Consider the following 230,686-nt stretch of genomic DNA (forward strand, 5'->3'; position numbering starts at 1 on the left):
ATTTGTTCTACTAACAGTGTACAAAAATAAAAATTGTAAAAAGAGAAACAGTGATGATTTTTACATAAATTTTACATATATACACAGTTCTTTACAATTGAAGTAAATCCTCTACAATTGCTCCGTCTGTTTCACCTAAGTGCAAACCGAGTAATCTAGCAATAGTCGGGCCTTCATCAATAAGTCTCATATACGGGACTGTAACACCACTTTGAATGCCTTTCCCAGCAGCCATAAAAATTGTTTCATAGTTAGGTTTTGTTGGGGAATATCCGTGTGTTCCAAATGTATATTTTTTACTAGAAGTAACATCTTTTTTAGTAATTTCTTTTATGAAATCACCTATATGATTCTCAATGAAGTAATATCCTTCCATGGCTTCTAGCATAAATAAGCAATTACCATCAGCACCGCGTTCTTTTGCATCTTCATCGTGCAGAATAAATTCAATTCCATTTTGTTTATTCTGAAGAAGCTCTTCAAGAAGAATTTGAATCTCTTTAATCGTTTCAGTATCATTTTTATCTTTTACATGTACGTAGGCAGATCCATCACAGCTTTGGCAATAAGCTTTCCAATCGTGTATTTTTCCACTTTTATTTACGGATATAAGCCCTTTTTGACAGAATAGGACATTTAGGTGGATGGCTTTGTTTTCACTTAAAGCGCTATGATCGCCAAGTGCAATAATTGTACTCTCTTCGTATATCCCGCTTTCTTTTAATGCATGAATAATTTTTCCAAGGCGTTCGTCGTGTCTATGGATTGCAGCTACTGTTTCCTCGGACTCGAAGCCATGATAATGTCTTTGAGTATCTAAATCAGTAAAATGTACAAACATAACATTAGGCTTTTTCGTCTGAATTGTATGTACGGCAGAAGCAAGGACGAAATCATCAAGCTCGGGCTGTGACAATCCATTTCGTATATGGCCGAAGCGACGATTTAAATCTAATTGATATAGCGGGCTACCGCTAAATAATGAAACTAAAATTTGATTTTGCCACGGTCTATTTGGAAAAATTTCTGGTAAATTGTAATCGATATTTGCTCTTCCAGTAACAGGCCATAGAAGGGCTGCTGTCGTTAAATTTGCTTTGCGTGCTTCATCATATAAAGTTGTTCCTTTAATGGACTTTCGATACCAATGCCAATCTGGTGACTCACGTCCTGGTTGAAGTAATGTATTGCTGACAACGCCATGCTTATTAGGATAATTACCGGTTACGATTGTTGAGTGGCTTGGATATGTTACAGAAGGATAAATTGGCTCCACTTTTTTCGCAATCGCGCCCTTTTTTATTAAATTTTGGAAATTAGGTAGTTTTTGTAATATAGGAAAATCTAAAGCTGATAAGCAGTCGAAAGATAAAATAATGACGTGATTTGTTAATGCTTTATCCATAAAGTTTCCCTCCTGATTATATAAAACCTATTCTTATATATTACTATTAATACCTGGTAATAAGAATATATTTCTGAATAAAATTCTATTGTTTATTTTCAGAAAAATTAAACATATAATAAGTATAAGGGAATGGATGGAAGGAGGGAATACTATGGATTGGTTAGATGGATTTGGTATCTTTTACATCATTGGTGGAGTTACGATTCTCCTTGTATTTTTTATGTCATATTTACTAAAGAAACGTTTTCCAGACAAACAGTTTGATATTATATTTGCACTTAGTTTAGTACTTCTTTGTTTAGCTTTCTTTCCTGTAACAATGATCGCTATTGGTGGATGGGAAGGAATGGGATACGGATTTATTTGTTTCTTCGTTTTAATTGGTACACTAATTGGCATGGTGGCTCATCAACTTGTAAAAATAGTTCGGAAAAGTTATGTATAAAACAGTAATTCTTGAAAAGAATGTATAAAAATAAGAAAATTCACTCTTGTTTTGAAATAAAATTTATATTATGATATTCAACAAATTTATTTCGTTATAACGATGAAAAAGGACTAGTACATGTCTTACCTTTTTGCAGAGAGAGAATCCTTTTGGCTGGAAGATTCTTAAAAGGTGATATGGAACCTACCTTTGAGTTCTGCATATGCAGCGGGAAATTCCCGTTATCAAAAAGAGAGCATACTCAATTTTTTGTGTATGAATCAGGGTGGTAACGCCGACAAAGCTCGGTCCCTATTTGGGGACGCGGGCTTTTTCTATTTTCTAAAGGAGGAAGAATGACTATGGTAAAAGAACAAGTACAAGCCATTACGAAGATGGAAGAAGACTTTGCTCAGTGGTATACCGATATTGTAAAAAAAGCGGAGCTTGTTGATTATTCAAGTGTGAAAGGTTGTATGATTTTACGTCCATACGGTTATGCATTATGGGAAAATATGCAGAAAGTGATGGATGAAAAATTAAAAGAATCTGGTCATGAAAATGTGTACATGCCAATGTTTATTCCAGAGAGTTTATTACAAAAAGAGAAAGATCATGTTGAAGGATTTGCTCCTGAAGTAGCATGGGTTACTCATGGCGGGGATGAGAAATTGGCGGAAAGGCTTTGTGTACGCCCTACATCTGAAACTCTATTTTGTGAGCATTTTTCAAAAATTGTTCAATCATATAATGATTTACCAAAGTTATATAACCAGTGGTGTTCAGTAGTTCGTTGGGAGAAGACAACGAGACCATTTCTTCGTACAACTGAATTTTTATGGCAAGAAGGTCACACGATTCATGAAACGGCAGAAGAATCTCAAATTGAAACATTAAATATTTTAAATTTATATGCTGCCTTTTGTGAAGAGTATTTAGCAATTCCGGTTATTAAAGGGCAAAAAACAGAAAAAGAAAAGTTTGCAGGAGCGAAGGCAACTTATACGATTGAAAGTTTAATGCATGATGGAAAAGCACTTCAAACAGGAACATCTCATAACTTTGGAACGAATTTCTCTGAAGCATTTGATATTAAGTTTTTAGATCGTAACGGTAAGTGGCAATATGTACACCAAACTTCGTGGGGTGTATCAACGAGAATGATAGGTGGACTTATTATGGTCCATAGCGATAATAACGGACTTGTAATGCCGCCAAAAGTCGCTCCAGTACAAGTTGTTATTGTACCTATTGCTCAGCATAAAGAAGGTGTGTTAGAAAAAGCAACAGAGTTACAAGGACGTATTCAGAAGGTTGCGCGTGTAAAAATAGATGCTAGCAATAAAACACCGGGCTGGAAATTTAATGAGTATGAAATGAAGGGAATTCCAATTCGATTAGAAGTTGGTCCAAAGGATATTGAAAAGAATCAAGTTGTACTTGTAAGGCGAGATACGAAAGAAAAAGAATTTATAGCAATGGATCAATTAGAAGAACGTATTCCATCATTACTTGAGGAAATTCATCATTCTTTATTTAATAAAGCAAAAGTATTTCGCGATGAGAATACGTATAGTGTGACGAATTTCGAAGAGATGAAAAAAGCAGCTGATGAAAAGCAAGGGTTTATTAAGGCGATGTGGTGTGGAGAACTAGTTTGTGAAGAGAAACTAAAAGAAGAAGTTGGAGTATCTTCACGCTGTATGCCTTTTGAACAAGAACATTTAGCTGACGAATGTATTTGCTGTAGTAAAGAAGCAAAGCACATGGTCTATTGGGGAAAAGCATATTAATACTCTTTCTGATAGATGCCAAAAGGACTTTGGGTTGCATAATAAACTGCAATCCAAAGTCCTTTTTAGTTTTATATTGGTTTCATGTATTTTTTAGATGGAAGGATGTTGGTCTTTATTTTGCATTTTTACGGCGAATAAACAATAACATACCAATTAGGAATGTTGAAAGTCCCATTAAAATAGATGCAGGATAATGCGCTGCAGTAGTAGGTAACTTATCACCTTGTTTTGTCGCATTATCTTTTACGTTACCACCTTGTGAACTGCTATCACCTTTAACTCGATTGCCCTCTTGAGAGCCTTTGCCATCTTGCGAACTGCTATCGCCCTTAACTCGATTGCCACCAGAACCACTGCCATCAGAACCGTTGCCACCAGAACCGTTGCCACCAGAACCACTGCCATCAGAACCGTTGCCACCAGAACCGTTGCCACCAGAACCACTGCCATCAGAACCGTTGCCACCAGAACCGTTGCCACCAGAACCACTGCCATCAGAACCGTTACCACCGGAACCGTTGCCACCAGAACCGTTACCACCGGAACCGTTACCACCGGAACCGTTGCCACCAGAACCGCTACCACCAGAACCACTGCCATCAGAACCGTTGCCACCAGAACCGCTACCGCCAGAGCCGCTACCACCAGAACCGTTGCCACCAGAACCACTGCCATCAGAACCGTTGCCACCAGAACCGTTGCCACCAGAACCACTGCCATCAGAACCGTTGCCACCAGAACCGTTGCCACCAGAACCGTTGCCACCAGAACCGTTGCCACCAGAACCACTGCCATCAGAGCCGCTACCACCAGAACCGTTGCCACCAGAACCGTTGCCACCAGAACCGTTGCCACCAGAACCACTGCCATCAGAGCCGCTACCACCAGAACCGTTGCCACCAGAACCGTTGCCACCAGAACCACTGCCATCAGAGCCGCTACCGCCAGAACCGTTGCCACTAGAACCGTTGCCACCAGAGCCGTTGCCACCAGAGCCATTGCCGCCAGAACCGTTGCCACCAGAGCCGTTGCCACCAGAACCGTTGCCACCAGAACCACTGCCATCAGAGCCGCTACCGCCAGAACCGTTGCCACCAGAGCCATTGCCGCCAGAACCACTATCGTCCTGAGAACCGTTGCTTCCTGGAGGTTTATTATTATCTTTTGAGTTTCCTTCTGCTAAATGATCACTGTTTTGTACAATAGCGTTTGTTATTGGATTGAAGTTTTCAGTTGCAGCATTACCAATATTTAAGCCGCTAAAAAAGGATAAAGAAAGTGTTGATGCTAAAATGAAGATTTTTGTCATTGTTTTCCTCCTGAAGAAAAAATTATTGTTCCATCTAAAATACACCCCTTCGTAATATTTCATAGGAAAAAGAGTTTTATGCAAAAAAAACTATATATAGAAAAAGGTGGTGTATTTCTAAAGGGAGAAAAGAGTTAATGTAAATTTTTTGCAAATAGTAGAGTGATGGAGAATTTATACTCATAACAGTAGAGGAAGTGGCAACGGATGAAAGAATATATTGCATTTGATATTGGTGGTACGCAAATTAAATATGGAATTGTTTCAGAAATAGGGGTAGTACTAATGCATAAAAAGGTCCCAACAGAAATTCACTTGGGCGGGGAACAAATTGTTCAAAAGCTTATATATTTATCAAAAAAGTTAATGACTGAACATACTATTTCCGGAATTGGTATTAGTACAGCGGGAATTGTTGATATTGATAAAGGAGTGATAACGGGAGGTGTGGATCATATTCCGCGTTATGCTAATATTTCTATTGTTGAGAGATTACAAGAAGCATTAAAAGTTCCTGTATCTATTGAAAATGATGTTAATTGTGCAGCCTTAGGCGAGAAATGGAAAGGTACAGGGAGGGGAGAAAGCGATTTTATTATGCTTACGCTTGGAACGGGCATTGGTGGAGCAATTGTTATAAATGGGGAGTTATACCGTGGACATTCGTTTGGCGCTGGGGAATGGGGGAACATGTTAATAGAAGGGAATACTTTTGAGGAGATTGCCTCAATTTCGGGATTAATTCATCTTGTACGAAGATATAAAGGTGAAAAGGAGTGGGATGGTAAAACAATTTTCGAATTATATGATAAGGGTGATAGCGGTGTTACTCAAGCCGTGAAGATTTTCTTTAAACATTTGGCGATTGGAATTAGTAACCTTGCTTATATTTTTAATCCGAAAATAATTATTATTGGTGGGGGAATTACTGAAAGAGGAGATGATTTCTTAAATGAAGTGAAGAAAGAGATAGGAACATACTTAAATCAAGAGATTTATAGTAATTGTGAGATTAAACTTGCACAAAGCGGCAATTGTGCAGGAATGATTGGTTCTATTTACCACTTATTACATCAGTATAAATAAATATAGTATCTGTTTTCATATAATTGAGAATTTATCCTTTTTCTCATTAGATAAATAATGCTACAATATAAGAGGAGAATACAATGTTTTCCGATTTGGAAAATGCTTTGTAGAAAGGAAGAAACTTCATGCCTATTATTTTAGAAAAAGGACAAAAGATTGATTTAACGAAAGGACAACCGAGAGTAGCGAAACTGCAGGTTGGCTTAGGCTGGGATCCAATTGGGCAATCAGGTGGGTTTCTGTCTTCTTTATTTGGAAGTAAACCAAGTGTAGATTGTGATGCATCTGTTGTTATGTTAGAAGGGGATCGTTTTTTAAACAAAAATGATCTAGTTTACTTCGGCAACAAACTTTCTACTTGTGGTAGTATCATTCATTCAGGAGATAATTTAACAGGTGAAGGCGCTGGTGACGACGAAACAATTTTCGTAGAATTACATAAAGTTCCGAGCCGTATTAATCGTTTAGTATTCGTTGTAAATATTTACGACTGTGTAAATCGTCGTCAAGATTTTGGGATGATTCGCAATGCATATATTCGTATTCAAAACCCACAAACAGGTGAAGAATTAGCACGTTATAACTTGTCAGATAATTACGCTGGCAAAATGACTTTAATTGCAGGGGAAATGTATCGAGACGGAAACGAATGGAAGTTTTCAGCAGTTGGAGAAGGAACACAAGATAAAAACTTAAGTGAGATTGTATCACGTTACCAATAAAATAAACCAAGGAGGAATCGTATATGGCATCAATTTCATTGAAAAAAGGACAAAAGGTAGACTTAACAAAAACAAATCCAGGTCTTTCGAAAGTTCTTGTAGGACTTGGTTGGGATACGAATCGTTATGACGGACAAAACGATTTCGATTTAGATGTTAGTATCTTCTTAGTAGGTGCTAACGGTAAAGTTTCAGGAGCAGAGGATTTCGTCTTCTATAATAATCCAAAAGGTGCGAATGGTGCTGTAGAGCATTTAGGAGATAACCGTACAGGTGAAGGTGAAGGCGACGATGAAACAATTAAAATAGACTTAAAAAATGTTCCTGCACATATCGAACGTATTTGCTTCGCAATCACAATTTATGATGGAGAAGGCCGTAGCCAAAACTTCGGACAAGTTTCTAACTCTTTCGTACGCATTCTGGATGAAGAAAAGAATGCAGAATTAATTCGTTACGATTTAGGAGAAGATTTCTCTATTGAAACAGCTGTAGTAGTAAGCGAATTATACCGTCACGCAGGTGAATGGAAATTCAATGCAATCGGAAGTGGATTCCAAGGTGGATTAGGTTCTCTATGTAATAACTTTGGTTTAGATGTAGAGTAATAGATTTATATATCCATCAGTGAAACGCGTATTTACTGATGGATATATTTTTTGAAATTAAAATATAGAGGTGAATATATATGGTTATTCAATTGCAAAAAGGACAGAAAATTGATTTAGCTAAAACAAGCCCAGGTTTATCAAGAGCAGTAATTGGTCTTGGATGGGATATTAAATCTTATGATGGTGGATCTGATTTCGATTTAGATGCATCTGCCTTTTTATTAGATGCGAACGGGAAATGTACGAAGGAAACTGATTTTATTTTCTATAATAATTTACAGTCTCCTTGTGAATCAGTTTTACATACAGGAGATAACCGTACAGGTGCAGGTGACGGCGATGATGAGCAACTTGTTGTCGATTTGAAAAAGGTTCCAGCAGATGTTCATAAAATTGCTATTACAGTTACAATTTATGATGGTGAAGGCCGTAATCAAAACTTTGGACAGGTTGCAAATGCATTCGTTCGTTTAGCAAATGAAGAAACAAACGAAGAAGTTCTTCGTTTTGATTTAGGGGAAGATTTCTCCATTGAAACAGCAGTTGTCTTTTGTGAATTATATCGTCATAATGGACAGTGGAAGTTTAGTGCAGTAGGAAGCGGATTCCAAGGTGGATTAGGTGCGCTTGTAAAAGCGTATGGCTTGGATGCATAAGAAGGGAAACGGCATTCGTTTCCTTTTTTTGACCTTTCTATAAATCTAGCAAAGAATAGGGGATAAAGGTAAGATGAGTATTTTGCAAGGAATCCTTGATACGTATGCTCAGTTTTTCGACTTGGACATGTGGATTAAAGTGTTACAAGATCCAGTATCTTGGGGGTTAATAGGTACACTTGTTGTACTTGAAGGTTTATTATCTGCTGACAATGCACTTGTGTTAGCGGTAATGGTAAAACATCTTCCAGAAGAAAAACGAAAAAAAGCATTATTCTATGGACTGATTGGAGCTTATGTATTCCGTTTTATTGCAATTGGAATCGGAATGTTCTTAATTAAACTGGCATGGGTAAAAGTGTTAGGTGCGCTTTACTTAGCTTGGCTGTCAATTAAATATTTCATTGATAAAAGAAAAGGCACTTCAGAAGAAGAGGAAGCCCATGGTATGAACCAAAATAGTATTCTCTTCAGAATGTTCGGTGTTTTCTGGGGAACGGTTGCGATGGTTGAATTAATGGATATCGCATTCTCTGTAGATAGTGTACTTGCTGCATTTGGTGTATCGAATGAAGTTTGGATTTTACTATTAGGTGGAATGCTCGGTATTTTAATGATGCGTGGTATCGCTGGCGTATTCTTAAAATTGTTAGAGCGTATTCCAGAACTTGAAACGACAGCATATATTTTAATCTTAATTATTGCGGCAAAAATGCTGTTATCTGTCATTCATATTGAAGTAAGTCATACAGTGTTCTTTATTGTTTTAGTTGTAGCGTTTGGAATAACATTTATAATTCACTACATGAAGAATAGTGGACAAGCACGAGAAGAAGTTGCAGCTACTAAAAATGAACATAAATAATTGAAATGGGTTTGCTCGTTATGCGAGCGCCCATTTTTTATAACTAAAAATAGTTTATAATAGAAGAGAGACTTTAGAAAAACGTAAATGTTTTTGGAGGTGAACTGTTGTGTTTTCACGTTTTACACTTCAACCATGTGCATTAAAAGATGAATCAGATTTAAAGCAATTTGAAGCACTTTTAGAAAAACGCCCACAATATGAACTGACAGAGAATGAGATGAAATTTAGTTACATAGCAAGTCGCATTCTTGGTGTTCCGAATGATGTAGATGAATATTTCAATGGGCTATTTGATTATAGTGAAGCAAAAGGGATCGAGGTTTTGCATGAACAAAATTTAAATAAGGTGATTGATCCCGAAAAACTGCGCCATATTCAAGAAGTTTTTGCATTACATCAAGAAGCACCGAATGGACTTACAGTAAATAGGCTTGTAGCACATTTGTCTGGAAAACAACTATTACCGCAAGTAGACAATCCTGATTTACAGCATTATATACATACGACGTTTATTTCTGTATTGAAATTGTATGAGAAACAACATAATCAATCTTTAAAAACAGAAGGATTCCGGCGTTTCTTAATCGATATGATTAAATTAAGTGAAAATTACGTAGCGAAGTGGTTCTCTACGATTAATTATAAGAAACAAATGCCGCGTATCGTTTGGTACGGTGATGCGACGGAGAGTCGTATATATTTCTTATACTTTCTTATTATGCTCGGCTGCGATGTGCTTTATTATCACCCAGAAGGAAAAGATGGATTTGAGAGTGTAGATGAGGAAGGAAAGACCTTTGTCGTATCTCATTCGGGCCGTATTTCATTGGAACCATTTCCTGATCGGCGTCGTGAACGCGTCGCAACAGTAGCTTATCAAGCTTCAAAAGAAATCGAGCAAGTACTTCACCACGATAATTCATTATTATACAAACCGTGGCAATTCCGTTCTTATACACCTGTAGCCCGTACGCTCAAAACAACGTACGATGAACTCTTTTTAATTACGAAAGAAAAGGCATTTGTACGTCCAACATTCTTTGTTGAAAATAAGCATATTTATATTCCTTCTTTATTTGCAAAAATATCAGGTGTTTCAAAGAATGATAAAGAATATTTTCAACGATTAAAGGCTGTTACATCATTTGATAACAGTTTTTTAATTAATACATTCCCGTTTACGAAAGAACAAAAAGCGAATTTCCAATATCATTATCGTGATGCATTGGACCGCGGGGGGAAGTTACATCCGGATTTAATTATGAACAGCCACTGGTGGCCGCATAAGCGTTTACCAGAAGGATTACAACATGGTATTGCAGAAGCGATTATTCATACGTGTGAAAGTGAAATGTGTAAACCAATTGCGAGAGAGACGAAACAAGATGTAGCACTGTATGTTTTCGCACAACTCTCGCAAATACCACCGAACATTTTAGAGCAGCTTGAGAAATTTGATTATTCGCAAGAAGTACCGAAAATTGTTATATTTAATAATGAGAAGAGCGGAGAATTAAGTCGTTCTGATGCTGTTTTATTACTATTTTTAAATCAAATTGGAGTAGATGTATTCCACTTTAATCCAACGGGGAGAAACGATATTGAACCGTATATTGAATCAGGAGCATTTGATTCACATTGGCTTGAAGAAGTTAATTTCGATCTTGAATTTCATGGTTCATCAGCCTATAAAAATTTATCACAAACAATAAAAGGACTATTTCGTCCATTTTTATAAGGAAAGGGAGAATATCATATGAATAACCCAGTCGTACTAGATTCGAAAACAGAATTGAATGAGCAAACCGCACAAGACGTTCGCTTGCAACTTAGACAAGATGCTGAAGTACAACGTATTTATAATGCAGTAGACATTAAAGACCAACTAGAATTAATCGAGCTTGGAAAAGAGCCTTCTATGGAGATTTCACGTTTCGCTGATCAAATTTTACATACAATGTCTTTATCGAAAATAGAAGACTCTGGTGAATTATTAAAACAGCTTGGTAAAATTATGGACAGATTTGATAGTAAAGACTTTGCGGAAGAGAAAAGTGGTTTCTTCTCACGTATGTTCAAAAAAGCAGATAAAATGATTGAACAAATCTTTAGTAAGTATCAGACGATGGGTCGCGAAATGGATAAAGTATACGTAGAAATTACGAAGTATCAAGATGAAATGAAAAAATCAATTGGTACGTTAGATGGTTTATATGAGCAAAACTTAAAGTATTATTTAGACTTAGAAAAATACGTAGTAGCAGGGGAAATGTTATTAGAGCGTTTAAATACAGAGTTAGTTCCGATGTACGAAGAACGCATACGTAATAATGATCAGTTAGCAGGTATTGAATTAGAATCGCTTAAAAACTCTGTTGAAATTTTAGAACAACGTATTGATGATTTAGAAAAAGCACGTATGGTTGCTCTATTAACAGCGCCACAAATTCGTATGATTCAACGCGGTAACAATAAATTAATCGGTAAAATCAATACAGCATTTATTACAACGATTCCTATTTTTAAAAATGGTATCATTCAAGCGGTAAATGCGAAACGTCAAAAACTTGTTGCGGATTCTATGGCTGAACTTGATCGCCGTACAAATGAATTACTTAAGAAAAATGCACAAAATATCGCAACTCAAAGTGTGGAAGTAGCGAGAATATCAGGTTCTTCTAGTATTAAGATGGAAACACTTGAGGAAACTTGGAACATTATTTCAAGAGGTATGCAAGAAACACAACAAATTGAAGAGCAAAATAAACGTGAGCGTGAAGAAAGTCGTAAGCGTATGGCTACATTAACAGAAAACATTAAAAAAGAATTACAAGGATAAACAAAAAGGCAATGAGGAATATTCCTCATTGCCTTTTATTCGCTATTTGCGTGCTAATAATTAGTGGGGATGAACAAAATCCCCACTGATTAAAGTTGCACTTTATTTTCTCTTAAATAATTTAATGATTTCATTCACAACAAGCGGAATGATACTTAACAAGAGAACAAATCCCCAATCTCGCATTGTTAATGCATGCACACCAAATATATTGGCAAGAGGTGGGATGGAGATGATACACACTTGCATAAGAACACCGATTAGAAGTGAGAAGACTAAATATTTATTTGTAAATATCCCAATTGAAAAAATTGATTTCGTTCTTGAACGTAAGTTAAATGAATGAACGAGTTGAGAAAAACTAAGAACGACAAATGCCATCGTTTGAGCGTGTAATAGAGCGTCTTCATCAATTTGATCTGGGAAGAGAGGAAATAAATTTGTATCTCCTGTATAGAGCTTTGCCCCGACGATAAAGGCTGTTAAAGTAAGAAGTCCAATTACAACCCCATTGAAAATAAGAAAAGGAACGCTGCCGCTAAATAAGCTTTCTTTCGCATGTCGTGGTTTGTCCTTCATCACATCTGGATCTTCAGGATCAACACCGAGTGATAATGCAGGCAGTGTATCTGTAATTAAATTTACCCACAAAATGTGAATAGGTCGTAGTGGTGTTGCCCAGCCGAGTAAAATAGCTAAAAAGAGAGCTATAATTTCGCCGAAGTTACAAGAGAGTAGGAAGAGAATAGACTTTTTAATATTACGATAAATATTTCTTCCTTCTTCAACAGCTTTCACAATAGATGAGAAGTTATCATCTGTTAAAACTACATCTGCTGCGCCTTTTGCGACATCTGTCCCTGTAATTCCCATCGCTACTCCAACATCAGCTTGTTTTAAAGAGGGAGCATCATTTACACCGTCACCAGTCATGGAAACGATATTTCCTTCATCACGTAATGCTTTTACAATCTTCACTTTATGTTCTGGAGAAACCCTAGCAAAGACATTTAAGTGATTAATTTTACTTGCTAGTTCTGTATCTGAAATGTTATCTAATTCAGTTCCAATCATAATTTCAGATTTTTCTTCAGCAATACCAAGTTCTTTGGCAATTGCAAAGGCGGTATCCTTATGATCACCAGTAATCATAACTGTGCGAATACCAGCTTTTTTACATTCTATAATTGAATCTTTTACTTCTGTGCGTGGTGGATCAATCATACCGACAAGACCGATAAAGATGAGATTTTCTTCGAGGTGATTAATATCCACATCGTTTGAATCGTATCGTTTATATGCGAATGAAAGTACTCTTAAGGCTTCTTGCGACATTGACCCGGCAGCTTCTAATATTCGATTTTTATCAGAATCTGTTAGGACCTCCAGTTTATTATTTATAAAAATATGGGTACAGTGAGGTAAAAGTTTATCAATAGCACCTTTCGTCATGCTATAGTAGCCTTCATCGTACGTATGTACAGTTGACATCATTTTACGATCAGAATCGAAAGGCAATTCGTTAACACGTTCATGTTTATTTTCTAAATAATCTTTTTGAATGTTAAAAGAGCTTCCGGCAACAAGAAGGGCAATTTCTGTAGGATCCCCCGTTTGTGAGTCGGCACCGTAAGAAGCATCGTTGCATAAAACCATATTTTCTAATAATAGACGGTGTGCAGCATTATTTACATTCAAATTTTCTAGCTGATCGTATGCACGATCACTATAAAAGTGAGTAACAGTCATTTTATTTTGAGTTAATGTACCTGTTTTATCTGAACAAATAATCGTGACAGAACCGAGAGCTTCAACAGCTGGTAGTTTACGAATGATAACGTTTTGTTTAATCATACGCTGAACACCAATTGCAAGAACGATGGAAACGATAGCTGGTAAGCCTTCTGGAATGGCTGCAACAGCTAAACTAATTGCGGTCATAAACATTTCCAAAGTATCTCTTCCTTGTAAAAAACCGATGAGAAACATAATAACGCAAATAGCTACAGCGACAAAACCTAAATATTTTCCTACTTGTGCTAAGCTTTTTTGAAGCGGTGTCATATCATCTTCAGCTTCATGCAAAAGAGTTGCGATTTTTCCGACTTGTGATTTCATTCCAGTTTCGACAGCAACACCGACGCCACGTCCGTATGTTACTAACGTCGACATAAAGGCCATGTTTTTTTGATCGCCTAATGGTACTTGCTCATCACTTTGCATGGAAGGGTGGTAGACTGCATCTTTATCGACAGGGACAGATTCACCAGTTAGAGCAGATTCTTCAATTTTTAAATTCGCAGTTTCGATAAGTCGTAAATCGCAGGGGATATACCGCCCAGCATCAAGCATAACGATATCACCTGGAACGACGTGCTCAGATGGAATCTCTTTAAGTTCACCATCTCGCTTTACGATAGCTTTAGGTGTTGCCATCTTTTTCAATGCTTCTAAAGCCTGTTCTGCTTTCGATTCTTGGATTACACCGATAACAGCATTTAAAACTACAACGAGCGCGATAATACTTGCATCGGCCCATTCACCTACAAAGGCGGAAATAAGGGCAGCGATAATAAGGACATATACGAGGACGTCATTAATTTGGGCGAAAACGCGCTGCCATAAAGTACGTTTTTGTTTTGAAGTCAATCCGTTTGGACCATACTGTTTTAAACGTTCATTTACGTTTTCATCTGTTAAACCGTGCTGTTCATTTGTTTCTAGGTCGATTAATGTTTGATTTTTCGTCTTACTGTACCAATTGCTCATAAGTAAGCACCCCCAGTAAAAACAGTTAGCAATGGTAGTGTGGCAATTTTTTTAGAGTAGTATGTATGGAGAAAAAATCTAAGGTGAGGTTCTACTTTCATTGTACAGTATTTTAGAATGTGATGAGGAAAAGAGAAGAGTTGTCATGAATTTGTTGAAATTAAAAGAGCCTCGAATACGTGAGGCTCTTTGTTATTTTTTAATTAATGTACCTAATTCCTCAGTAATAGCTTGCATTTCACTAATACTGAATGTTTCACGTTTCATAACATGCTCATAAATGTCACGTAAGTCCTCGTACATTTCTGCGTTAAAACTAGCAGCTCTCATTGCTCCAGCATTAACCATGCGTAATTTTTCTTTAATAGCTTCTACCATATATTCAACGTTTGCTTCTGATTTTACGGATAAATCCACCGAAGTGTCCCCCTTTAAAATAACATAAGGTTATCTTAACATTTTTTTATCATTTTCGTTAATGAAACTTTTCAATCCTATTAAATTAGTAGGGATTTCCTTTATATTTAATAATTGGTTGTTTATACTATATAAGTATATAGTAAGAAATGCACCAAGAAGGGAAGAAACAAAAATATGGTCCGAGTATTGTTTGTTTGTCTTGGGAACATTTGTCGTTCTCCAATGGCAGAAGCAATTTTTCGAGATCTTGTCGTAAAAGAGGGACTCGAAGAGAAAATTGTCATTGATTCTGCAGGAACTGGAGATTGGCATATTGGTCATCCACCACATAAAGGAACACAAAAAATTTTAAAAGAAAATGAAGTCTCTTTTGAAGGAATTAAAGCACGGCAAGTAGAAAAAGAAGACTTAACAAAGTTTGATTATATTATTGCCATGGACAACAAGAATATAGCGGATTTAAAAAGTTTTGATAAAACTGGAGGCTATATTGGTAGACTGTCCGATTTTGTTCCAGACGGTGGCTGGACAGACGTTCCTGACCCTTACTTTACAGGGAACTTCCAAGAAGTGTATGACCTTGTAACAGAAGGGTGTGTAAAGCTATTAGCTTTCATTCGAAATGAACAAGGAATATGAGGAAGCTTAGAAAGTAATACTTTCTAATATAAGAAATGAAAGGGTGAAGGAATATGGCAAAGAAAAATAATATTGCTCGAAACATTGCGATTGGTGTAGCTGCAGGTGTAGCTGTATCTATGTTAAAGAAAGAAAACCGTGAAAAAGTAAAAAACACGGCAGAAAAAGCAAAAACAAAGATGATTGAAATTGGTGAAAATGCGAAGATAAAAGAAAAAGTGCAAACTGTTACAGATAAAGGACGCGAACTTGCTGATTTCAATGTAGTGAAAGCGAAAGTAGCAGAAATTAAAAAATTGACGCCGTCTGTTGTAGAAACGTTAAAAGAAACGAAAGAAATTTTTAGTAAGAAAAAAATTGTGCCAGTAGAAAAGCCGGAAACGATTGAAATTCAAGCTGTATCTCCAAAGGTAGATGAGCTTAAAGCAGAAGAAGAGCTTAAAGCAGAAGAAGAGCCAGTGGTAGCTGCAGATGGTGGTATGAAAGAAGCGCGTGAATTATTTATGAAGGACTCAAATGCAGAGGAAAAAAAAACTGAAGCATACATTGAGCTAAAGCAAAATAAAGAAGAGAAGAAAAGCGTCTAAAAAATATGAGAAAATTTCTAGAAAAAGCAAAAAGAAATCGCACTTTTTCGTTTGGGAAAGATTTATATGACCGGACGATGCGCGATGATGTAGCGGGCTTAGCAGCACAGCTCGCTTATTTCTTCTTGCTTGCGATTTTCCCTGGGCTTGTTTTCTTAATTACGCTTCTTGGCTTTATTGACCTTCAAACAGAAAGTGTGCTCAATTTATTAGAACCGTACGTACCAGAAGATGCGATGAACTTAATTGAAGTAAACGTAGATAAAGTTGTAAACGAACAAAATGGTGGTTTATTATCATTCGGTTTACTATCGATGTTATGGTTTGCTTCTAATGGAGTAAATGCGATTATGAATGCTTTTAACCGTGCTTATGATGTAACAGAAACACGCTCCTTTATTAAAACAAGAGCTTTATCAATTGTGTTTACATTAGCTATTATTTTTATGATTGTGTTTGCGCTAATTGTTCCAGTATTCGGACAAGTAATTGGTGCAGCAGTGTTTAAAGCAATTGGTTTATCGGATAGTTTTGCTTATGTGTGGAGTATTGCACGTTTAGTAGCGAGTTTCTTCGTTTTGGTAGCTTTGTTTAGCTTTTTGTATACGTTTGCGCCTGATCGGAAATTAAAGCGAAGAGAAGTCATATCGGGGGCTTTATTTGCTACTGTAGGGTGGATTGTGGTATCGTACTCATTTGCCTATTATGTAGATAAATTTGCAAATTACGCTAATACATATGGTGGTCTCGGTGGTATCATTATTTTAATGTTATGGTTTTACTTAACTGCGTGGGTAATTTTACTTGGCGGTGAAATTAATGGTTTACTCCATCATTATAGAACGGGTGACAATAATTCCCGTAATGAATAATGAGCTCTTGTTCCATAATAAAAGGGAACAGGGGGGATATTTCATGAGTAATAATAAAAAGAACCACAATAATAAAAGCAACAATAAACAAAAGAGCAGTTCGCATCCAAAGCATAAAACGAGCAGCAGTGCGAACGGTCATAATAGCTACCATTAAAAAAAACGGGTCCTTCATCAGGGACCCGTTATTTATTTCCTTTTAATAATCGTAAACCATTCAAAATGACAAGGATGGTACTTCCTTCATGTCCAATAACACCGAAGGGAAGAGCTAAAAACTGTAAAAAATTTGAACAAATCAGCATTGCAATGACAGCTAAAGAGAAGATAACGTTTTGCTTCACAATACGGTTCATTCGTTTTGATAAACGGATTGCTTGAGAGAGACGAGATAATTCGTTTTTCATAAGAACAACGTCTGCAGTCTCTAATGCTACGTCTGTTCCTTCACCCATTGCAACACCAATACTAGCAGTAGCGAGGGCAGGTGCATCGTTTATACCATCTCCAACCATGGCGACTATGCCATACTTTTCTTTTAACTGCTTTATCGTTTCAACTTTTGTTTCCGGTAAACATGATGCGTAATATTCTTTTATATTACTTTCATTGGCAATTGCTTTTGCTGTTTCTTCATTATCACCAGTAATCATGATTGCTTCGACACCAATGCTTTGCAAATCACGAATAGCCGCTATCGTTTCTTGGCGAAGGGTATCTTTTAAAGCGATCAGTCCAAGAATACCATCCTCATCACTAATATAAACGACAGTTTTCCCCTCTTTTTCAAGTGAAGCAGAAATGCCATTATGGAATGTTTTTATTTCTTCCCCCATAAAATCAGCTTTACCAATTTTATAAGCTTTGTTTTCTAATATTCCTTTTAATCCAAAACCAGTTACATCTTCAACGTTTTCTGGTTTTTTTATCGTAATGTCGTAAGCATGTTTTGCATATTTAACAATCGCTTCTGCTAAAGGATGTGTAGAGTGACTTTCAATCGCTGCTGTAATAGAAAGTACTTCACTTTCTGCTATGCCTTCTCGAACATATACATCTGTTACAGTAGGTTTTCCTTGTGTTAATGTTCCTGTTTTATCAAAGGCAATCGCCTTTACTGAAGCTAGACGTTCTAAATGAATACCACCTTTAAAGAGAATACCGTTTCTCGCTCCGTTTGAAATTGCTGATAAAGTTGCCGGTGTAATGGCTGCAACTAGTGCGCAAGGAGAAGCGACTACAAGTAAGATCATAGCGCGATAAAACGTTTCATTCCAACTCCAATCAAGTAAGAAATGAGGAACGAACATCATCAGCGCAACAACAAGTAGTACACCTTTTACGTATGTTCCTTCAAATTTTTCGATGAATAGTTGTGATGGTGATTTTTCGCTTTGTGCACTTTGAACGAGACGAATAATCTTTTGGAATAATGTTTGATCGCTCGGCTTCGTAATTTTAACTTCAATAGCTCCACGTAAATTTACAGTGCCAGCAAATACTTCATCACCGAATTTTTTCTCATTCGGAATAGGTTCTCCTGTAATAGCAGCTTCATCAATATTTGTTTCACCAGTATGAATTGTGCCATCAGCAGGAACACGCTCACCTGGCTTAATTAAAATAATATCGTTAATTTGTAATTGTCCAACTGGAATACGTTCCTCGGTTCCGTGTGAAATACGTAATGCTTCTTCAGGTTGTAAGTCAAGAAGCGCTGAAATTTCTTTTTGGCTTTTACTTAATGTATAAGATTCCATAGCTCCGCTTAATGCAAAGATGAAGATTAAAATAGCACCTTCTGCCCAGTAACCGATAACTGCGGCGCCGATAGCTGCAAAAATCATGAGCATTTCAACATTTAGCTCTTTCTCTTCAATTGAGTCTGCAATACCTTCTTTCGCTTTTGCAAATCCTCCAATTACATAAGCAAGGATATAGAAAGTAATACCTGCACTTATTGCATCATTTTTTGTGAATAACCAGCCAGCTAAAATAAAAATACCAGATGCGATTGCAAATATAAGTTCATAATGTTTCTTTAATGTATCCCATAAAGAGGGATGAGAAATATCTTTTTGTGCTTGTAATGTTTTTACTTCTGCGTTCATTAATACTCGCTCCTTCCGAATTCTTATTGAGAAAAAGAATCAAAATCGAAACCCCTATAAAACGACGAAAGCTGCCATCCATAATGGATAGCAGCATTTCTGTTGAATCTGATTTTAATAGTTATTATGTTGTAATTATTCTATAGTATAGCATATGTTTTTCTTAGATGATATGTTTTTGTTTTAGTATAAAGTGAAACTTTAATTAGTGGGGGGGGGGTGTTCATCCCCCACTAATTATTAGCCCTCACCAATCGGGCTTTTACGGGCAGCAGGGCTCCCACCTAACTTCTTTGCCCCAGCCGAATTTGGAGGTGGGAGTTTTACTGCCCGGCGAATAGCGGGATAAACTGAAAACTTGTGTTTTCGCATTTCCTTTGGTATATATGAATATTGTTCATAAAAAGGTCGGAAAGGAAGACATCAAGTTGAAGACAGAGAAATTTTTTACCCATCCGATTGGCGTGTTTATTGCTGCAATAGTAGCAACATTTTTATGGGGAAGCGCATTTCCCTTTATTAAATTAAGCTATGTTGAACTTGGAATTCAGCCACAAGAAGTCGGGGAACAAATATTATTTGCTGGCTATCGCTTTTTCTTATCTGGTGTAATGCTCTTATTATTTTTTAAAGCGTTAGGAAAAGATATGAAGTTCAAAAAAGGAACAGGAAAGCAGTTAGTTCAAATTGGCTTGTTTCAAACTTTTCTTCAATATATATGTTTTTATATTGGAATGAGTTACAGCTCAGGAATTGAAGGAGCGATTATTTCAGGAACATCATCATTCTTTCAAATTTTACTCGCACACTTTTTATATAAAGATGATGCTCTAAATAGGAGAAAAGTAATTGGAGTAGCTATCGGTTTTTGCGGTGTGATTTTAGTGAATGTACCGAGTGATGGAAGTTTATCATTCCATTTTGGAATAGGTAGCTTATTACTTCTTGGAGCAGCGATGATGTATTCGTATGGAAACATATTAGCGAAAGAAGGTAGTAAAACGTTAGATATTGGGTATATGACAGCATATCAGATGATTTTCGGATCAATTGGTTTGATATGTATAGGTGCATTTCAAGTTGGAATGATGCCATTCGCATTTAATCTACATGCAATACTTATGCTCATATATTTATCGTTCTTATCAGCAGCGGGATTCTGTATATGGAATACAATTATGAAGTATAACAAAGTAGGGAAAGTCTCGATGTATATGTTCTTTATACCAGTGTTTGGTGTGCTACTATCAAGTCTGATTTTAGGGGAAGCAATTCATTCCTTTGTACTATTTGGTTTAGCATGTGTCGCAGCGGGAATTATTGTAGTAAATCGTAATCCGATTAAAAAGAAAGTTGAGCAAGAAAAACAACTAGCATAGAGAACAGAAAAACGATTAAAATGGAAGAACAGTATTGTTCTTCTTTTTTTACATAGAAAAAGGAGAACGTGCTATATGTAACGAAAAAAAGATAGAAAAAGCATTTATTGAGGAGAACATATTATGAATGTACTTTACATTGTGTTAGTCGGGCAAATTATTCTTTTTTTAATGGGAGCAATTTATGCAATAGGACAGACGAAAAGAACGAGAAATAATATGCCGTTACCTTTAGCGGTTCGTCTTATTCTTAGTTTTTCTTTAACAGGAAGTGCAATTTGGATATGGTTACAAGATCCATCGGTTGAGTACAGTACGTGGGTTGCACTCGGTATGACATTGTCAACTGTAGGGGATTTATTTATGGCAGGATTAATTCCAATTGGTCATCGATTAATTGGAGGAATGGTTACTTTCGCGCTTGCACATTGTTTCTATGTGAAAGCATTTTTACAAACAGGTATTTCATGGAATGGTTTTTGGATCGGTTTACTCGTATACGGACTCTTTCTAATTATAGGATGGTTCTTTTTTATCCGAAATGAAAAACAGGATAAATTGTTTACGATTGGGGCTCTAATTTACGGTTTGTGGGTTGGAGGAATGGCATGTTTTGCATTCGCCTTATATTACGAGAATACAGGAATATGGTGGGTGCCAGCACTTGGTGGCTTATTGTTTGTGATTTCTGATTTTATTATCGGTGTGACAGATATCGGGGGGCGCAAACTGAAGTATGAACCACTTTGGATTTGGTTTACATATGTCGCAGCGCAGATGTGTATCGTATATGTAGGATTATAAAAAGATACTCTCAAAAATAGTTGATAGACTATTTTGAGAGTATCTTTTTTATTGCTATGCTACTATATTTGTTTTTTAATTTATGCAGTATTCTATATTTTTTAAGCATGAATGTCATAGAAAAAGTCCTGTTTAGTAGATGAAAAATATAGTATATAAGGATAGTAAATTTATGGGGGTTATTATTTTTATATTTGTAATATTCTAATGTTATAATTCAGAATTTTATGGAAATTCACCGGTCGGAGTACTTATAATAAAAATAAAAAGATGATGAGATGGTGGAATGATGCAAAAGAAAAAACGTTTGCGTGAATTCTTTGAAATAATTGCGATTGCATGCTTAGTGGTGTTTTTGGCAAAAATCTTTTTGTTTTTTCCTACGACTGTAAAAGGCGCATCGATGAGGCCGACGTTACAAGATGGAGATAAAGTAATTATTAATAAACTTGCAAAGAGATTTGAAAGTTATGAGAGAGAGGATATTATTGTCGTGAAGACAGATAATTTCTACGTGAAGAGAGTTATTGGATTGCCAGGAGATGTAATTGAGATGAAGAATGATCAATTATATGTTAATCATCAAGTGAAAAACGAAGAGTATTTAAAGAATAATAAAAAACAGGCAGAAAAATTACTTATCAATTTAACTGAAGATTTTGGACCGATTACAATTCCTAAAAACAAAATTTTTGTGATGGGAGATAATCGTTTAGTTAGTAGGGATAGTAGGAACGGCTTAGGGCTTATTGATAGAACAGAAGTATTAGGAAAGCTCATGGCGATATATTATCCATTTGAACATGTGAAAATGGATAATTAGAAATAAGAAAAACCAAGCGAATTAGTTGCTTGGTTTTTCTTATTTAAACAGTTGGTGTTTTATTTATTGTTTCTTGTGAAGTAATGATTTCATTGTTTCGGTCGATATTTAACATGAATTTTCGTTGTAACAATTGCAATTTAAAGAGTGTTAAAGGATCATGATAAGTTTCTGGGTTCGTTCTTAGCTTTGTTAATGTTTGCTCATCTTCTTGTATTTCAAGTTGGGCCGCTTCTACGGTTTGTTTCAATATGCTAAGAGGGTCTTTAAAGAACATCATGATATCACGTTCTAGCGCACCTTCAAATACTTCAAATTGAAGGAAAAATTGTTTTGAAATCATCTGAGCAACTTCTGTATAATCTTCTGTTTCAATATATTGTTTATATTTATTTGATAGCATAGATTGATTTTTTTGCATATTACCGAATAATTTCCCTGCACTCTTTAAGAAAAATTGTGTCGGTGTAAAGCGTAATAAAATATTGATGTTAGCTACTGTAATTCTATTCGTCATTCTTGCAACATCTCTATCCCAGTCATCTAGTAATTTGAAATCACAAGGAAGTTTAATACGCTCTTCCTCATAGAGCTTATTAAAGGTATCGCCCATTTCATCTAAATAAGCCTGAGCTTGAATGAATTCATTATGAGCAGTTTCAATCCATTCTTGAATAGATTGAGTAAATTTAGGGAGAAGCACTTGCTGTACATGTTTTTGAATTCTTTCATTCATTGCTACATTTAGTTCTTCATGGACCAATTTGAAATCACTATCTTCTTGAACAAGATCAGAGCAACTCTGCAACAATTCAGGAATTTGAGAATGTATATCCTGCGTAATCTCTTCTTTCGTTAAGAGATAAGATTCTGTAATGGAACGAATTTTATCTTTTTGGATGGCAGTAAGATTATTAATAAAACCATCAAGTTTTACTAAAATATGTTTATTCCAGCGGACGGATTTCACTAACGTATTTTCTAATTCCACACGTTCATTGACAAGGTATGCGATTGTTTTTTGGATAAACCATAATAATTTTTCAATGCGTTCTTTTTCAACGTTACGCTGAGTAAGGTTAGAAAGAATAGAGTCTGTTACGTTACCTAGCTGTTCACTACTCTCTTGTGAAGGAGAGTAAGGGAAAAATTGTGCTTCTGGGAAATGTACGAGTATTTTCTTTTTAATGTTGTTCGTGATGTTTTCACTAGTAGTCGTATCAATTGTTTGTAAGACGAATTGAATTTGTAAATTTGGTACTTGCTCACGAATATATAATAATGTATCGAGCTCTTCATCATGTAATGGTGAAGCTGAATTTAGTACATAGATGAGACTATCTGCTGCCTGTAAGTATTCAAAGTGAGAGCTGTTTTTGTCAAGTTGTCCATGCACAGTAGGTGTGACAAGGAATGAAAACTTATTTTTTCGTAAAAATCTACTTGGTAATTTAACTTCAATACATTTTTTTTCTAGTTCTGACTGAGAAGGTGCCGCTAGTATGTTATGAAGTTCGTCAAAGTTTGGTATATTTCGTATATCTAGCTCTGTAAGCTCAGTTATTTCAGTTTGACTATCATCTTTAAATGTAATTGAAGTTGTTATAGCCCCATTTAATATATTTTCTCCTAGTATAGAGTTAATAAAGGCTGATTTATCATAATCGCTAGCGCCTGCTACTAGAAGTTGTGTAACAGTTAAATCGTATAACTCACGAACAAGTAGTGTGAATTGATGACCTAAATCTACATCATTCTTCTCAGCCCATACAGCAATCGTTTCAAATAATGCTGATCCGTCTGCCATATCAACATTTGCATGAGCTGATGCATTTGAAAGTAAGGCACCTGCGCTTTTTACGAGTAATGATTCTAGAGTTGTCGGTGAAACTTCATTCCATGCTAATACTGCTGCGGAGACAAGTAAAGAATCCTCGGTTTTCGTTAAACTAAACCAATTTGTTAATAAATCTGGTACAAGTCCTTGCAATTCGTGCATGAAATATTGTCCAGTAATCAATTCAAAATACGTCTCTTGATAGCGAGTAGAAATTTCATTCCAATCATCATTAGCGTCTACTTCAATATGTAAGAATAAGTGATTTATTGTTTGAATCCAAGGTAGATGTAATGATTCATTTTGATAACTGTTCCAAAGTGAAATAACAAGCTCTTTAAATTGAACTTGATCAATTGTATATAAGGCTTTTAAAGATTCATAGAAATACTCAGGTTTAATTTTTTTAGTAAAGCCTCTGTTCACATAATTTATTAAAGTATCGAACCAGTGTAATGATTTTGTTCGAATTCCTTCTTGAACAGCGAGTTCAATAGCATTATTCCAATCTTCTTGTTTTTCATAGAACGATCGAGCAATCGCAGTAATATTCGGATAGTCTGGTTGAAATGCAACAGCTTCACTAATCGTCTTAAATGCTAGTCCTAGACGGTCTTGCTCGATATAAAGAGAAAGAAGTTGTAGGGAAACTTCCATCGTAAGAGTTGTATCTTCTGATTGAATAGATTTATAAAGTTCCTCTGCTTTTGGTAAGAAACCTAATTCGAAATAAGCATCTGCAATATTCTTCATGGCCCAGAGAGCAAGTTCATTATTTACTTTCTCCCATTTAAATATTGCTGCTTCAAAGTCGTTATTTTGAAAGTAAACTTCACCTTGTGCGAAGCGAATATTAGATATATTGGAGAATTCATTTTTTGATTCATTTATATATGCTTCACCGAGTACTTCCGTTACCGGAATGGAAGTTTCTTCTGTTAAAAATGTTTTATAGTAAATCTTTTGGATAAATTGTTTTTCAATGGTCATGTTCGTTCCCCCTGTATAATTTAGAAAAATGATGTTGTATGTAAAAGGGTGCATGTTACTCTATTAGGTAGAAGTTGCATTATATAGACCAAACTATGTTTTTGCTAGATATATCATTTTTCTTGAGAGTTAAACCGTTGCAAAAAGTAACTTCCCTTTATTGTAACAAAAAAATAAGCCTATGAATTTTTATTTTTTTATCTCGCTATTTATAGGCAGTAAGACTCCTACTCCAAAATTGAGCGAATGCAAGGAAGTTAAGTGGGAGCCCTGCTGCCCGTAAAATCCCGATTGGTTCAGGTTAATAATCAGTGGGGATGGATAAAAAAACCACTGATTAAATCTCTGTTTAAGGAATGGAATAGAAGTAGAGTTCATTATAAAAACAATGTATAGTGAATATGTATACCATGTTTGTCTTAAAGATAGAATGGGCACAATATGGAATAACGATCGTGTATAGGATGTGTCTTCCGAATGGAACAACATATTGGCGAGTTAATCGCACATTATGGATATTTTGGAATTATTATAGCTTTAGCTGGCGGGATTGTTGGATTACCTATACCGGATGAGTTTTTATTGACTTTTATTGGATATAACATTTCAAAAGGAGTTATGTCAGGAACAGCTGCTTTTTTAAGTGGAATGGCAGGTGCAATGCTTGGCATTACATTAAGTTACATATTAGGTTTAAAACTTGGGCTCCCTGTTTTAAAAAAATATGGTCCGAAAGTTAGAATTAAGGAACATCATATTGAAAAAACACATATTTTATTTGAAAAATACGGTCCATTTCTTTTAATGATTGGATACTTTATACCAGGAGTACGTCATTTAACAGCATATTTTGCTGGAGTTTCAAATTTAACATGGTGGCGTTTTTGTTTGTATGCTTACGGTGGTGCACTAATTTGGATAAGTGTTTTTATTGGCCTAGGTTGGAAACTGGGAGAGAAGTGGCGCTTTGTTGAATATAGTTTACATCATTATGGAATATGGATTTTATTAGTTTCGGCAATTGTAACATTGATTGTGTGGATTTACATAAGGAAAAGACAAAACCGCTAATAATAGCGGTTTTTTAGCTGAAAGCAATAAATAATACACCAGCTGTAATAAAGACTACACCAATACCAGTCATAAAGTTTAACTTTTCACCTAATATAATCATCGCGAGAATAATGGAAAATACTACACTTAATTTATCGATAGGTGCTACTTGTGAAACTTTTCCTGTTTTTAATGCAAGAAAATAAAATAGCCATGACGAAGCACCAGCGATTCCACTTAATGTGATAAATAGCAGGGCTTTTTTATTTAAGAGAACATCACCGATATTTTGAAATTTACCTTGTATAATAATAACTCCTACCATAAATAATGCCATAATAATAGAGCGAACCGTTGTTGCGACGTTGGCATCGATTCCATCTAAGCCAATCTTTCCAAAAATAGATACGAGGGCAGCGGCAACTGCTGATAATAGTGCGAATAATAGCCATGGACTCATAGGGAAATTCCTCCAATCTTACATTATTATACATGAAAATCATTCTCATGTATAAATAACGAAATAAACCCCCGCCCTATATTTTTAATAAGGTGGGGGTTTATTATGCTACTCTGCTATTTCTTCATATAAAAAGTACGTTACATTATAAATATGTTCTACTTCATCATCCGTCATAAATAATAATTCGTCACGTTCAATCCCTTTTTTCTTTTCAATAAACTCAATCATGTTTTTTCGTTCTTCTCTTTTCATCAATTTTTATTTCTCCCCTCAATCTGTTTTAATACAGTTTATTTAAGTTACTGCTATTATATAACAGAATCTTTAGAAAGTTCCACCTATTTTATTATTTTTTTTAGAAGAACCTTTCGACAAAACAAGCCCGCTTAAAGGGCTTGTTTTCATTTTAAAGTCGTAAAAACTCGGGCTCGGTCGTACCAGCACCATCGATGTAATAAATTGTATCGGGATTGATTTTTATTAGTACGTAATTAGGGTCTTCCGCACCGAGTAACCAGCGTTTTAAGCTATTAGTCCAAAATTTGTTTTTTAATGTTTGATCTTCTTCGATGGAAGCTATACCTTCAACTTCAATGTAATCTTCATCTAATTTCTTTCCTTCACGTCCAAGTAGTACATGTACATTGGGATTTTTTTCGATATCTGTTATCTTTTTTGAATTTCGATCTGTTGCAACATATAGTACAAAATCTTCGTGGAAAAACATCATAAAGGCGCTATGTGGCTTATCGTTACGTACAGTAGATAATACACCAGTACGTTGACCTTGAATAATAGTTGCGATTTTTTCTTTTAAGTGCATATTTTTAGCCTCTTTTCATAATTCGTAATTTTTTCTGTCTGAACAAGATAATTTAAATATCTTTCATACTGTTTTCTTCAATCCGATTTTTTAAACGTAATTGTGATGAAATCGGACAAGTTAGGAGATGAATAATAATAATATCGAGGAGAAATACATACGATGGAAGGATGAAAAGCATGTTTAATAAAATATTTCTTACAGTAGCGCTTATAGGTGTACCACTTTCTGTAATCGGAAAAACACTTCATTGGCCACAAACCATTATGTTTGCTGTATACTGCATTACTATTATTGCATTAGCTGGTTTTATGGGGAGGGCGACAGAAAGTTTAGCAATCGTTTCTGGGCCTCGGATAGGTGGTTTATTAAATGCCACTTTCGGTAATGCCGTTGAACTTATCATTTCAATTTTTGCACTTCAGGCAGGATTAACAGAAGTTGTTTTAGCTTCCTTAACTGGTTCTGTACTTGGAAACTTATTACTGGTAGGAGGGCTATCCTTCTTTATAGGTGGCCTTAAGTATAAAAGGCAAAGTTTCAATGTTTATGATGCAAGACATAATTCAGCTTTATTAATATTTGCTGTTGTCGTAGCCTTTGTTATTCCGGAGATTTTTTCAATGAAGATGGATGCTGGAAAGACGTATCAATTAAGTATTGGTGTTTCTATTATCATGATTATTATGTACCTTGCTGCATTGCTATTTAAGTTAGTTACGCACCGTGGTGTATATCAACATAAAAGTGATGAAGTAGCACATGAGGAAGAGCCAGAGTGGTCCAAAGGTAAAGCGCTACTCGTTTTAGCGATAGCAACACTTGCAGTTGCTTATGTGTCAGAGGCACTCGTACATACTTTTGAAACGGTCGCAAAGTCGTTTGGCTGGTCAGAGTTATTTATAGGGGTTATTATCGTTGCAATTGTTGGTAATGCAGCAGAACATGCATCTGCGATTATTATGGCATATAAAAATAAAGTGAATATCGCAGTAGAAATTGCAGTAGGCTCTACATTACAAATCGCCATGTTTGTTGCTCCTGTGTTAGTACTTCTTTCGATGCTTTTTGCACAAAAGATGCCTTTAGTCTTTACAATACCAGAACTTGTTTCTATGATTACAGCTGTTTTCTTAACCATTGCGATTTCAAATGATGGGGATACAAACTGGTTTGAAGGAGGCACTTTATTAGCGGCGTATGTCATTATGGGAATTGGTTTTTATTTATTATGAAAAATAGGGATAACAATGCGTATGAGAGAAAACAATAAAGTGAAACTTTAATTGGTGGGGGATGTTCATCCCCACTAATTATTAGCTGAACCAATCGGGCTTTTACGGGCAGTTGATTTCCAAACTAATTTCTTTGTTTAATTGGAATATTAAGGTGGAAATCTTACTGCCCGTTAATGCGGGATAAATACAGTAAATTATATACCTTTATGTAGGAAGGAGCCAGACAGGTGAAACGAGTATACAGCATATGTCTTTCAACCATGGTCTCGTTTATCTTATTATTTCCTAACAGTAGTTTTGCAAAGACAACGGTAGAAGTAAAAATGCCTTCATCTGTTTTAAATATTTCAAAAGATAATACATTTCCGAATGATGCACAAGATTTACCGCGTTTACAGCCAAGTAAGTTTGCGCAAGAACTATTGAAAACAGCAAATATCAAAATTGAAAATCCAGATTTAATTCGAATGTTTAATGAAACAACAATTTCGAATGCACCGCTTGCGGTAGGATACCGGGCGAAAATTTATTTAGGTCAATGGGCATTAAATTATGAGTCAATAGATACATCGATTAATTGGGAATATAAGCAAGTGAATCGCAATGTGTACGATAATCGCGGAGGTGATCGCTTATACCCACTTCGCTATAAGCAAGAAACCCAAAAGACAATCGAAGGTGATTTAACAGCAGATATGAAAGATGCCACAGATGTGAAAAAAATGATGCTTCTAAAAGCGCTTGAAAAAGTACAATTGCCACTTTCATTTAAAACAACCATTGGTTATGGTACCGGACATGAGCGTGTTTATAATATTAGTCCAAGTCAAATTGGATATTTATATGCGTATACACCAGCAGTAAATGAAAAAGGAAAAGTAACATTTGGAGAAGTCTACCTTGTGTTAAAAGGGAATCAAAAAAGACTTGTCGTGAAAAATATTACATCTCAAGGAATCGGAGCTGCTATTCCAATTCATGATCATTTATTTTTTAAATTTGTTTCTTCATCACATTCACAATGAAATAAAAAACGTCAGCCTATAAGCTGACATTTTTTATTTATCCCGCTATTTGCCGGACAGTAAAACTCCCACCTCAAAATTCGGCTGGAGCAAAGAAGTTAGGTGGGAGCCCTGCTGCCCGTAAACGCCCGAATGGTGAAGGCTAATAATCGGTGGGGGATGAATAAAACCCCCACTGATTAAAGTTTCACTTTATAACATAATGTTTGATGTTTTTGATAAGAAATCTTCTTTTGGATAGTAGCTATTTTTTACAAGAACATTTGGTCCAAGGCATTTCACGGCAGGACAATGGCAACTTAATGATTTTGCTGTTTTTGAGTCACACCATTTGTCGTAAGCTTCTTGTAGTGTATTTGTTTGTACATTACCTAGAAGCGGGACATCACCGAAATCGGTCACGATAATATTTCCATCGAAAATATTTACGTTCAAACGAGAACGACCATCGGGATCATTGCGGACAGTTACATTTTTACTTTCATGTAATCTCTTCAATGTGTATAAATCACGTTCATCATCACTACATGCATAGAAAGGTAATGTTCCAAATAACATCCATACATTTTCATCACGGATCTCTAATAAATGTTCAATTGCATTTCGAATTTCTTCTTTTGTTAAAATTTCAAGTGTGCTAGCGAAGTCACTCGGATACATTGGGTGCACTTCATGACGTTTACAGCCCATTTCTTCAACGATTTGACGGTGAATATGTTCAATATGTGGTAGAGTTCGTTTGTTTAACATAGTTTCGGCTGATACGAGTACACCTGCCTCTGATAGAGCTTTACTATTTGTAATCATTCTTTCAAATAATTTAGCGCGCTGTTCATAAGTAGGTTTACGCTCCATCATTGCAAATCCGCCTTCAACGAAGTCATCGATTGTTCCCCAGTTATGTGAAATGTGCAATACATCTAAGTAGGGAATAATTTGTTCGTAACGTGCTAAATCTATAGTTAAGTTTGAGTTGATTTGAGTGCGAACGCCTCGTTCATGGGCGTATTTTAAGAGTGGTGTTACATAGTTGTCGACGGATTTTTTTGAAAGCATAGGCTCTCCGCCTGTAATACTTAAAGAACGTAGATAAGGAATTTCATCTAATCGTTTTAATAAAAGCTCCATCGGAAGCGGATTTGGATCTTTCGGCTGTAATGTGTAACCAACAGCGCAATGCTCGCAACGCATATTGCATAACGTCGTCGTTGTAAACTCAACGTTTGTTAATAGTAGTTTGCCGTACTCTTCAAGGTCCATATACGCTTCCCATGGATCGTAAGAAGGAGTAATCGGCTTCATTATTTGTGATATCGTCATATGAAATACTCCTTTGACTATTGAAATAACAATTTGTCCATTCTCTATAATAGAAGAATATGTGCTTTTTATAAAGTGAAACTTTTTTGTAAAAAAAGAGAGAGGGCTTACATTATAATGAATTACTGCGACAAATTTGATGAAATTACATGCCCATATCCATCATTTTTGCGGTATAATAAAAGCAACTCGAATTAAAAGGAGAGTGCCTTCATGGGAAAAGCAATTCAAGATAAAGATTCACAACTAGTATATTTGAAAAAACGTTTAAATATGTTCATTGAAGTAATTGATACGATTGAACCAGAAGAGGTAGAATTGGAAGATGTAGATCGTCTTCTTGCAATGTTAGATGAATTAGAACTGAAATGTGAGCAATTTAAAAAAGACGAATAATATATTAAAAAGGCTGCCACTACAAAATTGGCAGCCTTTTTCTGTACGGATAATAGAAGGAATATAGAAAAAAAGGTATAATCAAGTTGTGAAAAATTTCATTTAACCTTTAATGGCGTGAAATAAAGTGAAACTTTACTCAGTGGGGGTCATTCCCCACTGAGTATTAGTTGAACCAATCGGGCGTTTACGGGCAGTTGATCTCCCACCTAACTTCTTTGCTCCACCTGAATTTTGAGGTGGGAGTCTTACTGCCCGCAAATAGCGGGATAAATAAACAGCTGAAGAGTATAACAATGGAATTTTCATTTCATAACGTTTTGGTAGCGTTCACAATTGAGGGGGAAGTAACAATGGAAAAGCTTCAAGAAAGCATGTATCAACTAATTGTTGAAACGTCAACGAACTTACCGAAAGATGTTCGTCGCGCAATTCAACAAGCGAAAGAACGAGAAAATGCAGGAACTCGTTCGGCGATGGCACTTGGCACAATTACGAATAATATTAAAATGGCAGATGATAATATCTCGCCAATTTGCCAAGATACAGGGATGCCAACGTTTAAAATTTATACACCAGTTGGTGTGAATCAATTAAAACTGAAGGAAGCTATCTATAGTGCGCTTGAGCGGGCGACAAAAGATGGTAAACTTCGTCCAAACTCTGTTGATTCTCTTTTTGGAGACAATAGCGGAAATAATTTAGGACCAGGTACACCTGTTATTAAGTTTGAACAATGGGAAAAAGATTACATTGATGCACGTTTAATTTTAAAGGGCGGGGGCTGTGAGAACAAAAATATTCAATATAGCTTGCCTTGTGAAATAGAAGGACTTGGACGAGCTGGGCGTGATTTAGAAGGAATTCGTAAATGCCTTCTTCATGCAGTATATCAAGCGCAAGGGCAAGGGTGTAGCGCTGGGGTAATCGGCGTCGGTATCGGGGGAGACCGCACATCAGGTTACGAATTAGCAAAAAATCAATTATTCCGTACATTAGATGATGTAAATTCAGTTCCAGAATTACAAAAGCTTGAAGAGTACGTATTAGAGAATGCAAATAAGCTTGGCATTGGTACGATGGGATTTGGCGGAGAAACAACTTTATTAGGTTGCAAAGTTGGAGTATATAATCGTTTGCCAGCGAGCTTCTACGTATCTGTTGCATATAATTGCTGGGCATATCGTCGGCTTGGCGTAACAATTCATCCTGAAACAGGTGAAATTATGGATTGGTTGTACCAGGAAGGTGAAGATACACTTCAGCAAGATGCTGCGCAAGAACAAACAGAGCAGCGTGAAATCGTATTACAAGCTCCAATTACAGAAGAGCAAATTCGTGAACTTCGTGTTGGTGATGTTGTTACAATTAACGGCATGATGTATACAGGACGTGATGCGATTCATAAACATTTAATGGATAACGATTGTCCAGTAGATTTAAAGGGACAAATTATTTATCACTGTGGTCCAGTTGTAGTGAAAGATGAGAATGACAATTGGCAAATTAAAGCGGCAGGTCCAACGACAAGCATTCGTGAAGAGCCATATCAAGGCGATATTATGAAAAAGTTCGGTATTCGTGCTGTGATTGGTAAAGGCGGTATGGGTGCTAAAACATTAGCAGCTTTAGAAGAACACGGTGGTGTGTACTTAAATGCAATTGGTGGTGCAGCACAATATTATGCTGAATGTATTAAAGAAGTGAAAGATGTTGATTTCTTACAATTCGGTATCCCAGAGGCAATGTGGCATTTACGTATCTATGGTTTTAAAGCAGTTGTAACGATGGATTCTCATGGTAAAAGTCTACATGCTGATGTTGATAAAACATCACTTGAAAAATTGGCGAGCTTTAAAGAACCTGTATTTAAGTAAAGAGAAATGCATCTCGAATTATTCGAGGTGCATTTTTTGGTATATATAGAAAAACATGTTCAGCATGAAAGAAAGCAGGGAAACAGAAACTACAGGTACGATTATATATGGAAAGGAGACTATTTATGAAATATAAATGGTTATATATAGGTCTCATTTTTTCAATTATGATGGCACTTGTTCCAGTTTCAACATTTGCTTATACGAATACACCACATAACTGGGGAATCCCACGTCCTAAAAATGAAACGGTGCCAGATGCAGGGAAACTATATACAGAATTACTACAAAAAAATGGTGGGTTTTATTTAGGAGATACGAAGAAAAAAGATATTTATTTAACATTTGATAATGGATACGAAAATGGATACACAGGAAAGATTTTAGATGTATTAAAGGAGAAAAAAGTACCAGCAACTTTCTTTGTGACGGGACATTATATAAAAACACAAAAAGATTTATTATTAAGAATGAAAAATGAAGGACATATTATTGGTAATCATTCTTGGAGTCATCCAGATTTTACAACAGTAAATGATGCAAAACTTCGTGAAGAATTAACGAGCGTAACGGAAGAGATTAAAAAAGTAACGGGGCAAAAAGAAGTGAAATATGTACGCCCTCCGCGAGGTGTATTTAGCGAAAGAACGTTAGCTCTTACGAAAGAAATGGGATATCATAACGTGTTTTGGTCGCTTGCATTTCTTGATTGGAAAGTAGATCAGCAAAGAGGATGGCAATACGCTCATAATAATGTAATGACTATGATTCATCCAGGATCTGTTTTGTTACTTCATGCAATATCAAAAGATAATGCAGAAGCACTTGCGAAAATCATTGATGATTTGCGCGAGAAAGGGTATCATTTTAAAAGCCTAGATGATTTAGTAAAAAGCAATCAACCGTAAGCATGTATGCTTGCGGTTTTCTCATGCTATAATGATGTGTAAAAAGGATGGGGAAACGTATGTGGAGCGAACATGTTACGTTAGAATATCCGTACCATTTTGAAGAAGTGCTAAAGCGTTTAGCTTTCGACCCGTTAAACGTCATTCAATTAGACGAGAAAGTAATTTATGTCCCGCTTTTTATAGACGAAGAACAAATTGTTGTTCGTTTGCAAGGGATTGGTACTGTTCAAAATCCACAGTTTTGGATTTCTAGTCAGGCAGGAGATCAAGAGAAAGTAATGAAACGAATGAGGTCCATTTTTCACTGGAATGAACCGTTTCAAAATATACAAGATCATTTTTTAAACACATCATTACGTCCACTGTTTGAAACATATGCTTATACTCCAATTATATTAGAGTTTGATTATTTCGCTTGTCTTCTTCGTTGTATTATTCATCAACAAATAAATTTGAAATTTGCTACGGTGCTAACAGATCAATTTGTAAAACGATATGGGACAGAGAAGAACGGCGTTTTCTTTTTCCCAACACCAGAAAGAGTAGCGAATATTTCAATAGAGGAATTGAGAGAGCAGAAGTTTAGTCAGCGAAAAGCCGAATATATAGTAGGATTAGCAAAACATATTGCAGACGGTAAATTAGATTTAGCAAGGATAGAAAACGAAACAGAAGAAGAAGTATCGGCACAATTGTTACCAATAAGGGGTATTGGAGCATGGACAGTGCAAAACTTTTTAATGTTTGGGCTTGGCCGGAAAAACATGTTTCCAGAAGCAGATATCGGGATTAGGCGTGCACTTCAAGGTGTATTTCAATTAGATAATAAGCCTGATGATGCATTTTTAGAAAAAGTGAAACAAGAGTGTGAACCATATTGCAGTTATGCAGCGTTATATTTATGGAAAAGTATAGAGTAGAGGTGTAATAATGATACAAGAGCAACAAGAGAGTAAGTTGGAAGTTGGTCAAACGTTTCCTGTGACAATTAAACGTCTTGGGATTAACGGAGAAGGCGTTGGTTATTTTAAGAGACAAGTTGTTTTCATTCCAGGGGCATTACCAGGAGAAGAAGTTGTTGCTGAAGCAACGAAAATTCAGCGTGGCTTCGCTGAAGCGAAAGTGAAAAAAGTTCGTAAATCATCACCACATCGTGTGAAAGCACCATGTTCAGTATATGAGGAGTGTGGTGGCTGCCAATTGCAGCACTTAGATTATAAAGAACAATTAAATCAAAAGCGTGATATCGTTGTACAAGCATTCGAGAAGTATATGAATGACAGTCTAGAAGAGAAAATTCGCCCAACGCTTGGTATGGAAAATCCATGGCATTATCGTAATAAAAGTCAATTGCAAGTGGGGCGTAAAGACGAAAAGGTTATTACAGGGTTATATAAGCAAAACTCACATCAGTTAATTGATATTTCTCATTGCATGATTCAGCATAAAGCAACGAATGAAGCGACAAAAGTTGTAAGACGTATATTAGAAAAATTAAATGTTTCTATTTACAATGAGAAAAAACAAAAAGGTTTAGTACGCACAATTGTGACACGTACTGCAGTTCAAACAGGGGAAGTGCAAGTCACACTTATTACAACAAAAGAAGAATTACCAAATAAAGATCAATTTATCGCAGAAGTACAAAAACAAATGCCAAGTGTTAAATCAATTATGCAAAACGTAAACTGGCGTAAAACGTCTGTTATTTTCGGTGATAAAACATTTAAATTAGCTGGAAAAGAAGTAATTCAAGAAACACTAGGTGATTTATCATTTGAATTATCAGCACGCGCATTCTTCCAATTAAATCCAGAACAAACGGTTGTTTTATACGATGAAGCGAAAAAAGCAGCTGCTTTAACAGGAAACGAGAAGATTGTGGATGCGTATTGCGGTGTCGGTACGATTGGACTTTGGCTTGCGAATGATGCAGCGGAAGTACGTGGTATGGATGTAATTCCAGAAGCGATTGAAGATGCAAAGAAAAATGCAAAACGCCACGGATTCACAAATGCAAAGTATGAAGCTGGTAAAGCGGAACAATGGTTACCGAAATGGGTGAAAGAAGGCTGGAGTCCAGATGTCATTGTTGTCGATCCACCGCGTACAGGTTGCGATGATAAATTACTTGAAACGATTTTAAAAGTGAAACCGAAACAAGTTGTTTACGTGTCTTGTAATCCATCTTCATTAGCACGTGATGTACAAACATTAATGAAGAGTTATGAAGTGGAGTATGTGCAACCAGTTGATATGTTCCCGCATACAGCTCATGTAGAAAATGTAGTGAAACTTGTTAGAAAGTAACATTCAATAAGGATATGTCCCTCACAAAGCAGGAGTTATGTGAGGGTATATTTTATTTAGCGAATGGAAGTAAGGAGAATACGATGAACAATTATAAATTGACGATTCAATATGACGGTGCGCGTTATAAAGGGTGGCAACGTCTTGGGAATAATGACAATACGATTCAGGGGAAAATCGAAAGTATAATATCTGAAATGGTCGGAAAAGAAACTGAAATTATCGGCTGTAGTAGAACGGATGCTGGTGTACACGCTTTGAATCAAGTAGCTAACTTTCAAAGTGATGAGAAGTTAGTAGAACATAAAGTGAAAAAGTATTTAAATCAATATTTACCAAATGATATTAGTATTACGAGTGTAGAAGAAGTACCAGATCGTTTCCATGCTCGTTACAATTCTAAAGCAAAAACATATCTGTATAAAATTTGGAATGAAGAGTATACGAACCCATTTATGCGTAAATACAGCATGCACGTGAATAAACAATTAAATGTGAAAAACATGAAAGAAGCTGCGAAACATTTAATTGGTTCACATGACTTCACTGCTTTTTCAAATGCAAAGTCTAAGAAAAAATCTATGGTTCGAGAAGTGTATACACTTGATGTTTTCGAAGAATCAGGATTTGTACAAATTAGAGTAAGTGGTAACGGATTCCTTCATAACATGGTGCGAAAAATTGTTGGAGCATTAATTGAAGTTGGATTAGGACAATTAGAGGCGGACGCAATTCCAAACATTTTAGAGGAAAAACAACGTAATCAAATTAATTGTCTTGCTGAGGCGAGCGGGTTGTACTTGGAGAATGTTAAATTTTAATAATAAGTAAAAAAATCGAGCTGATAAGGCTCGATTTTTTTTGCACTTTGAAATTAAGAAGATTTTTCTTTCTTCATACGTAGCTTCAAATTCCAAAAAGCAGCAAGCATAATAGCTGCAAAGGAGCCACTAATTATGCCTAATAGCTTTGCATGAGGAAAGCTGCTCATATCAATGAATAGCATTATACATAGAATGGTAGGGAAAAGACCTAAATAGTGTAGTAACTTTAATTTTTTATCATTACTCATATATATAGCCCCTTTCTAGCATGTTGCATGTATATTATAACATATTTTCCCAAATAGTTACTTACACTTGGAGAAATATTCATCCCGCTATTTGCGGGCAGTAAGACTCCCACATCAAAATTCGGCGAATGCGAGGGAGTTAGGTGGGAGTCGGGCTGCCCGTAAACGCCCAATTGGTATGGGCTAATAATCAGTGGGGGATGGACAAAACCCCCACTGATCAAAGTTTCACTTTATTTCATATGTGTAAATGCAATTTTTTAATTCGATATTGTAAGTTTTGTCTGCTCAATCCTAAAAACTTTGCGGCCTGTGAGATATTACCTTTATTTTCTTTAAGAATTTGATGGATATATTTCTTTTCCATTTCTTCGATTATACGTTTTAAATTTTGTGGCGTATCAGTATTGTGACTAGTTAGCGGAGTCTGCATATTGAGTTCCTTTTTTGCTAGTTCGCGAAAGTGCGTTGGCATATGGAAAGCTGTAATGATATCTTCATCTTCTATTAAGTTCATGGAGCCTTCAATTATATGTTCTAGTTCTCTCACATTACCAGGCCAATCGTATTTATAGAAAAAGTTATTTACGTTTAAATCTACATCTTTTACGCTAAGATCAAATTGGATATTGTATTTTTCAATAAAGTGTTGAACAAGATATGCAATGTCTTCTTTTCGTTCCCGTAAAGGCGGAAGACATAAAGTAACAACGCTTAATCGGTAATATAAGTCTTGTCTTAATCGATTGTGTGCTATGGCTTCAAGAGGATCTTCATTAATAGTTGCTATAATACGAACATCAATTTCTTTTTCTTGTGTGCCTCCGATTCTTCGTATTGTTTTTTCTTGTATAGCCCGCAGCAATTTAGCTTGAAGTGTTGGACTTAATGAGTTGATCTCATCTAATAACAAAGTCCCGCCGTTTGCTTCTTCAAATAAACCAGGTTTATCTATTGCTCCTGTAAAAGCACCTCGATTTGTACCAAATAGTAGACTTTCCATTAAGGTTTCTGGTATAGCGGCACAGTTTTGCGAAATAAATGGTTTTGTTGAACGCTGGCTTTCATTATGGATGCTCTGCGCAAATAGCTCTTTACCAGTCCCTGTTTCTCCGATGATAAGTATGGAGGAGGATGTACGTATTACTCTCTTTGCTTCTGCAATGACCGATTGAATAGCTCTAGAATCACCAATTATGTGATCAAAGGTAAACTTAGTATTTTGTTTGCGAGAAAGGTTCGTTTTCATTGTTTGCTTTAAATGACTAATCTCTTTTGAAATTTCAATAGCTCCTTTAATTTTTCCATTTTCTATTATAGGAAAAGTATCGTTAATCGTCGTAATCTCTTGTCCTTTATTGTTAAAATACGTTTGTTTTATATTTTTGTTTGTTTTTCCAAGTTTTAATGCTTCTATAAGAGTACTATTTTTATTTTCTTCAAATGCAAATACTTCTAAAGGATTTTTGTCTAGCACATCAGAACGATCCATTGATTCAATGTCCATCATTTTGCGGTTATAGATAATCGTTTTACTTTCCTCATTAATAATATGAATCCCAATATCTAGTTCATTTAGTAAAGTTTCATATAGCATATTCATTTCAATAATCTTTTTAAAATTGATTTCTTCTGTATGCATGTATTATCTTCTCCTCGTTATACCCTATGAAGACTGACTTTTTATAATTTTATTAAAATTCTCATAAAATCGCAAAATTTTTTTGCTATTTTCTCTTAAAACTTTTCAAATGATAGAAAAATTTTGCGGTTATGCAGATTTTTTTCGTAAGAAATCCCAATTTTACATAGGTGTTGAGGTTGGTACGTATTTTGCATGAATAGTAGTTGAGATCTCTAAATTTAAAGAGTAGGGGGATTAGGAATCTTTATAAGTTATGCAACGTTTCAGTGCCAATTAATAAGAGGGAGGAATTTATAAAGTGAAGACGGTTATAGAAGGCGTGTATAGTCCTTGTTACGGGAAAGTAGAGAAATTATTTGTTACTGAAAGTTCTTACGTATATGAGTGGGAGAAATTAGCGTTAATTGAAACAATAGATAAGCAGCAAGTGGAAATTAAAGTGGGAATCAGTGGTTATATCGAATCATTAGAAGTGGTAGAAGGACAAGCTATCGCTGATCAAAAACTATTAATAACAGTGAGAGATGACCTTTTAATAACGGGTAGTGATTAATAGTAGTAATATATATTTTGCTCTTTTAAATAATTATTTTTACTATGAAGGGTTTTAAAAACGCTTACATTAAAAGGGTTTGCTAAGTGAAAAGGGGGGATTTATATGATGGATCAAAACCAGGGATTAAAAAGGGAATTGAAAAGTCGGCACATATTTATGATTGCACTCGGGGGAGTTATTGGTACAGGACTTTTTTTAGGATCGGGTTATACAATTCATGAAGCTGGACCTGGAGGGGCAATTGTAGCGTATCTTGTCGGTGGGTTTGTTATGTATTTAACGATGCTCTGTCTAGGAGAGTTAGCGGTTGCGATGCCTGACGCAGGATCTTATCAAACGTATGCTACAAAGCACATTTCCCCTGCAGCGGGTTATGTAGTGGGATGGATGTCGTGGCTAAACTGGTCTGCTACGATAGGTATTGAATTAATTGCAGTTAGTATTTTGATGAAACGATGGTTTCCTGATGTACCGTCATGGATTTGGTGTGTAGCGTTTGCAGTGTTGCTCTTTGCTATTAATGCATTATCTTCAAGAAGTTTTGCGGAAGTTGAATTTTGGTTTGCAAGTATTAAAGTAATTACAATCATTGCATTTATTATTTTGGGCGGGGCGGCAATGTTTGGTTTTCTAGATATGAAAGGAAATGAACCAGCACCAATGTTTTCTAGCTTTACTGATTATGGTGGATTATTCCCAAATGGATTATCGGCTATTTTAATTACGATGATTGCAGTTAATTTTTCCTTCCAAGGAACAGAACTAGTTGGTATTGCAGCTGGTGAGAGTGAAAATCCAGAGAAAACTATCCCGAAGGCAATTAATAATACAGTTTGGCGCATACTTATTTTCTTTGTACTATCTATTTTTATTCTTGCGGGACTATTTCCTTGGCAGCAAGCAGGCGTGATAGAAAGTCCATTCGTAGTTGTATTTGATAAAATTGGTATTCCTTATGCGGCTGATATTATAAATTTCGTTATTATTACAGCTGTACTATCAGTTGCGAATTCAGGATTATATGCAACTTCCCGTATGCTATGGTCGATGTCGAATCAAGGAATGATTAGCCCGATTTTTGGTAAATTATCTAAAAACGGTGTTCCTATTTATGCATTGATTGTAAGTACGTTTGTAGGGTGTCTCTCATTACTATCAGGTATTTATGCGGAAGATACAGTTTATTTATGGCTTCTTTCAATTGCAGGGTTCGGAGCGATATTAGTTTGGGCATCTATTGCTTTATCTAACCTATTAGCTAGAAGGACATACTTAAAGCAGGGCGGAGATATTAAGGATTTGAAATTTAAAACACCACTGTATCCATTTGTTCCAATTCTTGCGTTAGTATTAAATTTAACTGTAATTGTTGGCATGGCTTTTATTCCGGAACAAAGAATGGCATTGTATTGTGGTATTCCATTTATGATTATTTGCTTACTGTTTTACCGTGCTACAAGAAATAAGGGAAGTAAAGTAGAACATATTGAAAAGACAAATACAACAGAAGTAGAAAGTTTACCCCGCATTAACGGGCAGTAAAACTCTCACCTCAAAATTCGGCTGGAGCAAAGAAGTTAGGTGGGAGATCAACTGCCCGTAAACGCCCGATTGGTGAAGGCTAATAATTAGTGGGGGATGAACACCCCCCACTAATTATAGTTTCACTTTATAATATTGATTAATTTGGAGACTGTAAGATTGTAAACAGTCTCTTTTTTTGTGAAAATAAAGCTGGAAACATACTACGTATGCAAAGGGGAATTAGCAATGAATCAAGAAGTTTCACAGCTATTAAAACAAATTGATTTACGAAAAGACGAGCTACTAGAACTTACAAAAGCTTTAATTCGCTTTGAAACACCAGCACCACCAGCAAGAAATACAAATGAGGCGCAAGAATTTGTGGCAGAGTTTCTAAAAAAACGAAATTTTAGTATTGATAAATGGGATGTATATCCGAATGATCCGAATGTTGTTGGAGTGAAAAAAGGGACAGCAAGTGAGTCACATAAAAGTCTCATTATTAATGGGCATATAGATGTTGCAGAAGTATCAAAGGACGAGCCGTGGGAAACAAATCCGTTTGAGCCGTTTATAACAGATGGTTGGTTAGTTGGGAGAGGCGCGGCAGATATGAAAGGTGGACTAGCTGGAGCCTTATTTGCTATTCGGCTTTTAGAAGAAGCGGGGATTGAATTACCTGGGGATTTAATTTTTCAATCGGTAATTGGCGAAGAAGTAGGAGAAGCGGGGGACACTTCAATGTTGTAAGCGTGGTTATGATGCTGATTTTGCAGTAGTAGTGGATACGAGTGATTTACATATGCAAGGACAGGGCGGCGTAATTACTGGATGGATTACTGTGAAAAGCCCGCAAACGTTTCATGATGCAACACGTAGACAAATGATCCATGCTGGAGGACGTCTATTTGGAGCGAGTGCGATTGAGAAAATGATGAAAATTGTGCAAAGCTTACAAGAATTAGAGCGTCATTGGGCAGTCATGAAAACATATGAAGGCTATCCATCTGGAACAACTACAATTAATCCAGCTGTTATTGAAGGAGGACGTCATGCGGCATTTATTGCGGATGAGTGCCGATTGTGGATAACCGTACATTTTTATCCAAATGAAACGCATGAACAAATAATAGAAGAAATAGAAGAGTATTTAGGAAAAGTGGCAGCAGCAGATCCATGGTTAAGCGAGAACCCACCACAATTTAAGTGGGGCGGAGAATCAATGATTGTGGATCGTGGCGAAATTTTTCCTTCTTTAGAAGTAGATAGCGAACATGTTGCTGTAAAAACTCTAAGTTCAGTACATGAATCTATTTTATCTAAAAATGCAATTTTAGATATGTCAGCAACGGTAACTGATGGCGGTTGGTTTAGTGAGTTCCACATTCCAGCGATTATTTATGGACCAGGCACACTAGAAGAAGCACACTCTGTAAATGAGAAAGTTGAAGTGGAGCAGTTAATTGAATTTACAAAAGTAATTACTGCTTTTATATATGAATGGTGTCATACGAGAAAATAAGAAAATAGTTTGATTTTTGAATCGTGCGAGTGAGTATGCTTGTACGATTTTTTTGTAACTATTTCAGAGGTGGATAAATTCAATATCTGAAATAGCTTGTTATGCTGTTTATGTTCTTCGTTTGACTTCAATTAATTTCTCTTTAGCTAATTCAACGGCAATGGCATCATCTAAATAGCCAATTGGAAAAAGATAATCGGGGATAATGTCTGTTGATAAAATGAAATATAGTAAGGCACCCCCAATAATTGCACGTTCTTCGTTTGAAATGGTTTCTGTACAAAATTGTTGGTACATACTTGTTAATTGTTCAATGAAAGGGCCGGCACTATCAATTTGTTCTAGTTTACTTTTGAAACTCTCGTGAATACGTTTTTCGCCTTCAGTAGTTTGAGCATAGCGCTCGTAATTTTCAAGTTCTTGTTTCACACGAGTTGTTGTGTACTCGAAGTCGAATAGGTTAGAGGATTGTAATGTTTGCTGAATTGTATCGAGAGATGTGTACATATCTGCTTTTTCCTTATTTATGTGTGGAGAGTCAGGATACATTTCATCAAGTAATAATTGCGGTGGAACTTGTAGACATTTTGCGAATTTTTGTAAATGGTTTTGCTTCGGTTGTTGTTTGCCATTAATTATTCTTGAAATTGTTGCAGGATCAATATTTGTCAGTGTTCCTAGTTGGCGCATAGATAGAGCGCGCTCCTTTAACAGTTTCTTTATTAATTTACCGAGCCGCTCATTTGGATTTTCCTTGGGCATAATGTAGGCACTCCTTTTCTAGTGTTTATCGTTGAAAAAATGTTGAGCATTTATTACAAGTATATGAAACAGACAGGCACAGTTGCTCAACATTTTCATAATATGCATTGAAAAGTGAGAAAGGGGTGACTGTACGATGAGTACAGCGGGTTTATTTTCAATTTTTTTAATCGGGATTGCGTCTAATTTAGATAATGCAGGTGTTGGGATTGCATATGGCATTCGTAAAATTCGAATTTCGTGGTTCAATAATTTTATCATCGCATTTTTTGGATTTTCATTTACTTTACTAGCTGGATTTTTTGGGAATTGGATCGCATTATTTATTTCAGAGTTCACAGCAAACCTTATTGGAGCAATTGTTTTAGGAATAATTGGGGTGTGTATTTTATGTCAGCCTTTCTTGAGTCAAAAAGATACCGTAGGATCTAAAGATAGTAGTGTACTTATGGGGGTTTTACGTGATCCAGAAAAAGCAGATTTTGATGGTTCTAAAACAATTAGTTTTTCGGAAGCAATTGTTTTAGGAGTTGCATTATCCATAAATAATATTGCAGGTGGATTTGATGCTGGAGTAACAAATTTAAATCTTTGGCTTACGGCATGTATTTCTGGGATTTTTAGTTTTATTTGTATTAGCGGTTTTACGTATGTGGGTAAAAGATTTTTAGCTGAATACTTAGGGAAATGGGCAACTATAATTGCAGGTGTGTTAGTAATTCTTATTGGAATTGATCAATTGTTGTAAGAAGGATAGAGAAAACAGTATTCGAGTATTTCCTTGGAAATACACTAAGAAATTGCATATATCGACGTGAAATCTTTTCACGGTAATGAAAGGTTGTAAGTATTATACAAATCTTTGTGTGTAAAAAGCTTTAAAAAAGTAAAAGCACCTGTATAGGTGCTTTTTAGCGTATATCTTCAATTAGTTGTTCGCATTCTTCATCATGCATACTGTACTCACTTAAAACTTGAATACAAAGCCATTTCAGTTCTTCAATACTATGCTCAAGTTCTTCGGGAAGTACATGATAAATGTCTTCAAGTCCCATTCCGAAATGAATAAGTTCTAGTACTTGATCATCGATGTTCCGATCCATTAATAGTTCAAGCACTTCTAAATTGAATATGTATCGGTGAGCTTCATCGAGTGAAACAACTTTTAGTTTCAAACTTTCTACAATACTCAATATGAAAAGAAGAATTGTTTTTTCGAGAACAGGTTGTTTCTCCATTTGAAATATGAGTTTCATCTTTTACACCTCCACATACAGCGCTAGGTTGTACTATATTATTCAGGAGGGGGGAGCAAATATGCATAATAAAGAGAACTTTTATTACTGTTTTTTTGAATTGTGTTGATGCCTAGTAGAACGGACTTTTTCGTGAAATAAAAAATCCTGCCAATATAGCAGGATAACTTCTAAATTAAAACATACTCCAACCTTCTTGGGCAGAAAGTAATTCGAGAATTTTAAAACCAGCGATACTATTTCCGTTTGCATCTAAAGCTGGTCCGAAAATACCGATTCCCATTTCGCCTTTTACGCAGCCGAAAATGCCGCCCGCTACACCACTTTTTGCAGGGATTCCAACACGAATTGCAAATTCACCAGATTCATTATACATCCCGCAAGTAACCATAAATGTTTTACAGATTTTCGTAATATGTTTAGGGATGATCTGTTTCTTTTTATATGGATCATATCCATCCATTGCAAAAATTAAGCCAATACGTGCTAAATCGATACAGTTTACTTCAACTGCACATTGACGAGTGTATAAATCCATAAGTTCTTCAATATCACAATCGATAATTCCGTTTTGTTTCATATAGTAACAAAGTGAACGGTTTAAGTAAGCAGTCTCTAATTCTGAATTAGCAACTGTAGAAGAATAATTAATAGTAGGATTATCTGTTATTTCACGTACAAAATGAAGAATATGCTCCATTTTTTCTTCGTTATCTTTTCCTGCTAACATGCTTGTAATAGCTAGTGCTCCTGCATTAATCATTGGATTAAGAGGTTTGGAAGGACTTGTCGTTTCTAACTTAATAATAGAATTGAAAGGGTCACCGGTTGGCTCCATTCCAACTTTAGAAAATACATATTCTTCACCACGATCTAAAAGGGCAAGTGCAAGTGTAATTACTTTGGAAATACTTTGAAGAGTAAATAGTGTTTGTGAGTTGCCAGCATGGACATATTCTTTCTCTTTATGGAAAATGGCAATACCTAAATCATCTGGATTTGCATTGCCTAGTTCGGGGATATAAGTAGCAAGCTTTCCTTTTTTCGTATATGGTGTTACTTGTTCTAACAACTGTTGTAAGTTGTTTGTTTTAATGCACTGCATAGTACCAACGCTCCTATTTCGAATTAACTTAGTTTACTTTTCCCGATATGCTCGGAAATAAATAATAACATGAAAAAGTGGAATGATAAAACGAAAGTTATCTGTGCTATAATTAGTTTTTTTGCCTGTATATTTTGTATTCAATAAGGAGAATTTTCCTTTTATATAACAGTTTGGAAATAGAAAACTTATCCATAAAAAGTTCGGAAATAAAAACTACACATCTATACAACTATATGTTATTATGGTTATGTAATAGAAAGCGTTTTCTAAAGCGTACTTATAATGATAACGATTTCATAAATTTGATAGGGGGAATTAAAATGTTGCAGTTTTTACAACGTATTGGTAAAGCGTTAATGCTTCCAATCGCAGTACTACCAGCAGCAGGATTATTGCTTCGTTTAGGGCAACCAGATGTATTTAATATTCCTGTTATGGCACAGGCCGGCGCAGCGGTTTTTGATAATTTAGCACTTATTTTTGCAATTGGTATTGCAATAGGTCTTTCAGTTGATGGTAGTGGTGCAGCAGGTCTTGCAGGTGCAATTGGTTATCTTGTTATGAAAAACAGTATTGATGCACTTAGTAAGGGATATTCTACTGCAGAATTACAAGATAAATTAGGTAAAGTCCAAGATTTAATAGGCAATAGCGCGAATGTAGATCCATCTAAGCTTGCAGATACAATGACACAAGTATCTAAGGCAGCCGAATTATCGACTAAAGTGGATATGAAAGTTTTAGGTGGTATTATTGTCGGTGTTATAGCAGGGTTCCTTTATAATAAATTCCATAAAATTAAACTTCCAGAATGGTTAGGTTTCTTTGCTGGAAAACGTTTCGTTCCGATTGTTACATCGGTTGTGATGCTAATATTAGGAATTCTATTCGCACAAATTTGGCCGGCAATTCAAAATGGTATTGATGCACTGGCTCATGGAATTGTTAATTTAGGTGCAGTTGGTTCAGGTCTATTTGGTTTATTAAACCGTCTATTAATCCCAATTGGTTTACACCATGTAATGAACACATACTTCTGGTTCGTATTTGGTGACTTTACAAATGCAGCAGGTAATGTTGTAAATGGTGATATCGCTCGCTTCCTTGCAGGGGATAAAACAGCAGGTATGTTTATGACTGGTTTCTTCCCAGTTATGATGTTCGGTTTACCAGCAGCTTGTTTCGCAATGATTGCAGCTGCTAAACCAGAAAAACGTAAAATGGTTACAGGGATGTTAGGTGGTCTAGCATTAACTTCATTCTTAACTGGTATTACAGAACCTATTGAATTCTCATTCATGTTCTTATCACCATTATTATATGGTATTCATGCCGTGTTAACAGGTATTTCTTTATTCGTAACAACATCACTTGGCATTCACGATGGTTTCACATTTAGTGCCGGTGCAATTGATTACTTCTTAAACTTTGGTATTGCAACAAAACCAGTGTTACTAGCTGGAATCGGTTTAATTTACGCAGCAATTTACTTTGTAGTATTCTACTTCTTAATTAAGAAGTTCGACTTAAAAACTCCTGGTCGTGAAGATGATGATGATGAGTTAGTTGAAGATGGAGACGCACCAGTTGCAGGTTCAATTGGTGAAACTTATGTAGCTGCTTTAGGTGGAAAAGACAATTTAACAGTTATTGATAACTGTGCAACGCGTCTACGCTTACAAGTGAAAGATGCAGGTTTAGTAAATGAGCCGGCATTAAAACGCGCAGGTGCAAAAGGTGTTATGAAATTAAGTAATACAAGTGTACAAGTTATCGTAGGCACAAACGTTGAATCTGTTGCCGATGATATGAAAAAACACGTGTAAATAGTTAGATAAGAGGATATCCAAAAAGATTGATAACAACAGTCTTTTACAGGATATCCTCTTTTTTTGTTAATTTTTTAAAGGGAATCTTACTTTTATAAATTTTCTTTTTCTTTTTTGAACATATAGGTTGGTAATATGTTCGGTGCGTGATACAGTAGTGATGACATAAAATGGAGTGTCCATAATCTGCGAAAATGATTTGAAATAAGTCTTGTGTAGATGAATTAAATTATCGGTAAATAAGGGGAAAAAGGTAATCATGGATCAGGAAAAAAATACTGTTAATGAGAAAGCAAATCTGTCGATTGTATACATAAAAAGAACAATCATTCTAGCCCTACTACTGTCACTTGTATATTTCATGTATACAAAAATTGTTGCGCATAATAAAAAAGAGGAAACTTTAAAAGCAGCAGCAGAAATGAAGAAGCAAGAAGAGATAAAAAAGAAAGAAGAAATGAAAAGGCAAGAAGCTGAAAAACAAAGAAAACAAAAAGAACAGGAAGAACAGATAAAACAGGCGCAAGTTATAGAGAAACCTGCTGAAGGACCGCCTCAAGAAATTAATGAAAACGCTCAATTGGATCAATATTTACAAAACGCAGGATTTAGTGGGACAGCTGTTATTGTGAAGAACGGAAAAGTTCTTTTGAATAAAGGATACGGTATGGCGAACAAAGAGAAGCAAGTACCGAATAATTCAGAAACAACCTTTTATATTGGCTCTATTTCAAAGGCATTTGTAGCGACCGCTATTATGCAATTGAAAGATCAGAATAAATTACAAGTAGAAGATACAGTAGCGAAGTATATCCCAGATTTTCCTCAAGGTAATAGCATTCAGCTAAAACATTTATTAACACATACATCAGGAATTCCTGAATATGAGCAGGGAACAGAAGATATCTCTCATGAAGAACTGATAAAGCGGATAGGGAATCAAAAGCGTATTGGCGGTCCAGGAGAGAAATGGAAGTATTCCGATTCGAACTACTCTATACTTGCTTACATTGCTGAGAAGGTAAGTGGACAACCATTAGAAGAATATATTAAACAACATATTTTTGCTACTGCTGGTATGAAGCATTCTGGTTTTGGTAAAGCGTTAGAGCAAACAAGGTTCCCATCAACAGGTTATAAAATAGTGAATAACAACATGACAACACCTAACATTCCGAGCATGTCACAACTATATGGTTGTGGTGATATATATACAAGCGCACATGATTTATATTTATTTAATGAAGCGCTATTCTCAGGAAAATTAATTTCAAAAGAGAGTTATGATCAAATGTTTACAGCCGTGAAAAAGGATTACGGATTTGGCTGGTATGTAGATCCAGGCAGTTATTCAAATCACGGTGTAATGCCAGGTTGGAATTGCTTAAATGGATTTAGTAAAAATGGTAGTGTATATGTTGTGTTATTATCTAACATTCAAAACAACATCAAATCATTTGGTAAAGTGAATAACGACATTTATACAATGTTACGAAATATAGAAGTGTAAAAGACTGTCCTTTTGGATAGTCTTTTTTGCATTGAGGAAATATATGTGCGGTGCGATAATGAAATAAATGGAAAAGGGGGAGGTTTATGAGTATACATAAGCATCATGCACGCAATGCGAAACGAACTTTGTTTATAGCTATCATTGTATGGATTATCGTTGTAATTGGATTAGTTATGGAATATAAAAAAGGAACAATATTCACTTCAGATAAAGAAATCCTGAAATTAATAGGTATTTTGCTACCAGCGTTTGGATTACTAATATATAGTTTTATAGAAAAACGAAGAGCAAAAATGCTTAAACAGGACAATTGTAATATAGGGAGCTCTAGATTATTTGAACAACAAAAGTTCGTTGTTCGTAGAGAGGTAGGGGTATTTCAAGTAATAACGTACTTTGGATTAGATGGCAAGGCAGTAGGGTTTTTAAAAGAAGAGTATAATTCCGTTATTCAAAGTATATGGAAAGGTGCACTTTCTTTTCTTTTTAAGGGACTACATAAGCAACAATTTTATTTATATAATCAATCGGGAGAAAGATTGCTGCGTGTTCAAAAGAAGATGGGCGTGCGTAACTTCTATATATTTTATAGTATAAATGGAAAGAAAATTGGAGAGTTGAAACAAGTACTAAGTTTAACAAAATGGGAATGGATATTTTTAGAGATGAATGGTAAGGAAATTGGTAAAGTGACTGGGGACTTTTCAGCAACAATGCAGAAAATAGACTGGCAAGATGGAACACATATTGATGTGAAAGAAGATGGTATTCCGTTAGAAGCTGCAAAATATTTTTCGGCAAGTGGTGGATCCCTTGTTACAGCTTCTATATCCGAACAAGCAGAATTATCAAGAGCGGTATATTACGGCGTAGCTGCCATTGTGACAATTAAAAATTAAAGATTAGCAAAGAGATAGATGGGAAACCATCTATCTTTTTTTATGCTCTGAAACAATTATTTCTTTTAGAAAATGTATGCCTTACCTATCACAAAAAAAGCCTGCTTTGTATAAATTAAGATGTATGGATGTAAATTTTTATACTTTAAAAATAATAGGAGGAGAAGCATATGTGTCTGTTCAGAAAATATTGGCATAAATTATCCCGACTGTTTAATAGACAATTAGGCTATTTTTTAGATGACAAGTTACTGCCTGCTGTGGAACGACTTTTATTTTCGCAAAACTTCGCGAGATTTATTCAAAGAAATTCTAAGCAAGCTACGGAAGAGTTTATAGAATCAAGTCAATTTCAATCTATTATTTGTAACATTTTAAAAGAATGCAATACATCACCTTTTAAGGAAATTGCAAAGCAATATTTAGGTAAAAACGTAGAAATTACTGTGACAGTTGGACAGTTAACAGGTGTTATTGTAGCAGTTGGTGACGATTTCTTAACGCTGCAAGAAGGAATAGGAACTGAAGTTTTATTACCATTTACAAGTATTATATCAATGAAAGAAGTGTAAGAAAGGAGACTTATATATGTTATTTACTGATGAATTGCGTAACCATGTTGGTGAATTAGTGCAAGTTGTGACAGCTGTTGAAATTGTTGCAGGTATTCTTTTATCTGTGACGGATGGGGCAGTAAGTGTTCGTACATCACCTTCTTATGGACCACCTGAAGATGTACTCGTGCGTATTCCTATTATTGCTTATGTTCGCTTGGAAGGGTAAGAGTGATACAAGTATGAGAATATCAGTTGTTATTCCAGCGCATAATGAAGCAAGTACTTTATCACAAGTTTTAGTAGAAGTGGAGAAGCTGAAGCCGTATGAAATTATTGTAGTAGATAATGGATCGACAGATGGAACGAAGGAAGTCGCATTACAGCATAGTTGCCATGTAATTTATTATAAACATTCTTTTGGCAATGATGTAGGAAGGGCAATTGGAGCTAGAGAAGCAAAAGGTGAAATTGTATTGTTTTTAGATGGTGACATCGTTATTGAGAGTAAAGAGCTACAACGTTTCGTGAAAGGAGTTCAGCAAGGGCATCAAATTGTTGTGAATAATTTAACATGGTCTGTTTATTTAAAGATGAGACCACACTATACGACAGTTGGGAAATTCATGTTGAATCGTTATTTGAATAAAAAAGAGCTTGTTGTTGGTTCTTTAATCGCAATTCCACATGCGATGAATCGGGATGTTATTGAGAATCTTGGGTGGTGGAATTTAGCAGATCCAGCACTATTTCAAGCGATGGCGATGTCTAGAGGAGTAGATATTGCCGATATGGCTTCGGTCGATGTAATTCACACGAATAAGGTTCGTCCTGTGCATACGGGTACATCACCTGGTTCTCCTTATCCGAAAGCGACTAGTCGTATTATGGGTGATCATTTGCGTGCTTTGCAATACGTAATCGAAACATATGGTAAACGCGGCGGTTTTTCGGAGGGAAACAGGGATAGAGAGTTTATAGGGAAGTATAAACCAGTTTTATTACAAAAGGAAAAAGCGAAATACAGTGCGATTATACCAGTATCAGAAGAAAAAATGACTATAAGATCTGTTATACAAGAAGTGAAAAAAGCAGGTATAGATGAAATTATAGTTGTTGCGAATGGAGCGGATGCGGAGACAATTAAACAAGCAAAACTAGAGAATGTTATTGTCCTTGAATTTTCAAAAGCACTTGGGCACAATGTGGCAAGAGCAATAGGAGCCATGCATGCTACGGCTGATATTTATTTATTTTTAGATGGTGATTTTGTGATTGGTGCGAAAGACCTAGTTCCATTTTTACGTGCTGTAGAAGATGGAAATGATGTTGCGTTAAATGACTTGCAATGTTTATTGGATATGTTTCATCCTACAGATCCAATTAGTATGGGGAAATATTTCGTGAATTTGGTAGCAAAACGACCAGACTTATGGAACAACTCATTAACGGCAGTACCACATGCTATGCATAAAAAAGTAATAGAGAAGATTGGATACGAGGCCCTCGTTATTCCACCGTTAGCTCAAATGAAAGCTATTTTAGCTGATTTTTCTATAAGCGCAATAGATTTTGTTGATGTTATAAAACCGAACCGTATACGTCCAGAACAACACGGGTTTGTAAACGGACGAATTCCTGCATTTGATCGTATTTTCGGAGATCAGCTTGAGGCGATTGCTTATTTATTACAGCATACGAATGAGCGCGGGAGTTTTACGGATGGAGAAAGGGATAGAGATATAATACTACAATTGAGAAGGGAAGAAGAGAATATAGATGAATGCTAGTAGTAAAGTAACCATTATTGGATTAGGATATGTTGGCCTTCCTTTAGCGGTCCTTTTTGCAGAAAAAGGACATGCTGTACTTGGATTAGATAAGGATACTAGGAAAATAGAATCAATTATAAAAGGAGAAAGTTATATTCCTGATGTGTCTTCTAAAGTATTACAAGGCTTAATAAACGAAAGAAAATTAATAGTGAATACACCAGATAAAGGTGTTGCAGATTTTAAGCATAGCGATTATGTCATTGTGACCGTGCCAACCCCAATTAATGAGCAGAAAGAACCAGATTTAAGTGCCCTCATTTCAGCCTCTTATTATATACAACAAAACCTTCAAAAAGGACAAACCTTCATTTTTGAAAGCTCCACATATCCAGGTACACTGGAGGAAGTTATCATTCCGATTATTTCTCAAACAGGTAAAAAGGTAGGAGAAGATTATTATATTGGCTATTCACCAGAGCGAATTGACCCAGCAAATAGTCAGTATTCAGTCGAAACAATTCCAAAAGTTATTAGTGGACAAACCGAGCAGTGTAAACAAAAAGTACAGGATTTGTATAGCACTATATTTGATGTAGTTGTTCCCGTTAGCTCCCCGAAAGTAGCAGAGATGTGTAAGCTATTTGAAAATATTCAGCGCTTAGTTAATATTTCATTAGTAAATGAGTTAAATATACTTTGTGAAAGTTTGAATATTAATTTTTATGAGGCACTTGAAGCAGCATCTACAAAACCGTTTGGATTTACTCCGTATTGGCCAGGACCAGGAATAGGGGGACATTGTATTCCGGTAGACCCTTTATATTTCCAATGGAGAATAAAAAAGAGTGGAGCAATTAGTCAATTAATTGAGGCGGCACATGTAATTAATGAAGAAATGCCAGAGAAAATAATTGGGAAAGTAAAAGGTACGGTGCAATCACCCGCAACGGTTTTAATTGTAGGGATTGCGTATAAGAAAGATGTAAATGATTTGAGAGAATCACCAGCGTTGCCAATTGTTCAATTATTAATAAAAGAAGGATACAAGATAGAATATCATGATCCGTATATTTCTACAGCGGAAATTGGAGATACACTATATCAATCTGTTCCATTAGATGAACAAAGAATTAAACAAGCAGATTGCATTTTAATTGTAACGGATCACTCTAGTATCGATTGGAATCTTTTTAAAGGGATTGAGCGATTAATAGATACACGTGGAATCGTAAAGAAGGTGAGTGTATGAGTAAAAAATGTTTAATTACAGGTGGAGCAGGATTTATTGGTTCGCATTTAGCTGAAGAGTTGGTGAAAAGAGGTTATGAAGTTACTATTGTTGATAACTTCTATAAAGGAAAAAATAAATATCATAATGAGTTAATGAAAGAGCTCCGGGTTATTCCAATAAGCGTTTTAGATAAAAATTCAATTTATGAATTAGTAAATCAACATGATGTGGTGTTTCATTTAGCTGCAATTTTGGGAGTCAAAACTACAATGGAAAAAAGTGTAGAGCTTATTGAAACAAATTTCGATGGAACGAGAAATATTTTACAAGCAGCGTTAAAAGGGAAGAAGAAAGTAGTATTTGCATCTACTTCTGAAGTATATGGAAAGGGAGAGCCGCCATTCTCTGAAGAAGGAGATCGTTTATACGGTGCAACTTCCAAAATACGTTGGAGTTATGCAATTTGTAAAACGTTAGAGGAAACATTATGTTTAGGGTACGCATTAGAAGGCTTACCTGTAACGATTGTTCGTTATTTTAATATTTATGGTCCAAGAGCGAAAGATGGTCCATACGCAGGAGTAATTCCACGATTTATTCGTGCGGCTTTGCAAGGTGACGATATTCTCGTATATGGAGATGGGAAGCAGACACGTTGCTTTACGTATGTAAGTGATGCGGTCGAGGCAACAATTCTTGCAATGGATGAGAAGGTAAATGGTGAAATTATTAATATAGGTTCTGAGAATGAAAAAAATATAAGGGAAGTAGCGGAAGATATAAAAAAATTAACGAAGTCTGTTTCCAAAATTGTGCACGTTCCATTTGAGGAAGTATATCCACATGGATTTGAAGAAATTCCAAATCGAAAACCAGATGTAACGAAATTAAGAGAACTTGTTCAGTTTCAAGCGAAAGTAACGTGGGAACAAGGATTGAAAGAAACTATTAAGTGGTTTCGTGAAGAAAACAATGGCTAAGTCGTTATCAGTTATTATTCCCGTATGTAATGAAGTGGATACGATTTCAGACGTGGTTCAATCGGTAAAAGCACTAAACCCAGTAGAGATTATTGTAGTAGCAAATGGGTGTAATGATGGTACAGAAGCGATTGCTGAGAGCTTAGGATGTACAGTAATCCAGCATAAAGAGTCACTTGGTAACGATGTTGGACGCGCAGTTGGTGCAAAACATGCGATAGGTGATGTATTACTGTTTGTAGATGGTGATTTTGCTATTCGAACTTCACAATTGCAATTATTTCTTAATCCAATTTTATATGATCAGGCTGATGTAGTTTTAAATAATTTAGACGCATTATTTTTAAAGAAACAAAAACCACATTCTATTACAGTATGGCGCCAAATATTAAATGCAATGTTAGAGCGTGAAGAATTAAAAATTGATTCTTTACTATCTGTACCTCATGCGCTGACGAAGGAAGTTGTGCAAAATATTGGATACGAATGTTTTGTTAATCCTATTGTGGCTCATCTACGCCTAGCACAAAGTAAATGGAGAATTAGCCGTCATTGTGCGATTGATGTTATTACTCCGAATAAATTTCGCCCACTCGAGCATGCTGCATACGGCACGAATCTTGCTCATTCCGAAAAACGAATGATAGGCGATCATATAGAAGCTGTAGCAGAGAGGATATTAGGCAGTGATACGCGCGGGGGATATTGCGATGGAAATAGGAAAAGAGATAGTGTCTACCATACTCTAAATTTTGAAGACTTTTATCAAGGATGGGGCATTACATCTAATTTGTATAAAGGACAGCAATTATCGGTTATTATTCCTGTGCAAAATGAAGAGATGACGATTGGAAAGATTATAGAAGAGCTTCGCAAAATTGAACCATTGGAAATCATTGTTGTTGTAAATGGTTCGTCCGATAAAACGGCAACAATTGCAAAAGACAAGGGAGCAACAACAATTGTGTATAAAGAAGCACTTGGAAACGATGTGGGGCGTTCACTTGGAACTTATTTTGCAAAAGGAGAAATTGTTTTATTTATAGACGGTGATTTTGTTATCCCAGCTAGTGAGCTATATCCCTTTGCAAAAGCTATTGCAGATGGAACGGATGTCGCATTAAATGATTTAAATCATTATTTAGATTTGAGAGTACCACTTCATCTTGTAACAGCATTTAAATATGCATTAAATTTAGCTTGTGATAGAAAAGATTTAGGAGTAGGCTCTCTTATTGCGGTTCCTAATGCGTTTAGTCGTACTTGTTTGAAGGAAATAGGGTATAAATCATTATTGTCACCTTGTGTAGCACAAGTGAAAGCTGTACTTTCAGGTTTTGAAATCGCTTGTGTAAGTCGTATCGATGTTGATAAGATGAACCGTATTCGTCCCAGTGAACATTTCGCAAAAATAGGTCATCCTCCAGCTGTCCTTCGAATTATTGGTGATCATATAGAAGGATTAGAGCAATTAATTGCATTAACAAACAGTCGTGGTGGATTTTATGATGGAAATAGAAAAAGAGATGTTTTATAGTGGTAACAAAAAAAGTGTACAACGTATGTACACTTTTTTGCTCTGTTATAAAAACTATAACAGATTAGGAGATAAGAGTATTACAGCTCTACAATGGGTATCGTTCTTATATTACAAAATAGGACTCGTATATAAGGGTACCAAAAAAATACAATTAAAGAAAGGTTTAGTTATAAAGACTTTTACATGAAGTTAACACTACGGGTGTAGTAGTTTGCTCAACATTTCACAAACATGTCACAACTATTTCGTCCACCTCCGAAAAAAAGTAGTATTCTAAGTGTGTAAGCTGTTATATAAAAAAACGCAGTCCTGTACTAATCAAAAATGGAGGAGATTAGGATGACTCAAGTATTAGAAAATGTAAAAAACGCGTGGGAAAACTTTAAAGGTGAAAAATGGAAAGCAGAGATTGATGTTCGCGATTTCATTTTAAATAATGTAAACGTTTACGAGGGAGAAGACTCTTTCTTAGCGGAAGCAACTGAAGCAACGAAAAAACTTTGGGATCAAGTAATGGATTTAACAACAAAGGAACGTGAAAACGGTGGCGTTCTTGATATGGATACAAAAATTGTTTCTTCTATTACATCACATGAACCAGGATATTTAAATAAAGATATTGAAAAAGTGGTCGGTTTCCAAACTGATAAACCATTTAAACGTTCTTTACAACCATATGGTGGTATTCGTATGGCGGAACAAGCTTGTGAAGCGTATGGATATGAAATGGATAAAGAACTTAGCAAGATTTTCAGAGACTGGCGTAAAACTCATAATCAAGGTGTATTTGATGCATACACACCAGAAATGAAAGCGGCTCGTAAATCAGGTGTTATTACTGGTCTTCCAGATGCATATGGACGTGGACGTATTATCGGTGACTATCGCCGCGTAGCGCTATATGGTATAGATCATTTAATTGAAGCGAAAAAAGCTGATTATAATTTAACTGGCGGTGTAATGAGCGAAGATACAATGCGTTTACGCGAAGAATTATCTGAGCAAATGCGTGCACTTCAAGAGTTAAAACAGATGGCTGCTTCTCATGGATTCGATATTTCTAAGCCAGCTACAAATGCACAAGAGGCCTTCCAATGGTTATACTTTGCTTATCTTGCAGCAATTAAAGAGCAAAACGGGGCAGCAATGAGCCTTGGACGTACATCTACATTCCTAGATATTTACATTGAAAGAGATTTAGCAAATGGTACTTTAACAGAAGAAAAAGCACAAGAAATTGTTGACCATTTCATTATGAAATTACGTCTTGTGAAATTTGCAAGAACACCTGATTATAATGAACTATTCTCTGGAGATCCAACTTGGGTAACTGAATCTATCGGTGGTATGGCGTTAGACGGTCGTCCGTTAGTAACAAAAAACTCATTCCGTTTCTTGCATACATTAGATAATTTAGGACCAGCACCAGAACCAAACTTAACAGTTCTTTGGTCTAAACAATTACCGAAAAACTTTAAAAACTACTGTGCAAAAATGTCTATTAAAACATCAGCAATTCAATACGAAAATGATGACATTATGCGTCCTGACTACGGTGATGACTACGGTATTGCTTGTTGTGTATCAGCAATGAGAATTGGTAAACAAATGCAGTTCTTCGGAGCACGTGCAAACTTAGCGAAAGCATTACTATATGCGGTTAACGGTGGTAAAGATGAAAAGTCAAAAGCACAAGTTGGTCCTGAATACGCACCAATTACTTCTGAAGTATTAGATTATGAAGAAGTTATGCGTAAATTCGATATGACAATGGAATGGTTAGCTGGTCTATACTTAAATACATTAAATGTAATTCACTATATGCACGATAAATATAGCTATGAACGTATTGAAATGGCACTTCATGATACAAATGTTCTTCGTACAATGGCAACAGGTATCGCTGGATTATCTGTAGTAGCAGACTCTTTAAGTGCAATTAAATACGCAAAAGTAAAACCAATTCGTGATGAAAATGGTATTGCAGTTGATTTCGAAATTGAGGGAGATTTCCCTAAATACGGTAACAATGATGATCGTGTAGATGAAATCGCAGTAAATCTTGTGAAAACATTTATGAACAAGATTCGTAAACATAAAACATACCGTAATTCTGTTCATACAATGTCAATCTTAACAATCACATCTAACGTTGTATACGGTAAGAAAACTGGTAACACTCCAGATGGACGTCGTACTGGAGAACCATTTGCACCGGGCGCAAACCCAATGCATGGCCGTGATACAAAAGGTGCATTAGCGTCATTATTATCTGTAGCTAAATTACCATATGAAGATGCACAAGATGGTATTTCAAATACATTCTCTATTATTCCAAAAGCACTTGGTAAAGAAGATGATGTACAAGTACGCAACTTAGTATCTATGCTTGATGGATATGCAATAAAACAAGGACACCACTTAAATATTAACGTATTTAACCGTGAAACATTAATGGATGCAATGGAGCACCCTGAAAAATATCCACAATTAACAATTCGTGTATCTGGTTACGCTGTTAACTTTATTAAATTAACTCGTGAACAACAAATTGATGTAATTAACCGTACAATGCATGAAAGTATGTAAGTGAAAAAAGTGTTCCTCCGCTTTTAATATATAGCGGAGGGAGGCTGTTTCAATAAAGGAGGAAGTAACATGGTAAAAGGAAGAATACATTCTGTAGAGTCTTGCGGTACTGTTGATGGCCCAGGGATTCGTTATGTCATATTTACACAAGGGTGTTTATTACGTTGTCAATATTGTCATAATGCTGATACGTGGGAAATCGGTAAAGGTAAAGAAATAACAGTTGAAGAAGTGATGCAGGATGTGACATGTTACCTTCCATTTATTGAAGCTTCTGGAGGCGGTATAACAGTTAGCGGTGGAGAGCCACTATTACAGCTAGACTTCTTAATTGAGTTGTTTAAAAAGTGCAAAGAAGCTGGTATCCATACAACAATCGATTCTTCGGGCGGTTGTTATTCTGAAGAACCAGAATTCCAAAATAAGCTAGATATTTTAATGGATTATACAGATTTAGTTTTATTAGATTTGAAGCATATTGATTCAAAGAAACATCGTAAATTAACAGGGAAACCAAATGAACACATTTTACAATTTGCTCGTTATTTATCGGATAGAAAGAAACTAATTTGGGTAAGACATGTATTGGTTCCCGGTGTTACCGATGGTGAAGAGGATCTGCAAAAATTATCAAACTTTATTCAAAGTCTATCTAATGTTAAGAAAGTGGAAGTGTTACCATATCATAAACTCGGTGTTTATAAATGGGAGGCACTTGGACATAAGTATCCACTTGCGGATGTGAATCCACCGACAGAAGAAAATGTTGAGCATGCAAAACATATTTTAAAAGCAGTCTAATCCAAATATTGGATTAGGCTTTTTGTTTCTTTACCCCGCTATTTGTGGGAGCCCTGCTGCCCGTAAACCCCCACTGATTATTAGCCTTCACTTTATAATAAAATCTAGAGTATATATTTAGAAAAGAGTATACTGAAGAGAGAATATCCATATTTTTGTAAAGGATAGGCGGAGAAATTTACATAATTGTAAAGGGAAAACAAAATAGTAAAAAGAATTAAGAAGTAAAAGAGTGAGTATCATGAAATATAGAACATTTGTAAGTTATTGCGAAAGCCCTTATAGGAAAGTATAATATAAAGATATGAGCACAGATAGGATTAAGGGGTCAATCTTATATGCTTTGCATATCCACGACAGGTACATAGCTAACAGGGGAATATTGGAATCCGAGTATGTAATGTTTAAGGAAAATGTTTTTCCTATTGTCGTATATGCAATATGGAGAAACAAAAAGCTAGGAGTGGATTTGTTTGATAAAAAACCCCAAGGTTTTAATATTAACTGCACATTACGGTAACGGTCATGTGCAAGTAGCGAAAACATTAGAACAAACCTTTCGTCAAAAAGGAATCAAAGATGTAATTGTATGCGACTTGTTCGGAGAATCACATCCAGTTATAACCGATATTACAAAATATTTATATTTAAAAAGCTATACGGTAGGAAAAGAATTATATCGTTTGTTTTATTATGGTGTAGAGAAAATTTATGATAAAAAAATAGCATCTTGGTATGCGAATTTTGGAAGAAAGCGTTTGAAGACGCTATTACAGGTGGAGAAACCGGATATTGTTATTAATACCTTTCCAATCATCGCTGTACCAGAATTGAAAAAGCAAATAGGTATTTCTATTCCTGTTTATAACGTATTAACGGATTTTTGTGTGCATAAAATATGGATCCATCGAGAAGTAGATCGTTATTTTGTAGCAACCGATCATGTGAAAAAAGTGATGGTTGATATCGGTGTACCTGCAGAGCAAATTGTTGAAACAGGGATTCCGATTCGCAGCAGTTTTGAGCTAAAGATAAATCCAGCAATTATATATAATAAATATCAGTTATGTAAGGATAAAAAGATGTTACTAATTGTAGCAGGTGCTCATGGTGTGCTAGGGAGTGTAAAAGAGCTATGCCAGTCATTTATGTCAGTACCAAACTTACAAGTAGTTGTCGTTTGTGGGAAAAACGAAGCTTTAAAGCAGGATTTAATGGAACTACAGGAACAAAGTTCTGATGCTTTAAAAGTATTTGGTTATGTTGAAAACATTGATGAGTTGTTCCGTGTTACTTCTTGTATGATTACGAAGCCAGGTGGTATTACATTAAGCGAAGCAGCAGCATTACAAGTACCTGTCATTTTATATAAACCTGTCCCAGGACAAGAGAATGAAAATGCGTTGTATTTTGAAAAAAAAGGGGCTGCAGTTGTCATTCGTGATGATAGTGAAGTTTTTGCAAAAACAGAGGCGTTATTACAAGATGATATGAAGCTTCTTCAAATGAAAGAAGCAATGAAAAGTATTTATCGTCCTGAGCCAGCTGGTCATATTGTGGATACAATTTTGGCAGAAAATCATGCAGAGCCGAATCATATACCTATTAAATCACCAGCTCTTGCCGAATCTTTTACTTAATATGAAACCCCTCTTTTAAGCATTTAAAGAGGGTTTTTTTATTGTTGTAAAAAAAGTAAACGTGAATTATTAACTTATCCACAAGGTATTGCGCTTCTATTAGACAGTAAAGTCGGAATATTAACAACTATATCCACATAGTCCACAATTTTTAGAAAATTATCCACAATTCTCACGTTTAGAATTCATTTAAATAGATGAATTCGTAAAATACTTTTGGAATTTATGCACAATTCTACGATTTTTGTGGATAAAGTTGTCCACAAAAAAGATTCCTTATTTATAAGGAACCTTTTTTGCTAATCTATTGGAAGATCTTATGTAATGAAACTGAATAATTAGGGGGGAAACCTTCTAATTATTCAGTTTCACTTTAAATGCTTTTTGAGCGATAGCCCGCTGCACGATCTGCTTTTCGAAATTCTCGTTGATAGAGAACTTCTTGTGTACTAGATAATGTGTTTTTTGCTTTATCACGTTTCTTTTTATCCATTACAAATCACCTCGTGTCCTAAAGTCACTATCTATCGTTTCCAAAGACATGGGGTGATATACATATATGTCAAATTAGTAATGATTAATTATTATTTCTGAATTTTTAGATTACGCTTCTTTTAATTGGTGTGCTTCTTGGAATGTTGTATCTCGCATTGTTGCAAGTGTATATTGATCTTTTGGAATTTCATATAAATTATATACTTCTTCATGCGCGTTAATTTCATCATAAACAGCTTTTCTTGTTTCGTTTGCTAGATTTACATATTGTAGTTTTTCGGCAGCCTTAATAGACCGGATATTTATTTTACGAATACGCATAAAAATCGTTTCAATATCTAATTCGTAGAAAAGTTCGCTAAAAAATGAATCTTTCGCTAATTTATTATATCCTTTGCCATGATAGGGTTTGCCAAGCCAGGTTCCGAGGAATCCGGCTTTTTCTTGCACATCAAATAAAGTAATTGTACCGATAGGGTTACCCCATTCATCTAAAATTGTGCGTGAGATTAATTCTCCACGCTCTTCGGCTTCAATTGTTTGTTTCGTTAAAAATAAATATTCTTCATAAGAATAAGCCTTTTGACGCACAAAAGGGAAGACAGCTGGATCCACCATTAACTCGTATAGAACGTGGCTGTCGTGTAAGTCGCGTTTTTTCAACACACTAACTCCTCCTCACACGAGGGTAGCATGACGAAAAAACACCCACCCTCGAAATTTTTATATCAATCTTTAAAAAATTTCGGGGTGGGAATCGAACCCACTAGAACCAGTTTATAACGCTGGTGGCGCACCATTTGCCTTCCCCATTCATCAATTTGAAAATGATAATCACGACACAAATTGATTATGGTTTCATTCAGTTTATAATCGTATAATACTTTATCTAGTCAAAAAAATAAACTAGTTTTTTTTATTTTTTTTGTAAATTATTTTTCCGTCAATCATGGTGAGTACAGGCTTGGCTAAATAATGGAAAGGATGGTGAGTCCATAACACGAGATCAGCATCTTTTCCAACTTCAATGCTTCCAATTCTATTCTCTAAACGTAAATTACGAGCTGGAAAAATAGTTATTCCTTCCAAGGCCGTTTTTTCATCTAATCCTTCTCGAACAGCGATAGCGGCACAAACATTTAAATATTGAATGGGTGTATAAGGGTGATCTGTTGTAATAGAAACTTCTATGCCACTTTTAGATAATATATGATAAGTATCCCATGTTTTGTTTTTAAGCTCGATTTTCGAACGTCGTGTAAGGGTCGGACCAACTGAAATCTTTAAATTATGTTTCGAAAGTTCCTCAACAATAAAGTGTCCTTCTGTACAATGTTCAATACGTAAATCAAGATTGAATTCTGTCGCAAAGCGTAAAGCTGAAGTGATATCATCTGCGCGGTGAGCGTGGATACGTACTGGTATTTCTCGGCGGAGTGCTTTTAAAATAGGGAGCATTCGAAAATCAGCTTCATGCCCGTAGTGTTGTGCGTCATAGAATGTTTCACGAAGTAACCCCATAATTCCCATACGTGTTATTGATTCTTTTGTGCCGTTGCTATGGACCTTTTTAGGGTTTTCTCCAAAGGCAATTTTTAAACCAGCGGGTTCCTGAATAATCATATGATCAATACAAGTTCCAGCAGTTTTTATTACACAAGTAGTACCGCCGATAATATTTTGGCTTCCGGGCATAACGTGAACAGTCGTAACCCCATTTTGTACAGCGTCTTGAAATGCAATATCAAAAGGATGGATCCCGTCTAAAGAACGGATATGTGGTGTTGAAACTTCAGATGTTTCATTTGCATCATTACCAGCCCAACCAGTGCCTTCGTCATAGAGACCAAGATGAGTATGCACATCAATAAATCCAGGTAAAAGATGAAGAGCTCGTGCGTCTATAACAGTCATATCTTGAGTAGGCTTAATATAAGGTTTGACCTCGGTGATTCGTTCTCCTGTAACCAGTACATCTCCTTGAAATTTTGGAGAGGTAATAGGATATACGATGGCTTGTTTGAGCAATGTTTTCATAGGTACCTCATTTCTGTTACTTTGTAATATTTAGTGTAAGTTAAGACAAAGTAACTGAAAGGTTGTTCGTGTAGTAATGCTCCGGAGTTTAGAAAGTGAGAAGTTTTGAAGGAGATAAACTACCCGTAAAACTATTTTAGAAGTACTACATTGTATGCAAGAGTATATTTTGTAATGCATGGTTAACTGTAGGAAATGTGTATCGATATCCATGTTCAATCGCTTTATTGGGTAATACATGTTGCCCTTCTAATACAAGTATACTCATCTCACCGAGTAAAGCGCGCAGTACAAATGAAGGAACAGGTAACCAATGAGGTCGCTTAGTTATAGTGGCAATAATTTCACCGAACTCTTTCATCCGTATTGGCGTTGGCGCTGTAATATTAAAAGGTCCGTCAATTTCTTTTTTGTGAATGATGAAATCAATCATGCGAACGACATCGTCTATATGAATCCATGATAACCATTGGTTTCCAGATCCAATTGTCCCCCCAATATATAATTGATAGGGAAGTAGCATTTTTGGAAGAGCTCCTCCGTCTGCACCTAATACGACTCCAAATCTTGAGTAGATTGTTCTTATTCCAAGAGAACGTGCTTTAGATGCTTCTTGCTCCCATAAAAATACTGTTTCTGCTAAAAAATCATTTCCGGGAGTTTCTTGTTGCTCAGTAAAAGACTCTGTTTCAGATGTTCCATAGTATCCAATAGCGCTTGCGTTAATAAATGTGTGTGGTTTTGTTGCGAGTGCTTGTAATTGTTTCATGAGTCCTTTTGTTGTTTGAATCCTACTGTTTAAAATTGTTTCTTTTTGTTTCTTTGTCCATCTACTATTAATAGACTCTCCAGATAGATTAATAACTACATCGATAGAGGAGAGGGGGAAGGTCTGTAAATCCGGTGTCCACTGTACGTATTGAAGGTTAGTATGTGAAGTTTCAGCAGTTTTTTTTCGAGTAAGAATGTAAACAGTATACCCCTTTTGAATAAAAAAATTAGAAAGGTATTTGCCGATAAAGCCAGAGCCACCAGAAATTGCGATTTTCACAATCATTTCCTCCTCATTATATATATTCTTGAAAAGCAAAAACGTTCCTTGACTATGTTAAAATAATAGAGAGGTGAGAGTATGACTGTCATTACAAAAATAGAAGTGCAAAAACGCTCGAAAGAACGATTTAATATTTATATTGATAAAGGTCAAGGTGAAGAGTACGGATTTAGTGTGAATCAATCAATCTTAATGAAACATGGGTTACAAAAAGGCTTAGAAATTGATGAAGTAGCGTTAGGGAATATTTTGTACAATGAAGAGGTACAAAAAGCATATTTACAAGCAATTTCCTATTTATCCTATCAAATGAGAACAAAACAAGAAATAGAAGATTTCTTACGAAAAAAAGAAGTGGGACAGGCCATCATCTCTGAAGTCATTTCGAAATTATTACATGATCGATATATTAATGATAAAGAGTACGCTATTTCATACGTGCGAACGCAAAGTAATGTGAATCAAAAAGGTCCAACTGTTATTAGGAGAGGGCTATTAAGTAAAGGTGTTCAGGATTTAATCATTACACATAGTTTACAAGAGTATCCAAAGGAGAAGCAAATTGAGAATGCTTTGTTTCTTATAGAAAAGAAAAAAAAATCTTATCAAAAGCATTCATTTTTACAAATGAAACAAAAATTAGAAGAAATGCTTGTTCGTAAAGGGTATTCTAGAGAGGTAATTCAAATTTGTCTGGAAGAATTGAAAGACGAAAAAGATGACGAACAGCAACAAGAAGCGTTACACTATCATGGGAATAAATATTATGAGAAATATAAGAAGTATGATGGTTGGACATTCGAAAATAAGGTGAAGCAAGCGTTATATCGAAAAGGATTCTCTATTGATGAGATAGATATATTTTTACAAATGAAACGTGAAGAGGGATGAGGAAATAAGATGGGTATGCCAAAACGCTACAGTGAAATGACACCACATGAGCTAAGGGAAGAAATTGGGGTTTTGAAGGAGCAAGCAGTAAAGGCTGAGCAACTTGGAATTGTAAATGAATTCGATGTATTAATGAGAAAAATGGCTATGGCTCGTGCTTATATGATAGATATAAATAAATTCCATATTGGTGAGACATATGAATTAGTAGAAGAACCTGGTGTGGTATTTAAAATTACGTATTTCAATGGGGTATTTGCTTGGGGATATAAGCAAAATGATAATGAAGAGATTGGAATACCAATTTCCTTGCTACAAGAAAAATAAAAACCAGAGAGCGAATCTCTCTGGTTTTCATCTTTGGTAGGCGTTAAAGGAGATAGGAGATTCTAAAATTGGCGTTTTTTACATTCGTTTGCCAGTATAATGAGAGACTGGGTTTGTTGCGTCTGTCCGTTAACTTGCGCCTTCGCATGTTTTGGACGAGTCCACGTATGGTTAAATAATTCAGAACGACGATCTAAATGGTCACGGTAGCTCATCTTTATCACCTCGTGTAGGAATTTAATTTGGACTACTCTTCCTGCTGATTTGCAGCACGCATACGTTCTTGTGGGTGCGTGTTAATTGTGCCGTTAGGTCGTTTCGAAGCGAAGCGTGATTTCGCTTTCGGTTGACCTTCGATTTTGCTGTTGTTTTTTGACTCAGACCAAAATTCGGCTTGTCTACCCATTAAGAACGCCCCCTCATTATCAGTCGATACCTCTTTAAGAAGTATCACTTATAGAATGTGCAAAATAGAAGAAACTATCCTTTAGAAATGAAGGGAATAAAATGCAACTTTAACCAGTGGTTTTTTTATCCCCCCACTGGTTATTAGCCCGCACCAATCGGGATAGATAAAAGGAGAATAGAACATGAATGATATTTATGAAACATTAACGAAAGAATTATTAGATAAGAATGACAACCTTTCTTACGCACAAGCTCGTGCATGGGTTGAATTACTGTGGGAAGACTTCCGAACAACTTATGCTAAATCAGGTCGTTACCAAGGTGAGGAAATGACTGAACAAGTGGTACGAACATGGGTTAATAATCATGGAGAGCGCCTTCATGAAATGCGTACGAATAATCCGAAGTATAGCCATTTAATCAATCAAGAAGATCATTTGAAACATTAAAAAAAGCGACTTAGGTCGCTTTTTTTAATGTGGAAGCAATTCCAGTTTCTTTCGAAGTTTTTCTTCGCTGAAAATCCATCCTGTATATGAATTAATAATATTTAAATTTTGATCGAGCTGGACGATTGCGACGAATGGATAATAATCTTTACTTCGATACCGCAAATCAATAAATCGAACTTCATAATAGTTATCATAATCGAAAATATCCCAGCGATATACAGGCGAGAAAGATAAGAAAGCAGATATATTTTCATCTCGCACAGCAGCTTGCATAATGGCAGTATTCGGGAACGGTACGCGATTAAATTTATCGTATACAAGGATATTACCGCGGTGCCATCTTGCGACGTAGTAATGTTCAGTTGTAACGACGGCTAAATGATAATGATAAAATTTGTAAGAAGGAGAAATAATCACTTTCTCTACATTTTTGAAACGTTTGTATACTACACTTTTGATATTTCGATGCATCATAATGCGGCCGATGTAGTAAACAAACATTAATATATACGCTGCTAAAGCAGTATAGCCTTTATGTGCTCCGACAAGCATACAGGCGATAGCGAGTATATGGATAAAGAAAATGACCGTATCAAACGTATTAATTATGCCGAGCGCTACCCATTTTTTTGTGAAGGGCCTTAATGCCTGTGTACCATAGGCATTGAAAATATCCACAAAGACATGAAGAAAGACGGCAATAAATGACCAAAGTAGTAGATGCAGATAGGGAGCGTCTGAAAAGAAGGCGAAAGAGATGCCACTTATAAGGAGTGACCAAAGAATCACTGCAGGAATGGAATGAGTAATCCCGCGATGATTTCTTATATATTTAGCGTTATTACGCAATTTTAAAACTGTATCGATGTCAGGAATATTGGAACCGGCAATTGTTGCAAGCATCACTGCTTGTGGCCCGATATCACTTTGTGCTATAGCTGGATCTAATGTTGCCAAACTGCCTAGAGTAACGCCCATAACAAGGTGAGTGGCTGTGTCCATAGAAATCCACCTCCGTTTTTTATTAATGTAACTCTTTTTATTCGATACCTCAAGTCCTTTGCCTTCTATTTCCTATGTCATCTTACTTAAATTTTTTCCTAAAATCTTTATAATAGTACATATATGCAAAAAAATGAGGGGGATCAAGTTTGACACTTGAAATATTAAATGAGTTTAACATAGAACAGTTTCAAAATGATTTAATTGGTTGGTTTGAAAAAGAACAACGTGATTTACCGTGGCGAAAAAATAAAGATCCATACCGTGTTTGGGTTTCGGAAATTATGTTACAGCAAACAAGGGTAGAGGCTGTAAAACCATATTACGCAAATTTTATGGGGAAGTTTCCTACGCTTGAAGCGCTAGCAACTGCCGATGATGAAGAAGTATTAAAAGCATGGGAAGGCTTAGGTTATTATTCTAGAGCACGAAATTTACACGCGGCAGTAAAAGAGGTAAAAGAAGTATATGGCGGGACAGTACCGAGCGATGTAAAGAAAATTGAAAAATTAAAGGGAGTAGGACCATATACAAAAGGTGCCATTTTAAGCATTGCATATGGCATACCAGAGCCAGCGGTTGATGGAAATGTTATGCGCGTATTATCTCGTATTTTATCAGTGTGGGATGATATTGCAAAGCCGAAGACGAGAAAAGTTTTTGAAGAGATTGTGCGTGAAATTATTTCGGTAGAAAATCCATCTTATTTTAACCAAGGTTTGATGGAATTAGGGGCATTAATTTGTATCCCGAAAAATCCATCTTGTTTACTTTGTCCTGTACGTGAACATTGCAGAGGGTATGCTGAAGGTGTTCAAAAAGAACTGCCAGTGAAAAGTAAAGCGAAAGCACCTACAATGGTACCGCTCGTTGCAGGAGTACTTCAAACTGAAGATGGCCGTTACGTAATTAATAAACGCCCAAGTACGGGATTACTGGCTAATATGTGGGAGTTCCCGAATATTGAACTAGGTGAAGGTATTCGTAATCAGAAACAACAGCTTACGGATTATATGAAGGAGAGCTTTGATCTCTCTGTTTCAATTGATGAATACGCGATGAATGTACAACATACTTTTACACATCGTACTTGGGATATATTTATATTTTACGGAAAAGTAACAGGTAATATTGTCGAAACGGATACATTAAAGTTTGTGTCGAAAGAAGCGTTCGAACAGTTACCTTTCTCGAAATCACATCGTACAATTTACGAAAAGTGTGTTGAGAAATTACAATGCAATAAAGTGAAACTTTAATCAGTGGGGGTTTTCTTCATCCCCCACTGATTATTAGCCTTCACCAATCGGGCTTTTACGGGCAGTTGATCCCTACCTAACTTCTTTGCTTTCGCTGCATTTTGAGGTGGGGGTCTTACTGCCCGTTAATGCGGGATAAATAATAAAAACGTGTTCCAGAACTTTGGAACACGTTTTTTATATTGAAAATAAATTTGTATTTTGAGGTTGGAAATCCAAGCGTTTATAATCCGCCCCGTGACTCAATTTCTTTCACAATTTCTTTATAAATCGTTTGTCCCTCTACATTTAGATAAGGCATAATTTGCTGAAATGAATGATGAAAATAAGCTAATTCATCCTCTTTCCATTCATTTTTGGAAATCATAGTTAGCTCAGTCATATCACGTCCAGTATACATATTCCCACCTCCATCATATGTAGTTTGAATGAGTGATAAGAGATATATGCGTGAATTTTTAAAAGAAAATTAAGGATAACTTCTAAGTGAATTGGTTACATTATTGATTGTGGAGGTGAGAAAGATGAGTAAAAAACAACAAGGTTATAATAAGGCAACTTCTGGTGCTAGCATTCAAAGTACAAATGCTAGCTATGGTACAGAGTTTGCAACTGAAACGAATGTACAAGCAGTAAAACAAGCAAACGCACAATCAGAGGCACAGAAAGCACAAGCTTCTGGTGCTCAAAGTGCAAATGCTAGTTATGGTACAGAGTTTGCAACTGAAACAGATGTGCATGCAGTGAAAAAACAAAATGCACAATCAGCTGCAAAACAATCACAATCTTCTAGCTCAAATCAGTAATGAAGGAAAAACACTTCTCCGTTCGAGAGAAGTGTTTTCTTTGTGTGCGTGTCACTGTAATGAAAATAAAGGGAACGACATAACTTCTAATAAGTCAACAAATGTAGTCAAAGGAGAAAGAAGTTCACGATTAGAAATATGTAATAGGAATTATAACTGGCGAATGAATCAAAAAGGGGGTAAGTGATGAACGACTTTGATAAGTTGGTAGGAGAGCAGTTGGAAACGATGGATGAGCTTTTAAAGTTACAATCACATTTAGAGAAGTATCAGCAAATTGAAATGAGTGGAAGGGATACGTGTGATAAAAAAGAATTGCATTTTATCCGTCAAGAAATATACAGAACAGAAATAGCATTAAAACTTTTGCATGAAAAATTTGAACAGCAAACGAATAATGTGATTCAATCTTTTGAAACCGAAAAAATAATTTCAAATTAAGGGTGAGATATGTTGTTGATTTTAGGGGAAAGTCCTTTCTTAAACAGAGATGAGGGGGACTTTTCTTTTTGTTATATCTTCGTTTAATCTTCTAAAATACGTATTGCTAATTCATAGAGGATTTTCCTTTATTAAAAGGGTTGGTGATGTGGTATTCAATAATACAAACTTCATTATATTCCTTATGAAAACAAGTATCCTATCGCTTTAGTTTTAAAATTTTGACAAAAAAGTTATAATAGAAAAAAAGTGAATGCAGTTCAAGGGGTAGTTAAGACAACTTAAGAATGGCATTTGCAGCTGAAAGAAGGGAGCATATATGGGATTTCCCAAAGAAGGAGAAAAGGTACAAATACATAGTTATAAACATAATGGCTCCATTCATAGAATGTGGGAAGAGACAACGATTTTAAAAGGGACGCAGAGTCTTGTGATCGGAGCGAATGATCGTACAGTAGTTACGGAATCAGATGGCCGAACATGGATTACTCGCGAACCTGCGATTTGTTACTTTCATGCCAATTATTGGTTTAATGTGATTGGAATGCTAAGGGAAGAAGGAGTATATTATTATTGTAATTTAAGTTCTCCTTTTGCATATGACTCTGAGGCATTAAAGTATATTGATTACGATTTAGATATTAAAGTGTATCCGGATATGACATATACACTTTTAGATGAAGATGAGTATGAGAAGCATAGCCAAATCATGCAGTATCCACCTGTTATTGATACAATTTTAAAACGAAATGTAGCACATTTAACACAGTGGATTCATCAAAGAAAAGGTCCATTCGCACCGGATTTCGTAGATATGTGGTACGAAAGATATTTAATGTACAGAAATTAAAACAAACCTGCAGGGGATTTCCCGGCAGGTTTGTCCTATTAGAGGGGGGATTATGTGCAAGGTATAAAAAGATATTTACAATTTGTTAAACCATATCGATGGCTTATTGCTATTACAATTATTATTGGTCTTGTGAAGTTTGGTATCCCGCTTATTATGCCATGGTTATTAAAGTATATTATTGATGATGTTATTCAAAGCACGGGATCGCTTCAAGAAAAAACGTCTCAATTAATAACCGCAATTGGGATTGCTTTTTTTATTTTTGCAGTAGTAAGGCCGCCGATAGAATATTATCGTCAATATTTCGCGCAGCGCATTGCCAATACAATACTATACGATTTACGAAAATATATTTTTGGGCACTTGCAAAAATTGAGCTTACGTTATTATTCGAACACAAAAACAGGGGAGCTTATTTCACGTGTAATCCATGATGTAGAACAAACGAAGGACTTTGTAATTACTGGTCTTATGAATGTTTGGTTAGATACTGCAACAATTGTTATTGCCATTATCGTTATGTTTTCTATGAATATAAAATTAACCTTTGTTGCTTTATTAATCTTACCTATTTATGTAGTTGCAGTGAAATATTTTTTCGGGCGCCTTCGAAAATTGACGAAAGAGCGCTCACAAGCGTTAGCAACTATGCAAGGGTATTTACATGAACGTATTCAAGGGATGCAAGTGACACGTAGTTTTGCATTAGAAGAGTATGAAAGAGGACAGTTTGAAAAGAGAAATAATGAATTTTTAACGAAAGCACTAACTCATACGAGTTGGACAGCGAGAACATTTTCGGCAGTGAATACGTTAACGGATTTAGGGCCATTACTTGTTATTGGTTTTGCGGCGTATGAGGTAATTCAAGGATCGTTAACACTGGGTACTATGGTTGCTTTTGTTGGATATATGGATAGTTTATATAGTCCGCTTCGTCGCCTTGTTAATTCATCTACAACATTAACACAGTCTTTCGCCTCGATGGATCGAGTGTTTGAATTGTTGGATGAAAAATACGATATTGTTAATGTGCCAAATGCGGTGCAAACAAAAAAGTTAAATGGTGAAATTGTATTTGATAATGTTTCTTTTCGTTATAATGCGGATGAAAAAGAAATATTGCATAATCTGTCATTAACTATGCGCTCGGGAGAGAAGGTTGCGCTTGTAGGGGCAAGTGGAGGAGGAAAGTCATCTCTTGCTAGTTTAATTCCGCGTTTTTATGATGTTTCTGAAGGTGCAGTTTATATAGACGGGATAGATGTAAGAAAGTATAATATGAGAAATTTACGTAGTCATATTGGAATTGTGCTACAAGATAATTTATTATTTAGCGATACAATCGGGGCTAATATTTTATATGGCAATCCGAAAGCTACAGAGGCGGAAGTGATTTCAGCTGCCAAAGCTGCACAAATTCATAATTTTATTACAGATTTGCCAGACGGCTATGATACTGTCGTTGGGGAACGTGGTGTGAAATTATCTGGTGGACAAAGACAGCGTGTAGCAATCGCGCGGGTTTTTCTAAAGAATCCGTCTTTACTTATATTAGATGAAGCAACGTCCGCTTTAGATTTAGAAAATGAACGGTATATTCAAGAGGCACTGCAAACGTTAGCTGCAGATCGGACAACAATTATCATTGCACACCGATTAGCGACGATCACGCATGTCGATACAATTATTTATGTTGAAGATGGTGAAATAAAAGAAAAGGGTTCTCATGAAGAGTTAATGAAAAAAAGGGGATTTTATTACAATCTATATCGACTTCAGCATATAACAGAAACAGCTCCTTTAGCGTAAAAGGAGCTGTTTTTTATTCGTCTTCTTTTTTATCTTCGATTTGGAGTTCGCTTTCTGGTTTATGGTATGTGTAGAAGCTATCCACAAGTAAATCTAAATGCTCTACTTCCTCACTGTAGTTAATAATTGAAGAAATAAGAGGGAAGAGGTGTAACCATATTTTATATGCTTCCTCATCGTCCTTATTTTGATAATCCATAAAGATATCAATCAATTCTTGTTTACCTGTTTCAACTTCATCAAGCATCTCAACGGATTGTTGTTTCTTTGCTTTACCAATAAATTTTAATAACACTTGTTCGTGATAATGCGTTAATGAATCAAGTTCGTTTTGAATAGATTCCTGAAACTCTTCTGGCATATAGCGCAGTTCATTTTCAGTGCGATGTAATGACTTTAACGTGCTTAAAGCACGGCTTGTTGTCGCTAACATTTGTCTGAATAAAACGAGCTTACGAATTTTCGCGAATTGTATTTTTTTCGTATAGCTTCTTTCTTCTTTATACAGCAAATAGTAATGATTTAGTTTAATCATTTTTTCTTTCATGCGATCAATATCGGTTTTTAGCGTTGTAAAATCAGAAGCTTGCCTACTGTTCATACGAATCCATTTAACAATTTCCTCTGTATTATCAACGATGCGATGGTAAAGTTTTGTTTCATATTTTGGCGGCATAAATACTAAATTTACAAGCGAAGCCGCAATAATTCCAATCATAATCGTCGCGAATCGAAGTAAGGCAAAATTAAAGAAATCTTCGCCTTGATACTCCATAATGGCGATAACTGTTACTAAAGCGAGTGATATTGTTTTTTCTAAGTGTAATTGTAAAGTAAGAGCAATTACTAATATACACGTTAATCCAATAATAAAAGGATTATGTCCAAAAGCAGTAGCAAATACGATAGCGAATACCGCACCAATTACGTTTGCTTGAATTTGCTCAAGAGCTGTTAAATACGAGCGATATACAGACGGTTGAACAGCAAAGATAGCTGAGATTCCCGCAAATACTGGACTCGGTAATTGAAGTAAAATACAAGCAAATAAAGCTAATGTAATGGCAATACCCGTTTTTAAAATGCGAGCACCAAGTTTCATACCCTTATTGATATCCTTTCTCTTGTCATAATGAATGTACAACATGATACTATACATTCATTACAATATGTTAGCAAGTGATATTTTAGTGACGTTAAAAAGTTTAATAAATAAATTACAATCAATTTATAATTTCTCCAAATTCTCTTTAAACATCTATTCTTTAATAAAAAAACCTGCTGAATTTCAGCAGGTTTCAAATTGTTATTCTAGATTACTATGCGATGCTCGCTTCGTCAATTTTTTTATGAAAATAAATATTATACATATCATTCGGTTGAAATAGATGGATCCGCCTGTTCTTTTTTCGGGATAATTTCATAGAAGTGAAGCTGGATATCATCTAATAATGGTGTTAACAAAGCAGCTTCTTCATATTGTTCATGCTCATTTAATACACGAATGTAGTCTAATAATAATTCATTCACATCTTGCAAACCATTTTTACTAATTGGCTGCAATGTTACATTTGCACCTTTAGCAATTCTTCTTTTTAAAGCGTCTTCTGTTAAACCTAAGTTTGGCTCATGACGTAAATAAACAACACCACCAGTCATGCCGGCACAAATCCATGGACCAGGATCTCCTAAAACAAGAGCGCGACCATTTGTCATATATTCAAAAGCAAATCCTTTTATATTAGAATATACTCCGATATTTCCTTGTTCTTTTTCGCGGAGTGGTTTTGTAATTCTGCCTCCAATTATCATATCTGCTCCAGAAAGGCGAATGCCAGCACGAGCATCAGCGTTACCTTGCACGTATAATGCACCTTTTTGAGCGCCGTATCCAAATCCTTTTCCGACAGAACCGTTATAATATGTTCCATCTTTTCCTTTTGCTTTCGTTATATAAATGCCACCGCCAAATGAAGTTTTTCCAATTCCATCTTGCGCGCCACCATTTACGTGTATAAATAAGTTCTCGCTATTGTACGCGCCTAATCCGTTTCCGGGAACAGATCCGTTTGTATACTTTAATGTAAGTGGTTCAAGATGAGTGTTTTCATATAATTTGCTACGAATACGATAACAGGATTCTAGACCGCCCATTACGCGTTGCTCTACGCCGACGCTTACTAATTCTTTTGACTGGAGAGAATTTGTTGTTTCAAATTGTTTTTCTTGTACAGATGCCGTTATTTTCACGGATGAATCTTCTATCGTTTGTATTAAATTACGTAAGTCTAATAAGTCCTTGCCTCGAGTTTGTTCTAATAAATCCGATCGTCCGATAATATCTTGTAAGTTTGTGTAACCGAGCTGCCCTGTTAAACGTTTCAATTCTGTACCGAAAGTAGTGAATAGGCTTAATAGTCCTGTAACTGCGCTTGCTAATTCACGTGGAACGAAACGGCGCAGTCCATGTTCTTTCGCTTGAGCTTCAGATTCAATTTGTGTTGCAATTCCGACGTGGCACGTATCAAGATGACAACCACGGCAAGTTGTACAGCCAATTGCAATCATTGATAATGTGCCAAATCCGATCCGGTTTGCTCCAAGGAGCATGATTTTTAAGGCGTCATTGACACTTCGAATACCGCCGTCTGCCCAAATTTCTACTTTATGTCTCATATTTGCTTCTAGTAACGCATTGTGAGCAGCTTTAACACCGATTTCTACAGGAAGACCTACATGTTGCAATGCGTGAATACGCGCAGCGCCTGTTCCGCCATCAAATCCACTAATGTTAATAAAGTCAGCGCCAGCTTTTGCGATACCGACAGCAATTGTTCCGATGTTAGGAACGACAGGAACTTTTACAGCTACTTTTGCAAGATGATTAGCCGTTTTAATTTCTGTAATCATTTGAGCCAAGTCTTCAATTGAATAAATATCATGGTTGTTAGAAGGTGAAATTAAATCTGAACCGATTGTAGCATTACGCGCTTCCGCAATTTTGGCAGTCACTTTTGAACCAGGCAAATGTCCACCTTCACCAGGCTTTGCTCCTTGACCGATTTTTATTTCAATTAAATTTGATGAATTTAGTAGTTCAGCGTTTACTCCAAATCGGCCAGATGCAACTTGTTGTCCGCGTGTATGTGGGTATTTACCAATCATATCTTTAATTTCGCCGCCTTCACCGTTCAAACTAATCATATTTAACTGATTGGCAGCTTCTGCATATGCGCGAAAGGCAATTTCATTTTGAGAACCGAATGACATAGAACTAATAATAAATGGTAAATCATGATTGTGAATGCCGATGGACACTTCTTCAGTTGGAATTACATGTTTTGTTTGTTTTGTTTGAATAAGGTGCCTGATTGCGATAGGGTTATTTTCTTCCAATTCACTTAACTTGTCGCGGTAATCATCATAAGAGTTTCCTTTTGCAACATCACCAATTGCTTTCCAAATCCGCGGGAATATATGAAATGATTTTCGCATTCTAACTTTTGGATTGTTATAATCATCAGCTCGAATTTTCGCATCTTCAGCAAGTGATTCAAGTGAAAAAGCTAAATCATTTGAACCGAAGAAGTTTGTAATTTGTAATATATTTGCGATTTCCTCATGTAATCCAATAGAGGAGAAGAGGCGACCGTAACCGCGTAATTCATGAATTCCAATCGTCGAAATTACTTTCTCTAGTCCTTTATTAAGTGCGGTATACAAATTAGTAATTGGTGCTTTTGTTCCATCATTTACCGTTGCGAACAATAAATATGGATTAATACCATCTGCCCCTAATCCGTATAGCGTGACGATATCGTGTAAGGAGCGAAGGGCACCAGAGCGTATAACGAGAGAGCATTTCCGGCGTAATTTATTTTCAGTTAATGCTTGATGTACTTTAGCAGTAACTAAATGTGGATCAATCCATAACAGTTCATTTTGATGAGATTTAGCGTCATCTAATACTAGTAGGGAAGCCCCGTCTTTAACGGCTGCTATCGCTTCGGAACCAATTCGGTTTAATGCGCTTTGTAGAGTTTCTGATGGACTAAATGTGACAGGAATTGTAGAGACAGAGCTATGAGTGATGAATAGCTGTATAAGTTGTTCGTACGTAATCGTGTGTAAGTCTGCCGCGATAGATTGAGCTAAACTTCCTTCTAAAATAATGGGTGAAAGCATCTCGATTACAAATGGTTGTTTAGAGTTATCTAATAAACCCGGACGCTCTCCGAGTACAGTACGTGTGGAGAAGTGCTCGACTTCTCGATCACGATCGATTGCTGGATTTGTAACAACGGCTACACTTTCCTTAATGAAATCAGCAATATTTCGTCTATCTGTATCAAGTGCGGCAAGTGGTGAGTCATGCCCAAGTGAACGAATTGGTTCGACGCCTTTTGTCGCCATCTGTTCAAGGAGCTGAATATGTTCTCGATCCCAGCCGAAAGCGACGTATTGTCTCGTTTCAACTTGAACAGAATCACATAATCCCTCAGTTTCTTTCGTTTCAGGGATAGATAAGTTTACATGATAGTTGGTAACATCGATTCGTTTCTTAAAACGGTTGTATACTTCAATTTGATAATTATCGTATTCATAGAGAACAAGCTCATCTTGTTGATTCCATTTTAATCCAACCTTTTCGCCAGGAGCGAGTGGTTTCGGCTCTGCTACATATTCGGCTGGTGATACAACTCCAGGTTCAGAAGAGAAAATATAGGAGCTCTCTGTCTCTACTTTCCAAACTGGGCGTAATCCAAGGGAATCGACACTGAAAACAGCTTCATCTTTATAACGTGAAATGATGCCAGCTGGACCTTGTGCGAAATGCCCCCAAGCCTCACGTATATAAGTGTATAAGTTTTGTAAGTTTGTTTCGTAAAGTTTTATTTCATTAATAATTGGTGGAAATAATATATCCATTGCTTCAAATAAACTGTAGTTATACTGAACGAGAAGGGTTTCTAAGGTGCGGTTTAAATCTTGGGAATCACTGCCCCCGGCAGTAAGTGGTACATTAATCATGTCAGCTTGATCGCGTAATTTTGCAATCGTGTTAATTTCACCATTATGCCCGAGAATACTAAATGGTTGTACACGAAAAAAATTAGATAACGTATTAGTAGAATAGCGATTATGTCCTAGTGTCATAGTTGAAGCGATAAGTGGGTGTTGTAAATCATTGTAATAAGCAACGAGTGTATCCCCAGCGCCCAGAACTTTATATACAACATGTTCATGACTTAATGAGGCAACATGAATTGCTTCATTTTCTTCGATTTTTATTGTTACAGAAAATAATGTTTGTTCAATATTTTTAACTTCACTTTGGGCGATAAGGGCAATTTGCCAAAATAAAGGTTCTTCTTGTTTACCAAGAGGACCGAGTGCATCTGAGTTTATTACATCATCATTTTCGAGAACAATTGTAAAGTTTTCATTGTTTAGTTGCGTACGAATGTAATCTTTTAAATCAGCAATGTTTTCTTGTTTGTTTAGAAAAAAATGTCCAACGATAAAGTGGGGATGATCCACAATCGTTGGATTATATCCGCTACTTTTTAGTTTTTCATTCCAAAGTGCTTTTGGCATGTCGATATGAATTCCGATGCCATCTCCTTCGCCATTAATGAAACCAGCTCTATGATTCATTTTGACTAGTGATTGTATACAAAAATCGATGTTTTCTTTTGTAGGAATTCTTCGTTTTTCCATAACGGAAACGATTCCACACGCATCATGTTCTGCATTTTTATAATTCCGAAATAAAGACGGTGTCCATTTATTTTTTTTATTGAGCATCCGTCAATCCCCCCTCTGGAAAGTGAATTTTGAATAATCTTACTATTTAAGGCGTGAACTGCCTTGTATACAGGGATAGTAAGGATATAAAAGAATATAAAACAGATAATTATGAATAATTATACTATTAATGAGGGATTTATGAAATAGAAAAAAGGAAAAAAGAAAGATGGGCTTTCTTTTTTCCTTTTGAATGAAGAGATTATTTATTGTTCGCTAGGGTAGAAAATGCTCTGCCAACAGCTTCAATTGTATATTCAATATCTTCTTTTGTATGTTCTGTCGTTAAGAACCATGCTTCATATTTAGAAGGTGCTAAATTAATACCTTCTTGAAGCATCAGCTTGAAGAATCTACCGAACATTTCACCATCTGTATTTTTGGCTGCATCGTAATCTTCAATTGTATTTGTCGTGAAGTATACAGTTAATGCACCCTTTAGACGGTTTACTGTAATATCGATGTTATGTTTTGTAGCTTGTTCTAAAATTCCTTTTTCAAGCATTGCGCCAAGTGCATCTAATTTCTCGTATACGCCTTCTTGTTGAAGTACTTCTAGGCAGGCAATACCTGATGCCATAGAAGCAGGGTTCCCGGCCATTGTACCAGCTTGGTATGCAGGGCCGAGCGGTGCAACTTGTTCCATAATTTCTTTCTTACCACCGTAAGCACCAATTGGAAGGCCACCGCCGATAACTTTACCAAGTGCTGTTAGATCTGGGGTTACGCCAAGTAAGTCTTGAGCGCCGCCATACATAAAGCGGAAAGCAGTAATAACTTCATCATAAATTACTAGTGCACCAGCTGCGTGAACAAGTTCATTAACTTTTTCAAGGAAGCCAGGTTTTGGCTCTACAATACCGAAGTTTCCAACGATTGGCTCTACAAGGATAGCTGCTACTTCATGTCCCCATTTATCTAACGCTTCTTTTAAAGTTTCTACATTATTAAATGGAACAGTAATAACTTCTTGGGCGATACTTTGTGGCACGCCAGCTGAATCAGGAATTCCAAGGGTAGAAGGACCAGAGCCAGCTGCTACAAGTACTAAATCGGAATGACCGTGGTAACAACCAGCGAATTTCATAATTTTTGTGCGGCCAGTGTAAGCACGAGCAACACGAATGGTTGTCATAACGGATTCTGTACCAGAGTTTACGAAGCGGACTTTATCTAAAGCGGGCATTGCTTCTTTTAACATTTTTGCGAATTTTACTTCTAATGCTGTTGGAGTACCGTATAGTACGCCATTTTCAGCCGCTGTTTTAATTGCTTCTGTTACGTGTGGGTGAGCATGTCCAGTAATAATTGGGCCATACGCTGCTAAATAGTCGATATATTTATTTCCATCTACATCCCAGAAATAAGCACCTTTCCCGCGTTCCATTGCAATAGGGGAACCGCCTCCAACTGCTTTAAAAGAGCGAGAAGGACTATTAACACCACCAACGATATGTTCTAACGCTTCTTTATGTAATGCTTCTGATTTCGTGAAATTCACTACAATTCATCTCCTTACAAAAATCTATGTATTATTCTAACATGTTTTTCGAAAAGACGTATTGTTTGTGATAGAAGGAGCAGTTGGGTAAACTATTCGTTGTGACATTTAGGAAGGGGGTCCGATTATGAAATCGGTAATTGAGGTACAAGGGTTACGTAAAGAGTTTACAGCTTATTCAAGTCGTCCGGGCTTAAAGGGTGCATTTCGCGATTTATTAAATCGTAATTATAAAATAGTGCCAGCAGTGAATGATGTTTCTTTTACTATAAAGCAAGGTGAAATGGTTGGTTATATTGGTGAGAATGGTGCTGGTAAATCAACGACGATTAAAATGCTTACAGGGATTTTGACTCCGACATCAGGACAAATTACAGTGAACGGAATGAATCCACACAAACAGAGAGAAGAATTTGTAAGAACAATCGGTGTTGTGTTTGGGCAGCGTTCGCAGCTTTGGTGGGATATCGCAGTGCAAGAATCATTTCGTTTATTGAAGAAAGTGTACGGTGTATCAGACGCTCAGTATAAGGAACATATGGAACATGTTATTGAAACGTTAGATATCGGTCCTTTATTAGATAAACCGGTACGGAAATTATCTCTTGGTCAAAGAATGCGTTGTGAATTAGCAGCGGCGTTAATTCATAATCCGCCGTTATTATTTTTAGATGAACCAACAATTGGACTAGATGTTCTTGTGAAATTGAAAATACGAGAATTCTTAAAAGAGATGAATGAACGTTATAAAACAACAATTTTATTAACGACACATGATATTACTGATATTGAAGCTTTATGTGAACGCGTCATCATGCTTGATGAAGGAAATATTATGTATGACGGATCTTTAGATAATCTTCGTACGCAGTGGGGAGTAGAGAAGGAAATACATTTTCAGTTTGTTGCCCCAGTTTCATACCAGGAGTTATCAATGGTTATGCCAGATAGTCATGTTGTTTGGTCAAAAGCGAAAGAAGAAAACGCATGGGTTGCAAAAATACCGAATGAAGAAGTTATCATTTCTATGTTGATTTCTAAAGTAGTACAAGCCTTTCAAATTAAAGATTTGAAAATTAACGAAGTGTCTACAGAGGAAATTATTCGTAACATTTATGAAGAAGGTATTATGCATGGGTAAGTATATTGAAATGATTCGGATTCGTTTTTTAATGATGCTTGCTTATCGTACAAATTATTACAGCGGGATTTTAATTTATACGATTAACATTGGTGCGTATTATTTTTTATGGCAAGCAATTTATAGCGGGAAAGAGAATATTGAAAGTTTATCTATTTCGCAAATGACTACGTATATTGCGATCGCATGGATGGCACGCGCTTTTTATTTCAATAATATAGATAGAGAAATTGCGATGGAAATTCAAGAAGGACGTGTGGCGGTAGAACTAATTCGTCCATATAACTATTTAGGTATGAAAGTTATGCAAGGGCTTGGAGAAGGGATATTCCGTTTTGCTTTCTTTTCAATTCCGGGTATGGTTATTGTTACGTTATTATTTTCATTACAAATTACAACGAATTTTCAAACGTGGTTATATTTCTTCTTATCTTTAATATTTAGTTTTATCATTAATACACAAATAAATTTAATGACAGGAATGCTTACATTCTTCTTATTTAATAATAGTGGAATTATGTATGCGAAACGTGTTGTTATCGATTTATTTTCTGGTTTATTATTACCGATTAGTTTTTATCCGTTATGGGCCCAAAAAGCAATGGTGTTTTTACCGTTTCAAGCAATTAGTTATATTCCGAGTATGATTTTCTCTGAAGGTATACAAGGAAGTAAGTTATATGAAGCTTTATTATTTCAAATGATTTGGGCAATTATACTTATTATTCCAATTGTACTGATGTGGAAAACGGCGAGAAAACGTCTAATCGTACAAGGGGGATGACGAGATGATATATATAAAATTATTTTTGCAATATGCAAGTCAATATATAAAAACAAAATTGGAGTATCGTGGCGATTTTATCGTCGGATTACTTTCAGATTTATCACTACAAGCTGTTAATTTAATCTTCATTCTCGTTGTGTTTGGGCATACTCAAGCACTAAAAGGGTGGAGCCGAGAAGAAGTAATCTTTATCTATGGGTTCTTTTTAGTACCGTTTGCCATTTTTTCAGCTTTCTTTAATATATGGGACTTTAATGATCGTTACATTATTAAAGGAGAAATGGACCGTATATTAACGAGACCGATTCATAGTTTATTTCAAATTATATTAGAAAGAATGGAACTTGAATCTTTAATTGGAGCTATTACGGGGATTATTGTGATGAGTTATGCAGCAATGGAGCTGCAATTATCTTTTTACTGGTATGATTTCTTCTTATTCCTACTTATGGCAGGGGGAGGGGCACTTGTGTACGGTGGGATATTTGTTACGCTTGCAAGTCTTGGCTTTTGGTCGGATGCGAAAAGTTCCATTATGCCGCTTATGTATAACATAGGGAATTATGGACGCTATCCTGTTGATATTTATAACCGTGTTATTCGCTTTGTTTTAACGTTTGTTTTACCGTTTGCATTTGTTGGGGTATATCCAGCAGCATACTTTTTAAGAAAAACAGAGTGGAATAGCTATGCCTTCGCAACGCCAATTGTTGGTGTTATCTGTTTTACTATTGCAATCAACCTCTGGAATCAAGGGGTTAAACGATATCGTGGTGCAGGGAATTAATTATAGAAGCTTGTTCGTTTCTAAGGGATAAATCAGCTATAGTCCTCATACATATAAAATGAGGTGGAGGACATGTTATGGGGATTTATTCTATTAATTGCAGCAATCGCTATTTTGAGAAGTGTCCAATTATTATGGAGTTCATATTCAAATTCCAATCGTTTCTTTTCGCTGTACAATTTAGCTACGTTGTTTTTAATTTATACAACGGTACTGATTGCGTTTGGATTAAGTTATGTTGTGCTAGAGGAAATGGGTTTTGCAGTTTTGAAAGAAGATGGGGATAGGTTAAGTGCTCATTCCTTTCAGCTCGTTGAAATATGTTTATATTTTAGCGCGGTTACTTTATTGTCCGTTGGATATGGTGATATAGCTCCGATTGGAATCGGAAGATGGATTGCAATTGGAGAAGCGCTAATTGGATATACATTACCGTTTGCATTTGTGGTAAGGACTGTAATGGACAATGAAAAATAAGGTAGCATTTGTTATAGTAATAGAAAAGAAAAGGAGTGATAACAATGATCACAGTAGGAGAAATAGCACCGGAATTTACATTAGAGGGAAGTACCGGAGAACAAATTCGCTTAGCTGACTTCCGAGGTAAAAATGTAGTTTTATATTTTTACCCGAAAGATATGACTCCAGGGTGTACAACTGAAGCATGTGATTTTCGTGATGCATATGGATTATTCCAAGAGAAGGACACGGTCATCCTTGGTGTAAGTCCTGATTCGGTGAACAGACATATGAAATTCATAGAGAAGCATGAGCTTCCATTTGTACTTTTAGTAGATGAAGATCATAAAGTAGCAGAATTGTACGATGTTTGGAAGTTGAAAAAGAACTTTGGAAAAGAGTACATGGGAATCGAGCGTTCTACATTCCTTATCAATAAAGATGGTGAACTTGTAAAAGAATGGCGTAAAGTGAAAGTGAAAGGACATATTGAAGACGTTCTTTCTTATATAAAGTGAAACTTTAATCAGTGGGGGGTGTCTATCTACACTGATTATTAGCCCGCACCAATTGGGCTTTTACGGGCAGTTGATCTCCCGCCTAACTCCTTCGCATTTGCGGAATTTTGAAGTGGGAGTCTTACTGCCCGCAAATAGCGGGATAAAATAATCTATATTAATGTGGAGAAAAAATATATATGTAAGGCATGCGTCTATACATATTTTCTTGCGATACATAAAGTGAAAGTGTAGGGCATACCTCCTCAGATGATAGTATTCCAAGTGCGATTATGTCGCACTTTTTTCTATGTAAATGTATAGGAAATGGGGGAAGGTATATAAGAATAAGGATATATACAAAAATAAACCACATACTTATAGTAGAAATATTGACGATTTATAAGAAAAAGAGTACACTCTTTATAAGAATTATAAAATAATAATCCGTATAGAATCGGGGTGCATGACGGTGGTCAAAGAAGAATTAAAAGAAGCGCTAGAAATGCTGAAAAATACGGGTGTACGCATTACTCCACAGCGTCATGCTATTTTAGAGTACCTTGTGGAATCTATGACACACCCAACAGCGGATGACATTTATAAAGCATTAGAAGGTAAGTTTCCAAATATGAGTGTTGCAACTGTCTATAATAACTTACGTGTGTTTAAAGAAGTTGGACTTGTAAAGGAATTAACTTATGGGGATGCTTCAAGTAGATTTGATTATGTTACAAGTCAACATTATCATGTGATTTGCGAAAAATGTGGTAAGATTGTTGATTTTCCTTATGGAGGTTTGGAACAGCTTGAAGAGGAAGCTGCGAAAACGACAGGCTTCGTTATTAATAGTCATCGCTTAGAAATTTATGGCGTTTGTCCAGAGTGTCATAAGGCGTAATATATAATAAAGAAAGAGGGTGACGATTTCGTCACCCTCTTTCTTTATTATATGGGGATGAAAAAATACTAAAGTGAAAGTACGTGTTATCCTTTATAGCTTTTTTTATTGTACTTCTCATTAAATTCTTTTCCTTCTAAACTCGGATCGAGTGTTAAAGGTTGGTTGCAATGCATACATGCGTCGACACGACCGAGCATTTTTGTTGGTTTATCGCAGCTTGGACAAATAATTTGTATCGTCTTTGTAGATAACATACCAATCCAAAAGTAAACAACAGTGCTAGCGATGACAGCTAAAAAACCAAACATCATAAAGGTTGTCATAATAATGATGTTTTCGCGAAAAAAGACACCTAAGTATGCAATGAAGAGGCCGATAAATACTAAACTCAATGCAAAGGTTCGGATTTTATTAATTTTGTTCGAATATTTAATACCCATTCCCACCACACTCCTATAGGAATAATATAACACACAATTTAGAATATTTTATGAAAGTGAAGGCGATGATTAAATTTATCACTTATTAAAGAACAGTAGTGCTTTCTTTTAAGATGCAATACAGAAAGAGATTAGGTGGAAGAAGCATGTCTATAAAAGAGGAGTAGTAATTTTTTCTATAGTTAATTTAGCTTTTTAACGGGATGTGAAATTTTTTTAGAAAAAGTATTGACCCTATATATACTGCATGATATATTAATAAACGTCGCTGATGCGGAAACGCAGAAAACGACAAAAAAGAAATTTAAAAAACTTAGTTGACATCGAAAAACGAAGATGTTAACATAAGGAAGTCGCAATTGAGCGGCGAAGTAGTTCTTTGAAAACTGAACGAAACAAACAACGTGAACGTCAATTTTTATTTTTAGATGCTAGACAAACTAACTTTATTGGAGAGTTTGATCCTGGCTCAGGATGAACGCTGGCGGCGTGCCTAATACATGCAAGTCGAGCGAATGGATTAAGAGCTTGCTCTTATGAAGTTAGCGGCGGACGGGTGAGTAACACGTGGGTAACCTACCCATAAGACTGGGATAACTCCGGGAAACCGGGGCTAATACCGGATAATATTTTGAACTGCATAGTTCGAAATTGAAAGGCGGCTTCGGCTGTCACTTATGGATGGACCCGCGTCGCATTAGCTAGTTGGTGAGGTAACGGCTCACCAAGGCAACGATGCGTAGCCGACCTGAGAGGGTGATCGGCCACACTGGGACTGAGACACGGCCCAGACTCCTACGGGAGGCAGCAGTAGGGAATCTTCCGCAATGGACGAAAGTCTGACGGAGCAACGCCGCGTGAGTGATGAAGGCTTTCGGGTCGTAAAACTCTGTTGTTAGGGAAGAACAAGTGCTAGTTGAATAAGCTGGCACCTTGACGGTACCTAACCAGAAAGCCACGGCTAACTACGTGCCAGCAGCCGCGGTAATACGTAGGTGGCAAGCGTTATCCGGAATTATTGGGCGTAAAGCGCGCGCAGGTGGTTTCTTAAGTCTGATGTGAAAGCCCACGGCTCAACCGTGGAGGGTCATTGGAAACTGGGAGACTTGAGTGCAGAAGAGGAAAGTGGAATTCCATGTGTAGCGGTGAAATGCGTAGAGATATGGAGGAACACCAGTGGCGAAGGCGACTTTCTGGTCTGTAACTGACACTGAGGCGCGAAAGCGTGGGGAGCAAACAGGATTAGATACCCTGGTAGTCCACGCCGTAAACGATGAGTGCTAAGTGTTAGAGGGTTTCCGCCCTTTAGTGCTGAAGTTAACGCATTAAGCACTCCGCCTGGGGAGTACGGCCGCAAGGCTGAAACTCAAAGGAATTGACGGGGGCCCGCACAAGCGGTGGAGCATGTGGTTTAATTCGAAGCAACGCGAAGAACCTTACCAGGTCTTGACATCCTCTGAAAACTCTAGAGATAGAGCTTCTCCTTCGGGAGCAGAGTGACAGGTGGTGCATGGTTGTCGTCAGCTCGTGTCGTGAGATGTTGGGTTAAGTCCCGCAACGAGCGCAACCCTTGATCTTAGTTGCCATCATTAAGTTGGGCACTCTAAGGTGACTGCCGGTGACAAACCGGAGGAAGGTGGGGATGACGTCAAATCATCATGCCCCTTATGACCTGGGCTACACACGTGCTACAATGGACGGTACAAAGAGCTGCAAGACCGCGAGGTGGAGCTAATCTCATAAAACCGTTCTCAGTTCGGATTGTAGGCTGCAACTCGCCTACATGAAGCTGGAATCGCTAGTAATCGCGGATCAGCATGCCGCGGTGAATACGTTCCCGGGCCTTGTACACACCGCCCGTCACACCACGAGAGTTTGTAACACCCGAAGTCGGTGGGGTAACCTTTATGGAGCCAGCCGCCTAAGGTGGGACAGATGATTGGGGTGAAGTCGTAACAAGGTAGCCGTATCGGAAGGTGCGGCTGGATCACCTCCTTTCTATGGAGAATTGATGAACGCAGTTCATCAATAAACGTTGACTTGTTTTGTTTCGTTCAGTTTTGAGAGAACTATCTCTCAAGTTTAAATGTATGTTCTTTGAAAACTAGATAACAGTGTAGCTCATATTTTTTTAATTTTAGTTTGGTTAAGTTAGAAAGGGCGCACGGTGGATGCCTTGACACTAGGAGTCGATGAAGGACGGGACTAACGCCGATATGCTTCGGGGAGCTGTAAGTAAGCTTTGATCCGAAGATTTCCGAATGGGGAAACCCACTATACGTAATGGTATGGTATCCTTACCTGAATACATAGGGTATGGAAGACAGACCCAGGGAACTGAAACATCTAAGTACCTGGAGGAAGAGAAAGCAAATGCGATTTCCTGAGTAGCGGCGAGCGAAACGGAATCTAGCCCAAACCAAGAGGCTTGCCTCTTGGGGTTGTAGGACATTCTATACGGAGTTACAAAGGAACGAGGTAGACGAAGCGACCTGGAAAGGTCCGTCACAGAGGGTAACAACCCCGTAGTCGAAACTTCGTTCTCTCTTGAATGTATCCTGAGTACGGCGGAACACGTGAAATTCCGTCGGAATCTGGGAGGACCATCTCCCAAGGCTAAATACTCCCTAGTGATCGATAGTGAACCAGTACCGTGAGGGAAAGGTGAAAAGCACCCCGGAAGGGGAGTGAAAGAGATCCTGAAACCGTGTGCCTACAAATAGTCAGAGCCCGTTAATGGGTGATGGCGTGCCTTTTGTAGAATGAACCGGCGAGTTACGATCCCGTGCAAGGTTAAGCTGAAGAGGCGGAGCCGCAGCGAAAGCGAGTCTGAATAGGGCGTTTAGTACGTGGTCGTAGACCCGAAACCAGGTGATCTACCCATGTCCAGGGTGAAGTTCAGGTAACACTGAATGGAGGCCCGAACCCACGCACGTTGAAAAGTGCGGGGATGAGGTGTGGGTAGCGGAGAAATTCCAATCGAACCTGGAGATAGCTGGTTCTCCCCGAAATAGCTTTAGGGCTAGCCTTAAGTGTAAGAGTCTTGGAGGTAGAGCACTGATTGAACTAGGGGTCCTCATCGGATTACCGAATTCAGTCAAACTCCGAATGCCAATGACTTATCCTTAGGAGTCAGACTGCGAGTGATAAGATCCGTAGTCAAGAGGGAAACAGCCCAGATCGCCAGCTAAGGTCCCAAAGTGTGTATTAAGTGGAAAAGGATGTGGAGTTGCTTAGACAACTAGGATGTTGGCTCAGAAGCAGCCACCATTTAAAGAGTGCGTAATAGCTCACTAGTCGAGTGACTCTGCGCCGAAAATGTACCGGGGCTAAATACACCACCGAAGCTGCGAATTGATACCAATGGTATCAGTGGTAGGGGAGCGTTCTAAGTGCAGTGAAGTCAGACCGGAAGGACTGGTGGAGCGCTTAGAAGTGAGAATGCCGGTATGAGTAGCGAAAGACGGGTGAGAATCCCGTCCACCGAATGCCTAAGGTTTCCTGAGGAAGGCTCGTCCGCTCAGGGTTAGTCAGGACCTAAGCCGAGGCCGACAGGCGTAGGCGATGGACAACAGGTTGATATTCCTGTACCACCTCTTTATCGTTTGAGCAATGGAGGGACGCAGAAGGATAGAAGAAGCGTGCGATTGGTTGTGCACGTCCAAGCAGTTAGGCTGATAAGTAGGCAAATCCGCTTATCGTGAAGGCTGAGCTGTGATGGGGAAGCTCCTTATGGAGCGAAGTCTTTGATTCCCCGCTGCCAAGAAAAGCTTCTAGCGAGATAAAAGGTGCCTGTACCGCAAACCGACACAGGTAGGCGAGGAGAGAATCCTAAGGTGTGCGAGAGAACTCTGGTTAAGGAACTCGGCAAAATGACCCCGTAACTTCGGGAGAAGGGGTGCTTTCTTAACGGAAAGCCGCAGTGAATAGGCCCAAGCGACTGTTTAGCAAAAACACAGGTCTCTGCGAAGCCGTAAGGCGAAGTATAGGGGCTGACACCTGCCCGGTGCTGGAAGGTTAAGGAGAGGGGTTAGCGTAAGCGAAGCTCTGAACTGAAGCCCCAGTAAACGGCGGCCGTAACTATAACGGTCCTAAGGTAGCGAAATTCCTTGTCGGGTAAGTTCCGACCCGCACGAAAGGTGTAACGATTTGGGCACTGTCTCAACCAGAGACTCGGTGAAATTATAGTACCTGTGAAGATGCAGGTTACCCGCGACAGGACGGAAAGACCCCGTGGAGCTTTACTGTAGCCTGATATTGAATTTTGGTACAGTTTGTACAGGATAGGCGGGAGCCATTGAAACCGGAGCGCTAGCTTCGGTGGAGGCGCTGGTGGGATACCGCCCTGACTGTATTGAAATTCTAACCTACGGGTCTTATCGACCCGGGAGACAGTGTCAGGTGGGCAGTTTGACTGGGGCGGTCGCCTCCTAAAGTGTAACGGAGGCGCCCAAAGGTTCCCTCAGAATGGTTGGAAATCATTCGTAGAGTGCAAAGGCATAAGGGAGCTTGACTGCGAGACCTACAAGTCGAGCAGGGACGAAAGTCGGGCTTAGTGATCCGGTGGTTCCGCATGGAAGGGCCATCGCTCAACGGATAAAAGCTACCCCGGGGATAACAGGCTTATCTCCCCCAAGAGTCCACATCGACGGGGAGGTTTGGCACCTCGATGTCGGCTCATCGCATCCTGGGGCTGTAGTCGGTCCCAAGGGTTGGGCTGTTCGCCCATTAAAGCGGTACGCGAGCTGGGTTCAGAACGTCGTGAGACAGTTCGGTCCCTATCCGTCGTGGGCGCAGGAAATTTGAGAGGAGCTGTCCTTAGTACGAGAGGACCGGGATGGACGCACCGCTGGTGTACCAGTTGTTCTGCCAAGGGCATAGCTGGGTAGCTATGTGCGGAAGGGATAAGTGCTGAAAGCATCTAAGCATGAAGCCCCCCTCAAGATGAGATTTCCCATAGCGTAAGCTAGTAAGATCCCTGAAAGATGATCAGGTTGATAGGTTCGAGGTGGAAGCGTGGTGACATGTGGAGCTGACGAATACTAATAGATCGAGGACTTAACCATATAATATGAAGCAACGTTATCTAGTTTTGAGAGAATATAAAAAACTTATTGACTTTCAGGTTGAATAAGTTATAATAATGATTGTCTCAAAAGAATAATGTCTGGTAATGATGGCAGAGAGGTCACACCCGTTCCCATACCGAACACGGAAGTTAAGCTCTCTAGCGCCGATGGTAGTTGGGACCTTGTCCCTGTGAGAGTAGGACGTTGCCAGGCAATATTATTCCGCAGTAGCTCAGCGGTAGAGCTATCGGCTGTTAACCGATCGGTCGTAGGTTCGATTCCTACCTGCGGAGCCATTGGAGAGCTGTCCGAGTTGGCCGAAGGAGCACGATTGGAAATCGTGTATACGTCACAAGCGTATCAAGGGTTCGAATCCCTTGCTCTCCGCCATAAGGATTTTATAATATTTGGCCCGTTGGTCAAGTGGTTAAGACACCGCCCTTTCACGGCGGTAACACGGGTTCGAATCCCGTACGGGTCACCACTTTTGGAGGATTAGCTCAGCTGGGAGAGCACCTGCCTTACAAGCAGGGGGTCGGCGGTTCGATCCCGTCATCCTCCACCATATAAATTATATGAATAATATTGTCGCGGGGTGGAGCAGTACGGTAGCTCGTCGGGCTCATAACCCGAAGGTCGCAGGTTCAAATCCTGTCCCCGCAACCAAACATTTTCGTAATTTGGTTGCTAACACTTATCATATAATTATATAAATAATATTATCGCGGGGTGGAGCAGTACGGTAGCTCGTCGGGCTCATAACCCGAAGGTCGCAGGTTCAAATCCTGTCCCCGCAACCAAATGGTCCCGTGGTGTAGTGGTTAACATGCCTGCCTGTCACGCAGGAGATCGCCGGTTCGACCCCGGTCGGGACCGCCATTTTAATAAGGCTCGGTAGCTCAGTCGGTAGAGCAGAGGACTGAAAATCCTCGTGTCGGCGGTTCGATTCCGTCCCGAGCCACCATTTTAATAAAATATGCCGGCTTAGCTCAATTGGTAGAGCAACTGACTTGTAATCAGTAGGTTGGGGGTTCAAGTCCTCTAGCCGGCACCATGTAAGTTTCGGAGGGGTAGCGAAGTGGCTAAACGCGGCGGACTGTAAATCCGCTCCTTTGGGTTCGGCAGTTCGAATCTGCCCCCCTCCACCATTTACACAGGGGCATAGTTTAAAGGTAGAACTGAGGTCTCCAAAACCTCCAGTGTGGGTTCAATTCCTACTGCCCCTGCCAAATATATAAACACAACATGGCGGTTGTGGCGAAGTGGTTAACGCACCGGATTGTGGCTCCGGCATTCGTGGGTTCAATTCCCATCAGTCGCCCCATTTTATTTTTTAAAATTACAAATAAATTAATGGATACTTACATATAATTAAGTAAAACTTCGGTGGGCTATAGCCAAGCGGTAAGGCAACGGACTTTGACTCCGTCATGCGCTGGTTCGAATCCAGCTAGCCCAGCCATTTTTGCGGAAGTAGTTCAGTGGTAGAATACAACCTTGCCAAGGTTGGGGTCGCGGGTTCGAATCCCGTCTTCCGCTCCATTTTAACTTCATATGGCGGCATAGCCAAGTGGTAAGGCAGAGGTCTGCAAAACCTTTACCACCGGTTCAAATCCGGTTGCCGCCTTTCTTATTATGCCGATGTGGCGGAATTGGCAGACGCGCACGACTCAAAATCGTGTTCCTTCGGGAGTGTCGGTTCGACCCCGACCATCGGTATCGGTGACTTAAAAAAGACTCTAACAGAAATGTTAGAGTCTTTTTTGTTAAATTATGCTATGTGATTCTAAAATTCGTAATAAACTTAGGAATTCATGTATAATATAACTTGTCGAAAGAACAAAATGATAGTGATTTATATTATGTCTGTAATATGAATCAAAAATGAACTTTTTATATTTCTTTTAAAAATGTGTTGAATACACATTATATTTCATATTAATATTTTTATGTAGATTTAAAATGGGAAAGAGAGTGGAAAGTATGGGTCGTAAATGGAACAATATTAAAGAAAAAAAAGCATCAAAAGATGCAAATACAAGCCGTATATACGCGAAATTTGGACGTGAAATTTATGTGGCAGCAAAACAAGGCGAGCCAGATCCAGAATCAAACCAAACGTTAAGAGTTGTATTAGAACGTGCGAAAACATACAACGTGCCAAGAACAATTATTGACCGTGCGATTGAAAAGGCAAAAGGCGGTTCAGAAGAAAACTATGACGAGCTTCGTTATGAAGGCTTTGGACCAAACGGATCTATGGTAATTGTAGATACACTGACAAATAACGTAAACCGTACTGCAGCAGATGTACGAGCTGCATTTAGCAAAAACAGTGGTAACATGGGTGTAAACGGTTCTGTGGCTTACATGTTTGATGCGACAGCTGTTATCGGTCTTGAAGGTAAAACATCAGATGAAGTTCTTGAAATTTTAATGGAAGCAGATGTAGATGCACGTGACATTCTAGAAGAAGAAGATTCTGTTATCGTTTATGCTGAACCTGATCAGTTCCATTCAGTACAATCTGCACTTAAAGGTGCTGGTGTTGAAGAATTTACAGTTGCAGAATTAACAATGCTTGCACAAAGTGATATAGAACTTCCTGAAGATGCTCAAGTACAATTTGAAAAAATGGTTGATGCATTAGAAGATTTAGAAGATGTACAACAAGTTTACCACAACGTAGACTTAGGAGAATAATAAGACAGGAGACCCTTTCGTTTAGCGAATAGGGTCTCTTTTTTATGGATTTTTTAAAGGTGTTTTTATTGTCGGGAGGGAATATGGTTATATGATATATATGAAATAATCGTATTTCTAGGAGGTATTTCTGTGGAGCATAAAACACCAAAGCATATTGTTGCTGTAGCAGGTTACTTAACAAATGAAAAGAATGAGGTGCTTTTAACGAAAGTGCACTGGCGAGCTGATACGTGGGAAATGCCTGGAGGACAGGTAGAAGAAGGGGAAGCGCTCGATCAAGCTGTTTGCAGAGAAATAATGGAGGAAACAGGATTAACTGTGAAGCCTATCGGAGTTACAGGGATTTATTATAATGCTTCTATGCATATTGTAGCTGTTGTTTTTAAAGTAGCATATGTTAGTGGTGAAATAAAAATTCAACCTGAAGAAATACAAGATGCTAAATTTGTTGTTTTAAACGAAGAGAACATTGATGAGTATATAACGCGTCCTCATATGAAATCAAGGACACTTGATGCGATGAAAGCAATGCATTTCATTCCATACGAAACATGGGAAGTTCAGCCATATAATCTTATAGGAAGATTGTAAAGTTTTGGTTAGTTATTTGAGGACATCTCAAATTGCTAACTTTTTCTTTATGTATACTGTTTCAGAAAAAGGTCACAATAATAAAGTGTAGGCTAATAATTAGTGGAGGAAGCAGGGCTACTACCTAATTTTCTAGCTTTAGCCAAGTTTTGAGGGAGAAGTCTTACTGCCCACAAATAGCGAGATAATCCGAAAGCTACTATTGATTTACGGAACATTTGTTCTGTATAATAGTGATATATCATATATAATTAGATTGCTAGATGTTTAAAAGTATAAATGTATAAACTGATATAATAAAAGAATAAAGTGAAATGAAGGAGAGTCCTACTTCCTATAAATAGTATGATAAATAAATGTATATTCAATATTTCATATGAATAGTAGATAAAAAAGGACTGTGATACAATACATTTTTACACCTTACAATGTTGTAAGGTAGGTGTAAGAGAAATCGATGGGATATTCTTTTACAACAAGGTATTCTTAAATTAAGAGTTATATATGCTGTGTGGAAAAGAGGTGTTCGAGATGAAAGAACGAGTATTATCTAGAGTGAATTATCATCAAAAAGTTGCATTAAATCCATTAACTAAATTTCTTTATAAAGCCATTATATTATTATTATTGTTAAGTTTTGCATTATTATTCGTTGGAAATGTAATGATTGAGCGAAGTGATATTAGTAAATTACATGTACCCGCTAAGTTAGAGGTGCCAGAATCATTAACACACGCATTTATTGCGACGGAAGATAAAAGGTTTTATCATCATAACGGTTTAGACTATATAGCAATTATTCGAGCTTCTATTGAAAATATAAAAGCTGGTGGTGTTGTGCAAGGAGGAAGCACAATTACACAGCAGCTATCTAAAAATGCTTTTTTATCTAATGAACGTACATTTTCTCGTAAGTGGAAAGAAATTTTTTATACGAAAAAAATTGAACGTACATTCACAAAGGATGAGATTTTAAAATTATATGTGAGTAATATTTACTACGGAGAAGGAGCATGGGGAATTGAAAAAGCAGCAAACCTTTACTTCGGTAAAAAGGTGGATCAATTAACATTGGCAGAGAGTGCAATGATGGCTGCTGTAGTAAAAGCACCAGCTTATTACTCACCTGCACAAAATTATGATAAAGCAGTTGAGAGACGGAATGTAGTTTTAAGGCTAATGGAGAAAGAAGGGTATATAAATCATGATGAATATGTGCAAGCAGTTAGTGAGAAATTAGTAATTCGTCATGATATAAAAACAGAGCAATCCATGTTAAAAAATGCCCGTGAAAAAGCAGTAAGTTAAGGGAAGTTCCTATATAGGAACTTCTTTTTTTGAATAAATTGTGACAAATCGTGACACAATATCGTCACAAATGTTGTATTTTTGTAATTTATGTGAGCGTGTTCATTGCGTGACCTATGTAAGTATTGATATTATGTGTATTGTGTACAATGCTGTATACAGAATATGAATTTAAAGAGGAATGTATATGAAATCATCGAACAAACTCATGGTTCTTGGTGTAGTTTTTTCTATCGCAGTATTGATTGTAATCGGGACGATTGTGTATAGCATCATAAATGACAAGAAAGATAAAGGGAATGAGATGTTTGCTTATTCTACGCAACAATCTTTAGGGAAAGATGATGCTCCAGTTAAGGTAGTTGAATTTGGAGACTTTAAATGTCCTGCTTGTCGTACTTGGGATGTAACGGTATTACCACGATTAAAAGAAGAGTATATTGATAAAGGTAAAGTGCAGTTATATTTTATTAACTTCCCGTTTATCGGAAAAGACTCTGATTTAGGTGCAGCTGCCGGTGAAGCAATTTATAAACAAGATCAAGATTCATTCTGGATTTTCTATGATGAGATTTATCAAAATCAAAAGAAAGATACGGAAGAATGGATTACAGAAGAATTACTTCTTAATATTGTGAAAGAAAAGCTTCCGAAAATTAATGTAGAACAGTTTAAAAAAGATTTACACAGTAAAGAAATGAAAGACAAAGTGCGTAAAGATTCAGATCGTGCTCAAAAATTAAAAGTTCAAGGTGCTCCTTCAGTATATATAAATGGGAATCTTGCAAACCCTGATTTCGATAGTATGAAGAAGGCGATTGATAAAGAATTGAAAAAGTGATGAGGTATCTCATCACTTTTTCGACTTTTTTCGATAAATTTCTTGCTTCGATTTTTTTTACATGCTATACTACTTTACATAAGTTATTTCAATATCTTATATTTATTCATATTTGCGGGTGTAGTTTAGTGGTAAAACAAGAGCCTTCCAAGCTCTGGTCGAGAGTTCGATTCTCTTCACCCGCTCCAAATTTTATTTAATGTTTTTTTGATAAATTGTGATCAACGCAGTGTTTCGTTTCTAAGATAAACGAAGCATTGCGTTTTTTTAATGTTTGAAAATCATAATTATATGCGAAAATAGAAGTAAAGAATATTATTCCAAAAGTGAATTGCTAACCAATATAGTCGTTACATAAGGGATGGATTCATCGGAGGAGGCGATAAAGAATGGATTTTGAACAATTAAAGCAAGATGTAATTGCGTATAGTAAAACGATTGGTATAGATAAAATAGGTTTTGCCAGTGCTTCACCATTTGAGGAGTTAAAGCAGCGTCTAATCCAGCAACAACAATTGAATTATCAGTCTGGATTCGAAGAACCTGATATAGAGAAGAGAACGAATCCACAGCTATTGTTACCTGGTGCGAAATCAATTATTGCGATTGCTTTAGCGTACCCTTCAAAATTAAAAAATGCACCATTAAGTAAGCGTGGAGAACGTCGCGGGATTTTTTGTCGTGCTTCTTGGGGCCAAGATTATCACCTTGTTTTACGAGATCGTTTGCAAAAGTTAGAGGCGTATTTAATCGAAAAGCTTCCGGATATAGAAGTGAAGTCAATGGTTGATACAGGGGAGCTAAGTGATCGAGCTGTTTCAGAGCGTGCCGGTATTGGATGGAGTGGTAAGAACTGCGCTATTATTACGCCGGAATTTGGTTCGTATGTATACTTAGGAGAAATGATTACGAATGTTCCATTCCCTCCTGATCGGCCAATAGAAGATCAATGTGGAAGTTGTACGAAATGTATTGATATTTGTCCTACAGGTGCTTTAGTACAAGGCGGCCAGTTGGACTCGAAGAAATGTATTGCATTTTTAACACAGACAAAAGGATTTCTGCCTGAAGAATATCGCGATAAAATAGGAAATCGTATATATGGATGTGATACGTGTCAGACTGTTTGTCCGAAAAATAAAGGAATGGATTTTCATAACCATCCTGAAATGGAGCCTGATCCTGAATTAGTTAAACCATTATTAACACCACTTTTAACAATTAGTAATCGTGATTTCAAGGGAAAATATGGGGTTATGTCTGGTTCATGGAGAGGTAAAAAGCCATTGCAACGAAATGCTATTTTAGCACTTGCACATTTTAAAGAAACAGCAGCAATTCCTGATTTAATCGGTGTTATGAAAGATGATCCAAGACCAGTACTTCGGGGAACAGCAGCATGGGCACTTGGGAAAATTGGTGGAGATGGAGTAGGAGAAGACATTGAGAAAGCGATGGAACGTGAGAAAGATGAAGAGGTTCTTCATGAAATGAATCGTGGACTTGAATTGTTAGCACAGAAAAAAGAGTAGATAATATCTCCCTTTTTCATATTGTAATATGGGAGGGAGACGAAATGGTTGTAAAAGCGAATATTGAAAAGCAAGTGCAACAGTTTTTAGCATATATAACAGAGAAACGAACAGATGTAGATGGTATTGCAATAGATTTGTTACAAATGGTACAGAGAAAGAAACAATTGTTTCAAAAGCGTAGTGCAAATATAGTGAAAGCAACTGCAGATATTTCTTTCATTAGACAATTAAATAGTAATGAGCATCAAGAAATTGATTATCAAATACACTTGAAATATTTAATTAAGCATAAAGAATTATTTTATATCGAAGAGGAACAATTAAAACGACGAGTTTGTTTGAAAAATAGTCGTATAATAGATGATTATGCTCTTGAAGTGTCAGAAGAAATAGAAATAGGTGAAACGTTAGAACGGGAAGTCACGAAAGAAAAATACGGTTCATATCAATATAATCGTTTAGAGGCAGTGAAATATGCAGAGCGTTGGTGGGATGATCGCAATCCTGCATACCGTAATTTTCCTGATAATTGTACAAATTTCATTTCACAATGTCTGCACACTGGAGAAGTGCCAATGAATGGACATCCTAATATTCGTAAAGGGTGGTGGCAAAGGGGAAACCAGTGGAGTTGGAGCTGGGCTGTAGCACACTCTTTTTATTGGTATTTGTCAGGTGCTACAGCTGGTCTTCGAGCAGAAGCAGTAGAAAAGCCAGAAGACCTTATTCTTGGCGATGTAATTGCGTATGATTTTGAGGATGATGGTAGGTGGAATCATACGACAATTGTAGTAGCAAAAGACGCAGATGGTATGCCGCTTGTAAATGCACATTCAGCGAATAGCCGCAGGCGTTATTGGAACTATGAAGACTCTAGTAAATATACACCACAAATGAAATATAAATTCTTTCATATTATTAATGGGTAGAGATTTTTCGTTCAAGTGGTATAATACGTAGTAGACAAAAAATAGAGGTGAATATCGCGTGGGAGTACATGTTGTTTTATATCAACCAGAAATTCCAGCAAATACAGGGAATATTGCACGTACTTGTGCAGCAACTGGAACAGAGTTACATTTGATTAGACCGCTTGGATTTTCAACGGATGACAAAATGTTAAAGCGTGCAGGACTAGATTATTGGCAGCACGTAAAAGTTACGTATTATGATTCAATCGAAGAATTTTATGAGAAAAATAAAGATGGTGAATTCTTCTATTTAACAAAGTATGGCGAGAAAGCTCATACAGCATTTGATTATAGCAAACGTGAGAAGGATTACTATTTCGTATTTGGAAGAGAAACAAATGGATTACCAGCTAATGTAATTGAAGAAAACTTCGATCATTGTTTACGTATTCCAATGACGGATAAAGTACGTTCATTAAATTTATCTAATACAGCAGCAATTTTAATTTATGAAGCGTTCCGTCAACAAAATTATCCAGGATTAGATTTAGAAATCGTTTATTAAAAGTCGCCATTTGGCGACTTTTTTATTTTTTAAAAAAATATGTAATCATACATTTTAAAAAAGGTACATATTCATATAGAATGAGATATATGAATAAAAATAGATAAGACGGGTTGAGATAAATATGAAGGAACAATATAATAATCAAAATACCTTTTTAAGTATGATAGATATGGATTTAGTAAGACAGGGACTGTTACATGCTATTCAAGATTTAGTGTTTATTGTGAAAGTTATTGACGATGAAACTTTTAAATATATTTATGTGAATAAAATAGGAATGGATCACGCCAGGCTAGGGAAAGAATGTTATGGAAAAACTTTTGCAGAAGTATTACCAGAAGATACGGCAAGGTTATTGCAAGGACAATATGAAAAAGTAATGAGAGAAGCGAGAGCAAATACGTTTTGTGATGTAATTAGTTTGCCAACTGGTGATATACATTATGAATCTTCACTTAATCCAGTATGCGATGTAAATGGAACATGTCAGTTTATTATTTGTATTACTAGAGATATTACAGCACAGGTTAAGAAAAAAGCGGAAATAGAAGAAAAACAAATGTTATTTAAGTCATTACTAGAATATAATAATGATTCCATTGTATCTGTAGATTCTATTGGAAGAATTACATATGCAAATCCAGCAACTTATGAAATTTTTGGGTATCGATATGAAGAGTTAAAGGACCAATTTATTTTTCAGTTTATAAATAAAGAATATGAAAAAACTGTTCAAACTATATTTAAGAATGCTTTACAGGGAAAAGCAAAACAAATTGTTGCAAAGAAATATGTTCATAAAGAAGGATATGAACTTTATATTTCTGTGAGGACTATCCCCATTATTGTGAATAGTGAAATCGTCGGGGTGTACATTGTTACGAGGGATGTTACGAGGCAAGTATTAAATGAGATGAAAACAGAGTATTTGGCTTACTTCGATCAGTTAACGGGGTTAATGAATAGAATATCATGTACAAATAAACTAAATGAATTTTTAGATGATAATAAAGAATTTGCATTGGTTTTTATAGATTTGGATGAATTTCACCTTATTAATGATACATTTGGTCATAAAGAAGGGGATCAAGTATTAAAAAAAGTTACTGAATGCCTACGAGAACTAAAAATAGAAGATATGCATTTATTTAGAGAACATGATGATCAATTTGTTATGTTAATAGAAAATATAACGAAAGAATGCGTAGAGGAAGTGGCACAAACAATATTAAAAAGAATTAGTGAGCATTTTGTAATAGAAGAAGAGGATGTTTATTTGAGTGCATCAATTGGGATTGTAATGGCTCCAAAAGATGGAATGGATGAAAAAATGCTTTTCCAAAGAGTCGACACAGCTTTGGAAAAAGCAAAGGAAAAGGGAAAAGGATATTATTATTTTTATTGTAGTGGATTAGATTGTGAACGTGAACAAAGGTTTATAATAGAGAATCAGTTACATCGTGCTATAGAGAAAAATGAATTTTTCCTATATTATCAACCTCAAATTAATATTGAAACGGGAAAGATAGCCAGTATGGAAGCATTAATAAGGTGGGAGAATAAGGAGCTAGGATTTGTCTCGCCAAATCAATTTATCCCACTTGCTGAAAGAACAGGATTTATTATTAAACTTGATGAATGGGTAGTACATCAAGTTTGTGAACAGATACGTGAATGGTTAAATAAAGGGTATGAAGTTGTACCAATTGCAGTTAATATTTCAGCTAGACATTTTCGTTCTATTACACTAATAGAGATGATTACACGTGCTTTAAATAAGTACAACGTCCCCCCTCATTTATTAGCAATAGAAGTTACAGAAGGGGCTCTTATACATAAAGATTTATCGAAAAGAGTGTTAATGCAGTTAAAAGAACAAAATTTAAAGATTCATTTAGATGACTTTGGAACGGGATATTCATCTTTAAGTTATTTAAAAACATATCCGATTGATACGTTAAAAATTGATCGTTCTTTTATGGAAGGTATATATAGAGATGAAAGAGATACGAATATTACAGCTGCAATTATTCATTTAGCACATACTCTAGGGTTAAATGTAATTGCAGAAGGAGTAGAAAAAGCGGAACAAATACAATTTTTAAAGGAAAAGAATGTGAAACTCGTACAAGGTTATTTTTATAATCGTCCTTTATCGATATACGATGTGGAAAATATTTATTTTAAATAGTGTATAAAAAACAAGAAAAAAAGTGATGTGCTTTTCAGCACATCACTTTTTATGTGTACCTGGTTTATCGTTATAACCAGATGTGAAAATAGCTGTAAGAAATGTGAGTGATACACCTAAAATTAATAATAACTTCATCCTAATTTCCTCCTTACTTTTTCGGTTTACGAATCCTATTTGTGAATCGAAATGTATGTAAGGTTCCTAGAAGAAAAGAATTTATTTACAATGAATAGCAGCGTAAAAACTTTAATACCTTTATTATACAGAATTTTCTTTGAATTTTGGAGAGAATTTTATAGCGCTATTATATATTTCGTTTTGATTTAAAGAATGTTTAAGGACATCCTAGCATACCTTTTATAATAATCCGATTGAACAAGGAGATGGGGGAGGAGCTATAATGGATATTCTAAAGAAAATTGAACAATATCGGGAAGCAGAAGAACGTTTACAATGGGAAGGTACGTTTGCGGAGTATTTGGAGCTTGTGAAAGAAAGACCATGGGTGGCTCAAACAGCACACTCTCGCATTTACAATATGATAAAAGATGCTGGAATTGAAGAAGTTGATGGTAGAAGAAAATATAACTTCTTTAGTAATCAGCTATTTGGATTAGAGGATGCTTTAGAACGCCTTGTGGAAGAATATTTTCATCCATCTGCAAAACGATTAGATGTTAGAAAACGTATTTTGTTATTAATGGGGCCTGTTAGTGGGGGGAAATCAACATTAGTTACGATGTTGAAACGAGGATTAGAAACATATTCACGAACAGATCGTGGAGCGATTTTTGCATTAAAAGGCTGCCCAATGCATGAAGATCCACTTCATTTAATTCCGCAGCATTTACGGAATGATTTCTTTGATGAGTATGGAGTAAGAATTGAAGGGAATTTATCACCATTAAATGTTATGCGTCTAGAGCAAGAATACGGGTCAAGAATTGAGGATGTAGTTGTAGAGCGTATTTTCTTCTCTGAAGATCGCCGTACAGGAATTGGTACATTTAGTCCTTCTGATCCAAAATCACAAGATATTGCCGATTTAACAGGTAGTCTAGACTTTTCTACAATTGCAGAATACGGTTCGGAATCAGATCCTCGTGCATATCGATTTGATGGAGAATTAAATAAGGCGAACCGTGGAATGATGGAATTCCAAGAGATGCTAAAATGTGATGAGAAATTTTTATGGCATTTATTATCGCTTACACAAGAAGGGAATTTTAAAGCAGGCAGATTTGCGCTTATTTCAGCAGATGAATTAATTGTAGCGCATACAAATGAAACAGAGTATCGTTCCTTCATAGCGAATAAGAAAAATGAAGCATTGCATTCACGAATTATTGTAATGCCGGTTCCATATAATTTACGGGTTAGTGAAGAAGAACATATTTATGAAAAAATGATTCGTGAAAGTGATGTGTCCAATGTTCATATTGCACCGCATACACTTCGCGTTGCAGCAATGTTCACTATTTTAACTCGTTTAAAAGATCCGAAGCGTCCGGATATTGATTCAATTAAAAAGATGCGTTTATATGATGGAGAAACGGTAGAAGGGTATAATGCGATTGATGTAGAAGAATTGCAACGCGAATATCAAGATGAAGGTATGAAGGGGATTGATCCTCGTTATGTCATTAATCGAATTTCTTCTACAATTATTCGAAAAGAGGTACCATCTATTAATGCACTAGATGTACTGAGATCGTTAAAAGACGGATTGGATCAGCACCCGTCAATTAGTAGTGAAGACCGAGAGCGCTATATGAATTTCATCTCATTAGCGAGAAAAGAATACGATGAAATTGCTAAGAAAGAAGTACAAAAAGCGTTTGTTTATTCATACGAAGAATCAGCTAAGACACTTATGGATAATTACTTAGATAACGTCGAAGCGTACTGCAATAAATCAAAATTACGTGATCCTTTAACAGGTGAAGAAATGAGCCCAGATGAAAAACTTATGCGTTCGATTGAAGAGCAAATTGGAATTTCAGAAAATGCTAAAAAGGCATTCCGTGAAGAAATTTTAATTCGCATTTCTGCTTATGCACGTAAAGGGAAGCGCTTTGATTATAATTCACACGAACGTCTTCGTGAAGCGATTCAGAAAAAACTATTTGCTGATTTAAAAGATATAGTGAAAATTACAACATCAACGAAAACACCAGACGAAAATCAGCTTAAGAAAATCAATGATGTTGTTGCACGCTTAATTGATGAGCATGGCTATAATTCTTCATCCGCGAATGAATTGTTACGATATGTAGGTAGTTTGTTAAATCGATAGTTTGATAACAAAACGCTGTCTCTTATTCTTGGGACGGCGTTTTGTTATCTATTGATATTTGTAAAAAATGTCATAGCTTGTCCGAATATAATAAATTAAGATGCGATTTTATGAATTTATTGTCAATTATTTTTACAATATGCATATGATAGAGTAACCAACCATTCATACAAAAAAGCCAACACAATACAATATGTTGCAAAACGAAAATGTGTGCAACAATGCATTGTGTTTCTTTCTTATCAACGGCTGAATGTTTCTTTCTATTATGTGAGTGGCAAAATTTTGTTTAAGATGCTCGGAGTATTGTATGAAAAACGCTATATATGTTTATGGGATGATTTTCGATGAACAGTTATTTTTCAAATATTATAGTTACGCACACTAGAAAACAAAATTATAGATTGCTGTTCATAAGAGAAAACAAATACAGTAAGGGGGGAAAGGCATGGGCGAAGAAAATCAACCAAACTATACAATTTCACAGGAAAACTGGTCCCTCCATCGCAAAGGATATGACGACCAACAACGCCATCAAGAAAAAGTACAAGAGGCAATTAAAAATAATTTACCAGATCTTGTAACGGAAGAAAATATTGTTATGTCTAATGGTAGGGATGTTGTGAAAATACCGATTCGTTCTTTAGATGAATATAAGATTAGATACAATTATGATAAAAATAAACATGTTGGGCAAGGGAACGGTGACAGCAAAGTTGGCGATGTCGTTGCGAGAGATGGATCAGGTGGTCAAAAGCAGAAAGGACCAGGAAAAGGGCAAGGGGCAGGAGATGCAGCTGGAGAAGATTATTATGAAGCAGAAGTCTCAATTTTAGAATTGGAGCAAGCGTTTTTCAAAGAGTTAGAGTTGCCTAATTTAAAGAGAAAAGAACTGGATGAAAACCGGATTGAACACATTGAATTTAATGATATTAGAAAAACAGGATTATGGGGAAATATCGATAAGAAGCGAACGATGATATCTGCATATAAACGAAATGCAATGCGTGGTAAAGCATCTTTCCATCCAATTCACCAAGAAGATTTAAAGTTCCGTACTTGGAATGAAGTGTTAAAGCCAGATTCAAAAGCTGTTGTATTAGCGATGATGGATACGAGTGGATCGATGGGGATATGGGAGAAGTATATGGCACGTAGCTTCTTTTTCTGGATGACAAGATTTTTACGCACAAAGTATGAAACCGTAGACATTGAGTTTATTGCCCATCATACGGAAGCGAAGGTCGTTACAGAAGAAGAATTTTTCTCAAAAGGAGAAAGTGGTGGAACGATCTGTTCTTCCGTATACAAAAAAGCACTTGAGTTAATCGATAATAAATATTCACCAGACCGTTATAATATTTATCCATTCCATTTTTCAGACGGTGATAATTTAACTTCGGATAATGCTAGATGTGTAAAGCTTGTTGAAGAGTTGATGAAGAAGTGTAATATGTTTGGGTATGGGGAAGTGAATCAGTACAACCGCCATAGTACGCTCATGTCAGCCTATAAAAATATTAAAGATGAGAACTTCAGATATTATATTTTAAAACAAAAAGCAGATGTATTTCATGCGATGAAGAGCTTTTTTAAAGAAGAATCAGGAGAGAAAATGGCATAACCCCTTTTGAAGGGGTTTATTTTTTAGTTGACAATGATAATGAAAATCATTATCATTTATTCGAGAATGATTACATTTTGATTTATATATTTCGGAGGAGATGTAAAGTTGAAAAAAAATAAAAGAAAACATATAAATGCAATGTTAATAGCGGCGACGTTATCGTTACCGTTTGCTGTATATTCGACACCTGCTTTAGCGGCAGTAGCAATTGAGGCAAATAAAACTGGATATGCTTTAGAAAATGGTACATATGATGCTGTTATTAAAGCGTATAAAGATAAAACAAATGAAGAGTCCATGGCAGCTGTTTATATAAAGGATCCGAAATTAACAATCGAGAATGGAAAGAAAATCGTAACGGCAACGTTAAGTGATAGTGATTTTTTTCAATACTTGAAAACAGAGGATATTCATACTCCTGGTGTGTTTCATGATGTGAAAGTAATATCTGAGGATAAAAAGAAAAATGGGACGAAGGTTATTCAATTTGAAGTTGGAGAATTAGGAAAAAGGTATAATATGCAAATGCATATTTACATTCCAACAATGGGATATAACAATAAATATCAAGTACAGTTTGAAGTAAATACTTTAAATTTAGAAAATAATGTTCCAGAAAAGCAAAAGGAAAATAAAGAGGATAAAGTGGAACAACAAGAAAAAGTTGCGAATGTAATAGTTGATAAGAAATTACAACAGCATATTAATAAGTACAATTTAGATAGAAAAAATATAAATGAACCTATAACGAAGGAAGATTTATTAAAGATTAAAACATTAACCATATATTCAGGTGAAGGAATAAATGAAATAGCTGGTTTAGAATATATGACAAACTTAGAGAAGTTGACATTAAGAGAGTCTAACGTAACAGACATATCTGTTATCTCAGAATTGAGACATTTGAAATATTTAGATTTATCCTCTAATCCAATTGAAAGAATTCAACCCGTTTCTAAGCTAGAGAATCTTGACATGCTCTTTTTAAGAGATAATAAAATTGCAGATCTTACACCGTTAAGTCAAATGAAGAAGATTAAAATATTAGATTTAATCGGTAATAATATAAAGGATCTTACACCATTATTTACAGTGTTATCGTTAGAAGAAGTATACTTAGCAAATAATCAAATTAGTAATCTTTCGGGTATTGAGAAGTTAAAGAATGTGAAACTACTATGGATAGGAAATAATAAAATTAGTGATGTTGAGCCTATTAGTAAAATGAGTAATCTTATTGAACTAGAAATTGCTGATAGTGAACTAAAAGATATATCACCATTATCTAAATTAGGAAAATTACAAGTACTGAATTTAGAAGAGAATTATATTTCTGATATATCAGCACTTGGCGAGCTAACAAATTTACACGAAGTAAACCTTGCAGCGAATGAGATTTTTGATATAAGGCCTGTTCAAGAACTAGGTAAGCGAATTTGGATTGACATTCAGAGACAAAAAATCTTTTTAGATGAAGCAAGCGTAGATGAAGAAATAACAATTCCAATATATAATCTTAAAGGAGAACCACTTCAAAATATTAATTTGAAAAGTGAGGGTGCTACTCTGAATAACGGATTTATAAAATGGAATAGCCCTGGAGAAAAAATATATGAATTTAAACTAGATATGAATTCTGCTGAAAGTAAAATAAGATTTAATGGGATGGTTGTCCAGAAAATAGTTAAAAAACAAAAAGAAAGTCAAAATGTAATCCTGGATAAACATTTACAACAACATATTAATAAAGAGAATTTAGGTAGAGAGAATTTAAACGCTCCTATAACAAAAGAAGATTTATTACAGATTAAAACATTAGAGATACTTAAAGAAAAAGGAAAAGAGATAAAAGATGTAACAGGTTTAGAGTACATGACGAACTTAGAAAACCTCACTTTAGAAGGAGTAGGCTTGAAAAATATTGAGTTCATCTCGAACTTGAAACAATTGAATAATGTGAATGTATCTCATAATCAAATTGAAGATATAACACCGTTATCTTCATTAAAAAACTTACAGTGGTTAAATCTTGCAGACAATCATATTAAAGATGCGACGGTTATTGGTTCAATGCTAGACTTACTTAGCTTGAATTTAGCTGGGAATGAGATTCGTGATGTAAGACCGTTAATACAATTAGGGCAGTGGTTTTCAATTGATGTCGGGAGACAAAAAATCATTTTAGATGAAGCAAAAGTAAATGAAGAAATTCAAGTCCCTGTATATGACTTAGAAGGAGAAGCTATTGACAATATCAAAATGGCAGGTGAGGGCGGAACGCTTAATAACGGAGTAATAAAATGGAGTACCCCAGGTGAAAAGGTGTATAAATTTGATTTAGATTCTGATGAAATTAGTATAAGTTTTAACGGAACAGTCATCCAAAATATAGTTGAAAAAGAAGAAGTAAAAGAGCCGGTAAAAGAAGTTGAAGAAACAAAAGAAGAAGTAAAAGGGCCGGTAAAAGAAGTTGAGGAAACAAAAGAAGAAGTGAAAGAACCGACAAAAGAAGTTGAGGAAATAAAAGAAGAAGTGAAAGAACCGACAAAAGAAATTGAAGAAACAAAAGAGCCGATAAAAGAAGTTGAAGAAACAAAAGAAGAAGTAAAAGAGCCGGTAAAAGAAGTTGAAGAAACAAAAGGAGAAGTAAAAGAGCCGGTAAAAGAAGTTGAAGGTATAAAAGAAGAAGTGAAAGAATCAGCAAAAGAAGTTGAAGAAACAAAAGAAGAAGTAAAAGAGCCGGTAAAAAAAGTTGAAGGTACAAAAGAAGAAGTGAAAGAACCAGCAAAAGAAGTTGGAGAAACAAAAGAAGTTGAAGGTACAAAAGAAGAGGTAAAAGAAGCGACAACTAGATTGGATCAAGAGCCAAAAGGGGATAATCAAGTTGGGCCAATGAAAGTGGTAGGACAAGAGAGTACGAAAGAAAAAGATTCAAATAAACAACATGCTAAGAAGCAAGAGGAAAATCAGAAATCTTTAGCAGCAACTGGTGGTCAGGCTAACACATCGAGTTTACTTTCTGGATTAGCACTTGTTCTTTCAGCATTAAGTATGTTTGTATTTAGAAAGAGATTATTTAAGAAATAAATAACGTTTTATCTTATTATTACAAATAATATATAATTTTTTGAGAAGACCTTATCATAGCAATTTCATGTTGAAATATGCTTATGATAAGGTCTTTTTGAATAGGGGAAGGATATTAATACGAGGATGTTTTGATCACTTAAATAATGGAGAAACTGTAGCGGAAATTGTGAGTACTTTTCGTTCACGATACGTTCAAAATGTATGAAGAAATAATATGAAATATTGCATTTTATATCATTTTATCCAGATAATATGTTAATTTCGTGAATGGAATATATAAATAGGGGGCAATGATATGAACAAGAAATTAAAGATTAATAAAGTGATGCTTAGTATTAGTACAATGGCGCTATCGTTAGGAGCAATTCAAACGAATGTATTAGCAGAAGAAAAGGTCCCATATAATGTATTGCATTCGAAACCAGTTGGAATTGAAAAACCAGTAGATGAGATCGGACACGCTTCTAAAGCTGAGGAAACATTATCATTTCAAGAACGTTTAAAAGTAGGAGACTTTTCACAGCGACCAGCATCTATTATGAAGAGTTCAAAAGTAAAGCAGGTTAAAGAAAGTTATTCAATGGCGGATTTAAACAAAATGAGTCATCAAGAATTGATTGAAACGTTAGGAAGTATTAAGTGGAATCAAATTACAGACTTGTTCCAGTTTAATGAAGACGCGAAAACTTTTTATCAGGACAAAGGAAAAATGCAAGTAATTATAGACGAATTAGCTCATAGAGGTAGTACATTTACGAAAGATGATTCAAAAGGAATTCAAACGTTTACTGAAGTGTTACGTTCGGCTTTTTATCTTGCATTTTATAATAATGAATTAAGCGCCTTAAATGAAAGAAGCTTCCAGGATAAATGTTTACCTGCTTTAAAAGCAATCGCAAAAAATCCAAATTTTAAGCTTGGAACAAATGAGCAAGATACAGTAGTATCTGCATACGGTAAATTAATTAGTAATGCATCAAGTGATGTTGAAACGGTGCAATACGCATCGAATATTTTAAAACAATATAATGATAATTTTAATGCATATGTAGACGATCGTATGAAAGGACAAGCTGTGTACGATATGATGCAAGGCATTGACTATGATATACAGTCTTACTTAATTGAGGCTCGTAAAGAAGCGAATGAAACGATGTGGTATGGAAAAGTAGATGGGTTTATTAATGAAATAAATCGTATTGCTCTTCTAAATGAAGTAACGCCAGAAAATAAATGGCTCGTTAATAATGGAATTTATTTTGCTAGCCGTTTAGGGAAGTTTCATAGTAATCCAAATAAAGGATTAGAGGTTGCTACACAAGCGATGCATATGCATCCACGTTTAAGTGAACCGTATTTTGTTGCGGTAGAACAAATTACAACAAACTATAATGGGAAAGATTATAGCGGGAATACGGTAGATTTAGAGAAGATACGTAAAGAAGGAAAAGAGCAATACTTACCAAAAACGTATACATTTGATGATGGATCTATTGTATTCAAAACGGGAGATAAAGTATCCGAAGAGAAAATTAAGAGATTATATTGGGCAGCAAAGGAAGTAAAGGCTCAATATCATCGTGTAATTGGAAATGATAAAGCTTTAGAACAAGGCAATGCAGACGATGTATTAACGATAGTAATTTATAATACTCCGGATGAATATCAGTTAAATAGACAACTGTACGGATATGAGACGAATAACGGTGGAATTTATATTGAAGAGACAGGTACATTCTTTACATATGAGCGTACGCCAGAGCAAAGTATTTATAGTTTAGAAGAGTTATTCCGTCATGAGTTTACTCATTATCTTCAAGGAAGATATGAAGTACCAGGTTTATTTGGAAGAGGAGATATGTATCAAAATGAAAGATTAACTTGGTTCCAAGAAGGGAATGCAGAATTTTTCGCAGGATCTACTCGTACGAATAACGTTGTACCGAGAAAGAGCATAATTAGTGGGTTATCATCTGATCCTGCAAGCCGTTATACAGCAGAGCGTACACTATTTGCTAAATATGGTTCTTGGGATTTCTATAACTACTCGTTTGCATTGCAGTCGTACTTATATACTCATCAATTTGAAACGTTTGATAAAATTCAAGATTTAATTCGTGCGAATGACGTGAAAAATTATGATACATATCGTGAAACTTTAAGTAAAGATCCGAAGTTAAATAAAGAGTACCAAGCTTATATGCAGCAGTTAATTGATAATCAAGATAAGTATAATGTGCCGGAAGTAGCAGATGATTATTTAACTGAACATGCACCAAAATCGTTAACAGAAGTGAAGAAAGAAATTAGTGAGACGTTGTCTATGAAAGATACAAAAATGACAAAATATGAGTCTCAATTCTTTAATACATTTACATTAGAAGGTACGTTTACAGGTAGTGTAACAAAAGGTGAATCAGAAGACTGGAACGCAATGAGTAAAAGAGTAAATGAAGCTTTAGAACAATTGCCGCAAAAAGAATGGAGCGGCTACAAAACGGTTACAGCATATTTCGTCAATTATCGTGTGAATAGTTCCAATCAATTTGAATATGATGTAGTCTTTCATGGTATTGCAAAAGATGACGGAGAAAATAAAGCTCCGACAGTTAATATAAACGGTCCTTATAATGGGCTTGTAAAAGAAGGAATTCAATTCAAAAGTGATGGCTCAAACGATGAAGATGGAAAAATCGTTTCTTATTCATGGGAGTTTGGAGACGGAGGAACAAGTACAGCAGTTAATCCAGTACATGCATATGAAAGAGAAGGAGCTTATAAAGTAGCGTTAAGAGTAAAAGATGATAAAGGAAAAGAGAGTAAAAGCGAAACAACTGTTACGATTAAAGATGGACGTTTAACAGAATCTGAACCAAATAATCGTCCAGAGGAAGCAAATCGTATCGGGCTAAACACTACTATAAAAGGTAGCCTTATCGGCGGGGATCACACCGATGTTTATACATTTAATGTAGCATCAGCGAAAGATATCGATATTTCTGTTTTAAATGAGCATGGAATCGGGATGACATGGGTACTTCACCATGAATCAGATATGCAAAATTATGCAGCTTACGGTCAAGCTAATGGAAATTATATAGAAGCAAAATTTAATGCAAAACCAGGTAAGTACTACTTGTATGTATATAAATATGATAATGGCGATGGAACATACGCATTATCAGTAAAATAAATGCTTTTCCAATGTATGTTTAACTTTACTTTTTGTGGAAAATAATATATTATATAGATATATAATATATCGGTTATTTTCTAGGAGGAGCCTGTCACAATAGGTTTCTCCTGTTCTTTTTTAGAGACCTGTCTTACAGGTTTTTCTTTAAAGATTAAATAACTGAAAATTAGGATTAATAATCTTTGAAAGAGGTGAGGCATACACATAACAAAAAAGGGATTGTTTAAGAAAGGGGGATAAGAAATGGTCTTGTTTGGTTATCCACTTGAAACAATTTATTTATATGGATTTATTATTGCTACTATACTCACTGTTATTTATATTTTCTTTGGAGATATATTTGAATCAATATTTAGTTTTGGGGGCGGATCTGTATCCGTTGTTACTTTACTACTTAGTTTCTTCGCCATGTTATGTGGACTTAGTTATATAGGAGAATATTTATTTTCCTTTAATAGTACTATTATTTTTGCTGGTTCATTTGCTATATCTTTCATCGGTGTTTTCATAATGAAAATATTAATTTTAAAACCAATTGCAGAAGCAGAACAAAACACGGTGCAACGTATGGATGAATTCATTGGTTGCAAGGGAGAAGTCATTACGACAATTCCTACAGAAGGATTTGGTGAAGTATTAATCTCCTCTAAATTTGGAAGTAATGCAATACCAGCGAAAACAATTGGGAAAAAAGATATTTCACAAGGAACCGATGTCATTATTGAGGGAGTTCAAGATGGTGTTTTGCTTGTACAAAACATCGCTTATTCTTTAAAAAAACCAAAATTATAAGGGGGAATTTACATGACGATTCCATTAATTATCGGTGGAGTTTTACTCGCAATTTTACTTCTACTCATTTTAGTATTCATTACGAAGTATCGTACAGTTGGTCCAGATGAAGCATTAATTGTAACAGGGAACTGGCTTGGTAGTGGAAAGAATGTTGTTACCACTGATGATGGAAAGAAGATTAAGATTATCCGCGGTGGTGGTACTTTCGTTGTGCCAATTATGCAACGAGCAGAACTTCTTAGCTTATTAAACTACAAATTAGAAGTTGGAACACGTGATACGTATACGAAACAAGGTGTACCGATTACAGTAAACGGTGTTTCTATTATTAAAGTAGGATCGACAATTGAAGAAGTTTCTACAGCAGCTGAACAATATTTAGGAAAAGAAACGGAAGAGTTAAAAGTAGAAGCAAAAGAAGTTTTAGAAGGGCATCTACGTGCTATTTTATCTTCTATGACAGTAGAAGATGCTTATAGTAATAGAGAGCAATTCGCACAAAAGGTGCACGAAGTAGCTTCTACTGATTTGAAGAAGATGGGACTTCGCATCGTTTCCTTTACAATTAAAGAAATAATGGATAAAAACGGTTACTTAGATGCACTTGGTCAGCCGCAAATTGCAATGGTTAAGCGTGATGCAACAGTTGCAAATGCAGAGCGTGAAAAAGAGGCGAGAATTGAAAAAGCTCGTGCTGAGAAAGAAGCAAAAGAAGCAGAATATCAACGTGATGCACAAATCGCTGAAGCTGAAAAACATAAAGAATTAAAAGTACAATCTTATAAGAGAGATCAAGAACAAGCTCGCGCAGATGCAGATCTTTCTTATGAATTACAACAAGCGAAAGCACAACAAGGTGTTACAGAAGAGCAAATGCGAGTTAAAATCATTGAGCGTGAAAAGCAAATTGAGTTAGAAGAAAAAGAGATTGCGCGTCGTGAAAAGCAATACGATGCAGAAGTAAAGAAAAAGGCAGATGCAGATCGCTATGCTGTTGAACAATCAGCTGAAGCAGAAAAAGTAAAACAAATGAAAAAAGCAGATGCGGATCAATATAAAATTGAAGCAGAAGCAAGAGCACGTGCAGAAGAAGTTCGTGTAGAAGGTTTAGCAAAAGCAGAAATTGAAAAAGCACAAGGTCAGGCAAAGGCAGAAGTACAAAAGGCACAAGGTACAGCGGAAGCAGATGTTATTAGGTTAAAAGGTTTAGCAGAAGCAGAAGCGAAACAAAAAATTGCAGAAGCATTTGAATTATATGGGCAAGCCGCGATTATGGATATGGTTCTTAAAATGCTTCCAAGTTATGCGAAAGAAATTGCGAGTCCACTTAGCAATATTGATAAAATTACAGTTGTCGATACAGGCGGCGGTGGAAAGAATAGCGGCGCCGGAAAAGTTGCAGGTTATGCGACTGATTTAATGGCAACGATGCAAGAAACGCTAAAAGCTTCTTCTGGTATTGATTTAAAAGAATTACTAGAAGGATTTGCTGGAAAAGGTGCAGTACAGCAACTATCAAACGATAAACCTGTCGTATCTGTAGTAGAAGATGAGAAAAAAGAAGTAGAGAAAGATAAGGAATAGTAAGGTGAAAAGCCCCTCTAGTAAATAGATACTAGAGGGGCTTTTGTGTGTTTATAGGACTCTCTGCTAACACTAAGGCAGAGTAGTGAATAATGATATAAAAGTAAAGAAATAAATGTGGTATGATTAAGTCGAAAAGTCTGTATATTCTTTTAATTATATCTTCAGTAATGTTAGGGGAATGATTTTGAAATTGAAGAAATTGAAACTACAACCGAGAATTACATTAACTATTAGTACACTTATTCTTGTTGTACTGCTGTTAACGAGTTATTTATTTTACTATATATTATCTGAAACAGTAGAAGAGCAAATTGGAAAAAGGGCGTTGCATGTTGCGAAAACAGTTGCTGCTATACCGGAAATCGGGGAAGCTTTTCAAAAAGAAAATCCAGCTTCTATTATTCAGCCAATTGCAGAAAAAATTCGAATCGAAACAGATGCTGACTTTATTGTAGTTGGAAATAAAGATGGTATTCGTTATGCACATCCTAAGCGAGAGAAAATAGGAGAAGCTATGGTGGGCGGAGATAATAAAGGGGTCCTATTAGAAGGGAAAGCTTACGTTTCGGAAGCAACAGGATCATTAGGACCTTCATTACGCGGAAAAGTCCCAATTCGTAATCAGGATAATGAAATTATTGGTGTAGTATCTGTTGGTTTTTCAATGGATGATATTCATGGAGCGATAGACGTGTATGGAAAGCGTGTGTTTTGGATTACAATAACAGGTCTGTTAATTGGGATAATTGGCTCTGTATATTTAGCAAAAAGTATTAAGCGGATGATGTTTGGAATGGAGCCAGAAGAAATTTCATCTTTATACGAGGAGCATAGTACAGTTATTCAATCTGTACGTGAAGGGATTGTAGTAATCGATAAAAATGGAATGGTTAGTTTAGTAAATCAAGCGGCATACGATATCCTTTCTTTAGATAAACAACAAAATATAATGGGAGAATTTATTTTAGATGTTATTCCTAATTCATCGATACTGGATGTACTTCAAACCGGAGAAGAACAATTTGATCGCCAATTAAATATAAAGGGACAGGATGTTATTGCCAATCGTCTACCTATTAAAGTTAATCATAAAGTAACTGGTGTAGTATCCAGCTTACGCCTGAAATCTGAAATGGATCAATTAACAGCAGAATTGTCTCAAACGCGGCAATATACAGAGGCATTGCGGGCACAAACGCATGAATATAATAATTTATTATATACGCTTTCAGGTCTTATCCAATTAGAGTCATATGAAGATGCTTTAGAGCTTATTCATAAGGAAACAGCAGTATATCAAGAATTCGTTCAATTTATTATGAAACGAATTCAAAATCCGTGGTTAGGCGGGATTTTAATTGGATTTTATAATAGGGCGCGAGAGTTGAAGATTGATTTTATGTTAGATCGGGAAAGTAGTTTAGAAAAGTTAAGTCCGCATATTGAGAGTAATTACGTTGTTTCTATTTTAGGGAATTTGATCACGAATGCATTTGAAGCAATTGAAAGAAATCACGAGCATGATAAGAAAGTAAGAATGTTTGTAACAGACATTGGAGAAGAAATATTAATTGAAGTGGAAGATTCAGGACAAGGTGTTCATGATGAAATAATTACAAGCATATTCTATAAAGGTTTTTCGACGAAAGCGGGCGAAAAACGTGGATATGGGTTAGCAAAAGTGAAAGAGTTAGTGGAAGATTTAAATGGAAGTATTGCGATTGAAAAAGGGGATTTAGGTGGTGCTTTATTTATCATTGCATTACCGAAAGAGAGAGGCGAATTGTAATGAATGAGGGGATTGAAGTATTGATTGTAGAAGATGATATTCGGATTGCGGAAATTCATCGTCGTTTTACTGAAAAAATTGAGGGGTTTAAAGTAATTGGAACAGCAACGACTGGGGAACAGGCGAAGGAATGGTTAGAGTTTGTAAAGCCGCAACTCGTTTTATTAGATGTATATTTACCTGACATGCAAGGGACTGAACTCGTCACATATATTAGGCATAATTTGCATGATACAGATATTATTATGATTACAGCCGCATCAGAGACGGATGTAGTGCGGCATGCTTTACGAGGCGGAGTAACAGATTATATCGTAAAGCCACTTACATTTGATCGGTTTAAAACAAGTTTAGAAAGTTATCAAAAGAAGATTACGAAGTTAAAGAAAAATGCTCAATTATCTTCAGAACAGATTGAACATCTATGGTCCCAAAGAGGGGTGCAGGCAAATCAAATAGAATATGCACCAAAAGGAATCGATCCTTTAACGTTAGCAAAAATAAAAAAGCATATGTTAACTGTTAATGAGGAGGGAATTACTGCAGAGATGCTAAGTTCAATGGTAGGTGTAAGCCGATCAACTTCGAGGCGCTATTTAGAGTATTTGATCTCTGGAAAGAAAGTGCATGCGGAGCTTATATATGGAAGTGTGGGGAGGCCAGAAAGAAGGTATTTCCGCGTTTCTTCATAGGGGACTTTCACAACAATAAAAACAGTAGAGGATTACATTTCCTCTACTGTTTTTTCTAGTTTCATCTTATATTGGAATAATTCCAATTGCAATTCCAGTAATCAACATAACCATTGTCGTTCCAACAGCCCAAAGTAAAGTAAATCGTTGGTGTTCACCAAAATCAACCTTTGCCATACCGACTAATAAATAAGTGGAAGCAACGAGGGGACTCAGTAAGTGAACAGGTTGACCGAGTAACGAAGCACGTCCCATTTCTGCTGCACTAATTCCGTAAGCTGCAGCAGCTTTCGTTAAAATAGGTAATACACCGAAGTAAAAGGCATCATTAGACATGAAAAATGTGAACGGCATACTTAGTAAAGCTGTAATAATTGGAAGCTGGGGGCCAAGTGCATCTGGTATAAGAGTAACAACACTTTGAGCCATCGCATCTACCATTTTTGTTCCAGATAGAATACCTGTGAAAATTCCAGCAGCAAAGACGAGAGAAACAACCGCTAATACGTTTCCAGCGTGAGACGCAATACGCTCTTTTTGTTGTTCTAAGTTAGGGTAGTTAATCATAACAGCAATAGCAAAAGCGACTGTAAATAAAACAGGTAACGGCATAACTTCTAGTATGAGACAAACGAGGAGGGAAGCAGTTAATAAAAAGTTAATCCATAGCAGTTTCGGGCGTTTATGTATTTCAGCTTCAACTGTCGCAGCTTGCTCATCCATTGTTTGCATGTGTTTTAAGTATTGCACATCCATAATTCCTAAACGTTTTCTTTCTTTTTTTCCAAGATAGTAGGCAACGAAAACTACCCAAATTGCACCAGCAATCATTCCTGGTATAAGTGGTGTGAAGAGTTCTGATGCATCAAGTCCAAGAGCACTCATAACCCGAGCTGTTGGTCCACCCCAAGGTGTAAGATTTGTCACACCTGCTCCTAACATAACAACCCCAGCTAATATAAGTGGATTCATCCCAAGACGTTTATATAGTGGATACATTGCGGAAACTGTAATCATATATGTTGTTGTTCCGTCCCCATCTAATGAAACGATAATAGTAAGGATAGCCGTACCAACAACAATTTTTAAAGGATCACCTTTTACAAATTTCAAAATTTTACTAATGACAGGATCAAATAAACCGCTATCAATCATAATCCCAAAATATAAAATGGCGAACATAAGCATAATACCAGTAGGTGCTAACTTTTTAATACCGTCTAACATCATAGGACCCATATTTGCATAAAATCCACCAATTAATGCGAAAATAATTGGAATTAATATTAATGCTACTAATGCTGACATACGTTTAGTCATAATCAAAAACATAAAGACAAATACCATTGCAAATCCAAGTAATGCTACCATGTAATCTCCCCCTCAAAAAAATGATTGCGCTTTCAATATAAAACGAAAATTCAGATAAAAGGTTTTTTATTTATAATAAAAGGTTCAAGTCGAATGGTAAATAATTAAAGAAATAACATCATTAGAAACATAATCTTTATTTTGATCATTTTGTTCACGAGGTAATTTTGAATTTTTAAAAAGATAAATGCTTTCGTACAAGAATGGTAGAATAAGGTGAAAAAGAGAAGCGCGTGAAGTAGGGAGTAGATTTTGAATGGAAACAAGAATAGAAGAAATTTATAGTTCATGTACAGGAATAGTAGAAGAGATTTTTATTAATGAATCCTCTTACGTATATGAATGGGAAAAATTAATGATGATCCGAAAGCATGATGGTGAGCTTGAAAAAATTGGGGTTGGGATCAGTGGAAATATAAGATTAGTAAATGTAGAAGTTGGACAGGAAATTAGTGCGGATACATTATTAGTTAAGATAGAAGATGATTTGTTAATTACTGGTTGTGAATGATGAGAGATGTGTAGAAATAACTGCACATCTCTTTTTTGTTCCATATATTACAAAAAGAACAATGTTTTTTCACAAATCTCACACAACTTTTTGATATTCTCCTAGTTGAGTACAATGAATAAATTTTTAGGAGTAATGTATTGTCATTAATGGGGAGGAAATAGGGATGAGAGTAAAGTATGCTGTGCTTGTTATATGTTTATGCTTCGTATTTACAATAGTAGGATGTGGGAAAAAGGACATAGAAGCTATTGCGGTTGATGAAAAAAATGATAAGTGTGATATTTGTCAAATAGGGGTAATGGATAATCAATTCGCAACAGAAATTATTTTAGATAATGGAAAAGCCTTAAAGTTTGATGATATTGGCTGTATGTATAAATGGATGGATAACAATAAAAATGAGAAGACGAAAGAAAAGTTTGTACGAGACTATAATACGAAAGATTGGGTTCCATTACAGGACGCAACTTACGTATATGATAAAACAATAACAACACCTATGGCTTATAACGTGATCTCGTTTAAAGATAAAAAAGATGCGGAAAGTTTTGTATCTAAATATAAGGGGAAGGTCCTTTCCGACAAAGAATTATCAGAGCATAAGTGGGAAATGAATAAAGAGATGATGGGGAAACCGAAAAATGGGAATAGCGGAGGACATTCTCATTAATACGAAAAAGTAGCTAGAGTAAGGACAACCAGCCCAAGGTTGTCTTTTTCTATTGTTAGTGAGATGCAAATAGAAAGATAAAAGGTGTAAAATGGTTAGAAGAACAGTTACAATATAAAATAGTGACATCTTTAGGGGAATTAAGGATAACAAAGATGTACAAGTATCGCTGAAACATGCTAAACTAATTGCTCCATAATATTAATGATGGAGCTGGGTGGCATATCATTCCAAACATGAATTATATGTTGAGAAAACATGAGCATAAGTATACTATGACAATTGAAGAAGGAATATAAGGTACTTATGGATAAATCTATTGAAGAAGAGTTATTGCATGTGATGGAGGAATGGTTAAGAAAACATTATCTTTCATAGGAGCTGTAGTTGTGAGAAAACAAAAAATTTTATTATGTACATTATTAGGACTTTTAATGATGGTAGTGGCTTGTGATAAGCAAGAAGAACCTGAATCGAAACCGGTTCACGTGAAAAACGAAAAAAAGCAAGAAAAGCATAAAGAAAAGGAAAAAGATAAAGAAGAGACTGGTATAAATTTAATGGATAAGCAATTATTGCTTTCTGCGACCCTAGGTGATACAGAAACGACTATGAAATTAATAAAGGACGGGGCAAATATAAACGTAGAGGGCGATAATGGAGAAACACCTATCTTGGCAGCGGTGTATCAAAATCATATAGAGACAGTTAAAGCGTTAATTGATGCAGGAGCCGATATTGAAATCCAAGATGAAAAACAAAGCAATCCATTTCTTTATGCTAGCAGAGAGGGCTATACAGACATCGTAAAACTACTAATTAATGCAGGTGCTAATACGAAAGAAACTACTAGGTCGGGTGGAACAGCATTAATTTCTGCATCAGAGCGTGGTCATGTAGAGGTCGTAAAAGAATTATTAGAACACACGGATATTGATGTGAATTATAAAAATAATCGTGGTGGGACAGCATTATTAGAAACGATTGTGTTAGGAAATGGTAGTGACAGCCATAAAAGGATAATTCAAATGCTTATTGAGCATGGAGCGGATGTAAATATGGCTAACAATGAAGGGACTACGCCATTGCAACATGCTGAAAAAAGAGGTTTTAAAGATATTGCGAATATGTTGAGGGTAGCTGGAGCGAATGAAGTTATGCAACAGCAACCTATAGGGTAACTGTAAGTAAATGAGTATTAGATAAAGCAACAAATAGAGCGATTAGTATTTCAGCTCGTACGAGTCAAAAATAAAAGAAAGCCGTATCCATAAGAGGGATGCGGCTTTCTTTTATTAAGGCAAAGTTAAGAAATGGACTTTATAATAAATCTTCAAAAGTATATCCAATCCAAACTATTAGATGTAAATAATTAAAAAAGAAATTGTATAATGTGACTGCTTTCTGACGCTATTATGAGAAGTAATGTAATAATAAGAGAAAAAGAGAATTGAAATATATTGTGGAAGGTGTGAACGGCTAATGCGCCTATTAGTAGTAGAAGACAATGCTTCTTTATTAGAGTCTATTGTCCAAATTTTACGTGATGAATTTGAAGTGGACACGGCAATGAATGGGGAAGACGGTTTATTTTTAGCATTACAAAATATATATGATGCAATATTACTTGATGTCATGATGCCAGAAATGGATGGATTTGAAGTTATCCAAAAAATACGAGATGAAAAGATTGAAACGCCAGTTTTATTTTTAACAGCGAAAGATTCTTTGGAGGATCGAGTTAAAGGCTTAGATTTTGGCGGGGATGATTATCTCGTTAAGCCGTTTCAAGCACCGGAACTAAAAGCGAGAATTCGTGCTTTATTAAGACGAAGTGGTAGTTTAACAACAAAGCAGACAATTCGTTATAAAGGAATCGAATTGTTTGGAAAAGACAAAGGCGCACAAGTCGATGGGCAAGCAATTAAGTTGACCTTAAAACAGTATGAACTTCTAGAGTACCTCATTCAAAATAGCGGTAAAATTTTAATGCGTGAACAAATTTTTGATCGTGTTTGGGGATTTGATTCAGATACAACAGTAGCTATCGTAGAAGTGTATGTTCATCACTTACGTAAAAAATTAGAGCCATTCGGTTATCAGAAAGATATTCAAACTGTTCGTGGTATTGGATATATATTAAAAGGACAATGAAAAAGGGAAGTATGTTTCAAAAAACACGTATTCGTCTGACTATAGTAAACTCATTAGTATTTATCCTATTAATAGGAGTATTAGGGAGTATTATTTATTCATACACATATAAGCGCATTTATAATGAAGTAGATACATCCATAGAAAAAATGGTTCAGCATAGAGAGATTTCAGATGATAAAAAACTACCTAAAAAAATCAGGGGATATCTTCCAATTGGGGATCCAAGGATAATAGAGTTAACTTGGAGTGGAAACAGAGTGGAGATAGGTGGCGAAAACGGCAAACGTCGTTTTATCTTCGAAGACAATTTGGAAAATTTTTCTCCAAAAAAATTAGGATCTTTGCAAGATATTGAAGTGCAAGGGCTATATTTTAGAACGTTCGCGTTTCAAAAAGATGGAAAAATAGTTCAAATCGTACGCGATATAACAGCTGAAGAAGAAATGCTAAATACTTTATTTTTAATTCTTGTTATAGGTTGTAGTGTAGGGAGTGTATGTGCAATAGGAATCGGCTTTTTCTTAGCTGGTAGGGCACTCGTACCCATTCAAAATTCATGGGAGAAACAGCAGCAGTTCGTTTCTGATGCATCACATGAATTAAGGACACCACTTGCGGTTATTCAATCAAAAACAGATATATTATTCCAGTCACCATCTGCGACGATAGAAGAAAAAGCGATGGATATTTCTACGATTTCAAAGGAGTGTAGACGGTTATCGAAGCTCGTAGCTAATTTATTATTGTTAGCACGTTCGGATTCTAATCAAATCGAGATGGATAAGAAAACATTTGAAATGGGTAAATTGTTAGAAGAAATAGTAGATCCATATAAAGAAATTGCTTCTTATCAAGAAAAAGCGATGATATTAAAAGTAGAACGTGACATATCGTTTATTGGCGATAGAGAGAGAATCCATCAATTGATGGTTATATTGCTAGATAATGCGATGAAGTATACAAATGAAGGTGGACATATTCAAATTAATTGTATGCAAACGAGTAGTTCAATTCGCATACAAGTGAAAGATAATGGGATAGGAGTTAAAGAAGGGGATATTCCAAAGTTATTTGATCGTTTTTATCAAGGAGATAAAGCGAGAAGTCCATCAGAAGGAGCGGGGTTAGGTCTTTCAATCGCTAATTGGATTGTAGAAAAGCATTATGGGAAAATATCGGTAGAGAGCAAATGGGGAGAAGGAACTTGTTTTGAAGTGATTTTCCCAAAAAATCAAAGATTATAAGTGAGAAGACGACCTTGTTTTTACAAGGTCGTCTTTTTTAAGGGAAAGTTAAGAAAACATTTATATCATGTATTGCATAGAAAAAATTCGTCATATGAAGAAGCGGTTATTAAGGTGTATTTGAGCAAATTATATCGATCATAATGTTATCTCAAGCAGCAATGAGGTTTATGTATAGTATTAAAAAAATTATCCCGCTATTTTCCGGGCAGTAAAACTCTCACCTTAAAAATCGGCTGGAGTAAAGAAGTTAGGTGGGAGATCAACTGCCCGTAAACGCCCGATTGGTGAAGGCTAATACTCAGTGGAGGATGAACCTCCCCACTGAGTATAGTTTCACTTTATGGGAATGATGGAAAAGAAAATGTAAGAGGGAGGAATTAATTTTGCAAAAGAAACTGATGACGGTATTCACTATTGGAGTAATGAGTTTAAGTATATTAGGAGGTGCCTCTCCTTCTGGAATGACAAAAGGAAAGACAGATTACACGCAGCGTAGTAAAGAACAATTAAATGATGGAAAAATACATGCAATGCATACGGAAGAAAAAGCGGAAAAGTTAGGCATTGAAACGGATGGGAAAGAACAAATTACGTTAGAAAAAGAAATTCATGAGACGGAAGTAGGAAGAGAAGCTGATCAATTAGGTATCTCGGCAGAAGGAAAAGATGTCGGAACTCTTTCAGAAGAAATCTATGAAACAAAAGTGAAGCAAGAAGCGTCAAAACTAGGCATATCTATAGATAATACATCGATTGTGAATTTGATTACTCAAATTAATACGATTAAAATTAATGATGAAGCGGATAAATTAGGTATTTCGACAAATGGAAAAGAAATAGAAGACATTGCGGAAGAAATCTATGGAACGAAAGTAAGAGAAGAAGCAGGAAAGTTAGGTATTTCTCAAAAAGGAAAAGAGATGGAAGATTTAGCACAAGAAGTGTACGAACAAAAAGTGCAGGGAGAAGCAAAAAAATATCATATTGATTTATACGGCAAAGATATATATCAAGTATTAAGAGAAATTAATGAACAAAAAGTAGTAGAAATGGCAGATGAGCTTAATATGGATAGAACGAATATAGGCATTCAAGAGCTAGCGGAAAAAATAAAACGAGAACAACCTGAAAAAGGAAACGAACTAAAATTTGTACCGATGATTCAAACAGATGCGGATGCGTTTTATTCGTATTTAACGAATTAAAAAGGGCGTGAGAGTGATACGAAAATGGAAGTGGTATATATGTATGCCCGTACTATGTATAGGAATATGGGGTGCATATACAAATGGGATTACAGAGTATGTGGAGAAAGTAAAGGGATTACTATTATCAAGTATACAAAGTCAAAAACGAATAGAGTTTAGTAATAACGATGAAAAGGTCATCTTATCAAATGTGCCTTTAATTCAGCAATTACCAGAGCTAGATAGAGGCTGTGAAGTGACAAGCTTAGCGATGATGTTACAATACGCAGGCGTTTCAGTAGATAAGATGAAATTAGCAAATGAAATAAAAAAAGTTGATTTTATGGCCGATGGTGTACGTGGGAATCCGAATGAAGGATTTGTAGGGAATATTTATACCTTTTCTGAATCCGGATACGGTGTATATCACGGACCACTTTTTCAGTTAGCGAAAAAATATTTACCTAATAAAGCTGTGGATTTAACAGGAAAGAGTATAGAGGAAATGTATAAGAGTGTAAAAGCAGGGCAACCGGTAGTCATGATTACGAATGCAACATATGCTCCTTTAGATGAAGATGAATTTACTACATGGGAAACAAATAGTGGGGATGTTTCTATTACGTATAATGAACATTGTGTTGTACTTGTTGGGTACGATAAGGAATCTGTATATATTCGAGATCCCCTCGATGATAGCTTAGATGTAAAAGTACCAAGAGGAAACTTTGAACAGGCATGGGTGCAGATGGGGAGTCAGGCAATTAGCTATATAAATAACTCCAAATAAATTAGGAAGGAGAGCATGAACTATATAACTATAAGGTGAAGGATAAAGATTTAAGGAATTGTAAGAGAAGTTTTGCAGGTTTTTTTTGAAGAGAAGCTGTTAAGAAATAAGAGAACTTTAGCTTATTATATATGCTAAAGTTCTCTTATTTTTTATGATTAAAATGTTTAGGAGAAGTGGATATGTAAAAATGCATAATTGAAGAAAAAAATTACATGTTATCATTATATATTGTTTTATACATGTTGATTGTATAAAATTACACAAGTGTTCTATTACATAAAGGAGGCTTATTATGCAAAATATATTCAATTGGGTTAAAAGTATGAGTATCAAGAAAAAATTAATCATTTCATTTTTTATTATTTTAACTATACCGGGACTTATTATCGGTGGTGTTTCATATCAAACTGCCAAAACAAATTTTGAACAACAAATTACAGGTAAAGCAAAGGAAAACATTTCAGTTTTAAATACTGTTATTTCTCAAAATATAGAAGAGAAATTTGTTGATGCGACGTACTTTGCAGACATCTTAACAGAGGATACATATCCAAATGGACAAGAAGAGCTAGTAAGAACGAAGTTAGCGCAATATATAAAGCTTCATCCAGAAGTAGAAGGTATTTATATTGGAACGCAGACGGGAAAGTTTATAAGAGAACCATTTATTCAAATGTCTGATGGGTATAATCCAACAGATAGATCGTGGTATAAAGAAGCGCATGAAAATAAAGGAAAAGTAATTGTTACTGCACCGTATCAATCAGCATCTACAAAAAATATGGTAGTGACAATTGCTAAAGAAGTAAAAGATGGTAAAGGTGTTATAGGCATTAACTTGAATTTGGATAACATCCTAAAGGTTTCAAAAATGATTAACATTGGTGAAAAAGGCTATGCGGTTATTTTAGATCAAAATAAGCAAATTGTTAGTCATCCATCTAGAAAACCAGGTTCAAAGGTTACTGAGCCTTGGATTAAACCAATTTATGAAGACAAACAAGGAAATGTATCTTATACAGAACAAGATGATAAAAAGAATTTAATCTTTGCAACAAATGAGAAAACGGGATGGAAAGTAGTTGGAGTTATGTTTGACGAAGAAATTATTCAAGCTGCGAATCCAGTTTTTTATAAGACTTTGGTTGTCATAGCCATCGCTATTGTATTTGGTAGTGTATTAATTTATTTCATTATAAATTCTATTACAAGACCATTACGAAAAATAGCTGACTCGGCATATAAGATTAGTAAGGGGGATTTAACAGAGAAAATTACTATTTATTCCAAGGATGACATAGGAAAATTAGGGAATTCATTTAATGAAATGTCTGCTTCTTTACAAGACGTGATTACCCAAATTAGCTTTTCAGCAGAACATGTCGCAGCATCGGCAGAAGAGTTAACAGCGAGCGTACAGCAAGCGAATGATGCGACAGATCAAATTACAATTGCAATGGAACAAGTATCAGGTGGGGCTGAATCACAAAGCCAAGGTGTTGAAGAAGGCGCGGCTACATTACAACAAGTAAATACAGCAATTCAAGATGTAACTGGAAGTGCGGAGGAAATTTCCATCTCCTCACTACATGCGAGAGGAAGAGCTGTAGAGGGAGAAGAATTGGTTGAACAAACCGCAAAACAAATGCAGTCTATTTCTAGGTCGGTATCCCAGTCAGACGCTATTATTAAACTTCTTGATGAGAAATCAAAGCAAGTAGGGGCTATTTCTGAAGCAATTCAAAACATTGCTACTCAAACGAACTTATTAGCTTTAAATGCAGCTATTGAAGCAGCAAGAGCAGGTGAACAGGGACGAGGATTTGCTATTGTAGCAGATGAAGTTAGAAAATTAGCAGAGCAATCAGGAGAATCATCTGGAGAGATTGCAAATTTAATTGCAGAAATTAAGGCTGATATTGAACATACTGTTAAGGCGATGGATAATGTGAGTGTGGAAGTTCAACAGGGCTTAGAAGTTGTAACCAAAACGAAAGTAAGTTTTGCAGAAATTTCAAGTTCTACTACTCATATTGTTTCTCAAGTTAATCAAATGGTAGAAACAACGAAGAAAATCGCTGGAGATGCAAATGAAGTGACAAATGCTATTGATGAAATTGCAGCGGCGGCAGAAGAAAATACAGCTAGTATGCAAAGTGTTGCGGCTTCAACAGAAGAACAAGTGAATTCGATGGAAGAAATTAGTTCGGCTTCGCAAAACTTAGCTGAGATGGCAGAAGAACTACAAGCAATGACTAGTAAATTTAAAGTATAATAACAGCAAATAAGTAAGGTGAAAATGATATCACCTTACTTATTTTTCTATTCAGCAATTAGGGGAGTCATTAACGGGATGAAAAAAAGAAAAAGACTATGGAATTTATGGAAAACGATTACATTATTAGTGTGTACTGTTGTCATTTTTTCTTTACTTGTGACAGATATTTTAATTAGCCATAATGTTGAACGAACGACAGAAGAAAGCCAAGCAGAGAAGGCAAAAACGATTGCACATATTGTAGCGAATGATTCGGTGGTAATCGATGGTTTAATTGGGAAAGCAGATACTTCCGTCATCCAAACGTATACAAATAGGATATTAAAAAATACAGGTGTTCAATTTATTGTCGTTATGGACATGGATGGAATAAGAAAATCTCATCCAAATCCCCAAAAAATAGGTCATCATTTCGTTGGAGGGGATGAAGGAACGGTATTGAAGGGAAAGGAACACGTATCTTTAGCAGAAGGAACTTTAGGGATTTCAATGCGAGTATTCGTTCCTGTTTTTGCTGACACAGGTGAACAGCTTGGTGCGGTTGCTGTTGGTATTTCAGCTGATAATGTAAAAGAGAGAGTTAAGGAAAGTAGACATATTATTTATATAGGTGTCGGAGTTGGATTGTTAGTTGGCATTATAGGAGCGATATTGCTAGCTAGACATATAAAGAAAAGTTTATTTGGTCTTGAGCCGCATAGGATAGCGAAAATTCTTGAAGAAAGAAATACGATGTTACAATCGGTCAAAGAAGGTATTATTGCTGTGGATAAAGAAGCGAAAGTAACGTTAATTAATAATGAAGCAAAACGGCTATTTAAGAAAAGTGGACTTGAAGAAGACTTTATTGGTAAAGACGTTGAATTGTATATGCCGAATTCACGTATAAAAGAAGTGTTACAAACTGGAGAGGTACAATTAAATGAAGAACAAAATATTTATGGAATTACGATTGTTACGAATCGTGTTCCTTTATATGTAAAAGGTGAAATAGTTGGTGCGATTGCAACATTTCGTGATAAAACAGAAATCAGAAAATTGGCAGAAGAACTAACTGGTATTAGGCTATATGCGGAAGCATTACGGGCTCAATCTCATGAATTTATGAATAAAATGCATGTCGTATTAGGGCTAACACATATGAAACAGTATGAAGAATTGCAGAAATATGTAAGTAGTATGGTATCAGAGCATCAATATGAAATTGGGGGGATTATGAAAAAAATTCAAAGCCCAGTATTTGCTGGGTTTTTACTAGGTAAACTTAGTTATGCTAGAGAGAAAAATATAAAGTTAATTATAAAAGAAGATTCTTACTTACCAGAAATATATGATGAACGTATCATTCATGAACTGATCACCATTGTCGGAAATTTAATTAATAATGCATTAGACGCGGTGACGAATTGTGAGAAGAAGCAGGTTGAAGTTGGAATACAATATGGGGATACATTAATCATTACAGTACAAGATACGGGGAAAGGCATAAAAGAAGATGAAATTGATGCATTATTTATAAAAGGTTATTCCACAAAGGGTGATAATCGGGGGTATGGTTTGCATCTTGTAAAGGAAAGCATACAGCGAATAAATGGGGAAATTTATGTTCATTCATTGTTAGGAACGGGAACGACAATAACGATTGAAATACCTAAAAGTAGGGATGAGAGATAAGATGATCAAAGTTTTGATTGTAGAAGATGATCCGATGGTTGCGATGTTAAATACGCATTATTTAGAGCAAGTGGGAGGGTTTGAACTTGTTCATGCAGCTAAATCAGTAAAAGAGGCGATAGAAGTATTAGAGAAATCACGAGTAGATTTAGTATTACTTGATATTTTTATGCCTGAAGAGACTGGATTTGAGCTGTTAATGTATATTCGGAATCAAGAAAAAGAAATTGATATTATGATGATTTCAGCTGTACATGATATGGTGAGTATTAAAAAGGCATTACAATATGGAGTTGTAGACTATCTAATTAAACCATTTACATTTGAACGCTTTAAGGAAGCATTAACTGTGTATCGAGAAAAATTTACTTTCATGAAAGAACAACAAAAAATTAGTCAATCGGAATTAGATTCGCTAATTTTACAAAAAGAAAAAAGAGAGTCCTTTGACTATAAAGAGCTTCCGAAAGGATTAACAAAGCAAACATTGCAACTAATTTGGCAGCAAATCAAATCGCTTCACGGACAAGCATTTACAACAGATGAAATGGCGAAATTAGTAGGGGTTTCAAGAGTTTCTATTCGAAAGTATGTAATGTTTTTGACTGAAATTGGAGTTTTAGAGAATGAAATGGTGTATCAACATGTGGGAAGGCCGGTAAGTAAATTAAGGTGTATTGACCCAAACAAAATAGACTTTTACGTATAAGCGACTTATTATAGGTCGCTTATACTTTTTTTAATTACAAAAGTAGTTACAAAACTTACAAAAACTATTTTTACTATTGAAAGCGTTTTAATATTGTTATTAAGAAAACAAGGGGGTGCCATATGGGAATTCAAAAGAATGTGGAAGCGGTATCATTTTCTGAGGGAAATGAGGTACAAAGAGAATCGTTCGCTTCTAAAATTATGAATGTAAAAATCGGTGTAATACCTTTACCGTTATATGTAGTATTGGCTGCTATTATTTATGGGGCATCTGTATATAATAAATTACCAGCAGATATGATTGGTGGATTTGCAGTTATTATGATTATGGGTATTTTCTTAGGTGACATTGGGATGAGAATTCCAATTCTAAAAAACATCGGTGGTCCAGCAATTCTTTCATTATTTATTCCATCGTTACTTGTATTTTTCAACTGGATGAATCCAGCTTCAATGGAAGCTGCGACTATGTTAATGAAAAAATCTAACTTTTTATATTTATATATTTCTTGTTTAGTAGTAGGAAGTATTTTGGGAATGAATCGTAAAGTGTTAGTACAAGGTTTCGTTCGCATGTTTATTCCTTTAGTAGTAGGAACGTTAGCTTCTATAGCAGTAGGCTTATTAGTAGGTTCACTATTTGGATTTGAAATGAAGCAGACATTCTTCTTTATCATCGTACCAATTGTGAGTGGTGGTATTGGGGAAGGGATTTTACCATTGTCGTTAGCTTACGGTGATATTTTAAATGAATCATCAGCAACATTTGTATCACAGCTTATTCCAGCAGCTATTATCGGAAATATGTTTGCAATCGTGAGTGCAGGCTATATGAAACGATTAGGGGAGAAGAGACCTGAGCTTAGTGGGAATGGTGTATTAGTAAAAACAGATAATCAAGCAGAATTATTAAAAGAGCAAAATACAGAAAACCCAATTGACTTCTCATTAATGGGAGCAGGTTTATTAATTGCATGTACGTTCTTCATCTTTGGAGGATTTGCTTCTAAGTTCATCGGTATTCCTGGGGCAATCATTATGATTTTCTCAGCAGCACTTGTGAAATACTTTAAATTAATGCCAGCAAAAATGGAGCAAGGAGCATTCCATTTATATAAATTTATTTCAAAGAATTTAACTTGGCCGTTAATGGTCGGTTTAGGATTGCTATACATTCCGTTAAAAGACGTAGCAGCAGTTCTTTCTGTAGGATATGTTGTTGTTTGTGCATCAGTTGTTCTTACAATGGTAGCATCAGGTTTTCTTGTAGGGAAAGTGATGAAAATGTATCCAGTTGAATCAGCAATTGTAACTGGATGTCATAGTGGTTTAGGTGGAACTGGAGATGTTGCTATTCTATCAGCTTCAAATCGTATGGAATTAATGCCGTTTGCGCAAATTTCAACGCGTTTAGGCGGGGCTGCAGTGGTCGTAACAGCAACAATTTTATTGAAAATGTTTTCATGATCAAAACAAGCTAGCTATATTCGTATAGCTAGCTTGTCAAATTAAGGGGAGATTATAAGTATGTTAGAAAATCAAATTAATGAAAGATCATTGTTATTGCATAAAGAGTTAGTAGGTAAAATTGAAATTACAAGTAAAGTAGAAGTGAATACAGCGGACGATTTAAGTTTGACTTATACACCGGGGGTAGCAGAGTCTTGTAAAGCAATTGCAGCAGATGAGGAAACAGCGTATGACTATACAGCAAGAGGGAATATGGTTGCAGTTGTTTCAGATGGAACAGCAGTACTTGGTTTAGGGAATATTGGACCGAAAGCGGCTATGCCTGTTATGGAAGGGAAAAGTATTTTATTTAAGAAATTCGCGAATGTAGATGCTTTCCCGCTATGTTTAGGGACGACTGATGTGGATGAAATCGTTACCCTTGTGAAAAATCTAGAGCCTACATTTGCAGGTATTAATTTAGAGGATATTGCAGCACCACGCTGTTTTGAAATTGAAAAACGATTAAAAGAAGAAACGAATATTCCTGTATTTCATGATGATCAGCATGGGACGGCTATTGTCGTTTTAGCAGCTGTTATTAATGCATTAAAAGTTGTAAGTAAACAAATGGATGATGTGAAAATTGTTATTAACGGTGCGGGTTCGGCAGGAATTGCAATTGGAAAATTATTATTAAAAGCTGGCGCAAAACACATTACGTTAGTTAGTTTAGAAGGTATTGTTTGTGAAGGTGAAACATGGATGAACGAAGCGCAAATCGAAGTTTCACAGAAGACAAATCGAGAATATGTACGTGGAACATTAAAGGAAGCGATTCATCAAGCTGATATTTTCATCGGTGTATCTGCTCCAAACGTATTAACGAAAGAACTTATACAGACGATGAACGAGAAACCAATTGTGTTTGCAATGGCGAATCCAATTCCAGAAATATTCCCAGAGGACGCATTAGAAGCTGGGGCAGCTGTAGTAGGAACTGGGCGTTCTGATTATTCGAATCAAGTAAATAATGTATTGGCGTTCCCTGGAATATTCCGCGGTGCGTTAGATGTACGTGCGACTGATATTACAGAAGAGATGAAATTAGCGGCAGCATATGGGATCGCTAACATAATTACAGACGAAGAGCGTAATGCGAATTATGTAATTCCAAATCCATTAGATAAAAGAGTTGTTCCAAGTGTTGCAGAAGTAGTAGCGAAAGCAGCCATTGATTCAGGGGTGGCGCAAATTACGAAAATGCCAAGTTATAGATAGTCAAAAGCAGTGCCTTAAAAAGGCACTGCTTTTTTTGAGATAAGAAATCAAAATAATGAAGAAGGGTAGAATTATTTATGTCCCTTCATTATTTATTTAATTCCATTGCAACTTGTTTACCATTTACTAAAACCTCAGTTGCTGCTACGATCACTTCTATCATTTTTTTCATCTCTCATCTCTCCTCGCTTCATTTCTTACTTTAAGTATAAGAGAAGAGAGAGAATCCAACTATTGAAGTACGTGACGTAGAAATTACATTGTTGTAAGGAAGTGTTCCAGTTTTGTCACTTTATTCGGCAGTGATTACAAATTGATCATAATATCTTTCATTCACATATATGTTTAATACCCATAATCCAGGTGAAGGTAGTGACATTACGAGAGGGAGTTCTTTTATTGTAGTATCGATTGTACTTGAAGTAGTCCAATTTGGTTCGGAAGTTTCCTTTGGAACGATTATTGGTGTTGGAAGGATAGAGCCTTGTTTTAAAGCAATAATAGATAGTTTTCCAGTTGGCATTTCAGGATCTAGGAAGAACCACATTATTTCATTTTGTTCATTTGCGATAATAGAGCTATCAGCCATGGCGATTTTTCCTTCGATGCCTTTTAACGGTATTTTTCCTTCTACGAATGATGGAGCTTCTTCCCAATTTACATCTTTTAAAACACTAAGATGAAAAAAAGAAGGTGCGTTAATTTGAGAAGATGACGTTTCTAGTACTTCTTTTTTAGGTACATTTGAATCTGGCTGCACTTGCGCGCAGCCAGTAATGAGGAAGGAGAAAAGTAGCATAGTTCCGATTTTTTTCATGGTGCCACACTCCTAATTTTTATTGTTAGTGTAATTGTATTTGCTAGAAGACGAGACAATTCCTTTAAATTATAAAAAGAGGTCGTAAGTTTTGTACGACCTCTTTTGACATTTTCTATCCCGATTGGTGAGGGCTAATAATCCGTGGGGGATGGAACGCCCCTACTGATTAAAGTTTCACTTTATATTTGTTCAGTTGAAAAGGTTGGTTCTCTCTTTTTTTGAGGCATTGTTAAGAAAATAACAGAAAGAACGATACATACTCCGCCTAATAATTGATATGCTCCAAAAGATTCATTAAGCCAAGCAATTGAAACGATGGCAGCTACAAGTGGTTCAATGCTAGATAAAATACTTGTTTCTGTTGCTGCTAAATATTTAAGACTCCCGATATAAAGAAGGAAAGAAAGAGTGCCACTTGTAATGATAAGAATAAGCATAGAAAAAGTTTGAAGTGTGAACGTTTGCGAAATCTGATTCCATCCAAAAGAACGATTACAAATAAGCAGTGCAATCCCTCCAATTAACATCCCCCAGCCAATTACTATAGTTGTTCCACATTCTTTAATAAGAGAAGCCGGATGAAGGGTATAAAAAGCAAAACCAATCGCTGTTAATAGGCCGAAAGTAATAGCTGCTTTAGATAAAACAATATTTTCAATTGAACCGTTTGTAATAATAAAGTATGTCCCTGTTAGAGCAGTTATAATTGCGAGTATTTGCATAGAAGCAGGGAATTTTTTTTGCTCAAACGCAACGTAAATGGTAATAAGAACAGGACCTAGAAATTGAAATAGTGTTGCCGTTACGGCATTACTAATATGAACTGTTTCGATAAAAGCGTACTGCGCACCAAGCATGCCAAGAATAGAGAAAATTATAAGTTGTATAAAGTGTTTAGGATGTTTCCAAATGTGAAATATGTTTTGTTTTTTAATAAGCAAGAAAGCCAAAATGAATATTCCTGCGAGTAACAGGCGAATTGTTAAAAAATCAATTGATGATACGTTCGTATGTTGAAATAGCCACTGAATCATGGGACCAGATAATCCCCATAGGGTAGCTCCCGTAATAATCATCATAAGTCCGATGCGTCTACCATTGTTCATTATCATGCATCTCCTCTCTAGTATTTGATTATTAATGTGTTACATGATAAAAGGAATTATATAGAACTTCTGGTACTGTAAAAAGTATCAGTTATGTATTTTTGGAAGGGGTCAGATGTTGTGTTAGAATTAACGCCTAATTTGAATGCAAATAGTAAAACGGCATTGTATGTGCAATTGTATGAGTATATAAAAAAAGAGATTAAAGATGGAACGATTCCGGCCTTTACGAAATTACCGGCTAAGAGGAAGTTGGCGACATATTTACAAGTGAGTAAAAATACAGTTGAAGCTGCTTATGAGCAACTTCTTGCCGAAGGATATATTGAGTCGATTTCTAGAAAAGGTTATTTTGTATGTGAAATCGAGCAAATGATTCATGTGGAAGGCAGCGAAGAGGTAATAGGAGAAGCGCCTTTTCAAGATAAGGAGTATAAATTTGATTTCACTCAAACGGGTGTGGATACTAATACTTTTCCGTTTCATGTATATCGAAAAATTACGAACGAGGTATGGCAATTTGAAAATAAAGATTTACTTTTTATTGGACATCCGCAAGGGGAGGTAAGTTTACGAGAAGCAATCGCGAGCTATTTGTATGAATCTAGAGGTGTACGATGCGTAGCTAGTCAAATTGTAATAGGAGCGGGTACGCAAATATTAGTAAAAATGTTATTTCAGTTGTTAAAGGGAAGTCGTTATGCGGTTGAGAACCCTGGGTACCATCGGAAAATGGTTGTTTTTGAGCAAGGGGAACAAAATGTACAAATGTTATCTTTAGATAGAGATGGAATTCGTATGTCACAGTTAGCTGATAGCCATGCAAATGTTGTATTTGTTACACCTTCGCATCAGTTTCCTTGCGGGATGATTATGCCAATTACGAGAAGAATGCAGCTTTTGCAATGGGCGAAAAAAGAAGAAGGAAGATATATTATTGAAGATGATTATGATAGTGAATTCCGCTATTCAGGAAAGCCAATTCCAGCGTTGCAAGGGTTAGATAGAGATGGGAAAGTAATTTATATGGGGACGCTGTCTAAAGCGCTATTGCCATCATTACGGATGAGTTATATGGTGTTGCCAAAACCCCTCATTAAGCAGTATCAAGAGCAATATTTATTTTACACACAAAGCGTTTCAAGAATGGATCAAGAGATCATTAGGAAATTTTTAAATGACGGGCATTGGGAAAAACATATTCATAAAATGCGTGTTGTGTATCGAAAGAAGAGAGACCGTCTTGTTTCGGTAATAGAAAAATATTTTTCTAATCGCATTGAAGTAATAGGGGAAGATTCTGGCCTACATATTTTATTAAAAGTGCATAACGGGATGGAAGAGAAAGAATTAATGGAATCTGCAGCCGAAAGGAGTATTAAAGTGTATCCTGTTTCGATGTATTATAAGGAAGGGACTTCTCCCAAAAGTACAGTATTACTTGGATTTGCGACTTTATTAGAGGAAGAAATTGAAGAGGCCATTCAATTATTATATACAGCATGGTTTACAAGAAAGTAAAAAACATCCTCATAAATGGAGGATGTTTTTTTATTATTTTTCTTCATCTAGGAAAAGAACCATATGCTCTTCATCCCAATATTGTCCGTTATATTTTAATGAGCGTTCTTGCACACCAAATGTTTTAAATCCTAATGACTCATAAAGTTTTTTTGCACCATCGTTTCCGACAACAACATCAAGCATAACTTGCTCTACTTCTAAAGATTTAGCAAGCTCAAGACATTCTTTAATAAGTGCTTTTCCCGCTCCAAGTCCGCGTGCTTTTGGAGACACGTATACTGAACCAATTTTTGCTTTATGTTCTTGTTTTACATATGGTTTCGTTTCCAGTGTTGCAACTCCGATTAATTCTCCATCTTTAAATGCACCTAGTGTATAGTTCTCATCTTGTGCTAATTTTTGGGCTTTATATTCAATAGCACACTCTTTATTAATAATATCTTCATAAGAAGAGCTGAAAGCTTCCGGGTTTTGTTTTAACCCTTCTACTCGAAGTTCTAAGTAAATTTCTGCTTCGTCTTTTGTTAATACATGGATATCCAATTATATCACCCTCCAAATCTTTGACAGTTGTACCTATATTTTATATTGAAATAAGAATAATTTCAAAAGCTTAGCTTATATGGGCTGGTTTTATAAATAAAATAGCACCAGTAGTGTTGACTACTACTGGTGATTTCACACATATATTATTCAAATGGTAATTCAATTATAAATTCTGTTCCGACTTCTAATTCGCTTTTAACTTCGATAGAACCATCATGAAGTTCTACAATTTCCTTTGCAACAGCTAGTCCGATACCTTTTCCTCCCGTAGCTCGTGTTCTAGATTTATCGACACGGTAAAAGCGATCGAAAATGTGTGGGATATCTTCTTTTGGAATACCTTCACCTTCATCTTGTATACTTATTGTAAAGGTATTTGCACTGGTTAGTACACGTATTGTTATAGAAGTGTTTTCTGGCGAATGTTGATAAGCATTATGCAATAAATTTAACATCACTTGTTCCATACGCCTTTCATCTATACAAACTTCTAAATCATTTTTACAGTATACATGAATTTCTATTTGTTTGTTGGTTAATGTTGTTTTTGTTTTTTCAACCATGCGTTCTAAAAATGGTCTCAGGAGCATTTTTTGTTTTTTAATAACGAATTGATGTTGCTCTAATTGTACGAGCATAAATAAATCTTGTACGAGATCAGTTACACTATCGGTTTCATCCTCGATGATTTGTAAATACTCTTCACGTTCTTCCTTCGTTAAAGAATTCCTCTTTGCCACTTTCGCATAACCTTTCATATAAGTTAGTGGAGTTAGTAACTCGTGCGCTACACTGGCAAGAAATTCGTTTCGCTCTTTTTTCATATACGTCAGTTCACTAGACAGTTCCTCAATGGTTGTGGCTAAACTTCCAAGTTCGTCATTTCGTTTAATCCCTAATTGAATTGGTTTGTTTAATTTTGACATTTTTTCTGTTGCTCTCTTCATCTTTATAAGAGGATCTGTAATAACTCGAGAAAAAACAAAGACAGAAATAGTTGTTAAAATAAGTGTCAAAATACTCACGATAATGAATTGATTCATTAGTCTAAGTAGCATATCTTCTAAGAAGGATGTTTTTAAGAACATGTGTAATTTACCTTGAAAGTCTTTTGTGTCAATTGGTGTTACTGTTGAGATGAATTTTGATTCTTTCCAATTCTTTTCTACTATTAATCCCCCCTTTTTAACTGGGGGGATTTTACAATGAAGTTGTTTTTGCATATCTTTTGTTACTGTTTCTGAGGCCGAAGTGATTTTTCCATTACTGTCAGTTATAACAATGGCTATATCAGAATTAGTAAGTGCTTCTGTTTCCATTAAGTCTTCAGCGGCATCTTCAATAGAGAAGCCAGAAGAGGCAGGGCGGTTGAGATGTTCAGCATATTTTTTTTGCTCAGCGTATTTGCCGTATTTGCTCCATTTTGCACGCCGTTCAATCGTATCACGATAGCGGTTTCCCTTCTCTAAAAGAGCAATGGTTTCCTCTTCAACACGCATTTTTGAAAGACTTTTATAAAAAGATACGAAAGCGATTGTCTCAATACATAAAGCTAATATTAAAAAGTATGTCCCAACTTTAAGGGAAAGTCTGCTCATTTTCTCACCATACCTTATTTCATATAAAGGGTCAGTGGTCTACTATTGTCCACTGATCAAATTAATTATTCACTTTTCCATTTATATCCAACTTTATAGACAGTTTCTAAGTAATCTTCAACTGGAAATCCTTTTTTGCGTAACTTATCCCGTATATTACGAATATGTGAATCGATAGTTCTGTATTCGATATCTGTTTGATAGCCCCAAATCTTCTCGATTAAATCGTCTCGGCTGTAGGCACGGTTTGTATTTTGTAAAAATAGTCCGAGTAACGAAAATTCAATAGGAGTTAGTGAGATTTTTTCATTATAAACTGTAACAGTATGTTTCGTTTTATCCCACTCAATACCATTGAAGCTAACAAAGCTATCTTTCTTTGTACGACGTAATATAGCCTCGATTCGCGCGACTAATACATGTTCATCGAATGGTTTTGTAATATAGTCATCTGCTCCCATGGTCAGGCCTTTGACCATATCATAATTTTGGTTGCGAGCTGTTAGCATAATAATTGGAACGTTGGAAATTTGACGGATTTGATAGCAAGTATCCCACCCATCCATATTTGGCATCATAACATCTAATAAAATAATATCGAAGTCCTTTTGTTCGATTAATTCTAGCGCTTCAAGGCCAGAGGTAGCTTTCATACAAAAATAGCCACGAGGGCTTAAGAACAGATCTAATAATCGTAACATACGTTCTTCATCGTCTACTAATAAAATTTTCACCATAATCTTGTGCACCCCAAACTCTTCATTCTACTTGTATAGTTTACATGAAAATAATAAAAAACTCTTTTTATGTGATTGAATGGATGGCTGATTTTTTCAATCAGGGCAATTGACATAAAAAATGCACTAGTTTTGCACAACTATTTTTTATAATAGAAAACGTAGCGACACAAATACCCTATGTTGCGACATAACGTCATGTCATTTTATTTATAAAATGACAATTCCATTCTATTGTGTATGTGAGATAGAGAGGGTTTTCGTATTCACCTCGCATCGGATAAGAAAAATTTCCTATCTCACACTTTTTTTAATATAAAGGGGATTGTACACATGAGTAAAAAAGTAGAACATTTACAAAAAGAAAAGCAAGATCGTAATGCGATTGTAATGTGTGTTGCGGTATCTATGCTTATTATGATAAGTTGTGTAAATAAATTTTTCGGGATTTTATAATAGAAAAAAAGCTTATTGCTTCTTAAGAAGCAATAAGCTTTTTTAATGTTTTCTATATAATAAACCAAGGTAGAATTGCCAGTCCAGAAGTTACAATTGCTGTAGCAAATATTAAAAAGATAGCTTGTTTGTTTTGTTTCATGTTACATTCTCCTCTACATATCAATTGCATGCTATACGTTCATGAAATACTCAGCGGGAGATGGATCATCCCCACTGATTAAAGTCTCACTTTATATTTTTAGTATAACGAATGGAAAGGATTGGAACGATTGATAAAGGTGACATGAAGATTACATTGTTGTAATGAAAAAAGCATCTTAATTAATAAGAAGATGCTTTTGAAAAATTATATTAAAATGTTAATTATTTAAGAATAAAACCATATGCTCTTCGTCCCAATATTGGCCATTATGTTTTAAGGACCGTTCTTGCACACCGTAAGTTTGGAAGCCGAGGGACTCATATAATTTTTTTGCAGCAGTGTTATCAGCAACAACATCAAGCATGAGCTGTTCTACATGTAATTTATCGGCATTTTCAATAATCGCTTTAATTAAAGCTCGTCCTGCACCGAGACCACGCGCTTTTGGAGAAACAAAAACGGAGCCGATTTTTGCTTTATGCTCTTGCTTAATAAATGGCTTTGTTTCTAGAGTAGCAATACCGACTAAATCATTATCTTTGAAGACACCTAGAGTATACTTATCCGGATTGCTTAATCGCTTTGCCATAGCAGCGACAGGGTTTTCATGTTTAAGAACATCTTCATAAGAAGAGCTAAAAGCCTCAGGGTTTTTCGTTAAACCTTCCATACAAACTTTCAAATAAATTTCTGCGTCCTCTGTTGTTAATAAGCGAATTTCCATAGTTGTAACCTCCTAGATTGATTCAAATTTAATTCATTAACTTTGTAAGATTAAGTTTAGTTAAATGTATTCTGTGACTATTCTTTCTTAATTTGTAAAAGAATGAAGAGATTATGCTACTATGTTTTTATTTTATTTATGTAATGAAATTATATATTAACTTAATTAACTATTCAAGGATTTAATATATTACATTTTTATAACTAAAATTCCAGCTTTGTAAAGGAGTCATTTTTATCCCACTATTCGTGGGAGTCGGGTTGCCCGTAAAAGCCCAATTGGTTTGGGCTAATAATCAGTGGGGAGGGAAAAAACCTCCACTGATTAAATTTTCACTTTCTTTTACGTAGTCAATCGTTTATTTTGTAGCCATCGATTCGTTCTGGATGTGTATAAATATTGCAAGATCCATTTCGAATAAATCCTACTACGGTAATACCTAAATCATGGGCGAGTTGCAGAGCTAGTTTAGTTGGAGCTGATTTAGATAGAACAATTTCGCAACCTATTTTTGAAACCTTTAACAAAATTTCAGATGAGATGCGTCCGCTAAACGCAATGATTTTCCCTTGAACAGATATATTGTTTCGTAAACAATGACCGTATATTTTATCTAGCGCATTATGTCTTCCGATATCCATTCGTGCTAAAAGAATGTTTTTTCGATCACATAGAGCGGTATTATGCACACCACCCGTTTGGCGAAATGTAGTTGAAGATTGTTGTAAGGAAGTCATTAGGTGAAAACATTCTTCCGGAGTAATAGTTATATGTATATCATGTAACTTCTTTGCTTTTGCTGCATCGTTGATGAAAACAAAACCTTGTCTACTTTTTCCGCAACAAGAAGTTACGTACCGTTTATTATATAAAGTTTGATAGAGCGGATTAATTTTTGATGATTTTACATGGACAATTCCGTTTTCTTTTTGGATCCATAATTCTTCGATATCTTTATAAGAAGAAATAATCCCTTCAGAAATTAAAAAACCGATTACCATATCTTCAATGTAATTAGGAGTGCATACAACCGTTACGTATTCTTCGCTATTTAATTTAATTGTAATAGGAGATTCTGTAACAACCTCATCGGTTTGTTTTGAAAATGTACCAGATTGATAGCGTACAATGGTATATGTTTCTTGAGTAGGCCCCATATTAAATTCCCCTTTATATATATTTTTCTCCATATTTATCATAAAACATCGAAAAAACAAAAGCATCTACTAGTAAGAAGATGGCAGATTATTTTGGTTATTATTGTATATGTACGATATAATAGATTTGTAGAATAGCGACATTTTCAAGCTTTCGTAGTTATACCTTATAACATCTAGAATCGACTTCAAAGGAAAGTATTTCAACAGGGCGTTTCAAAAATATGTACAGCAACGCAAATTTGAAAACGGATTCATAATTGTGTTGTACAGTTAGTTGTAAGGAGAGGGGAAACTATGACAGAACAGACAGTCCGTGTAACCGTTGATGGTAAAGAATTTTTTGCATCAGGTGAAAAGACGATACTCCAATTATTTAACGAAAGTAATTTAGAACATCCTCAAATTTGTGATGTACCAGAGGTAGATCCTATTCAAACTTGTGATACATGTATTGTAGAAGTAGATGGAAAGTTAATGCGTGCTTGTTCAACAAAGTTGGAAGATGGCATGCATATTGAGAGGCAATCGGAACGTGCGAAGGAAGCACAAACTGAAGCGATGGATCGAATATTAGAGAATCATTTATTGTACTGTACGGTATGTGATAATAATAATGGTAACTGTAAAGTCCACAATACAGTAGATATGATGGGAATTGAAGAACAGAAATATCCATATGAACCGAAAGTAAGTGGATGCGAAGTGGATACGTCGCATCCATTCTATCGATACGATCCAAATCAATGTATTGCTTGTGGGCAGTGTGTAGAAGTATGCCAAAATTTACAAGTGAATGAAACTTTATCGATTGATTGGAGTTTAGACCGCCCACGTGTTATTTGGGACAATGGTGTGAATATAAATGACTCGTCTTGTGTGAGCTGTGGGCAATGTGTAACAGTTTGTCCTTGTAATGCATTAATGGAAAAAACGATGCTAGGAGAAGCTGGATTTATGACTGGTTTAAAACCAGATGTGCTAAATCCAATGATTGATTTTGTAAAAGATGTAGAGCCTGGATATAGCAGTATTTTAGCAGTTTCAGAAGTAGAGTCCGCGATGCGTAAGACGAAAATTAATAAGACAAAAACAGTTTGTACATTTTGTGGTGTAGGTTGTTCATTTGAAGTATGGACGAAAGATCGTCAAATTTTAAAAGTGCAACCTGTTTCAGATGCACCGGTTAATGGTATTTCCACATGTGTAAAAGGCAAATTTGGATGGGACTTTGTGAACAGTGAAGAGCGTATTACAAAGCCGTTAATTCGCCAAGGGGATATGTTTGTTGAGGCTTCATGGGAAGAGGCTCTTGAAGTTGTTGCATCTAATATGCAACATATTAAATCAGAATATGGTAGCGATGCGTTTGGGTTTATTTCTTCTTCGAAAGTAACAAATGAAGAAAACTATCTTATGCAAAAACTAGCTCGTCAAATATATGGAACAAATAATGTAGATAACTGTTCACGTTATTGCCAATCTCCAGCAACAGACGGTTTATTTAAAACTGTCGGTATGGGCGGAGATGCTGGAACAGTGAAAGATATTGCTGAGGCAGGTCTTGTTATTATTGTTGGTGCAAATCCAACAGAAGGACATCCTGTACTTGCAACTAGAGTGAAACGTGCTCATAAATTACATGAACAAAAACTAATTGTCGCAGACCTTCGTAAACATGAAATGGCGGAGCGTGCTGATATATTTGTTCACCCGAGTCAAGGGACGGATTATGTATGGCTTGCTGGGATAACGAAATACATTATCGATCAAGATTGGCACGATAAAAAGTTCATAGCTGAAAATGTAAAGAATTTTGATGAATATAGCAAAATGCTAGAGAAATATACGCTTGATTATACTGAGAAAATTACAGGGATTTCTAAAGCTCAGTTAAAAGAAATGGCTCGTATGGTATATGAAGCAGATGGTACTTGTATACTTTGGGGAATGGGTGTAACTCAAAATACAGGAGGAAGTACAACGTCGGCAGCAATTTCAAATTTACTTCTCGTTACAGGTAACTACCGTCGTCCTGGTGCCGGTGCGTATCCGTTACGCGGGCATAATAACGTACAAGGTGCTTGTGATATGGCGACATTACCGAACTGGCTTCCGGGTTACCAAGCAGTTTCAGATGATGTGCATCGTGCGAAATTTGAAAAAGCATACGGTACTACCATTCCGAAAGAACCGGGATTAAATAATATCGCAATGTTACTTGCGGCCGAAGAAGGAAAACTGCGTGGTATGTATGTTATGGGAGAAGAAATGGCTTTAGTAGATTCAAATGCCAACCATGTACAACATATTTTAGCGAATTTAGACTTCCTTGTTGTTCAAGATATGTTCTTATCGAAAACAGCTCGTTTTGCCGATGTTATTTTACCGGCAGCACCAAGCTTAGAAAAGGAAGGAACATTTACAAATACAGAGCGCCGTATTCAAAGATTGTATGAAGTATTGAAGCCACTTGGTGATTCTAAACCAGATTGGTGGATTTTACAAAAAGTAGCTCGTGCACTGGGCGGAGATTGGAATTATGGAAGTCCAAGTGAAATTATGGATGAAATTGCATCGCTTGCCCCGTTATATTCACAAGCAACGTATGACCGTTTAGAAGGCTGGAATAGTTTATGTTGGGGTAGCCATGATGGTAGTGATACACCGTTATTATATGTAGATGGATTTAACTTCCCAGACAAACTAGCACGATTATCACTAGATGAATGGGTTCCGCCAGTTGTAGCACCAGATGAGTATGATTTACTATTAAATAATGGCCGTATACTAGAGCATTTCCATGAAGGAAATATGACGAATAAGTCGGCTGGAATTTTATCTAAAGTGTCTGAAGTATTTGTTGAAATTTCACCTGAACTTGCTAAAGAACGCAATGTGAAAGATGGTGGTCTTGTAGAGTTAGCATCACCATTTGGAAAGATTAAAGTACAAGCGCTTGTTACAGATCGTGTAACTGGAAATGAGTTATATTTGCCGATGCATGCGACAGTAAATGAAGAGGCAATCAATATTTTAACAGGAACAGCAACAGACATTTATACGTGTACACCAGCTTATAAACAAACAATGGTGAAACTGCGCGTATTACGTGAAAAAGGAAATCGTCCGTTACCATCTTCAAACCCGAGAGATAAAAAACGTCATCCGCAAAATGGTGTTGAAATCGAGAAAAAGTGGCAAAGAAAACAATACGTATCACTTGTGGACCAGAATTAGGGGGCGGAGATAGTGGCAAAAGAGATTACTTTAATTAAAAAGAAGATTGTAACAGAAGAAGAAAAAAAACAGCAAGTAACAGATGAGTTGTTAAATGATCTAGCTGAAAATAGAGAAGCAGTAGAAGAGACGATGCAGCTATTAGCGCAGTTGCACAAAGCTGGAATTTTAGATGCAGCAATTAGTTTACTTGCTGCAAAAGAAGATGTTTCCAAAATAGCTGTTGAACAATTGAATCGTGAACCAGTAAAAAACGCATTAAACAATATGATGGGGGCAGGAGAGGCATTATCTTCAGTGGACCCAGAAATAACGAAACAAATAACATCTAGTTTAGTCACTGGATTACAATTTGCAACGGATGAGCTGAAAAATGGAAAGAAAACAAAAGTGATGGATTTCTTTAAGGTATTAAAAGATCCAGATATCAACAGGGCGATTACATTCGGTTTTAGTTTCTTAAAAGCATTTGGACAAGGATTAGAGAAAAAATAGAGTGAGTGAAAAAAAGTGATGGGATTAGCCATCACTTTTTTCATTATATGTATAAGAGTGTTCATGTTAAGCGGAATATATTATTATTAAAAAGATGGATTGGAACTGGAAATGTGGAATCCATCTCAAATACCGTTTTAGAATTTGGAGGAATATATGCAACACCGTAAAAAACTATCTATACCAGGAGTAATGGGACATTCCTTTCAAACAGTTAGATTTGCTTTTTGGAATGTATTAACCTTTCAACTTGTTTATAAATTATTAGCAGCGATTGTATTTGTCCCGCTATTTGGGATCATTTTTAATAAGTTATTGTATTTTGGTGGTTATGCAAATGCAACGAACGATGAATTATTAGCGTTTTTAAAGACACCATACGGCATCTTGGCAATCGTAATTTTGTCATTGTTAGCACTGTTTCTTATTTTTACGGAATTTGCGGTACTTATTATTATTTCGTATTTTGCTCATAAAAGACAAAAGGTGAAATTACGTCCGATTTTATATAAAACGGTAACGTATTTACCTACTCTTTTCACATATTGCTTACCAGGATTTATTTTATATGCTGTCGTATTATTACCTCTTTTAAATATGGGATATGAAACGGCATTAATTCCGCAAATTCAAATTCCTAACTTTATTACAGGAGAACTCTTCAAGACAACGATGGGACAAGTTGGTTATTACACGTTCTTTGCTGTAGTCGCGTATTTGAACCTTCGCTGGATTTTTGTTCTACCTATTGTCGTTTTAGAGCAAAAAACATTTCGCGTGGCAGCACGCAAAAGTGCAGCTTTAGTAAAAGAAAGCTTTTTTAAAGTACTATTCTTTTTAGTAGGTTTTTTCATTTCAATAGGGATTGTGTATATTGTATTTTGGGGAATATATTTATTGTGCCTATGGGGTGTGTATGAATTTACAAACCCGAAAGGAACATTCGCATTGTTAGCTGAATCAACAATGTCTGTATTCCTAACAAGTACATTGTATTTATTTAGCTTTATCGTGACACCATTTTATATTATGGCGATTACGCGATTGTATTTGCAAAAGGTTCCGGTTGAAGATGTTTTACTAGAAGAAGGATTAGACTATTCAAAATCGAAAGCAGATAAATGTTTCTTCCAAAAACATCGTTGGAAATTTATTGGTGTATATATTGTGGGAATTATTACTGCTGGAATGGTCGTTGCCTTCATTGTGACCTTTATTTCAAACACATATAAAGAACCAATTATTATGGCGCACCGTGGATATATATCAAAAGGTGTAGAGAATACGAAAGAAGCAGTGCAAGGTGCCATTGATGCAAAAGCAGACTATGCTGAAATAGATGTCTTGCAAACAAAAGATGGCGAACTAGCAGTCATACATGATTTGAAGTTGAAACGTCTTGCGAATGCGAATGTGCATGTATCAGATTTGACGATGGATGAGCTAAGGGAGCTTACTCTTAGTCAAGATGGGCTCACAGGAGAAATTAGTACATTAGATGAGATTATTAAGCTTTCAAAAAATAAAATAAAACTCAATATAGAAGTGAAGCTTCACGGTAATGAGAAGGACTTCGTAAATAAAGTATTAAAAGCAATTAAAGATAATGACTTTGAGAAACAATGCGTTATTCAAACATTACATTATCCCCTTATTAAAGAGTTTAAGCGTGCAAATCCAGATATAAAAGTAGGATATATACTGTATGCAAGTAGAGCTAACTTAAAGAATGTGAAGGCTGATTTTTATGTAGCAGAAGAATACATGTTAAATAAAAAATTAGTAAAAGAAGCAAGGAAGTTAAATAAGCCAATTTACGTATGGACAGTAAATGATATGGAAAGTTTAAAGGCATATTATAAGTTAAACGTAGATGGTATCATTACCGATTATCCTGAAGACGCACGTGAAACAATTAAGATGTTAAAAGAACAAGAAGCTGAAGAAAGCGATATATTTGATAAAATTACAGAAACGACAGAAGACTTGTTTTCAAAATTATTTATAAGTTACCCAGCTGCTGGCTAAATGCTAGTAGCTGTTTTTTTATGAAAAGAATATATTTCTAAAGTATTGTACAAAGTAATAAGTGTATATGTATACGTAACTACTTAGTTTTTTTACATTGTTACGTTATTGTCAAATAATAAATAATAACTATGCATTTTGAATGGATATAATAGAAATAGAGTGATAGATGATGAAGTGGTACGCAGAACTCAATAGAATCAATGTTTTATATATTTACACTATTCTAAATATATAAACTTTAAAAAAATAGTATGTTAGCGTTTTCATAACTTTTAAGTTATGCTAGAATAAGGACATAAGTTATTAATTATTTAAAAAAGAAAAAAGAATTCCTTTTTTCTGTTAATTATAAGGGGGCATTTCATTATGCGTATTGGGGTACCAGCAGAAATTAAAAACAACGAAAACCGTGTGGCAATGACACCAGCAGGTGTTGTACATTTAGTTCGTAACAATCACGAAGTATTCATTCAAAAGGATGCAGGTGTAGGATCTGGTTTCACAGATGCTCAGTATGTTGAAGCGGGAGCAAAAATTGTTGATACAGCTGAAGAAGCTTGGAACATGGAAATGGTTATGAAAGTTAAGGAACCAGTTGAAAGCGAATACAAACACTTCAGTGAAGGTTTAATCTTATTCACATACTTACACTTAGCTCCAGAACCAGAATTAACAAAAGCGTTAATTGAAAAGAAAGTTGTTGCTATCGCATATGAAACAGTACAATTAGAAAACCGTTCATTACCATTACTTGCACCTATGAGTGAAGTAGCTGGTCGTATGGCTGCACAAATCGGTGCGCAATTCCTTGAGAAAAACAAAGGCGGTAAAGGTATCTTACTTGCAGGTGTTCCAGGAGTTAAACGCGGTAAAGTAACAATTATCGGTGGTGGACAAGCTGGTACAAATGCTGCTAAAATTGCAGTCGGACTAGGTGCGGATGTAACAATCATCGACTTAAGTGCAGAACGTCTTCGTCAATTAGATGACATTTTCGGAAACCAAGTAAAAACTTTAATGTCTAATCCTTACAATATTGCAGAAGCTGTAAAAGAATCTGATCTTGTAATCGGTGCAGTATTAATCCCAGGTGCAAAAGCGCCAAAACTTGTAACAGAAGAAATGATTAAATCAATGGAACAAGGTTCTGTTGTTGTAGATATCGCGATTGACCAAGGTGGTATTTTCGAAACAACTGACCGTATTACAACTCATGATAACCCAACTTATGAAAAACACGGCGTTGTTCACTATGCAGTTGCAAATATGCCAGGTGCAGTTCCACGTACATCAACTCTTGCATTAACAAACGTAACAGTACCATATGCAGTACAAATTGCTAACAAAGGCTACAAAGAAGCTTGCCTAGGCAACTCTGCATTATTAAAAGGTATTAACACATTAGAAGGCTACGTAACATTCGAAGCAGTTGCAGAAGCTCACGGTGTAGAGTACAAAGGTGCTAAAGAATTATTAGAAGCAGAAACAGTATCTTGCTAATAGAAGCATTATACAAAACAAAATCGAACAATATATAAAACAACATGATAAGAGCTAAGAGATAATACCTCTTAGCTCTTCTTGGTAAAAGGGGGCATTCATCGTGGCCAACCTATTCAAAAAGAAATCCGTTACGCAATTGTTAGGGGAAAGTAAAAGTAAAACTTTGACGAAAACGCTAGGGGCATTTGACCTAACAATGCTAGGGATTGGTGCGATAATTGGTACAGGAGTTCTAGTATTAACGGGATTAGTAGCAGCAAGAGATGCTGGTCCAGCAGTTATTTTTTCATTCATGATTGCAGCAATTGTTTGTGGATTTGCAGCTTTATGTTATGCAGAGGTTGCATCTGCACTTCCTGTTTCAGGTAGTGTGTACACATATTCATATGCAACAATTGGTGAGTTTGTTGCCCATTTAATGGGGTGGACATTGCTATCCGTATATGTCGTAACGACTGCCGCAGTAGCTGGTGGATGGACGGGTTATTTCAATAACTTAGTGAGTGGATTAGGAATTGAAATTCCAAAAGCATTGTTAACGATTCCATCGCAAGGTGGTATGGTGAACTTACCAGCAGTTATCGTTACGTTGGTGATAACTTGGTTATTATCACGAGGTACAAAGGAAAGTAAGCGTGTAAATAACATAATGGTATTAATTAAAATTGGTATTGTTGTTTTATTCATTGCAGTTGGTGTATTCTACGTGAAACCAGAAAACTGGATACCATTTGCACCGTACGGCTTAAGTGGAGTCTTCGCCGGAGGAGCAGCAGTATTCTTCGCTTTCTTAGGATTTGATGCATTAGCAACTTCTGCTGAAGAAGTGAAAAATCCACAACGTGATTTGCCGATTGGTATTATTGCTTCATTAGTCATTTGTACAATCATTTATGTTGTAGTTTGTCTCGTTATGACAGGTATGGTTTCTTACAAGGAATTAGATGTACCTGAAGCGATGGCCTATGTACTAGAAGTTGTAGGACAAGATAAAGTGGCTGGTGTAATTGCTATTGGAGCTGTAATTGGTATTATGGCTGTAATTTTCGCATACATCTACGCTACGACACGTGTATTCTTCGCGATGAGCCGTGACGGTTTATTGCCAAAATCTTTCGCGAAAATTAACAAGAAGACAGAAGCACCAACATTTTCAGTTTGGTTAACAGGAATTGGTAGTGCTGTAATTGCTGGATTTATCGATTTAAAAGAATTGTCGAATTTAGCGAATATTGGAGCGTTATTAACATTCGCGATGGTTGGTGTAACTGTCATCATTCTTCGTAAAACGCATCCGAAATTACAACGTGGATTTATGGTACCACTTGTACCAATCTTACCGATTATTTCAGTTGCATGCTGTCTATTCTTAATGGTAAATCTACCGTTAAAAACATGGATATACTTCGGTGTTTGGTTGGCAATTGGAGTAGTTGTATACTTTGTATATTCGAAAAAACATAGTCATCTAAAAGAAGATGAAAGTTCGCAGGATAATTTAGAAGAAGCTAATTAAAGGGATATAAAGTTAGTAAGCCTTGTGCGTCTAGGGAGCGCGCAAGGCTTTTTCTTTTGGGGAAATAAAGGAGACCAATGTTATGTTGTCGAATTTTTATGTCGGAATATAAGAAGGGGTGGAAAGATGGAGACGAAAGTTGTCGTTGGAGCAGAGGGATATAATAATAACCCAGGTTGGTTACATACGAATGAAGAAGAATTAAATTTATTAAAAAGAGAAACGTGGCTTAATAAATTTCAGCCTAATTCTTTATCAGTAATTTTGGCTGAACACGTATGGGAGCATTTATCGTATGAAGAAGGTATAGAAGCAGCTAAAATATGCTATGAATTTTTACAAGATGATGGTTACATTCGTTGTGCGGTACCAGATGCATTTTTTCCAAATGAAGAATATCAGCAAGGTGTGCAAGTAGGAGGGCCAGGTCCATTAGATCATCCGGCTGCAAGTCATAAAATTGTACATAACTATAAAACGATTGTATCTATGTTTGAAGTAGCGGGTTTTCAAGTAAAGTTGCTAGAGTATTGCGATGAAAATGGAGAATTTCAGTATAATGATTGGAATGAGCAAGGAGGTTTTATTTATCGATCGAAACGTTTTGATTATAGAAATCAGGATGGTAAATTAGGATTCGCTTCGTTAATTGTGGATGCAGTGAAAGTTAATAAATAAGAAAAGGATGTGCGATAGCTTTCGTGCATCCTTTTTGTATGAAGAGCATGATAGATGCGGAGAATATTTATGTGTTTATTTTGAAACGTGAACGAAATTGTCAAAAAAATCTTACGGATTTTATTGACACATATGAACAGGCGCTCATATAATAAGAGTATAAGATATATGAATGATTGTTCATATGTTCAATTAAAGAGGTGAGCTATAATGGCTGGAAATAAAATAGAAACGCAACAGGAAGCATGTTCTCAAACGGTAATTCACGAGGAAATCGTGGATCAAGTAAAACAAACAATTCCGACTGATGAAAGTTTAAGTAAAGTAGCAGAATTATTTAAAGTATTAGGTGACCGTACACGTACGAGAATATTACATGCATTATTTGAAGCTGAAATGTGTGTTTGTGATTTAGCTTATTTATTAGGAATGACGCAATCTTCAATCTCACATCAGCTTCGTGTATTAAAGCAAGCAAAGCTTGTAAAGAACCGTAAAGAAGGAAAGGTAGTTTATTATTCATTAGCTGATCAACACGTAATTCATATCTTCGAGCAAGCGTTTGAACACGTAAACGAGGAAGAATAAAAACGCGAGGAGGGAGAACGATGGCAGAGGCATTAGTGAAAAAGAAACTTATGCTAGAAGGTTTAGATTGTGCAAATTGTGCAATGAAAATTGAAAAAGGTGTTGGGAATATAGAAGGAGTAACGTCTTGTTCAGTAAACTTTGCAACAAAAACGATGCTTTTAGAAACACCGCAAAATAAAGAAAATCAAGTTGTTACGGAAGCGAAGCAACTTGTTACAAAATTAGAGCCGCATATTAAAGTGCAAGAAGAGCAAAAAACAAAATTAATAAAAGAAGTGTTTGTATTAGAAGGCTTAGACTGTGCAAATTGTGCAATGAAGATTGAAAATAAGGTAAAGGAAATGCCAACAGTTTCAGAAGCGACTGTTGATTTCGTATCAAAGAAATTACGAGTAGAAGTTACGAATAAAAGAGAACTTGAATCGACTGTGCAAAATATAAAAAATGTTGTTCAAAAGTTAGAGCCTGATGTAAAAGTTGTTCGTGAAGAGGAAAAAGGACACGACCACGGCCATGATCATGGTGATGGAAATGTGAAAAAGATGATAGGACGATTAGTAGTCGGCGGAATTTTGACAGGAATTGCTGCATTAGCTGGATTACCGCAAATGATAACAATTCCATTATTCGTCCTTGCGTATCTATTAATTGGTGGAGATATCGTTTGGAGAGCGGTAAGAAACATAACTCGCGGCCAAGTGTTCGATGAAAACTTTTTAATGGCAATTGCAACTTTAGGAGCTTTCGCGATTCAACAATATCCAGAAGCGGTAGCAGTTATGCTATTTTATCAAGTAGGGGAACTGTTCCAAAGTATTGCAGTAAATCGTTCTCGAAAATCAATTACGTCATTAATGGATATTCGTCCTGACTATGCGAATGTGAAAGTTGGAAACGAAACGAAACAAGTATCACCAGAAGATGTGCAAATTGGTGAGTATATTATCGTAAAACCAGGTGAAAAAGTACCGTTAGACGGGAAAGTAATTGAGGGAACATCAATGATGGATACTTCAGCGTTAACAGGTGAGTCTGTACCGCGAGAAGTGGAAGTTGGTAATGACGTATTAAGTGGTTTTGTAAACCAAAATGGTGTATTAACTGTTGAAGTTACAAAAGAGTTCGGTGAATCGACTGTATCGAAAATTTTAGACTTAGTACAAAATGCAAGTAGCAAAAAAGCGCCAACAGAAAACTTTATTACGAAGTTTGCACGTTATTATACTCCTGTTGTAGTTATAACAGCGGCAATAATGGCATTTATTCCACCACTTATTTTAGAGGGTGCTACATTCTCCGATTGGATTTACAGAGCTTTAGTGTTCTTAGTAATCTCTTGTCCATGTGCGCTCGTTGTATCGATTCCTCTTGGATTCTTTGGCGGTATTGGTGGGGCATCTAAAAGTGGTATTTTAGTAAAAGGAAGTAACTATTTAGAAGCATTGAATGATGTGAAATATATCGTTTTTGATAAAACAGGAACATTAACAAAAGGTGTCTTTAAAGTTACGAAGATGGATCCTAGTGAAGGTACTACAGCTGAAGAACTATTAGAATATGCAGCATTTGCAGAAGTATATTCTAATCATCCGATTGCACAATCTATTCGAAAAGCATATGGAAAATCAATCGATGAAAATGCTATTGAAGACTATAGTGAAATTTCTGGTCATGGTACGGTTGTAAAAGTACAAGGAAAAGAAATTTTCGCAGGTAATGCAAAGTTAATGAAGAAAGAAAATATTACATTTAAGCAGCCAGAAACAGTAGGTACACTCGTTCATGTTGCTGTAGATGGTAAATATGCGGGTTACATCGTTATCTCTGATGAGGTAAAAGAGGATTCAAAACAAGCAATTCAAAAGTTAAAAGAACTAGGTATTAAGAAGACAGTCATGTTAACTGGTGATGCAAAATCAGTTGGTGCAGCTGTTGGTAAAGAATTAGGTTTAGATGAAGTTCATGCCGAATTATTACCACACCAAAAAGTAGAAGAAATCGAAAAAATTGATGCAGCAAAACGCGGTAAAGAAAAGATTGCATTTGTTGGTGATGGTATTAATGATACACCAGTATTAGCACGAGCAGACGTTGGTATTGCGATGGGCGGTTTAGGGTCAGATGCAGCAATTGAAGCTGCTGACATCGTTATTATGACTGATGAGCCTTCAAAAATTGTGACAGCAGTAAAAATTGCAAAACGTACACGTAGCATCGTATGGCAAAATATTATATTTGCATTAGGGGTAAAAGGGTTAGTGTTATTACTCGGCGCCTTTGGTATTGCAACAATGTGGGAAGCAGTCTTCTCAGATGTTGGTGTGACACTACTTGCAGTTTTAAATGCAATGCGTGTACTGAGAGTGAAAGATTTATAAAAATAAGAGAGGGCGCGATTACGCCCTCTCTTATTTTTATTATTTTACTGTGTTATTGAGGATGACTGTTGGTAACGTAATATTGAAAAAAACAGAGAAGGAGAAACTTCTCTGTTTATTTTTGTATATTTTTCGCAACCTTTTCTCGAACAGTTTGAATATAATTCATTTTATGATCCCAACATTCTTGGCTTAAATCGACAGGGTACTCTTCAGGGTTTAAAGTTCGCATATACTCTTCCCAAAATAGTGAGAGGCTGCGTTCGTTATATTTTTGGATATCTAATATATTGGGTAATTCATACGTTCTTTTACCGTTAACGAAAATATCTTGATGCAGTTCGCGTGCTTCAAAGTTTGTTACGAATTTACTTATATATGTGTGAACAGGATGGAACATTTTTAAACGTTCTTCTTTTCCAGGTTCTTCTGACTCTAACGCAATATAATCGCCTTCTGCATGATCGTTAACACGGTTAATAATACGATAAATTCGTTTAAGTCCTGGAGTGGTAATTTTTTCAGGGTTAGATGAAATTTTAATTGTATCATTTAATTTTCCGTCAGTATCTTCAATAGCGACTAGTTTGTAAACAGCCCCTAATGCTGGTTGCTCAAAGGCTGTAATCAGCTTTGTACCAACACCCCATACATCAATCTTTGCCCCTTGAGATTTCAAATGCATAATCGTATATTCATCTAAATCGCTAGAAGCGATAATTTTTGTGTTTGTAAATCCAGCTTCATCAAGTTGTTTTCTTGCTTCCTTTGATAAATATGCCATATCACCACTATCCAGGCGAATGCCATAAAAATTGATACGATCCCCGAATTCTTTTGCGACACGAATCGCATTTGGAACACCAGATTTCAAAGTGTCGTATGTATCGACGAGAAATACGCATTTTTTATGTGTTTCAGCATATTTTTTAAACGCAACATATTCATCACGATATGCTTGAACGAAAGAGTGGGCATGTGTGCCGGCTACAGGGATGCCAAAGCGTTTCCCTGCCCGAACGTTACTTGTAGAAGAGAAACCGCCAATGAAAGCAGCTCGTGTTCCCCAAAGGGCAGCATCAAACTCATGAGCACGTCTTGTACCAAACTCTAAAAGTTCATCATTATTTGCAGCGTGCTTCATACGTGCAGCTTTTGTAGCAATTAATGTTTGGTAATTTACAATATTTAAGAGGGCGGTTTCAATTATTTGTGCCTCGCCAAGTGGTGCATCGACACGTAATAAAGGCTCATTATTAAAAACAACTTCGCCTTCTTGCATACTACGAATTATTCCAGTGAACTTCATATTTTGTAAATAATGAAGGAAGTCTTCTTCAAATTGCAGCTCGGCTAAATAAGCGAGATCACTTTCGGTAAAGCTGAAATTTTCTATGTACTCTACAATTTTTTCAAGCCCAGCAAAAACAGCATAGCCGTTTTCAAACGGAAGCTTTCGAAAGTATAGATCAAAAACAGAACGGCGAGTATGAATACCATCTTTCCAATATGTATAAGCCATGTTGATTTGATATAAATCTGTATGTAAGGCGTAACTATCGTCTTTATAATGATTCATTGCGAAAACACCTCCGTAATTTGGTTATAGTATACCAATTTTTCCCCTTTCGTAGCAAAGATGTAATAGGGGATTGAAGTCAAGAGAGAAAAAAATGAAATAATGCATATTTTTTAGAAAATTTACATTTATCAATTTATATTTCTTTAGATTTTATGTATTATTAGAGTAATGGGGGTAATGAGAATGGAGGAGGACAATGCAACAAACATTAGAAAAAATAGGCAAGCAAGTCTTTTATAAACGGCTACAGCAAAAAATGACACAAGAAGAATTATGTCAGGGCATTTGTTCTGTCTCATACTTAAGTAAGATCGAAAATGGAAAGATTGAAGCATCAGAAGAAATTCTACAATTGCTCTGCACAAGACTAGAAATTGCTGTGACAGATTTGAGAGATGTAGAAGAAGATGTGAAGGTGAAGTTGGACGAGTGGTTGAATGCACTAATTCATTTGGACAAGCAACAGGTAGAACGCATATATGAAGAGTTACAAGGTGAAATAAAACATGTTGTAGATTTTGAAATTATAAATTATTATAAACTGCTTTATACACGTTATTTAATTATGAAAAGGGATTTTCCTGCTGTTGAAGAAGAGTTAGAGAGCTTAAAGAAGATGTACAAAAAGTATTCACCATTCCAGAAATTATTATATACGTATAGCAAAGGGTTATATTATTTTTTACAACATAAATATAAGAGGGCTTTGGAGTACTTGGCTCGAACAGAAGTAATGGCAAAGGAACAAGGTTATCACGAAAATGGAATATATTTCAATTTAGCTCTTGTTTATAATGAATTAGAAGTTGAACATATGACTTTACATTTTGCTAATGTAGCGATGGAAGGATTTAAGAATGAATATAAGTTCCGTTATGTGATAAATTGCCAATTACTTATTGCGCTGAGTTATATACAAAAAAAACAATATAATGAAGCGCTATCTATTTATAACAATATTTTGAGAGAAGCAAATTCTTTCGCTGATAAAGAAAGCATAACAGCTATTGCTTTAAATAACTTAGGATTCTTGTACTATAACTTAAAAGATTATGCAAAAGCTAAAGATTATTATTTGCAATGCTTACAGTATAAGAAGGAAGAGGATTTAAATTATATTGATGCAGTATATGAGATTGCTTTACAATGTATTGAATTAAAAGAATTTGAAGAAGCGAAAGATTGGATCGGTAAAGGGATAGATGTCGCGAAGAGGGATGAAAAGTATAAAAGTATGCTATATATACTTTTAATGCTTAAGTATAAATACTTTGAAACTAAAGATGTTTATAAAAAATTTTTAGAAGTTGAGGCAATCCCATTTTTTAGAGGTGAAGAGAATAAAAAGGAATTAAAAATGGTGTATTTAGAACTAGCAGGGTATCATGAAGAATTATTAGAGTTTCGAGAAAGTAATAACTATTATAAATTAGCAATTAATTTATTAGAAGAAAAGGGAGGAAAATAATATGAAGAAAATAATTATTGGTGCTTTGGCTTTGGTAGCTGTATTAGTGGTATTGGAACCGCAATATGCTTGGACATCGGATATCTATGGTCAAGGAGAGAAAGTAGTTGAAGTGATAAACTCTTAATAAAAACCCCTTTCCAAACGGAAAGGGGTTTCTCATTATTTGTTCCCTAAAATTCTACAAAACTTGAGAAAAAAGTTATTTGAATTTTTAGTATATTAATAGTGGAAACATAATGCTAATATGAAATTACTCTTTTTCAAAAATTTTTTATTAGGGGGAAGGTTATATGAAAAGGAAGAGTTTAGCGTTAGTGTTAGCGACAGGAATGGCAGTTACTACATTTGGAGGGACAGGCTCTGCGTTTGCGGATTCTAAAAATGTGCTCTCTACGAAGAAGTACAATGAGACAGTACAGTCACCTGAGTTTATTTCTGGTGATCTAACTGGAGCGACTGGCAAGAAAGCGGAATCAGTTGTGTTTGATTACTTAAACGCGGCAAAAGGTGATTATAAGTTAGGAGAAAAGAGTGCGCAAGATTCTTTCAAAGTGAAACAAGTGAAAAAAGACTCTGTCACTGATTCAACAGTAGTACGTATGCAACAAGTTTACGAGGGAGTACCTGTATGGGGGTCTACTCAAGTAGCTCATGTAAGTAAAGATGGTTCTTTAAAAGTACTGTCTGGAACAGTTGCGCCTGATTTAGACAAGAAGGAAAAGTTGAAAAACAAAAATAAGATTGAAGGCGCAAAAGCAATTGAAATCGCGCAACAAGATTTAGGGGTAACACCTAAATATGAGGTGGATCCAAAAGCGGACTTATATGTATATCAAAACGGTGAAGAAACAACATATGCATATGTTGTGAATTTAAACTTCTTAGAGCCAAATCCAGGAAACTATTACTATTTCATTGAAGCGGAAAGCGGTAAAGTGTTAAATAAATATAATAAACTTGATCATGTAACGAATGATGATAAGTCACCAGTTAAACAAGATGCTCCGAAACAGGATGCGAAAGCGGTTGTAAAGCCTGTAACAGGAACGAATAAAGTGGGAACTGGTAAAGGTGTATTAGGAGATACGAAATCGCTTAATACAACGTTATCTGGATCATCTTACTACTTGCAAGATAATACGCGCGGAGCAACAATTTTCACATATGATGCGAAAAACCGCTCAACATTACCAGGAACATTATGGGCAGATGCAGATAATGTTTTCAATGCAGCGTATGATGCAGCGGCAGTTGATGCTCATTACTATGCAGGCAGAACATATGATTACTATAAAGCTACATTTAACAGAAACTCTATCAATGATGCAGGAGCGCCATTAAAATCAACAGTTCATTACGGAAGTAAGTATAATAATGCGTTCTGGAACGGCTCGCAAATGGTATACGGAGATGGTGATGGTGTAACATTCACTTCATTATCTGGTGGCATTGATGTAATTGGACACGAATTAACACATGCTGTTACGGAAAACAGTTCAGATTTAATTTATCAAAATGAATCAGGAGCGTTAAATGAAGCAGTTTCTGATATTTTTGGTACGTTAGTAGAGTATTATGATAACCGTAACCCAGATTGGGAGATTGGTGAAGATATTTATACACCTGGTAAAGCGGGAGATGCACTTCGTTCTATGAGTGATCCTGCAAAGTATGGTGACCCAGACCATTATTCTAAGCGTTACACTGGTTCAAGTGATAACGGTGGAGTTCATACAAACAGTGGCATTATTAACAAACAAGCTTATTTATTAGCAAATGGCGGTACGCATTCTGGTGTAACTGTAAATGGTATCGGCAAAGATAAATTAGGTGCAATTTACTACCGTGCAAATACACAGTATTTCACGCAATCTACTACATTTAGCCAAGCGCGTGCTGGCTTAGTGCAAGCTGCAGCTGATTTATATGGTGCTAGCTCTGCAGAAGTAGCAGCAGTTAAGCAATCATTTAGTGCTGTTGGTGTAAACTAAGATATTTCTATTCGTAAGATATATATATTAATAGAATATACTTCAAAAAATAAAGAAGGAGCCTATGCTCCTTCTTTATTTTTTTCTCCATTTTTTCCACAAATAAAATAATCCAACACAACCTGCGATTGTAATAATCCATTTCGCTTCATTTGTTCCGTTAATGACATGATATGCAGAATATACTTCAATCAATAAGGCTGGTACTTTCCCTATTGTACTGGCAATACTGAAAGAGAGTAATGACATTTTGCCGAGAGCTGCAAATAAAGTAACGATACTGGACGGAATGAAAGGAATAAAACGAAAAGATAGGACGAGTAGAAATGCCTCTCTGCCTTCTACGTAAAGAAGACGTTCTACCTTTGGATACTTATTTACTTTATCGTGAGTGAACTTTTGAAGGCCTATGCGATAAATATAAAACGAGATAATAGCCCCTAATGCCTCACCTGAGATCGAAATGATTGTGCCATTTGTTACACCGAAGAGCTGTATATTAATGGCGGTCAAAAAAATACTAGGGATAAAACCTAAAAGACTGATGATGATGTTGATTAAGATACTAAGTGGAATTGCGATTGAATAATAGTCTGTTAAGAAGTTTTGAATTGTTTCAGCCATTTTATAAAATCCTTTATCTTTTTTTGCATTACACCATATTTCCATTGTATAGGCAAGTGCAAATTTACATAATGTAGAAAACAGTTGGTAGAAAAGGGTTTGTATACCTTATATAGGTATTGGGTATATAAAAGTAGGGGTATATTTATTCTATTTAAAAAACACTCCATAAACCCTATATTTAAAGGGTTTATGGAGTGTTATGATTGGTGTTTTTATCTGGGGAATAATCCGAAAAACATGGGGGTATATTTTAAAGGGGGCGAAAAACAGTGATTTGATGAAAGGGGGTTGGAAAATATAGTGAAATGAATGAGGGATTTTAAAATTGTATACATTTTTCTTTGTGAAATTGACTTTTAGTGGAGTTACGATAATAATCATGGAAGAGGTGATACGATGAAACGACTAAGTAGTCTTTTCCTAAGTAGTTTATTAGCACTAATGCTGATTTTAAGTGGATGTGCAGGAAAAGAACAAAAAACAGAAAAACCAAAAGAGGATCATTCTACATCAGTAGAAAAAATTAGTGATAATATTTTAGATGAAATGGAAGGGCCACCTAAAAATGGTCATACGATTGAAAGGCATGTAGGAAAATCAGAAGAGGATTTGAAGAATCGTTTGAAGACAGATAAAGTTTCAGCGGCAAGTACATACTATGATAAGGAAACAGCGACAAAGGCTGTGAAAGATAGTTTAAAACAACATGATAAAGAAATTCAGGATTGGTTGAAAAACTCTAAAGAGGCTCGCCTTGTATTGAATACAACTCATGCATTCCCAGTTGGAAAAACAGTAATAAAGAAAAATATGAATGTAAAAGACAAACTAGTAAAGACTGTTACTGTTTTAGCGAGAGATAAATCAGGAGATCTAGGATTTAAGATTATTACTTCTTATCCATCAGATAAATAAAGGGGGGAGTATATATGTATCCAACATTACAATACTTTCTTAAATCGTACTGTACGTTAAGTATTCATGAGGATGAAATAGTAAGCGTGATGGAAGAGTTCATAGAGCAAGAAGACGAAGAAATTGTTTTGAAATTACGCGATGAATTAGTAAATATGAAGAAAAAGAACGCGTGGGAAGAAGCGTGCGTATTAGCTGCGAAGCAAGGGAATCGTATGTGGTCTTTAGAAGAAACGAAAGACCATCTTGAAACTTTTTTACTATTATTGCAAAAGAAAAAGGCGTGAGTAGATCACGCCTTTTTCTTTTGCTTTTTGAAATTTGTCCGTTTGATATTATCTTATTGTTTTGGGGCACTTTTATATACGCTTTTTGAAATTTGTCCATTTGATATTACTTCACCGTTTTGTGTTACTTTTTTGTACGTAACCGCTGTTATTTTATCACCAGTATTACTAATTACTTGAGAAGAAACTTCAACATTTTTACCAGTATTTGTACCGAAAATACGTGTAGTAATACTGCCGCCATTTGAAAATGCTTGAATGTAAATATGCTTACCTGTATTGTTTTTAAATTTTAAATCCGGACCATAATCTGCCACTGCTGCATCTTGCCCAAGTGGTAAATAATTTACGGGCATAGAATGATTGCTTCGAGAAACAATTCCTAAATCTGCCCTTAAAGCTGCACTATATAAAGTACTACTTACTTGGCAAACACCTCCGCCTGCACTTTGTATAACTTTACCTTGTGAATATACTGCTGCGGATTTATAGCCATTTGCAGCATCAGTTACGCCAACACGGCCATTAAAACTAAACGTGTCATCAGGTGCAACAATAACTCCACTTAAAGTATTAGCTGACTTATTTACGTTATAGGACTGATTTCCATTACGGCCAGCCATTGGGGTAGAGTATTCAGCAATCACTTCTTTAATCCCCATCTGTTGTATATCTTCTGTAGAACGTTCAGGTTTTATTAGTGTAACTGGTAATGCAACATCGGATGTGCCAGAAGTAATAGCTGCGCTTGTTAAATCGGTTAATTTTCCTTTATTAATTTTTTCCCCATTTTGACTTTGGCTAATATTTACTGTAGAGCCTTCAACACTTAATTCGGCGTTGACAGGATTTTTTAATGTTTCATTATATTTATCCTTTATAAAGGTTTCATAAGTTGTTGTATTTAATTGTGGTGTTAATTTATAGTCACGTTTTACTTCACCGTTTTCAGCTTGCTTACGCATGTTGTAACGATTCATTACGTTCCCTTCTTGCTCTTTAAAGATATTGTCGACAATATCCTTCTCTTTATAATCTACTCCTAAATCTTTCCATGTGTAATTTTGTTTATCATTTTGGAATACGTAGTTAAGAGATTTTTGATTTAATTCATTCACCTTTTGATTAACAATAGCTTGAATATCTGCTTTATTTTTTCCATCAAGAGAAATACCTTCAAATGTAGTGTTTGGTAGTGCAGTTGTATTTAGTTGAGTATTTAATTTGGATACATATTGATATCCACCAACACCACCAACACAAAGTAATATGCCACCAGCAATAGCGGAACCAATCAGTATTTTGCTTAGCTTCATTTATTTCCCCCCAGAAAAATTTGTATAAATATATGTATTACATTTTTTGTATAAAAATGATTAAAATAACATTATGTACGTACTAGTATACTATTATTTTCACTATGTGTGTAATGTTTTCATAAAAAATGTTACACTGTTGTAATAATTGTCTCTTTTTGTCACAATATGCATGAGAAATATGTTGAAAATTATAATAAAAAGGCTGCTTAGAAAGATCTAGCAGCCTTTTTATTATAATTTTTTATGCTCATTTTTATTCGTAACACCGAGATGTTCTTGAAGTGTTGTCGATATATTATTAACACTCTTTTCGTTTGGAACGTAATAATAAATACCACCTATATATTTATCAGTACCTTCCACTTGCAATTTATCCATTTTTAAATTTGAACCCATTGAATTTTTTGCAATAGTCATCATATCATCAAAAGTTAAATTTGTTTTTAAGTCTGTATCGACAGCATCTAATAGGCTTCCGATTTTATTAATGGAATTGAGAGATAGGGCTTTTTCAGCAATAGCCTCTAAAACAAGTTGTTGTCGTTGACCGCGCATATAATCACTATCAATATGACGAGTTCTAGCTAGTGCAAGTGCTTCTTCTCCATTTAAATGTTGACGCCCTTTTTTTAGGTGAATTGCATCTGCTTCGTCGCTACTGTTTTGTTCTGTGAACTCAACTGGAACGTCGACAGTTATACCACCTAGAGAATCAACGATCTTGATAAAGGATTTGAAATTGAATTTTACGTAGTAATCAACTGGGACATCTAAAAATTTTTCTACTGTATCAATTGTGCTGTCTACACCACCGAATACGTGTGCATGTGTAATTTTATCATATTTATCACGTGATTTAATGTAGACGCGTGAATCACGTGGAATGCTGACTAGTTTAACAGATTTATCATTTTTATTAATTGTTGCAAGTAGTAATGCATCTGTACGAGTCGCTTTTCCGTAACCTTTTTCCCTAATATCACTTTCATCAACACCCATGATCAGGACAGAAATATTATCAGTCATAGGTTTAACAGCTTTTTCACGTTTGCTGGATTTATCTCCTCGGCCGAGTTCAGAATAGGCGTTGCTTAAGACGGATTTTGCTTTACTGTATATATGGAAGGAATAGCCTCCTGCTCCCATTGCTACAATAAGTAAGGGAATAAGAAGGAACCAAAGTAGGCGCTTTTTCTTTGAACGTCCTTTTTTGGCTCGAGTTTCGTTGTTAATGTCGGATTTCATCATTTTTTCTCCTTTAAAACAATCAAAGTGTATACATCTAAAAGTGTATTAAAACACATAAAAAATATTTTACGCTAAATAAAAGGTATTGTACATGTATAAAAAATAGATGTCTTGATTATTTATCCCGCATTAACGGGCAGTAAAACTCCCACCTCAAAGTCCAGCGAATGCAAGGAAGTTAGGTGGGAGATAACTGCCCGATTGGTTCAACTAATAATCAGTGGGGTATAGCCCCCTCTGATTAAAGTTTCACTTTATAAGACATCTATTCGTTAGTGTATACAAAAGACAGGGATAAGAAAATGATAAAATTTTACCTAATTAAAGCATAATACTTACAATAATCGCAGATAAAATACTAACAAGAGTAGCTCCGTATAGTAATTTTAGGCCGAAGCGGGCAACAACATTTCCTTGTTCTTCGTTTAACCCTTTTACCGCACCGGAAATAATTCCAATGGAAGAAAAGTTGGCAAAAGAAACGAGGAAGACAGAAATAATACCAACTGTACGGATAGAGAGAGTGCTGGAAATTTTACTAAGATCCATCATTGCTACAAATTCATTTGTTACAAGCTTTGTTGCCATAATGCTACCCGCTGTGACAATTTCAGAACTTGGTACGCCAATAAGAAATGCAATAGGGGCGAATACATAGCCTATTAGTTGTTGGAAAGTAATGCCGAATATAATGAGGAATAGGTCATTAATGCAACTCATTAATGCGACGAATCCAATGAGCATAGCGCCGACGACAATAGCTACGCGAAAACCATCAAGAATGTATTCTCCAAGCATTTCAAAGAAACTTTGTTTTTCCCCTTTTATTACCAAAATGTCTTCCTCATCGTTAACGTCGTAAGGGTTAATAATGAGTACGATAATAAAACCACTAAATAAATTGAGAACGAGTGCGGTTACTACATATTTTGGTTCAATCATTGTCATATAGGCACCGACAATGGACATAGATACTGTTGACATAGCAGAGGCGCAAAGTGTATATAGTCGATGTTTTGGAATTTGGGCTAATTGTTTTTTAACCGTAATAAAAACTTCTGATTGGCCGACAATAGCGGAAGCGATGGCGTTGTAAGATTCTAATTTCCCAAGACCGTTTATTTTACTAAGAAAGAAACCAATCCAACGAATAAAGAATGGTAGTATTTTGAAATGTTGTAATATACCAATTAAGACGGAGATAAAGACAATCGGTAATAATACGTTAAGGAAAAATGGCATTTCCCCTTTATTTGCAAGACCACCAAATACAAAGTTTATACCACTGGCAGCATACTCAAGTAGCCTCGTAAACAGGCTGGAAATTATCGTGATAAGTATGAGACCAATTTCTGTATTTAATAATAAATAGGTTAAAATTACCTGTATAATAAGCATGATGAAAATTGGTTTAAATTTAATATGCTTTTTATTGTTGCTAGCAATGTAGGCGAGGAAAAAAACAACGATAAGTCCAACGAAAAAAGTGATAAATTTCATAATAAGCCCCCTAAAAGAGATATTCTGATATATATGTTTTTCATTTAAAGTGAGAATATGCATGTTTGGTAAAGAGAGGAATAGAGGAATCATGAATATATGTAGAGTACATCACGTTGCAATTATTTGTTCAAATTATGAAGTGTCAAAGGATTTTTATACACGAATATTAGGTTTCAAAGTGAAGAATGAAGTATATAGAAAGGAACGAAATTCTTATAAGTTAGATTTATGTGTAGGAGGAGAGTATCAAATTGAATTATTTTCATTTCCAAGTCCGCCTGATCGCGCAAGCTTTCCAGAGGCTGCTGGACTTAGACATTTAGCTTTTGCGGTTACTGATATAGAAGAAGCTGTTAAACATTTAAACCGATGCGATGTTGAGACGGAATTGATACGTGTTGATGAGATAACGGGAAAAAAATTCGTCTTTTTCCAAGATCCTGACGGTTTGCCATTAGAATTGTATGAAGGCTGAAAATTGGTGAATTTTATATAGGGTTGCTTTCAAGTAAATGAAGAAACTAAAGTGAAACTTCTTTATTTAAAGGAGGTGTAACTTTAGCTAAGAAAAGCTAAAGGACATATGTGGATATTTTAAAATTATTGATGGTAGCTGTTCTTATTGCGCTGACAGGTTTCTTTGTAGCTGTAGAGTTTGCAATTATAAAGGTGCGTAGCAGTCGTATCGATCAACTTGTTAGTGAAAAAAGACGAGGCGCATTGGCAGCTAAAAAAGTAACTTCAAATTTAGATGAGTATTTATCTGCATGTCAGTTAGGAATTACGATTACTGCTTTAGGGCTCGGGTGGTTAGGAGAACCGACGATTAAACATTTACTCGAACCGCTGTTTTTAAAATTGGATTTATCTCCTGCAATTGCAAGTACAGTTTCATTTATTATTGCATTTGCAGTTATTACGTTTTTACATGTTGTAATTGGTGAACTCGCTCCAAAGACTTTTGCAATCCAAAAAGCAGAGCAAGTTAGCTTATTATTATCAAAGCCCATTATTTATTTTTACCGAGTTATGTATCCATTTATTTGGGCTTTAAATGGCTCTGCGCGATTTGTGACAGGCTTATTTGGTTTACATCCGGCTTCTGAACATGAAGTTGCGCATTCTGAGGAGGAACTAAGATTAATCTTGTCTGAGAGTTATGAAAGTGGCGAGATTAATCAAACTGAATTTAAATATGTAAATAACATCTTTGAATTTGATAACAGGGTAGCAAAGGAAATCATGGTACCTCGTACTGAAGTTGTTGGTTTATATGAAGATGAGCCTTTTGAGACACATATTAAAGTAATCGCACAAGAAAAATATACGAGATATCCAGTATTTGGTGAAGATAAAGATGAAATTATTGGGATGGTTAATGTAAAGGACTTATTTATTCGTTATATGGATGGTAATCGAGATGAAGAGTGTTCGATTACACCATATACACGTCCAGTTATTGAAGTGTTAGAAAATATCCCAATCCATGATTTACTATTGCAAATGCAAAGAAGGCGCATTCCATTAGCTGTATTATATGATGAATATGGTGGCACAGCAGGGATTGTTACATTGGAAGATATTTTAGAAGAAATTGTTGGAGAAATCCGAGATGAATACGATGAAGATGAGCATCCACCTATAGAACATATAAGTGAAGTGTGTAAAATTGTAGAGGGGAAAGTGCTTATTAGCGAAGTAAATGATTTATTTGGCATACATTTGGTCGCTGATGATGTTGATACAATTGGTGGTTGGATTATGGTACAAAAGCAAATCGTTGCTGAGGGGGATATTATTGAGAAACACGGCTTTTCTTTTAAAGTTCTTGAAAAGGATATGCATCAAATTAAGCGAGTTGAAATAAAGAAAGTAGAAGAATGAATGGATTTTCTATTATATAAACTTTAATAAAAAGTATATATAGAAAAATAAATGTTTGCGCTTTCAAAAAGGGTGCTATATAGTGAAGGTGGATACTGAAGAATTCTTTTAATGATACTCGTATTTTATAGGGCGAATTCTTTAGATAAGGATTTAGAATGAAAAGTATAGGTGATGAAAAATGATAGCAACGAAGGATATACGTATAGAAAAAGATTTTTTAGGTGAAAAGGAAGTACCGAGTTTAGCTTATTATGGTGTACAAACATTACGTGCCGTAGAAAACTTTCCTATTACAGGATACCGCATTCATCCGTCACTCATTACGGCAATGGCAATTGTAAAGAAAGCGGCAGCGCTTGCGAATATAGATACAGGTTACTTAGCTAAAGATATCGGGCAAGAAATTGCAGAAGCTGCACAAGAGATTATGGATGGAAAGTTCCATGATCAATTTATTGTAGACCCAATTCAGGGTGGAGCAGGTACTTCAATTAATATGAATACTAATGAAGTAATTGCTAATAGAGCGTTAGAACGTATGGGATACGAAAAAGGTGAATATGCGAAAATTAGCCCAAATACTCATGTGAACATGGCCCAATCAACAAATGATGCGTTCCCAACTGGGATTCATATTGCAACTCTTATGATGCTAGAAGAACTTCTTGTTACAATGGAAGAACTTCACTCTGCTTTTCATGATAAAGCAAAAGAGTTTGATCACGTCATTAAAATGGGGCGTACACATTTGCAAGATGCAGTTCCAATTCGCCTTGGGCAAGAATTCGAAGCATATAGCAGAGTGCTAGAGCGTGATATAAAAAGAATTAAACAGTCTCGTCAACATTTATACGAAGTTAATATGGGTGCGACAGCTGTTGGTACGGGATTAAATGCAAACCCTACTTATATAGAACAAGTTGTGAAGCATTTACGAACTTTTAGTGGTTTCCCTCTTGTTGGTGCAGAGCACTTAGTTGATGCGACGCAAAACACAGATGCGTATACAGAAGTATCTGCATCACTAAAAGTATGTATGATGAATATGTCTAAAATTGCAAATGACCTTCGTATTATGGCGTCTGGTCCACGTGTTGGATTGGCGGAAATCCAATTACCAGCTCGTCAACCAGGTTCATCTATTATGCCGGGTAAAGTAAATCCAGTTATGGCAGAAGTAATTAACCAAGTTGCTTTCCAAGTAATTGGAAATGACCATACCATTTGCTTAGCGTCAGAAGCTGGACAATTAGAGTTAAATGTAATGGAGCCGGTATTAGTATTTAATTTAATTCAATCCATCAGTATTATGAACAATGGATTCCGTGTATTCCGTGAATATTGTATTAAAGGAATTACAGCGAATGAAGAGTTGCTTAAGCAATATGTTGAAAAAAGTGTTGGAGTTATTACAGCAGTGAACCCTCATATTGGTTATGAAGCAGCTTCTCGCATTGCACGTGAAGCAATTGCGACAGGAAAGTCTGTTAGGGAGCTATGCTTAGAACATGGTGTACTTACAGCAGAAGAGCTTGATATTATTTTGGACCCATACGAAATGACGCATCCTGAAATTGCTGGTGCATCTTTATTAAAAAATAAAAAAGTATAAAATAAAACACCGATCCCCCTTATATAGGGATCGGTGTTTTATTTTAAAAGATATTAAATACAGAGTTAAGTTGAAGTAAGCTAATAATAGCTAAGAAGATTAAACTATATTTCATCACTGTTTTAAATAAGGCAGATTCTTGACCAACTAGTCCAACTGCTGCACAAGCAACTGCTACAGATTGTGGTGAAACCATTTTTGCGATTGTACCACCAACTACGTTTAATGAAACGAGAGTAGATGGAACGAGGTTTAACTGATCGGCAGTTACTGCTTGAAGTGGTGCGAATAATGAACCACTTGATACGACTGAACCTGTAATGAATACGCCAATCCATCCTAAAATTGGAGAAAGAACTGGGAATGCATTTCCTGTAGAAGAGAATGCAAGTCCAAGTGTAGATGACATACCAGAGTAGTTCTCTACGTAAGCTAAAGCGATAACGCTACAAATTGTATATACTGGAACTTTTAATTCTTTTATTGTTTCGATCATTAATTCTTTAATCATTTTGCCGTTTACGCGGTAGACGATAAGTGAAACGATAATTGCTAATACAATCGCAGTAGTTGTAGAAGAGAATACATCTAGTTTGAAAATAGCTGCGAAAGGTGTATCAGCCTTTGTAATTGGTGCAGTTTTCATAACCGCATTATGAAGACCAGGGAATTGAATGTTAAATACTAAGTTTGCTAATGGACCATCCGGAGCAAATAAAGCTTTAATTGGTTTTAAATTAAAGATTGTTACAAATGCAGTTAAGAATACGAATGGAGACCAAGCATATAAAATTTGATTGAATGTATGAGATTCTTTTTCTTCTTGTTTTTCTTCTTTAGCAGAAGATTTTGGTTGCCACACACGTAAGAATAATGCAAGAGAGACCATACTTACAACGGCTGCGAAAATATTAGTAAGTTCTGCACCTAAGAAATAAGTTACAAGGAATTGAGTAATTGCGAAAGAAACACCACTTACAAGAATACCTTGCCAAGTTTCTTTAATACCTTTAATTCCATCGACCATTGAAACAAGTAAGAAAGGTAAAACAATGCTAATGAATGGTAAAATATAAACAGTTTGACGACCGACAGTTAATGCATCAATTTGAGTTAATTGTGCAGGTACTGTAACTGGAATACCCATAGCACCCATAGCGCCACCAGCGATATTAGCTACTAAGCAAATACCTGCTGCTTTTAATGGATTAAAGCCCATACCTACAAGTAATGCTGCTGTAATAGCAACTGGAACACCGAAACCAGCTGCGCCTTCTAAGAAAGCACCGAAAGAATAAGCAATTAATAATACTTGTAAACGTTGATCATTTGTAATGCTTGAAATACTATCACGAATGACATTGAATTGTTCTGTTTTAACAGTTAATTTGTAAAGGAAAATAGCTGCGATAACGATAGTACAAATTGGATAAAATCCAGATAAAACACCAAATCCGGCAGATGCTACGGCCATAGTTGCTGGCATTTTATAAACAAATATTGCAAGAATAATAGCTACAATTACACTATAGAGACCAGCGATATAACCTTTCATTTTGAATCCCACTAAACAAATAATGAAGCAAAAAATTGGGAGTGCAGCGATTAGTGCAGATAACCAAATGTTGTTTAACGGGTCATAAATTTGTGTCCAAGTACTCATAATGATGACAACTCCTATCTATTTATATGTGAAGAAATTCACATTGTTTGTGAAACTATTCACAAACAACTTACATGCTTAGTATATTCTCCTTCAACACTATTGTCAACGTGGAAAAGTATAATTATTCCATAATAGTGTTAAAAGTAACATTTTGTTCATAAAGTAGACAAAAAGCGTAATCAAATTGATTTGAATACGCTTTTATAAATTATTTACATATTCTTTCATTTTTTCATATGTCATTGGTCCTACATGCTTATATTGAATGACACCGTTTGTATCGATGACAAAAGATGTTGGAATGCTGATGATTTGATATGCGGCACTTGCCTGTCCTTTCTGATCTAATAGGACGGGGAAGGTATATTTGTTTTCTTCAAGAAATTTTTTTACATTGTTCGGGTCTTTTTCAGTAGCTGTCGCATTTACAGCGACAATTTCAATCCCCATATCTTTAGTATCATGATAAAACTTTTCCATATCAGGCATTTCTATTTTGCATGGACCACACCAGCTTGCCCAAAAATTCAATATTACTTTTTTTCCTTTATAGTCTGTAAGGCGAACTTCTTGACCAGTGGTTGTTTCCAGAAGGAAATTGAGGGCAACATTGCCAATTTCAGTTCCAATTGGGTTGTTTGATTTTGAAACTATATCTTCTTTGTTGTCTAATAGGAAGTGATCGATAATAGTCCAGCCAACCGCAATGCTAATTAACGCAATAATAAACCATTTTTTAATATTACATCATCCTCCTTACTTAAATTTCCTTTTTATCGTAACAAAGTGGTTAAATATGGTCAAATTACTTTACGATAGGTTATCAATTATAGACGATATTTTACAATATCATTACTGTACATTTCAGTAAGGTGAAAATATAACAAAAAGGCTGATAAATCAACATTTGTAAGCAAAGTATTACTATCCCTTTGTTTTGCTTTTTCTTTATATCATATAGTATAATATTCAAAATCAGCAGGGATTTTTTCCTGAACTGTGTGCTGATAAAAGGAGGAAAAATTTTTCAGCATTATAGGTTGATAAAGTTATGTCGTAACAGGAAATATAAGAACAGATATATAAATAAATAATAAAGAAAATAAAAAACGAAAATGAGGGGAATTTTATGAACCAAAACCAATTTGACTGTCGTATTTCAGAAGAAGACGTACAGATGTTAAGAGCATTAGCTCATCCATTGCGTCTACGTTTAGTAATGGAACTAATGCAGCGTGGAACATGTAATGTAACACAATTACAAGAGGTATTAGAAATTCCGCAATCAACTGTTTCGCAGCATTTAACGAAATTAAAACAAAATAAAGTAGTACGCTTTGAGAGACGCGGGTTAGAAGTGTACTATCAAATTCATAACGATAAAGTAAGTGAAGTAGTAAAAACATTATTTTCTTAATTTTTGAATATTATGGAAAAAAGACGTGTGAAACATACGTCTTTTTTTATTTGGAAAGGATGTAATAATAGGAAGATTTGAGAGCGTATATATTAGCGCGTTAGAAAGAAACAAACTATCGGTTGAAGTACTAAATTGACGGAATATATTCTGAAGGGATATGAAAAGATAGAAAGGAGTGTTGTAAGCCAAAGGAGGAATAATATAATGGATGTAAAACGTGTGAAACAGATATTATCTTCTTCAAGTAGAATTGATGTTACATACGAGGGGGTCCCCGTATGGATTGAGAGCTGTGATGAGCAGAAGGGGAGTGCTCAAGTGTATGACGTATCCAACCCAGGAGAGAGCGTTCACGTGGATGTGACGGCTTTAGAAGAGATGTAATAGAAAAGACGCTTCTAATTTTAGAAGCGTCTTTTTTGTGTTATTCCATCATACTTGCAACTTTTTTAGAGCAGAGAAGAAGTACAAATCCTAGGACGATAACGATAATACCGATACTTGCAAATACTTCAAGATAGCCTAATGATTGTGTAAAGGAAGCAAGCTTACCAGCTAACCAGTTAGCCATACCTGAACCAGCTAACCATACACCCATTAGTAATGATGCTAATTTAACAGGTGCAATTGCACTTACCATTGATAGACCGATTGGTGATAAGAATAGTTCGCCAATTGTATGGAACATATAAGTGATAACGATGAATAATAAGTTTGCTTTAACAGTTATATCAGCTTCATTACTTCCAGTTTTTAGAACCGCTAATGTTAAAACAAGGTAACCTATACCTAGTAAAATCATACCAAATGCCATTTTTGTTGGTACTTTTAAATCGCCACGCTTTGATTTAGAAAGTTTTAACCATAGCATAGATACGAATGGTGCAAGTAGTACGATGAATGCTGGGTTAACTGATTGGAACCAAGATGTTGGAACTTCCCATCCGAAAATTGTACGATCTACGAATTTATCTGTATAAAGTGTTAAAGAACTACCAGCTTGTTCAAATCCTGCCCAGAAGAATACAACGAAACAAGTTAAAATTACAATTGCCCAAGTGCGATTTTTTTCTTGTTTTGTTAAAGGTTTCTTTTCAGTTGCAGGTTGATTTTTTGTTTTTTTACCAACAACTGTTGTTCCTGCTGTACCAAGGTAGCGAGGAGCTAATAAGTTGAAAACAATTTGGCCAATAATCATACCGATACAAGCTGCTAAGAATCCGTATTTATATCCCATAACCATAACGCCATCAACGCTTGTTTTAAAGAAATCTTCTGCTAAAAATCCACAAATAAGTGGAGCGAAGAAAGCACCTACGTTAATACCCATATAGAAGATAGTAAATGCACTGTCACGACGTGAATCATTTTCGTCATACAATTCACCTAACAGTGTAGAAATATTTGGTTTAAAGAATCCATTACCAATAACTAATAGTACTAATCCAAGTAATAGTCCTGTTTTTGTATTCATGGAGAATAGTACAAAGTTACCAATCGCCATAATAATTCCGCCGAGAGTAATGGCATGACGTCTTGTAATATAATGATCAGTTAGCCATCCGCCTATAATTGGCATGAAATATACTGCCGCTGTAAAAGTACCATATAATTGCACTGCAACTGCCTTATCAAATCCTAACCCGCCACTAACAGCAGCAGTTGTTAAATAAAGAACTAAAAGGCCACGCATTCCATAATAACTAAATCTTTCCCACATTTCTGTTAAGAACAACAAATATAATCCTGGTGGATGTTTTTTTGGTGATTGTTGTTCTCCAGCTTTTTCTAATTTTAAAGCTGCATCCATTTTTGTTTCCCCCTAATCCTGTATAACGGATATTTATGTAATTATTTTAATTCACAAAATATTTAGAAGTCAATAGAATTATATGGAAATAGAAAGAAAATTTCTAAAAAAATCTATTTTTCTTCAACCGTTATTGTATTTTTCCCTGAAAACAAGATAATAAGCGTTTTCAAATGTAGTAATTGAATTCTAAAAGAAAGTAAAATAGTGACAAATCAGAAAATTTAGATTAGAATATTTATTCTGATATAGAGAAAATAAACTATATTTACTTTTATAATATAACATATCGGGAATAAAAATACAAAATGAAATAATGTGACACTTCAGTGAAATGAAAAAACCAGCTCCATAAAAGAGGGAGCTGGTTAGAATGAAATTATTTAACAAAGCGTTTTTCAATGTCGTCTAGTAGTAAGTTAGCAGCCATTACACCACCAGCTGTATTCCAAATAACGTCGTCAACTTTGTATGCTTTTCCATTCTTTACTGCATTTAAGTTTTTAAATAGAGGATCGTTTATATATTCTTTTTCTAGTTCAGAGCCTTTTTTCTCGTTGCCTTTATCGAATGTGAAGTAGAATAATACATCACCATCCATTGCAGAAATACGCTCTTTAGATACGTTACGTTCTGCAAAATCATTTTTATTTTGATCACCAGGACGTTTAAATCCAAGTTCTTTTAAAATAACACCAGAGAATGTATCACCATGATAAATACGAACATCACCAGGCATAAAACGTACCATAGAAATTTCTTGATTTACTTTATCGCCAAGTTTGCCTTTTAAATCTTTCATACGTGATTCGTAATCAGCTAAAACCTTTTGACCTTCTTTTTCTTTATTTAATGCTTTCGCATAAAATTTGAAGTTATCTTTCCATTCACCGCGTAATGTTTCAGAGAACACAGTAGGTGCGATTGCTTTTAGTTGCTCATATACTTTTTCGTGACGCATTTTGTTACCGATAATTAAATCTGGTTTTAAAGAAGCAATTGTTTCAACGTTAACTTGTCCTTCGTCGCCAACAACTTTTACATCTTTCATTTTGTCCTTAATATGTGGATACCACGGATCACCAGTCCAAGACTTTACAGCACCAACTGGTTTCACACCTAATTCAAGTAAAGCTTCAGTTCCTTCATTCGTTAAAATAACGACACGTTTTGGATTAGCAGGAACTTCTGTTTTACCCATTGCGTGTTCAACCGTAATCATTTCTTTTTTATTATCTTCTTTTGTTGCTTCTTCTTTGTTATTTGACTTTCCACAAGCACTTAAAAGCAGTGAAAATGCTAGTAGAAATACAAATACTGTAAACGATTTCTTTTTCATGAAATTCATTATGTACCCCCTACATGTTGAGAAAATTTTTCAATTGCAAGCATGATATTAAAACTTTGCTGCTCGGTTGTCAATATATATCACTGAAAATGATTATCAGTTTTATTGACAATGCGAATTAAGTTGAAATAAACTAACAACGTATCATTATACATTGAAGGGGAAACGCTGCATGTTATTAAAAACAAATCAAGCAAAATGGATTGGATTATTTGTTGGGATCATTGCAGTCGTTATTTGTATTTGGGGAAGTATTATTTTCGGATATACAAATACGAGTTGGAAATTAGCGTTAGATGCTTTTTTCCATTTTAATGGTTCAAATGAACATATTATTATTCAAAATGTGCGTCTACCAAGGGCACTAATTGCAGCCAGTGTTGGTGCTAGTTTAGCCATAGCGGGTTGTTTAATGCAAACTTTAACAAAGAACCCACTTGCTTCTCCAGATTTTATTGGATTAAATTCAGGTGCTGCTTTCTTCATAGTTGTAGCAATTGTGATTTTTTCCGTTACATCATTATCAGCTTTCACTTGGATTGCCTTTTTAGGAACGGCAGTTGCAGCAGTACTAGTATTCGCTTCTAGTTCTTTAGGAAAAGAAGGGACAACCCCGCTCAAGTTAACATTAGCGGGTGTAGCGATAAGTGCTTTGTTTTCATCATTAACACAAGGGTTACTTGTATTAAATGAAAAGGCGCTGGAAGAAGTTTTATTTTGGCTTGCTGGATCTGTACAAGGGAGAAAGTTAGAAATTTTACAATCTGTATTCCCGTATTTATTAGTAGGTTGGATTGCATCTCTTATGATGGCAGGGAAAGTAAATACATTGATGATGGGAGAAGACGTCGCGAAAGGACTTGGACAACGAACAATTTTAATGAAATCATTCGTACTACTTATTATTGTACTGTTGTCTGGTGGTTCAGTTGCGGTTGCTGGCCCAATAGGATTTATTGGAATTGTTACTCCGCATTTTGCTAGATCTCTTGTTGGAGTTGATCACAGATGGAGAGTACCCTATAGCGGCTTGTTAGGTGCAATACTACTAATCTTGGCTGATATAGCAGCAAGATATGTCATTATGCCACAAGAAGTACCAGTAGGGGTTATGACAGCATTTATCGGAGCCCCATTCTTTATTTATATTGCACGTAAGAGAGGGCTTAGCAAATGAAGAAGTATATTCCGTTTCGTATAGGAAAAGATGGGTTCTCGTTTTTAATGTATAAACGAGCTATTCTAGTCTTATTAAGTTTACTAGCTATTTTAATAGGATTATTTTTTGCCAGTGCAGGGATGGGCGATATGAAAATTGCTCCTTATGATGTATGGCAAGCGATTACCGGAAATGGCGATGAGATGTCAAATATGGTTGTAAATAAGTTTCGTATGCCACGTATTTTAATTGCTATTCTTGTAGGAATCGCACTTGCTGTAGCAGGATGTATTTTACAAGGGCTCGTTCGAAATCCACTTGCTTCTCCGGATATCATTGGAATCACAGGTGGTGCAAGTGTTGCAGTTGTACTCTTTTTAGCGATATTTAGTGATAAAAATAATGCGCTAACAGTAAGCATTCATTATATGCCGCTCGCAGCTTTTGCTGGTGCGACGATTGTTGCGTTTTTTGTATATTTATTTGCATGGAGAAATGACGGGTTATCACCGATTAGTCTTGTTTTAATTGGTGTTGGATTTTGGGCATTAACGAAAGCGGCAACGACTTTATTTATGTTGTTAGCCCCAATTTATCAAGCGAGTCAAGCGAATGTATGGATTACAGGTACTGTTTATGGTTCTTCATGGCAAAATGTTATGGTACTTGCACCTTGGGTTCTCATTTTAACGGTAATATCATTTATAGCGGCTAGACATTTAAATGCCCAAGAGCTAGGGGATGATATAGCAGTAGGACTCGGTGTTCCTTTAACGAAGTCGCGTGTATTCATGTTACTACTTAGTACAGCTTTAATTGGTGGAGCAGTCGCTTTCGCAGGAGGAATTGGATTTGTCGGTTTAATGGCACCTCATATTTCACGAAGATTAGTTGGCTCTTTCTACGGTGCATTGCTCCCAGTTGCGGCGATTATCGGTGCAATTTTAGTACTTGCTGCAGATTTAATTGGGCGTACAGTTTTCACACCACTTGAAATTCCAGCAGGGGTATTTACATCAGCAATTGGTGCACCTTATTTTATTTATTTACTTTATAAAAGTCGGAATTCATAAAGGGAGATGAATATGCAAAAAGCATTGGAGACGAAACGCTTGACGCTGTCGTATGGTGAAACAATTATTATTGATGAGCTGAATTTAGAAATTCCAAAAGGGGAAATTACAATCTTCATCGGTTCTAACGGTTGTGGGAAATCAACTTTATTACGTTCACTAGCTAGATTATTAAAGCCAACAACCGGTGACATTTTGTTAGATAATCAAGCAATTCAAAGTATGCAAACGAAGCAAATTGCTCGTCAAATGGCGATTTTACCGCAAGGTCCACAAGCGCCAGAAGGACTTACAGTATTGCAACTTGTTAAGCAAGGACGTTATCCATATCAAACATGGCTGAAGCAGTGGTCAGAAAAAGATGAGGAAATGGTACAAAAAGCGCTTGCGGCAACGGGTATGACAGAATTTGCTGAGCGTGATGTTCATGCTCTTTCAGGTGGACAACGTCAACGTGCTTGGATTGCAATGACCCTTGCACAAGATACCGATATTATTTTACTGGATGAGCCAACTACATATTTAGATATGACTCACCAAATTGAAGTGTTAGATTTATTATTCGAATTAAATGAAACAGAGAAAAGAACGATTGTTATGGTATTGCATGATTTGAACTTGGCATGCCGTTATGCAGACAATATTGTAGCTATTCAGGATAAACAAATATATGCGCAAGGTAAACCAGAAGAAGTTGTTGATCAAAAGTTAGTTCGTGATGTATTCCGTATGGAGTGTCAAATAAGCGCTGATCCGTTATTTGGAACACCGCTCTGTATCCCGCACGGAAGAGGAAGAAGTGTACGTAAAGAAGCTGTTCAGGCGATGAGATAATAAAAAAAACGATGAGCAATTTTTTATTTAGAATCAAGAGAAAGGCGTTTGGTATATGCACACCAAGAATAATTATATAATGTGCAACATTATATAGACAAAAAGAAGAGGATAGAACAAACAGAGGAATTCTGCTTGTTCTATCCTTTTGTTGTACTACAAATGACCTCATTTACTACTACAATGTATTTGCTTTTGTGTAAAGTGATAATAAAGTTATTGAATTTTGTTATGAAATATATATAAGCCTTGCACATTTTATTGTACTAAGGCTCTTTAAAGTTGTTTAATTTCTATCCATTTAATTGCATTTTGCACTCAAAAATCAATAATAAAGTTATTTAATCCTTATTGAACTAAAGCACCTGTTAGTTGAAGAACAACAAAATGAACTGACAAGCAACAGATATGGAAATTTGGCTAAAAAAGTTATCGATTGTATTTACTCGCTTGATTCGCAAACCGAATTGCTCCTAATTAGCCAGTCTTTGATTAGTTCTTGTACTATTTTACGTTTTTCTATTTGAAGCATATGACCAGCACCATCTAAAATGGAAAACGTAGCATTCGGAAATTTTTCTAGAAGAAAAAGGTGATCTTTATAACCACAGATTGAATCTTGTTTCCCTAGAATAATGAGTACAGGTTGTGTAAGTGTACCTACATCATTAAGCGGTTCTTCAGAAAGAAAATACCCTTTCTCTCTCCAATTTGACATTAAAAAATTTTTATTAGCTAATAATCGTCCAGGTTGGATTTCGTTTAAAAAGTAGTTAAGGTTCTCTTTATTTTGATAATTCATCAATGTTTCAAAAGCCATTCTTATATCAGAATCCAATTCTGTTAATAAATCTTCATCTTTTGTAACAACTATTTTTTTAGGAAGATCCCTATCTTTCAAATGAAGTGAAGTAGCCAGCAAACAAATACTCTTTACATTTTTATGTCTATGGTGCAAAACACCTTGTGCCAAATATCCTCCAAATGAAAAACCAATAAGAGAAAATGCTTGGTTAGGAATTGTCATATCAATAAAGTTCAAAATATTTAAAAGCATATCATCTGAAGAGTTGAAATTTTCGTCAATTAAACTTCGACCGTGAGCAGGTAAATCTATATATATCCTCTGAAAACCCTGAATCTTATCAAAAATTGGCTCTATCCAGGCTTTCATAGATTTATGGTCTGTACCCATTGAATGCATTATTAATATTGGAAAGCCATTCCCTACGATTTCATAATAAATACTACCCTTTGCAACTAAGCAATCCATCGGTATTTTTCTCCCTATTCATATCAATTTTATCCAACCTATTTTATGTCAACCTACTATGATATAGTTCTGTACTAAGTTGAAAATACCTTTTGACCGCTTGAAAGAAAGATTTTTAAATAACTTTATTATTTTTTAAATGACTATGTTGTGAATTAAACAACTTTATTGTCATTCTACATTTTGTAGTGGTACATAAAGATGTTCTATTGGAACTGCTCGAATTGCTTGGCTACCCACGCTTCATTGTTTTCTGCAATATATTGTTCTGCCAAGATGAGTCGTTGTACAAGTTCTTTCTTAGACATCTTTATATATTTTCGTTCGGTGTTTTCTATGCTTCGGTCTGCTCGTATACGTCGATAATCAACAGAAGTAAAGGCGACAGAACATTTTTGTAGAGACTGATTGGAATTTGATTTTTGCTTGTATGTTTTGCTGTGTTGTTTATAATACTCATTCAATTGTGGATTTGTCGTAATTGTGTTGGGGTGAATCCCTTTTCCTTCGGAATCAATCTCTTTGGACTTCTCCGATACAGTTTTTAGTGTAACAGGAAGGTTTTGTTTGACCAGAAGGTCAATTGCCCCCTTCCCTAACAGGAGGGAGCGTTGGCTTCGAGATTCATGAACTCCTTTGAGCCATGTTCGATTATTTTTTGAAGGAAATGTTCGGTTCATATGTCTGTTCCTCCCGATATTTTTCAATCAATTCAATCTCTTTTAATTCATTCCTTGCAAGTTTCCGCATCTGTTTTGCCTTATTTACTTCAATCGTCAAACCCATAGAAGCAAAACGCTTTTCCATATCCTTTGATAATTCAATTGTTTCAAGAAGTTCATGCTTCTTTTCAGGTTGCGGAATTTTTGCCACACATCCTAAACATGCCATTTTCACAGGACATACTTTGTCTGTTACACAAGTACCGCCTATCACGTTGTTGTATACACCTACTTTGGCTTTGTATTCCTCCCATTCCCGCTGAAGTTCTTCGGGACTTCGAAGAATCGCCTCATCTAAATCAATATAGTTAGCAATCACGTCATGTAATTCTCCAATTTTTTCAGCTACTTGACTTGGAGTAGGTTCCGAATAATATCTTGTTACATTCAAGTCATGCTGATGGAGCATTTTTGCTACAATGTCAATCGGAATTTCCTGACGTTGAACAGCTTCCGTTGCGAATGCATGACGTAGTAAGTGCGTTTTAATGACAACAGTTTCTCCCTCTTGCGTCTCAAAAAACAATCCATGCAAGAGAAGACGTAGGCAAGAAGTAATCGAATGTGTATTAAATGATTTCTCATTATACTGAAAGAAATAAGGTTTTGGTTCTGGAAATAGGTGCTTTCTGTCACCTCGATACTTTACACTTGGAATTGCGCCATTATAATGTTCTTTCAGCATCAAATTGACTCTCTTTATTAGTTGAAAGGTTTGCTTGCTGATTGGATAAGGTTCAAGCGCATCTCGCCCTTTTGGGATAGCATAAAAAGAGAATTTTAAATCTCCATTTACCTTAATAGCTTGTAGACAATCTTTTTCACTGTTAAGTTGTAATAGTTCGTTGAGCCTTGCTCCTGTTGTTGTGAGAATGTCTACCGCTAACAAACCGAAGGTTGTTGCGACATAAAATGGTTCTACATCAAATAGAATGCCTTCGGCTTTACTGCTGTGAAGAGAAACAAAGGTACTTGTAGATAGAATACCCTTTTGTCTGGACCAAAACGGTCCGGTGTTTCCTGTTAAATTTTCTTCTCCATATCCCCATGAAAACAAGAGTTTTCGTTTCTGCTTTATTTCTTCCTCTGTCGCATTTTGAAACCACATCCCCAACACGCCTGCTTGTAGGATTTCTGTAAACCATAGCCCCTCCGTTACATCGTCATCTTCCAATCGTTCGGCTTTCAAAAACTCTACAAAATAATGATTATTTTCCTTAGAATACGTTCCTGTACACTTTTGGGCTGAGTTTACAATAGATTTTGTAAATGTTTCTTTGTGATAGACGACAAAAGAAGGTTTGTCCCATAAACGAAAATAAAATCGCTCTCCAATGCGTTCAGGCTCTTCATAATGAAACTCTAAAGGTAACATGACATCTCCTTGTTCAGCTTGTAAGCAAGCTGTCAGAAAGGCTTCTCGTAATCGTTTCATCTGATTCCAGCGGAAGTTTGCTTCCGACCGAATTTGAGAAAGATGAGGCACGATGGCATCCGTTTCACTCTTGCGGGTGTTTCGAGCTTGTTCCTTTGCTTGCTTATTAAATGTAAAATCTCGAATATCAAACATAGGTATAGGGAGTAAGAATTGCTGAAAATATTCCTGTTGTTCTTGATTTAACTTTAATACGAGCCATTTCTTAGTGAAATAGGTAACTGCGGTGTAGTTTTGTAGAAATACTGCTCTTTGGCTATTTGAATGTTCGGGATAAATAAGACCTTTCAAATAGTCATACATATGCGTCTCTGTATCAAAATCAGTAAAGGATTGTAAGTCGTAAGCATGAAATATATTTTTAAACCTAACATTTATATATCTGATATTATTATATACTGTTCGTGCATCCAAATTTCTGTCTCCGCTAATAAGCATCGTCAATAGTAATTGATTCTGCCAAGGTGTATCTAAACAATTACTAAGGAAATATTTCACAGGGAATTCATCCAATTTATCTAACAGAAATACACCTCTGCTATCACGCAAATGAAGAATGTGTTCATCCACTTTACCTGCTAATTCCTTATAAAAAGGGGAGTTTGGTGAACTCGTAGTTGGTGTCATCATTCATCCTCCAAATCATCCAATAGTGCTTGTATATCTACTTCTAACTCTGTTTCTTTTGCTGTATCTATAACATTCAGAAGGGGTTTATTAATACGTTTCTGTTTCGGCTGTTCCATGTACTCTTTTTCTTTCTCTGCTATATTTTCAAGCATATTGTCATGAAAACTTCGATATCTTTCTTCGTCAAAGTGATGTTCGTACACTTCAATCGTGTCTTTTTGTTTCCACTTCATGTATTTAATGAGCTCATCTTTTCGCTGTTTAATTTCTGCATTTGTCTTGGAAACATTATAAATCTCACGCATACTTGTCGTGACATACCAATGTCTTGTTTTATGTGGATTTAACCTCATGTCCATCATCTTCATGATCTTATTCCAATGTGGATACCAAGCCTGATACGAAAATGGTGTTCCTCGTTCCGTCAGGAACATGGGTGCATCGTTAGGTAGAGAATCAAAATTCCGCCCTAAATGGTCAATTTTTTTACGCTCTTGATTGATATATTGAAACAGAAGCTTCGTTGTGTTTTTGCTGAACCTCAGAAACTTTGCTCTACGTCCATGACTGCCTTTGTTAAACGTGCTGACTTCTTCAAAGGACTTGCGGGAACGATAATCGCCAATGGTCAATTCAATTACCTCTGAAACTCTCGCCCCTGTCTCAAATAACATACGGACGATGACTTTTTCTCGCAATGACCAATTTACCTGATTACCTGCCTGTTTAACTTTATGATAGAGAAGAGGGTCATCAATAATTTCAGGTTGCCATTCCTCGTTAATGAGCTTGAAGTATGAATCTGTCAAACGTCTATGCACAATTGGGCTTTCTGTTCCTGCTTCGGCAGGCATTCGAGGTTTGTTCTCTCTCACACCTTCGGTATTTGTTTTGTAATCGTCCAATATCGCATGAGAATCGATAAGAGGATTCCGATAGCCATACTGTCTCAGTGTAATCAAGGACTTATAAAATGACTTGAGAGCGGAAAGGAAGCGATGAACGGTATTCGGACTTTTTTTGGAACGATTGACAAAGCGAAAAGAATCTTTTTCCCGTACTTTACAAGCCATTTCGTCCATCAAATAATCTTCCGCAGCGACCCGTATGGCTTCAGGATAATCACTCCATTGTACATGTTGCCCTTGATAGTTGCTGTATTTGTCTAACCAAGTGAAGAACGGCAGAAGGCATTGGAGATACGATAACGCCGTACTTTCTGAAATTTTTCTACTGGCATCATCATAAAATTCTGTCAGTGGTAGAAATACTTTGTTATTCGGTTCAAACACAAGTAATGTATATCGGCTTTGAACACCTTTTGGACAACGTAAGTGGTAATAACTATCTCTCATTTTCAAAGCCTCCTGTTAGATATTCAGACCCACTTATTCCTCTAACCAATTGAAAATAGGAACTTTTGATTGATATTCATGCTGTATTTGATTCCCCATCGCCTCATATTCCTGTTGGGTAAGGTCGTAGATGTGTTTACTTTGCTTCTTTGGTAATTTAAAAGGGATAGTTGTTGGACTCCAATTTTCTCGGATGGCTTTCTTAATAAATCCGTCAGGGTTTTTCACTTTGTTAGTAGATTGTTGCATAATCAATAGAATCTCTAATGTTCGTTTAATCCCAACAACGGACAGAAGAGTAAGAATTTCTTGCGTTGGAGATGTGAGTGTAACTGCCTCATATGCTAATTTGACTAACTCCAATTCGGCAATTTCTTCCTGTACCACTTGTTGACTTTGCTGAGAATCTTCTTTTACAAATCTTGTTCTTTGTTTGATATGTACAAGGTCGCTTTCAGGAATTCTCCATCCTTTTTTATCGCTATTGCAAAATGCGTTTGGAAACTTTCCAGACCGTAGCCATCGCTTAATTGTTTCTTCATGCTTCTGTAAAGTTAACGCCAATTCTTTTACTGTATACATGTTCATGTAAGCACCTCAAAAATAAATGGTTATTTAAAATGGAAACATACATTCTTGTTTAGTGTAACCACACTAATGTTGTTGTAAACAACATTTTTTATGAAATTGTTGTTGTATATGAGGTCATAAAGGGGTCTGCAAAATAAAAAAAGTACATCACTCTTATTGAGCAATGTACCAATACATATATAATGTGCAACATTATATACATCCTTTTGTTTTTGTAAGAGAGGATAACTATTGTTATTTCTTTATTTTACAGAGTACATCGTTTTTTTTATTTTTCGCAAGAAAATAGTAGGAAAAGGGGAATACGTAAGCGACGTTCATATTCTTCTTTTCCCTGAAAACAGTTTCGATTTGGTGTGGCTTCTTTTAAGTTTGTAATTGTAAATCCGGCTTGTTGTAATAATGTAAAATATTCTTCCGTTGTCCGATGATATTTAATAACCTCTTGATCAATCCACGGCTCAACTCGTTTTCCTGTTTTGAAATAATCATCGACGAGCCAGCTAGTTCTTTTACCACTTGTTTGTAAGCTTTCAAACGAAGAGGTAATAACGGGATGTTGAACGCTAAAGGTAAAGGTCCCGTTTGTTTTTAAAGTTTGAAACACATTTTGAAAAATGATATCAAGATGTTCAATATAATGTAAGGCGAGTCTAGATGTTACTAAATCAAAAGTAGAAGGAGGATAGGTATAGTCTTTGAGGTTTATAAAATGAACAGATCCATTTTTATTTTCTAGGTGCTTACTAGCTTTTTCATACATGAGCTCGGAGCCTTCAATGCCAGTGTAAGAGTGGCAACAATTTTCTAATAATTCCTCGCCAAATTTAGCGTCACCACAACCTAAATCGAGAATTTGTTTTCCTTGTACATCACCAATGAGCTGAAAGAATGCTGGTTTTTCAAGTACTTCGTTTGGGCTATTTTCTCGATATCTTCGCTTCATATATTGTTCTAAAAACGATTCGTTATTATATACATCAGATTCTGTAAATACCATGTTTGAAGCCCCCTTGAATATTTTTTTCATTCTATCAAATATGAAAAGTAAATAATAGATTTCTTGTAATGAATCGTATATAATCTAAAATTGTAAGCGGTTTCTTTAAACTATTTTTCTATAATAAATTCTGAAAACGTGTTAAGCTAGTAGAGGGATTATTAGAACTATTAAGACAATAATTCGCTTACATGAACGATGGGAGGCTTCACAATGTCTAGTAAAACACTTGCAAACTTTTTAGAAGAAAATTTAGAGGATTTAAAATCAAAGGGGCTTTATAACGTAATTGATCCGCTTGAAAGTCCAAATGGACCGATTATTACAATTGGCGGAAAAGAATATATTAACTTATCTTCAAACAACTATCTTGGATTAGCGACTGATAATCGCTTACAAGAAGCAGCAATTGGTGCAATTCATAAGTACGGCGTTGGAGCAGGAGCTGTTCGTACAATTAATGGTACTTTAGATTTGCATATCAAATTAGAAGAAACAATTGCAAAGTTTAAACATACAGAAGCAGCAATTGCTTATCAATCAGGATTTAACTGTAATATGGCAGCGATTTCAGCTGTTATGGATAAAAATGATGCGATTCTTTCAGATGAATTAAACCATGCATCTATTATTGATGGTAGTCGTCTATCAAGAGCGAAAATCATCGTTTATAAGCATTCTGATATGGAAGATTTACGCAAAAAAGCAATCGAGGCAAAAGAATCAGGTCTTTATAATAAATTAATGGTTATTACAGACGGTGTTTTCTCAATGGATGGAGATATTGCAAAATTACCAGAGATTGTTGAAATTGCAGAAGAGCTGGATTTAATGACATATGTAGATGATGCACACGGTTCAGGGGTACTTGGCAAAGGTGCAGGTACTGTAAAACATTTCGGCCTTTCTGATAAAGTTGATTTCCAAATCGGTACATTATCAAAAGCAATTGGGGTAATTGGTGGATATGTAGCTGGGAAACAAAACTTAATTGATTGGTTAAAAGTGCGTTCACGTCCATTCTTATTCTCAACAGCTTTAACACCAGCTGATGCAGCTGCTTGTATGAGATCAATTGAAATTTTAATGGAAAGCACAGAGTTACACGATCGTTTATGGGAAAATGGTCGCTATTTGAAACAAGGGTTAAAAGAACTTGGCTTTAACATTGGAGAAAGTGAGACACCAATTACACCTTGTATTATTGGTGATGAAGTATTAACACAAGAATTTAGTAAACGTCTAAATGAAGAAGGCGTATATGCAAAATCTATCGTATTCCCAACCGTAGCAAAAGGAATGGGACGCGTTCGAAATATGCCTACAGCAGCTCATACGAAAGAAATGTTAGATGAAGCAATTCGTAAGTATGAAAAAGTAGGGAAAGAAATGGGTATCATTTAATTAACGACATCTTGTGAATAGCTTGCAAATGAGGAGTGGGAAAAATGAAAAAAATTCTAGTAACCGGTTCTTTAGGGCAAATTGGTTCTGAACTAGTAATGAAACTTCGTGATGTATACGGCGCATCAAATGTTATTGCAACAGATATTCGTGAAACAGATAGTGAAGTGGTAACGTCTGGTCCATTTGAAACGTTAGATGTAACAGATGGACAAAAATTACATGATATTGCAAAGCGTAATGAAGTAGATACAATTATTCATTTAGCGGCTTTACTTTCAGCAACTGCAGAAAAAAATCCGTTATTTGCTTGGAATTTAAATATGGGCGGACTTGTAAATGCATTAGAAGCAGCACGTGAATTAAACTGTAAGTTTTTCACGCCAAGTTCTATCGGTGCATTTGGTCCATCAACGCCAAAAGATAATACACCACAAGATACAATTCAACGTCCTACTACAATGTATGGGGTAAACAAAGTAGCAGGAGAATTACTATGTGATTATTATCATCAAAAGTTCGGCGTTGATACGCGCGGCGTACGTTTCCCAGGCTTAATTTCTTACGTAGCTCCTCCAGGAGGCGGAACAACTGATTATGCAGTTGAAATTTATTATGAGGCGATTAAAAAAGGTACATACACCTCATACATTGCTGAAGGAACATACATGGATATGATGTATATGCCAGATGCTTTACAAGCGATCATTTCATTAATGGAAGCTGATTCAAGTAAACTCGTGCATAGAAATGCATTTAACATTACAGCAATGAGCTTTGAACCAGAGCAAATTGCAGCATCAATTCGTAAACACATCCCGAACTTTACAATGGATTACGCTGTAGACCCTGCTCGTCAAACGATCGCTGATAGCTGGCCAAACTCTATTGATGCAACTGCAGCAATGAAAGAGTGGGGCTTTAAAGCAGAATATGATTTAGACAAAATGACAACTGACATGCTTGCTAAGTTAAAAAAAAAGCTTGCAGATGAGTTAGTGATGAATTAATAGGAAGAGCTGATTCTTAGGAATCGGCTCTTAATTATTTTAGGAAGGGAGAAAAACAACATGCAAAGAGTTGATGTTGTATATGCACTAATATACGATAGCGAAAAAGATAAAATATTAATGGTACATAATGTAGAACAAAACGTTTGGTCACTACCGGGCGGGGCAGTTGAAAAAGGTGAAATGTTAGAGGAAGCACTAGTAAGAGAAGTGAAAGAAGAGACAGGTTTAACTGCTGCACTCAGTGGACTTGTCGCATTAAATGAGAAGTTTTTTGAAGAGAAAGGACATCATGCATTATTTTTTACATTCCGAGCAAATGTAGTAACAGGTGAACTTGGTGCAGAAGATGAAGGAGAAATTTCCGCAATCGAGTGGGTAGATAGAAAAATCGCGAATGAGCGATTCCCATACTACGATGGAGGGTTCGAATTATTATTAGAAGTTTCCATTCCATACAAGTTTCAACCAGAAACAAAGTAAGTTAACGAAGAAAAACAGGAGCCTCGTGGCTCCTGTTTTTCTATTCAATCGTCTTCAGTAATAGTTTCTTCAACAATGGTTTAATCTTCAGGCGTAAATCTTCAGCATGATTTGCAACTAAGAAGTGATGGTTATAAATGTTTTTCATTAGTTGATAAGTCGCTTCTTTCGCTTCGCCTTCTTCGATGAAGATACCGATTACTTCCATACCACTTTTACGAGCGAGTTTGACAGCTTCATGTGTATCTAAAATACCGTCTTGTTGATAGTCTAATGCAGAAGGCTCACCGTCTGTAAAGACAAGTAAGAATTTATGCTTTTCTGGTCTTTTCGCAAGCTTTTCAGAAACGATGCGAATAATATACCCGTCGCGGTTATCTTCTTCTTCGCGAAGTTGCATAATTTCTGGACCGACATTTGGTAACGTTGAGTTTTTATACGTAACAACTTCATGAATAACATTCGGTTTATCTTCAGGTTTAGCACTAGAAGCATCTTCCCAAAATCCGCTAATAGCGTGCGGGATTTTTAAAGATTTTAAAGCTTCATGGAATAGGACCACACTCTTCTTCGTTTCTTCCATTTTGTTATACATAGAACCAGAGCAGTCCACTAATAGTTGGAATGCAACGTCTAATTCTTGAGATTCTTGTCCTTTTTTATAAAACATACGCGGCTGCTTTTCAGTATAAATACGAAGGAATTTCTTACGAAGTCTTCCGTAATATTTATCACTATTTGCATTCGTTTTGTTTTCAATTGTTTTTTCGATGATTTTCTTTAATTCTTTTACATCTTTATTAACGACTGATTTGATAGCTTGGTAATCTTTTTTCTCATCAGGATTTGATTTGCGAGCTTCTTTAAATGTATGAGAAGCTCCCACATTATACTTTCCGTATGCGCCGTCGTTTTGGCTAGAAGCATGAGACGCTCTTGCTTCCTCTGTATCAGCACCATCAAAGTTAGATTGTGTACTTTTTTGGGAAGTACCTTGTACAGAACCAAGTGCTTGGTCACCATCTTCTGATTCACGAGCAGTATCACCCATCATATTTGTTTTTGTTCCGCTTTCTAATTCAAAGCGTAAAAAGTTCTCGTTTTCATTGTTTTTATTTTCACGGTGCCATGTCGAGAAGCTTTCATCCATTTTGTTTTTGTTATCATCGTCATCTAGGAGCTGCGTATCATCATTTGCTAATTTTTCAGCGCGACTGTCTTTCTCATCTGCAATAACAGATAAATAAAGCGGGGCATGTCCGAAATAATTATTAAGCATATCACTTTCGAGAAGTCCTTCTAAGCGATAGCGAATTTTCTCAACGATATACATAATATCTTCCGTAGTACGGGCTTGGAATGTTTCATGCAAAATTGATTCAATTTGCTCGAAATATTCATTATTAAACATTTCATATTTATCACTCGTTAATGAAAGATAGCATAGACAAAATAGACGGTCACCGTGATAGTTACGAACACGATTTATTTCATTTTGTGAGCCAAAGTAATTGCGATACATTTCTTTTCGGCGTTTAAAAATGTGTTTTGTGCCAGGACGTAAATTTTTGACGATTTCCTCAACACGTAAATCTTCTAATAGAACAAATAATTGTGTTAAAAACTTTTTTAGAGGCGATTCTTGTAATTCAATCGCATAAGAACGAATTAAAGTCATGTCCGAGTAATGTTTATTACCAAGTGCCTTTAAGAACACTTCGCTTTTTAATCCGATTACTGTATCCTCTTCTTTTCGATCATCCCAAAAGTGACTAATGACAACCTTTTTTTCAATTTCGTCGTAGTATGCTTTATAGCCATACTCAAGATAGGCATCGTCTTCTTTTAGAAGAGCATACATTAAGTTTTCCATTTGTAGAAACAGCGACGCATCAATTTTTTTGTCACTAAAAATTTGTCTCATGAATTATTCCTCAAAGAAATAACTTTCTGCTAATTCACGGACAGTCATTTGTTCTGTTTCATCGTTTAATTTTGCGATAATACTACGTTCAATTGCACGCATAACAGGAATATATACACCTAAATCACATGCATCGATAATGCCACGAATACTAGCTGCTTCTTCACTTACGCGTCCATCACGAGCTAAAGGCATAAGATCGCTTGCGAATGCAACGAACTTTTCAATTGTTGCAACATCATTTAATTTTGATTCAGATAGTAATAGTTCTTTTAATGTATCACCTTGAATGTAAGGAACTTCAATAATAACGAAACGGTTTTTTAATGCTTCGTTTAGTTCACTTGTCCCAACATAACCTTCGTTAATCGCAGCGATTACGCGATATTCGCCATCACCGTATACAACTTCTTGTGTAAATGGGTTTGTAATCATTTTACGATAATCTAACGCACCATGAAGAAGTGGTAATGTTTCAGGTTTTGCCATATTGATTTCATCAATATATAAGAAATGACCGTTCTTCATTGCCTTCATAAGAGGACCATTAACGAATGTAACTTCAGATGCACCCTCTTTTGTTTGTAATGTGTTGTATCCTAAAATACCTTCTACATCTAAGTCGACAGAACAGTTAATGCTATGCATTGGTTTTTGGAATAAAGAAGAAAGAGTTTCCGCTAGTACTGTTTTACCACTACCAGTTGGTCCTTTTAATAGAATGTTTTTACCAAGTAAAAGTGCTGTAATGGCATCTTCAATAATGCTGTTATCAGATGCTTTATATATTTTCTTTCCAATTAAATGTGCATTTTCGCCAGCTTCTTGTTTGTTTTTTTCGTGAAGGGCTGAGAGCTGTTGTTTTAAATCAGCGTGTATATGAAATTGTTCTAACATGTATTTCCCACCTAACATTATTTTCATAAAGTAATACATCTTATGATAACTTGTTTTAATATGGTATGCAAAGAAAAGGAGAGAGGGGAAATGTAAAAGAAAAAGCAATCAATATTATATTGATTGCTTATAGCAAAGGAGAAATGAGTCGCATGAAAGACTCTAATATTCGTTTTTTGATACTTCTTTTTTGGAACGAGTTCCATTTAATTTCAGTGGAATGCTTAAAGTCTTCTTCAAAATCATGTTTAATATCATGAACGGTTTCTGATTCATAAAGTACACTAATAATTTCATAATTTAACTCAAAGCTACGTACATCCATATTTGCTGTTCCAATTGTTGCGATCTTATCATCAACGAGTACAATTTTCGCATGCATAAAACCATCTTTATAACTGTAAATGGAAGCACCGGCTTTTAAAAGTGGAGTGAAATAGGATTGAGATGCTTGATCACTAATAATACTATCACTTTTACCTGGATATAAAATGCGTACATCTATGCCAGATATTGCACTTAAGCGTAATAATGTTAAAGTTTCTTGATCGGGAATAAAGTATGGCGTAGCGATCCAAATAGATTTTTTGGCAGAGCCCATAACAGCTAGTAACGTATTACGAATACTTTTATCATCTGAGCTTGGTCCACTTGCTACAATTTGAACAGCACCTTCTGCATTCGAAATTTCTTTACCAGGGAAGTATTGTACATTCATAAATTGATCCCAAGAATAGTTACTTAAACCACTAGAGGCATAGAGCCAATCTTCTAGAAAGATTGCTTGTAATTTATATAATGCTTTTCCTTCTATTTTTAAATGACTATCACGCCAAACGGGAAATTTCTTTGAACGGCCGAGATATTCGTCACCGACGTTGAGTCCTCCAGTAAATCCAATTTCTCCATCTACAATAACAATTTTACGATGGTTACGATAATTGACTGTTTCAAGTAACCAAGCTGAAAAAATAGGATCAAATTCCACAATTTCAATTCCAGCTTCTTTCATAGGCTGTAAAAATCGTCTTCTTAACGTGTTACTTCCGAGTCCATCATAAAGGAAGCGTACAATAACCCCGGATTTTGCCTTCTTTATTAAAGCATCCCGAACTTTTGTACCAATCTCATCGGCTTTATAAATATAGTATTGAATATGTATATGGTGTTTTGCATGCTCAATAGCGTGCAGAATTTCTGAAAATGTTTGATCTCCGTTTGTTAAAAGTTTTGTAGTCGTTCTATCTGCGGCAGGACCGCCTCCGAATTTTTGTACTACTTCTGTTAAATGGATAGAACGCTCATGTAATGGAACTGTAAGAGAAAGTTCTAGTCGTCTTCCTTCTAATATTTCACGGAATAATTTTCTTTGTTCTTCTGAACGATGAAGATGTTTTTTTCTTCTCCAACGGCTACGACCGAAGAGGGAGTATAAAAGCACACCTACAACAGGAAGAAGTGCTAATACTAAAAACCACGCTAAGGTACTTTGAGGAGACCTGTTTTCGATAAAAATAACGAATGAAATTCCTACGATTGTGATGGACCATAGAGCACCAACAAACGTATATAACGAAATAACCGATGTATTTAATAGGAAAAGAACGATAGATACGATTGTAAATATTAATAATAATTGAACGATAGGCTTCTTCATTTCTATAAAATTCCTCTAATCTTTCTTAAATATATACTTCTTATATAAAAGTTGTAATCTGACATTCTTATTATAAAGTGTTTTGTTTTTTTTACAAAATATAGACATTTTCCCCATGCTTTCCGCATTTGTCCTACATACAGTATATTATTACATTTTTATATAGAAAAGGAGATGAATAAAATGTATGGTCGTCCAGTTGGAGGGTTCGGACATGGCGGATATGGTTATCCATATTATTCAGATACTCCATACTATACGGATTATCAGTAGAATCCTTATTATTCCACATATAAAAGAGAGGCAGAACTATATGCTAAAAGGAGAGGAAGAAAAATGAACTATAATGGAAATTATGGAGGATATGATCGGAATCATCACGGGGGTGGAGGGCACCATCATCACGGCGGGTATAATCATCATGGTGGACACAATCATTATGATCACCACCACCATCACGGCGGCGGATGGGGCTGGGGTGGCGGCTCATGGGGCGGAGGATTTTTCCCAGGAAGTTTTGCAGGAGGAGTAGTAGGAGGACTTACAGCTGGAGCGTTAACAGGTGCAGCTAGTGGTGGGGGATATTACCCAGCTCCATATCCAGTAACTTACCCAACGCCATATCCAACACCATATCCAGGTTACCAGCAAATATCGAATCCATATTATTAAACAAAAAAAGAGGATACCCTCTTTTTTTTGTTTAATAATGTATATATTTATAAAATACTTCCAAAATGAAGGTGAAAATATTAACTGCCAATTTTAATCTCTATTCCGTTAGTTTGTTGGCAGTTGGATTTACACCTTAATATTTCATGAAAGCAAAGAGATTAGGTGTGAGGCCACATTAGTAGGGAGCAGAGGCTAGTATTGATTAAATTGTCGCTTTATAAATTAAAAAAATGTAAGAGAATACGGTATAATAAGATCAGATAATCAGAGAAGTGAAAAGTCTCTACTATAATTAAAACGGCACTATATTGCTTTTTTTTATAAATAATATTATGTTATTTTAATCGGCCTATTTAGAAAAAATTTGTGATTTATCCCGCATTAACGGGCAGTTATCTCCCACCTCAAAATTCGGTGAATGCGAGGAAGTTAGGTGGGAGATAACTGCCCGTAAAAGCCCGATTGGTGAAGGCTAATAATCAGTGGGGGATGGACAAAACCCCCACTGATTAAAGTTTCACTTTATGTAAAGGCATATTGTTAGAAAATGAAATATCTCTATTTCTATGAAGAGAAACGAATTGTGTTTTAGTCAGATAGGAAGCAAGGAGAGGTGCGCATGCTAGAACAAAGAGGTCATGCATTATATGACTCTTCATTGCAAGATTTAAAATTAGCATTAGATGAGTCTTCAATTGTTGCTATTACAGACCGAAATGGTCTTATTACATATGTAAATGATAAATTTTGTAAAATCTCAAAATATAAAAGAGAAGAGTTAATAGGAAAAGATCACCGTATTTTAAATTCCAGATATCATCCGAAAGCATTTTTTCAAATCCTATGGAAGCGTATTTTGAGTGGAAAAGTCTGGACGGGGGAAATTCGAAATCAAGCAAAAGATGGTACGTATTATTGGGTTAAAACAACAATTGTTCCATTTTTAAATGAGAAGGGAGAACCCTATCAATTTATTGCAATTCGAAATGATATAAGTAGTAGGAAAGAAGCAGAGCAAAGATTACGATTAAGCGAAAGTCGTTATAGGGAACTTGCTTATCATGATGCGTTAACAAGTTTACCAAACCGTTTACAGTTAATTACGACTGTAAATAAGATGATCGCAGAGAAAATAGAGTTTGGCATGATTTACTTTGATTTAGATCGCTTTAAATTAGTGAATGATACGTTAGGTCATATGATAGGAGATTTACTTTTAAGTGAAGTCGCTTCCCGATTGCATTATGTACTAGGAGATAAAGATGTTCTGGCTAGGCTTGGTGGAGATGAATTTGTACTATTAACAAAAAAACATACACAAGATGAGATGAGGCAGTTAGCGACATCTGTGTTGTCATGCTTTCAAGCCCCATTTATGCTGGAAGGTCATGAAGTATATATTTCAGCCAGTCTAGGACTTTGTTCCTATCCGCAAGATGGAAAAGACGTTGAAACATTATTGAAAAATTCAGATTTAGCCATGTATAGTGCGAAAGAGCAAGGAAGAAATGGGGCGTGCTTCTTTACAGATGAATTACGTGCGAAAATAAATCGTAGAATGAAAATAGAGTTTGCTTTGCAAAAAGCAATTCGTGACGAAGAATTAAAAGTGGCATTACAGCCCATTATTGATTTGAAAACAAAGAAATGTACTGGTATTGAGGCTTTAGTACGCTGTAAGACAGAAGAAGGTCCTATTTCACCAAGTGAATTTATACCTGTAGCTGAAGAGTGTGGACTTATTATAAAACTAGGAGATTGGGTACTAGAAAAGTCATGTCGACTGTTTAAAACGTTGCCAGAGTATCAAGAGGGACTGAAATTATCTGTTAATTTATCAATACAACAATTGATGCAAAAGCGCTTTATTTTATCTGTTCGTAGTATATTGAAGCGAACAGGGTTTCCGCCAAATCGTTTAATATTAGAAATAACAGAAAGTATAGCTGTACGTCATTTTGATTATATTATTGCTACATTACAAGAATTAAGAAGTATGGGGATTTTAATCGCTTTAGACGATTTCGGAACAGGGTATTCCTCATTATATTATTTGAAAAAACTACCACTTGATATTGTGAAAATTGATCGTAATTTTATTCGGGAGTTTCATTATGATCATGCACAACCAGAGCGAACGATTGTAAAATCGGTTATTGAAATCGCCCATAGTTTAAATTTATTAGTGGTAGCTGAAGGGGTAGAAACGGTAGAACAAGAAAGTTTATTAAAATCAATGGGTTGCGACTTTGTACAAGGTTTTTATTATGCGAAACCGTTAGATGTAGGTGAACTAAAAGAAAAGTTATTAACTGACTTTTAATAAAAAAAGAGAAGCGGAAAGCTTCTCTTTTTTATTGTTTTTTTTGTGAATCTTTCATTAAAATTGGATAAAGAATAAGGCCTAATACAAACAATCCAATTCCTAAGAAGAACGTTTTTAAATCAGCAGTTCCTGTTTTAATAACCCAAATGGAATATAAAAACGCTAGTGCAGTAATGATCCCATCTTTTATTCGAGATCCAGGCATTATATCATACGTTTCCCCCGTAATAACTAATTTTAACTGGTACAAGGTAGAAACAAGGTACGGGATCAAATATGCTAATGTCGCTACAACAATAGCGAAATTATATGCTTCGGAAACAGTACCAGAAATCGTTGAAAATAAGAAAATTTGTGTCATCACATTTGTAATAAATAATGATTTTGAAGGACTTCCTTTTTTATTTGTTTTTCCGAAAAACTTAGGGAAAACCCCATTTTTTGCTGCTTGGTAAGGTACTTCTGAGCTAACAACGATCCATCCTACAGTAGAGCCGAATAAAGATACGAGTGCAAGTAAGGCCATTATATAAGCACCCTTAGTACCAATTGCTAAATTTAATGCATCTACTAATGGCTTTTGAGACTCTTTTAAAACGTCTTGTGGAAGAGCACCCATTGTTAGTAGAGTAATTGCCATGTAAATAAGAAGAGCGATGATTAATCCGAAAATCGTAGCTTTCTTAACATCGTGCTGAGATTTTGCGCGGTTAGAGAGCATAACTGCTGACTCAATACCGATAAACGCCCAAAGTGTTGCAATAGCAGCTGAATTTATTTGTCCACCCAACGAAATAGGTTGTCCAGCTTCATTCATAAATGTTTGACCGTCCCCGAAATTAGAGGCATTGAAAATGAATAATGTGATTACAATAAACATTGTAAATCCGATGATTTTTGCGATTGTTGCAAGAAGGTTCATATTTCCTGCTCTATCAATATTTTGAGAAAGAATATATTGAATTCCCCATAGCATCATACTACATACTATGAAGGTTAAAGCTTTTCCAAGTTCTAATGAAAATCCGTTTGTTGAAAAGAGAATTTGCTTACTTTGTAAAACTGGGAAGAATGTTGATAAATATCCTGCAAAGGAAATAATTACAGATGCTGTAGCAGCCCAGTTAGCAGCCCAGTACCCCCAAGCCATACTATATCCTGCAACTTTACCTGCCTTTTGGGAGGTAAACATTGCTTGGGCGTAACTTTGTGGTCCTGCTTTTAATTCTGGTTTACGAATTGCTAAATTTCCAAATACGAGTGCAATCATAAATACACCAAGTCCTGTAATACTCCATGCAAGTGTAGATCCCATTGGACCTGATACGTGTGCTAAATTTGCTGGGAGCATAAATACGCCACCGCCAACCATATTCCCGATAACAAAAGCTGTTAAAATCCATAATCCCCATTTTTTCGTTTCCATTTTTGTTAACTCCTTTGTAGTAAGTTTTGCTTAAACATCATTTTTTACTAGCATTTTTTGCAATAAAAAAAGAGCCATGTAGATAAAAAATACCTACATGGCTCTTTGCCAAAGCGTAGGTACAATGGGAATAACCCTTGTACCTACGCGTAATTTTTCCGCTAGGTTTCAAGGGTTAAGTATGATGATGATGTTTTTGTGCAAATGTAACTACAGTTGTATAAGTAAGCATAGTTTTTTGCTCCCTTTCTCCTCTGATTTTGAAGTTAGTATACTACATGTTTTTTTGAATGAAAAGAGAAATATAAAAAAATTTATAAAAATACGTTTTAGAGACTAAATATTTACCTATAGTTTTCTTGTACTGGAAAATAAGTGAGAGATTGGCAGAAGCGTATAGCGTGGTATAATACATATAGAACTAGAAGGTGACAAGGGGCTATTGTAGATGATGAGTAAGTATGAACAAATTTATACGGAAATCAGCAAGTCTATTGATAATAAACAATTAAAAGAAGGATGCAAAATCCCATCAGAAACGGAATTAATGAAGCAGTATGAGGCAAGCCGGGGTACTGTAAGAAAAGCTGTAGATTTATTGCAAGAGCGTGGATATGTTCAAAAAATACACGGAAAAGGTGTTTTTGTATTAAAGCGCAAAAATATTGAATTTAACTTTGGTGGTATTGTAAGTTTTCAAGAAGAAAATGAACGTTTAGGACGTTACTGTATTACGGAAGTCGTGGAAATAGAGAAAATGACAGCTACGAAAGATGTAGCAAAGTTATTAAACGTGAAAGAAAAAACGGAAATAGATCATATTAAACGTGTACGAAATATTGATGGAGAAAAAGTAATTTTAGATATAAACCATTTTGTATCGGAGTATATTCCAGGATTAACGAGAGAAATTGCAACTGCATCGATTTATAAATACATTGAGAAAGAATTAGGGCTACATATTAGCTATTCACAGCGGGTAATTGAAGTACAACCATGTACAGATGATGACCGAAAGTATTTAGATTTAAATGGAACAGACTATGTTGTCGTTGTAAAAAACTTTACTCATTTATACGATGGGAGTCAGTTCGAATATACGGAATCACGTCACCGTTTAGATATTTTTCACTTTTCGGATGTGGCGCGAAGAAAGTAAAGAGATGGAACAAAATATTGTTCTATCTCTTTTTTTATAAAAAAATCACCAACTCGTACATACGAGTGTTGACTAACTTATATATACGAGTTAATATGTAAGTGTAAACGGTATCAAAAAAGAAAAGAGGGATGGAAATATGGGGAAAGACTATCGCAAAACAGCAGAAGAAGTGCTGCAATATATTGGTGGGAAAGACAATATCGATCAAGCGGCACATTGTGTAACGAGGCTTCGTATCGCTTTAAAAGATGAAAGCAAAATAGATAATGATAAATTGCAGTCCGTTTCATTAGTAAAGGGAGCGTTTCATAACGCTGGAGTATTTCAAATTGTAATTGGTCCAGGTGATGTGGATCGAGTATACGCTGAATTGATAACGCTTGCAGGTATGGAAGAATCGACAGTAGCTGACGTAAAAGATTCTGGAAACCAAAAGTTAAATCCAGTTCAAAAGTTTGTAAAAGTATTTTCAGATGTATTTATGCCGATATTACCAGCGATTGTAACAGCTGGTTTACTGATGGGGATTAACAATTTATTAGGGGCAAAGGACTTATTTTTTGATGGTAAAAATTTATTAGATGTTTATCCGAACTTAGGCGGGCTTTGGGACTTAATTAATATGATGGCCAATACAGCATTCGTATTCTTACCGGCACTTGTTGGTTGGTCAGCGACGAAGCGTTTTGGTGGTAGTCCAATACTAGGTATTGTTATGGGATTAATGCTTGTGCATCCGGCCTTATTAAACGCGTGGGATTATGGAAAAGCAGCGACTGGTTTAGAGGGACAAAAGATTGAGTACTTCGATATTTTAGGGTTATTCCAAATTGAAAAGGTAGGGTATCAAGGTCAAATCCTGCCGGTTTTAGTAGCGGCATTCGTATTAAGTAAAGTGGAAATATTTTTAAAGAAACATGTGCCAAACGCAATTCAATTATTAGTTGTGCCAATTACAACAATCGTTGTAACGGGTGTATTAGCATTAGGGATTATCGGTCCAGTTACACGTCATATTGGAGATTTATTAACAGCCGGATTAGTAGGAGTATATGAAACGGTACCAGCACTTGGGGCAATATTATTTGGAGCATTATATGCACCGCTTGTAATTACAGGAATGCATCATATGTTTATTGCAATCGACTTACAATTAATCGCGCAGCACGGCGGTACATTTATTTGGCCAATGATTGCTCTTTCTAACATTGCACAAGGTAGTGCGGCACTAGCGATGTTCTGGATTTCTAAAAATCAAAATGATAAAAGTATGGCATCAACATCAGCAATTTCAGCGTACTTCGGTATTACGGAGCCAGCGATGTTCGGTGTAAACTTACGAAATAAATTCCCGTTCTATGCAGCTATTATTGGATCTGCTATTGCGGCGATATTCATTACTTTAAATGGTGTATTAGCACCTGCTATCGGGATTGGCGGATTACCAGCATTTATTTCTATCATTCCGAAATCGATTCCAATATTTATTGTCGGGATGATTATCGCGGTTGTAATTCCATTTACGTTAACATGGTTATTTGCAAAACGAGTAAAACAGAAGTAGGAGGAAGTTAAACATGAAGGATTGGCATAAAAGTGTAGTCTATCAAATTTATCCGAAGAGCTTTAATAGTTATTACAATAAAGAAACTGGTGATATAAAAGGAGTTACAGAGAAACTAGATTATTTAAAAGAACTCGGAGTAGATTATATTTGGTTAACACCGATATACGAATCACCACAAAACGATAATGGATACGATGTAAGTGATTATTACAGTATTGATCCATCTTACGGAACGATGGAAGAGTTTGAAGAGCTTTTAGAAAAAGCGAAAGCACGTAACATTGAAATCATGCTTGATATCGTTGTAAATCATAGTTCGACGGAGCATAAGTGGTTTAAGGAAGCGAAGGAAGATAGAAATAGCCCATATCGTAATTACTATATTTGGCGTGATGAAAAAAATAATTGGCAGTCTAAGTTTGGTGGATCTGCTTGGAAATATGATGAGAAGACAGAGCAATATTTTTTACATCTATTTGATGAGACACAAGCTGATTTAAACTGGGAAAACGAAAACCTTCGTGAAGAAGTGTATGATATGATGCGCTTTTGGCTGGAGAAAGGTGTAAAAGGATTCCGCCTTGATGTTATTAATTTAATTTCAAAAGATCAAAGATTTTTAAGTGATGAAGGCACCACGGCTACAAGTGATGGGCGTAAATATTATACGGATGGTCCACGCGTCCATGAATATTTACAAGAGATGAACCGAAATGTTTTTGAAGGGAAAGATGTAATTACAGTTGGAGAAATGTCATCTACGACAATTGATAATTGTATTAAATATTCAAACCCAGAGCGTAATGAACTAAGTATGACGTTTAGTTTCCATCATTTAAAAGTAGATTATCCGAATGGTGATAAGTGGACGAAAGCTGATTTTGATTTCATTAAATTAAAAGAAATTATGTCTGATTGGCAAAGTGAAATGCAAAAGGGCGGAGGATGGAATGCGTTATTTTGGTGTAATCATGACCAGCCTCGTATTGTTTCACGGTTTGGTGATGATGAGAAGTACCGAAATGAATCTGCTAAAATGTTAGCGACAGCTATGCATATGCTGCAAGGAACACCGTACATTTATCAAGGGGAAGAAATCGGTATGACGAATCCTAACTTCCATTCTATCGAGCAATATCGTGATGTAGAATCGTTAAATATATATGATATAAAACAAGAAGAAGGATTATCCAAAGAAGAGATTATAGAGATTTTAAAACAAAAATCTCGTGACAATTCACGTACTCCGATGCAGTGGAATGAAGAGGTGAATAGTGGTTTTACAACAAGTACACCTTGGATTTCAGTGGCTGAAAACTTTAAAGAAATAAACGTAGGGAAGGCATTAGAAGATAAAGAGTCTGTCTTTTATCATTATAAAAAGTTAATTGAACTTAGAAAAAAATACAATGTAATTACAGAAGGGAAATATGATGTTTTAGATGGGAATCATCCTAAGATTTGGGCATATACACGTACTGTAAATAATGAAGTATTGCTTGTTATCAATAACTTCTACGGAGAAGAAATAACGTATTCTGCACCAGTGAATGTTCAATTGGATGGAATGAAACAAGAAGTATTATTATCAAATTACAAAGATTCAAGTAAGGATATTACGAATCTTAACTTAAGACCGTATGAGTCAATTGTATATCGATATACGAAATAAAAAGGTTGTATGCCCGCTTGGCATACAACCTTTTTATTTTAAGACGCCACTATATAAAATTTTCACTTCTACTTCCGGTTTAAATTTTACCTTTTCATAATCCTTATGCCAATTTTTTTTCTTCCATAGACAAATCAGATCGAGTTAATAGTGGTTCAAGAGCTAATTGGTGAATTAAATTGGGGTCTGTTAAAGATTCGATATATAAGATTTTTCCTTTTCCATTTTGAAAAGGAACATCTAATTTTTTTATATCATCGGAATGAGAGAGCTTGTTTTCAATGTAATTAATATTTTCCGCAAGTGATGGAAACATAGGCTTCGTTTTATTCGTTTGTTGGTTATTGTTTTGTTCTGTCACATTGTCCACCCCTTTTAGGATTAAATTATCACTGTTAATTTTTGTTTTTTATGAAAAATTTATGCTTGGATTATTTGAAAAAAATTAACTTGAAAGTTACGTTACGTCATCTTCTATACTAAAGAAAATGAGAAGTAGGGGATGGTATATATGACTTTAAAATATATGTGGGGATGGAAAGAAATTTTATATTTATTTGTTTTTGTATTTATTATTGTTCCAGTAACAATTGAATCCATTTTTTATAAATATGCTTTAAATCTATTAGGGAATTCATTATATGCTGGGGTTTTAATGGGATTTATTATGGCAGTTGTATTTACTTTTTTAGTTTATGTGTTTTGCATAAAAAGATATAACTTGTCGTGGGCAGATATTGGGATTCGGAAGCTTTCATGGAAAGATTACTTGTGGACATTTGTAGCGGTTATTTCTTTGATTGTAGTTAGTATTGGTGTATTAATGATAATGGAGAAAATGGGTATTTCCTTTGAAAATAGTAAAACGGATACGGTCCAAAATGATAAATCAATATATTCATTTTGTATCGCGGTAATTGGAGCGGCGGTTATATCACCAATATATGAAGAGATTTTATATCGGGGTGTTTTTTATACGTTTTTTCGAGATAGATATGGCATATGGGGCGGTGTGCTTATAAGTTCAATAATATTTACAGTTGTTCATATTCCCACATATAACACATTACCGGTGAATTTTTTAAGCGGAGTAGTATTTGCGTGGTTATATGAGAAAACAAATTCTATTTTATCGGCTATGATTGCCCACGCATTATTCAATTTCATAGCAGTACTTCTCACATTCATGTCGAATTAATTAGAGGGTACATATAGGAGGGAATAAATATGGAAATAGCTGTGGAACGAGTTTTTACAAATGAGATTTTAGCAGAAGCTGCAAAGATATTTAATGTGAAAGTAGAAGAAAAGCCACTTGGTGATTTTGAAAATTATATTTTTAAGGCGAAAGATAAAAATGATGAAGATTACGTATTACGCTTAACTCATTCTTCTCATCGTTCTAAAAAAGAGGTAGAGGCCGAACTAGATTTTTTACGGTATGTTGCGGAGCATGGGGCGAAAGTGGCGGGACCTCTTAATTCAATATCTCAAAATCTTGTAGAAGAAATCGAAGCGGAAGATGGCACTTTCTTTTTTGCGTCTTTATTTACATATGCAAAAGGTGAACAAGTAAAAGGAGATGAATCGCCTTATTGGGGAGATGCTTACTTTGAAGCGTGGGGAAAAGCGATTGGACAACTGCACCGCCTTACACTGAATTACCCTATAACTGACTACCGTGATACGTGGGAAGAGGACGAGAGTGCAATTGTTAATGAATTAGAAGATGAGAAAGTGAAAGAGATTGCTGCTATATTAATAGATGAAATAAAGGCTCTTCCAATCGAAAGAGAAACGTTCGGCCTTATGCATGGCGATATTCATCCAGGCAATTTTCATTATGATGGAAAAGAGCTAACAATCTTTGATTTTGATGACGCTGCCTATAATTACTTCATTCATGATTTGGCAATGGTTCTTTATTACTCTGTTCTTTTTACACCGTGGACATTGGAGAAAAAGACGGAATTTGCTCGTAAACAGTTACAAGTGTTACGAAAAGGGTATGAATATGAGCACAGACTGGCGGATAGTTGCTATGAAGCGTTACCGTTATTTTTACGTCTACGTGATATTGGTTTATACGGTACGCTTCAAAAGAAGTTTAAAGGGAAAGATATGCCAGATCATTTCCGAGAATTAGCAGAACAACTCTATGAAAGAATTATAAAGAAGGAAGCAATTGTGAATATATAATACATTCATCTCAAAACAAAGTATGTAAAATAAATATATACTTTGTTTTTTTATACAAAAATATGTTTGTTTTATTAAAATAATATTGTCATAGATTCGGTTTGCATTATATAATTTTATGTATATTCTGAATATTCTTTACAAAAAGGAGGAGGAATGTTGGAAGCTATCGTAAGTTGGATAAATAATATTGTTTGGAGTCCGGCACTTGTCTATTTATGTTTAGGAGTAGGTCTATATTTTTCCATTCGAACGAGGTTTTTACAAGTAAGACATGTAGGAGAAATGGTGAAGCTTACATTTCAAGGAGAAAAGTCTGATGCGGGTGTTTCTTCTTTCCAAGCGTTAGCACTTTCATTATCAGGGCGCGTTGGAACGGGAAATATTGCCGGTGTTGCAACGGCTGTTGCCTTTGGTGGTCCAGGGGCTGTCTTTTGGATGTGGGCGGTAGCCTTTCTAGGAGCTGGTTCTGCATATGTAGAATCGACACTTGCACAAATATATAAGACGAAGCATCAAGGACAATTCCGTGGTGGTCCGGCTTATTACATTGAAAAAGGACTAGGGGTTAAATGGTACGCATTAGTGTTTGTTGCAGCGACAATTCTTGCAACAGGGATGCTGCTTCCAGGTGTTCAAGCGAATAGTATTGCTGTAAGTTTAGAAACAGCTTTTGGTATTAATACTTCCGTATCAGGAGCGGTATTAGTAGCGGCATTAGCACTTATTATATTTGGTGGAGTTAAGCGAATTGTTAACGTAGCGCAAGTTGTAGTGCCGTTTATGGCGCTTGGTTATATTTTAGTAGCTTGTGTAATTGTAGCTATGAATATTGAAAAATTACCAGACGCTTTCATGTTAATTTTAAAAAGTGCATTTGCATTAGAAGCAGCTTTTGGCGGGATTATTGGTTTAGCAATTTCTTGGGGGGTAAAACGTGGTATTTATTCAAATGAAGCAGGGCAAGGAACTGGGGCTCATGCAGCGGCAGCTGCTGAAGTATCGCATCCAGCTAAACAAGGATTAGTACAAGCATTTTCCGTTTACATTGATACATTATTTGTTTGTTCAGCAACAGCATTTATGATGATTATTACAGGCATGTATAACGTATTTGATGCAAGCGGAAAAAACTTTATCGTCAATAAATTAAATGGTGCACAGCCAGGTCCTGGTTATACACAGGCAGCGGTAGAATCTGTTTTCCCTGGATTTGGAAACGGTTTCGTCGCAATTTCTCTACTATTCTTCGCATTCACAACAATTATGGCTTATTACTACATTGCAGAAACAAATATAGCTTACTTAAACCGTGATAAAGACCGCCCTTGGATGTCTATCGTACTAAAGTTTGTATTCTTAGGAGTTGTATTCTACGGTTGTGTAAAAACAGCAGCAACAGCATGGGCTTTAGGAGATATTGGTGTAGGAATTATGGCATGGGTTAACATTATTGCGATTCTATTATTACAAAAACCGGCATTGATCGCATTAAAGGATTATGAAAAGCAGAAAAAAGAAGGAAAAGATCCAGTATTCGATCCGCAGCAGTTAGGAATTAAAAATGCTGATTTCTGGGAGCATGAATACGGGAAAGATAAAAAAGAAGAAGTATCTTAATAGAATAGGAATAAGAGAGCAAAGGGAAATCCCTTTGCTTTTTTTATGGACAAAATGTAGATGAAAGTTATTTTTTCGCCTATTTTTGAATATAAAAAGAATGTACATGCTTTGTTAGGGGAAGGGGGGAGTATGTTGATTGAGTTTCGTAAAGTTAATAAATATTACGGTAACTTTCAAGTTTTGAAAAATATTAATGTACAAGTGAAAAAAGGTGAAGTGGTAGTAGTTGTTGGCCCTTCGGGATCAGGAAAAAGCACGTTGCTGCGGTGTATAAATCAATTGGAGGCAATTACCGATGGAGAATTAATTGTACAAAATACAGAAGTACACAATGCGAAAACAAATATGAATGAATTGCGCCGAAATATTGGGATGGTCTTTCAACACTTTTATTTATACCCACATAAAACAGTTCTTCAAAATATTACACTAGCACCAATTAAAGTAAATAAAGTTTCCAAAGAAAAGGCGGAGCAAACAGCGATGTTTTATTTAGAGAAAGTGGGAATCCCGGAGAAAGCAGGCGTATATCCACATCAATTATCTGGTGGACAACAGCAAAGGGTGGCGATTGCTAGAGGGCTCGCGATGCAACCGGAAATTATGCTATTTGATGAGCCTACGTCTGCTCTTGATCCAGAGATGATTGGGGAAGTGCTTGATGTTATGAAAGCGCTGGCTAAAGAAGGAATGACGATGGTTGTCGTCACACACGAGATGGGATTTGCACGTGAGGTAGCAGATAGGATTTTATTTATGGATGACGGTCAAATTATCGAAGATACAACACCAGCACAATTTTTTGCAAATCCTGAACAAGAAAGAGCTCGTCTATTTTTAAGCCGAGTGTTAAATCATTAAAGGAGGAATTTCATGCTTAAAATGAAAAAGTTGTTTACTCTAATCGTATTCTCATGTTTATTCGTGCTTATTGTTGCTGGATGCGGGGGTAAAAAAGACGAGGCGAAAGAAACAAATACGAAACAAGGCGGAGTTGTTGAACAAATTAAGAAGCGCGGGAAATTAGTAGTCGGAGTGAAAAATGATACGAATTTATTTGGATTGAAAAACCCTTCAACAGGGCAGGTAGAAGGATTCGATATTGATATCGCGAAGGCGCTTGCGAAAAAAATTCTTGGTGATGAAAAGAAACTAGAGCTGAAAGAAGTAACGTCTAAAACACGTATTCCAATGCTGAAAAATGGTGATATTGATGCCATTATTGCGACAATGACAATTACGGAAGAGCGTAAAAAAGAAGTAGATTTTTCAGATGTATATTTTAAAGCGGGACAATCGTTACTTGTGAAAAAAGGAAGCAATATTAAAAGTATTGATGATGTGAAACAAGGCGTTAAAGTATTGGCTGTAAAAGGCTCAACGTCAACAAATAACATCCGTCAAAAATCACCAGAAGCAACAGTATTAGAGTTTGAGAATTATAGTGAGGCATTTACAGCGTTAAAAGCGGGTAAAGGCGATGTTTTAACGACAGATAATGCGATTCTTTATGGAATGGCAAAACAAGATTCTAATTATGAAGTTGTAGGGAAAATTTTCACGGATGAACCGTATGGAATTGCAGTGCGAAAAGGTGCAAACGATTTAACGAAAGAGATTAATAGTTTATTAAAAGATATGAAAGCGAATGGGGAATACGATAAATTGTATGGAAAATGGATCGGTCAAAAGCAAGAAAAATAGAGTGAAACTTTAATAAGTGGGGAAGGGTTATCTCCTACTGATGATTAGCAGCTTATACCAATTGGGATAAATAGTAAGAGTGAGAGGATGAGGGATGCTCATCCTCTTCTTATAAAGAAAGAGGGGAGAATATGTGCCTGACTTTTCTATTTTGACGAATAATATTGATATGTATTTAGAAGGATTTAAATATACGGTAATGTCTAGTGTAGTTGCGCTAATAGGAAGTTTTGTTTTAGGAATTGTTATGGCAGTGATGCGAATTTCACCTATTCGTATTTTGAATTGGATTGGCTCTGCCTATGTAGAGTTTGTTAGAAATATTCCACTCGTATTAATTGCATTCATTTTCTATTTTGCTTTGCCTGTAATAGGAATTACTTTCAACGGTTTTGTAGCAGGGACAGTTGCACTTACAGTTTATACAGCGGCTTTTATTGCGGAAGTAATTCGTGCTGGTATTTTATCAGTCGCGAAAGGTCAAATGGAAGCAGCGCGTTCTTCAGGATTAACTTATACGCAAGCGATGTATCATGTCGTCTTACCTCAAGCGATGAAAATCGTCATTCCTCCTCTAGGAAATCAATTTCTCAATTTAGTAAAAAACTCTTCAATACTCGGAATTATTGCTGGAACGGATTTAATGTATCAAGGAGACTTAATTTCAACGAAGACATTCGTTACGTTTGATGTATATATATTTGTCGGGATGTTTTATTTAGTATTAACAATTCCGCTAAGTATGCTAGTGCGTTATTTAGAAAGACGCTTGGCAAAGGAGGGGGTGTAGATGGATTTTCAAGGTGCTATTACAGGAGATCATATACTCTTTTTATTAAAAGGATTGCTTATCACGCTAGAAGTCGCTCTTGTAGCGATTGTACTTAGTTTTATTATCGGTAGTGTAATAGGAACTTTGCGCTATGCAAAAATACCCGTCATCTCACAAATACTAGGCTTTATCGTTGAAGTTATTCGGAATTTACCACTTCTTTTAATTATATTTTTCACGTATTTTGCACTTCCAGAGGCAGGTTTGAAGTTAGAAATTATAACAGCCGCAATTGTTGCTTTAACGATATTTGAAGCAGCAATGATATCTGAAATTGTCAGAAGTGGCTTATTATCTATCGACAAAGGACAAATTGAAGCGGCGCGCTCTTCAGGATTAACATATGTCCAAACGCTTTGGCACATTATTTTACCGCAAGCACTTAGAAGAATGGTTCCGCCGCTTGTTAGTCAATTTATTTCATTGTTAAAGGATACGTCATTAGCGGTTGTTATATCATTGCCAGAGCTTATGCATAATGCTCAAATTATTAACGGGCAGAATTTAAATTATATGATTCCGACATTTATACTAGCAGCCTGTATGTATTTTGTTGTAAACTACGGTTTATCAATTTTATCTAGAAGATTAGAAATACGTTAACTCTTACAAAAAATGTAAGAGTTTTTTCCTTATAAATCCTTTTTTACCTCAAATTAGTATTGTGAGCTCTTAATAGTTGAATTTTTATATTGTTTTATCAGAAAAGTTTTAATTTTATATAGAAATTGTAACCGCTTTCGTGTATATTTTTATTATCAGAAAATTTTAACAAGATATAGGGGTACTTGTAGGGGAGGATTAAGATGCAGCAAACAACGAATGAGCAATTACATCGTACGATGAAGAGTAGACATTTATTTATGATCGCACTAGGTGGTGTAATCGGAACTGGTTTTTTTCTAGGTTCAGGTTATACCATTAATCAGGCTGGACCAGGGGGAGCCATCCTTTCATATTTAGTGGGCGGATTTATTATGTATTTAACAATGCTTTGTCTTGGAGAGCTAACGGTAGCAATGCCAGTTTCAGGATCTTTCCAAAAGTATGCGACGAAGTTTATTGGACCAGGAACTGGATTTATGATCGGCTGGTTATACTGGATTGGATGGGCAGTAACAGTAGGATTAGAATTAACATCGATCGGTTTAATGATGAAAAGATGGTTTCCGAATGTGGATGTTTGGGTATGGTGTCTCGTATTCGGGGTTATTTTATATGCTTCAAATGCAATATCAGCGAAGAGTTATGCTGAATTAGAGTTTTGGTTCTCTAGTATTAAAGTAGTTACAATTATTGCATTCATTCTACTTGGTGGTAGCGCATTACTAGGATTTTTACCATACGACGGAAAAGAAGCAGCGCCTCTTTTCTCTAACTTTGTAAGTGATGGTGGGCTATTCCCCAATGGACTAGCTGCAGTGCTTCTTACGATGATTACAGTTAACTTTTCCTTCCAAGGAACAGAGTTAATCGGGATTGCAGCAGGAGAGAGTCAGAATCCTGAAAAAACAATTCCACGCGCAATTCGTAATACAGTATGGCGCATTATGTTATTCTTCATTTTAACAATGACAATTTTAGTAGGGTTAATTTCTTGGAAAGAAGCAGGGATAATTGAAAGCCCATTTGTAGTTGTATTTGATAAAATCGGTATTCCATATGCAGCTGATATTATGAACTTCGTTATTATTACCGCTTTATTATCTGTAGCGAACTCGGGATTATATGCAGCAACGCGTATACTATGGTCACTTGCAAATGAAGGAATGGCACCAACTTCTTTCAAGAAAGTAAATAAACGTGGTATTCCGATTACAGCGTTAGTCGTAACAATTGCTGTTGCGGCGTTATCTTTATTAACAAGTTTCCTTGCAGAAGATACAGTATATATGTACTTATTATCTATAGCTGGTTTATCTGCTGTTTCAAGTTGGATCATTATTGCTTTATCGCAACTTCGCTTTAGAAGTCAGTATTTAAAAGGCGGAGGAAAATTAGAGGACTTAAAGTATAGAACACCACTATACCCGCTTGTTCCAATTTTAGCTTTAATTACAAATAGTATCGTTGTTATTAGTTTAGCGTTTATTCCAGAACAAAGAATGGCGTTATATTGTGGTATTCCATTTATCATTTTCTGCTACATATATTATTATATGAGTAAGAAACGGAAGAAACCGATGAAAGTGGAGATGGAAGCAAAGTATGAAAATAAAAATTAAGCATGATGATATAGAGGCAGATCTATCGTATGGTTCATTGACGATAGGGAAAGAAAACGGGTATTCACCGTTACAATTACTCGTTTCTTCTATTGCAGGGTGTAGTGCAATTGTTTTTCGAACGATTTTAGAAAAGAAACGTATTACATACGAAACGTTTACAATTGAAACTGAAATTGGTAGAAGTGACGCTCTATCAAAACCAGTTGAAAGTGTTCATTTGCACTATAAAATTAAAGCGCAAAACATTACAGAAGAGCAATTAGACAAGGCACTGCAACTTGCAGTAAAGAATTGTACGATTGTTCAATCTGTAAAAGATAGTATAAAAGTTACGGAAACAATTGAATTAATAAAGTGAAACATAAAAACGTGAGAATAGGGCGCTCACGTTTTTATGTTTTTAGCAGAGGGGGAAGCATGATGGAATGTTTAGGTTGTAAATTAGCAAATGAAGAAGAAATTATATATAAAGTGTATGAAGATGATTATGTAACTTGTTTTTTAGATCATGCACCTTTCTATGCGGGACATACTTTAATTGTTCCAAAGCAGCATGTTTTAGAAGTAGACGAATTAGATGATTGTGTAGCAAAAGCGATTATGGATGCTTCTAAGCTTATTTCAAAGGCTATTAAATTACTGTATAAACCAGACGGAGTTACAATTTGTCAAAATGGTGGAATTTTTAACGAATTAACTCATTATCACATGCATGTTGTACCGAGATATAAAGAGCGTTCGTTTGCTGAGTTTTATACGGTACAACCGGGAGAGAACCAGAGTCATGGCTTTGAAGAGGCACAGACATTGTTAAAAGAAGCGATAGAGCAAATACTGCATACTGAAAAGGCGTAAGAGGAATTTTCTTACGCTTTTTAGTCTTCATACATATTTAAAATCTCTTTCGCGCGTATACGTAAACCATCTATTAATTCTTTCGGTTCTAAAACTTTTGCATCTTTTCCAAGTCTATAAAATAAAGGGGTAACAAAGTTAATTTCTCCTTTATCAATTGTTGAATTTATATATCCTGTCCCGTCTTCGTTTACTTCAACGAACTCTTCAAGGTAAGGAACGCTTTTACATTGGCGCACGCCTTCTGTCGTTAGTAAAACATGTAACTGAGTAGGAATGTGTACTACGTTAGAGCTAGAGGCAAACCATTCTTCTAAATTCATGAACGTATCCTCATTTTCTTCTGTTGATAATATAGAAAGAATACGATCAACGCGATACAGTAATACTTTTTTTCTACCATAGTCATAGGACGGCAAATACCATAAACCATCGTGAGCATATACACCGATAGGATGAACATGTTTTGTTTTTATCCCCGATTTAGATTCGTATTGAAAGTGTAAATTTTTGTTTTCAATAGCCGCTGTTAACACTTCGTTTAAAAAAGGTGTCTCAATAGCTCTCTTCGGATTCCAAAAAGAGATATAAGAACGTATTTTATCAACTTTCGCTTTCGCATCATGTTGTAGAGAGCTATACAGTTTATGCGTAACGGAATTGATTTCTGTGTTAAAAGGCAAGTCTCGATAGTAACTTAAAGACTGAAAAGCAAAAAAGATGGATACTGCTTCTTCTTCGGTAAATAAAATAGGCGGAATGACTCTATTCGTTAATACTTTATATCCTCCGTTACGACCTTGTTCTGCATAAATGGGTAATCCCATATCACTTAAATCTAAAATGTATCTATGGACAGTACGAACGGATATATTGAACTCATCAGCTATTTCTTGAGCTGTAAATTTTCTTTTCGCAGAAGCAAATATAAGAATGTCTAGTAAACGTTTTGCTTTTGACAAATATATCACTCGTTTCTTTTTTTAACATGACATTAATTGTCATGTTTTACGGTTAGTATATTGTTTATATCATAATTTTATCAAGCTGAGACGCAAGGAGGAAAAGAAATGTCACGTAAAATTGTTTTATTTATTGCAGCGAGCTTAGATGGATTTATCGCGAAAGAAGACGATGATTTAGAGTGGTTAATCGAAACGGAAGGAGAGGGAGACAACGGTTATACGGAAATGTATGAGACAATTGATACAATAATCATGGGAAAGAGAACGTACGATTATGTAGTAGAGCATATGGAACCATTCCCGTACCTAGATAAGAAATGTTATGTTTTTTCTAATTCTGAAAAAGGTTCAAATGGACATGTGGAATTTGTAAATGGAGATGTAGTAGAGTTCACCAAAAGGTTGAAAGAGCAGGAAGGATCTAAAATATGGATGGTCGGTGGAGGGAGTCTACTGAGAGAATTTTTTAGGAATAATCTAATTGATGAATATGTTGTTACGATTACACCTCACATATTAGGTTCTGGTATTCCGCTATTTAAAGAAAAGAACCCGGAAATTAATTTAACTTTAACGGATACAAAACGTTTTGGTCAGTTTGTAAATCTATATTATAAAGTAAAATCTTAAAGGATAAAGAAACACGACTACTGATAGTAGTCGTGTTTTTATATAGATGGCAATGAAATTGTAAAGCAAGATCCGTGATCAATTTCACTTGTGACAGTAATATTTCCGCCGTGTAGTTCTACAATTTCTTTTACGATGGAGAGCCCTAAACCAGTGCCTCCTGTAGCTCTGGAGCGCGCTTTATCAACACGGTAAAAGCGGTCGAAAATGTGAGGGAGGTCTTCAGGCGGAATACCTTCGCCTTCATCTTCAATTGTAATGGAAATACGTTTATGTTCTTCTGTAACAGAAATGTTTATATGAGAATGTTCTTTTGAATGTCTATAAGCGTTATTTAAAATGTTCACTATAACTTGTTCAAATCGCTGTTCATCTAAGTTTACTAGCAGTGTAGGAGAACAAGAGAAAGAAACTTTAATATGTCTTTCTTTATACATGGCGTTTACTTTTTCGGCTATGCGAGTAAGGAAGGGGTGTAAATGTACTTCCTTTACTTGAATAGAAAAGTTATGTTGTTCCATTTGTGCAAGTGAAAATAAATCTTGAACTAAGTTTGTAATATAATCAGACTCATCTTTTATAATAGATAAATATCGCAAACGTTGCTCAGGAGATGTGGTTTCTTTTAAAGCAATGTCAGCATAACCTCTTACGTATGTTAACGGTGTTCGTAATTCATGAGCAACACTTGCTAAAAATTCACTTCGCTCTGTTTTCATATAATGTAAATCATTAGCAAGCGTTTGAATAGACGATGCTAGTTCACCAATTTCGTCATTTCGAGTAGTCGTTAATGAAACGGATAAATCGCCTTTACTCATTTTTTCAGTGGCATGTTTCATGTGTAACAATGGTTTTGTTAACAACCGTGATAATAGAAAGATGGTGATGGCTGTTAATAGAAAAGTAATGACTCCAGCAATAATGAATTGTCTTGTTAGCCCGTTAACCATTTCCTCGATTGATTCCGTTCCGAGAAACATATATACATAACCTTCCGTTTTTCCTGCCACTATAATGGGGCTAACTGTGCATATATAATTAGATGTTTTCCAATGATTCTCTATAATTGCTCCGTCATGATCTGTCCGTGTTTGCATTCCTTCAATATGTTTTTTTATAGTAGTATTTATTTCGTTGGATTTAGCTAGTACATCCTTATTTGCATTTGTAATAACAACAGTGGTTTCGGCTTCGGATTCCATTAGTGCAACATGGGAGATTGTTTGCTTATCAAAATACTTTTCAAGGACATCTCGGTGACTATTTCCACGCTTTAATAAAGCTGTCATTTCTTCATTTACTCTATTGTTGACAAGGCTATAATAAAGCAAGACAAATAGAACACTTTCGATTAAAAGTGTAACAATTAAAAAATAAAATCCGAGCTGAATAGAAATTCGCTTCATTGCTTTGCTCCTTAATCTAGAGTATCAACCCATCGATATCCGACTCCGTAAACTGTTTTTAAATGGTGATCAATAGGGAAATTTACTTTTCGTAATTTATCACGCAAATTACGAATATGTGAATCGACTGTTCTATCTTCTGTATTTGTATTTAATCCCCAAATTCGTTCAATGAGCTGATCACGGCTTAATACGTAGTTCACATGACGTAAAAATAATCCGAATAAAGAGAATTCGATTGGAGTGAGAAGAAGTTCTTCATTATAGACGGAAACGAAATGTTTTGCCTCATCCCATAAAATGCCGTGATATTGGATTTGCGTACGTTGATTCGTTCGCCTTAAAACAGCTTCAATTCTTGCGAAAAGCTCTTCTTCATGGAAAGGTTTCGTTACGTAATCATCCGCTCCGAGTTTTAACCCTTGGATGACATCTACCGTTTGATCACGAGCAGTTACCATAATGATTGGAACGTTACTAAATGATCGAATTCTTTTGCACGTTTCCCACCCGTCCATCTTTGGCATCATAATATCGAGTAAAACAAATTTGAAGTTTCGATTTTCTATATGTGAAATAGCTTCTTCTCCGGACACTGCACATACGCAGTTGTATCCGATTGGAGTAAGATAAAGTGATAATAATTCAAGCATTCTCGGTTCATCATCTACAAGTAGTATATCGATCATAGAGTACCTCCGCATTTGTAGTTATTACTTAAATTGTAAGTCAAAATCATGAAGAAAGGGTGCAGATTATAATGCATCTGCATAATTTCTTCAGAATTGCTTGTTATTGTAAAGTTGAAATTCCATTTCAGGTAATAATATTGGCTCGAAAACGATTAATACGGAGGCGATATAGTGAAAAAGATGACCCGGATTTTTGGGATAACAATAATTGCGGCAGTCGGTCTTGCGGCATGTGGGCAAACGAATACAGATCATAAAAATCATGAATCTACAAAAGAGAAGAAAACAGAGCAAAAGGAAATGAAAATGAATCAGGAGATAACTGCGCCGAAAGAAATGAATGCCGGGGCATCAGAGGATTTATTAACGACAAGTTTAAAAAATGTAACGAGATTAAATACAAATAATCCTCTGCAAATGGCAGTGTTAACTTCGCAAACGATATGGCCAGCAACGCATAAAGAGAATCAGCCAGGTGCTGTTATTTTAGTGCCAGTGAACGAGTGGCAATTGGGTATTGCAAGTGCGGATCTTATTCATCATCCGAATAACGGACCGATTTTATTTATAGAAAAAGAAGTGGTACCCGAAATGACGTTAAAAGAAATAAAACGATTAAATCCGCTCGGAACGAAAGATGGAACGCAAATTATGGTGATGGGGGATGTAGGGGCATCTGCGCTTGAGCAATTAAAAGAGTATAAAGTGAAGCAAATAAAAGAAACGGATTCAGCTAAATTTGCTAAAGATGTTGATAAAGAATATGCCGATATAACAGGGAATTATCCAAATAGCGTTATTATCGGTTCGTCTGAAGAAGAAGGACGTTTATATACAACACCAGCTGTAAATTGGATTTCTCATATGCCAGAGCCACTTTTATATACAGAAAAAGATAAGGTGCCAGAAGCGACAGTAGAGGCATTAAAAATGAGAAAAGATAAAGCAAATATATATGTGTTAGGACCAGAAAAAATTATTTCAAAAGAAGTAGAAAAAGAGTTAAGTAAATACGGAAAAGTAACACGGATTAGTGGAGAGACTCCAACAGAAAATTCGATTGCATTTGCGAAATTTAAAGACAAAGAAACGAAATTTGGCTGGGGATTCACAAAACCTGGTCACGGTTTGTCGTTTGTTTCAAGCAAAACACCAGACTTAGCAATTGCGGGAGCACCGTTTTCACATATGGGTAAACACGCCCCTGTTGTTTTACTTGAGGAAGGGAAAGCTTCACAACTAGTTTATGACTTCCTTGCTACTATTCAGCCGAAGTTTAAAGATGATCCAACACTTGGACCGTATAACCATGGTCTTCTATTAGGAAGTACTAGTGATATTTCATTTGAAACACAAGGTATATTGGATGAGAGGTTAGAAATTGTTCAGGAAAGTGGTAAGGGTCACGGTGGACATTAATGAAATGAGAAAAGACGCTGCTAAGGTAGCGTCTTTTCTTTAGGAAACTTTTACATAGCACAACATCCTTTGCTCGTTATATAATAGCCTTCGTGCAGTCGGCCCTGATTTTCTTACGGAGAAAATCAAATGATAAAAGAGTAGAGGAGTGTTACTTTGTTTCAAACTATAAAAAATGAATGGTTCTCAAATGTGAGAGGGGACGTGCTATCGGGGATTGTTGTTGCTTTAGCATTAATTCCTGAAGCGATAGCTTTTTCTGTTATTGCAGGTGTAGATCCGACCGTTGGATTGTATGCGGCCTTTTGTATTGCAGTTACAATTTCGTTTGTTGGTGGAAGACCTGGGATGATCTCGGCGGCAACGGGTGCGATGGCATTATTAATGGTGACACTCGTTAAAGATCATGGTTTGCAATATTTATTTGCTGTGACAATAGTAACAGGTATTGTTCAAATTATTTTTGGCTTGTTCAAACTGAGTTCATTTATGAAGTTTGTTCCTAAATCCGTTATGAGTGGGTTTTTAAATTCACTTGGAATTTTAGTTTTTACAGCACAATTGCCACATTTTAAAAATGCAACTTGGCAAATGTATGCACTTGTCGCATTAGGACTTGCAATTATATATGTATTTCCACGTATTACGAAGGCTGTACCGTCTACACTGATTTCAATTATTATTGTGACAAGTATTGCACTTATGAGCGGATTACAGTTGAAAACAGTAGGGGATATGGGAAGCTTACCGAAAGAATTACCGTTCTTTAGTATACCTGATGTGCCGTTTACACTTGAGACATTAGGTATTATTTTACCGTACTCAGTTATGCTTGCAATTATCGGCTTACTAGAGTCATTATTAACAGCTTCGGTTTTAGACGATATGACACATACGGAAAGTAATAAGCATAAGGAAGCACGTGGGCAAGGTATTGCAAACATTGTCGCTGGTTTCTTCGGAGGAATGGCAGGATGTGCAATGATTGGTCAATCTGTTATTAATATTAAATCAGGTGGACGAGGTCGGTTATCAACGTTTGTAGCCGGTGGTTTTTTAATCGTATTGCTATTTGTTTTAGGGGATTACGTTGTTCATATTCCGATGGCAGCTTTAGTTGCAGTTATGATTATGGTTTCAATCGGAACATTTGATTGGAACTCTGTAGCAACAATTCATAAAGTACCAAAAGGAAACGCATTTGTTATGATCGTAACAGTTGTGATTGTCCTAATCACACATAATTTAGGATTAGGTGTAATTATCGGAACGATAATTAGTGCGGTTTTATTTGCATTCAATATGGCAAAGATTCACGTGAAACATTTGTATATTGAAAATAAGAAAATATATGAAATTCACGGCCAACTATTCTTCGCATCTACGGCAGAGTATATAAATGCTTTTTCATACAATGAAGATGTGAAAGAAATTGAGATGAACTTTACTCATGCACACGTATGGGATGATTCAGCAGTAGCGGCAATTGATAAAGTTATAATGAAGTATGAACAGAACGGTGTGAAAGTAAGGATCACAGGGTTAAATGAACGAAGCTCGAAGATTGTTTCAAATTTAGCTACCTATAATAAGAGAATTGCTAGTTAAAGAAAAGGAATGCAATCTTTTTTTGTTGGAAGAGAGCCTCTAGCCATGCGTAGAAACGGTCAGCCCCTTGTTTTGCCTCGTGCCGAGTTAAAACAGAGAGAAGAAATGAGTACGGGTTAATTTTATTTTATAAAGCAGTAATGTATATGCTGAAAGGTGAATTGGGATTTACGTAGTTAACTATGCCTCCTTTTTGAAAGACAAAAAAGGGGGCTTTTGTATTATAATACGAGTAGGATAACGAAAAGGGGATTCAGCATATGTACAAACAAATTTTATTAGCATGTGATGGTTCTGAACATGCACTTCGAGCAGCCGAGCATGCAACATATATTGCGAAATTTAACGAAGAAACACATGTTGAAGTTGTGTACGTAGTAGATAATAGAACGGCAAAATCAGATATTATACAAGGACAAACGGATTTAGAAACAATATCAGCTAGTCGAAAAGATAAATTAAAAGAGATTGAGGGTTTATTAAAGAAAGAGAACATTTCCTACAAAATTACGATTCTACATGGCGATCCAGGAGATACGATTGTTCAATATGTAAATACAGGAGATATAGATCTTGTTATTGCTGGGAGTAGAGGGCTAAATACACTGCAAGAGATGGTGCTTGGTAGTGTAAGTCATAAAATAGCAAAGCGTGTGAAATGCCCGATTATGATTATAAAATAAATTGAGTGAGATAGTCTGTATTGTAAGCGAGACCTTGATATAATTCGAGGTCTTTTTTGATGTATAGAGGGGGAGATTATGGCCATACTAGATATAAGTTTAGAGGGAAATTGTTAACTTACAAATTTGTAAGTTAGTTGTCAGTGAAATCGATGTTATGAAATTTTTTCCATTGATAAAATAAGAATATCAAAGGGGATATAGGGAGGATGGAAGGTATGAAATCATTTCAAAATTTGTCTTATAGCCAAGGAGTAAGTTTAATTTGTTTAGGTGGATTTGCTGGATCTGTTATGTTAGCTGTTTTAATAAAGATGTTTCAGCAAATGTTTTAATCGTATGAATAGAAAATAGAAGGGAATTGATTAATATAAATAGCAAGAGAAGAACGATAAATAAAAAATAGCTCTTAGCATGTAAGTAAATGCTGAGAGCTATTTTTATGTTTATTTTTCTACACATTATATTTTGTTTAAACTGCTTTTGATTTTGCAGATCCTGTATTTAAAGTAAGAGCAAGGAAGAACATTGCAAGCACACAAGAAGCAAGGAGCAAAATGAATCCGCCGTCCCATCCGAATCCATCTACAATAAAGCCCATAGCTGCGCTAGCAAAAGTAGCTCCGCCTAGGTAACCGAAGAACCCAGTTAACCCAGCGGCAGTTCCAGCAGCTTTCTTTGGTGCTAAGTCTAGCGCGTGAAGACCAATTAACATAACAGGTCCGTAAATTAAAAATCCAATGGAAACAAGTGCGATACTATCAATGATTGGATGCCCAGCAGGATTTAGCCAGTAAACAAGAACGGCAATGAATACACCGACCATAAATAAAATACCAGCAGGTGCGCGGCGCCCCTTAAATAGTTTATCACTCATCCATCCGCAAAGAAGTGTACCTGGAATACCAGCCCATTCGTATAGAGCATAAGCTGTACGTGAGCTACTATGAGTAAAGCTTTTTTCTTCTACTAAATAAGTAGGAGCCCAGTCTACAACGCCGTAACGAACGAAATAAACAAAAACGTTAGCGATAGCGATATACCATAAAAATTTATTGTTTAATATGTATGTAAATAAAATTTCCTTTACCGAAAGCTCGCGTTCACGGTCCGCTACTTTTTCATCTGATGGATATTCCCCAGTATGTTCTTCAATAGAAGGTAATCCGCAAGATTGAGGTGTATCTCTCATCGTAATTAATACATAAATACCCACTAAAATTGAAAGAATACCTGGGAAGTAAAATATACTTTTCCAGTCATTTGCAAAGAAATATAAGCCTAATGTAACGAGAGAAGGCATAAGCGCGCCGCCGACATTATGAGCGACGTTCCAAATAGACATTTTTGTACCACGTTCACTAACGGAGAACCAATGAACCATCGTACGGCCACAAGGAGGCCATCCCATACCTTGTACCCATCCATTTAAAAACTGAAGTACAAACATAAGTATAATGCTCGTTGTAATGAAAGAAAATGAGCCGAAAATAATATTAATGATACCGGATAAAAATAGCCCAGCTGCTAAAAAGTAGCGAGGATTACAACGATCGGATACGATACCCATAAGAAATTTACTTAATCCGTAAGCGATAGATACTGCTGAAAGGATAACCCCAAGTTCCCCTTTACTAAAGCCTTGTTCGATTAAGTATGGCATTGCGAGTGAAAAGTTTTTTCGAACAAAGTAGTAACCCGCATAACCGATGAAGATGCCTAAGAATACTTGTAAACGCAATTTGCGGTATTCGGTATCAGTGCGATCAGCTGGTAAGCGTTCTGCGTGGGGCGCAGGTTTAAATAATTGTGTGAAAAACATAAAATGAAAATCCTCCTCTAATTAATTAGAAGCGTTTTAAGACAGAGAGAATACAAAAAGGCTATGAAATATAAAAAAGTTCCCTTTTTTATGATTCATAGCCTTATACTCCGATTCTCCGTGACTGTCAATATTAACTTCGACGAAAATTATACAACTTTGTGACAGGAATGTAAACGTTTTTATAAAGAAAGTTGTTGACGTATTTTGTTTGTGGGATTAATATTTAAATACGTTAAATATTTTATTGCTTAAATAAGAGGTGGATAACATGCCAAATGATATGACTCATATTGATAAGATTCAAGCTCTTACATTCGCTATAGGAAAGAAAATGCAAACAGAGCTATTAGAACAAATGCAAGCATCAGGACTTACACCACCGCAGTTTTATATTTTAAAGATTTTAGATCATTACGGAGCTTCAAGAGCGACACAATTGGCGGAGAAAATGTACGTGAAACCGAGTGCGATTACAGTAATGATTGATCGTTTAATTGATCATGGGTTAGTAGAGCGCTATCACGACGATAATGATCGCCGCGTTGTTATCATTGAGCTAACGAAAAAGGGGAAAGCTACAGTAGAAGAAGCGATGGCGGCTCGTAATGAGCATATTGCAAAATACTTCTCACACTTAGAATTACAAGAGAGGGAAGATTTGTTACGCCTCTTTGAAAAGCTAGAAACAATTATTTGCGGGACACAAGAGAAAAAAGAGAAAAACTAAGAGGAATTGAGGAGATTACATGGAGCAACAAGAAAATCAGAATAGAAAGTTGTTGTTAATCGGTTTAGTAATCGCGATGCTATTTGCTGCATTGGACGGAACAATCGTTGGTACAGCAATGCCGCGTATCGTCGGTGAGCTAGGCGGATTAAGTTTAATGACATGGTTAACAACAGCTTACATGTTAACATCAACAACGGTTGTACCGATTGCAGGTAAATTAGCGGATTTACTTGGGCGTCGTAACGTATATATAGCAGGATTAATTATCTTTATGGCTGGTTCAGCTTTATGTGGTATGGCAAACGGTATGACAGAATTAATTATTTTCCGTGGTATTCAAGGTCTTGGTGGCGGTATTATGATGCCAATGGCTATGATTATTATCGGAGATATGTTCACGGGAAAAGAACGTGCTAAATGGCAAGGTATTTTTGGAGCTCTATATGGTCTTGCCTCTGTAATTGGACCACAAGTTGGTGGTTGGATTGTAGACGCAGTGGACTGGAGATGGGTATTCTATATTAACTTACCAGTTGGTATTTTAGCGACAATCTTTATTGCAATGGGATTAAAAGCACATAAACAAACAGGACCAATTAAAATTGATATCGCTGGAATCTTCACGATGATTCTCGGTGTTGTAAGTTTATTACTTGCGTTAACGTTTGGTGGAAAAGATTATGCATGGGGTTCTTGGCAAATTATCGGGTTATTTGCACTAGCTGCCATTGGTATTGTTAGCTTTGTTATTGTTGAAACGAAGGCTGAAGAACCAATTTTACCGATGCACTTCTTTAAAAACCGCACATTTACACTACTGAATGCGATCGGTTTCTTTATGAGTATCGGAATGTTTGGAGCAATTATGTTCGTACCGTTCTTTATGCAAGGAATTGTAGGCGTAAGTGCTGCTGAATCAGGAACGATTATGACACCGATGATGATCACAATGATCGTTATGAGTATTATCGGTGGTCAACTTGTATTAAAAGTTGGTGTGAAACCACAAATTATTACAGGGATGCTTATTATGGCTAGTGGTTTCTGGTTATTAACAACGATGGATATGCACACAACTAAGCTTACCGCTACTTCCTATATGATGATTATCGGTTTAGGAATGGGTCTTGTTATGCCGATATTAACATTAGCATTACAAGAAAGCTTCCCGAAAAAAGATCTTGGTGTTGTAACATCATCAAGTCAATTCTTCCGTCAAATCGGTGGAACGTTTGGGATTACAATTTTAGGATCAATTATGAATAACACTTCAGGTACAACGTTAACAAATAAATTAGTACCTGTATTAGATACATTCCCAAAAGAAGCGGGACAAATGGTAACAAAATTGAAAGATATGATTCATACAGATCCACAGAGTTTATATTCTATGCTCTTTAGTCCAGAGGCATTAAAACAAATGCCAGAAGCATTTTCTAACAGTATCGTACCGGTTTTGAAAAGTTCTTTGGTGGATTCGCTTCATACTGTATTTTTAACAGGATTAGTATTTATCGTAGTAGGTGCAATCTTTACGATTTTCTTACAGAAGATTAAACTATCTGATCGTAAAAAAGCTGCAGAAGAGCCTGCTGTAGAAGAGAAAGAACAAACTGTATCATATTCATAATGAAAAAGCATCGCCTTATGGCGATGCTTTTTTGAGTATAACCTTAAAAGCTTTTTAGTGAGAAATGATTGACGTATTTTCATAAATGCGTTATATTATTTTCTGTAAACGGTTACATGAAATGAGGAGAAAAGAGAATGAGTACGATTAAAGACGTTGCAAAATTAGCAGGGGTATCTGTTGCGACCGTTTCCAGAGTGTTAAATAAAAATGGATATGTTCATGAGGATACATTAAAAAAAGTAGAGCGAGCAATTGAAATGCTAGATTATAAACCTAGTACAGTAGCACGATCTTTATACAATAAAAAATCTCGTTTAATTGGCTTAGTTGTTCCAAATATCGTGAATCCATTCTTTCCAGAAGTTGCACGTGCCGTAGAAGATGTAGCACATAAGCAAGGTTACACAGTTGTCCTTTGTAACTCTGATGAAAATTTAGAAAAAGAGAAACAATACATTGATGTGCTTAGACAAAATAATGTGGATGGGTTTATTGTGGCAACGAATCCACAAAATAGCGTTAATTACATGAATTTGTCTATTCCAGTTGTTGCGATTGACCGTATGTTTAATGAGCGCATTCCTACTGTATATGCAGATAACTATGCAGGGAGTCAGGCGGCGACAAAGTTATTAATAGACAAAGGGTGTAAACATATTGCACATATTCGTGGACCTCGTGATGTGAGTACAGCCAATGAACGTTTTGAAGGTTTTGTAGACGTTATTACGCAAAATAATCTTTCTTATATGATTGCAGAGAGTACATTCGATCCAGCTAATAGTGAACGGATAGCGGTGGAATTATTAGAAGAATATCCGCATATTGATGGAATTGTTGCTGGGAATGATTTAATTGCAATCGGCGTTGTAAAGGCTGCACTTCAAAAGGGGATTTCTATTCCAGACGATTTACAAATTATCGGATTCGATGGAATTTCTTTAACAGAAATGATGTATCCATCTATTACAACTGTTGCACAGCCAATTTATGAAATGGGGAAAATTGCAACAGAGTTGTTGTTAGAGCAGATGGAAGGAAATCCATTAGAAGAGAAACACTATCGTTTACCGATTGAAATTATAGAACGAAATACAACGAAGTAAGGAGATGAGACAGATGCCAAATATTGCAGTAGTAGGTAGTATTTCAATGGACTTAGTGGCTGTTTCAAAAATACGGCCGAAAGCAGGCGAAACGGTAATTGGTGAAGCATTTCATACGATCCCAGGAGGGAAAGGGGCCAACCAAGCAGTAGCTGCAGCTAGATTAGGAGCAAATGTAGCGATGGTTGGTGCAGTAGGAAATGATGATTACGGAACAGTAGTTAGAAAAAATTTAGAGAACGAACGCGTTTTTATCGACTATGTGGTACCGGTTACAGATAGAACGACAGGAATCGCTCATATCGTTTTAGCAGAAGAGGATAACAGCATTGTTGTCGTACAAGGAGCAAATGCTCTTGTAAATGAGCCGATTGTAGATCGTTCAAAAGACCTTCTTGTAAAAGCAGATATGGTTGTTCTTCAACTAGAGATTCCGCTTGAAACAGTAAAATACGTTCTGGCTATTTGTGAGGAGCATAAAATTCCAGTTATGTTGAATCCGGCTCCAGCACAATTTTTATCAGAAGATATTTTAGAAAAAGCGACTTATATTACGCCGAATGAGCATGAATGTCGCATCGTATTAAATGATTTCACATCACCAATTGAAGAGTTACTGGCTAAATATCCAAACAAACTACTGATGACAGAAGGTTCTAATGGTGTTCGTTTTCATAACGGAACGGAAGTTGTTCAAGTTCCAAGTATTGCCGTAGATGTAGTAGATACGACTGGAGCTGGTGATACATTTAATGGCGCGTTAGCAGTTGCGCTTTCTGAAGGAGAAACACTTCAAAAGGCTATTCGTTTCGCAAATATTGCTGGTGGTCTTTCTGTAACAAGACTTGGGGCACAGGGCGGTATGCCAACGAGAGATAGAGTACGTGAAGTGCAGGTGATTGTTGGATGAAAAAGCACGGTGTATTAAATAGTGAAATTGCGGCAGTCCTTGCTTCACTTGGACATACAGATACGATTGTAATTGCTGATTGCGGGTTACCTATTCCTGATGGAGTAAAACGAATTGATTTAGCAGTTGAAATTGGAAAGCCTAGCTTTTTAGACGTATTACAAGTAGTTGCTGATGATATGGCAATTGAGAAAGTGACATTAGCAGAAGAAGTCATTATGAACAATGCGGTGGTAAATAAAGAAGTTGAGATGTGTTTAATAGAGCCAGCATTTGAATATGTGTCTCATAAGGAATTTAAAGAGCATACAAAGAGAGCGAAGGCGATTATTCGTACAGGAGAAGCAACGCCTTATGCGAATGTTATTTTACATGCAGGCGTGATTTTTTAATAAAGGGATGTGATGAGAATGCATATTGAAATGAAGAACATTTCAAAAGCGTTCAGTGGTAATCCTGTTCTAAAAAACGCACAGTTTATGATTGAAACAGGAGAAGTCCATGCATTGATGGGGGAAAACGGAGCGGGGAAATCGACGCTCATGAAGATTCTAACAGGTGTATATAAAAAAGACAGTGGAGCAGTCACAATTGATGGACAAGAACGAACTTTTAAAAATGCGAAAGAAGCGGAAGAGTACGGTATTGCATTTATTCATCAAGAGTTGAACATATTACCGAATTTAACGGTAGCTGAAAATATGTTTCTTGGAAAAGAGTTAATGTATGGAAAAACGGGCATTTTACGTACGCGTCAAATGAATGCGATTGCCCAGCAGCAATTGGCAGATCTTGGTCTACATGTGAGAGGCGCTATGCTAGCAGGTGAATTATCAGTTGGACAACAGCAAATTATTGAAATTGCTAAAGCATTAATGACAAATGCGAGCGTTATTATTATGGATGAACCTACAGCAGCGTTAACAGATCGCGAAATTGAAACACTGTTTATTGTTATTAATAAATTGCGTAAAGAGGGCGTTTCGTTCGTTTATATTTCACACCGGATGGAAGAAATTTTTTCAATATGTGATGCTATTACGATTTTACGTGATGGAGAATATGTAGGGAAAAGATTAATTCCGGAGACATCATTTGATGAAGTAGTTAGCATGATGGTGGGTCGTAGTATTGGTGAACGTTATCCAGAACGAAATAGTCAAATTGGCGAAGTGATTTTTGAAATGCGTAACGGAACGAAAAAGGGGAAATTTGAAAATGTTTCGTTTCAAGTTAGAAAAGGTGAAATCCTTGGTGTTGCGGGCTTGATGGGAGCTGGTCGCACGGATATTATGAAAGCGATATTTGGATATGAACCGCTTGATTCAGGACAAATTTTTATGAATGGACAAGAAGTGAAAATTGATAGTCCAATTGATGCGATTAGACAACGAATTGCCTTTATTACAGAGGATAGAAAATCTGAAGGGCTTGTGTTAGATTTTTCGATTCGTGAAAATTTAGCTTTACCAAATTTAGAAAGTCTTTCAAAGGGAAGCGTTGTTAATAAAGGTTTAGAACAGCAATTTACAGAGGATATGATGAAGCTTCTTAACGTGAAAGCAGCAAACGGAGAGCAAGCTGTAAAATCTCTTTCTGGTGGAAATCAGCAAAAGATTGTAATTGCAAAATGGTTAGGTATTCATCCGCAGTTACTCATTTTAGATGAACCAACGAGAGGTGTAGATGTTGGGGCTAAAAAAGAAATTTACTCTATTATGAATAAGCTTACCGAGCAAGGAGATTCCGTTATTATGGTATCGTCTGAGCTTCCAGAAGTTTTAGGAATGAGTGATCGTGTTCTCGTCATTCATGAGGGGAAAATCGGTGGTATTTTAGAGAAGGATCAGGCATCGCAAGAGTCTATTATGGCACTAGCTACAGGGGGAGAGTAAGATATGGCTAAGAAGGGGAATGTATTACAACAACTTGGTTCTTTAATTGGATTAGTATTAATTATCGTAGTAATTACAGCTTTAAATCCAGCATTTATTGAAATTCCAAATTTATTTAATATACTGCGCCAAGTATCGATTAATGCACTCATTGCATTTGGAATGACCTTCGTTATTTTAACAGGGGGTATTGACTTATCGGTAGGTTCTATTTTAGCATTATCAAGTGCACTTGTTGCCGGAATGATGGCAAGTGGCATGGATCCGTTCCTTGCAATGGTAGTTGGATTATTAGCAGGTCTTGCAATGGGAATTATAAACGGTATCATTATTGCGAAGGGAAAAGTAGCTCCGTTTATTGCAACTTTAGCAACAATGACTATTTTTCGCGGGTTGACGCTTGTTTATATGGACGGACGTCCGATCACTGGTCTTGGTGATCATTTAATGTTCCAAATGTTTGGCCGTGGTTATTTCCTTGGTATTCCTGTGCCAGCCGTTACAATGATGATCGCTTTTGCAGTACTGTACTTTATTTTAAAGAAAACAACGTTTGGTCGCCGTACGTTTGCGATTGGTGGAAATGAAGAAGCGGCAGCTTTATCTGGTATTAATGTTACGAGAATTAAAGTAATGATTTACGGTCTTTCCGGAATTTTGGCAGCGCTTGCAGGTATTGTCTTAACATCAAGATTAGATTCTGCACAGCCGACTGCTGGTACTTCTTACGAATTAGATGCAATTGCTGCAGTTGTGTTAGGAGGAACGAGTCTTTCAGGTGGAAGAGGATGGATTGTTGGTACATTCATCGGTGTGCTTATTATTGGTGTACTAAATAACGGTTTAAATTTATTAGGTGTATCTTCTTTCTTCCAACAAGTTGTAAAAGGACTTGTAATCTTACTAGCTGTACTAATTGATCGTCGAAAAGAAGCGTAATGGAGGGGCAATTCATGAAAAAATGGTTACTGGTACTCGTTGCATGCATCATGGTAGTTACTGCTGGTTGTTCAATGGAACCACCAGATTGGGCAAAGGATTCTGGCGATAAAGGTCGAAATAAAACTATTAAAGTTGGATTTTCTGTTTCCACTTTAAATAATCCATTTTTCGTCACGTTGAAAAAAGGTGCAGAAAAGAAAGCAAAAGATAGTGGCATTGAACTAATTGCTGTTGATGCACAAAATGATGCAGCGAAGCAAACAAACGATGTTGAAGATTTAATTCAAAAAGGTGTCGATGTAGTTGTTATTAATCCAACTGACTCAGATGCCGTTGCTTCAGCGGTAAGTGCAGCTAATGCAGCCAATGTTCCTGTTATTACAGTAGACCGAGTTGCGAATTCAGGTAAAGTTGTTTCTCACATTGCTTCTAACAATGTCGAAGGTGGTCAAATGGCTAGTGATTACATTCGGGAATTAGTTGGTGAAGGAACAAATGTTGCTGAGTTAGAAGGAATCCCAGGATCGTCTGCTGCTCGTGAGCGTGGGAAAGGATTCCATAACGTAGCTGATAAGTCTTTAAAAGTAGTAGCAAAACAAGCAGCTGATTTCGATCGTGCAAAAGGGTTATCCGTTATGGAAAATATTTTGCAAGCAAATAGCGATATAAAAGCAGTGTTTGCTCATAACGATGAAATGGCATTAGGCGCACTTGAGGCGTTGAAATCTGCTGGCAAAACGGACGTAGTCGTTGTTGGATTTGATGCAACGGACGATGCTGTAAAAGCGGTTAAAGATGGGCGCATGGCAGCAACAGTCGCTCAAAAACCGGAATTAATCGGAGAGAAGGCGATGGAAACAGCGAAAGAAATAACACAAGGTAAAAAAGTGGACAAATTTGTTCCGATTGAATTAGAGCTTATTAAGAAAAAATAAATAAATATAAAATGAAAATTAGGAAGGAAGAATAACAAATGAAATTTTTTATTGATACAGCAAACATTAACGAAATTAAAGAGGCAAATGCATTAGGTGTAGTAGCTGGAGTAACGACAAATCCATCACTTGTAGCAAAAGAAGGCGTAGATTTCCATGAGCGTATTCGTGAAATTTGCAGCTTTATTGAAGGACCTGTAAGCGCAGAAGTAATTAGCTTAGAAGCTGATAAAATGATTGAAGAAGGAAAAGAGTTAGCAAAAATCGCTCCAAACGTTGTTGTAAAAGTTCCAATGACAACAGAAGGCTTAAAAGCAGTAAAAGCATTCTCAGATTTAGGAATTCGTACAAACGTTACATTAGTATTCTCAGCAGTGCAAGCATTACTTGCAGCTCGCGCTGGTGCGACATACGTTTCACCGTTCTTAGGTCGCTTAGATGATATCGGTCATAACGGTATGGACTTAATTCGCCAAATCGCAGAAATCTTTGCAATTCACGGCATTGAAACAGAAATCATTGCAGCATCTGTACGTCACAGTGTTCACGTAACAGAAGCAGCATTAAACGGTTCACATATTGCAACAATCCCAGCAAACGTAATCGCTTCATTAGTGAAGCACCCATTAACAGATCAAGGAATTGAGAAATTCTTAGCTGATTGGGAAAAAACACAAGAGAAATAATACGAAATAGAGAACCCGAGTTTAATTAACTTGGGTTCTTTTTTTTGTTTGAAAGAATTTTCATGCAATTGTGCATATTGTCTTTTAAATTTTTAATATAAGCTATTTAATATATAACAAATCACTCTTTATTTTTCACATTTCGACATAAAAAGATAGAGGGTCTGACCAGAAAACTGGAGGGCATGATTCTATAACAGAAAGCTTATTGCTTATAGAATCATGTCTTTTATTATACAAGGGAGGATAGATTACGTGTTTTTATCTGAAGTTTAAGATTGATACAAGGGGATGATTAAAATGAGAAAAAAAGCGCCATTTAAAGTGTTGTCATCATTAACGATCGCGACATTCATCGGATGCTCAGCTGTAATGAGTGCTCCGTTAGCATACGCAGAAACGCCAGCAAAAGAAAGTGTGTCTACAACGCCAATTGATCATAACTTAATTCAAGAAGATCGTTTAGCGGAAGCGCTGAAAGAAAGAGGAACAATTAATCCAGCATCATCAAAAGAAGAGACAAAAAAGGCTGTAGAGCAATATATTGAAAAGAAACAAGGGGATCAGGCAAATAAAGAAATTCTTCCAGATGATGCTGCTCAAGAAGCATCTGATTTCGTGAAAAAGGTAAAAGAGAAAAAGATGGAAGAAAAGGAAAACGTAAAGAAAGCTGAAAAAAATGTTAGCCCTGAGCAAAAGCCAGAGCCAAATAAAAAGCAATTAGATGGGAAAGTTCCAACTTCTAAGGCGAAACAAGCTCCATATAGTGGATCTGTTCGCAATGATAAAGTGTTAGTGTTACTCGTTGAATTTAGTGATTATAAACATAATAATATTGAACAAATACCAGGTTATATGTATTCGAAAGATTTTAGTAGAGACCATTATCAAAAAATGTTATTTGGTAATGAACCTTACACATTATTTGATGGTTCGAAAGTAAAAACATTTAAACAATATTATGAAGAGCAGTCTGGCGGTAGTTATACGACAGACGGATATGTAACGGAGTGGCTAACTGTCCCAGGCAAAGCATCTGATTACGGAGCTGATGGTAGCAGTGGTCATGATAATAAAGGACCAAAAGGAGCACGTGATTTAGTGAAGGAAGCTTTAAATGCAGCAGCTGAAAAGGGATTAGATTTATCTCAATTTGATCAATTCGATAGATATGATACAAATGGTGACGGTAATCAAAATGAATCTGACGGTGTAATTGATCATTTAATGGTAATCCATGCTGGTGTTGGTCAAGAAGCTGGTGGCGGTAAATTAGGTGATGATGCGATTTGGTCACATCGTTCAAAATTAGCAAGAGATCCAGTAGCGATTGAAGGTACAAAATCAAAGGTAGATTATTGGGATGGAAAAGTAGCAGCGCATGATTACACAATTGAACCAGAAGACGGTGCAGTAGGTGTGTTTGCACATGAATTTGGACATGACCTTGGTTTACCGGATGAATATGATACGAAGTATACTGGAACTGGATCACCAGTCGAAGCTTGGTCATTGATGAGTGGAGGTAGCTGGACAGGGAAAATCGCAGGAACAGAGCCAACTAGTTTTTCTCCACAAAATAAAGACTTTTTACAAAAGAATATGGGCGGCAACTGGGCGAAAATTTTAGAAGTAGATTACGATAAAATTAAGCGTGGTGTAGGAGTTCCTACATATATTGATCAAAGTGTTACAAAATCAAATCGTCCAGGTATAGTACGTGTCAATTTACCAGATAAGAGTATCGAAACAATTAAGCCTGGGTTTGGAAAACAGGCATACTATAGTACAAGAGGCGATGATATTCATACGAAATTAGAAACACCGTTCTTTGATTTAACGAAGGGAACAAATGCAAAGTTTGATTATAAGGCGAATTATGAATTAGAAGCTGAGTGTGATTTCATCGAAGTACATGTTGTAACTGAAGATGGAACAAAAACATTGATTGATAGATTAGGAGAAAAGATAGTACAAGATGATAAAGATACAACAGATGGGAAATGGATTGATAAATCATACGATTTAAGTCAGTTCAAAGGGAAGAAAGTTAAACTACAATTCGACTATATTACAGATCCAGCTTTAACATATAAAGGTTTTGCAATGGATAATGTAAATGTAACAGTTGATGGACAAGTAGTATTTTCAGATGATGCAGAAGGACAATCTAAAATGAAGTTAAATGGATTCGTTGTTTCTGATGGGACAGAAAAGAAACCCCATTATTATTATCTAGAGTGGAGAAACTATGCTGGGTCAGATAATGGATTAAAAGCGGGAAGAGGTCCGGTGTATAATACAGGTCTTGTCGTTTGGTATGCAGATGATAGCTTCAAAGATAACTGGGTTGGGGTGCATCCAGGTGAAGGATTCCTTGGTGTTGTTGACTCTCATCCAGAAGCGTTAGTTGGCAATCTAAACGGGAAACCAGCGCACGGTAATACTGGAATGCAAATTGCAGATGCTGCATTTTCATTTGATCAAACGCCAGCATGGAGTGCAAATTCATTAACACGTGGACAATTTAATTATACCGGATTACAAGGTGTTACAACATTTGATGATTCAAAAGTATACAGCAACAAACAAATTGCTGACGCAGGACGCAAAGTTCCAAACCTTGGCCTTAAATTCCAAGTTGTTGGACAAGCAGATGATAAGTCTGCAGGTGCTGTTTGGATTAGACGTTAATAAAGTGAAACTTTAATCAGTGGGGGTTTTGTCCATCCCCCACCAATCGGGATAAAATAAAAGCACATTCTTCATATGAAGAATGTGCTTTTTTATTTGTACAGTACGTTATTATTTTAGCTCATGTAATACAACTGTTGATTCATGTGTAGTGTATCAAATTATGTGGGGAAAGGAAATATTTCCGAGGAAATTGTCGAAGTATCGTTGGTATTTATAAACTTTCTTTTTAAAAGAAGAGATGTAGCATTGCTTTTACAGTGCAATTTATTTACATTGTTATTTGGCTATACACAAAAGTAATATATTAGGCGAAAAAAGAGCTCTATTGGATAGAGCTCCTTTTTAATGACAGAAAGGAGTGAGTTATAAATGAAAGAAACAATTGCATGTCCACAATGTGAAGAGATTATTACTGCACAACATATTATCGATATCCCACATCCTTTTTCATTAAGGTGTCCGCATTGTAAGGTAAAGCTGAAAGAAATGAGGATAACACCATGTTTAATATTAGCGGCAATTTGTATTATCCCACTGTTTATTATTATTGGAGAGAGTATTAAAGAATTGCTAGGAAAACATTTTTCTATTGTAGATCATGTACCAACCGTACTTATTTTCTTCTTATTTTGTTATCCGTTGTATTATTTCTATGAAAAATATAATGCCATATTATTCATTAAATATGGTTTGTTGAAAGTTAAAAGTTGAATTGAATAGGAGATTATCATTATGTTGTGGAAAATTTATTTAGTAATTGTAGCGATATTAGCTATTACTTCGTTAGTAAGAGGGATGTTTCAAACACCGATCGTTTG

The 230,686-nt window shown here is 35.8% G+C and carries 198 protein-coding genes, 17 tRNA genes, 3 rRNA genes, 3 pseudogenes and 1 other annotated feature (1 of these 222 only partly in view); of the genes and pseudogenes, 162 read left to right on the forward strand and 59 right to left on the reverse strand.

The genetic code is table 11. The features are described from left to right. Positions 1-91: 91 nt before the first annotated feature. On the reverse strand, positions 92-1,405 hold the full coding sequence (locus tag MHB76_RS02185) for an alkaline phosphatase family protein (RefSeq protein WP_078173515.1): 1,314 nt from the start codon (positions 1,403-1,405) through the stop codon (positions 92-94). A 154-nt stretch (positions 1,406-1,559) separates the two neighbouring features. Between MHB76_RS02185 and MHB76_RS02190 the strand changes: the two genes are divergently transcribed. Together MHB76_RS02190 and proS are read left to right on the forward strand one after the other, a co-directional pair. Continuing rightward, positions 1,560-1,853: a YesK-like family protein gene (locus tag MHB76_RS02190; protein ID WP_002151635.1), complete on the forward strand. Its 294-nt coding sequence runs from the start codon at positions 1,560-1,562 to the stop codon at positions 1,851-1,853. Between the two features lie 93 nt (positions 1,854-1,946). Continuing rightward, positions 1,947-2,152, forward strand: a binding site (T-box leader). A 45-nt stretch (positions 2,153-2,197) separates the two neighbouring features. Beyond that, on the forward strand, positions 2,198-3,628 hold the full coding sequence (gene proS / locus MHB76_RS02195; RefSeq protein ID WP_078173514.1) for a proline--tRNA ligase: 1,431 nt from the start codon (positions 2,198-2,200) through the stop codon (positions 3,626-3,628). A 115-nt stretch (positions 3,629-3,743) separates the two neighbouring features. Here the strand turns inward: proS and MHB76_RS02200 are convergent, their stop codons facing one another. After that, the gene (locus MHB76_RS02200; protein WP_340985567.1) at positions 3,744-4,940 is read right to left on the reverse strand and encodes a cell wall anchor protein; all 1,197 of its coding nucleotides are present in this window, start codon (positions 4,938-4,940) and stop codon (positions 3,744-3,746) included. 207 nt (positions 4,941-5,147) lie between these two features. On the opposite strand from MHB76_RS02200, the gene MHB76_RS02205 reads away from it, so the two are divergent. From MHB76_RS02205 to MHB76_RS02235, 7 genes are all read left to right on the forward strand, one after another. After that, positions 5,148-6,026: an ROK family protein gene (locus MHB76_RS02205; protein ID WP_340985569.1), complete on the forward strand. Its 879-nt coding sequence runs from the start codon at positions 5,148-5,150 to the stop codon at positions 6,024-6,026. A gap of 128 nt (positions 6,027-6,154) precedes the next feature. Then, complete coding sequence (locus tag MHB76_RS02210) at positions 6,155-6,751, forward strand: TerD family protein (protein WP_002029589.1); 597 nt, start codon at positions 6,155-6,157, stop codon at positions 6,749-6,751. A gap of 23 nt (positions 6,752-6,774) precedes the next feature. Beyond that, positions 6,775-7,359, forward strand: a complete 585-nt coding sequence (locus MHB76_RS02215; RefSeq protein ID WP_002113699.1) for a TerD family protein — start codon at positions 6,775-6,777, stop codon at positions 7,357-7,359. An 80-nt stretch (positions 7,360-7,439) separates the two neighbouring features. Beyond that, positions 7,440-8,018, forward strand: a complete 579-nt coding sequence (locus MHB76_RS02220) for a TerD family protein (protein ID WP_002091197.1) — start codon at positions 7,440-7,442, stop codon at positions 8,016-8,018. A gap of 73 nt (positions 8,019-8,091) precedes the next feature. After that, on the forward strand, positions 8,092-8,883 hold the full coding sequence (locus tag MHB76_RS02225; RefSeq protein ID WP_002113704.1) for a TerC family protein: 792 nt from the start codon (positions 8,092-8,094) through the stop codon (positions 8,881-8,883). Positions 8,884-8,992: 109 nt separating this feature from the next. Further along, positions 8,993-10,624, forward strand: a complete 1,632-nt coding sequence (locus MHB76_RS02230) for a YceG family protein (protein WP_078173512.1) — start codon at positions 8,993-8,995, stop codon at positions 10,622-10,624. Between the two features lie 18 nt (positions 10,625-10,642). Continuing rightward, complete coding sequence (locus MHB76_RS02235; RefSeq protein WP_002115838.1) at positions 10,643-11,725, forward strand: toxic anion resistance protein; 1,083 nt, start codon at positions 10,643-10,645, stop codon at positions 11,723-11,725. A 102-nt stretch (positions 11,726-11,827) separates the two neighbouring features. On the opposite strand, the gene MHB76_RS02240 is transcribed toward MHB76_RS02235, so the two are convergent. Both MHB76_RS02240 and MHB76_RS02245 read right to left on the reverse strand, forming a co-directional pair. After that, entirely contained in the window at positions 11,828-14,494 is a 2,667-nt protein-coding gene (locus tag MHB76_RS02240; RefSeq protein ID WP_340985572.1) for a cation-translocating P-type ATPase, read from the reverse strand. A gap of 192 nt (positions 14,495-14,686) precedes the next feature. Continuing rightward, the gene (locus MHB76_RS02245; protein WP_002113714.1) at positions 14,687-14,911 is read right to left on the reverse strand and encodes a DUF1128 domain-containing protein; all 225 of its coding nucleotides are present in this window, start codon (positions 14,909-14,911) and stop codon (positions 14,687-14,689) included. 177 nt (positions 14,912-15,088) lie between these two features. Between MHB76_RS02245 and MHB76_RS02250 the strand changes: the two genes are divergently transcribed. From MHB76_RS02250 to MHB76_RS02260, 3 genes are read left to right on the forward strand one after another with little or no spacing between them, the layout of a single operon-like run. Beyond that, complete coding sequence (locus MHB76_RS02250) at positions 15,089-15,553, forward strand: low molecular weight protein-tyrosine-phosphatase (RefSeq protein ID WP_002159414.1); 465 nt, start codon at positions 15,089-15,091, stop codon at positions 15,551-15,553. Positions 15,554-15,606: 53 nt separating this feature from the next. Then, a complete protein-coding gene (locus MHB76_RS02255) occupies positions 15,607-16,140 on the forward strand; it encodes a DUF4075 domain-containing protein (protein ID WP_340985575.1) in 534 nt (177 codons plus the stop codon). Between the two features lie 5 nt (positions 16,141-16,145). Beyond that, positions 16,146-17,012, forward strand: coding sequence for a YihY/virulence factor BrkB family protein (locus tag MHB76_RS02260; RefSeq protein WP_078173509.1), 867 nt, complete (start codon positions 16,146-16,148; stop codon positions 17,010-17,012). 185 nt (positions 17,013-17,197) lie between these two features. On the opposite strand, the gene MHB76_RS02265 is transcribed toward MHB76_RS02260, so the two are convergent. Continuing rightward, positions 17,198-19,123 carry a heavy metal translocating P-type ATPase gene (locus tag MHB76_RS02265; protein ID WP_078173508.1) on the reverse strand — a complete coding sequence of 642 codons (1,926 nt, stop codon included), beginning with the start codon at positions 19,121-19,123 and terminating at the stop codon, positions 17,198-17,200. A gap of 428 nt (positions 19,124-19,551) precedes the next feature. Between MHB76_RS02265 and MHB76_RS02270 the strand changes: the two genes are divergently transcribed. The 3 genes from MHB76_RS02270 to lepB all read left to right on the forward strand — a co-directional run bounded on the left by MHB76_RS02270 (position 19,552) and on the right by lepB (position 22,129). Continuing rightward, the gene (locus tag MHB76_RS02270; RefSeq protein ID WP_016103448.1) at positions 19,552-20,502 is read left to right on the forward strand and encodes a DMT family transporter; all 951 of its coding nucleotides are present in this window, start codon (positions 19,552-19,554) and stop codon (positions 20,500-20,502) included. Between the two features lie 123 nt (positions 20,503-20,625). Beyond that, on the forward strand, positions 20,626-21,306 hold the full coding sequence (locus MHB76_RS02275) for a lysoplasmalogenase (protein WP_002159411.1): 681 nt from the start codon (positions 20,626-20,628) through the stop codon (positions 21,304-21,306). Between the two features lie 286 nt (positions 21,307-21,592). After that, entirely contained in the window at positions 21,593-22,129 is a 537-nt protein-coding gene (lepB, locus tag MHB76_RS02280; protein WP_002159410.1) for a signal peptidase I, read from the forward strand. Positions 22,130-22,172: 43 nt separating this feature from the next. On the opposite strand, the gene MHB76_RS02285 is transcribed toward lepB, so the two are convergent. After that, positions 22,173-24,956 carry a tetratricopeptide repeat protein gene (locus tag MHB76_RS02285; protein WP_078173507.1) on the reverse strand — a complete coding sequence of 928 codons (2,784 nt, stop codon included), beginning with the start codon at positions 24,954-24,956 and terminating at the stop codon, positions 22,173-22,175. 477 nt (positions 24,957-25,433) lie between these two features. Here MHB76_RS02285 and MHB76_RS02290 point away from each other — a divergent pair, with 477 nt between their 5' ends. Continuing rightward, positions 25,434-26,027 carry a DedA family protein gene (locus MHB76_RS02290; protein ID WP_002113741.1) on the forward strand — a complete coding sequence of 198 codons (594 nt, stop codon included), beginning with the start codon at positions 25,434-25,436 and terminating at the stop codon, positions 26,025-26,027. 13 nt (positions 26,028-26,040) lie between these two features. Here the strand turns inward: MHB76_RS02290 and MHB76_RS02295 are convergent, their stop codons facing one another. The 3 genes from MHB76_RS02295 to MHB76_RS02305 all read right to left on the reverse strand — a co-directional run bounded on the left by MHB76_RS02295 (position 26,041) and on the right by MHB76_RS02305 (position 27,295). After that, positions 26,041-26,469: an EamA family transporter gene (locus MHB76_RS02295; RefSeq protein WP_078173506.1), complete on the reverse strand. Its 429-nt coding sequence runs from the start codon at positions 26,467-26,469 to the stop codon at positions 26,041-26,043. 108 nt (positions 26,470-26,577) lie between these two features. Next, positions 26,578-26,724, reverse strand: a complete 147-nt coding sequence (locus MHB76_RS02300; RefSeq protein ID WP_000817786.1) for a BH0509 family protein — start codon at positions 26,722-26,724, stop codon at positions 26,578-26,580. 154 nt (positions 26,725-26,878) lie between these two features. After that, entirely contained in the window at positions 26,879-27,295 is a 417-nt protein-coding gene (locus tag MHB76_RS02305) for a pyridoxamine 5'-phosphate oxidase family protein (RefSeq protein WP_002125015.1), read from the reverse strand. Between the two features lie 179 nt (positions 27,296-27,474). Here MHB76_RS02305 and cax point away from each other — a divergent pair, with 179 nt between their 5' ends. Further along, the gene (gene cax / locus MHB76_RS02310) at positions 27,475-28,530 is read left to right on the forward strand and encodes a calcium/proton exchanger (protein ID WP_002159406.1); all 1,056 of its coding nucleotides are present in this window, start codon (positions 27,475-27,477) and stop codon (positions 28,528-28,530) included. A 230-nt stretch (positions 28,531-28,760) separates the two neighbouring features. Next, positions 28,761-29,558 carry a YfkD famly protein gene (locus tag MHB76_RS02315; RefSeq protein ID WP_002159405.1) on the forward strand — a complete coding sequence of 266 codons (798 nt, stop codon included), beginning with the start codon at positions 28,761-28,763 and terminating at the stop codon, positions 29,556-29,558. Positions 29,559-29,750: 192 nt separating this feature from the next. Here MHB76_RS02315 and yfkAB read toward each other — a convergent pair whose 3' ends face one another. Continuing rightward, positions 29,751-30,878, reverse strand: a complete 1,128-nt coding sequence (yfkAB, locus tag MHB76_RS02320; RefSeq protein ID WP_002113768.1) for a radical SAM/CxCxxxxC motif protein YfkAB — start codon at positions 30,876-30,878, stop codon at positions 29,751-29,753. A gap of 213 nt (positions 30,879-31,091) precedes the next feature. Here yfkAB and MHB76_RS02325 point away from each other — a divergent pair, with 213 nt between their 5' ends. From MHB76_RS02325 to truA, 6 genes are all read left to right on the forward strand, one after another. Then, on the forward strand, positions 31,092-31,274 hold the full coding sequence (locus tag MHB76_RS02325) for an SE1561 family protein (protein ID WP_002091170.1): 183 nt from the start codon (positions 31,092-31,094) through the stop codon (positions 31,272-31,274). Between the two features lie 353 nt (positions 31,275-31,627). Then, positions 31,628-33,151 (forward strand): class I fumarate hydratase, encoded by a 1,524-nt coding sequence (fumA, locus tag MHB76_RS02330; RefSeq protein WP_176107973.1) that lies wholly within the window; start codon positions 31,628-31,630, stop codon positions 33,149-33,151. Between the two features lie 125 nt (positions 33,152-33,276). Then, a complete protein-coding gene (gene pdaA / locus MHB76_RS02335) occupies positions 33,277-34,059 on the forward strand; it encodes a delta-lactam-biosynthetic de-N-acetylase (protein WP_002201873.1) in 783 nt (260 codons plus the stop codon). A 59-nt stretch (positions 34,060-34,118) separates the two neighbouring features. Then, the gene (locus MHB76_RS02340; protein WP_002113774.1) at positions 34,119-34,982 is read left to right on the forward strand and encodes a DNA-3-methyladenine glycosylase family protein; all 864 of its coding nucleotides are present in this window, start codon (positions 34,119-34,121) and stop codon (positions 34,980-34,982) included. Positions 34,983-34,992: 10 nt separating this feature from the next. Then, positions 34,993-36,372, forward strand: coding sequence for a 23S rRNA (uracil(1939)-C(5))-methyltransferase RlmD (gene rlmD / locus MHB76_RS02345; protein ID WP_016103455.1), 1,380 nt, complete (start codon positions 34,993-34,995; stop codon positions 36,370-36,372). 83 nt (positions 36,373-36,455) lie between these two features. After that, positions 36,456-37,193 carry a tRNA pseudouridine(38-40) synthase TruA gene (gene truA, locus MHB76_RS02350; RefSeq protein ID WP_340985588.1) on the forward strand — a complete coding sequence of 246 codons (738 nt, stop codon included), beginning with the start codon at positions 36,456-36,458 and terminating at the stop codon, positions 37,191-37,193. 53 nt (positions 37,194-37,246) lie between these two features. Here truA and MHB76_RS02355 read toward each other — a convergent pair whose 3' ends face one another. Together MHB76_RS02355 and MHB76_RS02360 are read right to left on the reverse strand one after the other, a co-directional pair. After that, positions 37,247-37,444: a hypothetical protein gene (locus tag MHB76_RS02355; protein ID WP_002159401.1), complete on the reverse strand. Its 198-nt coding sequence runs from the start codon at positions 37,442-37,444 to the stop codon at positions 37,247-37,249. Positions 37,445-37,682: 238 nt separating this feature from the next. After that, positions 37,683-39,086 carry a sigma-54 interaction domain-containing protein gene (locus MHB76_RS02360; protein WP_002159400.1) on the reverse strand — a complete coding sequence of 468 codons (1,404 nt, stop codon included), beginning with the start codon at positions 39,084-39,086 and terminating at the stop codon, positions 37,683-37,685. A gap of 301 nt (positions 39,087-39,387) precedes the next feature. Between MHB76_RS02360 and MHB76_RS02365 the strand changes: the two genes are divergently transcribed. The 3 genes and pseudogenes from MHB76_RS02365 to MHB76_RS02375 all read left to right on the forward strand — a co-directional run bounded on the left by MHB76_RS02365 (position 39,388) and on the right by MHB76_RS02375 (position 42,691). Further along, a complete protein-coding gene (locus MHB76_RS02365) occupies positions 39,388-39,642 on the forward strand; it encodes a biotin/lipoyl-containing protein (RefSeq protein ID WP_002010281.1) in 255 nt (84 codons plus the stop codon). A 105-nt stretch (positions 39,643-39,747) separates the two neighbouring features. Further along, positions 39,748-41,187 carry an amino acid permease gene (locus MHB76_RS02370; RefSeq protein ID WP_002159399.1) on the forward strand — a complete coding sequence of 480 codons (1,440 nt, stop codon included), beginning with the start codon at positions 39,748-39,750 and terminating at the stop codon, positions 41,185-41,187. Positions 41,188-41,415: 228 nt separating this feature from the next. Then, positions 41,416-42,691, forward strand: a pseudogene (locus MHB76_RS02375) (acetylornithine deacetylase). Positions 42,692-42,799: 108 nt separating this feature from the next. Here the strand turns inward: MHB76_RS02375 and MHB76_RS02380 are convergent. Next, a complete protein-coding gene (locus tag MHB76_RS02380; protein WP_002159397.1) occupies positions 42,800-43,453 on the reverse strand; it encodes a helix-turn-helix domain-containing protein in 654 nt (217 codons plus the stop codon). Between the two features lie 136 nt (positions 43,454-43,589). Between MHB76_RS02380 and MHB76_RS02385 the strand changes: the two genes are divergently transcribed. Beyond that, positions 43,590-44,201: a manganese efflux pump gene (locus tag MHB76_RS02385; RefSeq protein ID WP_078173502.1), complete on the forward strand. Its 612-nt coding sequence runs from the start codon at positions 43,590-43,592 to the stop codon at positions 44,199-44,201. 163 nt (positions 44,202-44,364) lie between these two features. Here the strand turns inward: MHB76_RS02385 and MHB76_RS02390 are convergent, their stop codons facing one another. Beyond that, entirely contained in the window at positions 44,365-44,709 is a 345-nt protein-coding gene (locus MHB76_RS02390) for a DUF3969 family protein (protein ID WP_002159395.1), read from the reverse strand. 175 nt (positions 44,710-44,884) lie between these two features. Further along, on the reverse strand, positions 44,885-45,814 hold the full coding sequence (glsA, locus tag MHB76_RS02395) for a glutaminase A (protein ID WP_002159394.1): 930 nt from the start codon (positions 45,812-45,814) through the stop codon (positions 44,885-44,887). 323 nt (positions 45,815-46,137) lie between these two features. Here glsA and nagE point away from each other — a divergent pair, with 323 nt between their 5' ends. The 13 genes from nagE to MHB76_RS02460 all read left to right on the forward strand — a co-directional run bounded on the left by nagE (position 46,138) and on the right by MHB76_RS02460 (position 61,168). Continuing rightward, positions 46,138-47,643: an N-acetylglucosamine-specific PTS transporter subunit IIBC gene (nagE, locus tag MHB76_RS02400; protein ID WP_002159393.1), complete on the forward strand. Its 1,506-nt coding sequence runs from the start codon at positions 46,138-46,140 to the stop codon at positions 47,641-47,643. 262 nt (positions 47,644-47,905) lie between these two features. After that, positions 47,906-49,156, forward strand: a complete 1,251-nt coding sequence (locus tag MHB76_RS02405) for a serine hydrolase domain-containing protein (protein ID WP_078173500.1) — start codon at positions 47,906-47,908, stop codon at positions 49,154-49,156. Positions 49,157-49,242: 86 nt separating this feature from the next. Next, positions 49,243-50,058: a hypothetical protein gene (locus tag MHB76_RS02410; protein ID WP_002201859.1), complete on the forward strand. Its 816-nt coding sequence runs from the start codon at positions 49,243-49,245 to the stop codon at positions 50,056-50,058. Positions 50,059-50,228: 170 nt separating this feature from the next. Continuing rightward, positions 50,229-50,630 (forward strand): hypothetical protein, encoded by a 402-nt coding sequence (locus tag MHB76_RS02415; RefSeq protein ID WP_016103463.1) that lies wholly within the window; start codon positions 50,229-50,231, stop codon positions 50,628-50,630. Positions 50,631-50,646: 16 nt separating this feature from the next. Continuing rightward, on the forward strand, positions 50,647-50,841 hold the full coding sequence (locus MHB76_RS02420; RefSeq protein WP_002029614.1) for a hypothetical protein: 195 nt from the start codon (positions 50,647-50,649) through the stop codon (positions 50,839-50,841). Positions 50,842-50,854: 13 nt separating this feature from the next. Beyond that, positions 50,855-52,402, forward strand: coding sequence for a glycosyltransferase family 2 protein (locus tag MHB76_RS02425; RefSeq protein ID WP_078173499.1), 1,548 nt, complete (start codon positions 50,855-50,857; stop codon positions 52,400-52,402). Beyond that, the gene (locus MHB76_RS02430) at positions 52,392-53,636 is read left to right on the forward strand and encodes a nucleotide sugar dehydrogenase (protein ID WP_078173498.1); all 1,245 of its coding nucleotides are present in this window, start codon (positions 52,392-52,394) and stop codon (positions 53,634-53,636) included. The genes MHB76_RS02425 and MHB76_RS02430 overlap by 11 nt, the downstream gene beginning before the upstream one ends. Beyond that, a complete protein-coding gene (locus MHB76_RS02435) occupies positions 53,633-54,598 on the forward strand; it encodes an NAD-dependent epimerase/dehydratase family protein (protein WP_078173497.1) in 966 nt (321 codons plus the stop codon). Before MHB76_RS02430 ends, MHB76_RS02435 begins: the two co-directional genes overlap by 4 nt. After that, positions 54,591-56,135, forward strand: coding sequence for a glycosyltransferase family 2 protein (locus MHB76_RS02440; RefSeq protein ID WP_078173564.1), 1,545 nt, complete (start codon positions 54,591-54,593; stop codon positions 56,133-56,135). Before MHB76_RS02435 ends, MHB76_RS02440 begins: the two co-directional genes overlap by 8 nt. After that, positions 56,104-56,325 carry a hypothetical protein gene (locus MHB76_RS02445; protein WP_002159385.1) on the forward strand — a complete coding sequence of 74 codons (222 nt, stop codon included), beginning with the start codon at positions 56,104-56,106 and terminating at the stop codon, positions 56,323-56,325. Before MHB76_RS02440 ends, MHB76_RS02445 begins: the two co-directional genes overlap by 32 nt. Positions 56,326-56,477: 152 nt before the next feature. After that, the gene (gene pflB / locus MHB76_RS02450) at positions 56,478-58,727 is read left to right on the forward strand and encodes a formate C-acetyltransferase (protein WP_078173496.1); all 2,250 of its coding nucleotides are present in this window, start codon (positions 56,478-56,480) and stop codon (positions 58,725-58,727) included. 69 nt (positions 58,728-58,796) lie between these two features. Next, positions 58,797-59,528 carry a pyruvate formate-lyase-activating protein gene (gene pflA, locus MHB76_RS02455; protein WP_002159384.1) on the forward strand — a complete coding sequence of 244 codons (732 nt, stop codon included), beginning with the start codon at positions 58,797-58,799 and terminating at the stop codon, positions 59,526-59,528. A gap of 473 nt (positions 59,529-60,001) precedes the next feature. Next, a complete protein-coding gene (locus MHB76_RS02460) occupies positions 60,002-61,168 on the forward strand; it encodes a diglucosyl diacylglycerol synthase (protein WP_002113823.1) in 1,167 nt (388 codons plus the stop codon). 373 nt (positions 61,169-61,541) lie between these two features. Here MHB76_RS02460 and MHB76_RS02465 read toward each other — a convergent pair whose 3' ends face one another. From MHB76_RS02465 to MHB76_RS02480, 4 genes are all read right to left on the reverse strand, one after another. Further along, a complete protein-coding gene (locus MHB76_RS02465) occupies positions 61,542-61,661 on the reverse strand; it encodes a YfhE family protein (RefSeq protein ID WP_000358484.1) in 120 nt (39 codons plus the stop codon). Positions 61,662-61,771: 110 nt separating this feature from the next. After that, complete coding sequence (locus MHB76_RS02470; protein WP_002091129.1) at positions 61,772-62,329, reverse strand: GNAT family N-acetyltransferase; 558 nt, start codon at positions 62,327-62,329, stop codon at positions 61,772-61,774. Positions 62,330-62,569: 240 nt separating this feature from the next. Continuing rightward, positions 62,570-63,700, reverse strand: coding sequence for an amidohydrolase (locus tag MHB76_RS02475; protein ID WP_002113826.1), 1,131 nt, complete (start codon positions 63,698-63,700; stop codon positions 62,570-62,572). A gap of 145 nt (positions 63,701-63,845) precedes the next feature. Continuing rightward, a complete protein-coding gene (locus tag MHB76_RS02480; RefSeq protein WP_199709159.1) occupies positions 63,846-64,751 on the reverse strand; it encodes a TIGR01777 family oxidoreductase in 906 nt (301 codons plus the stop codon). An 81-nt stretch (positions 64,752-64,832) separates the two neighbouring features. Between MHB76_RS02480 and recX the strand changes: the two genes are divergently transcribed. Further along, entirely contained in the window at positions 64,833-65,645 is an 813-nt protein-coding gene (gene recX / locus MHB76_RS02485; RefSeq protein ID WP_078173494.1) for a recombination regulator RecX, read from the forward strand. A 9-nt stretch (positions 65,646-65,654) separates the two neighbouring features. Beyond that, positions 65,655-65,972 (forward strand): YfhH family protein, encoded by a 318-nt coding sequence (locus MHB76_RS02490; RefSeq protein ID WP_002113842.1) that lies wholly within the window; start codon positions 65,655-65,657, stop codon positions 65,970-65,972. A gap of 62 nt (positions 65,973-66,034) precedes the next feature. Here the strand turns inward: MHB76_RS02490 and MHB76_RS02495 are convergent, their stop codons facing one another. Both MHB76_RS02495 and MHB76_RS02500 read right to left on the reverse strand, forming a co-directional pair. Then, a complete protein-coding gene (locus tag MHB76_RS02495) occupies positions 66,035-66,187 on the reverse strand; it encodes a YpzG family protein (RefSeq protein ID WP_002010325.1) in 153 nt (50 codons plus the stop codon). A gap of 32 nt (positions 66,188-66,219) precedes the next feature. Beyond that, positions 66,220-66,378 carry a small, acid-soluble spore protein K gene (locus tag MHB76_RS02500; RefSeq protein ID WP_002113845.1) on the reverse strand — a complete coding sequence of 53 codons (159 nt, stop codon included), beginning with the start codon at positions 66,376-66,378 and terminating at the stop codon, positions 66,220-66,222. Between the two features lie 184 nt (positions 66,379-66,562). On the opposite strand from MHB76_RS02500, the gene MHB76_RS02505 reads away from it, so the two are divergent. After that, positions 66,563-66,829, forward strand: coding sequence for a YfhJ family protein (locus MHB76_RS02505; protein ID WP_002159380.1), 267 nt, complete (start codon positions 66,563-66,565; stop codon positions 66,827-66,829). 24 nt (positions 66,830-66,853) lie between these two features. Here MHB76_RS02505 and MHB76_RS02510 read toward each other — a convergent pair whose 3' ends face one another. Then, a complete protein-coding gene (locus MHB76_RS02510) occupies positions 66,854-67,834 on the reverse strand; it encodes a metal-dependent hydrolase (protein ID WP_002151725.1) in 981 nt (326 codons plus the stop codon). Positions 67,835-67,983: 149 nt separating this feature from the next. Between MHB76_RS02510 and mutY the strand changes: the two genes are divergently transcribed. Then, positions 67,984-69,093: an A/G-specific adenine glycosylase gene (gene mutY, locus MHB76_RS02515; RefSeq protein WP_340985603.1), complete on the forward strand. Its 1,110-nt coding sequence runs from the start codon at positions 67,984-67,986 to the stop codon at positions 69,091-69,093. 223 nt (positions 69,094-69,316) lie between these two features. Here the strand turns inward: mutY and MHB76_RS02520 are convergent, their stop codons facing one another. After that, a complete protein-coding gene (locus MHB76_RS02520) occupies positions 69,317-69,493 on the reverse strand; it encodes a hypothetical protein (RefSeq protein ID WP_002159377.1) in 177 nt (58 codons plus the stop codon). A gap of 124 nt (positions 69,494-69,617) precedes the next feature. On the opposite strand from MHB76_RS02520, the gene MHB76_RS02525 reads away from it, so the two are divergent. From MHB76_RS02525 to MHB76_RS02540, 4 genes are all read left to right on the forward strand, one after another. Then, positions 69,618-69,899, forward strand: coding sequence for a gamma-type small acid-soluble spore protein (locus tag MHB76_RS02525; RefSeq protein WP_002151730.1), 282 nt, complete (start codon positions 69,618-69,620; stop codon positions 69,897-69,899). A 186-nt stretch (positions 69,900-70,085) separates the two neighbouring features. Continuing rightward, positions 70,086-70,340 carry a YgaB family protein gene (locus MHB76_RS02530; protein ID WP_002010338.1) on the forward strand — a complete coding sequence of 85 codons (255 nt, stop codon included), beginning with the start codon at positions 70,086-70,088 and terminating at the stop codon, positions 70,338-70,340. A 319-nt stretch (positions 70,341-70,659) separates the two neighbouring features. Beyond that, the gene (gene ntdP / locus MHB76_RS02535) at positions 70,660-71,190 is read left to right on the forward strand and encodes a nucleoside tri-diphosphate phosphatase (RefSeq protein ID WP_000506627.1); all 531 of its coding nucleotides are present in this window, start codon (positions 70,660-70,662) and stop codon (positions 71,188-71,190) included. 54 nt (positions 71,191-71,244) lie between these two features. After that, entirely contained in the window at positions 71,245-73,005 is a 1,761-nt protein-coding gene (locus MHB76_RS02540; protein WP_078173493.1) for an ABC transporter ATP-binding protein, read from the forward strand. A 13-nt stretch (positions 73,006-73,018) separates the two neighbouring features. Here the strand turns inward: MHB76_RS02540 and MHB76_RS02545 are convergent, their stop codons facing one another. From MHB76_RS02545 to hemL, 3 genes are all read right to left on the reverse strand, one after another. Then, positions 73,019-74,107 (reverse strand): aromatic acid exporter family protein, encoded by a 1,089-nt coding sequence (locus MHB76_RS02545; RefSeq protein WP_002159375.1) that lies wholly within the window; start codon positions 74,105-74,107, stop codon positions 73,019-73,021. Positions 74,108-74,376: 269 nt separating this feature from the next. Further along, positions 74,377-78,813 (reverse strand): glutamate synthase-related protein, encoded by a 4,437-nt coding sequence (locus MHB76_RS02550; protein ID WP_340985605.1) that lies wholly within the window; start codon positions 78,811-78,813, stop codon positions 74,377-74,379. 202 nt (positions 78,814-79,015) lie between these two features. Continuing rightward, on the reverse strand, positions 79,016-80,314 hold the full coding sequence (gene hemL / locus MHB76_RS02555) for a glutamate-1-semialdehyde-2,1-aminomutase (protein ID WP_078173491.1): 1,299 nt from the start codon (positions 80,312-80,314) through the stop codon (positions 79,016-79,018). 127 nt (positions 80,315-80,441) lie between these two features. Here hemL and MHB76_RS02560 point away from each other — a divergent pair, with 127 nt between their 5' ends. From MHB76_RS02560 to perR, 6 genes are all read left to right on the forward strand, one after another. Then, the gene (locus MHB76_RS02560) at positions 80,442-81,455 is read left to right on the forward strand and encodes an ABC transporter ATP-binding protein (protein ID WP_002113870.1); all 1,014 of its coding nucleotides are present in this window, start codon (positions 80,442-80,444) and stop codon (positions 81,453-81,455) included. Beyond that, positions 81,448-82,239, forward strand: a complete 792-nt coding sequence (locus MHB76_RS02565; RefSeq protein WP_002113871.1) for an ABC transporter permease — start codon at positions 81,448-81,450, stop codon at positions 82,237-82,239. Before MHB76_RS02560 ends, MHB76_RS02565 begins: the two co-directional genes overlap by 8 nt. 4 nt (positions 82,240-82,243) lie before the next feature. Then, positions 82,244-83,029 carry an ABC transporter permease gene (locus tag MHB76_RS02570; RefSeq protein ID WP_078173490.1) on the forward strand — a complete coding sequence of 262 codons (786 nt, stop codon included), beginning with the start codon at positions 82,244-82,246 and terminating at the stop codon, positions 83,027-83,029. Between the two features lie 72 nt (positions 83,030-83,101). Continuing rightward, positions 83,102-83,506 carry a potassium channel family protein gene (locus MHB76_RS02575; RefSeq protein ID WP_002091112.1) on the forward strand — a complete coding sequence of 135 codons (405 nt, stop codon included), beginning with the start codon at positions 83,102-83,104 and terminating at the stop codon, positions 83,504-83,506. A 44-nt stretch (positions 83,507-83,550) separates the two neighbouring features. Continuing rightward, positions 83,551-84,006: a thioredoxin-dependent thiol peroxidase gene (gene bcp, locus MHB76_RS02580; protein WP_002010353.1), complete on the forward strand. Its 456-nt coding sequence runs from the start codon at positions 83,551-83,553 to the stop codon at positions 84,004-84,006. A 451-nt stretch (positions 84,007-84,457) separates the two neighbouring features. Continuing rightward, positions 84,458-84,886 (forward strand): peroxide-responsive transcriptional repressor PerR, encoded by a 429-nt coding sequence (perR, locus tag MHB76_RS02585; protein ID WP_000237831.1) that lies wholly within the window; start codon positions 84,458-84,460, stop codon positions 84,884-84,886. An 86-nt stretch (positions 84,887-84,972) separates the two neighbouring features. On the opposite strand, the gene MHB76_RS02590 is transcribed toward perR, so the two are convergent. Then, positions 84,973-85,329: a YgzB family protein gene (locus tag MHB76_RS02590; protein WP_078173489.1), complete on the reverse strand. Its 357-nt coding sequence runs from the start codon at positions 85,327-85,329 to the stop codon at positions 84,973-84,975. A 446-nt stretch (positions 85,330-85,775) separates the two neighbouring features. Here MHB76_RS02590 and MHB76_RS02595 point away from each other — a divergent pair. From MHB76_RS02595 to MHB76_RS02770, 36 genes are all read left to right on the forward strand, one after another. Then, positions 85,776-87,327, forward strand: a 16S ribosomal RNA gene (locus MHB76_RS02595). 146 nt (positions 87,328-87,473) lie between these two features. Further along, positions 87,474-90,395, forward strand: a 23S ribosomal RNA gene (locus tag MHB76_RS02600). Positions 90,396-90,495: 100 nt separating this feature from the next. After that, positions 90,496-90,611, forward strand: a 5S ribosomal RNA gene (gene rrf / locus MHB76_RS02605). Together the 16S, 23S and 5S rRNA genes with 16 tRNA genes alongside form the textbook arrangement of a ribosomal RNA operon. Before the next feature lie 8 nt (positions 90,612-90,619). Continuing rightward, positions 90,620-90,694: transfer RNA gene (locus MHB76_RS02610), tRNA-Asn, on the forward strand. Between the two features lie 2 nt (positions 90,695-90,696). Continuing rightward, positions 90,697-90,788: transfer RNA gene (locus MHB76_RS02615), tRNA-Ser, on the forward strand. 19 nt (positions 90,789-90,807) lie between these two features. Beyond that, positions 90,808-90,882 (forward strand) — tRNA-Glu (locus MHB76_RS02620). Between the two features lie 5 nt (positions 90,883-90,887). Continuing rightward, a tRNA-Val gene (locus tag MHB76_RS02625) sits at positions 90,888-90,963 on the forward strand. 24 nt (positions 90,964-90,987) lie between these two features. Then, positions 90,988-91,064, forward strand: a tRNA-Met gene (locus MHB76_RS02630). 57 nt (positions 91,065-91,121) lie between these two features. Further along, positions 91,122-91,198 (forward strand) — tRNA-Met (locus MHB76_RS02635). Between the two features lie 3 nt (positions 91,199-91,201). Beyond that, positions 91,202-91,277: transfer RNA gene (locus MHB76_RS02640), tRNA-Asp, on the forward strand. Positions 91,278-91,286: 9 nt separating this feature from the next. Next, a tRNA-Phe gene (locus MHB76_RS02645) sits at positions 91,287-91,362 on the forward strand. 14 nt (positions 91,363-91,376) lie between these two features. Continuing rightward, positions 91,377-91,452, forward strand: a tRNA-Thr gene (locus MHB76_RS02650). A gap of 10 nt (positions 91,453-91,462) precedes the next feature. Then, a tRNA-Tyr gene (locus tag MHB76_RS02655) sits at positions 91,463-91,546 on the forward strand. A 7-nt stretch (positions 91,547-91,553) separates the two neighbouring features. After that, positions 91,554-91,627 (forward strand) — tRNA-Trp (locus tag MHB76_RS02660). Positions 91,628-91,646: 19 nt separating this feature from the next. Continuing rightward, a tRNA-His gene (locus MHB76_RS02665) sits at positions 91,647-91,722 on the forward strand. 63 nt (positions 91,723-91,785) lie between these two features. Further along, positions 91,786-91,860 (forward strand) — tRNA-Gln (locus tag MHB76_RS02670). Between the two features lie 5 nt (positions 91,861-91,865). Then, positions 91,866-91,940 (forward strand) — tRNA-Gly (locus MHB76_RS02675). A gap of 14 nt (positions 91,941-91,954) precedes the next feature. Continuing rightward, positions 91,955-92,025 (forward strand) — tRNA-Cys (locus MHB76_RS02680). A gap of 10 nt (positions 92,026-92,035) precedes the next feature. Further along, positions 92,036-92,117, forward strand: a tRNA-Leu gene (locus MHB76_RS02685). 264 nt (positions 92,118-92,381) lie between these two features. Continuing rightward, a complete protein-coding gene (locus tag MHB76_RS02690) occupies positions 92,382-93,101 on the forward strand; it encodes a YebC/PmpR family DNA-binding transcriptional regulator (RefSeq protein WP_078173880.1) in 720 nt (239 codons plus the stop codon). A 132-nt stretch (positions 93,102-93,233) separates the two neighbouring features. Continuing rightward, positions 93,234-93,695 (forward strand): NUDIX hydrolase, encoded by a 462-nt coding sequence (locus tag MHB76_RS02695; RefSeq protein WP_078173879.1) that lies wholly within the window; start codon positions 93,234-93,236, stop codon positions 93,693-93,695. Between the two features lie 531 nt (positions 93,696-94,226). Further along, entirely contained in the window at positions 94,227-95,003 is a 777-nt protein-coding gene (locus MHB76_RS02700; protein WP_002113878.1) for a transglycosylase domain-containing protein, read from the forward strand. Between the two features lie 187 nt (positions 95,004-95,190). Beyond that, entirely contained in the window at positions 95,191-95,844 is a 654-nt protein-coding gene (locus tag MHB76_RS02705) for a DsbA family protein (protein ID WP_002113880.1), read from the forward strand. A 114-nt stretch (positions 95,845-95,958) separates the two neighbouring features. Beyond that, positions 95,959-96,032: transfer RNA gene (locus MHB76_RS02710), tRNA-Gly, on the forward strand. A gap of 201 nt (positions 96,033-96,233) precedes the next feature. Further along, a complete protein-coding gene (queG, locus tag MHB76_RS02715; RefSeq protein WP_002159370.1) occupies positions 96,234-97,376 on the forward strand; it encodes a tRNA epoxyqueuosine(34) reductase QueG in 1,143 nt (380 codons plus the stop codon). Between the two features lie 44 nt (positions 97,377-97,420). Further along, positions 97,421-98,308, forward strand: a complete 888-nt coding sequence (locus MHB76_RS02720) for an amidase domain-containing protein (protein ID WP_078173878.1) — start codon at positions 97,421-97,423, stop codon at positions 98,306-98,308. A gap of 58 nt (positions 98,309-98,366) precedes the next feature. Beyond that, complete coding sequence (trmL, locus tag MHB76_RS02725; protein WP_000538149.1) at positions 98,367-98,855, forward strand: tRNA (uridine(34)/cytosine(34)/5-carboxymethylaminomethyluridine(34)-2'-O)-methyltransferase TrmL; 489 nt, start codon at positions 98,367-98,369, stop codon at positions 98,853-98,855. 124 nt (positions 98,856-98,979) lie between these two features. Then, positions 98,980-101,049 carry a sensor domain-containing protein gene (locus MHB76_RS02730; RefSeq protein ID WP_016103476.1) on the forward strand — a complete coding sequence of 690 codons (2,070 nt, stop codon included), beginning with the start codon at positions 98,980-98,982 and terminating at the stop codon, positions 101,047-101,049. 403 nt (positions 101,050-101,452) lie between these two features. Beyond that, positions 101,453-103,348 (forward strand): PrkA family serine protein kinase, encoded by a 1,896-nt coding sequence (locus MHB76_RS02735; RefSeq protein ID WP_002159367.1) that lies wholly within the window; start codon positions 101,453-101,455, stop codon positions 103,346-103,348. 448 nt (positions 103,349-103,796) lie between these two features. Beyond that, positions 103,797-104,972, forward strand: coding sequence for a sporulation protein YhbH (gene yhbH / locus MHB76_RS02740; RefSeq protein ID WP_002113900.1), 1,176 nt, complete (start codon positions 103,797-103,799; stop codon positions 104,970-104,972). 108 nt (positions 104,973-105,080) lie between these two features. Beyond that, positions 105,081-108,062, forward strand: a complete 2,982-nt coding sequence (locus MHB76_RS02745) for a leucine-rich repeat domain-containing protein (protein ID WP_340985615.1) — start codon at positions 105,081-105,083, stop codon at positions 108,060-108,062. A gap of 298 nt (positions 108,063-108,360) precedes the next feature. Continuing rightward, complete coding sequence (colA, locus tag MHB76_RS02750) at positions 108,361-111,258, forward strand: collagenase ColA (protein ID WP_340985617.1); 2,898 nt, start codon at positions 108,361-108,363, stop codon at positions 111,256-111,258. Between the two features lie 246 nt (positions 111,259-111,504). After that, positions 111,505-112,053 carry an NfeD family protein gene (locus MHB76_RS02755; RefSeq protein WP_078173873.1) on the forward strand — a complete coding sequence of 183 codons (549 nt, stop codon included), beginning with the start codon at positions 111,505-111,507 and terminating at the stop codon, positions 112,051-112,053. Positions 112,054-112,065: 12 nt separating this feature from the next. Further along, entirely contained in the window at positions 112,066-113,640 is a 1,575-nt protein-coding gene (locus tag MHB76_RS02760; protein WP_016103481.1) for a flotillin family protein, read from the forward strand. A gap of 181 nt (positions 113,641-113,821) precedes the next feature. Next, positions 113,822-115,432, forward strand: coding sequence for an ATP-binding protein (locus MHB76_RS02765; RefSeq protein ID WP_033714565.1), 1,611 nt, complete (start codon positions 113,822-113,824; stop codon positions 115,430-115,432). Further along, positions 115,432-116,124, forward strand: coding sequence for a response regulator (locus tag MHB76_RS02770; protein ID WP_002113922.1), 693 nt, complete (start codon positions 115,432-115,434; stop codon positions 116,122-116,124). The genes MHB76_RS02765 and MHB76_RS02770 overlap by 1 nt, the downstream gene beginning before the upstream one ends. 66 nt (positions 116,125-116,190) lie before the next feature. On the opposite strand, the gene MHB76_RS02775 is transcribed toward MHB76_RS02770, so the two are convergent. Further along, complete coding sequence (locus tag MHB76_RS02775; protein ID WP_002113923.1) at positions 116,191-117,495, reverse strand: CitMHS family transporter; 1,305 nt, start codon at positions 117,493-117,495, stop codon at positions 116,191-116,193. 256 nt (positions 117,496-117,751) lie between these two features. On the opposite strand from MHB76_RS02775, the gene MHB76_RS02780 reads away from it, so the two are divergent. From MHB76_RS02780 to MHB76_RS02835, 13 genes and pseudogenes are all read left to right on the forward strand, one after another. Next, positions 117,752-118,006, forward strand: coding sequence for a hypothetical protein (locus MHB76_RS02780; RefSeq protein WP_002159358.1), 255 nt, complete (start codon positions 117,752-117,754; stop codon positions 118,004-118,006). Positions 118,007-118,172: 166 nt separating this feature from the next. After that, the gene (locus tag MHB76_RS02785) at positions 118,173-118,679 is read left to right on the forward strand and encodes a nitrous oxide reductase accessory protein NosL (RefSeq protein ID WP_002159357.1); all 507 of its coding nucleotides are present in this window, start codon (positions 118,173-118,175) and stop codon (positions 118,677-118,679) included. A gap of 350 nt (positions 118,680-119,029) precedes the next feature. After that, on the forward strand, positions 119,030-119,860 hold the full coding sequence (locus MHB76_RS02790) for an ankyrin repeat domain-containing protein (protein WP_206775122.1): 831 nt from the start codon (positions 119,030-119,032) through the stop codon (positions 119,858-119,860). Between the two features lie 301 nt (positions 119,861-120,161). Continuing rightward, positions 120,162-120,833, forward strand: a complete 672-nt coding sequence (locus MHB76_RS02795; RefSeq protein WP_002159355.1) for a response regulator transcription factor — start codon at positions 120,162-120,164, stop codon at positions 120,831-120,833. An 11-nt stretch (positions 120,834-120,844) separates the two neighbouring features. After that, complete coding sequence (locus tag MHB76_RS02800) at positions 120,845-122,080, forward strand: sensor histidine kinase (RefSeq protein WP_078173882.1); 1,236 nt, start codon at positions 120,845-120,847, stop codon at positions 122,078-122,080. 386 nt (positions 122,081-122,466) lie between these two features. Next, on the forward strand, positions 122,467-123,288 hold the full coding sequence (locus tag MHB76_RS02805) for a transporter (RefSeq protein ID WP_078173872.1): 822 nt from the start codon (positions 122,467-122,469) through the stop codon (positions 123,286-123,288). A 43-nt stretch (positions 123,289-123,331) separates the two neighbouring features. Further along, on the forward strand, positions 123,332-124,060 hold the full coding sequence (locus tag MHB76_RS02810) for a C39 family peptidase (RefSeq protein ID WP_002159352.1): 729 nt from the start codon (positions 123,332-123,334) through the stop codon (positions 124,058-124,060). A 325-nt stretch (positions 124,061-124,385) separates the two neighbouring features. After that, positions 124,386-125,399, forward strand: a pseudogene (locus MHB76_RS26245) (HAMP domain-containing protein); the annotation flags it as partial. A 120-nt stretch (positions 125,400-125,519) separates the two neighbouring features. Continuing rightward, positions 125,520-126,338 carry a methyl-accepting chemotaxis protein gene (locus MHB76_RS26250; RefSeq protein ID WP_445286269.1) on the forward strand — a complete coding sequence of 273 codons (819 nt, stop codon included), beginning with the start codon at positions 125,520-125,522 and terminating at the stop codon, positions 126,336-126,338. A 78-nt stretch (positions 126,339-126,416) separates the two neighbouring features. Next, positions 126,417-128,015, forward strand: coding sequence for a sensor histidine kinase (locus tag MHB76_RS02820; RefSeq protein ID WP_078173870.1), 1,599 nt, complete (start codon positions 126,417-126,419; stop codon positions 128,013-128,015). Between the two features lies 1 nt (position 128,016). Beyond that, a complete protein-coding gene (locus MHB76_RS02825; RefSeq protein ID WP_078173869.1) occupies positions 128,017-128,724 on the forward strand; it encodes a response regulator in 708 nt (235 codons plus the stop codon). 122 nt (positions 128,725-128,846) lie between these two features. Next, on the forward strand, positions 128,847-130,193 hold the full coding sequence (locus MHB76_RS02830) for a 2-hydroxycarboxylate transporter family protein (protein ID WP_078173868.1): 1,347 nt from the start codon (positions 128,847-128,849) through the stop codon (positions 130,191-130,193). A 60-nt stretch (positions 130,194-130,253) separates the two neighbouring features. Next, complete coding sequence (locus MHB76_RS02835; RefSeq protein ID WP_016103493.1) at positions 130,254-131,456, forward strand: NAD(P)-dependent malic enzyme; 1,203 nt, start codon at positions 130,254-130,256, stop codon at positions 131,454-131,456. A 292-nt stretch (positions 131,457-131,748) separates the two neighbouring features. Here the strand turns inward: MHB76_RS02835 and MHB76_RS02840 are convergent, their stop codons facing one another. Then, a complete protein-coding gene (locus tag MHB76_RS02840; protein WP_078173867.1) occupies positions 131,749-132,273 on the reverse strand; it encodes a DUF4871 domain-containing protein in 525 nt (174 codons plus the stop codon). Between the two features lie 182 nt (positions 132,274-132,455). After that, positions 132,456-133,382 carry a DMT family transporter gene (locus tag MHB76_RS02845; RefSeq protein WP_078173866.1) on the reverse strand — a complete coding sequence of 309 codons (927 nt, stop codon included), beginning with the start codon at positions 133,380-133,382 and terminating at the stop codon, positions 132,456-132,458. A gap of 120 nt (positions 133,383-133,502) precedes the next feature. On the opposite strand from MHB76_RS02845, the gene pdxR reads away from it, so the two are divergent. Next, positions 133,503-134,903, forward strand: coding sequence for a MocR-like pyridoxine biosynthesis transcription factor PdxR (pdxR, locus tag MHB76_RS02850; protein WP_078173865.1), 1,401 nt, complete (start codon positions 133,503-133,505; stop codon positions 134,901-134,903). Between the two features lie 33 nt (positions 134,904-134,936). Here pdxR and MHB76_RS02855 read toward each other — a convergent pair whose 3' ends face one another. The 3 genes from MHB76_RS02855 to MHB76_RS02865 all read right to left on the reverse strand — a co-directional run bounded on the left by MHB76_RS02855 (position 134,937) and on the right by MHB76_RS02865 (position 137,787). Further along, positions 134,937-135,449: a GNAT family N-acetyltransferase gene (locus tag MHB76_RS02855; protein ID WP_000351210.1), complete on the reverse strand. Its 513-nt coding sequence runs from the start codon at positions 135,447-135,449 to the stop codon at positions 134,937-134,939. 146 nt (positions 135,450-135,595) lie between these two features. Next, positions 135,596-137,050 carry a sensor histidine kinase gene (locus MHB76_RS02860; protein WP_078173864.1) on the reverse strand — a complete coding sequence of 485 codons (1,455 nt, stop codon included), beginning with the start codon at positions 137,048-137,050 and terminating at the stop codon, positions 135,596-135,598. A gap of 65 nt (positions 137,051-137,115) precedes the next feature. Further along, a complete protein-coding gene (locus MHB76_RS02865) occupies positions 137,116-137,787 on the reverse strand; it encodes a response regulator transcription factor (protein ID WP_033710483.1) in 672 nt (223 codons plus the stop codon). Between the two features lie 333 nt (positions 137,788-138,120). On the opposite strand from MHB76_RS02865, the gene MHB76_RS02870 reads away from it, so the two are divergent. Next, positions 138,121-138,243, forward strand: a complete 123-nt coding sequence (locus MHB76_RS02870; protein ID WP_002113959.1) for a hypothetical protein — start codon at positions 138,121-138,123, stop codon at positions 138,241-138,243. Positions 138,244-138,605: 362 nt separating this feature from the next. Here MHB76_RS02870 and MHB76_RS02875 read toward each other — a convergent pair whose 3' ends face one another. Both MHB76_RS02875 and fdhD read right to left on the reverse strand, forming a co-directional pair. Beyond that, a complete protein-coding gene (locus MHB76_RS02875; RefSeq protein WP_000405886.1) occupies positions 138,606-139,112 on the reverse strand; it encodes a GNAT family N-acetyltransferase in 507 nt (168 codons plus the stop codon). Positions 139,113-139,462: 350 nt separating this feature from the next. Then, complete coding sequence (gene fdhD, locus MHB76_RS02880) at positions 139,463-140,269, reverse strand: formate dehydrogenase accessory sulfurtransferase FdhD (RefSeq protein ID WP_002159342.1); 807 nt, start codon at positions 140,267-140,269, stop codon at positions 139,463-139,465. A 297-nt stretch (positions 140,270-140,566) separates the two neighbouring features. Between fdhD and fdhF the strand changes: the two genes are divergently transcribed. From fdhF to MHB76_RS02920, 8 genes are all read left to right on the forward strand, one after another. Next, positions 140,567-143,509 carry a formate dehydrogenase subunit alpha gene (fdhF, locus tag MHB76_RS02885; RefSeq protein WP_340985631.1) on the forward strand — a complete coding sequence of 981 codons (2,943 nt, stop codon included), beginning with the start codon at positions 140,567-140,569 and terminating at the stop codon, positions 143,507-143,509. A 12-nt stretch (positions 143,510-143,521) separates the two neighbouring features. Beyond that, the gene (locus MHB76_RS02890) at positions 143,522-144,004 is read left to right on the forward strand and encodes a DUF1641 domain-containing protein (protein ID WP_002113965.1); all 483 of its coding nucleotides are present in this window, start codon (positions 143,522-143,524) and stop codon (positions 144,002-144,004) included. 156 nt (positions 144,005-144,160) lie between these two features. Continuing rightward, positions 144,161-146,032 carry a glycerophosphoryl diester phosphodiesterase membrane domain-containing protein gene (locus MHB76_RS02895; RefSeq protein ID WP_016103501.1) on the forward strand — a complete coding sequence of 624 codons (1,872 nt, stop codon included), beginning with the start codon at positions 144,161-144,163 and terminating at the stop codon, positions 146,030-146,032. 369 nt (positions 146,033-146,401) lie between these two features. After that, positions 146,402-147,535: an alanine dehydrogenase gene (gene ald, locus MHB76_RS02900; RefSeq protein WP_002140333.1), complete on the forward strand. Its 1,134-nt coding sequence runs from the start codon at positions 146,402-146,404 to the stop codon at positions 147,533-147,535. Between the two features lie 103 nt (positions 147,536-147,638). After that, positions 147,639-149,054, forward strand: coding sequence for an amino acid permease (locus tag MHB76_RS02905; protein WP_002159338.1), 1,416 nt, complete (start codon positions 147,639-147,641; stop codon positions 149,052-149,054). Between the two features lie 126 nt (positions 149,055-149,180). After that, a complete protein-coding gene (locus tag MHB76_RS02910) occupies positions 149,181-149,732 on the forward strand; it encodes a class I SAM-dependent methyltransferase (RefSeq protein ID WP_002159337.1) in 552 nt (183 codons plus the stop codon). Positions 149,733-149,942: 210 nt separating this feature from the next. Beyond that, entirely contained in the window at positions 149,943-150,320 is a 378-nt protein-coding gene (locus MHB76_RS02915) for an ArsR/SmtB family transcription factor (RefSeq protein ID WP_002113975.1), read from the forward strand. Positions 150,321-150,340: 20 nt separating this feature from the next. Further along, positions 150,341-152,701 (forward strand): heavy metal translocating P-type ATPase, encoded by a 2,361-nt coding sequence (locus MHB76_RS02920; RefSeq protein ID WP_078173861.1) that lies wholly within the window; start codon positions 150,341-150,343, stop codon positions 152,699-152,701. A gap of 115 nt (positions 152,702-152,816) precedes the next feature. On the opposite strand, the gene MHB76_RS02925 is transcribed toward MHB76_RS02920, so the two are convergent. Beyond that, positions 152,817-154,280, reverse strand: coding sequence for a nicotinate phosphoribosyltransferase (locus tag MHB76_RS02925; RefSeq protein ID WP_002159335.1), 1,464 nt, complete (start codon positions 154,278-154,280; stop codon positions 152,817-152,819). A gap of 199 nt (positions 154,281-154,479) precedes the next feature. On the opposite strand from MHB76_RS02925, the gene MHB76_RS02930 reads away from it, so the two are divergent. The 3 genes from MHB76_RS02930 (at position 154,480) to MHB76_RS02940 (ending at position 157,745) form a co-directional block, all read left to right on the forward strand. Next, positions 154,480-155,751, forward strand: coding sequence for a tetratricopeptide repeat protein (locus MHB76_RS02930; RefSeq protein WP_002113979.1), 1,272 nt, complete (start codon positions 154,480-154,482; stop codon positions 155,749-155,751). A gap of 1 nt (position 155,752) precedes the next feature. Next, a complete protein-coding gene (locus MHB76_RS02935; protein WP_002113982.1) occupies positions 155,753-155,878 on the forward strand; it encodes an NprX family peptide pheromone in 126 nt (41 codons plus the stop codon). A 166-nt stretch (positions 155,879-156,044) separates the two neighbouring features. Beyond that, the gene (locus MHB76_RS02940) at positions 156,045-157,745 is read left to right on the forward strand and encodes a M4 family metallopeptidase (protein WP_016103503.1); all 1,701 of its coding nucleotides are present in this window, start codon (positions 156,045-156,047) and stop codon (positions 157,743-157,745) included. A gap of 75 nt (positions 157,746-157,820) precedes the next feature. Here MHB76_RS02940 and MHB76_RS02945 read toward each other — a convergent pair whose 3' ends face one another. Next, positions 157,821-158,369 carry a TVP38/TMEM64 family protein gene (locus MHB76_RS02945; protein ID WP_002159331.1) on the reverse strand — a complete coding sequence of 183 codons (549 nt, stop codon included), beginning with the start codon at positions 158,367-158,369 and terminating at the stop codon, positions 157,821-157,823. Positions 158,370-158,768: 399 nt separating this feature from the next. On the opposite strand from MHB76_RS02945, the gene MHB76_RS02950 reads away from it, so the two are divergent. Further along, positions 158,769-159,287, forward strand: a complete 519-nt coding sequence (locus MHB76_RS02950) for an RNase A-like domain-containing lipoprotein (protein ID WP_078173859.1) — start codon at positions 158,769-158,771, stop codon at positions 159,285-159,287. 14 nt (positions 159,288-159,301) lie between these two features. Continuing rightward, entirely contained in the window at positions 159,302-159,574 is a 273-nt protein-coding gene (locus MHB76_RS02955) for a hypothetical protein (RefSeq protein WP_002113995.1), read from the forward strand. 53 nt (positions 159,575-159,627) lie between these two features. Here MHB76_RS02955 and MHB76_RS02960 read toward each other — a convergent pair whose 3' ends face one another. From MHB76_RS02960 to MHB76_RS02970, 3 genes are all read right to left on the reverse strand, one after another. Beyond that, positions 159,628-160,890, reverse strand: a complete 1,263-nt coding sequence (locus MHB76_RS02960; protein WP_078173858.1) for a VanW family protein — start codon at positions 160,888-160,890, stop codon at positions 159,628-159,630. A gap of 234 nt (positions 160,891-161,124) precedes the next feature. After that, entirely contained in the window at positions 161,125-162,141 is a 1,017-nt protein-coding gene (locus tag MHB76_RS02965; RefSeq protein ID WP_002159328.1) for an LCP family protein, read from the reverse strand. A gap of 321 nt (positions 162,142-162,462) precedes the next feature. Beyond that, the gene (locus tag MHB76_RS02970; RefSeq protein WP_002159327.1) at positions 162,463-163,641 is read right to left on the reverse strand and encodes a NupC/NupG family nucleoside CNT transporter; all 1,179 of its coding nucleotides are present in this window, start codon (positions 163,639-163,641) and stop codon (positions 162,463-162,465) included. A 91-nt stretch (positions 163,642-163,732) separates the two neighbouring features. Here MHB76_RS02970 and gloA2 point away from each other — a divergent pair, with 91 nt between their 5' ends. From gloA2 to aspA, 3 genes are all read left to right on the forward strand, one after another. Continuing rightward, positions 163,733-164,119, forward strand: coding sequence for an SMU1112c/YaeR family gloxylase I-like metalloprotein (gloA2, locus tag MHB76_RS02975; protein ID WP_033710652.1), 387 nt, complete (start codon positions 163,733-163,735; stop codon positions 164,117-164,119). A gap of 110 nt (positions 164,120-164,229) precedes the next feature. Beyond that, complete coding sequence (locus MHB76_RS02980) at positions 164,230-165,528, forward strand: hemolysin family protein (protein ID WP_002159325.1); 1,299 nt, start codon at positions 164,230-164,232, stop codon at positions 165,526-165,528. A 181-nt stretch (positions 165,529-165,709) separates the two neighbouring features. Next, positions 165,710-167,143, forward strand: coding sequence for an aspartate ammonia-lyase (aspA, locus tag MHB76_RS02985; protein ID WP_078173856.1), 1,434 nt, complete (start codon positions 165,710-165,712; stop codon positions 167,141-167,143). A gap of 43 nt (positions 167,144-167,186) precedes the next feature. Here aspA and MHB76_RS02990 read toward each other — a convergent pair whose 3' ends face one another. Both MHB76_RS02990 and MHB76_RS02995 read right to left on the reverse strand, forming a co-directional pair. Beyond that, positions 167,187-168,806, reverse strand: a complete 1,620-nt coding sequence (locus MHB76_RS02990; protein WP_078173855.1) for an L-lactate permease — start codon at positions 168,804-168,806, stop codon at positions 167,187-167,189. A gap of 204 nt (positions 168,807-169,010) precedes the next feature. Further along, on the reverse strand, positions 169,011-169,550 hold the full coding sequence (locus tag MHB76_RS02995) for a redoxin domain-containing protein (protein WP_308033385.1): 540 nt from the start codon (positions 169,548-169,550) through the stop codon (positions 169,011-169,013). A 388-nt stretch (positions 169,551-169,938) separates the two neighbouring features. Between MHB76_RS02995 and MHB76_RS03000 the strand changes: the two genes are divergently transcribed. Together MHB76_RS03000 and MHB76_RS03005 are read left to right on the forward strand one after the other, a co-directional pair. Then, a complete protein-coding gene (locus MHB76_RS03000; RefSeq protein ID WP_001075217.1) occupies positions 169,939-170,226 on the forward strand; it encodes an ArsR/SmtB family transcription factor in 288 nt (95 codons plus the stop codon). Positions 170,227-170,433: 207 nt separating this feature from the next. Next, complete coding sequence (locus tag MHB76_RS03005; RefSeq protein WP_002010492.1) at positions 170,434-170,613, forward strand: acid-soluble spore protein H; 180 nt, start codon at positions 170,434-170,436, stop codon at positions 170,611-170,613. A 40-nt stretch (positions 170,614-170,653) separates the two neighbouring features. Here MHB76_RS03005 and MHB76_RS03010 read toward each other — a convergent pair whose 3' ends face one another. Both MHB76_RS03010 and MHB76_RS03015 read right to left on the reverse strand, forming a co-directional pair. Further along, positions 170,654-172,039, reverse strand: coding sequence for a peptide MFS transporter (locus MHB76_RS03010; RefSeq protein ID WP_002169176.1), 1,386 nt, complete (start codon positions 172,037-172,039; stop codon positions 170,654-170,656). 379 nt (positions 172,040-172,418) lie between these two features. Next, a complete protein-coding gene (locus MHB76_RS03015; RefSeq protein ID WP_016103511.1) occupies positions 172,419-173,387 on the reverse strand; it encodes an ABC transporter substrate-binding protein in 969 nt (322 codons plus the stop codon). A gap of 172 nt (positions 173,388-173,559) precedes the next feature. Here MHB76_RS03015 and MHB76_RS03020 point away from each other — a divergent pair, with 172 nt between their 5' ends. The 3 genes from MHB76_RS03020 to MHB76_RS03030 are packed head-to-tail and all read left to right on the forward strand — an operon-like array spanning position 173,560 to position 176,453. After that, a complete protein-coding gene (locus MHB76_RS03020) occupies positions 173,560-174,564 on the forward strand; it encodes a FecCD family ABC transporter permease (protein WP_002159320.1) in 1,005 nt (334 codons plus the stop codon). After that, the gene (locus MHB76_RS03025) at positions 174,561-175,619 is read left to right on the forward strand and encodes a FecCD family ABC transporter permease (protein ID WP_002114017.1); all 1,059 of its coding nucleotides are present in this window, start codon (positions 174,561-174,563) and stop codon (positions 175,617-175,619) included. The genes MHB76_RS03020 and MHB76_RS03025 overlap by 4 nt, the downstream gene beginning before the upstream one ends. Positions 175,620-175,631: 12 nt before the next feature. Beyond that, positions 175,632-176,453: an ABC transporter ATP-binding protein gene (locus MHB76_RS03030; protein WP_002114020.1), complete on the forward strand. Its 822-nt coding sequence runs from the start codon at positions 175,632-175,634 to the stop codon at positions 176,451-176,453. Between the two features lie 442 nt (positions 176,454-176,895). Here MHB76_RS03030 and MHB76_RS03035 read toward each other — a convergent pair whose 3' ends face one another. The 6 genes from MHB76_RS03035 to MHB76_RS03060 form a co-directional block, all read right to left on the reverse strand. Continuing rightward, positions 176,896-177,726: an alpha/beta fold hydrolase gene (locus MHB76_RS03035; RefSeq protein WP_078173852.1), complete on the reverse strand. Its 831-nt coding sequence runs from the start codon at positions 177,724-177,726 to the stop codon at positions 176,896-176,898. 206 nt (positions 177,727-177,932) lie between these two features. Next, positions 177,933-178,406, reverse strand: a complete 474-nt coding sequence (locus MHB76_RS03040; RefSeq protein WP_078173851.1) for a hypothetical protein — start codon at positions 178,404-178,406, stop codon at positions 177,933-177,935. Beyond that, positions 178,378-180,510 (reverse strand): site-specific integrase, encoded by a 2,133-nt coding sequence (locus MHB76_RS03045; RefSeq protein WP_078173850.1) that lies wholly within the window; start codon positions 180,508-180,510, stop codon positions 178,378-178,380. Before MHB76_RS03045 ends, MHB76_RS03040 begins: the two co-directional genes overlap by 29 nt. Beyond that, positions 180,510-181,868 carry a tyrosine-type recombinase/integrase gene (locus tag MHB76_RS03050; protein ID WP_340821870.1) on the reverse strand — a complete coding sequence of 453 codons (1,359 nt, stop codon included), beginning with the start codon at positions 181,866-181,868 and terminating at the stop codon, positions 180,510-180,512. Before MHB76_RS03050 ends, MHB76_RS03045 begins: the two co-directional genes overlap by 1 nt. 33 nt (positions 181,869-181,901) lie before the next feature. Beyond that, on the reverse strand, positions 181,902-182,456 hold the full coding sequence (locus tag MHB76_RS03055) for a helix-turn-helix domain-containing protein (protein ID WP_078173848.1): 555 nt from the start codon (positions 182,454-182,456) through the stop codon (positions 181,902-181,904). A 271-nt stretch (positions 182,457-182,727) separates the two neighbouring features. Further along, positions 182,728-183,459 (reverse strand): class I SAM-dependent DNA methyltransferase, encoded by a 732-nt coding sequence (locus MHB76_RS03060; protein WP_340985645.1) that lies wholly within the window; start codon positions 183,457-183,459, stop codon positions 182,728-182,730. Between the two features lie 213 nt (positions 183,460-183,672). Between MHB76_RS03060 and MHB76_RS03065 the strand changes: the two genes are divergently transcribed. Genes MHB76_RS03065 through MHB76_RS03075 form a run of 3 tightly spaced genes read left to right on the forward strand, consistent with a single transcriptional unit; the run spans position 183,673 to position 186,356 of the window. Next, positions 183,673-184,863: a glycine C-acetyltransferase gene (locus tag MHB76_RS03065; protein WP_000095918.1), complete on the forward strand. Its 1,191-nt coding sequence runs from the start codon at positions 183,673-183,675 to the stop codon at positions 184,861-184,863. 44 nt (positions 184,864-184,907) lie between these two features. Next, a complete protein-coding gene (locus MHB76_RS03070) occupies positions 184,908-185,873 on the forward strand; it encodes an L-threonine 3-dehydrogenase (protein WP_078173847.1) in 966 nt (321 codons plus the stop codon). Positions 185,874-185,933: 60 nt separating this feature from the next. After that, positions 185,934-186,356 (forward strand): NUDIX hydrolase, encoded by a 423-nt coding sequence (locus MHB76_RS03075; RefSeq protein WP_078173846.1) that lies wholly within the window; start codon positions 185,934-185,936, stop codon positions 186,354-186,356. A 40-nt stretch (positions 186,357-186,396) separates the two neighbouring features. Here MHB76_RS03075 and MHB76_RS03080 read toward each other — a convergent pair whose 3' ends face one another. From MHB76_RS03080 to MHB76_RS03090, 3 genes are all read right to left on the reverse strand, one after another. Beyond that, entirely contained in the window at positions 186,397-188,280 is a 1,884-nt protein-coding gene (locus MHB76_RS03080) for a VWA domain-containing protein (RefSeq protein ID WP_199709489.1), read from the reverse strand. Positions 188,281-188,283: 3 nt separating this feature from the next. Further along, positions 188,284-189,177, reverse strand: a complete 894-nt coding sequence (locus MHB76_RS03085; protein ID WP_199709490.1) for an AAA family ATPase — start codon at positions 189,175-189,177, stop codon at positions 188,284-188,286. A gap of 127 nt (positions 189,178-189,304) precedes the next feature. After that, positions 189,305-190,834: a cardiolipin synthase gene (locus MHB76_RS03090; protein WP_078173843.1), complete on the reverse strand. Its 1,530-nt coding sequence runs from the start codon at positions 190,832-190,834 to the stop codon at positions 189,305-189,307. A gap of 336 nt (positions 190,835-191,170) precedes the next feature. On the opposite strand from MHB76_RS03090, the gene MHB76_RS03095 reads away from it, so the two are divergent. Together MHB76_RS03095 and MHB76_RS03100 are read left to right on the forward strand one after the other, a co-directional pair. Continuing rightward, positions 191,171-191,506, forward strand: a complete 336-nt coding sequence (locus MHB76_RS03095) for a hypothetical protein (protein WP_078173842.1) — start codon at positions 191,171-191,173, stop codon at positions 191,504-191,506. 622 nt (positions 191,507-192,128) lie between these two features. Then, positions 192,129-193,832, forward strand: a complete 1,704-nt coding sequence (locus MHB76_RS03100; protein ID WP_078173841.1) for a putative bifunctional diguanylate cyclase/phosphodiesterase — start codon at positions 192,129-192,131, stop codon at positions 193,830-193,832. 31 nt (positions 193,833-193,863) lie between these two features. Here the strand turns inward: MHB76_RS03100 and MHB76_RS03105 are convergent, their stop codons facing one another. Continuing rightward, the gene (locus tag MHB76_RS03105; RefSeq protein WP_078173840.1) at positions 193,864-195,261 is read right to left on the reverse strand and encodes an amino acid permease; all 1,398 of its coding nucleotides are present in this window, start codon (positions 195,259-195,261) and stop codon (positions 193,864-193,866) included. A 448-nt stretch (positions 195,262-195,709) separates the two neighbouring features. Here MHB76_RS03105 and treR point away from each other — a divergent pair, with 448 nt between their 5' ends. From treR to treC, 3 genes are all read left to right on the forward strand, one after another. Next, the gene (gene treR, locus MHB76_RS03110; RefSeq protein ID WP_002114059.1) at positions 195,710-196,420 is read left to right on the forward strand and encodes a trehalose operon repressor; all 711 of its coding nucleotides are present in this window, start codon (positions 195,710-195,712) and stop codon (positions 196,418-196,420) included. 139 nt (positions 196,421-196,559) lie between these two features. After that, positions 196,560-197,987 carry a PTS system trehalose-specific EIIBC component gene (gene treP, locus MHB76_RS03115; RefSeq protein ID WP_078173839.1) on the forward strand — a complete coding sequence of 476 codons (1,428 nt, stop codon included), beginning with the start codon at positions 196,560-196,562 and terminating at the stop codon, positions 197,985-197,987. A 13-nt stretch (positions 197,988-198,000) separates the two neighbouring features. After that, positions 198,001-199,662: an alpha,alpha-phosphotrehalase gene (gene treC / locus MHB76_RS03120; RefSeq protein WP_078173838.1), complete on the forward strand. Its 1,662-nt coding sequence runs from the start codon at positions 198,001-198,003 to the stop codon at positions 199,660-199,662. Between the two features lie 118 nt (positions 199,663-199,780). On the opposite strand, the pseudogene MHB76_RS03130 reads toward treC, so the two are convergent. Beyond that, positions 199,781-199,978, reverse strand: a pseudogene (locus MHB76_RS03130) (hypothetical protein); the annotation flags it as partial. A gap of 195 nt (positions 199,979-200,173) precedes the next feature. Here MHB76_RS03130 and MHB76_RS03135 point away from each other — a divergent pair. The 10 genes from MHB76_RS03135 to MHB76_RS03180 all read left to right on the forward strand — a co-directional run bounded on the left by MHB76_RS03135 (position 200,174) and on the right by MHB76_RS03180 (position 209,103). Beyond that, positions 200,174-200,860 (forward strand): CPBP family intramembrane glutamic endopeptidase, encoded by a 687-nt coding sequence (locus MHB76_RS03135; protein ID WP_002159308.1) that lies wholly within the window; start codon positions 200,174-200,176, stop codon positions 200,858-200,860. Positions 200,861-200,889: 29 nt separating this feature from the next. Beyond that, a complete protein-coding gene (locus MHB76_RS03140) occupies positions 200,890-201,861 on the forward strand; it encodes a phosphotransferase enzyme family protein (RefSeq protein ID WP_078173837.1) in 972 nt (323 codons plus the stop codon). A gap of 159 nt (positions 201,862-202,020) precedes the next feature. After that, positions 202,021-203,481 carry an alanine/glycine:cation symporter family protein gene (locus MHB76_RS03145; RefSeq protein WP_033714570.1) on the forward strand — a complete coding sequence of 487 codons (1,461 nt, stop codon included), beginning with the start codon at positions 202,021-202,023 and terminating at the stop codon, positions 203,479-203,481. Positions 203,482-203,541: 60 nt separating this feature from the next. Beyond that, on the forward strand, positions 203,542-204,345 hold the full coding sequence (locus MHB76_RS03150) for an amino acid ABC transporter ATP-binding protein (RefSeq protein ID WP_078173881.1): 804 nt from the start codon (positions 203,542-203,544) through the stop codon (positions 204,343-204,345). A gap of 12 nt (positions 204,346-204,357) precedes the next feature. Then, positions 204,358-205,188: a glutamine ABC transporter substrate-binding protein GlnH gene (gene glnH, locus MHB76_RS03155; RefSeq protein ID WP_002159304.1), complete on the forward strand. Its 831-nt coding sequence runs from the start codon at positions 204,358-204,360 to the stop codon at positions 205,186-205,188. 133 nt (positions 205,189-205,321) lie between these two features. After that, positions 205,322-205,978 carry an amino acid ABC transporter permease gene (locus MHB76_RS03160; RefSeq protein ID WP_078180787.1) on the forward strand — a complete coding sequence of 219 codons (657 nt, stop codon included), beginning with the start codon at positions 205,322-205,324 and terminating at the stop codon, positions 205,976-205,978. Beyond that, on the forward strand, positions 205,979-206,623 hold the full coding sequence (locus tag MHB76_RS03165; protein ID WP_199709496.1) for an ABC transporter permease subunit: 645 nt from the start codon (positions 205,979-205,981) through the stop codon (positions 206,621-206,623). It abuts the gene before it with no gap. A 203-nt stretch (positions 206,624-206,826) separates the two neighbouring features. Continuing rightward, positions 206,827-208,245 carry an amino acid permease gene (locus MHB76_RS03170; protein ID WP_002029755.1) on the forward strand — a complete coding sequence of 473 codons (1,419 nt, stop codon included), beginning with the start codon at positions 206,827-206,829 and terminating at the stop codon, positions 208,243-208,245. Continuing rightward, positions 208,229-208,606: an OsmC family protein gene (locus MHB76_RS03175; RefSeq protein WP_340985653.1), complete on the forward strand. Its 378-nt coding sequence runs from the start codon at positions 208,229-208,231 to the stop codon at positions 208,604-208,606. Before MHB76_RS03170 ends, MHB76_RS03175 begins: the two co-directional genes overlap by 17 nt. Next, positions 208,603-209,103 carry an HIT family protein gene (locus MHB76_RS03180; RefSeq protein WP_254866010.1) on the forward strand — a complete coding sequence of 167 codons (501 nt, stop codon included), beginning with the start codon at positions 208,603-208,605 and terminating at the stop codon, positions 209,101-209,103. Before MHB76_RS03175 ends, MHB76_RS03180 begins: the two co-directional genes overlap by 4 nt. A 20-nt stretch (positions 209,104-209,123) precedes the next feature. On the opposite strand, the gene MHB76_RS03185 is transcribed toward MHB76_RS03180, so the two are convergent. Continuing rightward, positions 209,124-210,065, reverse strand: a complete 942-nt coding sequence (locus MHB76_RS03185; RefSeq protein WP_078173833.1) for a helix-turn-helix transcriptional regulator — start codon at positions 210,063-210,065, stop codon at positions 209,124-209,126. Positions 210,066-210,173: 108 nt separating this feature from the next. On the opposite strand from MHB76_RS03185, the gene MHB76_RS03190 reads away from it, so the two are divergent. After that, positions 210,174-210,698, forward strand: a complete 525-nt coding sequence (locus tag MHB76_RS03190; protein ID WP_078173832.1) for a dihydrofolate reductase family protein — start codon at positions 210,174-210,176, stop codon at positions 210,696-210,698. Positions 210,699-210,736: 38 nt separating this feature from the next. On the opposite strand, the gene MHB76_RS03195 is transcribed toward MHB76_RS03190, so the two are convergent. Together MHB76_RS03195 and MHB76_RS03200 are read right to left on the reverse strand one after the other, a co-directional pair. After that, positions 210,737-212,107 (reverse strand): sensor histidine kinase, encoded by a 1,371-nt coding sequence (locus MHB76_RS03195; RefSeq protein ID WP_078173831.1) that lies wholly within the window; start codon positions 212,105-212,107, stop codon positions 210,737-210,739. Positions 212,108-212,118: 11 nt separating this feature from the next. Beyond that, complete coding sequence (locus MHB76_RS03200) at positions 212,119-212,796, reverse strand: response regulator transcription factor (RefSeq protein ID WP_078173830.1); 678 nt, start codon at positions 212,794-212,796, stop codon at positions 212,119-212,121. Between the two features lie 174 nt (positions 212,797-212,970). On the opposite strand from MHB76_RS03200, the gene MHB76_RS03205 reads away from it, so the two are divergent. From MHB76_RS03205 to MHB76_RS03220, 4 genes are all read left to right on the forward strand, one after another. Continuing rightward, a complete protein-coding gene (locus tag MHB76_RS03205; RefSeq protein WP_078173829.1) occupies positions 212,971-214,218 on the forward strand; it encodes an ArsR family transcriptional regulator in 1,248 nt (415 codons plus the stop codon). A 156-nt stretch (positions 214,219-214,374) separates the two neighbouring features. Beyond that, the gene (locus MHB76_RS03210) at positions 214,375-215,826 is read left to right on the forward strand and encodes a SulP family inorganic anion transporter (RefSeq protein ID WP_078173828.1); all 1,452 of its coding nucleotides are present in this window, start codon (positions 214,375-214,377) and stop codon (positions 215,824-215,826) included. 260 nt (positions 215,827-216,086) lie between these two features. Then, positions 216,087-216,509, forward strand: coding sequence for a universal stress protein (locus tag MHB76_RS03215; protein ID WP_002114109.1), 423 nt, complete (start codon positions 216,087-216,089; stop codon positions 216,507-216,509). Between the two features lie 218 nt (positions 216,510-216,727). After that, on the forward strand, positions 216,728-216,844 hold the full coding sequence (locus MHB76_RS03220; RefSeq protein WP_002125236.1) for a DUF4027 family protein: 117 nt from the start codon (positions 216,728-216,730) through the stop codon (positions 216,842-216,844). Between the two features lie 137 nt (positions 216,845-216,981). On the opposite strand, the gene glpT is transcribed toward MHB76_RS03220, so the two are convergent. Beyond that, complete coding sequence (gene glpT, locus MHB76_RS03225) at positions 216,982-218,331, reverse strand: glycerol-3-phosphate transporter (RefSeq protein WP_078173827.1); 1,350 nt, start codon at positions 218,329-218,331, stop codon at positions 216,982-216,984. 271 nt (positions 218,332-218,602) lie between these two features. Between glpT and MHB76_RS03230 the strand changes: the two genes are divergently transcribed. The 12 genes from MHB76_RS03230 to MHB76_RS03285 all read left to right on the forward strand — a co-directional run. Further along, positions 218,603-219,061 carry a MarR family winged helix-turn-helix transcriptional regulator gene (locus tag MHB76_RS03230; protein WP_002114114.1) on the forward strand — a complete coding sequence of 153 codons (459 nt, stop codon included), beginning with the start codon at positions 218,603-218,605 and terminating at the stop codon, positions 219,059-219,061. A gap of 19 nt (positions 219,062-219,080) precedes the next feature. After that, the gene (locus MHB76_RS03235; RefSeq protein WP_002114116.1) at positions 219,081-220,694 is read left to right on the forward strand and encodes an MDR family MFS transporter; all 1,614 of its coding nucleotides are present in this window, start codon (positions 219,081-219,083) and stop codon (positions 220,692-220,694) included. Positions 220,695-220,831: 137 nt separating this feature from the next. Then, on the forward strand, positions 220,832-221,803 hold the full coding sequence (gene rbsR, locus MHB76_RS03240; RefSeq protein WP_078173826.1) for a ribose operon transcriptional repressor RbsR: 972 nt from the start codon (positions 220,832-220,834) through the stop codon (positions 221,801-221,803). Positions 221,804-221,816: 13 nt separating this feature from the next. After that, positions 221,817-222,713, forward strand: coding sequence for a ribokinase (gene rbsK / locus MHB76_RS03245; protein WP_078173825.1), 897 nt, complete (start codon positions 221,817-221,819; stop codon positions 222,711-222,713). Beyond that, on the forward strand, positions 222,710-223,105 hold the full coding sequence (rbsD, locus tag MHB76_RS03250) for a D-ribose pyranase (protein ID WP_002114121.1): 396 nt from the start codon (positions 222,710-222,712) through the stop codon (positions 223,103-223,105). The genes rbsK and rbsD overlap by 4 nt, the downstream gene beginning before the upstream one ends. Before the next feature lie 18 nt (positions 223,106-223,123). Continuing rightward, positions 223,124-224,608 carry a ribose ABC transporter ATP-binding protein RbsA gene (gene rbsA / locus MHB76_RS03255; RefSeq protein WP_016103542.1) on the forward strand — a complete coding sequence of 495 codons (1,485 nt, stop codon included), beginning with the start codon at positions 223,124-223,126 and terminating at the stop codon, positions 224,606-224,608. A gap of 3 nt (positions 224,609-224,611) precedes the next feature. Next, positions 224,612-225,547 (forward strand): ABC transporter permease subunit, encoded by a 936-nt coding sequence (locus MHB76_RS03260; protein ID WP_002114125.1) that lies wholly within the window; start codon positions 224,612-224,614, stop codon positions 225,545-225,547. A gap of 14 nt (positions 225,548-225,561) precedes the next feature. Beyond that, entirely contained in the window at positions 225,562-226,485 is a 924-nt protein-coding gene (gene rbsB / locus MHB76_RS03265) for a ribose ABC transporter substrate-binding protein RbsB (RefSeq protein ID WP_078173823.1), read from the forward strand. Between the two features lie 38 nt (positions 226,486-226,523). Then, positions 226,524-227,171 carry a fructose-6-phosphate aldolase gene (gene fsa / locus MHB76_RS03270; protein ID WP_000667669.1) on the forward strand — a complete coding sequence of 216 codons (648 nt, stop codon included), beginning with the start codon at positions 226,524-226,526 and terminating at the stop codon, positions 227,169-227,171. A 300-nt stretch (positions 227,172-227,471) separates the two neighbouring features. Continuing rightward, entirely contained in the window at positions 227,472-229,865 is a 2,394-nt protein-coding gene (gene inhA2 / locus MHB76_RS03275) for a M6 family metalloprotease immune inhibitor InhA2 (RefSeq protein ID WP_078173822.1), read from the forward strand. Between the two features lie 372 nt (positions 229,866-230,237). Next, positions 230,238-230,579, forward strand: a complete 342-nt coding sequence (locus MHB76_RS03280) for a hypothetical protein (protein WP_002201770.1) — start codon at positions 230,238-230,240, stop codon at positions 230,577-230,579. 21 nt (positions 230,580-230,600) lie between these two features. After that, positions 230,601-230,686, forward strand: partial view of a hypothetical protein gene (locus MHB76_RS03285; RefSeq protein ID WP_078173821.1) — the 5' end (the start) only. The gene runs 160 nt beyond the window's last position; only the first 86 of its 246 coding nucleotides appear in the window; it begins with the start codon at positions 230,601-230,603; its stop codon lies beyond the right edge, outside the window.

Source organism: Bacillus sp. FSL M7-1345, from assembly GCF_038006985.1.
GTDB classification, from domain to species: Bacteria; Bacillota; Bacilli; order Bacillales; family Bacillaceae_G; genus Bacillus_A; species Bacillus_A cereus_U.

Coding starts and splice junctions, on each gene's coding strand:
- MHB76_RS02185 (WP_078173515.1), bottom strand. CDS start 1,405: ATGGATAAAGCATTAACAAATCACGTCATTATTTTATCTTTCGACTGC.
- MHB76_RS02190 (WP_002151635.1), top strand. CDS start 1,560: ATGGATTGGTTAGATGGATTTGGTATCTTTTACATCATTGGTGGAGTT.
- proS (WP_078173514.1), top strand. CDS start 2,198: ATGGTAAAAGAACAAGTACAAGCCATTACGAAGATGGAAGAAGACTTT.
- MHB76_RS02200 (WP_340985567.1), bottom strand. CDS start 4,940: ATGACAAAAATCTTCATTTTAGCATCAACACTTTCTTTATCCTTTTTT.
- MHB76_RS02205 (WP_340985569.1), top strand. CDS start 5,148: ATGAAAGAATATATTGCATTTGATATTGGTGGTACGCAAATTAAATAT.
- MHB76_RS02210 (WP_002029589.1), top strand. CDS start 6,155: ATGCCTATTATTTTAGAAAAAGGACAAAAGATTGATTTAACGAAAGGA.
- MHB76_RS02215 (WP_002113699.1), top strand. CDS start 6,775: ATGGCATCAATTTCATTGAAAAAAGGACAAAAGGTAGACTTAACAAAA.
- MHB76_RS02220 (WP_002091197.1), top strand. CDS start 7,440: ATGGTTATTCAATTGCAAAAAGGACAGAAAATTGATTTAGCTAAAACA.
- MHB76_RS02225 (WP_002113704.1), top strand. CDS start 8,092: ATGAGTATTTTGCAAGGAATCCTTGATACGTATGCTCAGTTTTTCGAC.
- MHB76_RS02235 (WP_002115838.1), top strand. CDS start 10,643: ATGAATAACCCAGTCGTACTAGATTCGAAAACAGAATTGAATGAGCAA.
- MHB76_RS02240 (WP_340985572.1), bottom strand. CDS start 14,494: ATGAGCAATTGGTACAGTAAGACGAAAAATCAAACATTAATCGACCTA.
- MHB76_RS02250 (WP_002159414.1), top strand. CDS start 15,089: ATGGTCCGAGTATTGTTTGTTTGTCTTGGGAACATTTGTCGTTCTCCA.
- MHB76_RS02255 (WP_340985575.1), top strand. CDS start 15,607: ATGGCAAAGAAAAATAATATTGCTCGAAACATTGCGATTGGTGTAGCT.
- MHB76_RS02260 (WP_078173509.1), top strand. CDS start 16,146: ATGAGAAAATTTCTAGAAAAAGCAAAAAGAAATCGCACTTTTTCGTTT.
- MHB76_RS02265 (WP_078173508.1), bottom strand. CDS start 19,123: ATGAACGCAGAAGTAAAAACATTACAAGCACAAAAAGATATTTCTCAT.
- MHB76_RS02275 (WP_002159411.1), top strand. CDS start 20,626: ATGAATGTACTTTACATTGTGTTAGTCGGGCAAATTATTCTTTTTTTA.
- lepB (WP_002159410.1), top strand. CDS start 21,593: ATGATGCAAAAGAAAAAACGTTTGCGTGAATTCTTTGAAATAATTGCG.
- MHB76_RS02285 (WP_078173507.1), bottom strand. CDS start 24,956: ATGACCATTGAAAAACAATTTATCCAAAAGATTTACTATAAAACATTT.
- MHB76_RS02290 (WP_002113741.1), top strand. CDS start 25,434: ATGGAACAACATATTGGCGAGTTAATCGCACATTATGGATATTTTGGA.
- MHB76_RS02295 (WP_078173506.1), bottom strand. CDS start 26,469: ATGAGTCCATGGCTATTATTCGCACTATTATCAGCAGTTGCCGCTGCC.
- MHB76_RS02300 (WP_000817786.1), bottom strand. CDS start 26,724: ATGAAAAGAGAAGAACGAAAAAACATGATTGAGTTTATTGAAAAGAAA.
- MHB76_RS02305 (WP_002125015.1), bottom strand. CDS start 27,295: ATGCACTTAAAAGAAAAAATCGCAACTATTATTCAAGGTCAACGTACT.
- cax (WP_002159406.1), top strand. CDS start 27,475: ATGTTTAATAAAATATTTCTTACAGTAGCGCTTATAGGTGTACCACTT.
- yfkAB (WP_002113768.1), bottom strand. CDS start 30,878: ATGACGATATCACAAATAATGAAGCCGATTACTCCTTCTTACGATCCA.
- MHB76_RS02325 (WP_002091170.1), top strand. CDS start 31,092: ATGGGAAAAGCAATTCAAGATAAAGATTCACAACTAGTATATTTGAAA.
- fumA (WP_176107973.1), top strand. CDS start 31,628: ATGGAAAAGCTTCAAGAAAGCATGTATCAACTAATTGTTGAAACGTCA.
- pdaA (WP_002201873.1), top strand. CDS start 33,277: ATGAAATATAAATGGTTATATATAGGTCTCATTTTTTCAATTATGATG.
- MHB76_RS02340 (WP_002113774.1), top strand. CDS start 34,119: ATGTGGAGCGAACATGTTACGTTAGAATATCCGTACCATTTTGAAGAA.
- rlmD (WP_016103455.1), top strand. CDS start 34,993: ATGATACAAGAGCAACAAGAGAGTAAGTTGGAAGTTGGTCAAACGTTT.
- truA (WP_340985588.1), top strand. CDS start 36,456: ATGAACAATTATAAATTGACGATTCAATATGACGGTGCGCGTTATAAA.
- MHB76_RS02355 (WP_002159401.1), bottom strand. CDS start 37,444: ATGAGTAATGATAAAAAATTAAAGTTACTACACTATTTAGGTCTTTTC.
- MHB76_RS02360 (WP_002159400.1), bottom strand. CDS start 39,086: ATGCATACAGAAGAAATCAATTTTAAAAAGATTATTGAAATGAATATG.
- MHB76_RS02370 (WP_002159399.1), top strand. CDS start 39,748: ATGATGGATCAAAACCAGGGATTAAAAAGGGAATTGAAAAGTCGGCAC.
- MHB76_RS02380 (WP_002159397.1), bottom strand. CDS start 43,453: ATGCCCAAGGAAAATCCAAATGAGCGGCTCGGTAAATTAATAAAGAAA.
- MHB76_RS02385 (WP_078173502.1), top strand. CDS start 43,590: ATGAGTACAGCGGGTTTATTTTCAATTTTTTTAATCGGGATTGCGTCT.
- MHB76_RS02390 (WP_002159395.1), bottom strand. CDS start 44,709: ATGAAACTCATATTTCAAATGGAGAAACAACCTGTTCTCGAAAAAACA.
- glsA (WP_002159394.1), bottom strand. CDS start 45,814: ATGCAGTGCATTAAAACAAACAACTTACAACAGTTGTTAGAACAAGTA.
- nagE (WP_002159393.1), top strand. CDS start 46,138: ATGTTGCAGTTTTTACAACGTATTGGTAAAGCGTTAATGCTTCCAATC.
- MHB76_RS02405 (WP_078173500.1), top strand. CDS start 47,906: ATGGATCAGGAAAAAAATACTGTTAATGAGAAAGCAAATCTGTCGATT.
- MHB76_RS02410 (WP_002201859.1), top strand. CDS start 49,243: ATGAGTATACATAAGCATCATGCACGCAATGCGAAACGAACTTTGTTT.
- MHB76_RS02415 (WP_016103463.1), top strand. CDS start 50,229: ATGTGTCTGTTCAGAAAATATTGGCATAAATTATCCCGACTGTTTAAT.
- MHB76_RS02420 (WP_002029614.1), top strand. CDS start 50,647: ATGTTATTTACTGATGAATTGCGTAACCATGTTGGTGAATTAGTGCAA.
- MHB76_RS02425 (WP_078173499.1), top strand. CDS start 50,855: ATGAGAATATCAGTTGTTATTCCAGCGCATAATGAAGCAAGTACTTTA.
- MHB76_RS02430 (WP_078173498.1), top strand. CDS start 52,392: ATGAATGCTAGTAGTAAAGTAACCATTATTGGATTAGGATATGTTGGC.
- MHB76_RS02435 (WP_078173497.1), top strand. CDS start 53,633: ATGAGTAAAAAATGTTTAATTACAGGTGGAGCAGGATTTATTGGTTCG.
- MHB76_RS02440 (WP_078173564.1), top strand. CDS start 54,591: ATGGCTAAGTCGTTATCAGTTATTATTCCCGTATGTAATGAAGTGGAT.
- MHB76_RS02445 (WP_002159385.1), top strand. CDS start 56,104: ATGATGGAAATAGAAAAAGAGATGTTTTATAGTGGTAACAAAAAAAGT.
- pflB (WP_078173496.1), top strand. CDS start 56,478: ATGACTCAAGTATTAGAAAATGTAAAAAACGCGTGGGAAAACTTTAAA.
- pflA (WP_002159384.1), top strand. CDS start 58,797: ATGGTAAAAGGAAGAATACATTCTGTAGAGTCTTGCGGTACTGTTGAT.
- MHB76_RS02465 (WP_000358484.1), bottom strand. CDS start 61,661: ATGGATAAAAAGAAACGTGATAAAGCAAAAAACACATTATCTAGTACA.
- MHB76_RS02475 (WP_002113826.1), bottom strand. CDS start 63,700: ATGAAAACATTGCTCAAACAAGCCATCGTATATCCTATTACCTCTCCA.
- recX (WP_078173494.1), top strand. CDS start 64,833: ATGACTGTCATTACAAAAATAGAAGTGCAAAAACGCTCGAAAGAACGA.
- MHB76_RS02490 (WP_002113842.1), top strand. CDS start 65,655: ATGGGTATGCCAAAACGCTACAGTGAAATGACACCACATGAGCTAAGG.
- MHB76_RS02495 (WP_002010325.1), bottom strand. CDS start 66,187: ATGAGCTACCGTGACCATTTAGATCGTCGTTCTGAATTATTTAACCAT.
- MHB76_RS02500 (WP_002113845.1), bottom strand. CDS start 66,378: ATGGGTAGACAAGCCGAATTTTGGTCTGAGTCAAAAAACAACAGCAAA.
- MHB76_RS02505 (WP_002159380.1), top strand. CDS start 66,563: ATGAATGATATTTATGAAACATTAACGAAAGAATTATTAGATAAGAAT.
- MHB76_RS02510 (WP_002151725.1), bottom strand. CDS start 67,834: ATGGACACAGCCACTCACCTTGTTATGGGCGTTACTCTAGGCAGTTTG.
- MHB76_RS02520 (WP_002159377.1), bottom strand. CDS start 69,493: ATGTATACTGGACGTGATATGACTGAGCTAACTATGATTTCCAAAAAT.
- MHB76_RS02525 (WP_002151730.1), top strand. CDS start 69,618: ATGAGTAAAAAACAACAAGGTTATAATAAGGCAACTTCTGGTGCTAGC.
- MHB76_RS02530 (WP_002010338.1), top strand. CDS start 70,086: ATGAACGACTTTGATAAGTTGGTAGGAGAGCAGTTGGAAACGATGGAT.
- ntdP (WP_000506627.1), top strand. CDS start 70,660: ATGGGATTTCCCAAAGAAGGAGAAAAGGTACAAATACATAGTTATAAA.
- MHB76_RS02545 (WP_002159375.1), bottom strand. CDS start 74,107: ATGAAACTTGGTGCTCGCATTTTAAAAACGGGTATTGCCATTACATTA.
- MHB76_RS02550 (WP_340985605.1), bottom strand. CDS start 78,813: ATGCTCAATAAAAAAAATAAATGGACACCGTCTTTATTTCGGAATTAT.
- MHB76_RS02560 (WP_002113870.1), top strand. CDS start 80,442: ATGAAATCGGTAATTGAGGTACAAGGGTTACGTAAAGAGTTTACAGCT.
- MHB76_RS02565 (WP_002113871.1), top strand. CDS start 81,448: ATGGGTAAGTATATTGAAATGATTCGGATTCGTTTTTTAATGATGCTT.
- MHB76_RS02570 (WP_078173490.1), top strand. CDS start 82,244: ATGATATATATAAAATTATTTTTGCAATATGCAAGTCAATATATAAAA.
- MHB76_RS02575 (WP_002091112.1), top strand. CDS start 83,102: ATGTTATGGGGATTTATTCTATTAATTGCAGCAATCGCTATTTTGAGA.
- bcp (WP_002010353.1), top strand. CDS start 83,551: ATGATCACAGTAGGAGAAATAGCACCGGAATTTACATTAGAGGGAAGT.
- MHB76_RS02590 (WP_078173489.1), bottom strand. CDS start 85,329: ATGGGTATTAAATATTCGAACAAAATTAATAAAATCCGAACCTTTGCA.
- MHB76_RS02690 (WP_078173880.1), top strand. CDS start 92,382: ATGGGTCGTAAATGGAACAATATTAAAGAAAAAAAAGCATCAAAAGAT.
- MHB76_RS02700 (WP_002113878.1), top strand. CDS start 94,227: ATGAAAGAACGAGTATTATCTAGAGTGAATTATCATCAAAAAGTTGCA.
- MHB76_RS02705 (WP_002113880.1), top strand. CDS start 95,191: ATGAAATCATCGAACAAACTCATGGTTCTTGGTGTAGTTTTTTCTATC.
- queG (WP_002159370.1), top strand. CDS start 96,234: ATGGATTTTGAACAATTAAAGCAAGATGTAATTGCGTATAGTAAAACG.
- MHB76_RS02720 (WP_078173878.1), top strand. CDS start 97,421: ATGGTTGTAAAAGCGAATATTGAAAAGCAAGTGCAACAGTTTTTAGCA.
- MHB76_RS02730 (WP_016103476.1), top strand. CDS start 98,980: ATGAAGGAACAATATAATAATCAAAATACCTTTTTAAGTATGATAGAT.
- MHB76_RS02735 (WP_002159367.1), top strand. CDS start 101,453: ATGGATATTCTAAAGAAAATTGAACAATATCGGGAAGCAGAAGAACGT.
- yhbH (WP_002113900.1), top strand. CDS start 103,797: ATGGGCGAAGAAAATCAACCAAACTATACAATTTCACAGGAAAACTGG.
- colA (WP_340985617.1), top strand. CDS start 108,361: ATGAACAAGAAATTAAAGATTAATAAAGTGATGCTTAGTATTAGTACA.
- MHB76_RS02755 (WP_078173873.1), top strand. CDS start 111,505: ATGGTCTTGTTTGGTTATCCACTTGAAACAATTTATTTATATGGATTT.
- MHB76_RS02760 (WP_016103481.1), top strand. CDS start 112,066: ATGACGATTCCATTAATTATCGGTGGAGTTTTACTCGCAATTTTACTT.
- MHB76_RS02765 (WP_033714565.1), top strand. CDS start 113,822: ATGATTTTGAAATTGAAGAAATTGAAACTACAACCGAGAATTACATTA.
- MHB76_RS02770 (WP_002113922.1), top strand. CDS start 115,432: ATGAATGAGGGGATTGAAGTATTGATTGTAGAAGATGATATTCGGATT.
- MHB76_RS02775 (WP_002113923.1), bottom strand. CDS start 117,495: ATGGTAGCATTACTTGGATTTGCAATGGTATTTGTCTTTATGTTTTTG.
- MHB76_RS02780 (WP_002159358.1), top strand. CDS start 117,752: ATGGAAACAAGAATAGAAGAAATTTATAGTTCATGTACAGGAATAGTA.
- MHB76_RS02785 (WP_002159357.1), top strand. CDS start 118,173: ATGAGAGTAAAGTATGCTGTGCTTGTTATATGTTTATGCTTCGTATTT.
- MHB76_RS02790 (WP_206775122.1), top strand. CDS start 119,030: ATGGTTAAGAAAACATTATCTTTCATAGGAGCTGTAGTTGTGAGAAAA.
- MHB76_RS02795 (WP_002159355.1), top strand. CDS start 120,162: ATGCGCCTATTAGTAGTAGAAGACAATGCTTCTTTATTAGAGTCTATT.
- MHB76_RS02800 (WP_078173882.1), top strand. CDS start 120,845: ATGTTTCAAAAAACACGTATTCGTCTGACTATAGTAAACTCATTAGTA.
- MHB76_RS02810 (WP_002159352.1), top strand. CDS start 123,332: ATGCCCGTACTATGTATAGGAATATGGGGTGCATATACAAATGGGATT.
- MHB76_RS26250 (WP_445286269.1), top strand. CDS start 125,520: ATGGAACAAGTATCAGGTGGGGCTGAATCACAAAGCCAAGGTGTTGAA.
- MHB76_RS02820 (WP_078173870.1), top strand. CDS start 126,417: ATGAAAAAAAGAAAAAGACTATGGAATTTATGGAAAACGATTACATTA.
- MHB76_RS02825 (WP_078173869.1), top strand. CDS start 128,017: ATGATCAAAGTTTTGATTGTAGAAGATGATCCGATGGTTGCGATGTTA.
- MHB76_RS02830 (WP_078173868.1), top strand. CDS start 128,847: ATGGGAATTCAAAAGAATGTGGAAGCGGTATCATTTTCTGAGGGAAAT.
- MHB76_RS02835 (WP_016103493.1), top strand. CDS start 130,254: ATGTTAGAAAATCAAATTAATGAAAGATCATTGTTATTGCATAAAGAG.
- MHB76_RS02840 (WP_078173867.1), bottom strand. CDS start 132,273: ATGAAAAAAATCGGAACTATGCTACTTTTCTCCTTCCTCATTACTGGC.
- MHB76_RS02845 (WP_078173866.1), bottom strand. CDS start 133,382: ATGAACAATGGTAGACGCATCGGACTTATGATGATTATTACGGGAGCT.
- MHB76_RS02860 (WP_078173864.1), bottom strand. CDS start 137,050: ATGAGCAGACTTTCCCTTAAAGTTGGGACATACTTTTTAATATTAGCT.
- MHB76_RS02865 (WP_033710483.1), bottom strand. CDS start 137,787: ATGGTGAAAATTTTATTAGTAGACGATGAAGAACGTATGTTACGATTA.
- MHB76_RS02870 (WP_002113959.1), top strand. CDS start 138,121: ATGAGTAAAAAAGTAGAACATTTACAAAAAGAAAAGCAAGATCGTAAT.
- MHB76_RS02875 (WP_000405886.1), bottom strand. CDS start 139,112: ATGGAAATTCGCTTATTAACAACAGAGGACGCAGAAATTTATTTGAAA.
- fdhD (WP_002159342.1), bottom strand. CDS start 140,269: ATGGGGCCTACTCAAGAAACATATACCATTGTACGCTATCAATCTGGT.
- fdhF (WP_340985631.1), top strand. CDS start 140,567: ATGACAGAACAGACAGTCCGTGTAACCGTTGATGGTAAAGAATTTTTT.
- MHB76_RS02895 (WP_016103501.1), top strand. CDS start 144,161: ATGCAACACCGTAAAAAACTATCTATACCAGGAGTAATGGGACATTCC.
- ald (WP_002140333.1), top strand. CDS start 146,402: ATGCGTATTGGGGTACCAGCAGAAATTAAAAACAACGAAAACCGTGTG.
- MHB76_RS02910 (WP_002159337.1), top strand. CDS start 149,181: ATGGAGACGAAAGTTGTCGTTGGAGCAGAGGGATATAATAATAACCCA.
- MHB76_RS02915 (WP_002113975.1), top strand. CDS start 149,943: ATGGCTGGAAATAAAATAGAAACGCAACAGGAAGCATGTTCTCAAACG.
- MHB76_RS02920 (WP_078173861.1), top strand. CDS start 150,341: ATGGCAGAGGCATTAGTGAAAAAGAAACTTATGCTAGAAGGTTTAGAT.
- MHB76_RS02925 (WP_002159335.1), bottom strand. CDS start 154,280: ATGAATCATTATAAAGACGATAGTTACGCCTTACATACAGATTTATAT.
- MHB76_RS02930 (WP_002113979.1), top strand. CDS start 154,480: ATGCAACAAACATTAGAAAAAATAGGCAAGCAAGTCTTTTATAAACGG.
- MHB76_RS02935 (WP_002113982.1), top strand. CDS start 155,753: ATGAAGAAAATAATTATTGGTGCTTTGGCTTTGGTAGCTGTATTAGTG.
- MHB76_RS02940 (WP_016103503.1), top strand. CDS start 156,045: ATGAAAAGGAAGAGTTTAGCGTTAGTGTTAGCGACAGGAATGGCAGTT.
- MHB76_RS02945 (WP_002159331.1), bottom strand. CDS start 158,369: ATGGCTGAAACAATTCAAAACTTCTTAACAGACTATTATTCAATCGCA.
- MHB76_RS02950 (WP_078173859.1), top strand. CDS start 158,769: ATGAAACGACTAAGTAGTCTTTTCCTAAGTAGTTTATTAGCACTAATG.
- MHB76_RS02955 (WP_002113995.1), top strand. CDS start 159,302: ATGTATCCAACATTACAATACTTTCTTAAATCGTACTGTACGTTAAGT.
- MHB76_RS02960 (WP_078173858.1), bottom strand. CDS start 160,890: ATGAAGCTAAGCAAAATACTGATTGGTTCCGCTATTGCTGGTGGCATA.
- MHB76_RS02965 (WP_002159328.1), bottom strand. CDS start 162,141: ATGATGAAATCCGACATTAACAACGAAACTCGAGCCAAAAAAGGACGT.
- MHB76_RS02970 (WP_002159327.1), bottom strand. CDS start 163,641: ATGAAATTTATCACTTTTTTCGTTGGACTTATCGTTGTTTTTTTCCTC.
- gloA2 (WP_033710652.1), top strand. CDS start 163,733: ATGAATATATGTAGAGTACATCACGTTGCAATTATTTGTTCAAATTAT.
- aspA (WP_078173856.1), top strand. CDS start 165,710: ATGATAGCAACGAAGGATATACGTATAGAAAAAGATTTTTTAGGTGAA.
- MHB76_RS02990 (WP_078173855.1), bottom strand. CDS start 168,806: ATGAGTACTTGGACACAAATTTATGACCCGTTAAACAACATTTGGTTA.
- MHB76_RS03000 (WP_001075217.1), top strand. CDS start 169,939: ATGAACCAAAACCAATTTGACTGTCGTATTTCAGAAGAAGACGTACAG.
- MHB76_RS03005 (WP_002010492.1), top strand. CDS start 170,434: ATGGATGTAAAACGTGTGAAACAGATATTATCTTCTTCAAGTAGAATT.
- MHB76_RS03010 (WP_002169176.1), bottom strand. CDS start 172,039: ATGGATGCAGCTTTAAAATTAGAAAAAGCTGGAGAACAACAATCACCA.
- MHB76_RS03015 (WP_016103511.1), bottom strand. CDS start 173,387: ATGAATTTCATGAAAAAGAAATCGTTTACAGTATTTGTATTTCTACTA.
- MHB76_RS03020 (WP_002159320.1), top strand. CDS start 173,560: ATGTTATTAAAAACAAATCAAGCAAAATGGATTGGATTATTTGTTGGG.
- MHB76_RS03025 (WP_002114017.1), top strand. CDS start 174,561: ATGAAGAAGTATATTCCGTTTCGTATAGGAAAAGATGGGTTCTCGTTT.
- MHB76_RS03030 (WP_002114020.1), top strand. CDS start 175,632: ATGCAAAAAGCATTGGAGACGAAACGCTTGACGCTGTCGTATGGTGAA.
- MHB76_RS03035 (WP_078173852.1), bottom strand. CDS start 177,726: ATGGATTGCTTAGTTGCAAAGGGTAGTATTTATTATGAAATCGTAGGG.
- MHB76_RS03040 (WP_078173851.1), bottom strand. CDS start 178,406: ATGAACCGAACATTTCCTTCAAAAAATAATCGAACATGGCTCAAAGGA.
- MHB76_RS03045 (WP_078173850.1), bottom strand. CDS start 180,510: ATGACACCAACTACGAGTTCACCAAACTCCCCTTTTTATAAGGAATTA.
- MHB76_RS03050 (WP_340821870.1), bottom strand. CDS start 181,868: ATGAGAGATAGTTATTACCACTTACGTTGTCCAAAAGGTGTTCAAAGC.
- MHB76_RS03055 (WP_078173848.1), bottom strand. CDS start 182,456: ATGAACATGTATACAGTAAAAGAATTGGCGTTAACTTTACAGAAGCAT.
- MHB76_RS03060 (WP_340985645.1), bottom strand. CDS start 183,459: ATGGTATTTACAGAATCTGATGTATATAATAACGAATCGTTTTTAGAA.
- MHB76_RS03065 (WP_000095918.1), top strand. CDS start 183,673: ATGTCTAGTAAAACACTTGCAAACTTTTTAGAAGAAAATTTAGAGGAT.
- MHB76_RS03070 (WP_078173847.1), top strand. CDS start 184,908: ATGAAAAAAATTCTAGTAACCGGTTCTTTAGGGCAAATTGGTTCTGAA.
- MHB76_RS03075 (WP_078173846.1), top strand. CDS start 185,934: ATGCAAAGAGTTGATGTTGTATATGCACTAATATACGATAGCGAAAAA.
- MHB76_RS03080 (WP_199709489.1), bottom strand. CDS start 188,280: ATGAGACAAATTTTTAGTGACAAAAAAATTGATGCGTCGCTGTTTCTA.
- MHB76_RS03085 (WP_199709490.1), bottom strand. CDS start 189,177: ATGTTAGAACAATTTCATATACACGCTGATTTAAAACAACAGCTCTCA.
- MHB76_RS03090 (WP_078173843.1), bottom strand. CDS start 190,834: ATGAAGAAGCCTATCGTTCAATTATTATTAATATTTACAATCGTATCT.
- MHB76_RS03095 (WP_078173842.1), top strand. CDS start 191,171: ATGAACTATAATGGAAATTATGGAGGATATGATCGGAATCATCACGGG.
- MHB76_RS03100 (WP_078173841.1), top strand. CDS start 192,129: ATGCTAGAACAAAGAGGTCATGCATTATATGACTCTTCATTGCAAGAT.
- MHB76_RS03105 (WP_078173840.1), bottom strand. CDS start 195,261: ATGGAAACGAAAAAATGGGGATTATGGATTTTAACAGCTTTTGTTATC.
- treR (WP_002114059.1), top strand. CDS start 195,710: ATGATGAGTAAGTATGAACAAATTTATACGGAAATCAGCAAGTCTATT.
- treP (WP_078173839.1), top strand. CDS start 196,560: ATGGGGAAAGACTATCGCAAAACAGCAGAAGAAGTGCTGCAATATATT.
- treC (WP_078173838.1), top strand. CDS start 198,001: ATGAAGGATTGGCATAAAAGTGTAGTCTATCAAATTTATCCGAAGAGC.
- MHB76_RS03135 (WP_002159308.1), top strand. CDS start 200,174: ATGACTTTAAAATATATGTGGGGATGGAAAGAAATTTTATATTTATTT.
- MHB76_RS03140 (WP_078173837.1), top strand. CDS start 200,890: ATGGAAATAGCTGTGGAACGAGTTTTTACAAATGAGATTTTAGCAGAA.
- MHB76_RS03150 (WP_078173881.1), top strand. CDS start 203,542: ATGAAAGTTATTTTTTCGCCTATTTTTGAATATAAAAAGAATGTACAT.
- glnH (WP_002159304.1), top strand. CDS start 204,358: ATGCTTAAAATGAAAAAGTTGTTTACTCTAATCGTATTCTCATGTTTA.
- MHB76_RS03165 (WP_199709496.1), top strand. CDS start 205,979: ATGGATTTTCAAGGTGCTATTACAGGAGATCATATACTCTTTTTATTA.
- MHB76_RS03170 (WP_002029755.1), top strand. CDS start 206,827: ATGCAGCAAACAACGAATGAGCAATTACATCGTACGATGAAGAGTAGA.
- MHB76_RS03175 (WP_340985653.1), top strand. CDS start 208,229: ATGAAAATAAAAATTAAGCATGATGATATAGAGGCAGATCTATCGTAT.
- MHB76_RS03190 (WP_078173832.1), top strand. CDS start 210,174: ATGTCACGTAAAATTGTTTTATTTATTGCAGCGAGCTTAGATGGATTT.
- MHB76_RS03195 (WP_078173831.1), bottom strand. CDS start 212,107: ATGAAGCGAATTTCTATTCAGCTCGGATTTTATTTTTTAATTGTTACA.
- MHB76_RS03200 (WP_078173830.1), bottom strand. CDS start 212,796: ATGATCGATATACTACTTGTAGATGATGAACCGAGAATGCTTGAATTA.
- MHB76_RS03215 (WP_002114109.1), top strand. CDS start 216,087: ATGTACAAACAAATTTTATTAGCATGTGATGGTTCTGAACATGCACTT.
- MHB76_RS03220 (WP_002125236.1), top strand. CDS start 216,728: ATGAAATCATTTCAAAATTTGTCTTATAGCCAAGGAGTAAGTTTAATT.
- glpT (WP_078173827.1), bottom strand. CDS start 218,331: ATGTTTTTCACACAATTATTTAAACCTGCGCCCCACGCAGAACGCTTA.
- MHB76_RS03230 (WP_002114114.1), top strand. CDS start 218,603: ATGCCAAATGATATGACTCATATTGATAAGATTCAAGCTCTTACATTC.
- MHB76_RS03235 (WP_002114116.1), top strand. CDS start 219,081: ATGGAGCAACAAGAAAATCAGAATAGAAAGTTGTTGTTAATCGGTTTA.
- rbsR (WP_078173826.1), top strand. CDS start 220,832: ATGAGTACGATTAAAGACGTTGCAAAATTAGCAGGGGTATCTGTTGCG.
- rbsK (WP_078173825.1), top strand. CDS start 221,817: ATGCCAAATATTGCAGTAGTAGGTAGTATTTCAATGGACTTAGTGGCT.
- rbsD (WP_002114121.1), top strand. CDS start 222,710: ATGAAAAAGCACGGTGTATTAAATAGTGAAATTGCGGCAGTCCTTGCT.
- rbsA (WP_016103542.1), top strand. CDS start 223,124: ATGCATATTGAAATGAAGAACATTTCAAAAGCGTTCAGTGGTAATCCT.
- MHB76_RS03260 (WP_002114125.1), top strand. CDS start 224,612: ATGGCTAAGAAGGGGAATGTATTACAACAACTTGGTTCTTTAATTGGA.
- rbsB (WP_078173823.1), top strand. CDS start 225,562: ATGAAAAAATGGTTACTGGTACTCGTTGCATGCATCATGGTAGTTACT.
- fsa (WP_000667669.1), top strand. CDS start 226,524: ATGAAATTTTTTATTGATACAGCAAACATTAACGAAATTAAAGAGGCA.
- inhA2 (WP_078173822.1), top strand. CDS start 227,472: ATGAGAAAAAAAGCGCCATTTAAAGTGTTGTCATCATTAACGATCGCG.
- MHB76_RS03280 (WP_002201770.1), top strand. CDS start 230,238: ATGAAAGAAACAATTGCATGTCCACAATGTGAAGAGATTATTACTGCA.